189 protein-coding genes, 1 other RNA gene, 2 pseudogenes, 1 riboswitch and 1 other annotated feature (1 of these 194 only partly in view) are annotated in these 181,099 nt (G+C 47.3%); of the genes and pseudogenes, 43 read left to right on the top strand and 149 right to left on the bottom strand.

What is annotated here, in order from left to right:
* The first annotated feature begins 198 nt into the window (after positions 1 to 198).
* The gene (locus HPY28_RS11460; protein WP_017247763.1) at positions 199 to 879 is read left to right on the top strand and encodes an endonuclease/exonuclease/phosphatase family protein; all 681 of its coding nucleotides are present in this window, start codon (positions 199 to 201) and stop codon (positions 877 to 879) included.
* On the opposite strand, the gene HPY28_RS11455 is transcribed toward HPY28_RS11460, so the two are convergent.
* The 5 genes from HPY28_RS11455 to HPY28_RS11435 form a co-directional block, all read right to left on the bottom strand.
* Positions 833 to 2,317: an alkaline phosphatase family protein gene (locus tag HPY28_RS11455; protein WP_174230583.1), complete on the bottom strand. Its 1,485-nt coding sequence runs from the start codon at positions 2,315 to 2,317 to the stop codon at positions 833 to 835. The genes HPY28_RS11460 and HPY28_RS11455 overlap by 47 nt on opposite strands.
* Positions 2,318 to 2,451: 134 nt before the next feature.
* Entirely contained in the window at positions 2,452 to 3,948 is a 1,497-nt protein-coding gene (locus tag HPY28_RS11450; RefSeq protein WP_174230582.1) for a S41 family peptidase, read from the bottom strand.
* Complete coding sequence (locus tag HPY28_RS11445; RefSeq protein ID WP_174230581.1) at positions 3,945 to 5,945, bottom strand: S-layer homology domain-containing protein; 2,001 nt, start codon at positions 5,943 to 5,945, stop codon at positions 3,945 to 3,947. The genes HPY28_RS11450 and HPY28_RS11445 overlap by 4 nt, the downstream gene beginning before the upstream one ends.
* A gap of 56 nt (positions 5,946 to 6,001) precedes the next feature.
* Positions 6,002 to 7,117, bottom strand: a complete 1,116-nt coding sequence (locus HPY28_RS11440) for a Nif3-like dinuclear metal center hexameric protein (RefSeq protein ID WP_017247760.1) — start codon at positions 7,115 to 7,117, stop codon at positions 6,002 to 6,004.
* On the bottom strand, positions 7,093 to 7,827 hold the full coding sequence (locus HPY28_RS11435; protein WP_017247759.1) for a tRNA (adenine(22)-N(1))-methyltransferase: 735 nt from the start codon (positions 7,825 to 7,827) through the stop codon (positions 7,093 to 7,095). The genes HPY28_RS11440 and HPY28_RS11435 overlap by 25 nt, the downstream gene beginning before the upstream one ends.
* Positions 7,828 to 8,210: 383 nt before the next feature.
* On the opposite strand from HPY28_RS11435, the gene HPY28_RS11430 reads away from it, so the two are divergent.
* Positions 8,211 to 9,500 carry a S8 family peptidase gene (locus HPY28_RS11430; RefSeq protein ID WP_017247758.1) on the top strand — a complete coding sequence of 430 codons (1,290 nt, stop codon included), beginning with the start codon at positions 8,211 to 8,213 and terminating at the stop codon, positions 9,498 to 9,500.
* A gap of 79 nt (positions 9,501 to 9,579) precedes the next feature.
* Here the strand turns inward: HPY28_RS11430 and HPY28_RS11425 are convergent, their stop codons facing one another.
* The 25 genes from HPY28_RS11425 to HPY28_RS11305 form a co-directional block, all read right to left on the bottom strand.
* Positions 9,580 to 10,719 carry an acyl-CoA dehydrogenase family protein gene (locus HPY28_RS11425; RefSeq protein ID WP_017247757.1) on the bottom strand — a complete coding sequence of 380 codons (1,140 nt, stop codon included), beginning with the start codon at positions 10,717 to 10,719 and terminating at the stop codon, positions 9,580 to 9,582.
* Positions 10,720 to 10,857: 138 nt separating this feature from the next.
* Positions 10,858 to 11,022, bottom strand: coding sequence for a hypothetical protein (locus tag HPY28_RS11420; protein ID WP_174225773.1), 165 nt, complete (start codon positions 11,020 to 11,022; stop codon positions 10,858 to 10,860).
* Between the two features lie 76 nt (positions 11,023 to 11,098).
* Positions 11,099 to 12,013, bottom strand: coding sequence for a hypothetical protein (locus HPY28_RS11415; protein ID WP_174225774.1), 915 nt, complete (start codon positions 12,011 to 12,013; stop codon positions 11,099 to 11,101).
* Positions 12,014 to 12,106: 93 nt separating this feature from the next.
* Entirely contained in the window at positions 12,107 to 13,237 is a 1,131-nt protein-coding gene (rpoD, locus tag HPY28_RS11410; RefSeq protein ID WP_007727582.1) for an RNA polymerase sigma factor RpoD, read from the bottom strand.
* 34 nt (positions 13,238 to 13,271) lie between these two features.
* Entirely contained in the window at positions 13,272 to 15,146 is a 1,875-nt protein-coding gene (gene dnaG, locus HPY28_RS11405; RefSeq protein ID WP_174230580.1) for a DNA primase, read from the bottom strand.
* 204 nt (positions 15,147 to 15,350) lie between these two features.
* Positions 15,351 to 16,187, bottom strand: coding sequence for a pyruvate, water dikinase regulatory protein (locus HPY28_RS11400; protein WP_144616569.1), 837 nt, complete (start codon positions 16,185 to 16,187; stop codon positions 15,351 to 15,353).
* A gap of 11 nt (positions 16,188 to 16,198) precedes the next feature.
* Positions 16,199 to 16,843 (bottom strand): transcriptional regulator CcpN, encoded by a 645-nt coding sequence (gene ccpN / locus HPY28_RS11395; protein ID WP_012685777.1) that lies wholly within the window; start codon positions 16,841 to 16,843, stop codon positions 16,199 to 16,201.
* A 122-nt stretch (positions 16,844 to 16,965) separates the two neighbouring features.
* Entirely contained in the window at positions 16,966 to 19,035 is a 2,070-nt protein-coding gene (glyS, locus tag HPY28_RS11390) for a glycine--tRNA ligase subunit beta (protein WP_174230579.1), read from the bottom strand.
* On the bottom strand, positions 19,028 to 19,954 hold the full coding sequence (gene glyQ / locus HPY28_RS11385; RefSeq protein WP_035290997.1) for a glycine--tRNA ligase subunit alpha: 927 nt from the start codon (positions 19,952 to 19,954) through the stop codon (positions 19,028 to 19,030). The genes glyS and glyQ overlap by 8 nt, the downstream gene beginning before the upstream one ends.
* Before the next feature lie 318 nt (positions 19,955 to 20,272).
* Entirely contained in the window at positions 20,273 to 21,046 is a 774-nt protein-coding gene (recO, locus tag HPY28_RS11380) for a DNA repair protein RecO (protein WP_173622528.1), read from the bottom strand.
* Positions 21,037 to 21,192: a YqzL family protein gene (locus HPY28_RS11375; RefSeq protein ID WP_012685773.1), complete on the bottom strand. Its 156-nt coding sequence runs from the start codon at positions 21,190 to 21,192 to the stop codon at positions 21,037 to 21,039. Before HPY28_RS11375 ends, recO begins: the two co-directional genes overlap by 10 nt.
* 104 nt (positions 21,193 to 21,296) lie before the next feature.
* Positions 21,297 to 22,214 (bottom strand): GTPase Era, encoded by a 918-nt coding sequence (gene era, locus HPY28_RS11370; RefSeq protein WP_017247748.1) that lies wholly within the window; start codon positions 22,212 to 22,214, stop codon positions 21,297 to 21,299.
* The gene (locus tag HPY28_RS11365) at positions 22,207 to 22,605 is read right to left on the bottom strand and encodes a cytidine deaminase (protein WP_017247747.1); all 399 of its coding nucleotides are present in this window, start codon (positions 22,603 to 22,605) and stop codon (positions 22,207 to 22,209) included. Before HPY28_RS11365 ends, era begins: the two co-directional genes overlap by 8 nt.
* Before the next feature lie 155 nt (positions 22,606 to 22,760).
* Complete coding sequence (locus HPY28_RS11360; protein WP_017247746.1) at positions 22,761 to 23,132, bottom strand: diacylglycerol kinase family protein; 372 nt, start codon at positions 23,130 to 23,132, stop codon at positions 22,761 to 22,763.
* 9 nt (positions 23,133 to 23,141) lie between these two features.
* Positions 23,142 to 23,651, bottom strand: coding sequence for an rRNA maturation RNase YbeY (gene ybeY, locus HPY28_RS11355; protein WP_173622527.1), 510 nt, complete (start codon positions 23,649 to 23,651; stop codon positions 23,142 to 23,144).
* A 3-nt stretch (positions 23,652 to 23,654) separates the two neighbouring features.
* Positions 23,655 to 24,626, bottom strand: a complete 972-nt coding sequence (locus HPY28_RS11350) for a PhoH family protein (protein WP_017247744.1) — start codon at positions 24,624 to 24,626, stop codon at positions 23,655 to 23,657.
* Between the two features lie 56 nt (positions 24,627 to 24,682).
* Positions 24,683 to 25,867, bottom strand: a complete 1,185-nt coding sequence (gene yqfD / locus HPY28_RS11345) for a sporulation protein YqfD (RefSeq protein WP_174230578.1) — start codon at positions 25,865 to 25,867, stop codon at positions 24,683 to 24,685.
* Positions 25,868 to 25,895: 28 nt separating this feature from the next.
* Positions 25,896 to 26,192, bottom strand: coding sequence for a sporulation protein YqfC (gene yqfC / locus HPY28_RS11340; protein ID WP_007727617.1), 297 nt, complete (start codon positions 26,190 to 26,192; stop codon positions 25,896 to 25,898).
* Positions 26,193 to 26,397: 205 nt separating this feature from the next.
* Positions 26,398 to 26,595, bottom strand: coding sequence for a hypothetical protein (locus tag HPY28_RS11335; protein ID WP_069850261.1), 198 nt, complete (start codon positions 26,593 to 26,595; stop codon positions 26,398 to 26,400).
* Positions 26,596 to 26,757: 162 nt separating this feature from the next.
* A complete protein-coding gene (locus HPY28_RS11330; RefSeq protein WP_017247741.1) occupies positions 26,758 to 27,264 on the bottom strand; it encodes a hypothetical protein in 507 nt (168 codons plus the stop codon).
* An 11-nt stretch (positions 27,265 to 27,275) separates the two neighbouring features.
* A complete protein-coding gene (floA, locus tag HPY28_RS11325) occupies positions 27,276 to 28,280 on the bottom strand; it encodes a flotillin-like protein FloA (protein ID WP_017247740.1) in 1,005 nt (334 codons plus the stop codon).
* 7 nt (positions 28,281 to 28,287) lie between these two features.
* Positions 28,288 to 29,631: an NfeD family protein gene (locus HPY28_RS11320; protein WP_174225780.1), complete on the bottom strand. Its 1,344-nt coding sequence runs from the start codon at positions 29,629 to 29,631 to the stop codon at positions 28,288 to 28,290.
* Positions 29,632 to 29,798: 167 nt separating this feature from the next.
* Positions 29,799 to 30,245: a GatB/YqeY domain-containing protein gene (locus HPY28_RS11315; protein ID WP_017247738.1), complete on the bottom strand. Its 447-nt coding sequence runs from the start codon at positions 30,243 to 30,245 to the stop codon at positions 29,799 to 29,801.
* Between the two features lie 17 nt (positions 30,246 to 30,262).
* Positions 30,263 to 30,436, bottom strand: a complete 174-nt coding sequence (gene rpsU / locus HPY28_RS11310) for a 30S ribosomal protein S21 (protein ID WP_007727630.1) — start codon at positions 30,434 to 30,436, stop codon at positions 30,263 to 30,265.
* A 113-nt stretch (positions 30,437 to 30,549) separates the two neighbouring features.
* Entirely contained in the window at positions 30,550 to 30,873 is a 324-nt protein-coding gene (locus HPY28_RS11305; RefSeq protein ID WP_012685763.1) for a histidine triad nucleotide-binding protein, read from the bottom strand.
* Positions 30,874 to 31,022: 149 nt separating this feature from the next.
* Here HPY28_RS11305 and HPY28_RS11300 point away from each other — a divergent pair, with 149 nt between their 5' ends.
* Positions 31,023 to 32,405, top strand: a complete 1,383-nt coding sequence (locus tag HPY28_RS11300) for a UDP-N-acetylmuramoyl-tripeptide--D-alanyl-D-alanine ligase (RefSeq protein ID WP_174230577.1) — start codon at positions 31,023 to 31,025, stop codon at positions 32,403 to 32,405.
* A 51-nt stretch (positions 32,406 to 32,456) separates the two neighbouring features.
* On the opposite strand, the gene HPY28_RS11295 is transcribed toward HPY28_RS11300, so the two are convergent.
* The 9 genes from HPY28_RS11295 to HPY28_RS11255 all read right to left on the bottom strand — a co-directional run bounded on the left by HPY28_RS11295 (position 32,457) and on the right by HPY28_RS11255 (position 43,437).
* A complete protein-coding gene (locus tag HPY28_RS11295) occupies positions 32,457 to 33,587 on the bottom strand; it encodes a TolB-like translocation protein (RefSeq protein WP_174230576.1) in 1,131 nt (376 codons plus the stop codon).
* Between the two features lie 108 nt (positions 33,588 to 33,695).
* Positions 33,696 to 34,535, bottom strand: a complete 840-nt coding sequence (locus HPY28_RS11290; protein WP_017247735.1) for a sugar phosphate isomerase/epimerase family protein — start codon at positions 34,533 to 34,535, stop codon at positions 33,696 to 33,698.
* 7 nt (positions 34,536 to 34,542) lie between these two features.
* The gene (locus tag HPY28_RS11285; protein WP_017247734.1) at positions 34,543 to 35,526 is read right to left on the bottom strand and encodes a DUF6005 family protein; all 984 of its coding nucleotides are present in this window, start codon (positions 35,524 to 35,526) and stop codon (positions 34,543 to 34,545) included.
* Positions 35,527 to 35,558: 32 nt separating this feature from the next.
* Complete coding sequence (gene asbD, locus HPY28_RS11280; RefSeq protein WP_017247733.1) at positions 35,559 to 35,825, bottom strand: petrobactin biosynthesis protein AsbD; 267 nt, start codon at positions 35,823 to 35,825, stop codon at positions 35,559 to 35,561.
* Positions 35,822 to 37,066: an AMP-binding protein gene (locus HPY28_RS11275; RefSeq protein WP_017247732.1), complete on the bottom strand. Its 1,245-nt coding sequence runs from the start codon at positions 37,064 to 37,066 to the stop codon at positions 35,822 to 35,824. Before HPY28_RS11275 ends, asbD begins: the two co-directional genes overlap by 4 nt.
* Position 37,067: 1 nt before the next feature.
* On the bottom strand, positions 37,068 to 38,933 hold the full coding sequence (locus HPY28_RS11270) for an IucA/IucC family protein (RefSeq protein ID WP_174225786.1): 1,866 nt from the start codon (positions 38,931 to 38,933) through the stop codon (positions 37,068 to 37,070).
* A gap of 40 nt (positions 38,934 to 38,973) precedes the next feature.
* Positions 38,974 to 40,779 (bottom strand): IucA/IucC family protein, encoded by a 1,806-nt coding sequence (locus HPY28_RS11265; RefSeq protein ID WP_174230575.1) that lies wholly within the window; start codon positions 40,777 to 40,779, stop codon positions 38,974 to 38,976.
* A 270-nt stretch (positions 40,780 to 41,049) separates the two neighbouring features.
* Positions 41,050 to 42,195 carry a WD40 repeat domain-containing protein gene (locus HPY28_RS11260; RefSeq protein WP_174230574.1) on the bottom strand — a complete coding sequence of 382 codons (1,146 nt, stop codon included), beginning with the start codon at positions 42,193 to 42,195 and terminating at the stop codon, positions 41,050 to 41,052.
* 114 nt (positions 42,196 to 42,309) lie between these two features.
* Positions 42,310 to 43,437, bottom strand: a complete 1,128-nt coding sequence (locus HPY28_RS11255; protein WP_174225875.1) for a D-alanine--D-alanine ligase — start codon at positions 43,435 to 43,437, stop codon at positions 42,310 to 42,312.
* Positions 43,438 to 43,671: 234 nt separating this feature from the next.
* Here HPY28_RS11255 and HPY28_RS11250 point away from each other — a divergent pair, with 234 nt between their 5' ends.
* On the top strand, positions 43,672 to 44,163 hold the full coding sequence (locus HPY28_RS11250) for a hypothetical protein (RefSeq protein WP_017247727.1): 492 nt from the start codon (positions 43,672 to 43,674) through the stop codon (positions 44,161 to 44,163).
* A gap of 102 nt (positions 44,164 to 44,265) precedes the next feature.
* Positions 44,266 to 44,454, top strand: coding sequence for a DUF4177 domain-containing protein (locus HPY28_RS11245; protein WP_007727654.1), 189 nt, complete (start codon positions 44,266 to 44,268; stop codon positions 44,452 to 44,454).
* Between the two features lie 58 nt (positions 44,455 to 44,512).
* Here HPY28_RS11245 and HPY28_RS11240 read toward each other — a convergent pair whose 3' ends face one another.
* Complete coding sequence (locus HPY28_RS11240) at positions 44,513 to 45,808, bottom strand: class I SAM-dependent rRNA methyltransferase (protein WP_174230573.1); 1,296 nt, start codon at positions 45,806 to 45,808, stop codon at positions 44,513 to 44,515.
* 89 nt (positions 45,809 to 45,897) lie between these two features.
* Between HPY28_RS11240 and HPY28_RS11235 the strand changes: the two genes are divergently transcribed.
* A complete protein-coding gene (locus tag HPY28_RS11235) occupies positions 45,898 to 46,881 on the top strand; it encodes a Na/Pi cotransporter family protein (protein ID WP_173622521.1) in 984 nt (327 codons plus the stop codon).
* On the opposite strand, the gene HPY28_RS11230 is transcribed toward HPY28_RS11235, so the two are convergent.
* The 12 genes from HPY28_RS11230 to hemW all read right to left on the bottom strand — a co-directional run bounded on the left by HPY28_RS11230 (position 46,847) and on the right by hemW (position 58,454).
* Positions 46,847 to 47,512, bottom strand: a complete 666-nt coding sequence (locus HPY28_RS11230) for an LrgB family protein (protein ID WP_173622520.1) — start codon at positions 47,510 to 47,512, stop codon at positions 46,847 to 46,849. The two genes, HPY28_RS11235 and HPY28_RS11230, sit on opposite strands and share 35 nt — an antisense overlap.
* A complete protein-coding gene (locus HPY28_RS11225; RefSeq protein ID WP_017247723.1) occupies positions 47,505 to 47,900 on the bottom strand; it encodes a CidA/LrgA family protein in 396 nt (131 codons plus the stop codon). The genes HPY28_RS11230 and HPY28_RS11225 overlap by 8 nt, the downstream gene beginning before the upstream one ends.
* A 101-nt stretch (positions 47,901 to 48,001) precedes the next feature.
* Positions 48,002 to 48,667 carry a deoxyribose-phosphate aldolase gene (gene deoC, locus HPY28_RS11220; RefSeq protein WP_069850293.1) on the bottom strand — a complete coding sequence of 222 codons (666 nt, stop codon included), beginning with the start codon at positions 48,665 to 48,667 and terminating at the stop codon, positions 48,002 to 48,004.
* 4 nt (positions 48,668 to 48,671) lie between these two features.
* The gene (locus HPY28_RS11215; RefSeq protein ID WP_017247721.1) at positions 48,672 to 49,100 is read right to left on the bottom strand and encodes an NUDIX hydrolase; all 429 of its coding nucleotides are present in this window, start codon (positions 49,098 to 49,100) and stop codon (positions 48,672 to 48,674) included.
* Positions 49,097 to 50,455: a tRNA (N(6)-L-threonylcarbamoyladenosine(37)-C(2))-methylthiotransferase MtaB gene (gene mtaB / locus HPY28_RS11210; protein ID WP_017247720.1), complete on the bottom strand. Its 1,359-nt coding sequence runs from the start codon at positions 50,453 to 50,455 to the stop codon at positions 49,097 to 49,099. The genes HPY28_RS11215 and mtaB overlap by 4 nt, the downstream gene beginning before the upstream one ends.
* A gap of 101 nt (positions 50,456 to 50,556) precedes the next feature.
* The gene (locus HPY28_RS11205; protein ID WP_174230572.1) at positions 50,557 to 51,315 is read right to left on the bottom strand and encodes a 16S rRNA (uracil(1498)-N(3))-methyltransferase; all 759 of its coding nucleotides are present in this window, start codon (positions 51,313 to 51,315) and stop codon (positions 50,557 to 50,559) included.
* A gap of 18 nt (positions 51,316 to 51,333) precedes the next feature.
* Positions 51,334 to 52,275: a 50S ribosomal protein L11 methyltransferase gene (gene prmA, locus HPY28_RS11200; RefSeq protein ID WP_017247718.1), complete on the bottom strand. Its 942-nt coding sequence runs from the start codon at positions 52,273 to 52,275 to the stop codon at positions 51,334 to 51,336.
* Positions 52,276 to 52,374: 99 nt separating this feature from the next.
* A complete protein-coding gene (gene dnaJ / locus HPY28_RS11195; protein ID WP_017247717.1) occupies positions 52,375 to 53,502 on the bottom strand; it encodes a molecular chaperone DnaJ in 1,128 nt (375 codons plus the stop codon).
* 150 nt (positions 53,503 to 53,652) lie between these two features.
* The gene (gene dnaK / locus HPY28_RS11190) at positions 53,653 to 55,479 is read right to left on the bottom strand and encodes a molecular chaperone DnaK (protein ID WP_017247716.1); all 1,827 of its coding nucleotides are present in this window, start codon (positions 55,477 to 55,479) and stop codon (positions 53,653 to 53,655) included.
* A gap of 52 nt (positions 55,480 to 55,531) precedes the next feature.
* The gene (gene grpE, locus HPY28_RS11185; protein ID WP_173622517.1) at positions 55,532 to 56,074 is read right to left on the bottom strand and encodes a nucleotide exchange factor GrpE; all 543 of its coding nucleotides are present in this window, start codon (positions 56,072 to 56,074) and stop codon (positions 55,532 to 55,534) included.
* A 58-nt stretch (positions 56,075 to 56,132) separates the two neighbouring features.
* The gene (gene hrcA / locus HPY28_RS11180) at positions 56,133 to 57,158 is read right to left on the bottom strand and encodes a heat-inducible transcriptional repressor HrcA (protein WP_017247715.1); all 1,026 of its coding nucleotides are present in this window, start codon (positions 57,156 to 57,158) and stop codon (positions 56,133 to 56,135) included.
* A 153-nt stretch (positions 57,159 to 57,311) separates the two neighbouring features.
* Entirely contained in the window at positions 57,312 to 58,454 is a 1,143-nt protein-coding gene (gene hemW / locus HPY28_RS11175) for a radical SAM family heme chaperone HemW (protein ID WP_174230571.1), read from the bottom strand.
* A 392-nt stretch (positions 58,455 to 58,846) separates the two neighbouring features.
* Here hemW and ycaC point away from each other — a divergent pair, with 392 nt between their 5' ends.
* Positions 58,847 to 59,479, top strand: a complete 633-nt coding sequence (ycaC, locus tag HPY28_RS11170; RefSeq protein ID WP_174230570.1) for an isochorismate family cysteine hydrolase YcaC — start codon at positions 58,847 to 58,849, stop codon at positions 59,477 to 59,479.
* A 157-nt stretch (positions 59,480 to 59,636) separates the two neighbouring features.
* Here the strand turns inward: ycaC and HPY28_RS30715 are convergent, their stop codons facing one another.
* Together HPY28_RS30715 and lepA are read right to left on the bottom strand one after the other, a co-directional pair.
* Positions 59,637 to 59,759 carry a hypothetical protein gene (locus tag HPY28_RS30715; protein WP_256436654.1) on the bottom strand — a complete coding sequence of 41 codons (123 nt, stop codon included), beginning with the start codon at positions 59,757 to 59,759 and terminating at the stop codon, positions 59,637 to 59,639.
* Between the two features lie 285 nt (positions 59,760 to 60,044).
* Complete coding sequence (lepA, locus tag HPY28_RS11165; protein ID WP_017247703.1) at positions 60,045 to 61,862, bottom strand: translation elongation factor 4; 1,818 nt, start codon at positions 61,860 to 61,862, stop codon at positions 60,045 to 60,047.
* Between the two features lie 303 nt (positions 61,863 to 62,165).
* On the opposite strand from lepA, the gene HPY28_RS11160 reads away from it, so the two are divergent.
* A complete protein-coding gene (locus HPY28_RS11160; RefSeq protein WP_174225792.1) occupies positions 62,166 to 63,044 on the top strand; it encodes a GNAT family N-acetyltransferase in 879 nt (292 codons plus the stop codon).
* A 54-nt stretch (positions 63,045 to 63,098) separates the two neighbouring features.
* On the opposite strand, the gene HPY28_RS11155 is transcribed toward HPY28_RS11160, so the two are convergent.
* The 11 genes from HPY28_RS11155 to HPY28_RS11105 all read right to left on the bottom strand — a co-directional run bounded on the left by HPY28_RS11155 (position 63,099) and on the right by HPY28_RS11105 (position 74,656).
* The gene (locus HPY28_RS11155; protein ID WP_174230569.1) at positions 63,099 to 64,103 is read right to left on the bottom strand and encodes a hypothetical protein; all 1,005 of its coding nucleotides are present in this window, start codon (positions 64,101 to 64,103) and stop codon (positions 63,099 to 63,101) included.
* The gene (locus HPY28_RS11150; RefSeq protein WP_174230568.1) at positions 64,073 to 64,621 is read right to left on the bottom strand and encodes a sigma-70 family RNA polymerase sigma factor; all 549 of its coding nucleotides are present in this window, start codon (positions 64,619 to 64,621) and stop codon (positions 64,073 to 64,075) included. The genes HPY28_RS11155 and HPY28_RS11150 overlap by 31 nt, the downstream gene beginning before the upstream one ends.
* Positions 64,622 to 64,678: 57 nt before the next feature.
* Positions 64,679 to 65,692 carry a methyltransferase domain-containing protein gene (locus HPY28_RS11145; protein ID WP_174230567.1) on the bottom strand — a complete coding sequence of 338 codons (1,014 nt, stop codon included), beginning with the start codon at positions 65,690 to 65,692 and terminating at the stop codon, positions 64,679 to 64,681.
* A gap of 6 nt (positions 65,693 to 65,698) precedes the next feature.
* A complete protein-coding gene (locus HPY28_RS11140) occupies positions 65,699 to 67,873 on the bottom strand; it encodes a CocE/NonD family hydrolase (RefSeq protein WP_174230566.1) in 2,175 nt (724 codons plus the stop codon).
* Positions 67,874 to 67,897: 24 nt separating this feature from the next.
* Positions 67,898 to 68,941 carry a dipeptidase gene (locus HPY28_RS11135; RefSeq protein WP_017247697.1) on the bottom strand — a complete coding sequence of 348 codons (1,044 nt, stop codon included), beginning with the start codon at positions 68,939 to 68,941 and terminating at the stop codon, positions 67,898 to 67,900.
* Between the two features lie 22 nt (positions 68,942 to 68,963).
* Complete coding sequence (locus tag HPY28_RS11130; protein WP_174230565.1) at positions 68,964 to 69,614, bottom strand: helix-turn-helix transcriptional regulator; 651 nt, start codon at positions 69,612 to 69,614, stop codon at positions 68,964 to 68,966.
* 1 nt (position 69,615) lies between these two features.
* Positions 69,616 to 70,083: a RidA family protein gene (locus tag HPY28_RS11125; protein ID WP_017247695.1), complete on the bottom strand. Its 468-nt coding sequence runs from the start codon at positions 70,081 to 70,083 to the stop codon at positions 69,616 to 69,618.
* A 181-nt stretch (positions 70,084 to 70,264) separates the two neighbouring features.
* A complete protein-coding gene (locus HPY28_RS11120) occupies positions 70,265 to 71,080 on the bottom strand; it encodes a heme ABC transporter ATP-binding protein (RefSeq protein ID WP_173622510.1) in 816 nt (271 codons plus the stop codon).
* Positions 71,077 to 72,135 carry a FecCD family ABC transporter permease gene (locus HPY28_RS11115; RefSeq protein WP_483297546.1) on the bottom strand — a complete coding sequence of 353 codons (1,059 nt, stop codon included), beginning with the start codon at positions 72,133 to 72,135 and terminating at the stop codon, positions 71,077 to 71,079. Before HPY28_RS11115 ends, HPY28_RS11120 begins: the two co-directional genes overlap by 4 nt.
* Before the next feature lie 24 nt (positions 72,136 to 72,159).
* A complete protein-coding gene (locus HPY28_RS11110; RefSeq protein ID WP_052168329.1) occupies positions 72,160 to 73,179 on the bottom strand; it encodes an ABC transporter substrate-binding protein in 1,020 nt (339 codons plus the stop codon).
* A gap of 170 nt (positions 73,180 to 73,349) precedes the next feature.
* A riboswitch (cobalamin riboswitch) is annotated at positions 73,350 to 73,549 on the bottom strand.
* A 12-nt stretch (positions 73,550 to 73,561) separates the two neighbouring features.
* Positions 73,562 to 74,656 (bottom strand): M24 family metallopeptidase, encoded by a 1,095-nt coding sequence (locus HPY28_RS11105; RefSeq protein ID WP_254613102.1) that lies wholly within the window; start codon positions 74,654 to 74,656, stop codon positions 73,562 to 73,564.
* Between the two features lie 118 nt (positions 74,657 to 74,774).
* Here HPY28_RS11105 and HPY28_RS11100 point away from each other — a divergent pair, with 118 nt between their 5' ends.
* Complete coding sequence (locus tag HPY28_RS11100; protein WP_371813457.1) at positions 74,775 to 75,551, top strand: alpha/beta fold hydrolase; 777 nt, start codon at positions 74,775 to 74,777, stop codon at positions 75,549 to 75,551.
* 57 nt (positions 75,552 to 75,608) lie between these two features.
* Here HPY28_RS11100 and HPY28_RS11095 read toward each other — a convergent pair whose 3' ends face one another.
* From HPY28_RS11095 to gpr, 8 genes are all read right to left on the bottom strand, one after another.
* On the bottom strand, positions 75,609 to 76,514 hold the full coding sequence (locus HPY28_RS11095; protein WP_174230564.1) for an ABC transporter permease: 906 nt from the start codon (positions 76,512 to 76,514) through the stop codon (positions 75,609 to 75,611).
* A gap of 16 nt (positions 76,515 to 76,530) precedes the next feature.
* Positions 76,531 to 77,541: an ABC transporter permease gene (locus tag HPY28_RS11090; RefSeq protein WP_017247688.1), complete on the bottom strand. Its 1,011-nt coding sequence runs from the start codon at positions 77,539 to 77,541 to the stop codon at positions 76,531 to 76,533.
* Between the two features lie 92 nt (positions 77,542 to 77,633).
* Complete coding sequence (locus HPY28_RS11085; protein WP_174230563.1) at positions 77,634 to 79,289, bottom strand: ABC transporter substrate-binding protein; 1,656 nt, start codon at positions 79,287 to 79,289, stop codon at positions 77,634 to 77,636.
* Between the two features lie 128 nt (positions 79,290 to 79,417).
* The gene (locus HPY28_RS11080) at positions 79,418 to 80,389 is read right to left on the bottom strand and encodes an ABC transporter ATP-binding protein (RefSeq protein WP_069850335.1); all 972 of its coding nucleotides are present in this window, start codon (positions 80,387 to 80,389) and stop codon (positions 79,418 to 79,420) included.
* 18 nt (positions 80,390 to 80,407) lie between these two features.
* On the bottom strand, positions 80,408 to 81,376 hold the full coding sequence (locus tag HPY28_RS11075) for an ABC transporter ATP-binding protein (RefSeq protein WP_017247685.1): 969 nt from the start codon (positions 81,374 to 81,376) through the stop codon (positions 80,408 to 80,410).
* A 313-nt stretch (positions 81,377 to 81,689) separates the two neighbouring features.
* Positions 81,690 to 81,998, bottom strand: a complete 309-nt coding sequence (locus HPY28_RS11070; RefSeq protein ID WP_007727739.1) for a YqxA family protein — start codon at positions 81,996 to 81,998, stop codon at positions 81,690 to 81,692.
* 5 nt (positions 81,999 to 82,003) lie between these two features.
* A complete protein-coding gene (gene spoIIP / locus HPY28_RS11065; protein ID WP_017247684.1) occupies positions 82,004 to 83,182 on the bottom strand; it encodes a stage II sporulation protein P in 1,179 nt (392 codons plus the stop codon).
* A 140-nt stretch (positions 83,183 to 83,322) separates the two neighbouring features.
* The gene (gene gpr / locus HPY28_RS11060; RefSeq protein ID WP_174230562.1) at positions 83,323 to 84,423 is read right to left on the bottom strand and encodes a GPR endopeptidase; all 1,101 of its coding nucleotides are present in this window, start codon (positions 84,421 to 84,423) and stop codon (positions 83,323 to 83,325) included.
* A 177-nt stretch (positions 84,424 to 84,600) separates the two neighbouring features.
* Between gpr and rpsT the strand changes: the two genes are divergently transcribed.
* Positions 84,601 to 84,876: a 30S ribosomal protein S20 gene (rpsT, locus tag HPY28_RS11055; RefSeq protein WP_005833151.1), complete on the top strand. Its 276-nt coding sequence runs from the start codon at positions 84,601 to 84,603 to the stop codon at positions 84,874 to 84,876.
* A gap of 64 nt (positions 84,877 to 84,940) precedes the next feature.
* Here the strand turns inward: rpsT and holA are convergent, their stop codons facing one another.
* The 4 genes from holA to HPY28_RS11035 all read right to left on the bottom strand — a co-directional run bounded on the left by holA (position 84,941) and on the right by HPY28_RS11035 (position 90,084).
* Positions 84,941 to 85,978, bottom strand: a complete 1,038-nt coding sequence (gene holA, locus HPY28_RS11050) for a DNA polymerase III subunit delta (protein WP_174230561.1) — start codon at positions 85,976 to 85,978, stop codon at positions 84,941 to 84,943.
* A 241-nt stretch (positions 85,979 to 86,219) separates the two neighbouring features.
* On the bottom strand, positions 86,220 to 87,083 hold the full coding sequence (locus HPY28_RS11045) for a hypothetical protein (RefSeq protein ID WP_017247681.1): 864 nt from the start codon (positions 87,081 to 87,083) through the stop codon (positions 86,220 to 86,222).
* Positions 87,083 to 87,628 carry an RNA polymerase sigma factor gene (locus tag HPY28_RS11040; protein WP_012685711.1) on the bottom strand — a complete coding sequence of 182 codons (546 nt, stop codon included), beginning with the start codon at positions 87,626 to 87,628 and terminating at the stop codon, positions 87,083 to 87,085. The genes HPY28_RS11045 and HPY28_RS11040 overlap by 1 nt, the downstream gene beginning before the upstream one ends.
* Before the next feature lie 53 nt (positions 87,629 to 87,681).
* Positions 87,682 to 90,084: a DNA internalization-related competence protein ComEC/Rec2 gene (locus HPY28_RS11035; protein WP_174230601.1), complete on the bottom strand. Its 2,403-nt coding sequence runs from the start codon at positions 90,082 to 90,084 to the stop codon at positions 87,682 to 87,684.
* Between the two features lie 204 nt (positions 90,085 to 90,288).
* Here HPY28_RS11035 and asnB point away from each other — a divergent pair, with 204 nt between their 5' ends.
* From asnB to comER, 3 genes are all read left to right on the top strand, one after another.
* Complete coding sequence (gene asnB, locus HPY28_RS11030; protein WP_017247679.1) at positions 90,289 to 92,214, top strand: asparagine synthase (glutamine-hydrolyzing); 1,926 nt, start codon at positions 90,289 to 90,291, stop codon at positions 92,212 to 92,214.
* 118 nt (positions 92,215 to 92,332) lie between these two features.
* Entirely contained in the window at positions 92,333 to 93,037 is a 705-nt protein-coding gene (locus tag HPY28_RS11025) for a helix-hairpin-helix domain-containing protein (protein WP_017247678.1), read from the top strand.
* Positions 93,038 to 93,111: 74 nt separating this feature from the next.
* Positions 93,112 to 93,945, top strand: coding sequence for a late competence protein ComER (gene comER / locus HPY28_RS11020; RefSeq protein WP_017247677.1), 834 nt, complete (start codon positions 93,112 to 93,114; stop codon positions 93,943 to 93,945).
* A gap of 93 nt (positions 93,946 to 94,038) precedes the next feature.
* Here comER and leuS read toward each other — a convergent pair whose 3' ends face one another.
* The 9 genes from leuS to HPY28_RS10975 all read right to left on the bottom strand — a co-directional run bounded on the left by leuS (position 94,039) and on the right by HPY28_RS10975 (position 101,995).
* Positions 94,039 to 96,456 carry a leucine--tRNA ligase gene (gene leuS, locus HPY28_RS11015; protein ID WP_174230560.1) on the bottom strand — a complete coding sequence of 806 codons (2,418 nt, stop codon included), beginning with the start codon at positions 96,454 to 96,456 and terminating at the stop codon, positions 94,039 to 94,041.
* Between the two features lie 69 nt (positions 96,457 to 96,525).
* Positions 96,526 to 96,771, bottom strand: a binding site (T-box leader).
* Between the two features lie 39 nt (positions 96,772 to 96,810).
* On the bottom strand, positions 96,811 to 97,560 hold the full coding sequence (locus HPY28_RS11010) for a class I SAM-dependent DNA methyltransferase (RefSeq protein ID WP_173622500.1): 750 nt from the start codon (positions 97,558 to 97,560) through the stop codon (positions 96,811 to 96,813).
* A 6-nt stretch (positions 97,561 to 97,566) separates the two neighbouring features.
* Positions 97,567 to 97,923, bottom strand: a complete 357-nt coding sequence (rsfS, locus tag HPY28_RS11005; protein WP_017247674.1) for a ribosome silencing factor — start codon at positions 97,921 to 97,923, stop codon at positions 97,567 to 97,569.
* Positions 97,923 to 98,513: a bis(5'-nucleosyl)-tetraphosphatase (symmetrical) YqeK gene (yqeK, locus tag HPY28_RS11000; protein WP_174225803.1), complete on the bottom strand. Its 591-nt coding sequence runs from the start codon at positions 98,511 to 98,513 to the stop codon at positions 97,923 to 97,925. The genes rsfS and yqeK overlap by 1 nt, the downstream gene beginning before the upstream one ends.
* The gene (locus tag HPY28_RS10995; RefSeq protein ID WP_017247672.1) at positions 98,497 to 99,090 is read right to left on the bottom strand and encodes a nicotinate-nucleotide adenylyltransferase; all 594 of its coding nucleotides are present in this window, start codon (positions 99,088 to 99,090) and stop codon (positions 98,497 to 98,499) included. Before HPY28_RS10995 ends, yqeK begins: the two co-directional genes overlap by 17 nt.
* A 14-nt stretch (positions 99,091 to 99,104) precedes the next feature.
* Positions 99,105 to 99,395, bottom strand: a complete 291-nt coding sequence (gene yhbY, locus HPY28_RS10990) for a ribosome assembly RNA-binding protein YhbY (RefSeq protein ID WP_007727776.1) — start codon at positions 99,393 to 99,395, stop codon at positions 99,105 to 99,107.
* 30 nt (positions 99,396 to 99,425) lie between these two features.
* Complete coding sequence (locus HPY28_RS10985; protein WP_017247671.1) at positions 99,426 to 100,277, bottom strand: shikimate dehydrogenase; 852 nt, start codon at positions 100,275 to 100,277, stop codon at positions 99,426 to 99,428.
* A 75-nt stretch (positions 100,278 to 100,352) separates the two neighbouring features.
* Entirely contained in the window at positions 100,353 to 101,474 is a 1,122-nt protein-coding gene (gene yqeH / locus HPY28_RS10980; protein WP_017247670.1) for a ribosome biogenesis GTPase YqeH, read from the bottom strand.
* On the bottom strand, positions 101,471 to 101,995 hold the full coding sequence (locus HPY28_RS10975) for a YqeG family HAD IIIA-type phosphatase (protein ID WP_017247669.1): 525 nt from the start codon (positions 101,993 to 101,995) through the stop codon (positions 101,471 to 101,473). Before HPY28_RS10975 ends, yqeH begins: the two co-directional genes overlap by 4 nt.
* A gap of 214 nt (positions 101,996 to 102,209) precedes the next feature.
* Between HPY28_RS10975 and HPY28_RS10970 the strand changes: the two genes are divergently transcribed.
* From HPY28_RS10970 to HPY28_RS10960, 3 genes are all read left to right on the top strand, one after another.
* The gene (locus HPY28_RS10970) at positions 102,210 to 102,758 is read left to right on the top strand and encodes a TetR/AcrR family transcriptional regulator (protein ID WP_017247668.1); all 549 of its coding nucleotides are present in this window, start codon (positions 102,210 to 102,212) and stop codon (positions 102,756 to 102,758) included.
* 106 nt (positions 102,759 to 102,864) lie between these two features.
* Positions 102,865 to 104,082 (top strand): MFS transporter, encoded by a 1,218-nt coding sequence (locus HPY28_RS10965; RefSeq protein WP_174230559.1) that lies wholly within the window; start codon positions 102,865 to 102,867, stop codon positions 104,080 to 104,082.
* On the top strand, positions 104,079 to 104,525 hold the full coding sequence (locus HPY28_RS10960; protein ID WP_174230558.1) for a GNAT family N-acetyltransferase: 447 nt from the start codon (positions 104,079 to 104,081) through the stop codon (positions 104,523 to 104,525). Before HPY28_RS10965 ends, HPY28_RS10960 begins: the two co-directional genes overlap by 4 nt.
* A 51-nt stretch (positions 104,526 to 104,576) precedes the next feature.
* Here HPY28_RS10960 and HPY28_RS10955 read toward each other — a convergent pair whose 3' ends face one another.
* From HPY28_RS10955 to HPY28_RS10930, 6 genes are all read right to left on the bottom strand, one after another.
* Positions 104,577 to 104,765 carry a hypothetical protein gene (locus HPY28_RS10955; protein WP_017247665.1) on the bottom strand — a complete coding sequence of 63 codons (189 nt, stop codon included), beginning with the start codon at positions 104,763 to 104,765 and terminating at the stop codon, positions 104,577 to 104,579.
* A 13-nt stretch (positions 104,766 to 104,778) separates the two neighbouring features.
* Positions 104,779 to 105,831: a DNA polymerase IV gene (locus HPY28_RS10950; RefSeq protein ID WP_174230557.1), complete on the bottom strand. Its 1,053-nt coding sequence runs from the start codon at positions 105,829 to 105,831 to the stop codon at positions 104,779 to 104,781.
* 73 nt (positions 105,832 to 105,904) lie between these two features.
* Entirely contained in the window at positions 105,905 to 106,345 is a 441-nt protein-coding gene (locus HPY28_RS10945; protein WP_069850362.1) for a peroxiredoxin, read from the bottom strand.
* A gap of 22 nt (positions 106,346 to 106,367) precedes the next feature.
* Entirely contained in the window at positions 106,368 to 106,844 is a 477-nt protein-coding gene (locus HPY28_RS10940; protein WP_017247662.1) for a hypothetical protein, read from the bottom strand.
* 292 nt (positions 106,845 to 107,136) lie between these two features.
* The gene (locus tag HPY28_RS10935) at positions 107,137 to 107,874 is read right to left on the bottom strand and encodes a gamma-glutamyl-gamma-aminobutyrate hydrolase family protein (protein WP_026042981.1); all 738 of its coding nucleotides are present in this window, start codon (positions 107,872 to 107,874) and stop codon (positions 107,137 to 107,139) included.
* Between the two features lie 27 nt (positions 107,875 to 107,901).
* Positions 107,902 to 109,527, bottom strand: a complete 1,626-nt coding sequence (locus HPY28_RS10930) for a peptide ABC transporter substrate-binding protein (protein ID WP_174230556.1) — start codon at positions 109,525 to 109,527, stop codon at positions 107,902 to 107,904.
* A 111-nt stretch (positions 109,528 to 109,638) separates the two neighbouring features.
* Between HPY28_RS10930 and HPY28_RS10925 the strand changes: the two genes are divergently transcribed.
* Positions 109,639 to 110,451, top strand: a complete 813-nt coding sequence (locus HPY28_RS10925; protein ID WP_173622494.1) for a serine hydrolase — start codon at positions 109,639 to 109,641, stop codon at positions 110,449 to 110,451.
* Between the two features lie 107 nt (positions 110,452 to 110,558).
* Here the strand turns inward: HPY28_RS10925 and HPY28_RS10920 are convergent, their stop codons facing one another.
* The 4 genes from HPY28_RS10920 to HPY28_RS10905 form a co-directional block, all read right to left on the bottom strand.
* On the bottom strand, positions 110,559 to 111,854 hold the full coding sequence (locus tag HPY28_RS10920) for a phytoene desaturase family protein (protein ID WP_017247658.1): 1,296 nt from the start codon (positions 111,852 to 111,854) through the stop codon (positions 110,559 to 110,561).
* A gap of 280 nt (positions 111,855 to 112,134) precedes the next feature.
* Positions 112,135 to 113,265 carry a virulence factor gene (locus HPY28_RS10915; protein WP_174230555.1) on the bottom strand — a complete coding sequence of 377 codons (1,131 nt, stop codon included), beginning with the start codon at positions 113,263 to 113,265 and terminating at the stop codon, positions 112,135 to 112,137.
* A 102-nt stretch (positions 113,266 to 113,367) separates the two neighbouring features.
* Positions 113,368 to 114,228 carry a GNAT family N-acetyltransferase gene (locus tag HPY28_RS10910; RefSeq protein ID WP_174230554.1) on the bottom strand — a complete coding sequence of 287 codons (861 nt, stop codon included), beginning with the start codon at positions 114,226 to 114,228 and terminating at the stop codon, positions 113,368 to 113,370.
* A gap of 22 nt (positions 114,229 to 114,250) precedes the next feature.
* Positions 114,251 to 115,009 carry a DUF4931 domain-containing protein gene (locus HPY28_RS10905; protein ID WP_174230553.1) on the bottom strand — a complete coding sequence of 253 codons (759 nt, stop codon included), beginning with the start codon at positions 115,007 to 115,009 and terminating at the stop codon, positions 114,251 to 114,253.
* 201 nt (positions 115,010 to 115,210) lie between these two features.
* Here HPY28_RS10905 and HPY28_RS10900 point away from each other — a divergent pair, with 201 nt between their 5' ends.
* Both HPY28_RS10900 and HPY28_RS10895 read left to right on the top strand, forming a co-directional pair.
* Positions 115,211 to 115,456: a hypothetical protein gene (locus HPY28_RS10900; RefSeq protein WP_007727802.1), complete on the top strand. Its 246-nt coding sequence runs from the start codon at positions 115,211 to 115,213 to the stop codon at positions 115,454 to 115,456.
* A 77-nt stretch (positions 115,457 to 115,533) separates the two neighbouring features.
* A complete protein-coding gene (locus HPY28_RS10895; protein WP_017247654.1) occupies positions 115,534 to 115,905 on the top strand; it encodes a L,D-transpeptidase in 372 nt (123 codons plus the stop codon).
* A 47-nt stretch (positions 115,906 to 115,952) separates the two neighbouring features.
* Here the strand turns inward: HPY28_RS10895 and HPY28_RS10890 are convergent, their stop codons facing one another.
* The 4 genes from HPY28_RS10890 to HPY28_RS10875 form a co-directional block, all read right to left on the bottom strand.
* Entirely contained in the window at positions 115,953 to 116,174 is a 222-nt protein-coding gene (locus HPY28_RS10890) for a hypothetical protein (RefSeq protein WP_017247653.1), read from the bottom strand.
* 90 nt (positions 116,175 to 116,264) lie between these two features.
* Positions 116,265 to 118,181 (bottom strand): ABC transporter ATP-binding protein, encoded by a 1,917-nt coding sequence (locus HPY28_RS10885; RefSeq protein ID WP_173622492.1) that lies wholly within the window; start codon positions 118,179 to 118,181, stop codon positions 116,265 to 116,267.
* Positions 118,182 to 118,445: 264 nt separating this feature from the next.
* Entirely contained in the window at positions 118,446 to 119,168 is a 723-nt protein-coding gene (locus HPY28_RS10880; protein WP_174230600.1) for an NAD-dependent deacylase, read from the bottom strand.
* Positions 119,169 to 119,271: 103 nt separating this feature from the next.
* Complete coding sequence (locus HPY28_RS10875; protein WP_173622490.1) at positions 119,272 to 120,027, bottom strand: cupin domain-containing protein; 756 nt, start codon at positions 120,025 to 120,027, stop codon at positions 119,272 to 119,274.
* Between the two features lie 178 nt (positions 120,028 to 120,205).
* Here HPY28_RS10875 and HPY28_RS10870 point away from each other — a divergent pair, with 178 nt between their 5' ends.
* The 6 genes from HPY28_RS10870 to HPY28_RS10845 all read left to right on the top strand — a co-directional run bounded on the left by HPY28_RS10870 (position 120,206) and on the right by HPY28_RS10845 (position 124,538).
* The gene (locus HPY28_RS10870) at positions 120,206 to 120,991 is read left to right on the top strand and encodes a metallophosphoesterase family protein (RefSeq protein WP_017247649.1); all 786 of its coding nucleotides are present in this window, start codon (positions 120,206 to 120,208) and stop codon (positions 120,989 to 120,991) included.
* Between the two features lie 171 nt (positions 120,992 to 121,162).
* Positions 121,163 to 121,591, top strand: a complete 429-nt coding sequence (locus HPY28_RS10865; RefSeq protein WP_017247648.1) for a disulfide oxidoreductase — start codon at positions 121,163 to 121,165, stop codon at positions 121,589 to 121,591.
* Positions 121,592 to 121,594: 3 nt separating this feature from the next.
* Positions 121,595 to 122,065 carry a thioredoxin family protein gene (locus tag HPY28_RS10860; RefSeq protein WP_017247647.1) on the top strand — a complete coding sequence of 157 codons (471 nt, stop codon included), beginning with the start codon at positions 121,595 to 121,597 and terminating at the stop codon, positions 122,063 to 122,065.
* 177 nt (positions 122,066 to 122,242) lie between these two features.
* Positions 122,243 to 123,112: a cytochrome c oxidase assembly factor CtaG gene (gene ctaG, locus HPY28_RS10855; protein ID WP_106836770.1), complete on the top strand. Its 870-nt coding sequence runs from the start codon at positions 122,243 to 122,245 to the stop codon at positions 123,110 to 123,112.
* 34 nt (positions 123,113 to 123,146) lie between these two features.
* Positions 123,147 to 123,758, top strand: coding sequence for an SCO family protein (locus HPY28_RS10850; protein ID WP_173622488.1), 612 nt, complete (start codon positions 123,147 to 123,149; stop codon positions 123,756 to 123,758).
* A gap of 6 nt (positions 123,759 to 123,764) precedes the next feature.
* Positions 123,765 to 124,538, top strand: a complete 774-nt coding sequence (locus HPY28_RS10845) for a FixH family protein (protein WP_173622487.1) — start codon at positions 123,765 to 123,767, stop codon at positions 124,536 to 124,538.
* Positions 124,539 to 124,674: 136 nt separating this feature from the next.
* Here HPY28_RS10845 and HPY28_RS30710 read toward each other — a convergent pair whose 3' ends face one another.
* Together HPY28_RS30710 and HPY28_RS10840 are read right to left on the bottom strand one after the other, a co-directional pair.
* The gene (locus tag HPY28_RS30710; protein WP_256437597.1) at positions 124,675 to 124,800 is read right to left on the bottom strand and encodes a hypothetical protein; all 126 of its coding nucleotides are present in this window, start codon (positions 124,798 to 124,800) and stop codon (positions 124,675 to 124,677) included.
* A 295-nt stretch (positions 124,801 to 125,095) separates the two neighbouring features.
* Entirely contained in the window at positions 125,096 to 126,262 is a 1,167-nt protein-coding gene (locus tag HPY28_RS10840) for a UDP-N-acetylmuramoyl-tripeptide--D-alanyl-D-alanine ligase (RefSeq protein WP_174230599.1), read from the bottom strand.
* Positions 126,263 to 126,413: 151 nt separating this feature from the next.
* Here HPY28_RS10840 and HPY28_RS10835 point away from each other — a divergent pair, with 151 nt between their 5' ends.
* Both HPY28_RS10835 and HPY28_RS10830 read left to right on the top strand, forming a co-directional pair.
* Positions 126,414 to 127,481, top strand: coding sequence for a CapA family protein (locus tag HPY28_RS10835; protein WP_026042978.1), 1,068 nt, complete (start codon positions 126,414 to 126,416; stop codon positions 127,479 to 127,481).
* A 151-nt stretch (positions 127,482 to 127,632) separates the two neighbouring features.
* Positions 127,633 to 128,601, top strand: a complete 969-nt coding sequence (locus tag HPY28_RS10830; RefSeq protein ID WP_174230552.1) for a GNAT family N-acetyltransferase — start codon at positions 127,633 to 127,635, stop codon at positions 128,599 to 128,601.
* Between the two features lie 68 nt (positions 128,602 to 128,669).
* On the opposite strand, the gene HPY28_RS10825 is transcribed toward HPY28_RS10830, so the two are convergent.
* From HPY28_RS10825 to HPY28_RS10805, 5 genes are all read right to left on the bottom strand, one after another.
* Positions 128,670 to 129,173: a CarD family transcriptional regulator gene (locus HPY28_RS10825; RefSeq protein WP_017247639.1), complete on the bottom strand. Its 504-nt coding sequence runs from the start codon at positions 129,171 to 129,173 to the stop codon at positions 128,670 to 128,672.
* A 102-nt stretch (positions 129,174 to 129,275) separates the two neighbouring features.
* On the bottom strand, positions 129,276 to 129,743 hold the full coding sequence (locus tag HPY28_RS10820; RefSeq protein WP_017247638.1) for a DMT family transporter: 468 nt from the start codon (positions 129,741 to 129,743) through the stop codon (positions 129,276 to 129,278).
* Positions 129,744 to 129,764: 21 nt separating this feature from the next.
* Positions 129,765 to 130,463 (bottom strand): Crp/Fnr family transcriptional regulator, encoded by a 699-nt coding sequence (locus HPY28_RS10815; RefSeq protein ID WP_017247637.1) that lies wholly within the window; start codon positions 130,461 to 130,463, stop codon positions 129,765 to 129,767.
* Positions 130,464 to 130,486: 23 nt separating this feature from the next.
* Positions 130,487 to 130,912, bottom strand: a complete 426-nt coding sequence (locus HPY28_RS10810) for a DMT family transporter (RefSeq protein WP_017247636.1) — start codon at positions 130,910 to 130,912, stop codon at positions 130,487 to 130,489.
* A gap of 138 nt (positions 130,913 to 131,050) precedes the next feature.
* Positions 131,051 to 131,545 (bottom strand): DUF1648 domain-containing protein, encoded by a 495-nt coding sequence (locus HPY28_RS10805; protein ID WP_017247635.1) that lies wholly within the window; start codon positions 131,543 to 131,545, stop codon positions 131,051 to 131,053.
* 314 nt (positions 131,546 to 131,859) lie between these two features.
* Between HPY28_RS10805 and HPY28_RS10800 the strand changes: the two genes are divergently transcribed.
* The 4 genes from HPY28_RS10800 (at position 131,860) to HPY28_RS10785 (ending at position 134,478) form a co-directional block, all read left to right on the top strand.
* Positions 131,860 to 132,048, top strand: a complete 189-nt coding sequence (locus tag HPY28_RS10800) for a hypothetical protein (RefSeq protein ID WP_017247634.1) — start codon at positions 131,860 to 131,862, stop codon at positions 132,046 to 132,048.
* 210 nt (positions 132,049 to 132,258) lie between these two features.
* Positions 132,259 to 133,050 carry a DUF2935 domain-containing protein gene (locus HPY28_RS10795; protein ID WP_026042976.1) on the top strand — a complete coding sequence of 264 codons (792 nt, stop codon included), beginning with the start codon at positions 132,259 to 132,261 and terminating at the stop codon, positions 133,048 to 133,050.
* Between the two features lie 201 nt (positions 133,051 to 133,251).
* Positions 133,252 to 134,133, top strand: coding sequence for a discoidin domain-containing protein (locus HPY28_RS10790; protein WP_174230551.1), 882 nt, complete (start codon positions 133,252 to 133,254; stop codon positions 134,131 to 134,133).
* 192 nt (positions 134,134 to 134,325) lie between these two features.
* Complete coding sequence (locus HPY28_RS10785) at positions 134,326 to 134,478, top strand: hypothetical protein (RefSeq protein WP_170831622.1); 153 nt, start codon at positions 134,326 to 134,328, stop codon at positions 134,476 to 134,478.
* Between the two features lie 523 nt (positions 134,479 to 135,001).
* Here the strand turns inward: HPY28_RS10785 and HPY28_RS30445 are convergent.
* The 10 genes and pseudogenes from HPY28_RS30445 to HPY28_RS10735 all read right to left on the bottom strand — a co-directional run.
* A pseudogene (locus tag HPY28_RS30445) lies at positions 135,002 to 135,175 on the bottom strand (glycoside hydrolase domain-containing protein); the annotation flags it as partial.
* 54 nt (positions 135,176 to 135,229) lie between these two features.
* Positions 135,230 to 135,376, bottom strand: a complete 147-nt coding sequence (locus HPY28_RS10775) for an XkdX family protein (RefSeq protein ID WP_174225814.1) — start codon at positions 135,374 to 135,376, stop codon at positions 135,230 to 135,232.
* Between the two features lie 150 nt (positions 135,377 to 135,526).
* Positions 135,527 to 135,901: pseudogene (locus HPY28_RS10770) on the bottom strand (sigma-70 family RNA polymerase sigma factor); the annotation flags it as partial.
* Between the two features lie 185 nt (positions 135,902 to 136,086).
* Complete coding sequence (locus tag HPY28_RS10765) at positions 136,087 to 136,641, bottom strand: GNAT family N-acetyltransferase (protein ID WP_174230550.1); 555 nt, start codon at positions 136,639 to 136,641, stop codon at positions 136,087 to 136,089.
* 383 nt (positions 136,642 to 137,024) lie between these two features.
* Positions 137,025 to 137,684: an anti-sigma factor gene (locus tag HPY28_RS10760; RefSeq protein WP_254613095.1), complete on the bottom strand. Its 660-nt coding sequence runs from the start codon at positions 137,682 to 137,684 to the stop codon at positions 137,025 to 137,027.
* Between the two features lie 59 nt (positions 137,685 to 137,743).
* Positions 137,744 to 138,289: an RNA polymerase sigma factor gene (locus HPY28_RS10755; protein ID WP_069850421.1), complete on the bottom strand. Its 546-nt coding sequence runs from the start codon at positions 138,287 to 138,289 to the stop codon at positions 137,744 to 137,746.
* Between the two features lie 96 nt (positions 138,290 to 138,385).
* A complete protein-coding gene (locus HPY28_RS10750) occupies positions 138,386 to 138,874 on the bottom strand; it encodes a hypothetical protein (RefSeq protein WP_174230548.1) in 489 nt (162 codons plus the stop codon).
* A gap of 38 nt (positions 138,875 to 138,912) precedes the next feature.
* Positions 138,913 to 139,716 (bottom strand): extracellular solute-binding protein, encoded by an 804-nt coding sequence (locus HPY28_RS10745; RefSeq protein ID WP_174230547.1) that lies wholly within the window; start codon positions 139,714 to 139,716, stop codon positions 138,913 to 138,915.
* Positions 139,717 to 139,971: 255 nt separating this feature from the next.
* Positions 139,972 to 140,286 carry a hypothetical protein gene (locus HPY28_RS10740; protein WP_017247623.1) on the bottom strand — a complete coding sequence of 105 codons (315 nt, stop codon included), beginning with the start codon at positions 140,284 to 140,286 and terminating at the stop codon, positions 139,972 to 139,974.
* 440 nt (positions 140,287 to 140,726) lie between these two features.
* Entirely contained in the window at positions 140,727 to 142,226 is a 1,500-nt protein-coding gene (locus tag HPY28_RS10735; protein ID WP_174230546.1) for a recombinase family protein, read from the bottom strand.
* Between the two features lie 245 nt (positions 142,227 to 142,471).
* Between HPY28_RS10735 and HPY28_RS30910 the strand changes: the two genes are divergently transcribed.
* From HPY28_RS30910 to HPY28_RS30900, 3 genes are all read left to right on the top strand, one after another.
* Positions 142,472 to 142,576, top strand: a complete 105-nt coding sequence (locus tag HPY28_RS30910) for an IS3 family transposase (RefSeq protein WP_174225819.1) — start codon at positions 142,472 to 142,474, stop codon at positions 142,574 to 142,576.
* 252 nt (positions 142,577 to 142,828) lie between these two features.
* Positions 142,829 to 143,074, top strand: a complete 246-nt coding sequence (locus HPY28_RS30905) for a DDE-type integrase/transposase/recombinase (protein WP_174225878.1) — start codon at positions 142,829 to 142,831, stop codon at positions 143,072 to 143,074.
* Positions 143,008 to 143,175, top strand: coding sequence for an IS3 family transposase (locus tag HPY28_RS30900; RefSeq protein WP_100169671.1), 168 nt, complete (start codon positions 143,008 to 143,010; stop codon positions 143,173 to 143,175). Before HPY28_RS30905 ends, HPY28_RS30900 begins: the two co-directional genes overlap by 67 nt.
* Positions 143,176 to 143,363: 188 nt before the next feature.
* Here the strand turns inward: HPY28_RS30900 and HPY28_RS10715 are convergent, their stop codons facing one another.
* The 4 genes from HPY28_RS10715 to HPY28_RS10700 form a co-directional block, all read right to left on the bottom strand.
* Positions 143,364 to 143,549: a hypothetical protein gene (locus tag HPY28_RS10715; RefSeq protein WP_017247620.1), complete on the bottom strand. Its 186-nt coding sequence runs from the start codon at positions 143,547 to 143,549 to the stop codon at positions 143,364 to 143,366.
* Positions 143,550 to 143,798: 249 nt separating this feature from the next.
* Complete coding sequence (locus HPY28_RS10710; protein ID WP_174230545.1) at positions 143,799 to 144,386, bottom strand: hypothetical protein; 588 nt, start codon at positions 144,384 to 144,386, stop codon at positions 143,799 to 143,801.
* A gap of 132 nt (positions 144,387 to 144,518) precedes the next feature.
* The gene (locus tag HPY28_RS10705) at positions 144,519 to 144,719 is read right to left on the bottom strand and encodes a hypothetical protein (RefSeq protein WP_174225820.1); all 201 of its coding nucleotides are present in this window, start codon (positions 144,717 to 144,719) and stop codon (positions 144,519 to 144,521) included.
* Between the two features lie 117 nt (positions 144,720 to 144,836).
* Complete coding sequence (locus HPY28_RS10700; RefSeq protein ID WP_174230544.1) at positions 144,837 to 146,027, bottom strand: hypothetical protein; 1,191 nt, start codon at positions 146,025 to 146,027, stop codon at positions 144,837 to 144,839.
* Between the two features lie 368 nt (positions 146,028 to 146,395).
* Here HPY28_RS10700 and HPY28_RS10695 point away from each other — a divergent pair, with 368 nt between their 5' ends.
* Positions 146,396 to 146,806: a hypothetical protein gene (locus HPY28_RS10695; protein ID WP_017247615.1), complete on the top strand. Its 411-nt coding sequence runs from the start codon at positions 146,396 to 146,398 to the stop codon at positions 146,804 to 146,806.
* A gap of 131 nt (positions 146,807 to 146,937) precedes the next feature.
* Here the strand turns inward: HPY28_RS10695 and HPY28_RS30440 are convergent, their stop codons facing one another.
* Both HPY28_RS30440 and HPY28_RS10685 read right to left on the bottom strand, forming a co-directional pair.
* The gene (locus tag HPY28_RS30440; RefSeq protein WP_017247614.1) at positions 146,938 to 147,486 is read right to left on the bottom strand and encodes a sigma-70 family RNA polymerase sigma factor; all 549 of its coding nucleotides are present in this window, start codon (positions 147,484 to 147,486) and stop codon (positions 146,938 to 146,940) included.
* Positions 147,487 to 147,613: 127 nt separating this feature from the next.
* Positions 147,614 to 148,174, bottom strand: a complete 561-nt coding sequence (locus HPY28_RS10685) for a hypothetical protein (RefSeq protein ID WP_174225822.1) — start codon at positions 148,172 to 148,174, stop codon at positions 147,614 to 147,616.
* Positions 148,175 to 148,285: 111 nt separating this feature from the next.
* On the opposite strand from HPY28_RS10685, the gene HPY28_RS10680 reads away from it, so the two are divergent.
* Entirely contained in the window at positions 148,286 to 148,483 is a 198-nt protein-coding gene (locus HPY28_RS10680) for a hypothetical protein (RefSeq protein WP_174225823.1), read from the top strand.
* A gap of 20 nt (positions 148,484 to 148,503) precedes the next feature.
* Here the strand turns inward: HPY28_RS10680 and HPY28_RS10675 are convergent, their stop codons facing one another.
* The 3 genes from HPY28_RS10675 to HPY28_RS10665 are packed head-to-tail and all read right to left on the bottom strand — an operon-like array spanning position 148,504 to position 150,822.
* A complete protein-coding gene (locus HPY28_RS10675; protein WP_254475998.1) occupies positions 148,504 to 148,998 on the bottom strand; it encodes an ankyrin repeat domain-containing protein in 495 nt (164 codons plus the stop codon).
* A 13-nt stretch (positions 148,999 to 149,011) separates the two neighbouring features.
* Positions 149,012 to 149,440, bottom strand: coding sequence for an immunity 22 family protein (locus HPY28_RS10670; protein WP_017247611.1), 429 nt, complete (start codon positions 149,438 to 149,440; stop codon positions 149,012 to 149,014).
* A 56-nt stretch (positions 149,441 to 149,496) separates the two neighbouring features.
* The gene (locus HPY28_RS10665; protein WP_026042974.1) at positions 149,497 to 150,822 is read right to left on the bottom strand and encodes an SMI1/KNR4 family protein; all 1,326 of its coding nucleotides are present in this window, start codon (positions 150,820 to 150,822) and stop codon (positions 149,497 to 149,499) included.
* A gap of 184 nt (positions 150,823 to 151,006) precedes the next feature.
* Here HPY28_RS10665 and HPY28_RS10660 point away from each other — a divergent pair, with 184 nt between their 5' ends.
* From HPY28_RS10660 to HPY28_RS10645, 4 genes are all read left to right on the top strand, one after another.
* Complete coding sequence (locus tag HPY28_RS10660) at positions 151,007 to 152,707, top strand: molecular chaperone HscC (RefSeq protein ID WP_174230543.1); 1,701 nt, start codon at positions 151,007 to 151,009, stop codon at positions 152,705 to 152,707.
* Positions 152,707 to 154,701: a J domain-containing protein gene (locus tag HPY28_RS10655; RefSeq protein WP_174230542.1), complete on the top strand. Its 1,995-nt coding sequence runs from the start codon at positions 152,707 to 152,709 to the stop codon at positions 154,699 to 154,701. The genes HPY28_RS10660 and HPY28_RS10655 overlap by 1 nt, the downstream gene beginning before the upstream one ends.
* A 20-nt stretch (positions 154,702 to 154,721) precedes the next feature.
* The gene (locus HPY28_RS10650) at positions 154,722 to 155,414 is read left to right on the top strand and encodes a DUF1266 domain-containing protein (RefSeq protein ID WP_174225827.1); all 693 of its coding nucleotides are present in this window, start codon (positions 154,722 to 154,724) and stop codon (positions 155,412 to 155,414) included.
* Positions 155,415 to 155,580: 166 nt separating this feature from the next.
* Positions 155,581 to 156,210, top strand: a complete 630-nt coding sequence (locus tag HPY28_RS10645) for a LysE family translocator (RefSeq protein WP_174230541.1) — start codon at positions 155,581 to 155,583, stop codon at positions 156,208 to 156,210.
* A gap of 73 nt (positions 156,211 to 156,283) precedes the next feature.
* On the opposite strand, the gene HPY28_RS10640 is transcribed toward HPY28_RS10645, so the two are convergent.
* On the bottom strand, positions 156,284 to 156,850 hold the full coding sequence (locus tag HPY28_RS10640) for a GNAT family N-acetyltransferase (RefSeq protein ID WP_017247605.1): 567 nt from the start codon (positions 156,848 to 156,850) through the stop codon (positions 156,284 to 156,286).
* A 191-nt stretch (positions 156,851 to 157,041) separates the two neighbouring features.
* On the bottom strand, positions 157,042 to 158,106 hold the full coding sequence (locus HPY28_RS10635) for an HD-GYP domain-containing protein (RefSeq protein WP_017247604.1): 1,065 nt from the start codon (positions 158,104 to 158,106) through the stop codon (positions 157,042 to 157,044).
* A gap of 217 nt (positions 158,107 to 158,323) precedes the next feature.
* Between HPY28_RS10635 and HPY28_RS10630 the strand changes: the two genes are divergently transcribed.
* Entirely contained in the window at positions 158,324 to 158,815 is a 492-nt protein-coding gene (locus HPY28_RS10630; RefSeq protein WP_082192159.1) for a Mov34/MPN/PAD-1 family protein, read from the top strand.
* On the opposite strand, the gene HPY28_RS10625 is transcribed toward HPY28_RS10630, so the two are convergent.
* The 9 genes from HPY28_RS10625 to HPY28_RS10585 form a co-directional block, all read right to left on the bottom strand.
* A complete protein-coding gene (locus HPY28_RS10625) occupies positions 158,727 to 160,553 on the bottom strand; it encodes a peptidoglycan D,D-transpeptidase FtsI family protein (protein ID WP_174230540.1) in 1,827 nt (608 codons plus the stop codon). The two genes, HPY28_RS10630 and HPY28_RS10625, sit on opposite strands and share 89 nt — an antisense overlap.
* Positions 160,554 to 160,659: 106 nt before the next feature.
* Positions 160,660 to 161,304 carry a uridine kinase gene (udk, locus tag HPY28_RS10620; protein WP_106833388.1) on the bottom strand — a complete coding sequence of 215 codons (645 nt, stop codon included), beginning with the start codon at positions 161,302 to 161,304 and terminating at the stop codon, positions 160,660 to 160,662.
* Positions 161,305 to 161,340: 36 nt separating this feature from the next.
* The gene (locus HPY28_RS10615; RefSeq protein ID WP_017247601.1) at positions 161,341 to 161,991 is read right to left on the bottom strand and encodes an O-methyltransferase; all 651 of its coding nucleotides are present in this window, start codon (positions 161,989 to 161,991) and stop codon (positions 161,341 to 161,343) included.
* A 106-nt stretch (positions 161,992 to 162,097) separates the two neighbouring features.
* Positions 162,098 to 163,198 (bottom strand): endolytic transglycosylase MltG, encoded by a 1,101-nt coding sequence (mltG, locus tag HPY28_RS10610; protein ID WP_017247600.1) that lies wholly within the window; start codon positions 163,196 to 163,198, stop codon positions 162,098 to 162,100.
* A 147-nt stretch (positions 163,199 to 163,345) separates the two neighbouring features.
* Positions 163,346 to 163,636 (bottom strand): DUF1292 domain-containing protein, encoded by a 291-nt coding sequence (locus HPY28_RS10605; protein ID WP_007727932.1) that lies wholly within the window; start codon positions 163,634 to 163,636, stop codon positions 163,346 to 163,348.
* A gap of 5 nt (positions 163,637 to 163,641) precedes the next feature.
* Positions 163,642 to 164,058 carry a Holliday junction resolvase RuvX gene (gene ruvX, locus HPY28_RS10600; protein WP_012685619.1) on the bottom strand — a complete coding sequence of 139 codons (417 nt, stop codon included), beginning with the start codon at positions 164,056 to 164,058 and terminating at the stop codon, positions 163,642 to 163,644.
* Positions 164,059 to 164,067: 9 nt separating this feature from the next.
* Positions 164,068 to 164,328, bottom strand: coding sequence for an IreB family regulatory phosphoprotein (locus tag HPY28_RS10595; protein ID WP_007727936.1), 261 nt, complete (start codon positions 164,326 to 164,328; stop codon positions 164,068 to 164,070).
* 110 nt (positions 164,329 to 164,438) lie between these two features.
* Complete coding sequence (alaS, locus tag HPY28_RS10590) at positions 164,439 to 167,087, bottom strand: alanine--tRNA ligase (protein ID WP_173622470.1); 2,649 nt, start codon at positions 167,085 to 167,087, stop codon at positions 164,439 to 164,441.
* 313 nt (positions 167,088 to 167,400) lie between these two features.
* On the bottom strand, positions 167,401 to 168,465 hold the full coding sequence (locus tag HPY28_RS10585) for an AI-2E family transporter (RefSeq protein WP_174230539.1): 1,065 nt from the start codon (positions 168,463 to 168,465) through the stop codon (positions 167,401 to 167,403).
* Positions 168,466 to 168,844: 379 nt separating this feature from the next.
* Here HPY28_RS10585 and HPY28_RS10580 point away from each other — a divergent pair, with 379 nt between their 5' ends.
* A complete protein-coding gene (locus HPY28_RS10580) occupies positions 168,845 to 169,531 on the top strand; it encodes a TerC family protein (protein ID WP_017247595.1) in 687 nt (228 codons plus the stop codon).
* A 119-nt stretch (positions 169,532 to 169,650) separates the two neighbouring features.
* Here HPY28_RS10580 and HPY28_RS10575 read toward each other — a convergent pair whose 3' ends face one another.
* The 7 genes from HPY28_RS10575 to cymR all read right to left on the bottom strand — a co-directional run bounded on the left by HPY28_RS10575 (position 169,651) and on the right by cymR (position 176,435).
* On the bottom strand, positions 169,651 to 169,845 hold the full coding sequence (locus HPY28_RS10575) for a hypothetical protein (RefSeq protein WP_228088569.1): 195 nt from the start codon (positions 169,843 to 169,845) through the stop codon (positions 169,651 to 169,653).
* Between the two features lie 27 nt (positions 169,846 to 169,872).
* The gene (locus tag HPY28_RS10570; RefSeq protein ID WP_007717618.1) at positions 169,873 to 170,079 is read right to left on the bottom strand and encodes a hypothetical protein; all 207 of its coding nucleotides are present in this window, start codon (positions 170,077 to 170,079) and stop codon (positions 169,873 to 169,875) included.
* 34 nt (positions 170,080 to 170,113) lie between these two features.
* Entirely contained in the window at positions 170,114 to 170,593 is a 480-nt protein-coding gene (locus HPY28_RS10565) for a PRC-barrel domain-containing protein (RefSeq protein ID WP_017247593.1), read from the bottom strand.
* A 74-nt stretch (positions 170,594 to 170,667) separates the two neighbouring features.
* Positions 170,668 to 172,929: an SF1B family DNA helicase RecD2 gene (gene recD2 / locus HPY28_RS10560; RefSeq protein ID WP_174230538.1), complete on the bottom strand. Its 2,262-nt coding sequence runs from the start codon at positions 172,927 to 172,929 to the stop codon at positions 170,668 to 170,670.
* 80 nt (positions 172,930 to 173,009) lie between these two features.
* Positions 173,010 to 174,674, bottom strand: a complete 1,665-nt coding sequence (locus HPY28_RS10555; protein ID WP_174230537.1) for a methyl-accepting chemotaxis protein — start codon at positions 174,672 to 174,674, stop codon at positions 173,010 to 173,012.
* 168 nt (positions 174,675 to 174,842) lie between these two features.
* Positions 174,843 to 175,988 carry a cysteine desulfurase family protein gene (locus tag HPY28_RS10550; protein ID WP_174230536.1) on the bottom strand — a complete coding sequence of 382 codons (1,146 nt, stop codon included), beginning with the start codon at positions 175,986 to 175,988 and terminating at the stop codon, positions 174,843 to 174,845.
* A gap of 27 nt (positions 175,989 to 176,015) precedes the next feature.
* A complete protein-coding gene (gene cymR, locus HPY28_RS10545) occupies positions 176,016 to 176,435 on the bottom strand; it encodes a cysteine metabolism transcriptional regulator CymR (protein WP_017247589.1) in 420 nt (139 codons plus the stop codon).
* A 97-nt stretch (positions 176,436 to 176,532) separates the two neighbouring features.
* Between cymR and HPY28_RS10540 the strand changes: the two genes are divergently transcribed.
* Positions 176,533 to 176,706: a hypothetical protein gene (locus tag HPY28_RS10540; RefSeq protein ID WP_016739245.1), complete on the top strand. Its 174-nt coding sequence runs from the start codon at positions 176,533 to 176,535 to the stop codon at positions 176,704 to 176,706.
* A gap of 16 nt (positions 176,707 to 176,722) precedes the next feature.
* On the opposite strand, the gene HPY28_RS10535 is transcribed toward HPY28_RS10540, so the two are convergent.
* The 5 genes from HPY28_RS10535 to hisS form a co-directional block, all read right to left on the bottom strand.
* Positions 176,723 to 178,081 (bottom strand): replication-associated recombination protein A, encoded by a 1,359-nt coding sequence (locus HPY28_RS10535; RefSeq protein ID WP_017247588.1) that lies wholly within the window; start codon positions 178,079 to 178,081, stop codon positions 176,723 to 176,725.
* A gap of 6 nt (positions 178,082 to 178,087) precedes the next feature.
* The gene (locus HPY28_RS10530) at positions 178,088 to 178,843 is read right to left on the bottom strand and encodes a tRNA threonylcarbamoyladenosine dehydratase (protein WP_017247587.1); all 756 of its coding nucleotides are present in this window, start codon (positions 178,841 to 178,843) and stop codon (positions 178,088 to 178,090) included.
* A gap of 92 nt (positions 178,844 to 178,935) precedes the next feature.
* A non-coding RNA gene (gene ssrS / locus HPY28_RS10525) (6S RNA) lies at positions 178,936 to 179,117 on the bottom strand.
* Positions 179,118 to 179,167: 50 nt separating this feature from the next.
* The gene (aspS, locus tag HPY28_RS10520) at positions 179,168 to 180,958 is read right to left on the bottom strand and encodes an aspartate--tRNA ligase (RefSeq protein ID WP_017247586.1); all 1,791 of its coding nucleotides are present in this window, start codon (positions 180,956 to 180,958) and stop codon (positions 179,168 to 179,170) included.
* Between the two features lie 24 nt (positions 180,959 to 180,982).
* Positions 180,983 to 181,099: the 3' portion of a histidine--tRNA ligase gene (gene hisS / locus HPY28_RS10515; protein ID WP_017247585.1), read on the bottom strand. It continues 1,158 nt past the right edge of the window; 117 of the gene's 1,275 nt are visible here — the last part of the coding sequence; its start codon lies beyond the right edge, outside the window; the stop codon is at positions 180,983 to 180,985.

Raw genomic sequence — 181,099 nt, 5'->3', positions numbered from 1 at the left:
GAAGATGAATCTGACTTCAAGTAAAACACAAGCTTATTTTCACAGATTAATTCTATTCCGGTTTTCAAGGAGCATTTTATTCCATCTGTGCCTCAAGCAGAGGCGACGTTTTTTAATATAGCATAGACTAAAACCTAATGCAATAGGAAAAACTAAATAAGTTAAAAAAATGACGTCTAACAAAGGAAGTGAACGAGGGTGCGTGTAGTCAGCTACAACATTCATAGCGGCCGTGACCTCTGGTGGCGAAAACGTTTGAACGAAATGACTCTGACTTTAAAGGACTTGCAACCAGACATCATCGGTCTTCAGGAAGTCCACCAAAACGGGAAGTATGGGTATCAAGCGAGCTACATCGCCGATCAATTACAGTATCACCTAGCCTTCTCCCCTTCAATTGCGATAGGAGATGGGTATTACGGCAATGCACTGCTATCGAAGTACGCGCTTGAAAATGTCGACGCCATCGTTTTGCCAGCCAGAAAAGAGCAACGAACCCTCCTGTATGCATCCTTCCAAGGGTACGGTCGTACGATTACGCTTTGCGTTACACACTGCAGCTTAAATCAAGTAAGCAGACTGGCCCAGCTACAGCTCATGTCGACATTAATACAGCAACACGCAAAAGCCCCATTACTCCTAATGGGGGATTTCAACGCGAGTAATGTGTCCTTTACTCCACACCTGATGGACTGTGCTCTTGTTTCAGGTCGGGAAAAAATACCAACTCTTCCAGCCTTCCGCCGACGTCTGGACTATATTTTTGCTTCTCATCACTGGAATATTGAGCACTACGAGCTGCTTCCTGTCAATTGGTCCGATCATGTCCCGCTCATTGCCGATTTGAGACTGACGGAATCCCCAGCTCTCGAAGAATAAAATCTTTAACATCAACCAGTCTTGCTGGGAGTGGAAACATCTCCGAAGCACCTGCAATCACTAACGGAATCAGCGAATCTTGCTTATGCAGTGAGCCGTGACTTCCTCCACCTAAATGCGTGGGAGCACATTCCGATAAAAATTCATAGCTCTTGGCAGCAGTAACGACTACCACGTCAACGGTTTGCGAGAACAGCGACCCGTATAGTCGAGAAAAAGCATCCGGGTATGTATCAAAAGAAAGACACTCTCCATCATATTGCACATCCAGCACGGAAACGTCCCCTTCAACAGACCAAGAAGAACCATACGCATCTTGATACTCCCCATTGCGCCAAAAACACATTTCCTGTTGTGTTCCACCACGACGCACCTTTACCTTCTCTCCCTCTTTCCAAGCAATCAAATCAATTCTTTCTTCCACACTAACCGCTTCTACAATAGAAAGTGGATTCGTTCCATTCACTGGGTACAAAAAAGTCATACGCTCATTATTGCAAATGACCACTTCCACTTCTGGTGTCACCTCGGTACCAAGCGCATGGATCGAAAAATTCGCCAGGAGATGATTCAGTGGAATATTGTGGTCTTCACTTGCACCGATAACGGTTTGCCCATGATCACTAATCAAAATACATACGTTTCTTTCCAGCATTTGCTCCCATGACGCGAAGCTATCCAGCAAACGAGCCAATTGCTTGTCCACATCTGCCAAGTGCTGTACGGCATCCTCCGGGGAATTGTGGAGTTTATGATCATTCTCTGGCAAATAGACCAGCGTAAAATGCGGCTGCTGACCGCTGCGTATCACTTCGATCAAAACATCGATTGCATAGGCATCATTAATCCCGTAGCCTTCTAAAGCGGATTGGGCGAAATCCCAAGGGACAGAGCGAAACAGTGCAGGACGGACTAACGTCCCCATGCTCATGATCGTTGGACCACTCACCTTTTCTCGCAAGGAAAAAGATGTGATTGTATCAAGCAAGGTCGGCATTTTCACCTTATGCTGCTTATGTCCGCGATGGGCAATCACATTGATGGAACCCGATACGAAATTGTTTTCTTCCAGTACCTCATGAATGGTTTTGACATCCTTGCTAAGATGACGTTCATTCAAATCAAAAAGGACATTTTCTGCACAGCTTAAGACTCCTATTTTTCGGATGGGATTGGCCCCATTTATATAATTCACCATCTTTTTCTGCTCTGCATCATACCAAACTAGCCCCGGTACTTTGTGCTGATCGGGGTATACCCCCGTTATGAGGGAGCAGTCTATCGAAGCCGTCATCGTAGGGAAAACAGTCACACAATCTGGTATGTACTGGCTATGCTCCATGAAAAACCGAAGTGCCGGTGCTTTATTGGCAGCAATGCATCGCTCCAGAACATCAGGCATCATGGAGTCGATCAGGAAAAGTATGACCTTTTTCATCCGGCTGCCACCCTTCTTGTCGTAGTAGACGTAGTAGTCATAGTCGCACCTGATAGTGTTCGATTTTCCATTACCGAGTATACGCCTGAAAAAGAAAAAGCCCCTGCTCGCCAAAAAGCGATAGGGGATCTTGCTTACGAAGTAAATGTGAGGGTGTTGACACCATTTTTCGTTTGCAGTTTGAGTGCAGGGTACTTTTTCAAATACGGAGCAAGTACCACATAATCTTTTTCACCAATCGACGGATCACCCAGCAAATGTGAGAGTATAGCAGCTCGGATTTGCAGCCCTTGAGGCGTTTGTTTAAAGAGAGGCTCCACTGTCGGGAAAGGAATTCCATTGATGACTGTGTCGCCTTCTGCGTCACTCAGTTCCCACGTCCTGACGTTCAAGGAGTGGAGAGCTTCTACTACTTGTGCTCCATAATCCTCCACAACCATATCTGGTTGAAGCCCTACGTGATTTACCACGGTATGATTAGGAGTAAAATATTCATTCAGTGTAAGCTTGAGTGCGTCACCGTCTGACAACGGAATAACTTGTTGAGCACTCCCTTTTCCAAATGTTTTGGTACCCACAAGTTTGGCGATACCATGATCACGCAGCGCACCTGACAACAGCTCAGATGCAGAAGCTGTTCCGCCGTTTACCAAAATTCGCACTGGAATGCCGATATCCTGCCCATTTCGTACCCACGTCTCAACCTCTACCCCATTGCGATTCGTGGTGTACATAAGCAAGCCTTCTTCCATAAAGAGACTCGCGATGTCCCGCGCTGTGACCAAGTATCCCCCGCCATTATCACGCAGGTCTAACACCAATCCGGACAACGGTTTTTGCACACGGGAAAGTTCTGCGAGCTTATCCCTTACCTGGATAGCTCCTTCTGATCCGAATGTTTCAAGACTGATATAGCCAACCGCGCCTTTCGTAAACATCTGTCCTTCCGCTTCCGGCAAGGTCATGAAGGCACGCTTCAGCTTCACTTGGTGCTCCCGTTTGTCGGATGGACGATACACAGTAAGAACGGCTTCGGTCCCTTCGTTGCCCTTCAAATAAGCATACGCTTCTTCAAAAGTCTTTCCGACCAACGAGGTCTCATTGACATTGATCAATTGATCACCTCGTTGCAAGGAAGATGCTGCTGCTGGAGAATTCGGAACGATTTCACGGATGATAATATGATCATTTTGCAGCCGCAGACGAAAGCCAAATCCAACAAATTGATTTTCAACGTCAGATTGGAACAGACGCAATTCGTCTTGGGTAAAAAATACGCTGTGCGGGTCATTGAGCGTGGAGAGCATTCCATCAATCGCCCAAATGTTCATCGTCGGCGTATCAAACCCGCCTTTCTTCTGCCATTCTGCAAGCCTCAATTCCAACTCGTCCCAAGTATCATCTTCTTCAGAAACTTCGAACTGAAGCTGTTTTTTCAGTTTGGCCTGCTCGCTGACCACCTCTAGAGCCCCTTTTACCAATTGTTTGGCTGCCGGCTTGCTCAAGTGGCTCTCCATGACGTGCAGGAACACTTCTTCCGTTTCTTCGTAAGGATACTCTGCCGCTTGCACAGGAAGAACAGTTGTAAGTAGTAGGACAATTGCTATTGCCCATTGACTAATTCGCTTCATGGAGCCACCCCTTTTCGAACATCATCAGGTATCGAAAATACAACATTGCTTGTAAAGTCGTAATTGTCGGTACCCGAATAGGCTACATATCCGTCGCCCTCATAAATTTCTTCATAACGCCACGTATGTTTAACAATTTGGTCGCTGGCCCGATCAATATAATACTTGTTCATGAACAAAGGAACGTCTTTCACTTTTCCTTGTCCGAGCGTAACCTTCTTTGATTTCTCTACTAGCATAGAGCCCGGAATCCATTCCGTAATGACATCGTATTTCCCGTAAGATTGCTTGTAGTAGCGAGCATGAAGCTCCTTAGCACGATCGGTTACCTTGACAGCACCAACCCACTCGTGCAAAAAGTCAACTTTGTCCGTTCTATTCTTGTCCCATGTCTGCCGATCCGTATCGTACGAGTATTGCGTGTTTGTTTTCCCATCTGTATAAGAGAGCAGCTTGTCTGATATTAGTTTTTGAGGGGATTGATAAAAGCCGGATATTCTGCTTATTTGTTTTTCCTTGTTAATATCCTGCGTGTATGAGAACGTCAATCCACTCAACACCGCTTCGCCCTTCACTTGGTAGGTGTCGGCATTGTCCAACTGACGCAAAGAGTATCCCAAATCAGAAATAATAGCTGGCTGATCTTTTAAAGAGGCAAACTCTTGACGCAACATTTTGTCCAGTTGTTTCATTCTGCTGTCTGACGCTTTCGGTTTCATCGCAGCAAGAACTTCTTCTGCTTCCTGAATACGTCCTTCCTGCAAATAATAATAGGAAGTATTCAACAATGCTTCTGGGCTTCTGTCAGCAAATTGCTTGTAACGTGCCAACGCCAAGTCTATCTGACCACCCCTGATTTCTAGTGCCCCCAAATACACAGCAACCGATTCCCATTCTTTGGGATTTCGCTTGAATTTTTGTTCATAGACACTGAAGCGGTCGAGCACTTTTTGATACTGGCTTTGATCCGTGTTCCCTAGCTGCAAGGCAATATCGTACACATTGGCAGTTAATAGCCCGAGTGTGCCTGGGAGAATGATTCTGTCCTCGAGGTAAGCATCGATAGCAAGAAAAGCTTCATCCAGATTGGTTTCAAGCGGTGTTTCAGGATTCCAGCTCAATAAATAGTGAACACCGACTTGATTGGGGAAGGAGGAATCGGCCAGCTTGCGTAACTGCGCAAATGTCTCTTCACTATCATTTCTACTGCGAATAGCGGCAGCCGCATCTACATAAATCTGTTCTTCGGTTGTTTTGGGATCTACATAGGTAGCGAATAACGGCAATACCTCTTCGATATCCGGGACCATCGGGAACTTTTTCCCATCATAATCCAACAGAGGCATGATTCCATCCTGAAGGAAATAATTCACCATGCGATCAGCTGCGACTGCAGCATCTCCCCGCTTCACCCGATCCGTTTTTTCTCCGTCTAGCCATCCCCATGAACGCACTTCTTCCCAAGCATTTTTACTATCTGGAGACATCGTGAACATTTGCAATATCTTGGCAGCTTCTTCGTTGGAGATCGGCTGATTCGGCTTCATCATCTCACCTGGAAAAATGTACTGAATCGCATTTGGCCCGTACAGTCTGTCCAAGATCGTGGAAATGCGCAACGTTGGTTTGTACATCCAGGTCAGGCGATCAACATCTTTATACGGCAAATACGGTTCCTGAAAACCTTCTGCTCTCGCCCACTCTGAATGCTCGGATAAGAAAGTAAGCGGATAGATCTGATACTGCCCACCGTAATAAAGACGATCGATCATCACGAGAAATTCCGCACGTGTCATGTCACGATTTGGGTAAAACTTCGGAACATTTGGACCAGCCTCAAACAAACCGAGCTGCACACCTTGAATGATTGCGTTTCTCGCCCAGTGCTTGTTGATGTCATTGTATGGCAATAAGCCCCCAGCCGCTGATGCGACGCCGGGGGTGAGTAAGCTTAACGTTAATAATCCACAAGAAATCGTTCGGATTAGTTTTTGCACATAAAATCCTCCTACACTTCATCTGGCAGGCAATCAAAGGTTGATCCTGCTACGTCTTATACAAACTGGAACGGATCTGTGTGCACGCGCGAAGGAATAACCTCTGTTTCGTAACCATTTGCCTGCAATTGTTCAAGCAAGATGGCCGCCAGCTTTTCCTTCATGATTTTTTCGATATTGTGACCAGCATCTACGATCGACAAGCCTTCTGCTTGTGCATCGTGTGCGGTGTGATACCCAATGTCTCCGGTTAAATAAACATCCGCGCCTTTAAAAATGGCTTTGGAAACAAAAGAGCTACCGTCTCCACCTACTACCGCTACTTTTTTGACTATCGCATCCAAGTCACCAACTACGCGAAGACCATGGAGGGAAAAACGTTCTTTGACGAGCAAAGCAAACTCACGCAGCGTCAGTGGTGCAGGAAGACTGCCAATACGTCCAATTCCATATGCAGTTCCGGACTGCTCCAAAGGAATGATGTCATAGGCGACTTCTTCGTAGGGATGAGCAGCAAGCATGGCTTTGACCACAGCCGACTGTCTGGAAGCAGGAACAATCATCTCGATGCGAACTTCCTCTGCTTTTTCCAACTGGCCTGTCGAACCGATATGGGGATTCGTTCCTTCTCCTGGTAAAAAGGTTCCAGTCCCTTCTGTCTGAAAAGAACAGTGGCTATAGTTGCCTACATGCCCTGCACCCGCTTCAGCAAGAGCGGAAAATACTGCTTCTCTATGGGTAGCGGGTACAAATACGACGAGCTTCTTCCAAGCCTCTCGTGAAAGAACATCCAGTACTTCTATGTCAGTGAGTCCAACCGCTTCTGCAAGCCAATCGTTCATCCCCCCGTACGCAACATCCAAATTAGTATGGGCTGTGTATACAGCAATGTCGTGCTTGATCAGCTTTTCGAACACACGTCCTGCGGCGAGATCCGTCCGGAGGTGTTTGAGTGGTCGATAAATGACGGCATGGTGAGCCACAATCAGGTCTACACCCTCTGCAATTGCTTCATCCACCACAGATTCCAACACATCTAGTGCGATCATTACTTTTTTTACCTTTTTTTGCAAGGTGCCTACATGAAGGCCAATCTTGTCGCCTTCCATCGCCAACGATTTTGGCGCCAGACGTTCTACATACTGGATTACTGTTTGTCCGTGCGCAAGCATGCAATCACCTCATCGATCCATTTTACTTCTGCTTCGATTTCTTTAATTCGTTCTGCTGCTTCCGGCTTGTCCGAACGCTTTAATTGAACGATGACCTTTTGCCATTTTTCTTGCTCGCTCAGCCACTTCTCTTGTAATACTTCTGATTTTTCCTCCCAAAGAAATGGACCAATGCGCAGAAGCTCTTGCTGTGTACGATCTTTGCCCTCATAAGGCAAGGTAGGATTGCCTCGTTCTGCAACGAGAATCTCATAAATCACGCCGTCCTCCTGCAAAATGGACTCTGCGATTAACTGCCAACCATTCTCTATCATCCACAGGCGAACCGCTTCTTCCCCTACGTTTGGTTGCAGAATCAGGCGTTGTACACCTTCGAGTTTGTCTTTTCCTGCTTCCAAAATGGAAACGATCAGTTGTCCGCCCATCCCCGCAATGCAGATTACATCTGCTTCGCCAGGCTGTAATACTGCGAGTCCGTTTCCTTTACGAACCGAAGCGCGATCTTTTACCTGCAATGTATGTATTTGTTTTTGCGCCGCTTGAAAAGGCCCTTCATTCAATTCGCCTGCGATCACGAAGGAAGCCATTCCTTTTACAAGCAAATAAGAAGCCAACAACGCATGATCCGACCCGATGTCGGCGACGCGGGCTCCTTCTGGACAATAGCGGGCAATCGTTTGTAGCCGCTTGGATATTGATACTGATGTCATCTGTATATTCACCTTCCGTTGCCTCTATTCTACCCTATTTGGCAGCAATTGCGAAATGCTAATTCCCTAACAGATGATCAGCAAAGAACGACAAAATCCTCGCTGTTGCATCCAAGCAGGGACAATGCAACTAAGTGGGGCTCTAGGGTAGTAGTCGGGAGGCTTACAGGTAGCCATTCTGTTGGATGTAATGTTCGGAATAACAAGGAAAGTTTTTAAACATGACAATATTTTTGGTATTTTATGTAATTTAACTTAATTTTTACTAAATTGTGAACTTTATTTTAATAAATAAATATTTACAAATTTTTTACAGATATGTATATTAACGCCATGCACATCATGAACTACACAGACTAAATTTCTTTAAGGAGGAGAACAGTTTGAAAAAAAGAACCGGCAAGTGGTGGGCAATGGGTTTACTCTCTTCGGCGCTAGTGATGAGTGTCTTCACAGGTGCGGGGGCAGCCAGTAATGATTCAACCAGTGAATTTAGTGAACTTGGTACTGCACGGGTATTAATTCAGTCAGATTCGGATGTGAGAACTGGTTATTTTGCTGAACCACTGGATGTACGCCATGATTTTGGTCAAGAGGGCTTTACTCTCGATGTAAATAGCGATCAACTTAACCAGCTGAAAAGCGATCCCAATGTAAAAATTACCGTGTTGAAAAAATTTAAGATCGCTGAGTATATAGAAGAAGATCAGGCAAGCGAGCCAGAGTTCTCGCCTGCAGCAGTCGTTCCGTGGGGAATTAAAGCCATCTATAAGAACCAGTCCCTCTCTGCTGCGACTGGCGGTGCAGATGTTCGTGTTGCAGTCCTGGATACTGGCGTGTATACGCAGCACCCAGACCTAACCGCTAACGCAGAGCAGTGCAACGATTTCACACAAGCTTCTTCTCCTGTTGTTACCGGTGCTTGCAATGATGCGCATGGTCATGGAACACACGTCGCTGGAACTGTTCTCGCTGACGGCGGCGGTGGCGCAGGTATTTATGGTGTAGCACCAGATGCTAAGCTATGGGCATATAAAGTATTGGATGACTCAGGCTCCGGCTATGAGGATGACATTGCCTATGCCATTCGTTACGCTGCTGACCAGTCCGCTCAATTAGGCGTGAAAACGATCGTCTCTATGTCCCTTGGCTCTAGCAGTAAGAGCACCCTTATGGCAAATGCCATCACGTATGCAAACCAAAACGGTGTATTAGTCGTCGCTGCAGCCGGTAACTCTGGACCGACAGTGAATAGCATTGGCTATCCTGGCGCATTAGTGAATACAGTAGCCGTAGCAGCGTTAGAGAATGTTCAACAAAACGGTACCTACCGTGTAGCTGACTTCTCTTCTCGTGGCAAGAGCGGGCAAGCGGGAGACTACGTGATTCAAGAGCGCGATGTGGAAGTATCAGCACCAGGACGCGCTATTCAGTCTACATGGAATAACGGAGGCTATAACTCCATTAGCGGAACCTCCATGGCAACACCACACATTTCAGGTTTGGCTGCAAAAATCTGGGCATCCAATCCATCTTGGAGCAATCAAGATGTTCGCGTAGAATTGCAAAAACGTGCGACAGGAAATGACATCAAAGGTGGCTCCAACGCTGCTGTAGGTGACGATATCGCTAGTGGCTTTGGATTCCCAACTGTACAACCTGGCGATCAATAAAATAATAAGAAACAAAAAAAGAGCCATGGCTGTCAGTTTTTGCTGGCAGTCATGCTCTTTCATTGTAAACATCGAAAGGCTAGCACCCGATTTCTCTAGCGATGACATTACGTAAAATCTCTGAAGTCCCCTCGCCGATCTCTAACAGACGGGCATCGCGGAAAAATCGTTCCACCTGATACTCCCGCATATAACCATAGCCACCGTGAATCTGAATGGCCTGATGAGTAGCAGACATGGCAATCTCTGAAGCATACAATTTTGCCATTGCTGCTTCTTTCGTAAATTTGCGACCATGATCCTTCAGCCACGCTGCTTTATACACCATCGTTCTCGCCAGCTCTATTTGCATCGCCATATCCGCCAGCTTGTGCTGAATCGCTTGAAAATGACTTAAGGAATTACCAAATGCCGTACGCTGCTTGGAGTATTGCAGCGCTTTGTCGTAGGCAGCCTGTGCAATTCCTACTGCCATAGCGCCGATCCCGATTCGCCCACCATCAAGTGTAATGAGGAACTGCTTGAAGCCTTCGCCCCTTTTCCCAAGGATGTTTTCCTCTGGCACCCGGACATTTTCAAGCACGAGCTCGGTCGTATTGGAGCTGTGCAAGCCGAGCTTTTCATAGTTAGCCAGCACTTGAAAACCAGATGCATCAGTCGGAACGATAAAAGCAGTAATACCGCGTGAGCCCTGCTCTTTGTCCGTTACAGCTGTCAAGGCGAGAAACGAAGCATAGGAGGCATTGGTAATGAAGCACTTGGAGCCATTAATCGTCCACTCCCCATCAGCCAAGACCGCATTCGTCCTCGTACCACCTGCATCAGACCCTGCATTCGGTTCCGTCAAGCCAAACGCACCAAAGCTTTCGCCCGAACAGATTTTGGTTAAATAGTTCAGCTTCTGCTCTTCCGTTCCAAACAAAGCAAGTGGAGCGCCACCTAACGAAATATGCGCCGAATACGTGATTCCTGTAGAACCGCATGCACGACTAAGCTCTTCTACCACGATCGCAAAACTCGTGGAATCGGCTCCGGCTCCCCCGTATTTCTCAGAGAAAGGAAGACCCATTAGGTTCAATTCGCTCATCTGCTTGAATATTTCGACAGGGAATTGTTTGGTTTGATCGCGTTCATCTGCTCCTGGTGCCACTACCTCATCAGCAAATTCGCGGATCATTTTTTTTAACATTTGCTGTTCTGAAGTCAAATCGAAGTTCATAATCGCTGCCCCCTTGAAAACGCTTTAGTAAAGAACCATCAAGAAACACACAATTTTGACTGAGCGTTTGTTCAGAATACTCTTACCATTATACACCACGATTTGGATTCATGTGGTAATTTCTCAAAAAAAACACGCCTACGATCGGCGTGCTCCTAATAAAATCGCTCCCAAAAAAGATACAGTTGCTGCTATGAATCCGAGACTGTATGTATTTACACCCATAAACTTGGCAACTGTTTCTCCACCCAGAAAAATAGCCGCCAGCAAAATACCGATTAATACTTTCCACTTGTTGTTCATCTATTCACCCCGTTTGCTCTCTTCTGAAATTGTAACAGATAAGCAGGGAGAGGAAAACGAGAAGTCATGCAGAGTCCTATAGTCGCAACCACGCATACCAATATCCTCGCGTGAAGAAGAACAAAGTTGACGCGATGAACACCTTTATGAACAACAGTAATTGAATCATATCCCGCTTCGCTTCTGGAATATACAAAGCCTGTATCTCTGCACCAAAGAAAAAGGCAAGTCCACATACAGCAAATACTCCCGCCCATTTCGCATTGGCCTTATTCATCAAGAAGCCCATACCCGTGAGCAAGCACGCAAGCGGTACCCAGTACAACTCCGATGTCCACCATGTATAGTCCATCCCTACCCGATGAACGGTTGTAATGCCATACAAGATGGCCAAACCCAGTAACCCTGCATAGAGCAAATAAGCGTAGCCGAATACAATTGCGCTAATGCACAGTAACATGCAAACGAAGCCTAAGTAGAACAGGACAAACGGCATGCTACCATCCAGTTTTTGGATACAATACACGCCTCCCGCGATCAAGATCAAAAATGACAAAGCCAGGAATAAATGCGTCAATGGCGGGGCCGACCTTCGATAAACGAGTCCCAGAATATAGAAAACAAGAGCGAAACAGGCAAAGATGGTAATTTGCATTGGGGTTTGAAAACGGTTAAAATGAAAAGCAAGTAAGATCAAACCAGCAATAACAAAGGCACCAAGAAGCCATGCCACTACCATTTTCCCCGTCACTGGAGAGACAGTTCTAGGTGCATATGTATTTGTGACAGATGATGTTGAATTGACTTTTCCTGACAGCACACCCGGTGCCGTTCCCATTCGCTCATTCCCGCCTGCGGATGCCGGTGTATTTGGCCGATCCCCTTCTGTATACAGATTTAACAAGAAGATGCAGTAATGTTCAGGCAGTAAATGGTTGCGCCGCCAGTTTTCAATTTCGGCGATAATCGTGCGCTTGCGCTGGTCGTCCAACGCGGCCCCTCCTAACTACGACAAAAAGTGTTTACTTTCATGAATAAGAAAAGCCTACGTCGGCTAACGTAGGCCACATACTTCTTATATCGGTTATTCCAAGAAATCTTTTAAGCGTTTACTTCTACTCGGATGACGCAATTTGCGAAGCGCTTTTGCTTCGATCTGACGAATCCGTTCACGGGTTACGCCAAACACTTTCCCTACTTCTTCTAACGTCCGTGTACGACCGTCATCTAATCCAAAACGCAAACGCAGTACATTTTCTTCCCGGTCTGTTAATGTATCCAAAACGTCTTCCAACTGTTCTTTCAAGAGTTCATAGGCAGCTGCATCAGATGGCTCCAATGCATCCTGATCCTCAATGAAATCACCTAGGTGGGAATCGTCTTCCTCCCCAATTGGAGTCTCCAGGGATACTGGTTCTTGAGCAATCTTCATGATTTCCCGAACTTTTTCCGGAGTGAGATCCATTTTTTCAGCGATTTCTTCTGGCATAGGTTCACGACCTAGCTCTTGCAGAAGCTGACGGGAAACGCGGATTAACTTATTGATCGTTTCCACCATATGAACCGGAATACGGATCGTTCTAGCCTGGTCCGCAATGGCACGGGTAATCGCTTGGCGAATCCACCAGGTCGCATACGTACTGAACTTGTAGCCTTTGCGATAGTCAAACTTTTCCACCGCTTTAATCAGACCCATGTTCCCTTCTTGAATCAAGTCAAGGAATAGCATGCCGCGTCCTACATAACGCTTCGCAATCGATACAACCAATCGCAAGTTCGCCTCAGCCAGACGTCTTTTGGCTTCCTCATCACCTTGTTCAATTCGCTGTGCCAGTTTAATCTCCTCTTCTGCGGAGAGCAGAGGAACTCGACCAATTTCCTTCAGATACATCCGTACAGGGTCATTGATCTTGATTCCAGGCGGAACGGAGAGATCGTCATAATCGAATTCTTCGTTGTCCTCGTCCTTGATGATCATTTGATCGACTTCATCATCGTCATCTTCATTCTCATTGTTGTTAATCTCAATGCCTTGATCACCAAGATATTCAAAAAACTCATCCATTTGATCAGAATCCTGTTCGAAACCTGCCAGGCGAGCAGTAATCTCCTTATACGACAGTGCGCCGCGTTTCTTACCTAATTCGACCAGCTGTTCCTTCACTTGTTCGATGGACGTTGCTTCCATGTCGGAAGTGATATTTTGCTTGTTCATCTACTTTCCCTCCTTCCCCGGGAATGATCTGAAGCTACCCTTCTTTTAAAGCATTTTCCAATTCAAGAATCTTCATCCCTGTAACGGCTGCTTGAAGTTCAAGTTGTTTGCGCGCATCCTCGCTGTCCGCTGCGGCCGCTTGGAGGTGTAAGCTCCGCTGCTCATCGCGCAATCGTTCCAACTCGGCACGCTTCGGGTAGTTATTCACTTGTTTGATGTAGTCACCGATCTCTAATTCAGATACATCGTTGTTACACTCCATCATGGCCAATCCCGAGGCTAATTGCTTTAACAAATCGTCTTGCACGTAATGTATAAACTTTCCAGGGTCTTCCGGGTTTCCCTCTGCATAGTAGGCGTACAGGTAGGCAGCCAGCGCATCGTGTTCATCCACCTGAAAGTGGGCGCTACATTCCTGTTGGACGCGGGCGGCTATTTCTTCGTTCCGCATCATGTAGTAAAGCAGCATGCGCTCAGCCGTGTGATAAGCGGGTGGCAGTGTTTTCGCGAGCGTAACTTTGCCATTATTTATACTATTATTCCATGCTGGCGTCACTTTATCCCTTTGGCGCTCACTTTTTTGCTGATTGTACGCGCGTTTGGACTCCCATTTGAGATCACCGAGAGTAAGGGAGTATTCTTCTGCCAATTGCCGTTGATACATGTCCCGTTCCACCGGGCTGCCCAACTCGTTGATGATCTCGACCGCCCTCGCGATTAAGCGAGCTTTGTCCGTCTCATCTTTTATTACGAACTGACTGCGTAAATGTTTCAGACGGAAAGCCGTAATTGGCATCGCCTGTAACAATACCTGCTGGGAAAATGCTTCAGCCCCATGCTGGCGGATGTAATCATCCGGGTCTACTCCTTGTGGAAGTGGAGCAACTCGAACGATCAAACCGGCTTGCTGCAAAACATGAATCGCTTTGCTCGTTGCTTCTTGTCCTGCAGCATCTCCGTCATAACAGAGTACGACTGACTCTGTATTGCGACGAAGAATTCTGGCCTGCTGCTCCGTCAAGGCTGTTCCCAAAGTGGCAATACCTTGCATAAAACCCGCCTGCCATGCCGATATGACATCGACATATCCTTCAAACAATAGCGCCTCTTTTCTCTTTCTAATAATGGGGCGCGCACGATGAAGATTAAACAGCGTAGCGCTTTTGTTGAACAAAAGGCTTTCCGGGCTATTCAGATACTTGGGTTGAGACTTTTGGTTGGAATTGGGCTTTGATCCTTGCAGTAAGCGTCCTCCAAATCCGATGACGTTACCTTGGGAATCCTGGATTGGAAACATGATACGACCTCGAAAGCGATCAAAGATTTTTCCTGAATCGCTTCTGGCCAAAAGCCCTGCTTCCACCATCAATTCCTGTGAAAATCCCCGCTTTGTCAACTGCTGCGTTACGAAATCCCAGGAATCCGGGGCGAATCCGATTTGATATTCGGCTATAGTCGCCTCAGTCATTCCACGCTTTGCGAGATACTTCATCGCTTCTGCACCATAAGGGGTTTTCGTAAGCACGTAGTGGTAGAGGCGTGAAACGAACGTATGCGCTTCCTGCATCGCATGTTTCATCCGTTTTTCAGGTGAATCCTCTACTTGCTGCGGCTGGGGCACAGCTATCCCGGCACGCTCCGCCAATTTGTGCAGTGCCTCTGGAAAAGTCAATTGCTCCAGTTTCATTAAAAAGGAAAAGATATCCCCACCTGCTCCACAGCCAAAGCAATGAAAAAACTGTCGCTCTGCATTTACGTTGAAGGAAGGGCTCTTTTCAGAGTGAAACGGACATAGACCGAGAAAGGCACGACCGCTTTTTCTCAGTTGAACGTACTCTCCTACAACGTCTACGATGTCGACAGCGGCACGCACTTGATTTACAAATTCATCTGAAGTGGGACCAGTCATGTCTTTCCACCTTTATAAGGAGAATCGCACGTGAGAATATTTAGTTCGTCAAAATTCGTCAATTTCCTTCTTTACATCAAACTTCTTTTCTTCTTTTATTACTTTTCCACATTTCTAAGTGCAATAAACGCTGAGAAACTCACCTATGATAAGTACCCCGGCTAATTGATTTTCTACAAAAAACGTCAAATTCCTTCTTTCGGCCTATTTCCTTTCATTACGGAGATTGTTTTTTCTAATCATCTCCAAAATGATGTTTGCCGTTTCTTCCACTGCCTTGTTGGATACATCGATAACGGTACATCCAAGGCGCTCAATAATGCGCTTGGAATAAGCCAGTTCTTCAGCAATCCGTTCGAGATTGGCGTAATTTGCTTGGGCAGTCAATCCTAGTGCCTTCAGACGCTCTGTCCGAATGCCGTTCAGTTGCTCCGGATTGATGGTAAGCCCAATACACCTTTCTATTGGCAGTTGGAACAATTCTTCTGGTGGCTCTACCTCCGGGACAAGCGGAACATTGGCAACCTTAAGTCGCTTGTTAGCCAAATACATGGAAAGAGGCGTCTTGGAAGTACGCGAAACGCCGATCAAAACCACATCTGCGCGCAACAGGCCGCGTGGGTCCCGACCATCGTCATATTTGACGGCAAACTCGATGGCGTCTACTTTGCGGAAATACTCTTCATCCAGACGGCGAACCAAGCCCGGTTTTCCTGTTGGTGGCTCTTTTAACATGCCCTGCAATGTATTCATCAGAGGCCCCATAACATCAAGAGCTGGAATTCCGTGAAGAGCAGCTTTTTGTGTAATATACGCATTCAGCTCCGGAATGACCAGAGTGAACACAATCATTGCCCGCGATTCTTTTGCCGAAGCAATAATTTCGTCAATCGATTCCTTGTCTTCTATATACGGATACTTTTGTACATCAAACAAAAAACGATCAAACTGACTAGCTCCTGCGCGAACGACAAGTTCGGCCGTTTCGCCGATGGAGTCTGAGACTACATAGATGAGCTGTCCTTGCTGATTACCTTGCATCGCTTCTCCTCCTACACTTTCGGTTCGCTACCCAATTCTACAAATGCTTTCGCGATCGTCGTCTTGGTGACGCGCCCCAACAGCTCCATTTGCTTCGGATCTTCCTCACTCGGCCTTACGACAGGCAGAGAATCGATCTGAAAATCAATCAGCTTTTTGGCGGCTGCGTACAAGGTCTCATCAGGTGCACATGTAATGATATTCGGCATCCTAGACATGATAATGCTGACCGGTACATCCTCCAGCGTCTTATTGCCTAAAGAAGCCCGCAGGAGGTCTTTTCGTGAGATCACGCCAGCCAAATATCCTTTTTGATTGACGACGAATAACGTGCCAACATCCTCCAAAAAGAGGGTAACGATGGCGTCGTATGCCGAGGCGGATTCGGAAACCACGATCGGTACCGCCTTGTAGTCATTGACGAGAAGCTTGTGAAGCCGTTCACTTATGACTGAGCTTGCGGGTCTGCCAGCATAAAAATACCCGACCCGAGGTCTGGCTTCTAGATATCCTGACATTGTGAGGATGGATAAATCAGGGCGTAGCGTCGCGCGAGTCAAATTCAGCCGCTCCGCGATATGCTCTCCTGTTATCGGTCCGTCATCCTTCACTATCTGTAAGATGTGCTCTTGTCGTTTGGTAAGCTCGATGACCAATCACCCCGGTTCTGTCTTTACCTCTTCCTAGTATTACTCTATTCGACGGGATATTCCTTCTTTCACGCGGAAAAAAGGTGCCCCCGCCTGATTTTCAGACGAAGGCACCGGTTTTATTTTGTTTACGCGAATACAACTTTGGAAAAATCTGCGTAGCGATAAAGCACACGAGAAAGCTGCAAGAGAAGCCCCAGACGATTCGCACGAACAGCCTGATCTTCGGCCATGACCATTACCTTATCAAAGAATGCGTTGATCGGCTGGCGCAAGGTTGACAAGGTTGCGAGCACCTTCTCTTGATCCTTCAGACCCTCTACATCCTTTTGAACAGCTTGGAATGCCTGATACAAAGCACGTTCCACATCTTCTGCGAACAGAGCTTCGCTGACTTGGTCTGCTTCCGCTTTTTGTGCCAGATTGTTCACCCGGTTAAACTGCTCCACAATCAGCTTGAATTCTTCTGTTTGTACAGCTCCCATCAGTGCTTTCGCTTTTGCCAGCACCTCTGGAACCAGTGTCAGGTCAGCAGCAAGAACGGCGTCGATGACATCGTAGCGAACGCCATGATCCTGCAAGACGTTTTTCAGACGGAGTGCGAAGAAGTCTACGAGGTCTTTTTTCACGTCTTCTGCCGCTCTCTTGTTTACGCCTTGTGCTACATAGCCTTCCATCGCGGCATTCCACAGGTCAGCAAGAGAAATTTGCCAGTCGCGCTCCACCAAAATTGTAACGATCCCCGCTGCCATACGGCGCAGACCATACGGGTCCTGTGAGCCAGTAGGCACAATCCCAATCGAGAAGCAGCCTACGATCGTGTCCATCTTGTCAGCCAGGCTGGCGATAGCGCCTTGGGCGGAAGCAGGCATTTTGTCCCCTGCAAAACGCGGGAGGTAATGCTCGAATACACCACTTGCGACGAGGTCGGACTCACCCGCTTTGCGCGCGTAATCTTCACCCATAATCCCTTGCAGTTCAGGGAATTCACCTACCATGTTGGTAACGAGGTCAAATTTTGCGATTTCTGCAATGCGGTCTACTTGTTTCGTCTCTTCCGCGCTCACACTCAGCTTGCTTGCAATTTGCGCAGCTGTTTTGCGTACACGACGAACTTTATCACCGATTGTTCCCAGCTCTTCATGGTAAACGATTGTCTCCAAGCGTTTCAGGCAGCTCTCAATGGACAGTTTTTGGTCTTCCACGTAGAAGAAACGAGCATCAGACAGACGTGCGCGAAGAACTTTTTCATTTCCTTTCGCTACGTTTTCCAGAGCGCGGCTGTCTCCGTTACGCACTGTCACAAAATGATTCAGCAATTGACCCTGTGCGTTTTCCACAGGGAAATAACGCTGGTGCTCACGCATGGAGGTAACCAAAACCTCACGTGGAATGGAAAGGAATTCTTGCTCAAACGTACCGTAAAGAGCGGTTGGATATTCTACAAGATGGACTACCTCATCCAGAAGTCCTTCGTCCATTGGAATCGTCCAGCCATGTTCCTTCTCCAAGCGATGAATCTGTTCTACAATGGCTGCTCTGCGCTCGTCGGGATTCACCATGACATATTGCTCAGCCAGCTTGCTCACGTATTCGCTTGGGTGATTCAACGTAACCTCTGTTCCCAAGAAGCGGTGTCCACGAGAAACGCGTCCGCTTTTTACGCCTGCAATCTCCAGATCGATCAATTCATCGCCGAACAAAGCAACCAGCCAACGAATCGGACGAACGTATTTCAAATCGCGTGCGCCCCAGCGCATGTTTTTCGGGAAGCTCATACCGGTGATCACTTCAGCCAGTTGCGGCAACAGCTCGGTAGTTGGTTTTCCCGCTTCGGATTTGCGCGCATGAACATACTCGATCCCGTTTACTTCTTTATAATACAGTTGGTCAGGCTCAACATTGTTGCTTCGTGCAAATCCGAGTGCTGCCTTGGACCAGTTCCCCGCTTCATCTTGTGCGATTTTGCGTGCAGGGCCTTTCGCTTCATCATTGCGATCAGGCTGCTTTTCTGCCAATCCATTGATCAACAGGGCAAAACGACGAGGTGTCTCCAATGCCGTAATTTGATCGAACGGCACGCGCTCAGCAGTCAGCCACTTTTCTACTTTTTCCTTGAATTGTGCCGCTGCCTGTGCGACAAAACGAGCAGGCATTTCTTCCAAACCAACCTCTACAAGTAGATCGCGCTTACTCATTTGTATCCTCTCCCTTCACCTGATTCACTTGATCCGCAGCGTCTGCGTTGCCTTTTTGCAAAAGCGGGAAACCGAGGCGCTCACGCTCTTTATAGTAGGTTTGTGCTACTTCACGAGACAGATTACGTACACGAGCGATGTAGCCAGTACGCTCCGTCACACTGATGGCTCCACGCGCATCAAGCAAGTTAAAGGTGTGGGAGCATTTCAGTACGTAGTCATAAGCCGGGTAAACCAGTCGCTCCGCCATCAGTCTCTTTGCTTCTGCCTCATACGTATTGTAGAGAGAGAACAGCATGTCGACATCAGACAGCTCGAATGTGTATTTGGAATGCTCGTATTCTGGTTGCAAGAATACATCCCCGTACGTATACCCGTTGCACCATTCCAGATCGAACACATTTTCTTTCTCCTGAATATAGGAAGCCAAACGCTCCAGTCCGTAAGTCAACTCGACTGCCACTGGTTTACATTCCAGACCGCCCACTTGCTGGAAGTACGTGAATTGTGTGATCTCCATTCCATCCAGCCAAACTTCCCAGCCTAAACCCCAAGCGCCAAGCCCTGGGTGCTCCCAGTTGTCCTCTACAAATCGGATATCATGCTCCAGTGGCTCGATTCCGAGTTCGCGCAAGCTCTCCAGGTACAGCTCCTGAATGTTGTCCGGGGAAGGCTTCATGATTACTTGGAACTGGTGATGCTGATACAAACGGTTCGGGTTTTCCCCATAGCGTCCGTCAGCCGGGCGACGGGAAGGCTCTACATATGCCACGTTCCACGGCTCAGGTCCAATGGAACGAAGGAAGGTCATTGGGTTTAGCGTACCTGCCCCTTTTTCAACGTCATACGGCTGGACAATGAGACAGTTGTGCTTTGCCCAAAAGTTTTGCAGCGTCAAAATGATGTCTTGAAATGTCATTTTCATGCTTTTTCCTCCTCTAAACTTATTAGAACTTGGCTTTAAGTCGAAACTAAAAAAACCTCCCGCCTCTACACTGCCTGATGCGACAGTGTAGGGACGAGAGGATTCTCGCGGTTCCACCCTACTTGGCGAATGACTTCTTCGCCCACCTTACAATCAAATTGCTCCAGAACGCCCTTCATCAGCATGGTGACCGGGCTCTCACTACCCCCGATTCGCTATTCACAGCCAGTGGCCGACTACTCTTTTCCTTCATGGCAACATTCGGTATACAAGTTTGGTTCTTATCATAACGAAAACAAATTCGTATGTCAATTAGTCCTGATCGGATTGCGTCATTCTTTCCATACGCTCCAGTTGTTCCAGAAATGCTCGACTTTTCAGCCTGAGATCCAGATACTCGTCCATAAAACTCCGCAGCACATGCTTGAGCTGGTTGCGTGTAGCCGGTTTTACTTCAATGTCACCAAGCCGCTCCAAATCAAATACCTGGAATAGCCGTAACAGCTTCCAGGTAGAGGGTGTAACTACCATCGCATACGGATCGGAGGGCTGGCAAACTGGGCACAACAGGCCGCCCTGTCCAACACTGATAGCATAGGGCTCCCGCTGTTCGCCACAGTTTACACACGCCGTGAGCTGCGGGGAGATCCCCGCTACAATTAGCATCTTGGTCTCAAAAATACGACACAGGATCTCAGCATCTCGTCCTTCATCCAAATAGCGGAACGTATGAAGGAGTAGCTGAAACAAGTAGGGATTCGGCTCCCTTTCCTGCGTCAGTCGATCCAAAAGTTCTGCTATGTATGCAGCATAAGCCGTAGCAGTCAGGCTTTGCCGCATATCCCGGAACGAATCCAACATATCTCCCTGAGAGAGATCTGGCATTCCCGTACCGGGTCCTGCCTTGCATAGATAATAACTATGCGAAAACAACTGGGAGACGGCGGCAATGCGGCTTTTGGTCTTTTTAGCACCACGGGCCATCACGCCTAATTTGCCGTTCTCCCGGGTAAACAATGTCATCACTTTACTGGACTCACCATAGTCCACACTGCGAATGACAATCCCTTCCCACTTTACAAGCATGCCTGCGTGTCACCCAATTCTTCCTGGGCGAGATCAAACGAGGTTTCCTCGCTGGAAACATCCGTTTGATGGTGATCACGGTAGAGAAGGTAAGCATGGATATCACCGGTTGAAGCGAAAACTCTCCAAGAAAAGTCACGAAGCATGGAGCATCATCCTTTCCTATATCGGGTCTATCCACTTCCTTCTTAGAATCACCTTTGCCCGTTATTCTATGCCTTGGAAAAATTAACACATTGCGATGGGAATATTATTGCTCGTCGTAGAAACCGAAGTTACGCAGCATCCGCTCTTGGTTGCGCCAATCCTTTTTCACTTTGATCCAGAGCTCCAAAAATACTTGGTCGCCCATCAGTCGCTCGATATCCTTGCGCGCACGTTGACCGATTTCTTTGAGCATCTGACCTTTTTGCCCGATTAAAATACCGCGCTGGGAATCCCGCTCTACGTAAATGGCCGCGTAAATGTAAAGCGTTTTACCATTTTCGCCTCGCTTCATCTCTTCAATCACGACAGCGATGGAGTGAGGTACTTCTTCTCTCGTCAAATGCAGAACTTTTTCCCGAATCAACTCGGCTGCTACAAAACGCTCAGGATGATCCGTCACCTGATCCGCAGGATAATACATGGGGCCCTCTTCCATTTCGCCCAAAATAGCCTCCTGCAATGAACCTGTGTTGTTTCCTTCTAGCGCAGAGATTGGAACAATCTGCTTGAAATCATACAATTTGCGGTAATCGTCAATAATCGGCAGCAGTGCTTCCGGATGCACCTTGTCAATTTTGTTGATGACCAAAAATACTGGCGTTTTGACCTGCTTCAGACGCTCGATGATGTAGTCGTCCCCGGCTCCGCGTTTCTCTGTTGCGTCGACAACAAACAGAACAAGATCTACTTCGTTCAATGTATTTTCGGCAACGGAAACCATGTAGTTTCCGAGTTTGGACTGCGGCTTATGAATACCAGGTGTATCCAAGAAAATGATCTGACCCTCTTCTGTCGTATGAACAGCCGTAATTTTGTTGCGTGTCGTTTGCGGCTTATTCGACATGATGGCGATTTTATGTCCTACAATATGATTCAACAGTGTTGATTTTCCAACATTTGGCCGCCCCACAATGGAAACAAAGCCCGATTTAAACGATTCCTTGGTCTTGCGATTATCCACGTAAATCCTCCTTGGTGAATGCGCCTGGAAGCAGGGCAGATACTGTCGTTTCCAAAATGTCGCCTTTGAGATTTGTCAAAAATACAGGCATGTCCGGCGGGCACAGCTCTGCCATGACTTGTCGGCAAGCCCCGCACGGTGATACAGCTTGCGGCGTATCGGCAGAAACGGCTAATGCTTTGTAAGTCCGATCGCCTTCCGAGTACGCTTTAAAAAGAGCCGTACGCTCTGCGCAGTTGCACAGCGAGTACGCTGCATTTTCAATATTGCCCCCCAAATAAACCTTGCCACTCTCAGCTAAAAGAGCTGCTCCTACCTGAAACTTGGAGTACGGTACATAAGCGAGCTTTCTGGCTTCGATTGCTTGTGCTAATAATGCTTGTTTATCCATTCTCATCATTCCTCATATGATTGATCTTTAACATCATTTCACAACAGAATCTGTCCAATGAGACACGAAGAAACCAGACTGAAAGGTCAACTAGAATGACCCGTCCGGTACCTCATTTGACTATGAAAAAATTTCTTCTTCTCTACTAGTAAAAACTATCCCCATACTTTTTGCAACAGTGGTTGTCCAAATACGAGGACTCCGATGAAAAGGGACAGGATCGCCGCTACAAGCACAGCTCCTGCTCCCACATCTTTGGCAATCTTCGCCTTGGCGTGCCATTCCGGGGAAGCTAAATCAACGACTGCTTCAATCGCGGTATTTACCAGCTCAAGGGAGAAGACCAAACCGATAGAAAAAAGGACCAGCAAAACATCGCTGCGTGGTATCTGCAGCCACCACGCTGCCGCCAGCACTACAATGGCTGCGGCTACGTGGATTTGCATGTTTCGCTGTGTCCGTACGGTATAGGAAATTCCTTGTAGAGCGTAGGCAAAGCTGCGAGTCAATCGTCGCCATTCCTTCAACGTAATCTCCTACCTCGTCAAGCCGATTTCTTCCAGCACCTTTTCTTGACGTGAAAACATTTCCTTCTCTTCTTCTGGCGTCCCATGATCATAGCCAAGAAGGTGAAGAAAACCATGAACCGTGAGAAATCCGAGTTCGCGTTCAAATGAATGGCCATAGTCTTCGGCCTGCTCTTGTGCTTTTGGCACGGAGATGATGATATCTCCAAGCATATTCGGAAACTCGCTAGCCTCATCCTCATCGATGAAGATTTCCATTTCCCCTTCACCCGGCTCGTTCATCGCAAAGGACAGAACATCCGTAGGCCGATCAACGCCTCGATAGTCGCGATTCAGCTCGTGGATGCGCTCGTTGTTCACCAGCGTGACAACGACTTCTCCTTGTACGTCTTCCAGCTTAGCCGCTGCTTCCAGGCAACGGACAAGCAGGTTTTGCAAATTCTCATCGATCGGCTCGATTTCTTCATGAAGGATTTCTACAGATAACACAGATAAACGATCTCCTTTTTGTGACGCCATTTATTAATAGCCGTGATCTACTTCTTCCTTGGCATAGGCAGCGATGATTTTTTGTACCAGACTGTGACGAACGACGTCTCCCTCTTGGAAATGAATAAAGGCTACATCGGAAATCGGATTTAAGATGCGCTGTGCTTCGCGCAATCCGGATTTCTTGCCTTTTGGCAAATCCACCTGGGTCACATCACCCGTAATGACCATTTTGGAACCAAAACCAAGCCTGGTCAAAAACATTTTCATTTGCTCGGGAGTTGTGTTCTGGGCTTCATCCAAAATGACAAAGGAATCTTCGAGCGTACGACCACGCATGTACGCCAAAGGTGCAACCTCAATGAGTCCACGTTCCATCATTTTGGCGACTTGTTCATTGCCCAGCATGTCGTACAAGGCATCATAGAGCGGACGCAGATAAGGGTCTACTTTTTCCTGCAAATCTCCTGGCAAAAATCCAAGGCTCTCCCCCGCTTCTACGGCCGGTCTGGTAAGAACGATCCGTTTGACACGCGCATTTTTCAACGCATTTACTGCTGTGACAACAGCCAAATACGTTTTGCCGGTACCAGCTGGTCCAATTCCAAACACAATGTCATGCTTCTTGATCGCAGACAAGTAATGACGCTGGCCCAATGTCTTTGCCCTGATTACTTTGCCACGTTGGGTACGAGCGACTTCTTCATCATACACATCGAGCAGTTGGGCACCTTCTCCCCGTTCAATCAACGACATCGCATAAGAGATGTCTCGTTCGGACAGGGCAATCCCTCTGCGAATCAACTGTAGCAGAATTTCAATCAACTCTGTCAGTTTGTCCACTTCCGGCTTATCCCCGCTAATAACCAGTTCGCCTTCTCGGGTCATAATTTTAGCGGAACTTCTTTGCTCGATCAGTGTTAGGTACGCGTCATGTGGTCCAAACAACAGCAAGGCCTCAGATGCGTCTGAAAACGGGATTCTTACCTCATCTTGTACGTGCAACAGGCTTCCATCTCCTTGCAACGGTAATCAGCAATGCGTCATTTGCTTGCCATCCCTTACTGCCCCACGAAAGGCTGTTCAATGGCAATATCTTCAATGACGGAAAAATGAATGCTTACGTAAACTTTACCATTCTCTGTTGTGACGTGCAAAACTTTTTCGTCCTGAATGAACGCATCTTTTCCAGCTTTTTGCAAGATATCCTCCCTGGCGAATTTTTTAGCCAGTTCCGTCGCTTCCTCCACGCTCATTTCTGTTTGAACGGGTTCTGTTTGCGCGTACGTTACTGTCTTCCAGCCAAGTGGTGAGGTATATCCCGCATACGAGGGCAAAAACCTTTGTTCTGCCATTTCAGCTTGTGCAAAGGACTGTTTTTCAAATGGCCACACGTATATCGCATAGGGGCCAACAAGCAGGTATTGATGCTCCAGCTTTTCCCCCGTCAGACGGTGCATCGTTTGTTTTAGCGGGACCGATGTGTTGCTCATATACCACACTTCCCCTTGCACCTTGCCTCGCGCTGATACAGCTTGTTGACGGGCGTCATTGCCAATGATCCCAGAAATGAGCACTTGGCCTTTTTCCACCAATTGATTGCTCACAACCTGACTACGGCCAACCTCTGGGAGAATTTTATGGACGACAGCCCTCTTTTTGGCTACAAGATGACGGGGACCTGTTGCAAGCGGCTTAACGGGAGCCTCTTTTTCAACCACTTGAAGCATGACCTTGGTTCCTTGAATCTCGATTCCAACCCAGGACGCTTCAGGCAGCAGACTCAACAGCTCTTTTTGCAAAACCAACGGTTCTTTTAGTTTGACCTTCCATGCCCCTTCTTTAATCCCCACTTGTTCGGCAGCTTGAATCACCCGTCGTGGATCGACCATTTTTGTCCCACTTACCTCGACACTCCAGACAAAAGAGGAGAGCATGTACAATCCGATGAAAAAAAGAGCAGCCCCAATTGCCAGTCCAGTTCGTCTACGTAACCGCAGCAGCCAAAAAGGCAGCCCGTCTCTTGCCTCAACGTGACTACGACAGCCTGTCTCTTTTAAAAGCGGCCGTAAACGAAAATAATCACGAATCAAAATATCACAGCGAGTCACCTCTTCTCCTACCCTGCGAATATTCCAGATTCGAATTCCATCCCGTACGGCCATATTCAGCATCCGCTCAAATCGTTTTCCCCGAACGGTAATGGTTACATGTCCATCCACCCACTCCTTGATTCCATTCCGCATACGTGCCGCCCCCTCCCTCTAACAAAGATTACGAGCTCTGTGGTCCCGTCTCCAAAAATTTCACGCCACCGATTCTGCCTTCTAATAAAACCTCCTCAGGCAAAATCGCTCGGATGACAAGCTGTTCACCTGAAACAATCATTTGACCGTTCGTCAACAGCAGGCGAAGCTCTTTTTCGCTAAAATGCAAGACTCCTCGATGATTCTCTATATACATTTGCAAATGACCGATCATCGTGATACGCGGGACTTCCAGGACTACATCTTGCGGCAGATCCAACACCCCTCCGGCCAACTGGCGCAGACGGCGGCTCCAACGCTTCATGGATTAGCCCCCCTTCTCGTTCTATATATTGGCGAATATGACGATCTCATCTGTTTGCAGGTGCAAAACCATTCTTATCTATGCGTATGCGGGAGCATAAAGAGGCATTCATCAAAAACAGTCACAAAAAAAGAGCTCTCATCGCTCGCAATTTCGCAAGCACTTGAGAACTCAGACTTTGGAATACTTCAACAAACTCCATTGATTATTTGCTTTCTTTTGCAGGAGAAACCAGCTCTTTTCCTTTTGTAAGCGCCTTCCATTTTTTCATGACTCGTTTTACTTTTTCAGCTGAACAACCGCACGCGATCGCCGTTTCATATATCGATTTGTTTTCGAAGATGGCAAGCCGAATCACTTTTTGACGAAACCGCCCCATTTGTTCAAAAATTTGTTGATTCATCGCTTGACCTCTACCCCTTCTTCTATTAGAAGAATTTTCTTTACATTCAGGATAGTCAACAAGGATACGAGAAACAAGACAAGTTATTCGATATATTTCGACACGAAAACATTGGTTTCCATAAAAAACAGGCGAACCGAGGTTCACCTGTTTAACTAGCTGCTATTCTATCATTTTTCTTTGCCGAACCTGCTGGGCGTACGGAGCTTTTGAGCGCGGCTCTCCAAAAATGAGCGCCCACTTCATACCATCACGCGGGTTGCCGTGTTTCGATGGGATTGTTCCCGCTCGTTCCGAATCAGCGACCTTCATCGTTTCCGATTGCTTCACTGTGATAGTTGGACCCGTTGAAGCACGAGCTGTACTGGAGAATGCCCATTCCTGCTCGACTCCAATCCCTTCCATCGATTCTTGCTGAAGTGGCTCGTATTTGGAGGATGCCCGCACCGTCTCTCTACCGTAATCCTCCGTTTCCCTAGGGATATCCGACGTTGTGGCCGGAGTAAGCGGAGGCATTTTTTTGCCTTGAGACATCTTTTTCTTTCCGGCTTTGCCCAGAGCTTTATATCCTAAGTAACCAAGGATGACAAACCAGAACTTGCCGATGAGCGGGATGATCCACTCGACTAAACCCAGTAAATCTACGACGAGATCCATGAGATCTTCCATGGCAATCGCCCTTATTCTTTCTCGTCTGGCATAGCAGGATCTTGTTTGTCACCTGCATGCCCGAAGGATTGACGCATTTGTGTATCAGCAGCAATGTTTTGCATGTTGTAATAATCCATTACGCCCATTTTGCCACTTTTCAATGCTTCGGACAAAGCGAGTGGTACTTGTGCTTCGGCTTCTACTACTTTTGCCTTCATTTCTTGTACGCGCGCAATCATTTCCTGCTCTTGGGCTACCGCCATGGCGCGACGCTCTTCCGCTTTCGCTTGGGCAATACGTTTATCTGCTTCTGCTTGGTCGGTTTGCAATTGTGCCCCGATGTTTTTCCCTACATCCACGTCCGCAATATCAATCGAGAGAATTTCAAAAGCAGTTCCGGCATCCAGACCTTTGTTTAATACCGTTTTAGAGATCAAATCTGGATTTTCCAATACGTCCTTATGTCCTTTTGACGAACCAATTGTCGATACGATCCCCTCACCTACGCGGGCGATAATCGTTTCTTCACCAGCACCACCGACCAATCGATCGATGTTGGCACGAACCGTTACTTTTGCACGAGTGCGCAGCTCGATACCGTCCTTAGCCATTGCTGCTACCACAGGTGTTTCAATCACTTTCGGGTTAACGCTCATTTGTACCGCTTCCAATACATCACGACCAGCCAGATCAATGGCTGCTGCTCGTTCGAAGCCAAGTGGAATATCTGCGCGTTGTGCTGCTACGAGCGCATCTACTACACGGTCTACGTTACCGCCTGCGAGATAATGGCTCTCCAATTGGTTTGTATCCAACTGCAAGCCGGCTTTACGCGCTTTAATCAAAGGATTCACAATACGAGATGGTACGACGCGACGCAAGCGCATAGCGACGAGGGTAATAATCCCGATATTCACACCGGAAGCCAGTGCAGAAATCCAGAGCATAACTGGTACGAACGAGAAGAAAATAGAAAGTACAACGATGGCTACTGCCACCATAAAAATAAGGGGAATCAAACCACCTTCAAACATGAAGAACTCACTCCTTTTGTTCTATTTCGGCAACGACGATACGCGTGCCTTCTACTTGCACAACGGTGATGGCGGTACCCGCTTCAATGAAACCACCAACCGATACTGCATCCACACGTTTTCCTTCCACCTTGACGACCCCTGCCGGGCGCAATGTTGTAAGGGCGATGCCTGATTTTCCTTCCAGCTCACGCTGATCGCGCGGTGCTACGTAGCCTTCTTCATTGCGCTGCGTGTCACCCAAGACAAACTTGTTGAATAGACCTTTGACCCCGTATTTCTTCACTAACAGGAACGTTACAATTGCCGTGATCAATGCAGCTACACCCAGCGATGCGAGCCCTTGCTGTGTGTCATAGGCTGCCATAACAAGGCCTGTCACAATGCTCACGAAGCCAATCGCTCCGACAATGCCGCCCGGAAGAAAAATTTCCATAAGCATCAGTAAGATTCCGATAGCAAACAGGCCGATGTGCAACCAGCTGGCAAATCCCGCTACATAATGCCCGAAGAAATACAAACTGAACGCGACGAGCGAAATCGTCCCCGCAACACCAAAGCCAGGGGCAAACAGTTCTACTACAATTCCTCCAAGTCCAATGATGAGCAGCAGACTCATGACAATGGGACTCGTCACCCATCTAGCGACTAGCTCTCCACCTGTTGGCTCAATCGCCTGAAGGGAATCTGACTGAATGCCGAACTTTTTGAGCAGCGCTTCCTTATTGGACACCACATCATCTGCATAACCCAACTGCTTCGCTTGTTGGGCATCGAGAGAAAGCACCGTGCCTTTTGGCTTTAATCCTGGGAATTCTGTATCAATTTCCACCATCGCGCGAGCAACGTCAGGATTGCGATTGTTCAACTCCGCTGCCGCCTTCATTTTATTGCTCCAACCGGAAATGAACTTGATATCTGCTGCATTCCCTGCCAAGTCAATCGGTGCGGCTGCCCCCATGCTACTACCTGGAGTCATAATAATTTCATTTGCATTCAGGGCGATGTACGTTCCCGCTGAAAAAGCCTGGTTATCAATATAGGCTATCACATGCATGGGAGCCTGACGGATCAACTGACCAATCTGGTCGGCAGCATTCACTTCTCCACCTGGCGTATTGATATGCAGGATTACAAGATCTGCCTGCTGGTCCTGTGCGTCAGCAAATGCTCTTTCTAAAAAGCTCTCCAACCCTCGCTCGATTGTGCTATCTACTGGAATCCAGACAGCTTTTTGATAGGTCTGCGCTGTTGTGGATGCGGGAGCAAGAAGCATCGTCATTCCCATAATCAGGCAAAGAAGTGAAAAAAGCAATCGCACGCGGCTTTTTACTAGCCTTGTTGCACTCATTGCATGTACCTCCTTTCCATCTATCAGCTTCAACGTATGTGCAATAAGGTATACGAAAGAGTGAGGCAATTGTTTCATATTTATTTCACATCTGGGGAAAAAAAGAAAAACCCAACCTTTACAGGTTGAGTTTTTCTGTTCGTATCTATATGAGGTGTTACTCTCGTCTACGATGGTAGTTCCTCAGATACAATCTTTTGCACGAGGTTTCCGTCTGCTCTGCCTTTCACTTTCGGCATGATCGCACCCATCACTTTGCCCATCTCCTTTTTGGAGGAGGCATTGGTAGCTACGATACCTTCCCGAACGATATCACGAATTTCGTCTTCGCTAAGCTGAGCGGGTAAGTAAGCGGAGAGCACGTCGATCTCTTCGCGCGTTTTCGAGGCAAGTTCCACGCGGCCTGCCTTCTCAAATTCGTGGAGGGATTCACGGCGTTGTTTTAACTCACGAGTCAAGATGGTCAGCACTTCGTCTTCAGACAAAAGTCTGCCCTTGTTAATCTCTTCGTTCTTTAATGCGGCTTTCACCATGCGAATAACAGAGAGTTTTAGAGCAGCTCTGTCCTTCATTGCTTGCTTCATATCTTGATCGAGTCGCTCCATTACACTCATGATGAGCCCTCCGTCAATTAAAACTTGCGCTTGCGAGCTGCTTCGGATTTCTTCTTGCGCTTAATGCTAGGCTTCTCAAAGTGGCGACGTTTACGCAGTTCCGCCATCACCCCGGATTTTGCGCTTTCACGCTTGAAGCGGCGAAGTGCGCTATCCAAAGACTCGTTTTTCTTGACTCGAATTTCTGCCATTTGTCTTCCCTCCCTCCGCTAAAACCGTGGGACGCCTGAGTCGAACGTACGAACAGACTGTCACACTTCATTATAGGATAGATGACTAAAGAAGGTCAACCTTTAGTTCAATTTTATTCGTAAAAACCGGACAAAAGATGATAATGAATGTGGAAAACCTCTTGTCCACCCTCTTTGCCGCAGTTGTTAATCAGGCGAAAACCTGGCAACTCCAGCTTTTTCGCCAAGAGTTGTGCTACATGATGGATATGCCCGATCAGCGGCAGGTCCTCGGCGCTTACATCCATGAGCGTGGGAATTGGCTTACGCGGGATAATCAACAAGTGAACGCGTGCTTTTGGTGCAATATCGTGGATGACAATGACGTGCTCATCCTCATACTCGATACGAGCAGGAATTTCACCGTCCATGATTTTGGTAAAAATACTTTTTTCCATGGGAGACTCCTTTCTTCCTCTGTATGTGGATCGTTATGTATGTAAGACTTGATCGTATCATATTCCCTCACTTTTGTCTTGCGGCGCTACCTAACGCATGGTAGCATGACTTCGAGGTTGAAACTGGATTACAGAAGGAGTTCGTGCAGATGAAACCAATTGCACTGGATCAGGCAGCAATCAACGCAGAAGGGATTTTGCTCACTGGTTCCCCAGGGCTTGCCTTGTCATCCGTTCACTTTGATACCCGCGAGTTGACTGCGGGATCTTTGTTTGTAGCGCTGACAGGCGGCGCACGGGATGGACATGATTTTTTGTTACAAGCAGCTGAACAAGGAGCTGTAGCTGCACTCGTTTCGAATCAGGAGAAGATTCCTGCGAACTTGCCAAACGATTTTGGGTTAATTCTCGTCAATGATACACTGCGTGGCTTTCAAAAGCTGGCTGCCACTTATCGGAAAAGCTTTTCATTCCCTCGCATCGCCATTACAGGAAGTATCGGGAAAACAACCGTGAAGGACATCGTGGCACACGTACTTGCGAGCCGTTCGCCCGTATACAAGACGTATAAAAACTTCAACAACCACATCGGTGTGCCTTTGTCGCTCTTACAGATGGAAGAAAAACATCAAGCTGCTGTACTGGAGCTCGGGATGAACCACGCCGGGGAAATCGATCTGCTCGCTTCGCTGGTCCAGCCAGATATTAGCGTGATTACATTTATCGGTGAGTCCCATATTGAACATTTTGGCACGCGTGAAAAAATTGCTCTCGCAAAGGCAGAGCTGCTTCCACATACCGCTCTTGACGGGCTCGTACTGCTCAACAAAGATTCCGAATATCTGCGATTGGTAGCCCATCTGTATCCGGGTGAGGTCATGTACTACTCTGTTCATGAGAAGGCGGATATTTGGGCGGAGCAAATCGAATCGGTTGAAGGTGGAACCGGCTTCAAAGTGTGCTTTGCCTCCGGGGAGTATTTCGAGGCATTCCTGCCTCTGCACGGTCGGCATAGTGTCCTGAATGCTCTGCCTGCTGTTGCGATTGCCAAAAGGCTCGGGATGGATACGGAGCAAATTGTGCACGCCTTGTCTACCGTCCAGCTCTCAGCCATGCGATTTGAGCAGATCACATCCAAGCACGGTACGGTGTACATCAGTGACGCGTACAATGCCAGCCCTGTTTCCATGGAAGCTGCCGTCCGCACATTTGCTGACTTGTACCCTGATCGCGGGAGAGTCGTTATCTTAGGGGATATGTATGAGCTCGGGCCAGACAGTGCGGCTATGCATGCGGGCGTCGGAGCCTCGCTTCAAGACATCGCTGAGCGCTTCGAGCTGCTCGTGACAGTTGGTGAGAATACTCGCCATCTCCATGCTGCTTACACGGGGAACAAGCTGCATTTCGCCACAAAAGCAGAGGCACTGCGTGCATTACTGCCGCTACGCGATGACAAACACGCTTTCCTGTTTAAAGCCTCCAAAGGTATGTCATTATGGACGCTTATCACTGATTTGGAAGGTCACGAATAATAGATAAAGAACAGCCGCCTCTCGTATATACGGGAGACGGCTTCTTTTTTATCATCGTAGTTCAATGACATTGTTGGAAGGACCCAATTTTTCAAGCGGAAAATCGGTATAGTGGATCGATGCGAGATCAGCTACATAGTATGACTTCCCGTCCTTCGCCCAGCCGATGATGCGATGATTGTCACTTGAACGATAATAACCAGGCATTCCCTTGTCAGGAGAACCGAATGGATAGCCGCACTTTGTAACTTGTTTGCATGATTGAATATACATATACGAATCCTGAGAATTAGAAGTACGAGAGTGCTGTTCTACTGCCATCTGATTTCCTGATGGCGACCAAACAATTTTGTCCAAGTGTCTCTCAGCGAACACGGGATCCTTCAAATTGTTCTTTTTCCCTGTCTGCAAATCCAGCATGTATTCTTCTGTCATTGTTCGGATATAACGGTACTTCATATCGTTGGAGTAAGAAGGAAACGTGGTCATATTGTGATCGTATTTCAGGCCAGTCGGTAAGTCTAACTCCTTATATGCGGTTTGCGTTCTGTAAAACAGCTTTTTCGAATTCGGCACCCAGTAATACATTTCTTCGTCTGTTCCACTCCGCCACTCATACTGGTCATTCTTTTTCATTTTGAGTGTAGGCAGATGCTGCAAGATCAGGTGGGCGCTTACCTTGGTATTGGATGAAAGCATGTCCATACGGGTAAAGACCATGTACTGTTCATCCGGTGAAACGGAAAAATCAAGGACGGGATACTGAGCTTCTGCCGGGACGAGTACCGTTTTTTTGCCGTCTGGCAGACTGAGCTTCACGATACCGCCATTTTCACGAACGTAGAGCGCGTCCTGCTTCGGTGACCATTTGCCAAAACCGGATAGCTGCGTCATCTTTTTTGTTTGCATATCGTACAAGTACGGTATGGTTGGGTCTGCCTTCCCGTATCCGATTCTCTCCCCGTATACAAACCTGCTCGATGGCGACATGCTCGCCCGGTGGATCAAGGGCATGTTCGTAACGGTTTTTGTCACTTTTCCATCTACCGTTACTTTATAGATGACGACCGGCTCTGGCTTGCGAGGGTCTGCCTTCGCAGGAGCAGAGGCATTGATTTGCCCAGGGACAAGGATACCCAGCAAGGAAATCAGCAAGCATGAGAGCAATATGCGTTTTTTCATCTAGGGTCCTCCTGAATAAGTGATCAATACGAAGACGTTCACTGAAGGCATTTGGTTTCTTTTGGAATAAAAAAAGATCGGAAGCATCCCTCGCTCCCGACCTTTCTTTCACTTACGGACTAGCAGCATACCCTTCCGCAGCCATTCTACCTCTTCAGCTAACACAAGCTTCGGATTCTGACCAAACCATTCGATAGAACCAAAATAATCGGTATCTGCAATCTTCTCTAAAATAGGTCCATAATCTACAGCACCCTCACCGAGTGGTACCATTCCCTCACGATCCCCGTTAGGGGCATATACATTATGCGGAGCGAATACCGACAGATGATTCGATGAAGAGATATTTTTCAAATGATAATGAGCCACCCACGGCTTCAATTGGTTGTATGCGTCGATTGGATCAGCACCTGATTCCCAGACATGAAGAAAATCAAGATTAACTTTTAGTGCAGGATGATTGACTTCCTGCAACAGAGCAAGTGTCGAACTCATAGAATCCGTGAGCGTATTCGGATGTGTTTCGACCAAGAGCTGAATTCCGTGCTCCTGACACATCTGACATAAGATGTACAAATGATGTACATAACGCGCCCGCTCTTCTGGCCCAACTTCCTTACTCGCCTTCTGTCCAGCGAACGTCCTAATTTGCTTTACATTTAGCCATTTCGCGCATGAAATGAGTCTTTTTGCTTTTTCCAGTGTACGATGAAATCCAGATGAGGTCGTAATATCCAGATAATCGCTAAGCATAGAGATACACATGCCTTGATCCCTGAGTATTCCTAGCTGTTCCTCCATCTCTATTCGATCATGATCGTACAGATCTTGAGCGTGAATTCCCCACAACTCTATTCCCTCAAAATGATGACGATGAGCAAACCGAACAATTTCCGCAAACGAAATCAACTGGTGGCGAAAAGTGATTGTGCACAATGAGAGTTTCATTTGACCATTACCTCCACCCTTTTTCGTCTACAGTGACGAGACTTTTATCCATTTGGGTCCACAGAACAAACTGACGTTCCAACTCTTTTTTCACTTCAAGTTCAATCAGATCAATCTCTTCTAACGCCTCGATAATCGGAGGTAACAACGCCATATTCTTGGTCATCGCCATTTTGACAGACAAGTACTGCGCTGTCGTAAACCCTTGGTAGATGTCCTCCACTTTATAGGCAATGCGCAAAAACTCATCACGATGGTATTGCAGGTAATCTTGCAGATATAGAAATGCATACTCATAGCTGTATTTACGGATCGCAATCACTTTAACCTGAGTCACTGCTGGGAGTAACATGTCCAAGTTGTATCCATTGCGCCCTTCTGCCATGTCCGTAATCAATTGCTTCAATTCAACCGTAAACGGATTATGATCACGTTTGAGTGCTGCGTAGAAGTAGTCGTGGATCATTTCATAGGTTGGTTCCTTAATTTCACTCGCATCCACCATAAAGCCGCCACCAAACGGATTTTCTAAGAAGGCTTTGATCACCGTCTCCTTCTTCACATTGCCTTCCCAACGAAAATCCGGGTCAAACATAAACCACTCATCTTCATTCTCCGTTTTTGAAATCATCAAAAAATGCGGGAATGGCTTCAACGCAAATTTATTATCTCGCTCTGGAACCAGCGACATGTCTATCTGAACAAGGACAAACTGATCCTCGGTACGCTTATCAATTAGCTCTAAGAACATGTCCAGATTGGAGGCTTTATCTTTGGAATGATCATACCATTCCGTTACGTTCGCTCGAAAAAGTCGTTCATATCCCTTGATAATCTCCTCATGGTTATCAATGTAGTACGTAACCAAACCTTGATCCGTTATGGAGTACTCGGCATCCCATATGCCAAAGTAATAGGGACGATAATCAATTTTTGTGCGACGCTTAATCACTTCGCATAGGCATGAAATAATGCAATGAACCTTAACCATTCTGTATCCCCCACTCGATGTTTGTATAATCGCTAATTCGATACATGCTGCGGTTCCAGCTGTTCAACAAAAGTAAGGAGTGATCCAACCGTTTGGAAGATTCGTGGATCTAACTCATGAGCAGGTACTACCAATTTCAAATCTTCCTCGATATAAACAATCAGTTGTAACAGCATAATTGAATCAATATGTAGATCCTCATTCAATCGCATGGACTCCTCCAGCGTGAGGATATGCGATAATTTTAATTTTTCGGTCATGATCGTATGGATTTGCTTCATTCTTTCTGTTCGAATCATTTGCTGATCGTCTCCATTTCTAATAATCGACGGCTGATTTTTCCTGTGGCTGTCTTAGGAATGCTCGTCACACATTGGATTTCGAATGGGACTTTATAGCCTGGCAAACGATCTTGGCACCATTCCCTGATTTGTTCAGGAGTAGTTCCTCCCTCTGTAATAACCTGCGCCTTCACAATCTCTCCCATGACCGGATGACGTCCGCGATACACAACCACTTCTTTTGTCCCATTCATTTTCAAGATGACGTCCTCAACCTCTAAAGGAAATACCTTTAAGCCAGAGACGTTAATCACATCATCCATCCTCGACACAAATTGAATATGGCCTTCTCCCGTCCAGAAACCTAAATCCTGCGTCGCTATTTCGTTCTGTCCAATTCGAATGACTATTTCCGCAGGTTGTTCTTCCTTTTCACCTGCTGTCATTTTCACATGGGAAAGGGGGACACCCAGATCTGTATGCGTCCGCATCTGTTTACTCATACTGACGCATCCCGCCTCGGAGCATCCATATTGTTGCATCAAGATGTCGCTCATGCCTTGCAGCTTTTGAAACAAGCCTTCTGGCATTGGAGCGCCAGATGTCATTAACCGGTGAAAGCGTACCTGCTCTCGCGTAAAGCTTGATAAGATGTGATAAAAGACTGGCAGACCATAAACAATATGCTGGGGAGTATCTTGAATCACTTGCAGAGCAAACTTCGGATTTTTGTGCGTCACAATCGAAGGCTTACTTCCCCGTTCCAGTGCTGCCAAAACGCCACATATCAATCCATACGAATGTGTCACCGATGCCAGCACGATCGGGGTTAACGCTTCCTCTCCCTGAAACAATTGGTTGTAGGCATGAATTTCGGTTTGGATATCATCCCAGCTTCTCCCGATTAGCTTCGCGTCCCCCGTAGTACCTGAGCTATATTGGTAGAGCGATGGTTTCTCGCTCTTTTGTTTTTCCGTGATGGATAAGAAGTGCTTCGTCTCCTGAAAAACAAGCCCATAACATCTTGCCTTCACTGCCATTTGATAGGCGGTTTCCATTGGGGTTTCCCCATGAATTAATAGCACCGAAGCGTTATGCTCACGTAAATATTGAACAAGACTAATCACGTCAAGTGGGTCAGCTATGCAGACTGCGTACCTCTTTCCTTCCGGCTGTCGAAAATGATCCATACTTTCGAACCCTTGCTTATGTCTCTCCATTTCATGCACAGAAATCTCATTTTGATTCACAATGATCATGCTAGTAACCTCCAGCCATGGAATGAAGCTTTTTCCTTGCCTCGAACAAAGGATTGGGAACTTCATGTAAATGATAGTTCTCGTTTGTTGTATATAGCTTTTTCTTGGTCAATTTCTCTACCTGCACGCTTGGAACAAACAGATCAAATCGCTTAAATCGCTCCGCCAATTCCGGGAATCGTTGTTCGTGACCCTCCAATACCTTTACGGCCATCTCCCAGAATTGCTCTTCGGCATATCCGTAATGCTCCTCTAACACCCGTGCGAGTTGCCCCAGATTGATTAGAAATAAAGTCTCTAACGTCAAATCTCTGACTGTTGATGTTTCATTCATGTGGAACATTACATCATCTGGCTTCGTTGCGTAATATTCATGCACGTCCGCGAAGTTCGGGCATTTGTCTGGCTCACTCAAGAACGGTTGGCAAAAAATCAAATCTTCATGAAAATCCTTTAATGCCACCCGAGTAGGGACACCATCCCGATGCACCAAGACCATATTCTGCCCGTGGGATTCCATCGCAATCCCGTGTTTCACCAATATATGAACGACCGGCACTACACTGTTTTCCAATAATCGCGCAAGCCAATTCTCAAGCCCTTGCTCACGAATCCAACGATCAATGAATGGCACCCCATCCACCTCTACTGCCGCTAATGCGTTATAAGGTACCGCATCTTCTCCCGCTTCGAGATGAGGGATGAGACTTTCTCTCCACATGCACCCAATTACTCCGAATGTAACCATTTCCACCAGATCAGAAGCAGGTGGAGGATCGTATGCCACTGCCGCAAACTCTTGGAGCATGATCACCTTTTGTACGTCTCGTAAATACGAATCTGCGTCCGTAATCTCCTTGAGCCACCTCGAAACAATGGGGGCACTTGCCAGTGAATGGGGAGTGAGGTGACGTGGCGCTGATGTATTCACCACGTTGATCGAGAGTTTCAGATACGGTTTATGCGGATTACTTTTGTTAGCAAAGGTTCGGATGGATTGTTGTGGACGATGACCATCAGCCCCTACTCCTAACACAATGATCTCTTTGCGATGGATATCGTCCAGGAATCCTGGCACAACATGATTACGCCACTGCCAAGGATGGACAGGCACGAAGGCATACTGCTCAGGATCGCATCCATGATTGACGATGATTTGCTGAAAGATTTCTTTTTGTTCCCGTCCTATTTCCTCCAAAAGAAGGTCATCGAAATTTTTCCCTTGATCAATGGACACTTGAGAATATTGTTTTTTTATCGCTAACCAAAGAAAACGAACTTCCTGCTTAAATTCAGGACCATAAGCAAAATGATCTATGTAGGTAAATCCAACACGTGATTTATAGCTAGGGTGGTAAGGGTGACCGTCCATCAGATCACCTTCGAGCTCATCGTACGATTTGCCCTGCATCCGAATATCATTTTGTACCCGATAGTATTGGGACAATGTATCCTTTAACAACGTTTGTTCCAAATCATTGGCAAATAGCTTCAGTCTTTGTTCATCTACCGTATTCATTCGGAAGACTTCCACTAAAAAACGCGTGAGGGATATCGCTTCAAATTCTTGCTGGGCAACTCCGCTTTGATCGTAAACAACACGAGTAACAGGGTCGTTTCCTAAGCGAACAAGCCCAAAACTAGCACTCCTCCGCCCTCGGCAACGATAGCGAACAGGCAGGTCACCCTCATCAAGTCCATGTAGGGTGTAAATCGTCTCGTCACCTTCTTGCAGGGACTCAGGAATCACAATTCCCTCATATAACAAAGACTCTATGCATTGTCGAAACACCCTTCTTCTCACCTGCACGTACTGTGTCGAGTGAAGTGCCTCTTCAATCGAGAAATCCTGTAAAGTTAACTCCATACCTTATCCTCCAAATCTCTTCAAGCTAGACGCTAGTAAGCTATCCAAAAGCATGCAGCCCTGCCTTTTCGGTCTGCTTTACTTTTGCTAAAGGATTATCTATGTAAACAAAAACAGATGATCGCTCTTCCGGTTGGGTTAATTCATCCAGATCATAGAAGCGCGTGAGCAGATTCGCCTTACACGGAAGCTGTTCACGAGTAAGTAGATTCTCCAGAAACTTCGACGCCTCTCGATTCATAGGTAAAAATTCCGTCAAAACCTCATGCATCTCTGCCAATAAGATTTTTTCATCAATTAATCCTTCCGTTCCAAATCCATTGATGAGTCCAAACATATGGTTAAAAACCATGTAATAGGTGATTCGCTCGTCTACAAGATGATCTTTGTAGATGTTTTTACTCGCCTTGCCAATCCCAGGCAATTCTGTCTCTAATACGTCTTGCATCGATTCTGAGAAATAGTAGCCTTGATTATCACGATAAAAGAACTGAGCGGGGTATCCGTCTTTCAGCGTGACAACACTATTCTGTTGATGGGCTTCCAAGCCGATTCCGTATTTTAGATAGAGCCATACCATTGGCTTCAAAGAAATATCTACATAGCGCTTAAACCATTCCAAACTAACTACTTCCAGTGCCTTCCCTTCTTTTTGTGCCAGATGGTGAATGAGCGTTGCCAACCTACTCTTGTACCCAGGAAGTGGATCTTGTACGAGTGCAGCGATTTGGGTGACCTGACGAGCATGACTCCCCATAAAGGGATTATCACGCAGGATTACTTCAAATCCCGTTTCTTCCGCCTGATCCAACGTGATCGTAATGTAAGCCGGATCAGAGATAAAACCAAAGCCTGGATACTTGCGACTTACCTCACCAATCCCTGTTTCAAAAAGTTGCTTCGCCTCTAAACCAATCTCCATTTCACTTAACTTATTGATCCGTAAAGAATTCGTAACTTTGATTGGGACAGACAGCTTGAGCATGTATTTCTTTTCAGGATGATAAACCGTTCTGAGAGAAGATGTTGCCATATACTCTTCACCTGCTGGCCCTATGTAAAGAAGTAATCCTTTCTCGATCAAGGATTGAACGGCTACCTGTTCAAGCAACCATTCTGCTTGAAGCGGATGTATCGGGACGATTGAAAATGATGGATCGACATCAGATATCGAAGGAAACTCACCCTTCAGTAATTGCGTAGCGGACTCTGTTAGCCCAGATTTTTCGTGAACAATCGAAGGATGGGCAGCAAACAAGTGGAGTTGAAACCTCCCGCAACACTCCGGGGCATACAACGCTTGCTTGGCCTCTGGAATTCCTTGCTGACTCTTCGGTGTCGGATGGAACAAGTGACCGAACAAAAGCGCCTGCTCTGCTTCGATGAAGCTTTGTTCCATTCCGTATAAAATCTCACCATTACTTTGGCGAGTCCGAACAAATTTCTCAATGCTTTGGCAGCTTTGAATCATGCGCAAGACTAATTCATCTGGAACGGCATTTTCCCCATGCTGAAGCGTTAGTTCTTTAATCAAAAGAACCGCTAATGTCAAATAGTCCGCCTGAACGAAACGCGTACAGTCACCACTTCGGTAGCAAGCTGGATAATGAAACAAATGCCTGCCAGTCACCGAATGATATTTGACACCGACATAGAGGGAAATCCCCTGATGCGGGAGTTCGCAATGAAGGTACTTACCTGTTGTACTCGGCTGTATGATTTTCGTTAGCTGCTTCGTAATCTCGTCTTTCCGATCGATCCACTCGCCCCTACCTGTTTCTCGGAGATAACAATTGAGAAAGCTCTGCATCGTTGCATGCTCTGCGATATGCTTGACTACGAACATGTTACCTCTCCTCTTGCTTGATCCAATTTTTTATCCAAGCATTGTGACTTACATAACTGGTAAAACGTCCCATAAATAATGTAAACGATTATCATTCTCATTTCAAGCAGTAATATTCATCTTGTACAGTTAAGAGAGATGAGCTGACAGAAATTAGTTCCTCCCTCCTACATAAAAAGAAAAAAGATGCCCATTTATCAGCATCTTTTTTCTCATGGTTCGTCCATCTGTTCTGCATAGACAAAGACTATCTCCCGGCGTGCTTACAAGCTAACGTTTTTCATAAAATTCATACGTTTCCCAGTTAATCTTGCCCGGACCAAAATCGTAAATATGAGTGGAAGCAAGATCAGCAAAATAAAATGATTTTCCATCACCTGCCCACCCAATCAGTTGATAATTGTCCTTATCCTGCATGTAGGTGTTCAACAGCCCGGGATTTACATGACTGCCGAAAGGATTTCCGTATTTGTTCGGTTCATTGAAGACGAACATCAACATGTAATTATCCTGGGAACTGGACCAGCTCAAAAGTTGTTCAGCAGCAAACTGATGGCCAATTGGCGACCATAGGATTCTTCGCAGGGCTGCTGTGTACTCCTCTACGACCTTTAAAAAGTTCTTTTTCCCCGTTTTTAAATCCAGCACATATTCTTCTTGTTCTGTTTTGATATACTGATACTTCATATCGCTGGAGTAAGAGGGAAGAGCGGTCGTTTTGTGATCCGTTTTCATCCCTGTGGACATGTCTAATTCTTTGGAAGCTTCTTTCGTTAAGTAAAACAGCTTTTTGGAATTTGGCATCCAATAATACTTCTCTTCTAGTTCAGCTTTGTCTTGTCTCCACTCATATTGATCATGCTTTTTGATTTGAAGCGTTGGCAGATGTTGAATGTAGAGATGAGCACTTCCTTTTGAATCAGCAGCTTTTTCATCTTTGCGGGTAAAAGCCAAGTACTGTTCATCCGGTGAAATCGCAAAATCGAGCACTGGATACTGGACAATGCCCGGAACGAGCACGGTCTTTTTACCGTCTGTCGTTGTCAGCCTGACGATTCCGTCATTTTCACGGATGTACAGTACGTCCTGCTTGTTTGACCACTTGGCAATCCCCGACAATTGCATCAGCTTTTTCGTCTGAATGTCGTACAGGAAAGGGATTGTCGGATCTTCCTTACCATACCCGATTCGTTCTCCGTACACAAATCTCCCTGAGGGTGAAATGCTTGCGCGATGAATCAAGGGCATGTTGGTTTGGATTTTTTTCGTCTTTCCATCCGGGGTCGCATGATAAATCGTCACCATGTCAGGTTTTCGCGGGTCCTGTGATGTAGGAATGGCTGCACCCGTCTGTCCAGGAAAAAAGGAACTTAGCAGTGTAGCTAGCAAACATGAGAGCAAGAACTGTTTTTTCATTAAGGTCCTCCTAATCTGTTATCAATACTCAGACGTGCCCCATTACCATTTGGTTACCAAATTTTATACAAAAAGAAAAAAGATGCCGATTCATCAGCATCTTTTTTCTCATGATTAGTCCAACTCTTCCGCATCTACGACATTGCGACCTTTATCCGCATGTCGCTCGATACCGAGTTGCACCAGACGATCGATCAGCTCGCTGTAGCTCACACCCGCAGCTTGGAAAAGCATAGGATACATACTAAACGGCGTAAAGCCTGGCATCGTATTCACTTCGTTGATATAGAGCTTGTCGTTTTTCTCATCCCAGAAAAAGTCTATGCGGGAAAGGCCAGAGCCATCAAGTGCTTGGAAGGCCTGCTTGGCTATATCCGCGATTTGTTCGGATACATGCTCGGGAACGATCGCAGGAATGGAGAGCTCTGTTCCCGCCCCTTTGTACTTGGCTTCGTAATCGTAAAATTCTTTAGCAGCAATGACTTCCCCAACGACAGATGTCATCAGCTCTTCATTCCCCAAAACGCCAATCTCCAACTCACGTACGTGAACGAACTCTTCCACAATCAATCTGCGGTCAAATTTGGCAGCTACCTCTAATGCGTGCTTGAGCTCTTCACGATTTTTCGCTTTGCTAATCCCTACACTGGAACCCATATTCGCTGGTTTGACGAAACATGGATAGCCAAGTTCACTCTCGATCCGATCCATGACATCGTCCTGGCCTTTTTCCCATTGCGAGCGCAGAAAGCCTACATATTTCACTTGCGGGAGTCCAGCCTGTGCAAAGACAGTCTTCATCATCCATTTATCCATTCCGATAGCGGAAGCCATTACTCCGGTTCCCACGTACGGGATATTCGCCAATTCCAACAATCCCTGGATCGTCCCATCCTCGCCAAATGGTCCGTGAACCACAGGGAAAATAACATCCAATTGCTCATTCATAGCAAACAGCGGCCCTGGCTGGCTTGCGACCGCCAGCTCTTTCCCTGTCTCTGTTGCCTCAGTAATGGCTGGCGTTTTTGCCGATAAGCGCAACGCTTCGATCGTCTCCGGCAGTTGACCAGCCAGTGTTTCTCCAGTCACCCAAGAGCCATCCAATTGAACGTACACAGGGGTTACCTCATATTTATTTGCATCCACAGCCTGCATAATGGACATGGCCGTACGCAATGAAACTTCATGCTCTGAGGATTTTCCTCCATAAATAATGCCCAGTCGAATCTTTTGATTTCCCATCTGTGTCATGCTCCTTTCCCCTCCGTACGGAACCGGAGAGTCTACCCAGTTTCTACTCTCTCCTATGCTATGCAAAAGCCCAACATCTGCTCTATTTTACCGGGCCGAGCCCGCCATTTAGCATACACAAACCAAACGCCAAAAACAAGAGGAGCAAGTATCACCTGCTCACGTTTTTTCTCATACATATAAATAAAATTCCTGTCATGGAGCTATTTTTCTGGAGGGATTTCCATGAGAGATTACTTGTTGTACTGCACATATTGCTCTTCTTACACATTATTGCACAGCTATGATAAGGAAAGCGGGTCTTTCTTGGGGGAATACTCCCTGCTGCATAACAACTACACCCGAGACGCAATCGTCTTGAACAAATTTCTCCTCGCCCATCTCGGTCACACCATCCGTACCATTCCCTCTAAGACGGATGACTACCGCCATATCATCTGCAATGCCTCCCATTTTTTGGAGAATGATATCGACAAGTACGTGGAGGAAAGTCAGCAACGGGCTAAGTTTAAGGAGCGTGATCGGAAAAGCGAACGGGAAATTGGTCAGGTACAGCTGTATTTGGTCGAGCATCTCTTGAACCACGAGCTTCAGAACTTAAGCCAGGCCCGCGCTTCTACCCCCGCCGAAGGACAAGTCTTTTTAGGCAAGGAGCTCGGGTTCAAGCAGGCTCTCGATCTCGTCAGGCGTGTAAAAAATGACAAGCAATTGTCATGAGCACTTATTTCTTTATTCGAAATGATTCACATTCTTTTGCAACTCTTTCCGCTCATCGCGCGTATAAAAAGAGAGACGATGATACAAGCGGGGGGAAAGAACATGTTTGAATACAAATTCGTCCGAGTTGAGCTGTCCTCTTTTCGACGCCAACCAAAAGAAGATTATCAGACCGTCGTCCACGAGCATGCCAAGGAAGGCTGGCGTTTGGTGCAAATCTTTGCTCCAAGCATCGGGGGCGACGGTATGGCCAAATACTTCGAATTGATTTTTGAAAAACCAAAGTCTTAAATCAGAATGAAGCCGAATAGAAAAACAGCGCCGTAGCGGACGCTGTTTTTCTTTTTCTCTATCGACGATCTCTTACTTCAAAGATGGCAAATTTCAAGTAATGAGCCTCATCAGCCCCACTAATTTGCGGATGATCCTTGCCCGCGCCTCGCCATTCAATCAGGCGCAATATCTTTTTCGCATCGACCGCTGCCTCTTGAATCGTTTGCAGGAACAGCTCAGGAGACATATGGTACGAGCAAGACGCGGTAACGAGAAATCCGCCTGGACGAACGAGCTTCATCCCGTTTAAGTTAATGTCTTTGTAACCGCGGCAAGCGCCTTTCACTGCTCCACGCGATTTTGCGAATGCTGGTGGATCAAGAATGACCACATCCCAGTTCTTACCTGCCTCTACATTTTCACGCAAGTAATCAAACGCATTAGCCACAACAAAATCTACGCGATGCAAGAAGCCATTGAGTGTAATGTTTCGCTTCGCTGTTTCGATGGCGTGATCGGAAATATCGAGGGCTGTCACCTTTTTCGCACCGTGCTTGCAAGCATTCAGGGTGAAGGAACCAGTGTGTGTAAAGCATTCTAATACCTCAGCGCCATCCCAAAACGGATTTTTGACCACTTTACCTCGCTTGTCTACAGGCACCTGCTTTGTCTCGCCGTCTACTTCCATGCTCGTCAGAGTAATGCCGTGCTTTTCGCCCCAGCCTTTCATCAAAGGCGCGATAGAAGCACGATTTTCCCTCTGATCATAGAAGAAGCCGGTCTTTTGCCCCTCTACGATATCCACATAGTATTTCAATCCGTTTTCTTCGATCAATACCTCACGCGGGCACTCTCCATACAGGACTTCTTTGCCCTGTGACAGTCCTTCCAGTTCACGGACATGTACATCATTGCGCAAATAAATACCGGTCGGTGCAAATACCTCTATGAGTGCATCCCGAATCCAATCGATGCGCTTCTCCATCCCCAATGAGAGGACTTGGACAACCAATGTGTCTTCGTAGCGGTCGACGATGAGTCCTGGCAAAAAGTCAGCTTCCCCGTAAATGACGCGGCAAGCCCGCGGATTGTCCACAAATCTCGTCCGGAATTCTGCCGCCTGCTTGATTTTGCGCAAGAAAAAGTCATAGTCGATCTCTTCCTTTTGGTCATAACTCAGAATGCGCACGATCATTTGGGAAGCTGGGTTGATGTAGCCCTTTGCCAAAAAATACCCTTTGTGATTGGTGACCTCGACGATTTCACCTGGTTCTACATCCCCTTGAATTTCTAATACCTCCGATTGAAAAACCCACGGATGTCCTACTTCTAGCCGCTTTTTCCGATGTTGATTTAATAGCACACGTGCCATGCAGCTATTCCTCCTCTTGTCATGCTTGCCCTTGTACAGGCATAGCGTTATAGTAACTTTCTAAAAATGGACAGGGAGGAACGTATCTTGTGATAGTCTCCATCCTCGCCCCTTTTACCTTTGGGCTCACTTTTTTTCTTTTCGGTATGTACGCCATGCGCTCCGGCTTTCAAAACCTCGCCGGCAAAAAAATGGAAGAATGGATGGGGCGCTTTACACGTACCCCGCTCCATAGCTTCTGGATTGGTCTCTTCGCTACTTTTGTCTTGCAAAGCTCCAGTGCGGTAACCGTCCTGACAATTGGGCTGACGAACGCAGGCATCATCCAGTTCACACAAACCGTCGGCATCATTTTGGGAACCAATCTGGGCACGACAGTGACAACGGAGCTGGTTGCGCTCAAGCTCGAGTCCTTTGCCATTCCCATGCTTCTCATCGGAGTCGCTCTGTGGCTGATGCCGCGCCGAAACATTCGTTGCATTGGTCTCGTCGTCGCCGGCTTCGGACTGATCTTCCTCGGAATCGATACATTGAAAGTCATGGCGAAGCCTTTGGAGCAGTCTGAGACGTTTCGTTCCCTTTTTCTGGAGAGCAGTCATTCCATCTGGATCGGTTTGATCACCGGGATCATTTTCACCGCTCTCATTCATAGCGGTTCCGCTACGACCGTGATCACGATGGGCCTGCTCAGTCATCAAATTCTTTCGATGGAAACGGCACTCGCCATCGTATTGGGCGCGAACGTCGGAACTTGCTTTACCGCTGTCATCGCTGCCATTGGCACGAATACGGCATCCAAACAGGTCGCATGGTGCCATACGCTCTTCAACGTCGCAGGCGCGATTGTTTTTTTACCGTTTCTTTCCCAGCTTGCCCTCGTCAGTGCATTTTTAACGGATAGTCCTTCTATGCAGATCGCCCATTCACAGACGATCTTCAATCTCGTCTGCTCGTTGGTCGCGCTGCCATTCGTGCCGCAGATAGCCCGGTTTATTCAATGGCTGATCCCTGATAGGCGTCGTCCTGCTGACCTCACCTTCAGAAAGAAAATGGTATCAAGTAGATGGAAGTAATGACGCCTGCCACGATCATTGCGACACTGGACGCTGCCGTTTGAACGGGAGAAACGCGGTTCAAGCTAGCCGTACCAATGGCGTGTGCACTCGTACCAATGGCGATACCGATTGCCCAATCATCGGTGATTTTTCCCCATTTGAGAACAGGACGGGCAATCATTACACCGACCATCCCTGTCAGCGCGGTAAAAAAGGCTGCAAGCGCAGGTTCCCCACCTATGGAACGACTCAGCTCCAACGCAATCGGGGTTGTCACGGATTTGCTCAGCATGCTTTTGTATACGAGCTCATCTGATCCCAGACACCAATGAACCGCGATAACGACGATGATTGCAACTGCACAGCCTGCACAGACACCAAGTAATACACCACGCCAAATATGAGCAAACTCCTTGATCTGTTTAGCCAGCGGAATAGCGAGTGCAACTGTTGCAGGGCCTAGCCAAAAGGAAATCCACTGGCCTCCAGCTGCAAACGCCTCCCAATCGCCGCTGAACGCCCACCACATGGTCCAGACCAAGATCACAGCCACCAGGAGAGGCTGCAATCGTTGGAATCGGGCGTTGATCATTGTTGCACCTTTGTACCCTGCTATCGATACCAAAATGGCGAAAAATTGACTAAGCATCCAGAGTCCTCCTCTCTTGCTGCGAGGACGATTCTGATTTTTGTTTATGATGCTTCAAATACCATTGCACGACCACACCCGTCACAAGCATGACTAACAATGGACCGAGTACCATCGATAGTATAATTGGCAATGGATTTTGCGTGAATACGTTTAAATAGGAAGCAACTCCGACGATGATCGGTACGAAAAAGAGCAACATGTGTCGGATTAGAAAAGTACCCGCTTGTTCCACCCAATCCATTCGTATCCATCCCATACAAAGTCCCAGAGTTAACAGCAGCATTCCCACCAAGTTACCGGGCAGGGGAATATGCAGCCATTTGCTCGCAGCTACGCCTACTCCATAAAAAGCCAACAGGATGACGATTCCTTTAACAAATTTCATTTTGCTAATCTCCTCCCCGCTCCCTATCCTCTCTCTATAGGAACATCAGCATGCAGGACGGAAAAAGCCCGGCCTTTCCTCGGCCAGGCTTTTCTTTCGTATTAGTATCCGCTGCCTGTTGTTTTTGCTCCAGTTACAATGGAAACACCGGAGCTTGTACCGACACGACTCGCGCCTGCTTCGATCATCGCAACCGCTGCTTCGCCGTCACGAACGCCACCAGACGCTTTTACACCTACATTTGGTCCTACGGTTTTACGCATCAGGGCGATATCTTCAACCGTTGCTCCACCTGTTGAAAATCCTGTGGAGGTTTTTACGTAATCAGCACCAGCCTCTACGGAGAGCTTGCACGCAACTACTTTTTCTTCTTCGGTCAAGAGGCAAGTCTCCAGAATCACTTTCAAGAGAATATCGCCAGCAGCTTGCTTCACAGCAACGATGTCTTTTTTGACAGTTTCCAGGTCGCCGGATTTCAGGGCACCTACGTTCAGTACCATATCTACCTCAGTCGCTCCGTTTGCAATCGCATCGCGGGTTTCGGCTGCTTTGGACTCGATCGTGCTCGCTCCCAGAGGGAATCCGATAACCGTGCACACTTTTACATCAGAACCTGCCAGGAGTTCAGCAGAGCGTTTCACCCAGTAAGGGTTTACGCATACAGACATGAAATCGTGCTCTCTTGCTTCTTGGCACAGCTTGTCAATCATCTCTTGTGTAGCATCAGGCTTCAATAGCGTGTGGTCGATATATTTGTTCATGTTCATAGAACTACACCTCTATCCCTAATTGTTCGAATGCAAGGCGAAAAATGCTGTCATTGTTTCGGTATCCTCGTTGCAGTTGCAAATCCCAAGCTTCCTTAGCTGAATGCCAATGAACATCATTGATTTCTTCTAGCTGTACGGTGATTTCTGTGTTGTAAGCTTCTACTAAATAATAATGGACTTCTTTGTCGATGGATTCGCCCGTCACCGGATGCGTATATACGTAGGTGATCATGTCGAGCTTGGACCCCAATCGTCCTGCTACGCCTGTTTCTTCCAAAACTTCGCGCAGAGCCGTTTCTTCGATGGTCTCGCCCATCTCCTGCTTCCCTTTTGCGAGTGTTACTTTGCCATAGCGGTCTTCAATCAATAGGAGCATGTACTCTGTGTCTTGCTTCTGGTATACAACGCCTCCTGCCGATATCTCCCTCATATAGCTCGCTCCTTCAGGTAAGGCAGCGCCTCTGTTTCCACTACGCGGACAAAAGTCCCTTTGCAGTATTCCGAGCCTGGTTCATCCAGTCTGACCTTGCAAATCTTGCCGATCATGCTCTCATCGCCAGGGAAGACGACGTTCAGGTAGTTGTCCGAATAGCCCATCAGAAGACCACTATCAGGTGCTTCTTTAAATGGACGCTCCGGAATGACTTCCAGTACATCCCCTACAAATTTCTTGGAGTATGCCAAGGTCAATTCCTGATTGAGCTCCAGAAGCTTCGCTACACGCTCGTTCTTTTCCTCTTCAGGAATTTGATCCGTCATACGCGCTGCTGGTGTACCTGTACGCATGGAGTACGGGAATACGTGCATCTCGGCAAAACCGATTTTCTTCATAAACTCGTATCCGTTCCAGAATTGCTCTTCGGACTCACCCGGGAAGCCTACGATGACGTCTGTTGTAATCGCTGCTCCTGGCAATGCTTCGCGTACTTTGACCATTCTTTCGTAAAACTCAGCCGTCGTATACTTGCGGCGCATGCGTTTCAACACTTCGTCATCGCCCGCTTGCAGCGGTACATGCAGATGGCGCACGACACGATCGGAGTTGTTGATGACCTCGATCACTTCATCGGTGATTTGGCTCGCCTCGATCGAACTGATACGGATGCGCTTGAGGCCTTCTACTTGATGAAGGTCAAGCAACAGCTTGGCCAAATTGTAGTCTTCCAAATCCTCGCCGTATCCACCCGTATGAATCCCAGTCAAAACGATTTCCAGATAGCCCGCTTCCACCAGCTTTTGGGCCTGTTCGACGACGCTTTCCGGTTTGCGGGAACGCATCAGACCGCGCGCCCAAGGAATAATACAAAACGTACAAAAGTTGTTGCAGCCCTCTTGAATCTTGAGGGAAGCACGTGTGCGATCCGTAAAGTTAGGAACATCTAGCTCTTCGAATTCGCGTGCTTTCATGATGTTGCCAACTGCATTGATCGGCTGACGCTCTGTACGAATTTGATCCACGTACTCGATCAGCTTCTCGCGCCCTTGTGTACCTACTACGATATCAACACCGGGAATTTGCGCAATCTCACTTGGAGAGGTTTGCGCATAGCAGCCAGTTACGGCTACGATCGCCTCAGGATTACGACGAATCGCACGACGAATCACTTGGCGACTCTTCTTATCTCCCGTGTTCGTCACGGTACAAGTATTAATGACGTAAACATCTGCATCATCTTGTTCAAAGTCGACTCTCTCGTAGCCATCTGCCTTGAACAATTGCCAGATGGCCTCTGTTTCATAGCTGTTTACTTTGCAGCCCAATGTATGAAAAGCAACGGTAGACATTGCCATTCCTCCTTTTCCGTGAAAAACGTCTCGACGTTTTTCATAAAAGTGGATGTGACCGCTTGCGGTCAACCAAACGGTCATAACCGTTTGATTCCTGCTCATCCTTTGCGAAGTGATGAAGCCTTTCGTTCAAACTGATAGGAAGCGCAGGCCAAAACGTACTGGCTTGCCGTTTCCGTGCGCAAAATGCGCGGGCCGAGGGAAACCGTCAGGAACCCTTTGCTCTCTGCTTGGGCCACTTCCTCAGGGGAGAAGCCTCCCTCCGGTCCAACGAGGACGAGAAGTGAATCACCCGCAGTCATCTCTTCTAGCACTTGATGAATCGTCGTACTGCCTTCTTTTTCATAGGCAATGGCGCAATGCGTATACGACTGGCCAGCTTGAAGTATCTCACGAAATGAAACAGGAGATAAAAGCTCTGGCAAAACAGTACGATGAGACTGTTCAGCAGCCTCTTTGACAATCTTGCGCCAACGCTCCAGTTTTTTTGCTTCTTTTTTGGCATCCAGCTTTACGATGGTTCGCTCAGAAGAAAACGGGAAAAAAGAGTACGCCCCAAGTTCCGTCCCCTTTTGCAAAATCCACTCCAGCTTCTCGCCTTTTGGAAGCCCCTGACCAATTGTGATCCGGATCGGCAGTTCTCGTTCTTCTTGAAGCATTTCCATTACTTCTGCCCGCACTTCCTTGGCAGAAAGGTAGACAAGCTTGGCCCGTGCAGACCTGCCCGCTCCATCAGAAACGATGATTTCTTCGCCTTCCCGAGCACGCATTACATTTACGATATGGTGTACATCGTCTCCGACAATCGTTAGCTCATTCTCACTAAAGGAATGTGGCTCGACAAAATATCGTTGCATCTCGCCAACCCCACTATTCTATCGTTTTTTTGCTACAATTGCTACCCAGTCATCGATGAAAATGGTTTCCACGACCTCAAGACCTGAAGTCGCCAACGCCGCTTTTACATCCGCTTCACGTGCAGCAATAATACCTGAAGAGATAAAGGTGCCACCTGGCTTCAACACGCGGAATACATCATCGGTGAAACGCACGATGACTTCTGCCAAAATGTTAGCCACGACCACTTCCACCTGCTCCTCGATGCCGTCGAGCAAGTTGTTTTGTCTCACGTTGATATGCTCATGCACACCATTCAGTTCGGTATTGGCCTGTGCAGAGCGTACGGCTACTTCATCCAAGTCCATTGCCAGCACATCTTTTGCTCCGAGCTTGATAGCAGCAATACTCAAAATAGCTGTGCCTGTCCCAACATCATACACCTGATCGCCTTTTGCCATATACTTCTCAAGTGCACGCAGACAAAGAATGGTCGTCGGATGTGTACCTGTTCCAAATGCCATGCCTGGGTCCATCTCGATAATAATCTCATCGGAATTCTTCGGTTCGTACTCTTCCCATACTGGCTTGATGGTCATGCGATCAGACACATGAACCGGTTTGTAATATTTTTTCCAGGCGTGGGCCCATTCATCTTCGTGGACATCGTTTACAGCAATCGATGCCTTGCCGATATCCAGACCGTACTCGATCAACTGCGCCAATTGCTCTTTCAGCTCTTCTACTACATCAAGCAGCTCGCTGCTGTCAACCGGCAGGTATGCTTTAACGAATACGCCCTCGGCTGGAAAATCATCAGGAGAAAGCTGGTAGATTTCGCCAAAGGGGGTATCCCACTCACGATAAAGCACCTCCGGGTCTTCAATTACGACACCATTGGCACCCAATTCATACAAGAGGCTCGACACCGCCTCCGTAGCCTCCGCTGTAGTATGGATACTGATTTCTGACCATTTCACGAATCTACCACTCCCCACATAAGCTCCCAATCGGGCTTTTCATTTAATCGACTTCGCTACATGAAACTTTAGGCAGAAAGCGGACAAAACCGCGACGGATTACTCGCCGCGGAATGCCCGTTTCATTTTTTCGAAAAAGCTTTCGTCTTCTCCCCCATGCTGCCCTGGCTTTTCTCCAGACAGTTCGGCGAGCTCACGCAACAATTCCTTTTGTTTATCGCTTAGCTTGGTCGGTGTAATGACGCGCACTTTCACATGCTGATCACCACGGCCGTTTCCACGCAAATGCGGAACACCTTTACCACGCAAGCGGAAGAATGTTTCTGTTTGGGTACCCGCCGGGATCTTCAACTTCACGCGACCATCGACAGTCGGCACTTCGATCTCATCTCCAAGTGCTGCCTGTGCGTAAGTAAGCGGAACCTCACAGTAAATATCATTTCCTTCACGCTCAAAAAACTCATGACTCTTCACACGCAATACGACGTACAAATCTCCAGGAGGTCCACCGTTTGCGCCCGGTTCTCCCTCGCCTGTTACGCGCAATTGTGCTCCATCGTCCACACCTGCTGGGATGTTGAGATGAATTTTGCGGCGTACCTTGACACGTCCATTGCCACGGCAAGTTGAACATTTTTCTTTGACGACTTTCCCTTTGCCTTCGCAAGTCGAGCAAACACGGCGATTGACGATTCGGCCGAATGGCGTGTTCGCCACCACTTCTTGTTGTCCAGTTCCGCTACAAGTCTTACATGTATCTACACCGGAACCAGGCTTCGCGCCAGAACCAAGGCATGTATCGCATTCTGCTTCTTTTGGAATTTCCACGTCGGTTTCTTTTCCAAAAATCGCGTCGATAAAGTCAATGCTGAGGCCAAATTGCAGATCAGATCCTTTGCGTGGTGCATTTGGATTCGAACGTCTGCCGCCACCACCGAAGAACATATCAAAAATATCTCCGAAGCCGCCCATGCCTGATCCATCAAAACCTCCGCCACCGAAGCCCTGATTCGGGTCTTGGTGACCAAAACGGTCATACTGCGCACGCTTTTGTGGCTCGGACAGGATGTCGTACGCATCCTTTACTTCTTTGAACTTTTCTTCCGCGTCAGCCTCTTTATTTACATCCGGATGGTACTGGCGAGCCAGCTTGCGATACGCTTTTTTAATTTCATCAGCGTCCGCGTCCTTGGCAACGCCCAGAACCTCGTATAAATCACGTTTCATCTCCTACATCACTCCCATGACAGTCAACTGTTATCATAGCATGTGACAGACTTGAAAAAAAGTCAAAGTCAGCATTCCGTGACTTTGACTTTCATGGGTCACATCGTGGGAAGTGAGGGAAGAAATCTCTCCCCTCACAGTTCCAGCGTGTTACTTTTTATCGTCTACCACTTCGTAGTCAGCATCAACAACATTGTCTTTCTTCGGCTCTTGACCTTCAGCGCCGCCTTGTGCTGCTTGCGCTTGAGCAGCCTGCTCGTAGAGCTTCACAGAAATTTGTTGGATGATCTCGGACAGTTCATCTTTCGCTGTCTTGATCTCTTCGATGTTGCCGCCTTCCAGAGCAGCTTTCACTTTATCTTTTGCAGCGTTAGCGCGGTCGATTTCAGCCTGATCGATCTTGCCTTCTACTTCTTTCAGTGTTTTCTCAGTCGTGAATACAAGCTGATCAGCTTCGTTGCGAACTTCCACTTGCTCTTTGCGTTGTTTGTCCGCTTCTGCATTCAACTCGGCATCTTTTACCATGCGATCGATATCATCGTCGGACAGGCCGGAGTTGGAAGTAATCGTGATACGTTGCTCTTTTCCTGTACCCAGGTCTTTTGCACGCACATTTACGATACCGTTCGCGTCAATATCGAAGGAAACTTCGATTTGCGGGATGCCGCGTGGCGCTGGCGGGATATCAGACAGGTTGAAGCGACCGAGAGATTTATTGTCGTTCGCCATTTGACGCTCCCCTTGGAGAACGTGGATTTCTACAGATGTTTGGTTGTCAGCAGCTGTAGAGAACACTTGGGATTTGCTTGTTGGGATCGTCGTGTTACGATCGATCAACTTGGTGAATACGCCACCCAATGTTTCGATACCGAGGGACAGTGGAGTTACGTCGAGAAGAACGACGTCTTTCACGTCACCAGTCAGTACGCCCGCTTGAACAGCCGCTCCCAGTGCTACTACTTCGTCTGGGTTTACACCTTTATGTGGTTCTTTTCCTGTAAATTTCTTGATTGCTTCTTGTACCGCTGGGATACGAGTAGAACCACCAACCAGGATAACGCGATCCAGTTCGCTTGGAGTCAGTCCAGCATCTTTTAGCGCTTGACGAGTTGGGCCCATCGTACGCTCTACCAAATCAGCGGAGATCTCTTCGAATTTTGCGCGAGTCAGGTTCATCTCCAAGTGTTTTGGACCTGTTGCATCTGCTGTAATGAACGGCAGAGAAATAGTCGTAGTCAGAACACCGGACAGGTCTTTCTTCGCTTTTTCAGCAGCGTCTTTCAAACGTTGTTGTGCCATACGATCCTTGGACAAGTCGATGCCATGTTCTTTTTTGAATTCGCTCACCAGGTAGTTCATCACTACATCGTCGAAGTCATCTCCACCCAGCTTGTTATCACCGGAGGTCGCTTTTACTTCGAAGAAGCCGTCGGACAATTCGAGAATGGATACGTCAAAGGTACCGCCACCCAAGTCGAATACGAGAACGGTTTGATCTTCTGTTTTCTCCATACCGTATGCAAGTGCAGCTGCGGTTGGTTCGTTCACGATACGCAGTACTTCCAAGCCAGCAATTTTACCAGCATCTTTTGTTGCTTGGCGTTGGCTGTCATTGAAGTATGCAGGAACCGTAATCACTGCCTGCGTCACAGGTTGACCAAGGTAGCTTTCCGCGTCTGCTTTCAGCTTTTGCAGAATCATAGCAGAAATCTGCTCAGGGGAGTATGCATTACCTTCAAGCGTTTCTTTATGAGCAGTACCCATGTGGCGCTTGATGGAGATTACGGTATTGTCTGGATTCGTGATAGCTTGGCGTTTTGCCGCTTCCCCAACGATGCGCTCGCCGTTTTTGAATGCTACTACGGATGGTGTAGTGCGGTTACCTTCCGCATTGGCAATAACAACAGGCTCTCCGCCTTCCATTACTGCTACACAAGAGTTGGTTGTTCCCAAGTCAATTCCGATTACGCGACTCATACAAAATGTCCTCCTAACACTATGCTTCTAGTGAATTTACGTTTTTTTGAGATTACTCGTTCACTTGAACCATCGCCGGACGAACGACGCGGTCTTTGAACATATATCCTTTTTGCAGCTCGGCTACCACAACACCTGATTCAAACTCAGGGTCTTGTGTTTGCATAACCGCCTGGTGGATGTGAGGGTCAAATGGTTTTCCTTGAGCCTCGATTGCGGCCAAGCCTTCTTTATCGAAAACTTGGACCATCTGACGATATACCATATTTACGCCCTCCAAGAGGGAGTCTACCGTCATGGAATCCTTGTCAGCGGCAAGTGCTCGCTCGAAGTTATCGAGAACTGGCAGAAGCTCTTCCACGATTTTAAGAGAAGCGTATTTAGCCAGATCTTCCTGCTCTTTGCGAACACGGCGGCGAAGGTTATCCATATCGGCCATGGCGCGCAGCATGCGGTTTTGGTGATCCTCAGCCTGAGCCTTCCAGTGAGCAGCCTCTTGCTCCAAGTTCATCTCTGTTACTTCCGCTTGGTCTACATCCTTTGCTACTTGTTCTTCTTCGAGAATCGGGTCTTGCGCTACTTTTTCCTCGCTCAACTTCACTACCTCCTGACGGCCTTTCCCAGTCAAAAGACTGCTTAGCCATTCACTCCATTTATTTCTCAAACTGCGAAGTCAGCATGCGCGATAGGCCTTCCGCTAAATGGTTGAGCACCGTAATGACCTTGCCGTATTCCATTCGCGTCGGACCAAGTATCCCCACCATTCCTACCGGCTTGCCTCCAAGCGAATAAGAAGTGGTAATAATACTGCATTGCTTAATCGCGTCTAGCTGGTTTTCCTGTCCGATGCGTACCGTTAAACCATCACCCTGCATGCCGATCACATTCAGCAATTGATCGTGCTGCTCCAATAGCTCCAGAATATCCTTGACTTTATCCACGTCTCGGAATTCCGGCTGGTTCAAGATCTTGGTCGCACCGCGTAAGTATACTCGTTCTTCTTCTTGTGTCAGCGAGTTGTTGAGGAGCTGAAGAATTTCTTCATACTGTTCCGTATGACGTTGCATTTCACCGGAAATCTCTTGATAAAGACGTTGCCGAAGCTGCCATAACGGCACGTCGGTCAGCTTTGCATTCAACAGATTGACGAGTCTCTCGATTTCCCCGGCACCAATGCCTTCTGGAAGATCGATCAGCTTGTTCTCCACTCTTCCGGTATGCGTCACCACAATCGCGACAGCCTGTGCAGCATTGAGAGGAACGATTTGAATATGTTTTAACCGATGCTCAAAAATCTCTGGACCCAAGACAATCGCCGTGTAGTTTGTCAGCTGAGAGAGAATTTGGGCAGTGTACTCTACCACTTGTTCTGAGTGGAGAATACGTTCGGCAAACAACTGTTTTAGTTTACCCAACTCAGTTTCCTCCAAAAGATGAGGCTGAATCAAGTTATCGACGTAGAAGCGGTATCCTTTTGTAGAAGGAACGCGTCCCGCCGATGTGTGGGGCTGTTCTAGGTATCCCAGCTCTTCCAAGTCAGACATCTCGTTGCGTATCGTTGCCGAAGAGAATCCGATGTCCTCCCGTTTGGAAATGGTTCGGGAGCCAACAGGTTCGGCAGAATGAATGTAATTATCGACAATCGCGTTTAAAATCATTTGTTGACGGTCTGATAACATGGATGTCGCTCGCCTCCTGTTGGATTGTTAGCACTCATGCTTATCGAGTGCTAAATCTATATACTAAGGTATCAATAGTAGAAGGATTTGTCAACGAACTTGAGCGAGTTCTCCAGACAAAAAATCTCATTTTTCGCGAGTTTTGCTTTATCCTTAACGGAGAAAGCGCGCAAATACCTCATTTCCGAGCGGAAGCCCCTGTTTCGTCAGCTTCAAAAACCCGTCCTGTTCTTCCAGCATTCCTTTGGCTACCTCCTCTTCTATTATTGTCCCAAAAACATCATGAACAGTTACACCAAAACGGGATGCAAACGCCGAAAGGTCAACTCCTTCTCTCAACCTCAGCCCCAAAATCATCTGTTCCTCCATGGCATCCTCGCGCGGCACCTCGAATTGTTCAACACGCGGCAGCCCTTCCTTGCACTTCTGCATGTAAATCGCAAGCGGGCCAGCATTCACGTGTCGATGGCCGCACACATAGCCGTGGGCACCTGCACCCACCCCATAATATTCACGATTGAGCCAATAGGTTTTATTATGTTTGCTCTCGAAGCCCGGTTTTGCAAAATTGCTGATTTCATACTGCGTGTACCCGTGACGCTCCATCTCTTCTATTAATACCATGTACATCTCAAGCTCTGTCTCTTCCGATGGCAACGGCAGCTGATCCTTCTGGTAGAGCGTGTGGAACAACGTGTTCTCCTCCACCTTGAGACTGTACGCGGAGAAATGGGTGGTACCTAGCCCAAACGCCTTGTCCAACGTCTGGCGGAAAATGTCTAGTGTCTGATCCGGCAATCCAAACATCAGGTCGATGCTAAAGTTGTCGAAGCCTACTTTTTTCGCATTATCGATACTGCGGTATACGGCTTCCTGGTCATGGATTCGTCCCAATCGTTTTAAGAGCGCGTCGTCAAAGGACTGCACACCAAAACTCAGACGATTGACACCCAGCTCTCGCATGATCCGCAGCTTTTCCATGTCTGTCGTTCCCGGATTCGCTTCCATCGAAAACTCGATATCATCCGCCCAGTACTTGCCCAATTGCTTTTGTACGATTTCCAAAAACGCGCGCATTTGGGCATGATCGAGAAACGTAGGCGTCCCTCCGCCGACAAAAATCGTTTTCACCTGCTCGATCGGTTGCTGGCTAAAGGTAAGCTCCATCTCGCTTTTCAATGCGTCTAAATAATCCCAAATGAGCTGCGGATTGTTCGTCACAAATGAGTTGAAGTCACAGTAGTAGCATTTATTTGTACAAAAGGGAATGTGAATGTAAACCGATTGTGGCATCATGTCCCTTTCCCTCCTTTTATAATTGAGTTGTTCAAAAGACAACTTTTTGACAACCTCTTTAATGGAAAAGACCTGACACAAGGTCAGGCCTACTTCTTATCATCCATGCGTAAAACAGCCATATACGCCTTTGATTGACCTCGTTATTTTATTGTAACACAGTAAATGAGAGAATCGACTGCAAACATTGATACAACAAGCATTTGTAACAGCTTGATTATCATAGTGTATTTTTCAATATCGAGTCAAACATGACTTTTATACTCCTAAAAGTAGTCGTTATTCAGTGGAGAGATTTACGTAAAAAGCCGGTTGTTCAAATTCGTGAATGAAACGTTTCATTTCGAATAGACATGTTAGAGTTGTTACTTGTTTTTGAGGAGGATTATGAAATGACTGATCTCTATTCCCGTATTTCTCAAAATGATGCTGCTGTTATTCTGATTGATCATCAAACCGGCCTTATTTCTGGACTTGTACGTGATTACGGGGTTGATGAATTCAAGAACAATGTCATGGCTCTAGCTAAGACCGCGAAATTTTTCAATTTGCCTGTCATTCTTACCACAAGCTTCGAGAGTGGTCCAAACGGTCCATTAATCAGGGAACTTGTCGAACTCTTTCCAGAAGCTCCCAAGATTGCTCGTCCAGGACAGATCAATGCGTGGGATAATGAGGATTTTGTAAAAGCAATCCAGGCAACCGGCAAGAAGCAACTTATCATTGCCGGTGTGGTTACCGATGTCTGCGTAAGTTTCCCTGCACTTTCCGCTCTTCATGCGGGGTATGAAGCATTCGTTGTCACCGACGCTTCTGGCACTTTCAGCAAACAGGTAGCGGAGGCCTCGTTAATGCGAATGGCACACGCTGGCGTGCAACTCATGAACTGGTTTAGTGTAGCGTGCGAGTTACAACGGGATTGGCGCAACGACGTCGAAGGTTTTGGTGCTTTACTAGCCGATAACCTTCCCGGCTATCAACATGTAATCGAAAGTTATCGAGCGCAGAACGAACTTGTCAAATAGAACCCACTTGGGGTACCTCCATATTGTTGGCGGTGCCCCTTACTATTACTTGCTTCCCTAATCATTTGAATAATGTCTCCTCCATTACTCGATACTACAAACAAGTAAAGGAGGTAGTTCTGATTGTCACCAACCAATAACGATTCCCAAGCAAAATCTAATTGTCCACCAGATTGTAACTTACCAAATCCCGAATTTCCGCCATCGAGTGAAGTCCCACATCCACCAACTCCTTGGCCACCACACAGCCTCGATCCCCATCCCCCAACTTCTGTACCACTCCCCCCAATCAATCCACACCCACCAGCGATACCACCTGTAACTAATCATCCCCAACCACCACATCCTTGGTGACCACTCGATCCTCCCCAGGGTCGAGTTTTCCTGTCACCAGAACGGAATCTGCCAAAAAGAAAGACGACAGAAGCAGATTTGAAAATTCTGCGTATGTCGTCGCATTCTACATCCCATTTCATGCCGTTAGCCTTCGGGTAAATTATGTATGAAGGTAAATAAATCCCCCACCATTTCGCCAATTTGGTGGCAGTACGGTGGGGGGAGAGTGCTACTTCTTATCATCCATGCGCAATACAGCCATAAACGCCTCTTGTGGTACCTCTACGGAACCGACAGACTTCATGCGCTTCTTTCCTTCTTTTTGCTTTTCGAGCAGTTTGCGCTTACGTGAGATATCCCCACCGTAACATTTGGCAAGAACGTTTTTACGCAACGCACTGATCGTTTCACGAGCTACAACCTTGTGCCCGATCGTCGCTTGAATCGGCACCTCGAATTGCTGGCGAGGAATCAATTCCTTCAGCTTTTCGCAGATGACCTTACCGCGAGCATAGGCTGTATCTTTGTGTACGATAAACGACAGAGCATCCACCACTTCGCTGTTGAGGAGAATATCCATTTTCACCAGCTTGGAAGCTTTGTAGCCACCCAGTTCGTAGTCAAAGGACGCATATCCTTTTGTTCCCGACTTCAGCATGTCAAAGAAATCGTAGACGATCTCGGACAATGGCATGTCGTACTTCAGCTGCACGCGATTCTCACCTAAGTACTGCATGTCAAGAAACTCACCGCGCTTACCTTGGCACAGCTGCATAACATCGCCGACGTATTCTTTTGGCACCATGACCGTCGCAGTAACGTAAGGCTCCTCGACCATTTCGATCTTTTGCGCTTCCGGCATTTTAGACGGGTTGTCGATTTCGAATACTTCGCCGTTCGTTTTGGTAATGCGATAAATAACGCTCGGCGCGGTAGTAATCAAGTTAATGTTGAATTCCCGTTCGATCCGCTCCTGGATGATCTCCATGTGCAGAAGTCCCAAGAAACCACAACGGAAACCAAAGCCAAGTGCTTGGGAAGTCTCCGGTTCAAACTGCAGAGACGCATCGTTGAGCTGGAGCTTTTCCAACGCATCACGCAGATCGTTGTACTCGTTTGTTTCGATTGGGTACAGACCGCAGAATACCATCGGGTTAATCTTGCGGTAGCCAGGTAGCGGTTCAGGTGCAGGGCGATTCGCATCGGTAATGGTATCCCCCACACTGGTGTCTCCCACCGTTTTAATGGAAGCTGCTACGTAACCTACGTCTCCAACCGTTAACTCTTCAACTTGTGTTTGGCGTGGTGTAGAGGTACCGATTTCTGTTACCTCAAACGACTTGCCTGTTGCCATCATCTTGATTTTCATACCCTTTTTCAAGGTCCCGTTGATGACACGGATAGAGGCAATAACGCCACGATACGCATCAAAATAGGAGTCAAAAATCAAAGCTTGCAGAGGTGCATCTGGATCTCCCTCTGGAGCCGGTACTTTTTGCACAACCGCTTCCAGCACTTCTTTAATCCCGATACCTGCTTTGGCAGATGTCAGAACCGCATCACTGGCATCTAGACCAATTACGTCTTCAACCTCTTGCTTCACGCGCTCAGGCTCTGCGCTCGGCAGGTCGATTTTGTTGATAACCGGAATGATCTCCAGGTCGCTGTCCAACGCCAAATAGACGTTTGCCAATGTCTGGGCTTCGATCCCTTGTGCCGCATCCACGACGAGAATAGCCCCTTCACAAGCAGCCAAACTGCGGGATACTTCATACGTAAAGTCGACGTGTCCAGGGGTGTCAATCAGGTGGAGAATGTATTCCTCACCGTCATCTGCTTTATAGTTCAAACGCACGGCATTGAGCTTAATCGTAATCCCGCGCTCTTTTTCCAGCTCCATCGTGTCAAGAAACTGGGCTTCCATCTCACGTGCAGTCAAAGCACCGGTCAGCTCCAAAATACGGTCTGCCAGCGTCGACTTTCCATGGTCAATGTGGGCGATGATGGAAAAATTTCGTATCCTTTTTTGTCTTTCACGACGATCCATGTGTTGTTCGTTCCCTCCCACGCGAATCCATTCAAACGTTCAGATTGCGCCTCACAAAAAATACACTAACAGTAATTATAACAAACCGATGATATAAAGAGCAACCAAAGAGAATCGGGCATTTGCCTCCTTTTTCTCGTATCCAAACTTTTCCTGTGCTAAAGTGGTAAATAGCATGGAGTGATCCGCTGCATGAGCATGGAGCTGCGAAGCGCCTGGCCGCTACACGTACAAAAGTTGCGGAAGCATTTAACGATTCCTTAGGCGATACCGCCGCCGTGAACACAACGAAAGAAACGGAGAATGATCAAAGTGAACAGCGTTGACTCTTGCTTGCATTGCTTGACGATAGCAGATATTCCCGGTCTCATTGCCTTATCTGATTCCGTAGGCTGGGATTACGACGAACCTGAAATTCACACAATTCTGTCTATCGGCACCGTATTCGGTCACAAAGACGCGAGTGGCACCCTACTTTCATGTGCGGCTATCATCCCGTACGATGACAAGCTTGCGAGCATCGGTATGGTGATCGTCCATCCCTCGTCACAAGGCAAAGGATTTGGCCGCCAGCTCATGCAGGCGTGCATGACGTCTGTTTCTACCGATACAACGATCATGCTCATTGCAACTCCAGAAGGAGAGCCATTGTACAAAAATCTCAGGTTCCAGACAGTAGATCGTATTCGAAAGTTCATAGCTGAACGCTTTGTGCCTGAAGCACCTCTGCAAAACGAAGCCAGTGACGAATTCGAAATGGTACCTATGGAGTTGGACGATTTCTCGAGTGTGGTTGAATTGGACAAAGCAGCACTGGGTAGCAGACGCACTCATTTTCTCGAGACACGCATGAGACAAGCCACTACCTGTCTGGTAGTCAAAAATCGCTCCAGCAAAATCATCGGGTATGGCTTCGCCGTCCAAGGCCCAGTCAACCTTATCGCGGGGCCGATCGTCGCAGAAAATGCCATCATGGCTGAACACATCCTGTACAAGCTGACACAAAATCATACCGGACGTGTGCGGATAGACGTACCAGATGAGCAAACAGCATTTCACACTTATTTGGAGCAAAACGGCTTCATACAGGTTTCTCATCCCCCAGTGATGGTTGCGAATACTGATAGTCTGCCACGCCGGGCTGGGACGTATTGGGCGATAGGTGCTCAAATATACGGATAAACATGAACAGCGAAAAACGGACTTTCTTTTAGGCAAAGGTCCGTTTTGTCATTCTTACTTTGTTTTTGATCGATTGTGAACTTGCTCTAGCACTTTAGGTGGAAACAGTTTTTGCAGACTGCCCTGGTAGTTGCTGCCGTCTTCGGGCATTTGGAAGTCAGTCACCCGATACTCATTCCCATTGTAGGCGATTTGAAAGACCATTGGTGCACTGAGCGCGGAAGAATTGCTTCCCGCTATTTTCACCCAAGCGTATACCGTTCGTTTTTCAGCATCTGGTGCTTCTACGCCGAGGAGCTCGACGTTAATCTCGCGGTGTTTTCCCAGCCACCCCAGCTTAACGCTTTCCGTCTGCAAAAACTGATGAATGGTAGGCCCAACTAGTTGACGGTTCGCAGGTGCTATCCCTTTTTTCACTTCGACAAAAACTTGTCCGAGATGTTTGCCTCCTGCTCTTACTTCTAGCTTCCATTTTCCCGGTTCAGGTAACACGATCCCTGATGGAAAATGACCATCCGCATCGTATAACGGGTCCATAGCCTCGTAGTTGCCCAATGACAGCCGGCTCCCATCGGTGTTGTAAGCAGCGATCTCTACTTCTTGTGTGTAGTCCCCATTCAACAGCCAAATCACCCGCTGCATCTGCCCTTCGTAGAAACCTTCCTGATCTGTCATGATGCGGACAGGCCTTTCTCCCAAATAAGAAAAGGACTGATTGTTGTAAGTGGAAGAAAATGAAGGCGACAGCTTCCACAAATCCGCTTCAACAATTTGGCCCCCTGGCAACAAGGAGTGTACTTGTGTCTCTTGTTGTAAAGGTCTCACCTCATGCCGTGCAGATTGTCTCTTCTCCTGAATGGGGAGCCCGAACCACAATAGCAAGCCCATAGTCAGCACAACGCCCGGCAAGGCTAGCTTCCTCCAACCAGTCATCCACCCAGTCCCAGGCCTCACCCTCTGCCGCACTCGCTCTTCCATCGATGCAGTGAACTGTACATCACGAAAAATAGTTTGATCTGCCCGTTCCTTTAATTCCGTGAGCCATCGGTTCTCGTCCATTCCCAGTCCCTCCCCTCTCCCATACTCTGCCGAAGCTGCTGTCTGGCCCTATGCAACCGGGTTCTGACTGTCCCTTCCGTTACCCCAAGTACATCCGCTACCTCTCCGATGGATAAATCCGCATAGTAATGAAGGGCAATCACTTGACGATAGAGCGGAGGAAGCTGCAATACTTCTGCTACGAGCTGGTCCCTTTCGGCTTGATCAAGCACAAGACTTTCTGTTGAAAGCTCCCCATCCTGTCTAATCCACGAGCGGGGAAGGATATGACGGAACGCCCAAGAACGTAAATAACCTTTGCACTCATTAACCGCGATTCGATACAACCATGTGTGCACGCTGCTCTCCTGCCGAAAGCGGGGAAGATGCCGATACACCTTAACGAATACATCTTGCGTAATATCCTCTGCCAAGCTGCGATCTTTGACCAGAAAAGTGACGAGTCGAAGCACGCGGGTCCCATATTCCCTCATGATTTGCTCTAACGCAGCATCTGTCGTCGGCTGCAATTTTTCCAAGGGTGCGACCTCCTTCACTCGCATTCATACTGGTTAGATGCAGTAGCAAACTTTTTGTTACAAAGTGGAGGAAGAAATTTTTTTCGCCAAAATCGTCCAGCGAGTAGCGCCACCGGGTGTCCCGACAGGTTCAGCGAATGGATACCCACCATGCTGCCAACGATCCATATCATAGCCCTCGTCCGCTTGACTCAGCTCGAAGTCTTGCTTGTGGAATACATTCTCTTTGCTATAGGTGACGTGAAAGCCTGATCCTTCCAATAACAGCTCAAGCTCTGTAGGCAAAAGCAACGCCATCTCACGCTCTACGCGATACCTTGGTTGCTCAATCTGATCAAGAAAAGTCTCATAAGTAAGCGTGTAGCGGAACTTTTGATCCAAGAGTGAGGTTTCCCCCTCCACCTTTTGATACACCATGCGGTCCGGGAAAACGAATTTGCGTTGCATCGTTGTCCATTGATTTTTTACTGGCGGCAAGAGTAAGTCAATTGCCACTGTTCCGTCCTCCGTTATGTAATCGAGGATGACCGAAAGCAATTGACGTTGTTTGTCTCTACAGGTGGCCTGCTGAAAAATCCCTTCTGGAAGAAGCACATGCGTAAATTTCCGTTCAAGCTCCAGCCCCCACATATTTTGTTCGACCAGCTCCAGCAGATCTTCTTTCCCTTTTAACATGCGCCGTTTCTTTTTTGCAGCCATCTCTAGCATATCCGGGCTCCAATCTATCCCGCAGACTGACAAGCCATTCCGTGCCAGTTCAATGGCAATTCTCCCTGTTCCAACCCCTAGCTCCAGTACAGAGACTGGTGATTGCTCCGCTTCCCGCACCAACCAGTTTCGATAAAAAGCGATGCTAGCCTTCCCCGCAAACTGATCGTAATACGTAGCTTCTACGTTCGTGTACTTCGTTTCAGGAAGCGGCAAGTGCCGACCTTCCTCGTCCATCCCACAGTCGGTACACACAGAACCTGCTAAATGAGGAAAAGGCACCCCAGGCGGGACGCCATTTTTCGTATCACCTAACCACTCGTCGTAACGGAACTTGCATATTCTACAACTGTAAACTGTCATATTGCTTTAGATACCTCCTGAAGATTGCTTATTTCCCCCAGAACGCAAGAGAGGGAGCTTAATATGACTCGGATATCGGCTGTCATGATAGACAACTTGCACGGCGATGAGAGTCTCCGTTTCCGTTGCCAGATCATTGCCTGTATTCGGATTGGGGAACGAGAAGTTCTCGGCGCCAGAAGTAACCGAGACGCGAATGCGGTGACCTTTTCGGAAAACATTGGCGATCTTGGTCATGCGAATCTCATAGCACTCGATTTGTCCGGGAACAAGTAGCTCAGGCTCTTGGAATGAGTGACGGTAGCGTGCGCAAATAATCCCGTCTGATAGACGAATCGAATTGCCTTCCTCATCTACATCACACAGCCGGACAAGCCAATCTGTATCACGCGCTGAGCTGGATGCATAGATAACAGCCGAGATTTCTCCCGCGATAACGACTTCCTCTTCCAATGGCTCTGATGTGTAGACAAGGACATCTGCCCGCGCTTCCACATCCCGATAGTTTTCCGGAACGCTGTTTTCATTCTCGGACAAATCCAGCAGATACGGTGCTGCGTCTAGCGGATCATAGCTGTATGTATCCACCGCCTGTTCACCTGGGATAGAAAGGGTCAGTGTTCCATCTCCGCCACTCGTATTGGCGTTTCCCCCACTATTCAGATACAGATTCGTCATCGTCACCTCCGCTGGCGGCCAAGTCTGCGAAGTCTTCCATTCGTTTTTTCCCACCATGTAGTACTCAACACGAGGCTCTTGATCGACGCCATTTTCCACTCCTTTTAAATAGCGGTCAAACCAGCGGAGCTGTGTCACATCCAGATCGTAGCGGATGGCATTGTTTCCAAATGGCACATGATGGATTTCTCGGGTCGTATTCGCCTTGTGATACCACGGCCCCAAGATGAGTTTGGCATGCTCTGGCACATTTCGGGAGATGACCTCCCACGATTCGCTCGTCCCCATCCCGTTGTCGTCATACCAGCCTGATACAAGGGTAGCAGGCACCTTTACCTGATCCGCATGCCGTTTCCAGTCTGACATCGCCCAGAATTCGTCTCCGTCCTGATGTTCCATCCATTTTGTCCAAAACGGAATTTCTTTTCCCAGCACTTTTTGCGGGATTTCCTTGATCGGGCGCACCTTGATGACCTCACTCCAGTCATCTCGGGATAGAGCCGCGACATTTCGCCGCTTCTCTGCCATCATGAAAATCCATGACAGACCACCAAGAATCGTTCCCCCTTTTCGTGGGATGTCCACGTAAGGCGTCCCTACTGTCACGTAGCTAAAAATCGCCTTCAGATGCGGATTGCCGCTAGCGGCCGCAGCCCACTGCACATAGCCCACATACGAGCCGCCGAGCATCCCGATGTTGCCATCCGACCACTCCTGACTCGCGATCCAGTTGAGGCTGTCGTCTCCATCATTGCGCTCGTGAACGAGTGGAATCCACTCTCCCTCGGAATCTTCACGCCCGCGCGTATCCTGAACAACCAGCGCATATCCGCGAGCTACAAAGGGTAAACGGCGAAAAATGCCATCCATTCGTCCATAGGGAGTGCGCATGAAAATCGTTGGAACTCGCTGTCCTTCCGTCAAACCTGCGGGCAGCCAAACCTCGGTCGCCAGACGAATGCCATCTCTCATCTCTACATCATGCCTACCCAAATGATGTACACCGTAGTTAACTTCGGACAACTGAGGGTCCTGCCACATCGTGAGCGGCGTCAAATCCTCCCACCCTGTTTTAGCCAATACAGCGCTATCGCCACGACCTGTCAGCACAAAAGCGATGACTTCGTTCTCACAAATGATCAAGTCAATTGGCTGCGCTGCTTCGCGCACCGCCCATATCCACGCTTGCTTTTGCCCTGCAGGACCTGTACCTTCGATGGACAGGTGACGTTGGTAGTGCCCTCCACTTTCCGGAAACACGACTTGATCGCTCTCCCAGTCGATTTGCTCCCATTCGAGCAGCTTTTGTGCCAGGGTGAGGAGAGGCAACTCGTAGGCTGCTTCCCCTTCAGCCAGTTGTGCAAACAGACCTTTAGCCGCACCACCTGTATCCCAACCTGTGCCCCGATACCAAACTTCCCCATCCTCAAAGCGTATATCAGCTACCTTGATGCCAGATTGATAATAGCCAAAAGAAGCTCGTTTATGCCCAGTCTGTGCCATCCGCCATTCCTCCTGTTATCTGATCTACTTCCACACTTCCTGATACACTCTGAGGAAATTACCACCCAAGATTCCTTCGATTTCTGCATCCGTGTACCCTCGCTTCATTAGCTCACGCGTAATTTCCGGAAGTGACGCATGGCCTTTTACTACATCAAATGGCATCTCTTTGGTTTTGGCAATCTTGTCCAAGGGCAAATATTTCGTCAAATCATCGCACAGGTCAAGGCCTATACCGATGTACCTTGCTCCAACAAGCTTTTTCATATAGTCAACATGATCAATCAGTCTCTCAATAGTTGCGTCAGCGCTGTTAGCCGCTGCAAACATGCTAAACGCATTCAGCCCGACAAGTCCGTCCTTTTCCGCAATCGCTTTGATTTGCTCATCTGTCAGATTGCGCATTGTCGGCACGACTGTTCGGCTGTTGGAATGAGATGCAATCACGGGCTTTTCAGCAATTTCCATCACGTCCCAGAACCCTTCGTCATTCAAATGGCTCACATCGATGACGATGCCCAGCTTTTCCGCTTCCTCGATGAGACGCACACCGAAATCGGTGATGCCCCCTTTTTTTCCTTCGCGAACCGGTGCAAAAAAGCTGCCGTCCCCAACGAAGTTGCGCCGACTCCAGACCAGCCCCATCATCCGTACTCCAAGCTCATAAAAGACACGCAAGAGACTCAGGTCGTTATGCAGTGGCTCTGCCCCTTCCAACGACAGAATGAACGATACTTTTTGCTCCGCTCTTGCCCGCTGCAAATCATCCAGATTTTTCGCGATGACGATGTGCTCGGGAGACTCTGCCGCTTCTGCATGCATAGCGCTGATCTGGTTGAGTGCCTTGCGCAGACTCATCTCCGGTACAAACGCATCCTCTACGAACACTGCTGCTACGATGGAATGCACGCCACCCTGCTGGAACCGTGGCAAATACTCTGTCTCGATCATTTTGGTTCGACCGTATCCACGCTGAATCTCCACATCCATCAGCAGATCAAAATGCCCATCTAGAACGTGAACACCGTCATGAAATTTGCGCGCCTGTTCTCTCGTTACTTCCGTCATACGGGTCATCTCCCATCTTGTTCTATGGATTTTTCTTATCGAGATAGTTGTAAACCGTGAATTTGGATATATCCAACAAATCCGCGACGTATTGCACGGCTCCTTTGATCAAAAAGAGACCCATTTCATCCAACTGGTGGATAAATTGAATCTTCTCTTCTTTTTGCATCAGGGCAATTGGTTTGCCTGTTCGTTTCAGGCAATCGTCTATCATTTGCTCCATTAAAGTCCCGACAGTCGGGGCGAAGTTCTCTTCCGCTTTTTCTGACTCACGCTTGTCTTGGATCACCATCATCGATTCGATGAATGATTGCGCCATTGCGAGATGAGTGATATCAAGATTGATGCACAGACTGCCAATGACTTCTCCATGCTCATCCTTGATGTAAATGGAGCTCGATTTGATCTGTTTGCCTTTGATGGTGTCGTTGCGGTAGTTGAGGTCAAAAGCTTCTTCACTGACCTTCGCCGTACGTAAAGCTTGCAGTGCCAAATTCGTTACCGGCGAACCGATTTGCCTGCCACTGACATGGCCGTTGAAAATGGCAATGATCGATGAGGAAATATCGCCTGTCAGATCATGTAACACCACTTCACAATGCTCGCCAAATGTCCGTGCCAGTCCCTCTACTACCGGAATGTAGCTTGCTAATATCGGATGTACGTTTTTCATATTACCCCTCGTTCACTTCCACAATCATCTCAATTTCGATCGGATTGTTAAACGGAAGAACAGATGTCCCAGCTGCCGCTCTCGCATGCTTACCCGCTTCACCAAAAATTTCGATGAGGAAATCAGAAGCTCCATTAACCACCCGCGGCTGCTCGTAGAAATCAGGGGCGCTGCTGACGAGTGCGAACAGCTTGACAATCCGTGTGATTCGATCCAAATCACCAATCTCGCTTTTCAAAATGGCTAGCAGATTCAGAACCGTGACCTTTGCAGCCTCGTAGCCCTGCTCGATCGTCACATCCGATCCGAGCCTGCCTAGATATATCGGGTTTCCATTTACATAGCACCCAGCACCGGATGTATAAATGACATTGCCAGTCTGTACACATGACACATAGTTCGCCATGGTTGGAGGAACTGGCGGCAACTCATACCCTAACTCTTTTAAACGCTGCTCTACTTTGGACATAAGACCATCACCTCGTCATCAATTTCATCCCTTTCTTTAACCATACTATTCTGTAAATTCTTCTTCAACAATTTTTTATATGATAAAAAATTTATTTGAAATCCATATACTGTAGCCTTAACAAAAAAGGACGCCGACTAGGCATCCCCTTATGAAAATCACAGAAAACTCAACTCCGCCCCTATCCGTTGGCTCCACTCATTACCTTCTGGATAGATGGTTTCACACGGATCGCTTCCGAGTAGAAATACACATGTCTTTTGCCTGTAATGGGATGGGTCGTCACTTCTGTCTCTACGCCGAAAACATTCCGAATCAGCTGGGGTGTCAAGACTTCCTCCGGCGTCCCTGAGGTAACGATTTCCCCCTCACAGATCACGTACAGACGATCACAGTACATCGCTGCGATATTGAGATCATGCAACGAAGACAAGACCGTAATTCCCAGCGTTTTGACCAGATCCATGACCTGCAATTGGTATCGAACATCCAAATGATTCGTCGGTTCATCAAGGACAAGAAACTCAGCTTGCTGCACCAACGCTCTGGCAATCAGCACCCGCTGCTTCTCCCCACCCGATAAACTGAAAAAGCTGCGATCGGCATATGTATGCATCCCTACCCGCTGTAGCGCATCTTCACAAATTCGAGCGTCTTCTGCGTTATCGGACTGAAACAGCCGTTTATGCGGAGCACGTCCCATATTCACGATTTCGGTTACCGAAAAATCGAATTCAACAGAGGACTCCTGCCGTACTGCCGCCATTCGCTGAGCGTTTTGACGTGAGGTTAACTTATACACGTCGTCTCCATCAAGCGAGATCCATCCCGAACGCGGCTTCAATACGCGATAAATGCTTTTTAGCAATGTGGACTTCCCACTGCCATTCGGCCCGATCAGCCCCACAAACTCTCCAGAGCGCACCTCCAGACTGACGTTGCGAAGGATTTCCTTTTTCTCCAGTTCGACCGATATATTCTCCACCAACAAATTCATCGTCCGCTACCTCCAAAGGAATAAGAACTCCGCAACATCAACCAGATAAAGAATGGACCTCCACACAGCGCTGTCAAAATACCAATTGGCAGCTCTTCCGGTGCAAATGCGAGCCTGGCGACTACATCTACCCAGATTAGAAATATCGCGCCAAATAAAGCGCTGACAGGAAGAACACGTCTGTGATCTGATCCGACCATCACACGGACGATGTGGGGCATCATTAATCCGACAAAACCGATTGATCCCGCGATGGACACGATTACCCCCGTGAGAAGTGCCGTGATCACCAGGAGAAGCTTGCGGAATTGTACCGTATTAACCCCCAATGTCCCCGCTGACTCCTCTCCCATCAGCATCGCATTCAACGAGCGGTATTGGGCCATTAAGACGATGAGACAGATGACGACAATCAATGTAGGAATAGTCAGGTACTCCCATTTCCCGCCAGCCAGACTTCCACTTAACCAAAACAGGACCGTCCCAATTCCATGCTCATTCGGCGCTGAAAAGACAAGGAGACTGGTAATGGCAGACAAGATCGCAGATATCGCAATTCCAGCCATGAGCAGACGTACCGTCGAGTTTTGTCCTCCGATACGGGATAGCGTAAAAATGAGAATGATTGACACAAGGGAGCCTGTAAAAGCGCCAAAGGATAGCGCATACTGCCCGTACATGCTGAATGCTCCGAATATAATGACCGAGGTAGCTCCAACGGAAGCACCTGAAGATACACCTAACACATACGGGTCAGCCAGGGAGTTGCGAACTAACGACTGGATCGCTACTCCCACGACAGACAGACCTGCGCCGACGATCGCCCCCAAGAGTACACGCGGAAAGCGAATATCCCAAATAATCGTTTGCTCCCCTTTGGACCAATCCACCTGAATCCATTGGGTCAACATCGGAATTTTTGATAAGGCGATTTTCCATACCGTTGTCGGCTTAATTTCCACTGAACCCAAGGTAACTGCGAACGTAATCGAGAGGAAGAGTCCGACCAGTAGAGTAATGATGATATAAGGTAACTTGAACTGTTGCAGTGCTATTCCCTCCCTTAAAAGGGGTGTACTCTATTTGAATTTATCCGGGTAGAGTCCTTCCGCCAAAATTTTTAGCGCAATCGGTGCTCGAACGCCTTCAGAAGCCGCGGACAATGGCAATACCATTAGTCGTTGATTTTTAATCGCCGGGATATCCGCCAGTTCTTTTTTGGTCAAAAGGAAATTGCGTTTTTGCTCAACGGTTCTATCACCGTAGTCTACGATAATAATCACGTCAGGATTGCGACTCACTACTTGTTCCCAACTGACCTCTGCCCAACCCTTTTGAATGTCATCAAAAATGTTCTTACCACCAGCAGTCTTGATTAAGGACGTCATGTAGTTGTTGGCTGCTGTGAATGGTTTATCTTCTCCGTTGTCGTACACGAATACTTTAAGCGGCTCGTCCACTTTGCCAATTTTACTAATCGTTTGATCCAATTCACTCTTCATTTTATTAATCAAATCATTGGCTTTGTCTTCCACACGAAAAATGCGTCCAATATTCGTAATGTCTGCAAACACATCGTCGATTGTCGGGCCAGGCATGCTAGAAGACGCTTGCAGATACGATTTGATGCCGACCTTTTCCAAATCCTGCATCGATCCTACACCCTTTTCGCCGAAGCCGCTTTTCCATCCGGCGTACACGAAGTCTGGGTTCGCTGCCAGCAGCACTTCTTTCGTAGGATACTTGTCAGACAGTACCGGAATCTTGTCGTAATCTGCTTTTAACTCTGGAAGGATTTTATCGTCTAGGTATGCAGTTCCGACCATTTTATCAGCCAGGCCCAATGCCAGCATGATTTCGGTAACGTGTTGGTTCAAAGTCACTGCACGCTCAGGTGCTGTTGGATAGATCATTTCGATGCCATTATTGGTTAGTGTTACAGGCTTGCTCTCTGCTGCTGGTGCAGCCGTTTGTTCGGTTTTGGCTGGAGCCTGTGTTGTCGTAGTGGAGCCGCATGCCGAAACCAAAAGCATAGCAGCTGTCATGATACCGAAAGCTAGTCCTTTCATTACTGCATGTGGTTTGTTTGTCTTCAACATCTGTAATCCCCTTCTCTGTATGTATATGATGAGTTGAACGAAATCCTCCACAAAAAAAGCACCCCCCATTTCAATCGGGAGGTGCATGACAAACGTAGATATAGCTATAAGCAGGCACAAAGGCGCCGTTTCATAGGCTGTTTCCACATCTGCCCCATCCTCGTGGGTCGATTGTATATGATCGCATGGCAGGTCTCCTGGCTTACGAATCAACACACCCAGCTACCTTCCCATTTTTTGTCTCGCAAAAAACAGTGGCTATTCGCTAGTTGCTCCTCGTTACAGTGGCGGGACCGCGCCGGTTTCTCACCGGACTTCCCTTTTAAGCTGACGGCATATGCCATCTAGCACCATTCGATACGTATTCAATTTTACGATTTATTCATTCATTGATAGTAGTCAGTTTTTTCGGGAACTGCGTGAGAATTTCAACGCCCGTTTCCGTAACCAATACATCGTCTTCAATCCGCACTCCGCCTACACCTGGCAGATAGATGCCTGGCTCGATCGTAAAGACCATCCCTGGACGAAGCACTTCTTGGTTCTGGCTGTGAACAGATGGATATTCATGTACATCCATCCCAAGTCCATGCCCAAGACGGTGCATGAAGTATTCTCCGTAGCCTTTTGCGGTGATGACATCGCGAGCGGTTTTATCCAAATGCGAAAAAGTCACACCCGGACGAATCTCAGCAATGGCCGCTTCGTTGGCAGCCAATACTGTCTCGTAAATTTCTTGAAGCTGAGCACTGATCTCGCCTACAGCAAAGGTACGGGTAATATCGGATACATATCCGTTGGCTGCTACCCCGATATCAAACAAAAGCAAGTCGCCTTCTTGCACCTGGCGCGTTCCTGGTTTCCCGTGTGGCAGTGCCGACTTCTCCCCTGCTAATACCATGGACGTAAAGGACGGACCTTCGGCACCCAAGCGCTTCATCTGGAATTCCAGCTCAGCTACGATTTCTGTCTCGGTCATGCCTGTCTTGACTTTTTTCAGGGTCTCCCGCAAGGACTCCTCGACCAACTGAACAGCGTGCTTCAAACGCTCCACTTCATCCGCCGATTTGATCAAACGCATTTCACGCAGTGGCTCTTCCACATCTACATAGCTCGACGCCAGAACAACTTGTCCAAGTGCTTCATAGCGCTCGACAGTCATATGACTTTTTTCAATACCGAGCTTCGTCAAGTTCGCTGGCAACACTTGCTTGAGGATTTCATAGGGGTTTTGGATATCCGTATGTGTATGGATATCTTGAACGAACGAAGCCTCTGCGGCTGCCTCACGATCAAGAGCAGGTACAATCAAAGAAGGTTTTCCCTCAGCAGGAATAACGAGACCCATAAAACGTTCATGCGGGTCTGTAAAAAATCCGGTCAAATAGTAAACGTGCTTAGGAGAGGTAATCAACACCGCGTTCAGCTCTTGCTCTGTCAAAAACGTGTGGAGCTTCGAAATGCGCTCTTGAAACAACTTCTTCACCCTGCTTTCACCAATTATTCTATTGCGAGAATACCACTTCCCCATCAAAAAAAGAAGAGTTCAAATGAAAAATCTACTTCATATCGGACAACCTAAGGGTGGGGTGAAAATGAAAATGGAACAAATACTCGTCCATCAGGATGGCAAGCAGTTTGCTTTTCACATATCGGGAAAAGGCCAGCCGTTATTGTGTATCCATGCGCCATGCATCGGCTCTATCAATTTTGTTTATCAGCAAACACTCGCAGATACATATCAGATCATTGTCCCTGATTTGCCCGGACATGGCGACAGTTCACCGATGGAGAAGCCCTTTTCCATTGGGGAGCTGGCAGAACAGCTCCATAAGCTTGTCCGGTCACTCGGCATTGAACGTCCCTTTATTTTGGGGTACTCCCAAGGTGTTTCCATCGCCCTTGAATATTGTCTTCGCTATTCGGATGCTGTAAAAGGCGCCATACTCGTGAGCGGCTTTTCCGAAGTGAATGACCTGTATTTACATGGACGATTTTGGATGGCACAGGCAATGTCGATGCTTCACGGAGTCCCTCTTCTTGCCCGTTCGATTGCTTCCTCACATGTCGCTGACCCAGAAATGCGTGAAAAATGGACGGTACAGGCCTCCAAAACAGATCCCACTAGCCTGAAATACCTTTACGCTGCCGGACATCGTTATCATTGTACGGAGCGTCTGGGCAACATTCAGCTTCCGATTTTACTTGCTTATGGCAAACAAGATCAACGGATGCACCATTATGCACAGATGCTTACTATGAAATTGCCAAAAGCAAAACTCGAGATGATCCCTAACGTGAAGCATCAAGTCATCACGAAAGCTGCTCCTGCTTTCAATCAGTTGTGCCGCACCTTCATGGAAGAAACATAAAAAAAGAAAAGACAGAAGGACGGGTACCTCCAGCCCTTCTGTCTTTTTGCGTTTTGACTAGCTCTTCATACGCGGGTCGAGTGCATCGCGCAAGCCGTCCCCGATTAAGTTAAAGCCGAGAACTGTCAGCATGATAGAGAGCCCCGGAAAAATAACAGTCCATGGTGCTTTCTGAATGTACTGACGTGAATCAGCAAGCATTTTTCCCCATTCTGGTTCTGGCGCTTGTGCTCCCAGTCCGAGAAAGCCAAGTGCAGCTGCTTCGATAATCGCTGTTGCGATCCCCATCGTCCCGGTCACAATGATTGGTGCGAGGCTGTTCGGCAAAATATGCTGCATGATAATCCTGGAATTTTTCATCCCAATTGCCCGTGCGGCCATAACGAATTCTTCTTCCTTCAAGCTCAATACGCGGGCGCGTACTAACCGTCCAAATGTCGGAATGTTAATAATCGCAATCGCAATCAAGGCGTTTTGCAAGGAAGGACCCAAGATGGCAACAACAGCGATTGCCAACAGAATACTAGGAAAGGCAAGCATAATATCAAAGATACGCGAAATGATCGTATCGATCCATCTGCCATAGTATCCTGCCAAAAGACCGAGCAAGGTTCCCGCGAGAACGGAGCCAATGACAGAGAACGTCCCTACCCACAAGGAGATTTGTGCCCCATAAATAACGCGACTAAATACATCGCGACCATTGTAATCTGTTCCAAACCAGTGCTCTTCGGAAGGTGGCTTGTTTTTCATCACGAGCTTGCCTTCGTCGTACGGATACGGAGCAATCCATGGAGCTAAAACCGCCACAACAATGAAAAACAAAATAATCCCGAAGCCCACCAACGCCAGCTTGTTTTTTCGTAGCGTTCTCCATGCATCCTTCCAAGGAGAGACGACTTCTTCTTGCTTCACTTTTAAAGGTACTACTTGTGCTTGTGGTTGTAATTGTGGTTGTGCCATGTCTCTTCGTCCCTCCTTAGCGATATTTGATGCGTGGATCGATATAGGCGTACAGAAGGTCGACCAAGAGGTTGATCAGGACGAAAATGGTCGCGATCACAAGGATACCGGATTGGATAACCGGATAGTCACGGTTTCCAATGGCGGTCACAATATAACGACCGACACCTGGCCATCCGAAGATCGTTTCTGTCAAAACAGCTCCACCCAACAGCAACCCTGTTTGTAAACCAATTACCGTCAAGACAGGGATCATCGCATTCTTCAGTGCATGCTTGTACACCACCCAAAACTGTGCTAGCCCTTTTGCACGAGCGGTTCTGACATAGTCGGCACGCATGACTTCCAACATGCTCGATCGAGTAATACGCGCAATGATCGCCATCGGGATCGTACCTAACGCGATTCCTGGCAGGATCAAATGCTTGATGACTTCCCACAGCTGATCCCAACTACCAGCGATCATCGTATCCAGTATATAAAAGTGCGTAATGGCCTCTACGGGATTACGCGAATCGTCGCGACCAACTGATGGCAGCCATTTCAGTTCTTGGGCAAACACCCACTGCTCCATCAAACCTAGCCAAAAAATTGGCATGGATACACCAACCAAGGCGATCAACATCGCACAGTAGTCAAACCAGGAGTTTTGCTTCCACGCAGAAAGAATTCCTGCATTTACACCGATAAACACCGCAATCAGCATACTCACAATCGTAAGCTCAGTCGTCGCCGCCAAATAAGGCAAGATTTCATCTGAAATCGGCGCATTCGTTTGTAACGATTCCCCAAGATTTCCGCTCAAAATATCTTTCATATAATCGAAATACTGTATGTACCACGGATTATTTAAACCCAATGCCTCTCGTATGTCTGCAATCGCTTGTGGTGTTGCCTTTTCTCCCAAAATCGTCAAAGCCGGATCACCAGGGATGGCACGAATAATGGAAAAAACGATGATTGACATGCCCACTAAGACAGGAATGAGCATTAAAATTCTTCGAATGCTGTAAGCTAGCAATGCCATCTCCTCGCCTTCCTGCATAAAATAATCGCCAAATAATGAAAGAAGGGTAAGAAGAGGTATGCACTCCTCTTACCCTTTTACGATGAATCAGCTTACTTGAAGTCTACTTTTTCCAAACTTTCAGACCCTTTTGGATGCGGGCTGTAGTCTATGATATTCGCTTTTCCTGCCAATGCTGGTGTAGAGTGTGCCAGCGGAACCATTGGCACGTCTTTGAAGATGATCTCTTGTACTTGTTTGTACAGTTTATCGCGCTCCGCTTGGTCTGGAGTGGACTGTGCTTTCATCATCAATTGATGTGCTTCTTCGTTTGCCCAGCGTGTATAGTTGTTGCTGCCGATGTTGTTTTTGTCGAGCAACACAGCCAGGAAGTTGTCAGGGTCGCCATTGTCACCTGTCCAACCAAGCATGAACATTTCTTGCTCACCCAAGCGAGTTTTTTCCAAATACGTTGCCCATTCCATCGTCACGATCTCAGCATCAACCCCGATTTTCTTCAGGTCTTGCTGGATTGCCTCTGCAATCTTCACACCTTCAGGCATGTATGGACGCGGTACTGGCATTGCCCAGAACTTGATTTTGAAACCGTTTGGATGTCCTGCTTCTGCAAGCAATTGTTTTGCTTTATCGAGGTTGAACTCACGATCTTTAATATCGTTGTTATGTCCCCACATGGTCTTTGGCATTGGGTTGACTGCTGGTTCTCCAACGCCATCGAAGAAGGCCGTTACGATTTCAGGTTTGTTAATTGCATAAGCAATGGCTTCACGAACTTTTGGATTGTCGAGTGGCTTCTTCTCTACGTTAAAGCCAATGTAACCAATGTTATTAGTAGGACGGAGGAATAGTTGCAGCTCTTTGTTGTCTTTTACTGCTGGGATATCATCTGTGTTCAGACCATCCATCAAATCGATCTCACCTGATGCCAAAGCAGTCAGACGTGCCGTATTTTCTGGAATGACCTTGAATACCAATTTATCCAATTTCGGGAACCCTTTGTTCCAGTAATCAGGGTTTTTCTCGAGCGTGATGGTATCGTTACGTTTCCACTCAACGAATTTGAATGGTCCAGTACCAATTGGGTGCTCATTGAACTTTTTAACATCTTTTTTCAATGCTTCAGGCGAACCGATTGCAAAAGGAGACATAGCCAGGTTAGCAAGGAATGGAGCGAGTGGACGAGTCAGTGTGAATTTTACAGTCGTTGGATCTACTGCTTCCACGGATTTGATTATGTGATTCGCATCACCTTTGTAGCCGCCAAACTGGCTAATGTAATACTCGAAGCCCTCTGGCGAATGCTGTGGATGGCTCTTGTCGCTCCAGCGCTCAAAGTTGTATTTGACCGCCTCTGCATTGAAATCGGTACCGTCGTGGAACTTCACGCCAGATTTCAGTGTCAGCGTATAAACAAGACCATCAGGAGATACTTCCCACTTGTCAGCCAACGATGGAGCGAGCTCTGTTGAGCCGTCAGCAAAACCGATCAAAGTATCCATGATGTTCTCTGTTACTTTGAATGTCTCACCATCTGTTTGTCCGATTGGGTCAAGCCCCTTTGTGTCTGCACCGCGACCGACGATTAATTGCTTCGGTCCAGTTTTTGCAGGCTCAGTTGCAGGTGCCGGAGTTTCTGTCTTTGGTTGTTCTGCCGGCGCTTGTGTCGTTGGAGTGCTAGAGCATCCAGCAATCAGCATGGCCAGCGCCACTAGGCTGGTCATGGTTGCGGAGAGAACTCTCTTCTTCATGAAAACATCCCCCTTTTTCTAATAATGTTCGCATGTTCCTTTTTGGTAGATGGTCGATACAATACCTATTGCTTTGCATCCCCCCTTTACAAGACTTCCTATTCGGCAGGCAGACTCCCTTTTGTCGATTAGGACTTGTATAAGTGACAAGCAACAAAGTGTCCGTCGCCTGCGTCCATAAATTCTGGTCGCACAGTACGACACTCCTCTGTCACATGGGGACACCTCGTATGGAATGTACAGCCACTTGGAGGTTTTGCAGGGCTCGGCACATCTCCCTGGAGGATGACTCTTTCTCGTACAGCATCAGGGTCTGGCGAAGGTACCGCCGACAGCAATGCTTTTGTATAGGGATGAAGCGGATTGGAATACAATTGGCTACTCGTCGTTAGCTCGACAATTCTGCCAAGGTACATCACGCCTACCCGATCACTGATGTGACGCACTACACTCAAATCATGGGCAATGAACAAGTATGTAAGGCCGAATTCGCGTTGCAAATCCTGCATGAGATTGAGCACCTGCGACTGAATGGACACGTCCAGTGCAGACACGGGCTCATCCGCAACGATCAATTTGGGCTTGAGCATCAGCGCTCTCGCAATACCGATCCGCTGCCTCTGTCCTCCGCTGAATTGATGCGGATAACGGCTCGCATGATAGCTGCTCAGACCAACGATCTCCAGCATTTCCTGCACGCGCTTTTTTCGCTCTGCCGAAGAACCCAAACCATGTACAATCAAGGGCTCTTCCAAAATTTTCTCAATATTATGTCTAGGGTTGAGTGAAGCAAACGGGTCCTGAAAGACAATTTGCATGTCACGTCTCATCTTTCTCATCGCATCTGTGGAAAGCGACATGACATTGGTCCCGTCAAAAGTGATTTCACCGGAGGTCGGTTCAATCAGTCGCAGCAAGGAACGTCCCGTCGTGGACTTTCCACAGCCGCTCTCACCTACCAGCCCCAAAGTTTCTCCACTCTTAACGGTAAACGATACATCATCTACCGCCTTTACTACACCTACTTCCCCTCCAAGAACACCGCCTGTGATTGGGTAGTATTTTTTCAAGTTTTTTACGATCAGAAGATCTTCTGCCACCTGCATGCTCCTCTCGGGTTATTCGGTCAGCCAGCAGCGGGAAAGGTGATTGTCCCCTACCACTTTTAATTCTGGCATCTCACTGCGGCATCGGTCTGATACTTTATCGCATCTAGGTGCAAATCGGCATCCGACAGTAAGCGAACCTGGAATCGGGACGTTGCCTGGAATCGAATAGAGACGCTCCTGTGATCCTTCTAGCTTCGGCAACGAATTCAACAAGCCAATCGTATAAGGATGCTTCGGATTTTTTAAGATCGTACGAACATCGCCTTGTTCAATCACGTTTCCTGCGTACATCACCACGACGCGGTGACACATTTCCGCAACGACGCCAAGATCGTGGGTAATGAGGAGAATGGCTGTGTCTGCTTCCCGGTTGAGTTGGCGCATCAGGTCCAAAATCTGCGCTTGAATCGTCACGTCAAGCGCGGTAGTAGGCTCGTCTGCAATCAAAAGCTCAGGATTGCAAGCCATTGCCATCGCAATCATGACACGCTGCCGCATTCCCCCGGAAAGCTGGTGCGGGTATTCATCGACGATGGCTTCTGCTCGAGGAATTCCGACTTTTTTCAACATCTCAATGGCACGTGCTCTTGCGTCCTTTTTGCTCGCCTTCGTATGTAATCGGACTGATTCTCCTATCTGGTCTCCAATCGTAAACACCGGATTTAACGACGTCATCGGCTCCTGAAAGATCATCGCAATTTCATTTCCGCGGATGTCTCTCATTCGCTTTTCGTCGACAGATACGAGGTCCTCCCCCTTGAATTTAATCGAGCCTCCCACGATTCTCCCTGGGGGATTGGGTACTAGCTTCATAACGGAAAGGGAGGTAACGCTCTTTCCGCAGCCGGATTCGCCTACGATACCGACTACTTCTCCTTTTTGTACCGTGATCGTCACGCCATCAACGGCAGGGATTTGGCCGCGGTCCGTGAAAAAGTGCGTTTGCAGGTTTTCGATTTGTAGGACAGGATGTGACACGTGGCTCACCTCTCTCACCGATATATACTTCCAAAATAGACCTATCAGTAGACATTATGCCATTTATTCAATTTTTTCGCAACACAATAAATTCAAACTATTATCTCTTTACTGATTAAAAAGAATATTTCACTTGCGTTTTAAAATTATGTAAAAGAATTTTATGATAGCCCTTTCATTGTTGATGTAGCCTCACTTGCACTGTTTTAGCAGATCGAATGAAGCATCTGTGGTCGCATGCAAAAGACCCGCCTGTACGGGTCTTTTGTCACTGGGGCTTTCTGCACCCCTTCTTTTTGCGCATAAACCATTTTCACGGTTCAAAAAAACTCCCTACCCAATCGACAAAACTCTGCGCCCCACTTTTAATGCTTCCACCCAAAGTCAAACCGATCCGACTGACGTAGTTGACCATTTCCTTCGGGTTGGCGGTCTGAACCTGCTTGCCCATTACCGCGATCTCCACTTGCCCTTGATCCACTTTTTTGATGGAAAAGGTTTGAGCCTGCCCCTCAGGCACTCCACTTACCTTGGATATTCCACGCTCAGCCGTTTGCAATCCCAAAACTACCCCGACCAGCAAGATGATTAACAGTCCAGTCAGCTTCATCGTCACGTTCATGCCCGTCACCTCTTTGCAGGCTCGTCAGAAACTGTTTTGCCTACTTTTTCAGCTTGCTGATAATAGGCTGCGAAAACATCAGCCAATGCTTCTGCCGTATTCATGCTTTCCTGCACGCTGTTTTCCGTACCACCTATTTCTATTAACAGACTTCCCGGGGAGAGGGACTGATTATACTCGCCATGATCCGTTTTTGCGCCTTTTTCCATCACGCCACGCGAAAGCTCTGGGTACATTTTTTCCATCAACTCATGAAGCTCCGTTGCAAACGCCTCATTTTTCTCGTAGCTTTTGTTTCTTTTCCCGATGACGAACAATACTCTTCCATACGTTTTTCCTTTGATCGTGACCGTTGTACGCTCTCGTGGCGCTGTGTCTCGATGCAGATCGAAAAAGTAGTACAGCTCCTTGTTTTTCACCGTTGCTGATTTGACTACTTGCAAAGATTCCGCGTAGGAGAAGGAGTAGTGCATTTTTTTGTTCAACAGCTGCTGATAGATGTCGTCGGTGCTCACGTCCGAACCAATTCCTCTGTCATTCAACGCTTCTGATAAATACTTGCTGATTAACGATATATTTCTCGTAGGATGATCGACGGAGGTTCCCACTGGCTTCGTCTCACTGAACCACGATTCCCGATTGTGCGAGTTGTAGACGTAAACGATTTTTTTGCCGTTCGTGATGGAATTGGGTACAGGAACTGGCTTCGTTTCGCCTGACTTCGTGGTATCCTCCGGCTTTGGCTCTACGATCGGAACTACTTGCGATTGATCCTCTACCTGTCTCGGATGAGCGGGGTACTCCAAATAAAAATCTGCGAGAGAAGCTCCTTTTCCCTGTACGACAAACCTGGCATCCTCTGTCGTTACCATCCCAGGGAGCTCCCTGCCTAGTAAGCTACGCAAGTCTCCTGGCTGTATATTGGTTGCCAAGCGAAAGAGAAAACCCGTTACGCTATTCGTGCGATCATCAGCCTGTGCTTGCACCGTTTCGGACAAAACCGGAATTTCCTGCCCCATCCACCCCAAAATCGCCAGACTGGAAATATGAGAAGCGGCCTGTTGAATGGCGGAGGAAGAAATTGCGATTCGGTTCCCGCCGAGCGAAAGCACTCCTGTCATGACAAACAGGAAGGCGGTTATAAATGAAAGAACAACGAATTGGCGTTGAATGAGGGTCGCCATCTGTCTCACTCCTCTAGCTGTAGCATGTTTGCACGTCGGGAGAACTTCCCCTCGTGCTTGTCTATGCTTTAGCTTATGAGGCTCATAGAGACGATAGAACCCTTTTCTAGCTTTTCTCTCTCACTCTAGCTTTTTACGACTTAGTGGGTATACGAGCCGCTATTTTCTTCATTCACTGCACTGTGCAAGGCGCGATTCAGACCTGTTGCGATCACATTCGCCACGCCTTCAATAAAATCGTCCACTTCTTTTGGGGTGACGACCAGATCCTGTCCAAGCGGTCGGAGGACCTCATGAATCAGTTGTCGTTTCTCTTCTTCCGGCAGTGAACCTACCAATCCCATGAATGTCTTACGTGATTCCATGTCGGGCAAGTCCTCTTCCGTATACGGTTCCTTACGCTCTGGCAGCGTGCTCATTGCCAGTTTGTTAAACGCCCGCTTGCTCTCCACCATCGATTGTCCAAAATGCCCCATCAAGTACGTAATTGCATCATTGACAATCGTGGAGGCAAAAACGACCGTAGGGACTCCTATCGCAATCACAGGTACACCAAGCGTAGTCTGATCAATCGCTTTGCGCTTGTTTCCGACCCCTGAACCGGGATGAATCCCTGTATCCGATATTTGAATCGTCGTGTTGACCCGGTGCAGAGCGCGGGACGCAAGAGCATCGATACAGATGACAAAATCGGGTTTGCTTTTTTCCACGACACCAAAAATAATCTCACTCGTTTCTATACCCGTAATCCCAAGGACACCCGGTGATAGCGCACTGACTTCCCGATACCCTTCTCCAACGGTTTCAGGCGCCAGCGTGTACAGATGACGTGTAATTAACAAATTTTCCACAACCATCGGCCCCAGCGCATCCGGGGTCACATTCCAGTTGCCGAGACCAACAACGAGAGCCTTTTTGTCCTCAGTGATTCCCAGTTGTTTGAGAAACATGGCAAATTCGACGGAGAATCGCTTGGCCACCTGCTCTTCGATCGAGGTATCATTATCCCGCAGCTTTGGCACTTCAATCGTAAGGTAATGCCCCGGAAGCTTGCCGATTTCCTTCCCCGCTCCCTCTGTTTCCACATGTAATCTCGTTACTTTCACATTGGGCTCGCTGTCATCAGCTTGCAGCCAAACGCCCTCAATATCGCTCTGGTTTTGTTGCTGGGCAAGCTCGTGGGCCTCCACTGCAAGATCCGTACGAATGGAATAACCAGACAAATCAATGTTATGTGCCATGTTCATCAGCTCCTTTGATCCGAAGTGAATAAAGTACTGACCATTTTGTTCCTGCTACTAGCTTGCTTGAATCCTTCATTTTTATTCCGAATCCTTTCTTGCAAATGGGTTCGCCCCATGCTAGAATTACTTTGTTGTATGACTGTATGTCTATGGTCGTCTAAGGAGGTGACACACATGCCAAATATTAAATCCGCGATTAAACGCACCAAAACAATCGAAAAGCGTCGCGCACACCGTGCTTCTCAAAAGTCTGATCTGCGTACTTCCATCAAGAGCTTTGAGAAAGCTGTCGCTGCTTCCGATGTAGCATTGGCGAAATCTACTCTTCTGGTGGCTGTGAAAAAGCTGGACAAGGCCGCTTCGAAAGGTCTCATTCATAAAAACGCAGCAAACCGTCAAAAGTCTCGTTTGATGAAAAAGCTTAACGTTCTGAGCGCTCCTGTAGCGTAAGAGACCAAGCGCAAAAAAACCCCGTGAACATCTTGTTCTAGGGGTTTTTTTACTGTAATAAACGTCATGACCGTTTTGTTCGTTCGTCATGTGCACGTGCAATGAATAATTCGAGGGCGAGACGTTTGTCTACCTGCCCTGACTTCATCCGAAAATCTTCTTCCGCCAGAATGCCCAGTAGTTTTTTCAACGACTCCTCAGAAAAATGACGTGCTTGCTCCATTGCTTTTTTCACCGCGTAAGGATGCATCTTAATCATACCTGCCATCTGTTGCTGCGAATAACCACGCGGCGCCAATTGCTTGACATGCAACAGCATGCGGAACTGCCTCGCCAAGAGAGCCAGCAGCTTAATCGGCTCCTCTCCTGTTTTCATGCAGTCGTACATCATCCTGAGTGCCTTGTCCAATCTCCCCGAAGCGACCTGCTCAATTAGCGCAAATACATCCTGCTCCAGCGTACGTGCTCCAAGCAGCTCGATGACGTCGTCCGTGATGCTTTCACCCACCCCGACAAACAGAGCCATCTTTTCGATTTCCTTGTCTAGAAGACGCAACTCGGCTCCTACTCGCTCCACAAGCTTCATGGCTTGCTGACGATCGATTTTCGCCTGGTATTTACCCGCATGCCGCTCTACCCAGCCGTACAAATCTCCGTCTTTTAACAACGGAAAAGGGATGACTTTCGCTTTTTGCTGCAGCGTTTTGACCAGCTTTTTTCGTTCATCGAGCTTGTCAGCTTCTGTATGTAAAATAAGTGTGGTGTAGGGAGGCGGATTTTGCAAATAATCGAGCAGAGCATCCGGGTCGCTTTCTACCTTAGTCGAAGGCTTACTTCCTGTTAAAAAGTAGGCTTGTCTGGCAATCACCAATCGATGCTCGCCCATAAACGGCAAGGTTTCCGCATCCTGTAGAATTTCACTCAATCCTATTTCAGTACAATCATACACACTCATATTCAAATCCGTAAATTCTGGATCAATCATTTCTTTACGAGCCAACGCCAAAAAATCTTCGGCCAGAAAAGACTCCGGCCCGTATAAGACGTAGATCGGCGAGAATTGTTTTTGCCGTATTTCGCGAATAGCCGATAGGAGTGGCATACGTTTTCTCCCCTTTCCTTCTTCTTACCTGCGTTATTATAGCACATGTTGCTCAAAACAAAGCGAAAAAAAACCGCCACCAGTGAATCGGTAGCGGTTTTTTCATCCGTTGGCACCTCTATGTAAACGTTTAGGGAAAAGCCCCGGGATTCCTCCTCCCCAAACGGTAAGCAGGGGGTGCTTGATAATGTACTATACGCAAAATCCTCGCAAGCGGTGCCGGTCCATACGTGGAAAAAAGTTAGTCATTATCATCTTTATCTTTTTTCTTCTCTTTATTTTTTCCCTTGTTTTTCTCCTCTTGCTTGTCCCCACCGTCGTCCTTATCGTCATTAGCAGGTTCTTTGTCTTCTCTGTCCTGATTCTCCTCCAGTCCGATCGGCCATACCGGTGGCTTATCATCTGTTATTACTGGCGTTGGAGGTACAGGCTTCTTTTGTGGTGGTGGCGGCGTTTTCGTTTTCTTCGGTGGCGATGTTTGCTTTTTCTCGGTCTTTGCCGGTGGCCTTTTACTCTTCGTCTGAGTAGTTGCTCCACTTGACTTTTTTGCCTTGTCCGTTTCCTCTTTTGAATTCGATGGTATTGGATTATTGCTTGGAGGAGTCGGATCATCTGGCCCAGGGGTTTTGGGTTGTTCCACGACCGCTGGCGTCATGTCCGTTCCGTTCTGGAACGAATCGACTTCTTGCTTCTTACCATCACCGCCCGAAAACAGCATGCCAACCAATAAGCTAGCAGCGACGGCCGTACTACCAAGACTGGCCATCCACACTTTCATCCGCTTCCACTTTTTTGATTCCGGCAGCGAAGACGACTCACGCTTAACTTCCAGAGTGGGCAGGATTTCCTCGTTCATCGTAGATGTCACCGCAGCAGGCTTTGCAGCGGCTGATTCCAGCTTGGGCAGGATAGAATCTACGATGCTGAACGGAGGTACGACAGGGGGCAGATGTTCCAATTGTTGTGACACATCTTTCAAACGGTTGTACATAAGCTGCAGATCAACATCTTTCTGAATCAAACGATGGAGCAATTCCTGCTCTGACTCCACCAGATCTCGATCCAGATCCCGCTGCATGAGTTCAAAAATCTCTTCGTTGGTCATCAACCGATCCCCCCTTTCTGGTAGTCGTACAACAGCTCCTGTAACTGTTGCCTAGCCCGAAATAAATACGACTTTACCGTGTTAAGCGGCAAATCTAGTGCCTCCGCTATTTCTTGATAGGACAAATCCTCTAGATAGCGGAGTACTACAACCATCCGGTATTGCTTTGGCAATCTTCCGATGGCTTCCTGGATGTCATTCGACAGCCCGGTGAGAAGGATTTCTTCTTCTACGTTGTTACGATCAGGAATGATCAACTCGTGCTCGTCAATTGAGACCGTTTCCTTCTTCGCGCGAAATTTATCCATACAGACGTTGCTGACAATGCGTTGTACCCAGGTTGAGAACTTTGCTTTTTCCTGATAGGTGTCCAACTTTCGATAAATACGAATGAGGACTTCCTGGGAGGCATCTAGCGCGTCTTGTTCGTTCCCTAGAATGTAATAAGCGCTTCGGTAAACGGAGGTCTCAATAGATCGAAGCAGTTCGACTAGCGCGTCATGATCCCCGGATTGCGCCATCCTGATCAACTCTGCTTCATGCATATTCTCTTCTCCCCCCTACAGACGGTTCGCTCATTGAAAAAGTTGCAAACAGTTTATGTATCCAATATTTGGGTCTGCCAATATAATCCCGAAGGTGTAATAACCAGCGTAATCGCTCCATGAGCATCAGTCCTGTACACGGCGGAACCCGATTTTTTTAAGCGATGCAGTACTTCGGACGATGGATGCCCGTACCGATTTTTCACCCCGGCAGAGATTACAGCAACTTTTGGTGCTGTGACTGCAAGGAGCTCTTCGGTGCTCGAGGTATTGCTTCCATGGTGGGCTACTTTCAAAACATCCACAGAAGTCAAACCGTTTTGAACAAGCTGGCTTTCCCCATCCTTTTCAATGTCACCCGTAAACAATACAGTCTTGTTATAAGCAGTCAGTTGGAGTACTACGGATGCATCATTTCCTGAGAAGGTCGATTCCCCCGGGTGCAGCCACTTCCACTCGATTCCCGGCCCATCTGACCAAGATTGACCCGGGAGCCCAGTTACAATCGGAACCCCTTCTTGTTGAAAAAGCTGGACAATCTCGCCCTCCAATTTGGAAGGTGCTGTCCCATTCACCAATACCTCTCCAAAAGAAAAATGAGGAATAAGCGACTTTACTCCCCCGATGTGATCCAGGTCACCATGCGTCATGACGACGCGGTCGATTTTCTCGATTCCTCTGGCCATCAGAAACGGCAGAACGACGTCTTTCCCCACCTCAAATGGGTCACGCTTTTCCATCCATGGTTCAGGAGCTGGGAACCGCATTGTCCCACCTGCATCCATTAAGTATACCTTCTGATCACCAATTTCGACAACGATGGAATCCCCTTGTCCGACATCAAGGAAGGTAATTCGTACTTCTTCGACTCCAGAAAACGGCTGTCTAGCTGCTACAATAAACATGAGAAATATAACGAAAGTAAGCATTATATCACGCTTTCGATGATAGCCCAACTTCCATGAAATGGGCAGAACACCCAAAAAGCAGGTATACAAAACAAGCCACCACCACGAAGGATGCGGCCAATATGTGAAAGGGAGCCTCATTTTTTCGATAGCAAACAGCGGGAGATGAATCCATTTCAGCATAGCCGTTGATACCCAAACAGGGATCACGGCCAAAAACGGATGGACGAAATCGAGGACAACCGCGATATACCCGAACGGTAGTGCTATAGCCGAGAGAATCGGTGTCACTACCAAATTGACCAGCCAAGACACTGGTGAAAACAAATGAAAATGATAGATGAGAAACGGGAAAGAAACGAGCTGGGCTGACAAAGTAACCGACACAAGTGTACGAATCCAGACGGGTACCCGCACAAACACATGCAAGCTGTATGGCACAAAAATAATCAGACCAAGTGTCACCGCAAAGGAAAGCTGAAAACCGACATGCCACAGCTGATACGGATTCAACACCAGCATCAGAATGAGTGCACCTGCCCAGACGTCCTTGCCGTCCAACCTCTTTCCAAATACTTGACAGAGAAGACCCACACTCCCCATCAGTCCAGATCGGATCGCGGACGCGCTGGCTCCCACCAGAAGCACATATCCGATCAAAAACAAAATCGTTACGACAAATGCGAGTCTGCGTCTGATTCCAATCCGTTCCAAACACCACATAAACATGGAGCTAACCAACGTCACATGCAAACCGGAAATCGCGAGGATATGACTTAAGCCCAAATTCGAATACATCGCCGCAAGCTCAAGGTTCACCTCTTGTCCAAGACCAAGCAGCAGCGACTTCATGTAACCCGCTGTTTCTGGATCAGTAAATAATGATTCAATTCTCTTTGCACCCGAGTCCTGCCACTCTTGAAAGCTTGCCGACACGGAGAAAGCAGGTATCACATCAATCGCTTGATAGCTTGTTTCTCCTGTAACATGGACGCCTTGCCAATACAAGTAGCTGGCGTAGTCGAAGGCATGAGGATTACGCGTAGGAGCTGGTAGGGATAATCGGATCGGAGCCACGATAACACTGCCACGTCTCCACTGCTCTATTTGTGTTGCTTCCTGGAAAGAAGCAAGTTTAACACGAAGCGCGATTTTTTCTAGAGACCGATGCACGTTCTGATCAGGTTGATTTTCACCCCAGGATGTTATCGTGACAAAAAATCGTGCTACATCCCCGTCCCGTCTCACAGGTGAATCAATGACACCTTCTATCCAGATGCTCTGCTCCCTTTCTGCCAATGGTTTCACTTCAGAGCTGTGGAGAATCTCGTACCCACAAAAAAAGAGACCTGCTAGAATCATAATCAGTGAGTAGCATGCAACGAATTTGCGGTATGGTAACGGGATACATGCAACGATTGCCCATGATACGCCTGCAGCCAACAGCAGCCAAGCAGGATGTAAATAGGCGGACAAAATGAGGCCGATCATCATCGCTAGGCTTGCTATCCATATTGACACTGCAATTCCCCCGTCCTGTTCTTTCATGAACCGTTTTGTCGAACGAATCATGGTCTCCTAAGGGAGTATATCTAACCGAATGGGGACAAAAATAGAAAAGACGAAAGGCTAATTCCCTTGTAGAATCAGCGTTTTCGAGGTCAATTACTGGCACTCATAAGAGATTGCGCTGATGGTCGATACATGATAGAGTTAGCAGGAGCAATCCAGTGAGAGGAAGAGTCATTTCTTATGTGCGGAATCGTATCACTCTATAACAAGCGGCAAAAGCCTGTTCAACAAGAAGCGATTAGTGCAATGACGGGTGTCATCCTGCACCGTGGTCCAGATGACGATGGTTTTCACCTTGAAGACAACATCGCCCTGGGCTTTCGTCGTTTAAGCATCATTGACGTGGAAGGCGGACATCAACCGCTGTTTAACGAAACACGTGACATCTGGATTATTGGTAACGGTGAAGTCTACAATTACAAAGAGTTACAACAATGGTTAAAGGACATCGGTCACGTTTTCCATACCGATTCTGATATTGAAACCATCCTCCACCTTTATGAAGAGGTAGGAACAGATGCACCTAAGCATTTGCGCGGGATGTTTGGCTTTACGATCTACGACTCCCGTAAAAAACGTCTGTTTGGGGCACGCGACCATTTTGGAATCAAGCCTCTCTACTATGTCGAGACAAATGATTCGATCGGGGTTGCCAGCGAGATTAAAAGCTTGCTGGAGCTGCCAGGATTCAATCGCGAAGTGAATCCAACCGCTTTTTATCACTATTTGACGTTCCAATATGTACCCGATCCTGACACGATGTTTGCTGGCATTTACCGTATACCGCCTGCTCACTCGTTTGTGATTGAAAACGACCAGATCAAGCTGGAAAGGTACTGGGATGTAGAATTCAAGCCAGATGAAAGCAAGCCGTTCTCTTATTTTGTTGAGGGTACGCGCAGTGTCATGCTCGAATCTGTCGACAAACACCGGATTAGCGAAGTTTCTCGTGGAGCCTTCTTGTCTAGTGGTGTTGACTCTAGCAGTATCGTTGGGATGTTGCGTACATTCGAGCCAGTCAAATCTTTTTCTGTCGGCTCAGATATTCCTGGTTACAGCGAGCTCGATTATGCGAAGCGAACCGCCGCATATTTGGGATCGGAGCATTTCGAGCGCGTGATAAACGCCAAGCAGTACATGGATGAATTGCCGCGACTTATCTGGCATCAGGACGAACCAGTAGCGGACCCCTCTGCCATCCTGCTCTATTTTGTAGCGCAGATGGCGAGTGAACACGTAACCGTCGTATTGTCCGGTGAAGGTGCAGATGAATTTTTTGGCGGATACAATATTTACAGAGAGCCTCATTCTCTCAAAATGTTTTCCGGGATGCCTGGCTGGATGCGCCATTCCATCGGATATATGGCAGAACGCCTCCCCGATCAGGTAAAAGGGAAAAACTTCCTCATCCGCGGATCGAAAACAGTTGAGCAACGCTTCTTCGGAAACGCACTGATTTTCAGCGAAGAGATGAAAAAGCGTGTCGTCATGGAAGATATCACCCGTTCGGAGTCGTATGTATCTCCTTTCACCATCACAGAAGAGATTTACAAACGCGCTTCCGAATATGACGATGTGACCAAGATGCAATACTTGGACATTCACACTTGGCTCAGAGGCAACATTTTGATGAAGGCCGACAAGATGACGATGGCCAATTCTTTGGAGTTACGAGTACCTTTCATTGATCTTAAGGTATTTGAATTCGCCGCTACCATTCCAACGAAGTACAAAATTGCCAACGGCACGACCAAGCACGTGCTTCGTGAAGCGATGAAAGACTTCCTGCCACCTGAGATCCAAACGAGAAAGAAGCTGGGCTTCCCTGTTCCGACTCGTCACTGGCTCAAAAACGAATTTTACAAATGGGCAAAAGAGATCATTTTTGAATCCAAGGTGGATAATTTGATCAATAAGGCCTATGTGCTGTACTTGCTCGATGAACACCGCGAAGGAAATGCGGATTACAGTCGCAAAATCTGGACGATCCTGGTCTTCATGTTGTGGCATCAAATCTTCATTGAGCAAAAGCACAATTTTGAGCCTTTTGTCAGCCCAAATGTAGACCTTCGCCGCAAAAAAAATTCGCTGCTGCATATCGGCTAACAGCGACAACGCAATAAATAGATTTGCAGACCCTCTCTTACTTTTCGTAGCATCGTTGATAGAGAACAAGTTCACTCTATGAACGTATCGCTATGTGAAGGACGGGAGGGTTTTTGTTATGGTGCTGGAGTGGTGGGAGCGTTATCGTCGTATCATCTTGCTGACTGCGGCTGTTCTGTTTGTCGGTTGTAGCTATTGGATCTATCAACGCGACCAATCACATAAGACTGACGAACTACCGTTGCATTCTCCTGCTTATGCAGCATCGAATCTTGAAACAAAAGAACTGACAGATGATTCAGCAGCTGCTCAACCTGCCAAATCTGTAAAAGCGACACCGGAAAAAGATAAGGATAAGGAACCACTCCTCTCTCCTCTCTATGTCGATGTGAAAGGACAAGTGAAAAATCCTGGATTATACCAATTCGAACCAGGTACGCGTGTCGCAAATGCCATCGAGAAAGCAGGAGGAGCCCTTCCTGATGCTGACCTTGTCCAGATCAACTTGGCAGCGCCGCTCACAGATGGAGCTGCTCTTGTCATCCCGGCTAAAGGGGCCACCGCGCCAGTCTCCGCATCCATTGGCCTTGTACAATCTGCTTCCAGCGTATCCACCACTGGTGCCTCCTCAGCCATTAATCTCAACATGGCAACTGTCGAAGAGCTCATGAGTCTTCCCGGGATTGGAGAAGCTCGTGCCAAGGCAATCGTGGAGTACCGGACAAAACAAGGGCCATTTCGTTCAGCGGATGACCTGAAACAGATTGAGGGAATTGGCGAGAAGATGTTTGCACGGATAAAAGATCGGCTGGTGGTAAAATGAGTGCTCAGCATCCGGTCATGATCATAGGCACTCCTACATAGAATGGGAAAAGAATATCGGAGGGAGGTATGCCCATGAATAGAATTGGGTTTATTGGTACGGGCAGCATGGGCAGTATCTTGATTGAATCATTGCTGTCAGCCAAGGCGCTGACTCCTGGTCATGTCATTATCAGCAACAGAACCCTTTCGAAGGCGCAGCAACTGGCAGAAAAACATCCCGGGCTCATTGTCGCGCACAGCAATGCCGATTTGGTCAAAGAAGCTACAACGATCGTGCTGTGCGTCAAGCCACTGGAATATAGCGTGATGCTCGAACAAATTGCTCCTGCCTTAACGCCAGACCACCTATTGATTACGATCACCAGTCCGATCAAGCTTGCGGATTTGGAGACTCAAGTTCCATGTGCGGTTGCCAGAGTCGTTCCTTCTATCACAAATGCCGTAATGAGTGGTGTCAGCTTATGTGAATTTGGATCACGAATCCAAGAGGAACAACGTCATTTTATACGAAGTCTGTTTGCCCACATTAGCTCCCCTATTGAGATTTCGGAGCCTTTTTTACGAATTACTTCTGACATTGTGAGTTGTGGACCAGCTTTTATCAGCTATATTTTGCAGCAAATGATTCAAGAAGCTGTTGAAGAAACTGGCATTTCCGAAGAAGCTGCTACCTACATGACCACGCAAATGCTAATTGGGATCGCAGATCTTTTACGAGAAGAAGCGTTCACCCTTCCTACTCTGCAAAAGAGGGTCTGCGTGCCCGGTGGAATTACTGGGGAAGGTCTGATTCCTTTGCAAAACGGTATTCCCGGTCTTTTCGCCCAAGTATTTCGTCGTACACAAGCAAAGTTTGCCGAGGACCAGGAACTGGTTGCACGAAATTTGAGCAATCAGCCACATTAGCGCAAGACGAAGAAGCGTTGATTTACGAAAAAAGGAGTGGATACCTGTCAATCACAGGCTCCACTCCTCTTCTTATTTCTTGCCGTCCTTTTCTTAACGAACGACGATATTCACCAGTTTGCCTGGAACAGCGATGACTTTGACGATCGTTTTTCCTTCGATCAGTTCTTTAATCATCTCATTGTTTTTCGCCATCTCTTCCATCTGTTCTTGCGTCGAATCAGAAGCGATGAGCAGCTTCTCTTTGTTTTTGCCGTTAATTTGCAGGACGATTTCTACCTCGTCTTCAACCAGCTTCGCTTCGTCATACGTAGGCCATGCTTCGTATGACAGGCTCTCGCTGTGGCCCAGTTTTTCCCACAGCTCTTCACCCAAGTGCGGAGCGATTGGAGACAGCATTTTTACCAAGTCCTCCATGAATTTCTTCGGCAGAACTTCAGCTTTGTACGCTTCGTTAACGAATACCATCAACTGAGAGATACCCGTATTGAAACGCAGGCCTTCGTAGTCTTCTGTTACTTTTTTCACCGTTTGGTGGTACACGCGCTCCATGCCAGCCACGTTGGAGGTTTCCACGATTTTTCCGTTCAGCTCACCGTTGTCACCTACAAACAGACGATATACGCGATCCAGGAAGCGGCGTGCGCCATCCAAGCCTTTTGTCGACCAAGCGATCGAAGCATCCAGTGGTCCCATGAACATTTCATACATGCGCAGTGTGTCGGCACCATGGCTGTCGATGATATCGTCTGGGTTTACGACGTTACCTTTGGACTTACTCATTTTCTCGTTGTTTTCACCCAGGATCATTCCTTGGTTAAACAGCTTTTGGAATGGTTCCTTGGTTGGTACGACACCGATATCGTACAGGAACTTGTGCCAGAAGCGAGCGTAGAGCAAGTGCAGCACCGCATGCTCGGCACCGCCAATGTAAATGTCGATTGGCAGCCATTCTTTCAGTTTGTCTGGATCAGCCATTGCCTTATCGTTGTGCGGATCGATGAAGCGCAGGAAGTACCAGCAGCTACCCGCCCATTGTGGCATGGTGTTTGTCTCACGGCGTGCTTTCATACCTGTTTCCGGATCGACAGTGTTTACCCACTCCGAGATGTTTGCCAATGGCGATTCACCTGTACCGGATGGTTTGATTTCTTTTGTTTTTGGCAATACGATTGGCAGTTCGGATTCTGGAACGACTTTCATCGTGCCGTCTTCCAGATGGAGAATCGGAATTGGCTCACCCCAGTAGCGTTGACGGCTGAACAGCCAGTCGCGCAGACGGAATGTTACTTTGCGATTTCCTTTGCCTTCCGCTTCCAGCCACTCGATCATTTTGGTGATCGCCTGTTCTTTGTTCAATCCATCGAGCATACCGGAGTTGATGTGCTCTCCGTCGCCTGCATACGCTTCTTTGGAGATATCTCCGCCAGCGATTACTTGCTTGATTGGCAGATCGAATGTTTTTGCGAACTCATAGTCGCGTTCATCATGCGCTGGAACCGCCATGATGGAGCCTGTTCCATAGCTGATCAGCACGTAATCTGCAATCCAGATTGGCAGACGTTCGCCGTTAACCGGGTTGATCGCATATGCTCCGGTAAATACTCCTGTCTTTTCTTTCGCCAGATCAGTACGCTCCAGATCGCTCTTGTGCTTCGCTTGATCCAGGTACGCTTCCACTGCTTCTTTTTGAGCTGGTACGGTAATTTGCTCAACCAACTTGTGCTCAGGAGCCAATACCGCGTAAGTTGCTCCGTAGAGAGTGTCTGGACGAGTTGTAAAGACGGTAAAGGATTCGTCATGACCTTCGATACCAAAGGTTACTTCTGCCCCTTCAGAACGACCGATCCAGTTGCGTTGCATTTCCTTGATGCTCTCTGGCCAATCCAGTTCATCCAGATCAGCCAAGAGTCTTTCCGCATACGCAGTAATTTTCAAGACCCATTGCTTCATTGGGCGGCGTTCTACTGGGTGTCCGCCACGCTCACTTTTTCCGTCAATGACTTCTTCGTTCGCCAAAACCGTTCCCAAAGCAGGGCACCAGTTTACAGCTACCTCGTCAATATAAGCCAAGCCGTGCTCATACAGCTTCGTAAAAATCCATTGTGTCCACTTGTAGTAATTCGGATCGGTCGTATTGATTTCGCGATCCCAGTCGTAGGAAAATCCGAGTGACTTAATTTGGCGACGGAAGGTGTTGATATTGTGCTCGGTAAATTCCGCCGGATCGTTTCCTGTATCGAGAGCGTATTGCTCCGCTGGCAAACCAAACGCATCCCAGCCCATTGGATGGAGAACGTTATATCCTTGCATCCGCTTCATGCGGGATAAAATATCAGTAGCCGTATAGCCTTCCGGATGTCCTACGTGCAGGCCAGCTCCAGATGGATATGGGAACATGTCGAGTGCGTAAAACTTTTTCTTGCCCTCATCCTCGGAGGTTTTGAAGGTCTTGTTCTGCTCCCAATATTGCTGCCACTTCTTTTCGACATTTTGATGACTGAATACCATGGTAAAGCACTCCCATCTTAAAATAGGTGAAAATAATAAAGAAAACCTCACATCCCAGATCGCTGTTGCGAAAGGGACGAGAGGTTATTTAACATTCCCGCGGTACCACCCAGATTGGCAAATGACAAGCATTCACCCACTTGTTTCATCCGTAACGGGGATAAGCCGCTCACCCTTACGCAGTCATTGCTTGAATGACCTTGGGGGCAAGTGCTGGGAGGTGAGTTCAGATAGATTCGGGTTGACTTGCACCATCCGTCAACTCTCTGTGATTGCTCGAATCCTATGCCTACTATTCCTCTTAAACGCGTCGAAATCTGTAGTTATAACGCCATTATAGTCAATCCGAACCAATCATGTCAAACTTTTCGGCTTGCGGGCTGAAAAAAATAGGCGCTCACTCGTTTCTTGTGGCGGCATATCCGAGTAATCAGCGGTGATGACAATGTCTGTGAAGCCAGCATCTGTCAGCCAGCGCATCAGTTGGACAGGCTGGTAAGCCCGTTGCCAATGCTCTTCTTCCATCCGCTCGTACAATCCGTTTGGCTGACGAATGAAAAACGTTAACTGATGCTCTACTTCCAGACGCAGCGGGTCGCAAAAACATTGCCAAATGTACGAAACTTCATCTTCTACATGTGTGAACGTCTCGTCTCCGAAAATGTGCAGCATCTTGTACGGACTGTGCACATCAAACAGAAAGCTCCCACCTGGCGCGAGATGAGCGAAAACGCGCTTGAACGTTTCCTGCACATCCGCTTCCTCTGTAAGATAGCTCAATGAATCACACAAGGAGATGACCGCATCCGCTTCGGGCAAGGACAGCTCGCGCATATCCTGCTCGACCCACGCTACATCCACTTGTTCCTGCCTCATTTTGTCATAGGCGATCGCAAGCATTTCTGTTGAGAGATCCACGCCCGTAACACGGTATCCCCGCTTGGCGAGTGGGATCGCAATCGTGCCAGTCCCACAGCCAAGATCAATGACCCGCACAGGCTTCTCTCCCTTTGTCCAATGACGCTCGACCCAATCGAGCCACTGGTCATACGGAGTATCCGCCATCAGCCTGTCATATACAGCGGCCATATGTGCGTATGCCATCTGTCCTTATCCTTGCACGCTAAAGGAAACTTCCTCTGCGTCCTTCCACAGGCGCTCCAGATTGTAAAACTCGCGATCTTCGCGATGGAAAACGTGAATAACGATATCGCCCAGATCAACCAGTACCCAGCGACCTTCATCTGCTCCCTCGATACCGCGGACGTCAAAGCCGTTTTTGTGGGCTTGATCACGGATTTCGCGAACAATTGCCTGTACTTGACGCTCGTTGTTTCCGTGGCAAATCATGAAATAGTCTGCGATCACGGACAGCTTTCTAATATCGAGCACCTTCAAGTTCTCTGCTTTCTTGTCCTCTGCTGCCTTCACTACCAACTGTGCCAAATCTTCTACTGTTTTAACCATCAAAACCCTCCTTCTCTCCCTTTGCGGGAAACCAAATCGTTATATGCGGTCAATGTCAACGGGAAAACCGTCTTTTGCTTCTCTATCAAAAATTGAATCGTGCCTCCCAAGGCGAGTGCCAGGGCGGCATCCAAATCATGCATGGCTTTGCCGCGAATAAAATCGACACCCGGGTAAACCCGGTTTGGTTCTATATAGTCTGCCACACAGACGACTTTTTCTAACAGGGACATGCCAGCCCGACCCGTTGTATGGTAGCGAACAGCTTGTAAAATATCTGCATCCGTCACACCTAGATCAGTCTGGATCACAATAGCTGCTGCAAAGGCATGCCACAGCTCTTTTTCCCCTTCCAAAAGTTCTGTAGGCATATCGTGGCGAACGAGAATCTCGAACATTTTTTCCACAGGCCAGCACTTACAGTAATCGTGCAACAGTCCAGCAAGCTCGGCTTTGTCAGGATCAGCCCCGAATCTCTCTGCCAGCTCGCGAGCTGACGCAGCCACCCCAAGCGTGTGCATGTAGCGTTTTTCATGCATTTGTTGCCGTACGCGAACGAGAAGCTCTTCCCGATTATCCAAAAGTCTCATAGATTCGGTTCTCCTTTATATAGCGCTCCACGGCATCAGGTACAAGATAACGGATGCTTTTCCTGGCAGCTGCCTTCTCGCGAATCATCGTGGAGGAAATGTCCCAAACAGGCATCTCCACAAATGTGACATCCTCGCTCGATTCTTGATCTAGTTCGGTTCCAGGCCTCGCTAGACCTATAAAGCGTACCATATGAATCAGCTCTTGGTACTGGTACCATTTGGGCAAGATTTTTACCATATCTCCTCCCATGATAAAAGAAAAACGGCAATCTGGGAACTGCCTGATGAGCTGAATCATCGTGTCATAGGTGTACGATGGACCTTCTCTTGCGAACTCCACATCTGTTACACGAAACACCTCGTGATCAGACACGGCGAGCTGAACCATTTGCAAGCGGTGATTCGCCAGCGTCAGACTCTCTCTCTTTTTGTGCGGTGGAACGTGTGTAGGCATAAACCAGACTTCATCCAGGCCCGCTTGCTCTCTGGCTTGTTCAGCCGCCAGCAAGTGCCCGCAATGAATCGGGTCAAACGTTCCTCCCATGATCCCTACTTGCTTGATTGGCTGTCTCATTGCATGCAGATCACTTATGGCAGCTTGATCGTCTTGTTCTCCCGGGACTCTTTGTACAAGACAACCGTATGGCCGATCAACTGCACGAGCTCTGCTCCAGCACCTGCTGCCAGATCTTCTGCTACTTGATGTTTATCGTCGTTATTGTTTTGCAAAATCGCTACCTTGATCAATTCACGTACTTCCAACGCTTCTTTGATCTGAGTGATCATATTCTCGTTTACGCCGCCTTTTCCTACTTGGAAAATCGGGGTGAGATGATGTGCTTCTGCGCGCAAAAAGCGCTTTTGCTTGCCGGTCAACATCGGCAATGCCTCCTTTTTCATCCTGCAAAATCAGGTTGTTTTCTTTAATTGTTGCAAGACGACCTCACGCATAACCCCAGTTGGTGCTCGTTCGCCCGTCCACAGCTCAAAAGCCAGTGCACCTTGATTCACGAACATGCCGATTCCGGAATGAACAGTGGCACCGATGGCACGCGCTTCTTTGAGCAGACGCGTTTCGAGGGGGTTATAAATCAGATCGCTAACGGTTAAACCAGAATGAAGCCATTCTGCTGGCACAGGTGTCTCCTGTACGTTTGGCAGCATTCCGATCGATGTCGTATTGATCAACAGCGAAGAGTCTGCGATGGCAACTGCCCCTTCGCCCTGTTCTACGATTTTCGTAGGTACAATCGTCCCGACATGCTCAGCCAATACCGCGGCTCTTTCCCGGGAACGATTGATGATGCGAATTTCCTTGACTCCTTGTTCAGCCAAGGTAAACGCCACTGCACGCGCTGCGCCTCCAGCCCCTACCATGGTTACCACTTGCTTTTCAAGAACGATTCCCGTCTCTTCCACAAGCGAACGAACATAGCCCATACCATCTGTGTTGTAGCCAATCAAGCGTCCATCACGAGAAACGACGGTATTGACGGCGCCGATTCGTTTGGCGAGCGGATCGATTTCATCCAGCATCGGCATGATAGCAACCTTGTGGGGGATCGTGACGTTAATCCCTTTCAAGCCTAACGCGCGAATACCCGCGACTGCATCTTCCAGATTTTCCGGTTCAACATCGAACGCAGCATAGGCAAACCCCAACCCGGTCTCTGAAAAAGCTGTATTGTGCATCATCGGTGATTGCGAGTGGGAAACTGGATGTCCAAACAGGCCAACCAGTTGTGTTTTGCTTGTAATCATGGAGCTTTTCCTCCCCGGACGTCTCTCTATAGCATATGGCAAGGGGCAAGGCTAACTCGACTTTTCTTGCTTAAGCTAGATCAGCCCTTTGCGCATCCCAACACTTACGCCTTTAGGTGCATGCACGACAACACTTGCTTCGTGTTTTCCTTGTATGCTGACCCAGCCCAAACCGGAAATTACGATGTCAGTCGTCGTGGTGGACTTGTTGATTTTAAAGGTGTGCTTCACAAATGGTGGAAGTGCTTTCGCAGCTTCCTCCCCTGTTGGCGGTACCAGCAGGGTTCCATGGTGCTTTTGCATCACCTCGTCTGCTTTCTCCAGCTTCGTCCGGTGGATGTACAGGTCGTTGTCGACATAGACGATCAACGGCTGTCTCTCTCCACGTGCGAAGTCGATACGGGCTAGACCACCCAAAAAGAGTGATTGTCCAGCATCGAGCTGATACACCTTGGAGTTAATCCGGCTGGTCGGGGTAATCTTTCGCAGATCAGTCGGGGATACCATATGTCCAATCTGGTCGCGATTAATGATTCCCGGTGTATCAAAAATGGAACGGCCATCCTCGAGCGGAATCTCGATTTTGTCCAGCGTCGTACCTGGGAACGGCGAAGTCGTAATCTCCAACTCAGCCGCACCGTAGTCATGCAAGATGCGGTTGATCATGGTCGACTTTCCTACGTTGGTTACACCGACGATGTAAACATCTCGACCTTTGCGCAGCTCTCCAATGCGATTCAACAGTTCATCGATATGAAGCCCTTTTTGCGCGCTGATAAGTACGACATCCTCTGGGCGCAGTCCGCGTTCTTTTGCTTCGTGCTGCATCCAGTTGCGCACGCGGTTCAGGTTGATGTTTCTCGGCAGCAGATCGACCTTGTTACCCACGAGCAAAATCGGATTTTTCCCGACAAAGCGTGGTAAACCCTTGAGCCAGGAGCCTTGGAAGTCAAAAATATCGACTACCATTACGACAAGAGACTCCGTAGAACCGATGCCATCCAAAATCTTGAGGAAATCGTCATCGCCCATTCCTACGGGAGCTACTTCATTATAATGCTTGATGCGATAACAACGCTGGCAAATGACTACCTTTCTGCCAAGCGCGGATTCAGGTGCATAGCCAGGCTTTTTTGCATCTGCTGTCTGAATGGCAATCCCACATCCAGCACAAGAGCCATGCATTTGTTCCGTCATGCTTTTCTCCTCCACGAAACCATTCCTTTCCTCTCCATCCAAATAAGGGCCACACGCTCCATCTGACGATTAAAGCGCGTCCAAAAACCATCCGTCTGGGCCACAGGAACAACCAGGATCGTATGAAATCCTAATCGATTCCCTCCCAGCACATCGGTAAACAATTGATCGCCAATGACAACAGTCTCAGCGATGGTTACATTCATCTGCCGCACTGCCTGCAAAAAGGCACGGTTTGTCGGCTTTTTGGCCGCATAAATAAACCCGAGATCTAATGGGGCACAGAAGCGGTCTACACGCTCCTTGTTGTTGTTGGAGACAACAGTGACCTGTATGCCTGCCTCATGCATGCGAGCAAGCCAGTTGATGACCTCCTCGGTTGCATGTGGCCTGTCCCATTCCACCAAGGTATTATCCAAGTCTGTAATCACCGCACGGATGTTATTTCGTTTCAATTGATCTATGTCAATGTGATGGATTGATTCGACGAACTGACTAGGCATCAGCTTCTCTAAAAACACGGGGCACCTCCAAATGATGTGAAGCAATCAACCGCGATTTCGGCACCTACTATACCATAATCGACCACTTGGTTGCAAAACAAAAAGCATGATCACTGCTTGCATTGCTCTGTCATCCTGTGTAAAATGACGTTACTAAGGAAACTATTTTTGTTTTTTGGGTTTTCTGCTAGGTTGTTTTGACTGGGGGTCGATTGCAATTAAAAACCGGATCATGAAAGGTTTTATTGAAGAGATTCGCGATAAAGGCATGAAATTTTCCATGGATGATTTGGCGAAGCGGCTCGGGATCAGCAAACGCACGTTATACGAGCACTTCTCATCTAAGGTAGAAATTCTGGAAACAATCATTCAGCAGTCTTTTGAAGAGGGCGATGAAAAAACACAGCAAATTCTCGCAGATGACAGTCTCTCTCTTATCCATAAAATCAAAGGCGTCATGATGGTTTTACCGACACACTATGAATTTTATGATTTGCGCATCCTCGAACAGATGAAGCGATATTATCCTGAGCAATATGCCCAAGTCGAGGCTTCTCTATCCGAGGATTGGCAGACGCTTCGCGTCCTTCTCGAGCAAGCGATTCGAGAAGGACTCATCGTCAATATGGACGTCACGCTCATGCTGAAGGTCATTGTCGATGCCCTGAATTCTACACTCGACCAACGTTTTTACATGAAAAACCAGATTACAGTTACAGAGGCGCTTTCCGCTATTGTAGATGTCCTCTTGTTTGGATTGGTACCAGCGAATAAAAGGTAACAAATGGCTCGTGGTCATTCCACTAACTTTGGTAGGCCACGATATCGTTTTTCGCAAGAAAACCGATAAAACAAAAATAGTTTTTATAGTTAAGAGGTGTTCCATCATGTCCATCTTTACAAAAATGACCAAACAACAACGAATAGGACTTTTGTTTGTTATCCTGATCCTTTTCATCGATATGCTGTTGTACAGCTTGTTGATTCCGATTGTTCCTTATTTTACGGAAGCGCTGCAGCCTTCCTCCACCATGATGGGCGTGCTGTTTAGCAGCTATGCCATCGCAATGCTCATTGCCACCCCTATTTTCGGGCCAATATCCGATCGGATCGGCAGACGGACCATGCTTTTGATAGGCTTGCTCGGTCTCGCCGCTTCCACGTTATTGTTTGCTTTCTCTGAGACAATGGCCATGTTGATTACCGCTCGTTTTGTTCAAGGTATAGCTGCTGCGGCTACATGGCCAACTGCCCTTGCCCTCTTGGCGGATTTGTTCCCATCCAAAATGCGCGGAACTGTAATGGGAATTGCATTGACGGCGATTTCGACCGGTACATTGCTTGGAGCGCCGATTGGCGGATGGTTGTTTGAAATCAGTGACCATCGCATGCCTTTCTTGGCAGCAGCAGCCTTTACCGTGATCAACATTGTGCTGGTTTACTTGTTCTTGAAGGAAGATACGACGAGAACTGTCAGTGAAAAGCTTCATATCGGTGGATTCATTCGCAATCCGCAAGTCATCTTTATTGCTGGAATCGTCCTGCTGGCTGAGATTTCCCTTTGTTTGCTTGAACCGACGTTGCCCGTATTTTTTACAGAGAAACTCAGCATGACGCCGACAACGATTGGTCTTTTGTTTGGGGTCATGACACTCGCATACGGCCTGATCGCCCCAGTTGCCGGCTCTCTTTCCAGCCGCATGAATCCGTATAAGCTCATGTTTGGCGGAATCATTACGCTGGCTGTGTTTCTGCCATTTTTGGCGTGGGCGGACTCCCTCTGGCAGGCAATGCTCGCAATGGCATTGGTCGGGGCTAGTATTGGCTTTACCTTATCGCCTACCTTGGCTACACTGGGGGCCATCATTGACCAAGGGGGAAGCGGCGCATACGGCACGGCATACTCTCTCTTTAATATGTTTCACGGAATCGGAATGGTTGCAGGCCCACTGGCTGGGGGAATTTTGACGGATTTACTACCAGTATCCTCTGCCCTCCTGATCGTGGCAGCATCCATCCTTGGCTTCGGCATTTTACTTTTTGTCCAATTAAAAGCAAGCAAATCCGCCAGTTTCATCACCAATGAAAGCGAGATGAAATTTTGAGCTTGTCTATTCGTGAAATTACGAAAGAAAATTGGCGCCAAATAGCCTGCTTGACTGTAACGGAAGGTCAACACTCCTTTATCGAGAGCAACGCTTTTTCCATCGCCCAATCAGGTTTTGAACCGGAATGGATATCATGCGGTCTGTATGACAAGGACATCGCTATCGGTTATGCCATGCATGGAATCGAAGTAGAGAATGGCCGAATTTGGCTGGATCGCTTTATGATTGATGGTAGCCATCAGGGTAAGGGGTACGCCAAAAGGTTCCTGCGCATGCTCGTTGAAGAAATGTGCAGACGCTACAGCTGTACGCGCATTTACTTGAGTATTCATCCTGAAAACGAGTGCGCTCGCAAGCTGTATGAGGCGATCGGCTTTTCCTCAAATGGCGAAATGGATGGTCCGGAGGAAGTGATGGTCCTCGACCTGACACATGAATAGAAAAGGCACCCCCTCTGTCGAAACTGACGTAGGGGGTGCCTCTTTTTGTCGCTATCGTTGACTTTTACGCGCTTCCATCAGTCGCTTGACCTTCTCTGTCGGAGTCCAGCATTGGAATCGATAGTCCGGACGTGTCTCGTAGGTTAGACGAGAACATCGATAGCTGACTCCTCCCGTCCCTTTCTCCACGCGAAAATGAATACAGGTCGCACAGCAATGAAAGGCATTCTTTGTCTCCACGGCTCTCCCTCCTTTACTTCCCCAGCTTCCCCGAAAACATTGAGAGCTGTTCGTACCGCTCGCCTTGCTGCTCGGCAAAATTCGAAAAGCCAACGCCCACCAATCGAACGCCCGCTGTATAGTCAAAGGCGTCGAGTAGATCATCCAACAGATCCTGCCAATTGGCCCCGGCTACAGCCTTGAGCTGCTTGGTCCGCTGGGTAAAGTCCGCGTACTTAATTTTGAGCGTTATCGTCTGAGGCTCGACCCCTTCCTCGCGGATGTCCTCTTCGACCTCACGCAAAAGGGAGGTGGCAATCGGAGCAATCGCATCCCTGTCAAACAAATCAAAGGGCAGTGTCGTTTCGCGGCTCGATGATTTCGGCGCGCGGTCCATTTCGATTTCGCGATTGTCTTCTCCTCTCGCCCGGTAATAGAGGGAACGACCGAACTTCCCAAATAAGGTAGTAGCCTCATCGAGCGTAAGTCGCCAAAAATCCTCTACCGTCTCAATCCCCTTTTTCGCGAGCAGCTCCTGCGACTTTTTGCCGACTCCATGCAAGGTGCCAATTGGCAACGACCGCAGTACATCCAAAGCCTGCTCAGGTCGAATGATTACAAAGGCATCCGGCTTTTTCAAGTCACTGGCAATCTTAGCCAACGACATATTGTAGGAAAGTCCAATGCTGCAAGTAAGTCCGGTCTCCCGTTTGATTCGCCTCTTGATATCGCGGGCGATGGGCACCGCATTCTCATAGTGGGACACATCTAAATAAGCCTCGTCTAGACCCACTGTTTGATAACGCTCTGTATAAGAAGTAAATATCTGTCTGACTTCAGCAGATTTTTCGATATAACGGCTATAGCGGACAGGCAAATAAAAGCCTTGCGGACATTTTTTCCTCGCCATGGCGACAGGCATTGCGGAGCGAACACCGAACTTTCGAGCTTCGTAGCTGCAAGTCGATACGACACCGCGATTGCCAGTTCCCCCGACAATGACTGGCTTGCCCCGCAATTCGGGGCGATCTAACTGCTCTACACTCGCGAAAAATGCGTCAATATCCAAGTGAAGAATTTTTTTCATAGGGATACCCACCAAACATACATTCTCATTTCTATTATCCCTGTTTTGCTCCATTGACGCAAGCGAGAACGTTCTAGGCTTGGCTTTCGATTACCTGTAGCAGCTCAGACACCGGCGGATTGCCTTTTTTGGCGTAGATGATATTTCCGTTTTTGCCTATGATGTACACGATGCGTTGCTGGAAAAACAATCCGAGAACCTTTCCGACATCATATGCTTTTCGAATCGATTCGTCTTCATCCACGATTAATGGAAATTCATAGCGGAACTTATCAGCAAACGAGCGTTTCTTGTTCATGCCACCTGGATTGACGCCAAAAACAACGGTGTTTGCTCGCTCGATTGTCGTGTAATGCTCCTGAACTGCACATAGCTGTTTCGTACAAATCGGGGTATCATCTCCCGGATAGAAGATGAGGACGATATTTTCTTTGCCGATGTGTGCTGTAAGATCAATGGTTCCTTTTGTGCTCGTCGCCGTAAAGACGGGAGCCGAGTCTCCAACCTTTAACATTTCTCTCACCTCTATGCTCAGTTTACAGAGGAAAATTCATTTTCCCATCCCGATACTTTGTGAACGGATCTTCTTCCTCTCCCATAGTCCATACCTTTCCTTCCCAAATATGTACGGTTTCAGCATATTGAAATTTTTGTCCATCATGCTCAACTTCAAGCTGCATTTCAAGAAAGGCGGTATGCCCATCTTCGTATCTAATCTTTTTGATCTCATAATCGTTCAGTTTGTACTGATGAGCTTTTAAGAAGGCGATCTTTTTCATGTAAAATTCTTTCGCTTCTTGTTCACTTAACGTCGTGCCATCAACTGGATGCTTATCCTCCGCAAAATCATAAAGATAAAGGGTGTTGAATGCTTTTTCATAGTCTTCATCGATAAGCGCTTGATAATAGTTTGTGGTTATCATTTTCATTTCGCGTTCTGCAAAATACTCCGCGAAGAGGAACCGTGGAAAAACGAGTAGAAAAAGCAAAATAACAACAATTATTTTCTTCAAAAACTCACCTCACGGAATCAATTCTCTTACGTGAAGTTCGATTCTGCCTGTCATTTATCCTTGTTTCACCACGCTAACACTGAAAAAACCCACGTATCCGCTGCGATACGCGAGGCTCTACCATCACCTTCCTGTTTTACGCCTGCTTTTGATCGCCCTATATTGCCCTCTTAGTTTGGTTACAGTACTGCACCAGTCTGGTTGAAACGCCCTTTTTCACTAGATTAGAAAGCCCTCCTTCATGCAAAAAACCGCTCTGGGTAACCCCAGAACGGTTTCTCTCATTTCTATTCTATTTAGTCGCTTGCAGCTTTAACTGCTTTACCCGGGCAACAAATGCCTCGGCAATCTTCAACATGTCGTCGTCGTGTGCCCACATCCGTTCTGGATGCCACTGTACACCTACATGTAGCCCGTCGAGGCTTTCCATCGCCTCAATCACACCATCAGCCGCGCATCCTGTGACTTTGAAGCCCGGTGCTATGTCTTTGACTGCTTGGTGGTGAGAAGTGTTCACGAGCACCTCTGTCTTTCCGAGGGCATCCGCTACAAAGCCAGGTTGCAGCGTAATCTTATGCGCCCCGTATTGCCGTGAACCCTTCTGCGCATGCTGTAATGCTCCAGGTACTTGACTCGGGATATCTTGAATGAGGGTGCCGCCACACGCCACATTCAAAATTTGCATCCCGCGACAAATGCCCAGGATTGGCTTTTTCAGCTCCAGCGCAATCTTGATAATCTCAAGCTCTGTGATGTCTCTTTCGTAATTGATATCGCCCAGCCCTTGCAGCGGGTCTTCGCCGTACAAATGCGGCGACGGATCTTCACCACCGGACAAAATCAAGCCGTCCAGGGATTCGATCATCTCACGAAACGGAGCTTCCTGAATCGTCAGCAGTGGCAAGATCAGTGGAGTACCGCCACTGCGCGCAATTCCGTTCACATAGCCTGAACCTACATAGAAAAACTGGTCGAGATCGTTCTTCGGAAAATACATTTTCGTACATGCCACACCAATGATCGGACGCACGCCAGTCACTCCTTCATAGACTCATGATTACTTTTGATTGGAAGCGTACTTGAAGTCGATGAACCCGAGTGCATCTACCACCACATCTTTTACGCTATCCTGCTTCACCCACGCATAGGTGAAATAGTAGATTGGCAACGCAGGCATTTCATCCATAACGATTTGTTCAGCTTTCTTGAGGATTTCCTTACGCTTCGCTACGTCCCCTTCTTTGGCAGATTGCGCGAGCAAATCGAGGAATTCCTTGTTTTCCCATTTGGATGTATTCAGTCCACCCTTGAAGACTTCCAGGAAGTTAATCGGATCGTTGAAATCGCCAATCCAGCTACCACGACCGATTGTGAAGTTTCCTTGCTTCATGTCCTCGCGGTGAACCTTGTTCTCTTTGTTAATCAGTTTGACTTCGATGCCAAATGCTTTGCGCCATTGATCCTGAATGACTGTCGCAATACGTGAATTGACCTCTGACGTATTGTATGCAATCGTGATCGGTGGCAACTCTTTGATCCCCGCTTCTTGCATGCCTTCTGCCAAGAGCTTCTTCGCGGTCTCTACATTGCCGTCTTTGATGTAGCCCTCTGGTGTAAGTGCCATGGTTGGCGGGAGAATCCCCGTCGCTGGCGTGCTCTTGTATGGTACGACATTATCGGAGATTTCCTGACGATTGACTGCCGTAGCAAACGCCTGACGAATCTTTTTGTTATCAAACGGCTTTTGCGTCGTATTGAAAATGTACCAGTACGTACCTGCTGTCGCTTGAGCTTGCATCTTTCCGGATTCTTTCAGAGCATCCAGCGCATCCAGTGGCAAATCGCCCAATGGTGAGCCTGCCCAATCCAGGTCACCTTTTTCAAACATCGACAGCTCCGTATTGGCATCCTCGATCATGTTCAAGGTCAGCGTGGACAATTTGACAGCGTCCTTATCCCAGTAAGAATCGCTCTTCTCGAATTCGATCTTTGATTTGTGCTCCCAATTTTTCAAGGTGAATGGCCCGTTTGTCATGTACGTCTCTGGCTTAGAAGCCCACTCTTTGTTGCCCTCAACCGCTTTTTTGTTAACCGGGAAATAGGTGACAGATGCAACCAGTTCCGGGAAAAACGGTGCAGGGTTTTCCAGTGTAACAACCAATGTCTTGTCGTCGGTTGCCTTCACGCCGACATCTTCGGCTTTTGCCTTGTTGGCGTTAAAGGCTTGCCCATTTTTCAAATAGTACATCTGGTACGCGTAACCGGATGCGGTTTTCGGGTCAAGAACCCGTTTCCATGCGTACTCGAAGTCATGAGCGGTAACCGGATCTCCATTGGTCCATTTGGACTCCCGCAGATGGAAGGTGTACGTGAGACCATCAGCGGAAACCTCGTACTTCTCTGCGACCGCCTCTTTCAGCTCGCCTTTTTCATTCAAGCGCAGGAGGCCATCAAATGCTGCACGGGCAACAGACATCGAAGGGATATCTTCTGCCAGTCCAGGGTCGATCGTGCTTGGCTCACCGGAATTCAGGTTGACCTGCATTGTTTGAGGGGCGCTACTCTGCTCCTGCTTTGCACCTGTCGTCTCCCCCGTGGTGCTTGCTTGCGGTGTTCCACAACCAGCGAACGCTAAACTGGTTAACAGAACAGCACAAAATGATAGTTTCTTCCACTTTTGCAACAGCAAAACCCCCATCTTAGGAATAATTCTTCTTGATTGTTAGGAGCATGACTAAATAATATTATCTTGAGAAAATTTTGTCTACATCGAAACAAAAGGAGATGGGTCTACATGTTATCCAGTCTTTTTGCCCAAATATCCAGCCTGATTAAGGACGCTGGAGGGGAATGGGGAATCTTTTTCGAAGATTTGCAAACCGGTGAAACCTTATCCATCAACGAAGTTCAACGCTTTTATGCAGCCAGTGTGATCAAAGTCCCGATCATGACAGCTGTTTTTGCAGAGGCGTACGCAGGCAAGTTTGCCTTAGAGGACAAAATCAAGCTGCGTGCAGAGGATCTCGTTGGCGGTGCAGGTGTTCTTCAGCATATGACTCCCGGCACTGAATTTACGATTCGCGATCTGGTTACCCTGATGATCATCCAAAGCGACAATACAGCGACGAACATAATGATTGATCTCGTCGGAACAGAGAGCATTCGCAACGCGATGCAGAAAACAGAAATGACAAACAGTCACTTCTACAATAAGCTCATGGTCATCCCAGCCGAATTAGAAGGATACAATGAGGTGACGGCAAAAGACATGGGAAGCCACCTCCGATACTTGGCAACAGGAAAAGTGATCTCCTACGACAGCTGTTTGAAAATGGTCGCCATCTTGAAGACTCAGCAGCACCGTGACCGCATCCCCTTCCTTTTGCCTGACCCAGACGGTGATGTGATCGGGATGATTCCGAAATGGGAATTCGCCAACAAGACTGGCTCTGTGACCAAAATCACGCATGATGTCGGCATCCTCTACATCGGTTCTCATGCTGTCACCTTGTCCATTTTAAACAAGGGACTCGAGCAAAAGGATGCTGCCGACGTCATGGCGCAAATCGGCAATCTCGTTTATCACGTATATAGTCAGAAAGCATAATCCATGTGGCCTGCCATCTCCATTGGCGGGCTTTTTTCTATGTAACTTTGCATGAGAAAAAACAAGCAGGCATTCCTTTCTTCAAGGAACACCCGCTCGTCATCGACTTATTCTTTTTCCAAAATCAGCTTGGCAACGTTCATCGCGCTAGAGAAAGACAGCTCAGACAGCTGACCTTGTCCTTCACACCAGTCACCCGCGAAGAACAGGTTGCGGTAATCCGGCATGAAGATCGGCATTGGCTTCTGATTCATGGTCCACTTGATCTCCTGTACGACTGCACGAGCAGAAACACGCGGCACAACCAGTTGCTCACGCCAGCCTGGGAAATGCTTGTCATACAGGTTTTCAATCTCTTGTTTGCGGATTTCGGCCGCTTCCTTGTTCCCTACTTCATCCTGACGCATGTAAGCAGTCGCCTGCAGCAGCTGTCCGCCTTCAGGTACACAAGTACGGTCATAATACGAAATATCGGTAATGAAAATATTGTTTGCTTTTTCGTAGATGTAAGAGTACGGTACGTCAATTCGCTCTTTCAAGCCAATGTCATACACCATAACAACCGTTGGCTCGTATTCAGCATGCTGTGCAACCGCATGCTCCAGGCGCGTCTCCGCAAAGACCTTCGCCATCTCCTTCGGCGGAATACAGCAAATAAATTCATCCGCCGTAAATTCGCCCTCCGGTGTCACCACTCCAACCACACGATCATTCTCTACTTGGAACTTCTCTACTTTGGTTTTGATCAGAATCGTACCTTGATTTGCTTCAATGATACGTACGAATTCATTGATCAACGCTTGCCAACCACCACCGATATACGCTACCGGTTTATTCGTTGTAAACAAACGACTGTAGTACGCAAAGAATACATCAGAAGGAATCTTTTCAGGCTCACGTGTGAAGAAGTTAGAAGATGCAAGCGTCAACATCATTTCTCGCACTTCTTCGTTGACTTGCTTTTTCTCCATCCACTTTTGAATCGACATATGTGGATGGCCTTTCTCCATTTTTAGCATCGTTTTCAAAATCTCAAACGTGAACAATACTTTGTCCATGCCTTTTAAGAGCTTCGTTTGGAAAAGTCCTTGTACATTCGCCGGAACTGCAGTCAGATCGCTACCAATATCGTACTTGGCTTTCGTCGGATTGAAATCCTGCCAATCGATGTTCAGACCCAATTCTTTTTCAAACGTTCTCAAAACGGAGCTGTCGCGAGCATAAATGGCGTGGGCACCGAAGTTGAAGTTAAATCCTTTGATCTTCAGTGTAACGGCACGTCCACCCAATTGACCGCGTTCCAAAACTGCAACTTTTTTGCCTTTCGACGACAGGTAGGCGGCACTGGAAAGACCAGCAAGTCCCCCACCTACAATAACAACGTCATAGTGATTGGTTGTCATACACAATCTCCCCTACGCACTAGCGATGTTGAATACATAAGCTAAACCCTATCCTAGTCTAAGGGATGGATAAGGTGGAAGTCAACTATTATTGGACTGTGTCTATTTTTATACTGACTTATACCAATATTTACCTAATGAACCAACTTGTTTACCGCTCTTCTTGAAGCAGTATGCCCCGCTATTCGCCGTATATCCAGCCAATGAAGACACGAAAAAAAAGCCCTCTATAGCAGTTATCTGCTTGATAGAGGGCTCTTGCGTCATTGCAAGCAGCGAATTAATCGTTTCGGCGAGTCATTTGCTGCCAAACGGTACCGCTAGCCGCCTCGCCGCTTTCAATGCGCTGCACGGCCATTTGGACTTGCAAGCTGACCTCGAACTCGGGATCATTCTGTGCAGCACGCAAAGCGTCCAAGGCGGTTTCATCCCCCACCTCAAACAAGTAGCGAGCAGCGCGCCAGCGTACCAGCTTGTTTTTATCCTTCAACGCTTCACACATCGGTAGAATCGCGCGCGTGTCGCCTAAGTCAGACAAGGTATCGCCCGCTGTGCGTCGTACAGAGACGGAATCATCGCGGAGCGCTTCAAACAACAGCGGGAAAACATCATCGCCGCCGATCATGCCCAGATATACAACCGCCAGCCTGCGAATCGACGGTTTGCCATCACGAAGCGCTTTTTCCAAAACAGGCAAATCCTCTTCGGTAGGCTCCATTCGATCCAGCACTTCATATCTTTTTTGCCAATCCGGATCATCGAGCATCTCCAGCGTAACGACTTTCTTTTCACGCACGACTGGCTCTGGGGTTTCCCCGGGACCAAGCGCCATGGCCTGTTCCACGATTTCTTCTACACGACTCTCCGGATAGGAGGCATCGACTTCCAATGCGACCTCTTCACCAATCTCACGCAAATCGCCGTAACGCACGCCATGCTCGACCCATTTTCGCTCCATAATAAGGTTGGGCGAAGCAGAGCCTGCACGCACGGCTGCCTGTCCAAAACGCTCTGGCAGGGCTGCACGAATCTGTTCTGTTCCCATGGTCACCTTGACCTGCATCGGTACACCGCGGAACATTTGAACGTACACTTGCGCCTCTCCAAATGCCCCCGCTTCCTCCGCAGACATGTCAGAAACAGCCGCTCCTCCACCTGCTTGCAAAACCTCGCGCGCGACTGTCAAAATACGCTGCCAGTCTGCATTAGATTTTCGCTCCAGCGCGAGAAAATCTGCCGTATGAAAAATGGAGGTAACCCCTTCGATCTCCAAGAGCTTGTTCATGAGTTCTGGTGCTTTACTCGCATCTTTCTTTGTATAGACATGTTGGACCCCATCCGGCAAACGCTCGTCTACATTCAGCTTCATGACGTTTGGACTCGGCGTCGGTTCGATGGACAACAATTTCATATTGAGTCACTCCTTTTTACAGCACACTTGCTTTCTCTTCTATCGTAGCATGTATCCTGATACGTTTTCCAACCCGAGAGATAGGGAAAAGCAGTTTGCCCACTACAACGCCAGCTTGTAGTAATCATTGGCCGACTTTACGAAAAAGCCGCATGATTCATACAGTCCCAAAGCATTGCTGTTTTCACAGGCTACCTCCAGTGATACGTTCTGGTATCCTTCTTTCCCCAGCATCTCGATCGTTTGTGCCAATGCCTGGCGTCCATATCCTTTCCCTTGGTAATCCGGGTGGACACAAAATCCATAAATAAACGCCTTGCCCTCATCCTTGTTCACGCTTATTTTGCCAATGGCCTTATCATCGACAATCATCAAATGTGTGGTGGCCTTGGGATCACCCGCCATGTTTTCGGCCATTTCCCTCGCGCGTTCTTCCTCCATTTGAAAACCATGGACGTTCAGCCAAATCAACGTTTCGTAGTCACTGGCGATCTCCGGTCGAAGCAGCACCTTTCCAGAAACCGTTGCTCTTTGCTTCTCTCCCAAATCCATCCAATATTCCGAGAATTGATATTCCCCACCGATTCGCACCATATATGACTTACCATTTTCTGAATCTCGCTGAACGATAAACAACTGCGCCGGAATGCCTCTTCGTCTGCATGCATCTGCGGCTTGTGCTTGCAACGCTGTGAATATGCCTTTTCTTCTGTAGGCTGGGTGGACCATGCCGCTCACTTCTGCCTCACCGCCATGAAACACGTAGAGCCCCAGAAAGCCAACCAGCTTTCCATCTGCATAACATACAAAATCTTCTTCATGCTCTCCCGAACGCTTTTCCAGCATACTCGGGTTTACTTTGAGATCAATCCCATCCTGCTCATTGCAAATCCCAACCAATTCTTTAATTTGTGCCAGTTCCTCTGAGGTGAGTGTTTTTCTTGCCGTGATCGTATACGTCATAGCGTAAGCACCCTTTCTATGATTAGAAGTATCGGCGTTGCAATTCAGCGACCATATCTTCCAAATTATTGGCGACCTGCGGAATAGAATAGCCTACGTAAAGAGGCGAGGTAACAAACCGGGGAACCACTTTGGCGATCAGCTTTTCTCCCCAATGGTAGAAGAAAAAATTATAGCTTTGGTTGCGCGGATTGACATGAGTCAGTATCCAATGTGCTAAAATTTGTAAGTAGTCTGCCATTTTCGGCAATCGATCAAAGTCCGATAGAATGACGTTGTATTCAAAAAAACCTGCACGGGGATGCGTAGACAGATTGCATTCAATCCCTGCCTCTTGATCGATAGTCATGCCATTAAAATCACTGTCTTTTACCTGATCCAGATAGTTATAGTCATTTAATCCGACGATCTGCATGTGCGGATGACGGATGCTCCCCCCAGAATACGAGCCGTGGTTTTTGAAAAACAGAACAGAACGATAAGAGTTACTTTGCTCCATTTCCAGCCACTTCTCTACCCCGAATGCCAGCAATGCTCGTACATGCTCTTTGGAATAGACAGACCAATCCCCTTGGCATTCATCCGTCTCAATCAAAACAGTCTGATGTGTCTCCTCCAGAACAGGGAATTTGTTCATGAGCCAAATCATGGAGCCCCGCTGCTCCAAAACGTCTGTGAGACTGTTTCGATCACAAAAAGGACAGGCCGTTTCTGTGTTGTTTACACTCACTGGCTTTTTTCTGCCTATTTGCATGTTAAAGTGCAAGTGCGTCTGCTTCATTCCCATGTCCCTCCAGTTTCTGCTACTTCCACTTTACACGCATTTCCTGGGAAAATCATGACGTTTTTTGCCCAGACGACACTTTTGAAACCACAATTGGACTGCCTATTTTTCAATGTCTGTGGCGTTTGTTTCTTTTTTTATCTCAAATGTTTTACATACAATGGAAAGCAGTGAAACCTGGAAAGGTGTTGGAATTGGATGGAAAAATCATTTTATTATCCTGTTAGCTGGAGCGAGGCCCAACATTACAAAACGTTGCTTGATCAAGAAGGAGTCCCTTATGAAATTCAATCCCCGCTCGATTTGCCTGTCTTGGAAGAAGGTAAGCTGGCCATCGTCTTTCCTTCCATTCCTTTACGGATGTACGTCTGGGTGCGAACCTTGTTCTATCGTGACGGCCTTCGCTATCCGGATACGTTTTCGTTAGATTTCAAACTACATTAATCATGAGAGGAAAGGGACCGGTATCGTCGGTTTTCATAACATAGTAAGAGCGGCATTTCGTATCGTTTGTGGGGGAGGTGAAGAAGCTGACGTCCTACAACATCCGTATCTCGATTGCAAAGCTACGTCTCGATCTGTTCGATGGGAACCGACTCATCCGTTCTTATCCTGTTGCCTTGGGCAAAATTGCCACATCGACGCCACGAGGGGATTTTACCATCATCAGCAAAGTCCCCTATCCGAATTCCTATCCGGGAGGTCCTCTGAGTGTATTCGGAACCATCTGGATGGGACTAAGTAAGCCACACTACGGCATTCACGGCACGAACGATCCTTCCTCAATCGGCAAGTATGTATCTCACGGCTGTATTCGCATGTACAATGAGGACGTGAATGCTCTGGCAAAAATCGTGCCCATTGGTACGCCCGTTCGAATCAGACAGCAATAAATAAACATGCAAAGACCCGCCTCTCTTAAACCAAGGGCGGGTCTTCTTTACATAAGATGAGTCTTTTTCGTTCTTTCTGCTTCCGTTTCATCCGCTTCCAAGAATACAAGATATCTTCTTGCTTGCTTGTACATGATCGATAACGTCATTTCCCTGATCTTGTTCATGATCACTTCTTTATCCTCTGGATGCACTTCGGAAGAGAGCTGTTGTTCTTGTAGCTCTAGGTAAGACATCACCCATTCCGGGTCTAACTTATAGGCAGGCAACGACAGCGACTCCTCTACTCTAGTAATCTACTCTAGTCTACAGGTGGAAGCGTCGCATTCCCAGCCCTCAATTACTGGCTACGCCACTAATTATTTCCCTTGCTCCAATTCCTCTACCAATGCAGATAATTCCGCCCAACGCTCAATGGTTGCTTCCAGCTCTGCCGCCACTTGCTGTTCTTCAGCATAGAGCTTTTCGATTTTGCCGTAATCGCTGCCAGACGCTGCAATCTCTTGTTTTAGCTTGACGCTGCGCTCTTCCAAAGCCGCGATCTTTCCTTCAATCGCATCCCATTCCTTCTGGTCCTTGTAGGACAGCTTGCGCGTGCGGTTGTTGCCGCGATTAGCCCCGCTGTTGCTTTGCGCCTTTTCTGCCTGCTGATCCGCTTCTTGCACCTGTGTTGCTTTTTCCTGACGTCTGTCTTCCAGGTACTCGGAATAGTTGCCGTAGTACTGACGAATGTTTCCTTGCCCTTCAAAGGCAAACAAATGGTCAACTGTACGATCGAGGAAATAGCGGTCATGCGATACCGTAATGACTGCGCCTGGGAATTGCTCGAGATAGTCCTCCAAAATACTGAGCGTTTGAATATCTAAATCATTCGTAGGCTCATCTAAAAACAGCACATTCGGCTCTCCCATCAGTGTACGGAGCAGGTAGAGACGACGACGTTCTCCACCAGACAGGCGGGAAATCGGTGTCCATTGCATATGCGGCGAAAACAGGAATCGCTCCAGCATTTGCGAAGCCGTGATCGACTCGCCATTGCTCGTCTGAATGACCTCTGCTGCTTCCTTTACATATTCGATGACGCGCAGCTTTTCGTCCATCTCGACGCTATCCTGCGTGTAGTAGGCGATTTTAACGGTCGTCCCGATTTCCAATGAACCACTATCCGGTTGAATTCTTCCTGCGAGCATGTTCAAAAGTGTCGTTTTTCCACTTCCGTTTGGCCCGATAATTCCCACACGATCACCCGGCAGGACAATATAGCTGAAATCGTTGATCAGTTTTCGCTCACCGTACGCTTTATTGATATTGGTAAGCTCGATCACCTTTTTGCCGAGACGACTGGCCCCGAGTGCCATTTCCATCTTGGCGGCAGGTCCATCTACGGCTTTATCTCGTAACTCCTCAGCCCGTTGCACACGCGCCTTTTGTTTGGTCGTTCGCGCTTTTGCTCCACGACGCAGCCATGCCAGCTCGCGGCGAAGCAGATTTTGCCGCTTGCTTTCTACGGCCGCTTCATTTTCTTCACGCTCTGCCTTTTTCTCCAAGAACATCGCGTAGTTGCCTTCATAGCTGTACAGCTTGCCGCGATCCAGTTCAAACGTGCGGTTCGTCACGCGATCCAAGAAGTAGCGATCATGGGTGACGAGCAGCAAAGCACCCTTGTAGCGTGACAAATACTCTTCCAGCCACTCGACTGTCTCATTGTCAATATGGTTCGTAGGCTCATCCAAAATGAGCAGGTCTGCTGGTTGGATCAAAGCTCGTGCCATTGCTACCCGCTTTTTTTGTCCACCAGAGAGCTCTCCTACCTTTTGCGAGAAATTGTGCAGGCCAAGCTTGGTCAGGATCATTTTGGCTTGTGTATTGCTCTCCCACGCATCAGCCGCATCCATCCTGTTTTGAACAGCAAACAATCGCGCCTGCTTTTTTTCGTCGTCAGGCGATTCTTGAACAGCCTCAAGCGCTGTTTCATAATCACGCAAAAGCTGAATGAGTAGAGAATCGCCGTAAAATACTTGTTCCAGTACGGAGGAGTTTTCGTCGAAATCGGGATTTTGCGGCAAATACTCCACATGGAAATGATTCGCATGAATAATCTTCCCGCTATCCGCTGTATCCAAGCCCGCCACGATTTTCAAGAGCGAGGATTTTCCCGTACCATTTACACCGATCAGACCAATGCGCTCTTGCTCGGCAATATGAAAGGAAATGTTATCAAACAATACTTTTTCTCCATAGCCTTTGGAGAGGTTTTCTACTGATAATATTTGCATGAACGTCACCTGTACTTTTCTATTTGCGTATCGAGAAGCCATATGAATCTTACACTCGATGGTATCATGTTTTTCGCGCAAGCTCTAGGGTGATTCAAATGGATTGTACAAATATTGGAATACCATCTCATTAATGGTAAAATATTGAATATGAAGTAATAATGACACAAATATAAAAATAAAATAGGAAGCGTCACCAGCAATCAGGCATGTCAACGGGCCCAAACAGAAGAAGCGTACTCTTTTCATCGAGCACGCCTGCTTTTACTCTCCTAACGACTGTCCTACTCTTTGCAGCACGCTGCCAATCCGTTCATTTTGGATAACCTCATCTGCCCACGCATCCAATGGGGTTGGTTCCTGATTGACAATGACCAGTTTGGCTCCTCTTTCTTTTGCATGCTGCGGAAACCAATTGGCAGGACTCACCGTAAGCGAAGAACCTAATACGATGAACAAATCGGCTTGTTCCGTCCACGAGATGGCCTGATCGACTTGTGATTGCGGCAAAGATTCGCCAAACAGGACAACACCCGGACGCAAAAATCCTCCGCATGCGCAAATCGTCCCTTGATCCTCCAGATAACGTGTATTGGCATACTCGGTCCCGCAGGCAAGACAGCGGATTTTCGCAAGGGAGCCATGGAGTTCGGCTACAGCCAAGTTTCCCGCCTCTTGATGAAAGCCATCCACATTTTGTGTAATGACTCCATGAACCAATCCACGCCGCTCCCATTCAGCTAAGCACTCGTGTCCGGTGTGTGGCTTGCAAGACAGTAGACCTTGAATGCGCATCTGATAAAATTCCACAAACGCTTCCCGATTCTCCATCATTGCGCGTGTACTCGCGAGTTGCATCGGATCTTTGCCGCGCCACAGCCCAGACTGTGAACGAAAATCAGGCAAGCCACTCTCTGTCGACATGCCTGCTCCGGTGAATACAACGGTAAAGGAAGATGTCCGCAACCAGTGTGCCAGATGATCCATCATGGTTCTCCCCTTCATCTTTGAAAATGTTCTTCTCCTGATTGTAATAGAAGAATGCCGAATTTGGGAGACCTGCCCATCAAGGCACTATCTGTCTTACCATTCAATAGGATGGATAAACGGGTTGTGGCGTATATCCGGTATGGTAGGGATTCGTGCCATATTGTGGATACCCGGTCGATTGTTGATAGACTGGGTGCTGTCCATACCCACCCTGCTGCACATAGTTGGCATCGTAATAACCGTAACTGTCTGGCAACTGGCTCGAGTAGCCATAGTACGGGTACTGGCTTGAGGCAGCTCTATCTGGCAACTGCCCCTGCTGCTGACATCCTACTGGCGGGCCAATCACGACTGTTTTGGTAAGAGGCGCAAATGTTTCTTTTACCTTTGCTTCATCTAAACAATACGTATGTGCCCACACACTTGCTGGAGTCAACCGCAAAATATCGGAGCCAAAGATCACCTCAGGAGTTGGCGCATCAAAAATAGCCAGTAAGTGCGTATCGTCAGTCAAGGCCATTTCATAGTGCCACCAGCCCTGCGGGATATTGGCAACTTGTCTCGGTTTAATATTGTAATTGAGCAATTGATTGGTAAAAGGATTGATTAGGGACACAATGGCCTCACCAGCGATGCAGTACACCAGCTCCGATGCATTTTGATGGATGTGTGGCTCGACAACATTTCCGGTTGTCAGGAAAATATCCAGCAACGAACTGTTACCTAATGTATTTAACTGTGCGATTCCCAGGGAATCGATGAAATTCCGATCGTCCTTTTTAAAAAACAGATTATTTCTCATATCGTACGTGAACTGAGTATTTGGCGATGTATAGTCGCGATAGGAAGTAGCCATCTGTCGTTTGATCCTCCCACCGTATGGGTATTTGACTCATTTTTGTATCTTTATTCTCTTTCACAAAATATGTGCACCCATCTATTCCATCGAGAAAGAGACACACCTTTCACCCTCCCCTTTACACAAACATATCCTACTAAAAGGCATAACGGGTACTCGAGGAGGGTGATCTTGTTTGGCTACTTATTTGGTCTCGGACATACATGGTCAGAATCAAGCTTTTCAAAAGGCGCTGCGGGACGTTTCCTTCTCTCCCCAAGCTGGTGATCGTCTGTACGTATTGGGGGACATGGTCGATCGAGGACCTGAATCAAAGGAAGTATTGCTCGATCTACTCGCTCTTCGGCAGGCGTATCCGAATCAAATCTATCTCATAAAAGGGAACCACGAGCAAATGCTCGAGGATTGGCTGTCCGGAAACGGCAATCCGGAGCTATACCTGCGCTACAATGGCGGCGATGCCACCATGCGTTCTTTCTTAGGGAATCACCCGCTGCGGCGAGCTTTTCTTAACCGGATGCCTTCTTTGCAGGAACAAGAAGAAGCGCGGCAATTTATTCTTTCTCACTATCCAACAATTTTGCCAGCCTTGTCGTCTCTTCCTTTGTATATAGAACTGCCAGCCGATCCGCGAACCGGAACTCCAGCCGCACTTTTGGTACACGCAGGCATTCGACCCGGCATCCCCTTGCAGGAACAAAACCCACAAGATTTACTATGGATTCGCGAGCCTTTTTACCTTTATTATGATGGAGAACTCCCTATCATCTTTGGCCATACCCCTGTTCCAGGATTACCTCAATACTCAGGCAGCGGTCCTTGGCGCAGAGACAATATGGTCGGCATTGATGGTGGCGCAGGATATTGGCGAGGCGTCATGCTCATCGAATGGCCTTCTCTTCAATCCATTTTCGTACCGATTCGGGATAGGCAATCCTCTCCACAAGTACGGGTCTACTGATCGTGCTAGGGAAAACTGGGAGCTTTCGCACTGGTGCTCCTACCTGCTGCAAGCGCATCGGGTAGTGCATCCAGTATGATTCGAGAGACAAGCCCATTCGTTCAACAAATTATTACTTTTTATAATCTACTTTCGATTTGTAATATGTTAAGATATGGACGAGGTGTTTATATGAAACGTCAGCAAATCGTGGAACAAGCCATGTTTGCCGCTTGGGGTGTGTCCCTGATCGCAACAGGAGGTAGTTTGTTTTTTTCAGAGGTATTAAAGTACATACCATGTGACCTGTGCTGGTACCAGCGAATCTTGATGTACCCGCTCGTCATCTTACTCGGGGTGGCCTCCGCGAAGAAAGATGACAAGATCGCTTCGTACGCCTTGATTCTCTCCATCATAGGAGGACTCACATCGCTGTATCATTACTCGATTCAAAAAATACCTGCCCTGCAAGATCTGGGTAGCGCTTGCGGCATTGTGCCATGCAACACGGACTATATTAACTGGCTAGGCTTTATCACTATTCCGTTCCTTGCTCTCATTGCCTTCACCTTGATCAGCATCCTGCTTATCATCGTTATGAAAAATGCAAAGGAGAAATGATTCATGAAGAAAGTCATCTTTCTATCCATCCTTGTGGCTGCGCTCCTGATCGGTGCGATCGTGTATGCTGACATTTCGAACCGTCAGCTTGCGGAAGGAAACCCTTACGGTAAAGCCAATTTGCACCCCGCTACTCTCGAACAATTGAGTGACCCGCTGTACGATAATCTCATTATGCCTAATGAGCTCAAAGGTAAGCTCAATAATCAGGAGGACGCGTTTGTTTACTTTTACAGCCCGGTTTGTGAGCATTGTAAAGCAACTACCCCCGTCCTTGTACCGATCGTGAAAAGCTTGGACATCGATATGAAAAAGCTCAATTTGCTAGAGTTTAACGCCAGCTATGGTGAATACAACATCGAATTCACCCCGACCCTCGTTCATTACAAAGGCGGCAAGGAAGTAGCTCGACTCGTCGGTGGTCGCGAAGCAAGCGAATGGAAAACATGGTTGGAAGAACAGAAAAAATCCTAACATTTGGTAGCCTCCCTCGATTCTTTGCGGGAGGCTCTTTTCATATTGGACATACGTGACAAATATGTGAAGATTTCTGTTCCCTTGGAAGAAATAGCCCGAACGAGTCATTAGGCTTTTCCAGTTATTTGCCTATAATGAGTACTGGGGATAATCCTTGAAAACGGAGGTAATCGCATGACCCTCACTTATTTCACTGAAACCTTTGGCTTTCGGGCTACATGGAATCCAGAGCTGATTCTTCTGACCTTTTTGATCGGTCTGGCTTATTTCTCACTGACCGGACCACTACGCCAAACTTTTCAAGATTCCACACCTGTTACACGAAAGCAACAGACTTTTTTCACTCTCGGTTTACTTGGTTTTTACTTTAGTATGGGGAGTCCTTTGAACGTAGCTGGGCATTTTTTATTTAGCGCCCACATGCTGCAGCAATCGTTACTCTATCTCGTAATGCCCTTGCTGCTCTTGGCAGGGACCCCGTCATGGTTGATCCGCGGCCTGTTCTATCGCCGAGGGCTCAAGCTTTTCATGCGAATAGCGAGTCACCCGATCCCTGCTATTCTCATGTTCAATGCCCTGTTCTCGTTTTACCATATGCCTGTTATTTTAGACTTGGCAATGAACAACCTAGCCCTACATAATTTGATTCATTTACTGCTGCTGGTGACTGCGATATTGATGTGGATGCCTGTTGTCGCACCGATACCGGAAATTCACCGCCTGTCGGAACTGCAAAAGCTTGCCTACATCTTTGCTAACGGTGTTTTGATTACGCCTGCATGTGCACTGATTATTTTTTCAGCCACACCGTTGTATGCGACATATGTAGACGGTCCTTCCATGCTCTGCGCGCCATTCTTTTCCACGCCGATCGACAAATCGATGTTTGCCGTTCCACTGCTCCCTCTGGAGGATCAACGGCTGGGCGGAATTGTGATGAAGCTCATGCAGGAGCTGACGTACGGAGTCGTCCTGGCTTACATCTTCTCTACCTGGTATCGAAAAGAAAAGAATCAGGAAGAGGACGGCCTCATGACGCCATAGCCAAAAAGAATCAGAAAGGAGGCGCCACCCACACGTGAATATCGCCCCTGCTACCGCTATCCGAATCCGACGGTTGCTCTTGTTGTTACCCGTCCTTGTCCTTGTTGCTCTTGTCGCTTCTTGGGTTTGGTTTGGGCCCAAAAACGCCCAGGCGAAATTACCTGATGTGACTCTGCAAACCATCGATGGACAATCCTATTCGCTAGCACCGCAAAAGAAAACGTTTCGCTTGGTGGAGTTGATTTATACCCGTTGCCCGGATATTTGTCCCACGACAACGGTAAAAATGGTTCAGCTGCAAAAGCGCTTGCTCGAAGCAAACTTGATGGGGCAAGACGTTGAATTTTTGACCATCACGATTGATCCGCAAAACGACACCCCTGAGGTCATGCGCTACTATGCCAAGCAGTTGGGGATTCAAGACCAAGGCTGGACCCTGCTTCGGGGTGATGACGAAACGATCAAAACGGTTACAAATTCGCTTGGCTTTTTTGCCAATAAGATGGATGATGGATTCATCTCTCATACATCGAGTACGTATCTCGTGGATGATAACAATGCCGTTATTCAAAAATTCGGCATGGGTGACGATTTCGATCCCGAACAAATTTATCAGGAACTGTTGAAATTGAAGAAGGAAGGGTAAACCAACATGAAACGTACAACGATTCTGCTCTTATCCATGCTCATGCTCCTTTTAGCCGCTTGTGGAAAAGAGAACGAGCAACAAGCCTTGCTACCCGGATCTCCCGTCGAGGCTGCCTTTACATTGGAACCAAAGGAGCTAGTAGCGGGTGACACCGTTACCTTCTCCGTTACAGTTACACAAGATGGCCAACCCGTGGATGATGCCAAGGAAGTGAAGTTCGAATGGTGGAAAGATGGGCAAGAAAAGCATGAAACGATCCCAGCTTCGCTGCAAGGAGACGGTGTCTACACGGCCCAACAAACCATTAGCGAGCCAGGTTCTTATTTTGTCTACTACCATGTAACGGCACGTGATTTCCACAATATGCAGAAGACCCCATTTACCGTAAACAGCAAGGCTGGTGAGACGCCTGGAGTGACGCCATCTGCGCCCCAAGCTGACGCAGGTCAGGCACACGATCATGGGGCGGCAGGTCACGCGAATGGTGAAACAGTTGATTATCATTTCTCCCCAGCCGACAATATTCAAGTAGCATCACCTGCTGCTCTCACTGTTCATCTGATGAAGGACAACAAAGCTTTGGACAAAGCGACAGTCAAATTCGAGTTCTGGCTAGGAAATGACGAGAAGCACAGCTTCGTCGATGCAACGGAAACTGCGGCTGGCCAGTATGAAGGCAACGTACAGTTCCCGACAGCCGGAGATTATACAGTGAAGGTCCATGTGGAAAAAGGAGATATTCATGATCACAAGGATTTTTCCCTCACCATAAAATAAGGACTTCAAAATAAAAAGGCCATCCTCCTAGGGATTGGCCTTTTTGCTCGTAAATGGAGTTAGCAGGTAAAATAAGCGATTCGATTCAAGTCTGTCCCGTAATACTCCCATCGATATCCTGTCCAGCGGTATCCAGTTACAGAGTGACGACTGACATGGACGGGGTAAAACCAGAAAGAGCGACCATTTCGCAGCCAAACGTATGTGTAACGATATAAACAGGGATAGAATCCGCCAGCATCAATCCGGCGTGTTCCCCCATAACCTCTTGCTCCCGGTGCACTTGGCGTCCTGCTCGGTGGAGGGCCTGATGGCGGAGGGGGAAAACCTCCTGGTGAACCGGGGGAACCAGGCGAGCCGGGAAAATCTGAGGAACCTTCGCGGCCGCCAGGGGGAAATTGATATGACATGACGTGTCACCTCCTACTAGTCTCCCTATAGGAAATGCATCAAACGCACAGATGGTATGTGCGTTTGCCCGCCGTCATTCACCTATTTTTTCCGCAATAGCCTGTATAGTAATCCCTTGTCAGCCCCCCGCTGACGTCCTCACTCTTTCATCCTTGCTGATTGCTCCGATTGGCTGTTACTCTGCACAAAAATTGTACAGTCTCTCCCATTTTCAACCGATTCGATCCTTTTACGAGGATGGCTGTATTTGGCTTCAGTTGTTTTGCTAGACAACGATGCAATCCTGCCTTACTCAAGCAATGCCTGACCCGATTTGCCGGAAAACCGGAGAGAATCGCTGCTCTGGCAATATTCCTAGCACTTCTTCCCAGCGTATATAAGTAGTCTACATTTTTTTGACTCAAATATTTCCCGACATCCTCATGACCTTTCACGTCGTATTTGCCCATTTCCAGCATACTGGCGAGCACCGCAATCTTTGTGGTATGCCCTACCTGGCTTAACACATCAATCGCTGCCTTTGCCGCATCTGGATTCGAGCTGTAGGTATCATCCAGCACCTGAATGTTATTCACAAGTCGATAGCTGGTTAGGCGTTTTCGCTGTCCGCGAAACTGACTTAATCCGCGACGAATATCATCGACGGGAATCCCCATCGTATGGGCGACTGCGATAGCAGCCAATGCATTGTATAAATTATGCTCGCCGGGAATAGGGACAAAAAATGACTCCTTTTCTCCACGCAAAGAACATTCGAATCGAAACCCATTGCCCTCTATTTTCGTTCGCCCCGCCTTATAGTCCGCCTCCTGCTCCTTGCCAAATGTAATGATTTTTCCCGTGAACGAACCCAGATAAGGCTGTTGAATAAACTGGCGAGAATAGGGACAGTCCCTATTCAGAAAAATGGTTCCTGTGGGTTTCATATGACGAATTAACTCCGTTTTTGCTAATGCCAGCTGCCTAGCGTCACCGCCAAAATTTCCGATATGAGCCGTGCCAATATTCGTAATGACTCCCATCGACGGCTGTATGATTTTGCAATGCTGTCGCAAATGACCACTTCGATAAATACCATACTCAAGCACTGCGGCCTTGTGCTCGTCCCGAATTCTTTTGGTATGCGCTCTTGTATTTCCCAGGAAGTTCTTGTTGTGCATCGATTTATATGTGGGCATGCGAAGATTCAAGATGGTATAGATCATTTCCTTTGTCGTGGTCTTTCCTGCACTTCCCGTCACAGCGATAACCGGCTTGTCGAGAATCAGTGTCTTTACCGGTACAGCAGCTCTTCTCTTCTTTTTCACGGGTATCACCCCTTTGCCTCGTTCTTCTCTCGATCAGCTTACCTATTGTATGAACGGCATAGACAGCCTGTATAGACCATTATCTATGAAAACGTTCCGCTACTATCCAAATCAGACGGACGACTTCTGGAATAGAGTGGGAGGGGAGGTGAAGCGCATGAAAAAGAAGGCCACCATCGCCGCTGTAGGCGACATCCTAATGTGGAAAGAGCAGGTGGCAACTGCCAGACTGCCTGGTACAGATCAATTCTCTTTTACGGATATGTTTCATTCCGTGACACCGATTCTCTCAGCGGCAGATCTCACGATTGGCAATTTAGAAACCACCTTTTCCGGGAAAACACAGCCCTATCAAATCGGTTCGGCACGAACCGGTTACCCTCGCTTCAACTGTCCAGATGAATTGGCTCGGGACTTGAAATCATCTGGCTTTGACGTATTGACTACAGTGAATAACCACTGTCTGGATGGCGGAGTAACCGGACTATGCCGAACCCTTGATGTTTTGGATCGATACAAGCTTGCTCATACCGGAACCTATCGAAGCCCTGAGGAGGCAAATACCTACCTGATCAAGGAGGTAAACGGCATTCGCATCGCTATGCTTGCTTACACCTACGGGACAAACAAGCAGGTGATCCCCGCTCATACGCCATGGATTGTCCGACTTCTCCATCTTGACACGATATTATCCGACCTGAGAAAAGTCCGTCCTCTCGTCGATGTTGTGATCATCTCCCTTCACTTTGGGATTGAATTCCGCTATACACCGACGACTCGCCAGCGACAGCTCGTACAAAGCCTCCTCGACAACGGTGCTGATGTCATCCTCGGGGCTCATCCACATGTTCTACAGCCTGTTGTCACCCCGAGTATCACGACTGCTCACGGAACAAAGAGACAAACGCTAGTCGCGTATTCTTTGGGCAATTTCACATCAGAGAAAATGCTCTCGTTTGATCAATCTCTGTGCGGAGCAATCCTGCGATTTACTGTCGAAAAGGATGAGAGGAATCAGATTTCACTCGAGCAAATTTCAGTCATCCCGACGTTTTCGCAACGGTATGTAAGTCAAGGGCGTATACGCTTTCGTGTCATCCCCATGCGTTCCTATTTGAAAAGCCCTGATCTGTATGTACGACCCCTGCAGAGAAAAAAGCTCCTCTTGCTATGGAATCGCGCCATCCGCATCATAGGCAGGTCGCGGGGCGTATTGATTGAATAACACGGGAGCAAACGAGGGAGCGGGCAGTTTGCTCCCTACCCTTCCTCTTTTCCTACATAGACCACGATTGACGATTCACAGAACATTTTGGTAAAATTCTTTTGTAACTAACGAAATTAATTTAGGTAGTTACAAAGGAGAGATGACTTGCATGATCACTGTTCGCCGTATCCACCCAGAAGATTTACCTGCATTTCTTGCCTTCCCGGATCACCCTGCGTCCGTTCGGGATGATATCGCTCTTTACCTCGACAAAATGTTCACACAAGGAGCCATGCGTCAGGACTGGTGCTTCATTCTGGAGGTACAGGATAAGATCGCTGGTCGTCTTGCCTTCTGGACATTGCCTGGCAGTAAACAAGCAACCGATTTGGTATTGTGGGAGCTTCCATGGAAAGAAACAGAATGTCCTTCGCTCGGAGCTCATTTCTTACGCGAAGTCTTCACACTCATGGCAGGGAATCTTTCGGAGAAAATCGGCTATATTCTGGATTCACCTTCCTCCTCTCCCCAATGGCAAACGGATCACCAAGAGCGAAGAAATGTTCTGGAAGCGCTCGGTTTTCGAATTAGCCGGGAAACAAACCGCTTCGAATGGCATGCACCGATTGAGGCAACTGCTATACCGTCAGAAGGAACGCATGATCTGATCGTGTACCGCAGTCTTCCTGAGGTTGGTGAGGCTGCATTTGTGGATGCCATCATGCGCGTCTCGCAATTCACCCATGATCAACAAATTACAGAGGAGCGCTTGGAAAAAGGCCCTCTAGCCCAAGCACAGGAAATGTTCCAAGATTTGCAACAAATGAAATACGAACCGGAATGGTGGCAGCTCGCCTATACAGAAAAAAATGAGCTCATTGGTTTCTTGATGCCTACGGTCAGCCCCACCTTTGCTACAATTGGATACATCGGTGTTCTCCCCGAGCAGAGAGGACACGGCTATATTGATCGATTGCTGAAGCAGACCACTGACGTTCTTGTACAAGCAGGAGAAACATACATCCGCGCAGATACCGATGTCAAAAACACGCCAATGGCTAAAGCCTTTTTACGGGCTGGATACCACCAGTTTGCCAGTCGCCAAGAATTTTCTCTAGATTCTGGCTTGTTGCTGTAATGGACATACAAAAAAGGGGGCGATTGTAGTAACAATCACTCCCCTTGCTTACCTCATATGAACAAAATTTATGGCACAATCTCAGACATTTCTTCTGGGCATACAGCTTGCTTGAGCATCTCTGTTGCCTGATCTGTATTTACGTCTTTTACCAGTTCAATCTCACTAATGAGGAGCTGCTGCGCATTATCCAGCATCACTTTGTCACTCGTTCCCAATACTTTTTCTTTACTCATGCCAACCAAATCACGAATGACCTCAGATTGCTCGTAAATATCGCCACTCTTCATTTTCTCTGTATGAAGCTTGTAGCGCTGCGCTGCATTCAAGGTGGTGTCGCGTTGCCCCTCTCGCATGGCGGCCAAAACATTCTCCAGAATGTCGGCTTCGACCACCTTTCGAATACCAAGAGCGGACATCTTTTCAACCGGGACCATGATGTTTAACTCTTTCAGCAGCATGTTGAGCACATAATAGAGGTGTTTTTCACCCAGAAATTCTTTCTCCTCCATCGCCTCGATTACGCCTGCCCCGTGCATCGGATAAAAAACCTTGTCTCCAACTTGAAACATACGTCCACCTCCTTCAAAGCAATCTATATCCATTATAGCACAAATATTGAATTTAAAATTTTTTATTTTATCATGACGTTTAAAATTAAGTCAACAAAAAAATTACATCTTACTTATTGAGCGATTCTGTTGCCATTCGCCGCCTAGTTTAAATACGATCACACCGCCGACAATGACCAGAACCCCTAACAATTGCGTAAAAGTAATCGGCACTTGAACCAGCCCTAACCAGCCGATTGAATCCGACCATAAAGCGAAGCCAAGCTGGGCAGTGAGAACGATGGAGATGGCATACGTTGGGCCAAGCAGTCTCATCCCTTGCACCAGACAAAAGACCACCCCAACGCCGATCATGCCACTGAACCAGTACCACGGCTGCATAGATGGAAGTGAAAACAACTGCGTTCCTTCGAAAATGAGACCCATCGTCAAAGAAGACAGAAATCCCATCCCAAGCACAAGTGTCGTCGTAGACCATGTTCCTGCCTGTTCACTTACTTTCCTGTTGAAAATATTTTGGAGGCTGACCAACAAGCCAGCCAGTAACGCGAAGAATAGCCCGACTACCATGATTTTGACACTCCTGTCTCATTATTCATTCGGAGTCTCGCTCGCCATTTTAGCTAAACCTTCCCGATCCTTGATCAGAAGGAATCCATTGGCACGCTCAATCAGTCCCTCCTTGCAGAACTGCTGGATAACCCGATTCAAATGTCTGTAGCTCGTTCCGATCATATTCGCTGCATCCAAGAGATTGCTCGTACTGATCTGTTCTTTGTTGGCAGGATTCCACTCTTCTATCGAAACGGACAACAAATAACGAGCAAAACGTACTTCTACTGGGTACAGAAGGTTGATACTTAATGAGTTGGACTTTACACAAAATTTATGCGTAATGATTTGCAGTAAAAATTGCAAGAGTGGAGCGTAGTCTGTTCCGTATTTTTTCAACCAGCGATAATGAATTCCGATCATCAGAACAGTCGAGGCCGCTTCCACCGAATTTAGATAAGGAATTCCTCTTACATACTCAATATCTCCGATCACTTCAAGCGGTTTTTTAAAGGAAAGGATCAGGGTTTTTCCTTCGGGGGAAGTCGTAAAAATCTTTACTTTTCCCTGCACCAAAACGTACAGATGACAGGCTGATTCGCCTTGAGCACAAATGAGCTCCCCTTGATCAAATTGATACAAGGACAAATGCGGCAGAAAAGGCTCATGAAAAACAGACGCTAACTGATGGGCATGGAGATAATCTTGCAAAAGCTCACGATTTTCGATTTCCTTCATTCCTCTGTTTCACCCTCTCGTCATCAGGCCCTCAGTATCAGTACCCCCAGAATCATCATCCCGATCCCGATAAAATGCGGTAGCCTCATCTTTTGTTTATCAACACCGAACCACCCATTACTGTCAATGAGAAAAGTCAGGCTAAGCTGCGCAATCAAGAGGGCTGAAATCGTCATGGTTACCCCGATATGGTGGATAGCCGTAACATTGCTAAAAATGATAAACGCGGCGAATGCCCCACCTGTCAAATATAACGGTTTCACTCGCCTGTATGCCTGCCATTTTCCATCTCGAAAAATCAACAGGAGTAAAAAAGCCGTGAGGAAGCCCGTTAACTGCGTAAGTGTCGCGGTTTGCCAAGTACCAATATCTTGACTGATTCTTGAATTCGCTACACCTTGCAAGGTAATGAAAACACCGCCCAAAAAAGCAAAAATAATTCCTTTCATCCTCTCACCTCACACTGATCTGTTCCTAATTAAAAAGGATCGCAAGGTGGATAGGGAAGGACATATGTCCTCATGATTTTCGTTGCAAAAAACAAAGGAGAGGACCTTCCCGTTAGAAGGACCTCTCGCTCATTCTTCTCATTGAATCTTCTTTTGTTTCACGATTCCTATCACAAGCAGAACGATCATCCCAATGATGGTGATCGGCAGAAACCACTTCCCAAAGCCGCCTCCCCATCCTAGAGCAATGGAAACCGACTCCAACAAGATTACGGAAAAAATAATTAAGCAGCTATTTTTTATTTGGTTCACGATTTTTCGACTGTGCAAATAAAACTGATCGGCATTCGATTCAGTGAAGCGTGCCGGATAGTTATGGAGCTCCGGATGTTTTTCGAGTACCTGCATGAGGAAAATGATAAAGACGCCAATCCCAGGTAAAAGAAGCAGTTCCCATTTTGAGCCCCAGCGATCTACTTCCCCCAAAGCATTGTAATGGGCAGGCACCTCGTCAGGAAGCTGATTCCAGACAAAGACTAAAAAGAGAAGTGATCCCACGAAAAATAAACAACCAACTACATCCCATAACCATTCGCTGCCTGTCTTTGGTATATCTATGATTGGTCGCTTCATATTCTCCCCCCTTACTGCTGCTCCTCCTACAAGTATTTTACCATTAATGTTTATTTGCGAGTCAAGGTCAATCCGTCACACACTTCTGGGCGATTATGCCCGCTTTATTTTTCAATCACTCACTCCGAATGAAGAGCAGGCGATTGAAAGAGCCGTATACATCGAGTAGAGGATTAACCTTTTTCAGAACAGGGCGAAAGCTAAAGGCTTTACGCCTCTTTTTCATTCCTTCTTTGCGATATCCACTCATGCATAAGCAAGCAGGAAGCTGTCCTCATATCCTATAAAGTACCAACCGTTAAGGGGGAAGTGTCATGGATCCGATTGAGCATCATAGACAGCGAATGCATCACCACATGAGGCAAGCAGAACGTTATCGCTCTTTAGCTTTTGAACATCGCCATGATCGCATGCGTCATCATACCTTTAGAGAAAGAGAACACTTCCATCGCATGCGGGCCCATCACCACAGAACGCAAATGCATTCGATGCGTCGTTATTAACTTGGAAAACTCCCGTTATTGGGAGTTTTTTTTATGGGACAAGCGAGAAAACGCCCGAAACAATCGTATGGAGAAATGGGCTTGGTTCGGATGTGGATTCTGTGCTCATGCCCATTCACGAAACTGGGTAAACGCATAGACATACATCATGTGTGATCAAAAGTGGAAAATGGGCTATGATCCGCCCACATCCTTATGCGGAGGTACTATATGACAAATGTTTTTGTTGAACGCTCGTTAGAGGAAATACGTTTTTGGTCTCGCATCATGAAAGAACACTCCCTGTTTCTCAAATTAGGCTTTAACTGCGAAGACACAAAATTGATTGAAGAAGCGAATCGCTTTTACAGCATTTTTGAAGAAATTGAAAGCCAAGCCCTGGCCTTTTCTTCTGACGTAGACCCCCAACGAATCTATGACTTTAATCAAATGGTTCACAATGCCGTTTCGTATATTTGGGCCTTTAAACGCAAAGTACTCGGACTCATTATTCGTTGCAAAATCGGTGGTAACAACTTTCCGCTGTTGGTCGATCACACAAGTAGAGAGGCTGCCTATTTTCGGAATCGATTAGAACAACTGAATACGGGAAACCTTGATCCCTTACCTGATGCGGTGATTAATGAAAATGTCTTCTTCCTACGAATCATGGCTGACCATGCGAAATTTATTAACCATTTGCTCGATCCTTCCGAAAGAAAGCTAGTGGATCAGGCTAGAGAGTTTAGTCATGATTTTGATCAATTATTGTTCCAAGCTCAGGATCTAGATTCCATGCGCCCCCAGTCTCAAACGAAACCGCTACTGAATCAATTTGTCGATCAAAATCGCGTATCCGTCCGTCAATTGCGTGACTTCAAAAAAACAGCTCGTGATCTGATTGAGGAATGCAAAATTAAGAGCATAATCCCCCCATTGCTCGCTGACCATGTGTTTAGAGAAGCCTCGCATTTTCTAGAGATTTTAGATGCCTTTGAGGTATCCCTTACACACACAAAGTAGCTATCAGAAATAAGAATAACCCGTCTCCTATAAAAACAGGGACGGGTTTTGTATTTCTTGAACGACCTAAATAAAATTACAAATTTATCCTTTTATTTGTAATTTATTCCTTTTTATGTTTTGCTTAAACGAAAGAACTATACTATATTTTTATTGGAAATAGACAAATTATCCATTTTTAACAATTCAGGGAGGTTTTTGATGTTTTTAACAAAAAGGTATCGTAAGCAAATTTTTAGTTTGGCACTCATGTTCTCTATTCTATTTTCTGGTCAAAGCATTGGGCATGCAGAAGATCAAAACTCAGTTGATTTAATTCCAACGATGACGAGTAACACATCACCTACAGGCATCGCAAGTGCGAATAACATTTGGAATGCAGAAAATGATGCATATAAAGCCTTCGACGATGATGAAAAAACCTCTTGGCATCCGGCTAATATTAGTCATTTCCCCTATTATTTGGGGTATGAGTTTCCAACTGAAACAGTAGTTGGAAAGTATACGATAAAATTAGCCTCTGACATGACATATAGACATTTAGAAGCTCCTACCACTTGGACGTTTGAAGGATGGAATGGTACGAACTGGATTACCCTTGACATAAAAACGAATATAACCGGATGGAAACTTGGTGAGAAAAGAGAATTTACATTTGATAACTCCAAACCCTATAAAGCGTATCGCTTCAATATTACTGCCAATAATGGGCATGGCAATACTCATACCGTAATTAGTGAAGTTGAATTCATGCAAGGAAATGCTGAGATGCCAGATCCAGATCCAGATCCAGATCCAGACCCTAATCCAGACCCTAATCCCGATCCTAATCCCGATCCTCAGCCATCCGGTGATAACGCACTTCTTGTTATCAAGATGATCAGTGGACTCGAGAAAGAGTTTGAATTAACTACATCCGAAGTTCAAGACTTTATCGACTGGTATAATGGCCGTGCAGACGGACGTGGAAAAGAAACATATATGTTCGATAAGGACTTTAACAAGGGGCCATTTACCGCTAGAAAAGATTATGTAGCATTCAGTAAGATCCAATCCTTTGAGGTCATGGAATATACCAAATAATACAACGAGGCACCTCCTATAAAACAGGATGGTGCCTCATCGTGTTGATATCTATACTGTCGATATTATCTGTGGCGACCTTCCTAATACCTTTTTTTGCGTCCATTTCAGTCACTTGAGAACACTCGTACAGTCAAAAGGAAAATTATGTTAATATCTTATTTTAGATCATTATAAAGGAGGAAATATCCCATGAAAAAGAAGAAATCTAATTCTAAGAAATACAAGAAAGTAAAAGGTCAATTGGTACAACATTCATCTTATTATCCAGCTCAAGCTGGAGGTTGTATCTGGATTTGCATGCGTCATGGGTGCGGTTGGTGGTGCCCAGAACCCGTTATGTAATGTGACCTTCTCCAAGAAACATCATGCTAAACACATTGGTTGCGTTATCACCACTCCCTGATTATTAGGGAGTTTTTCTTGTTACAATTCCTGGCACCAATTTAAAAATCTTGTGTTTAGTAAACATTGACTATCAAACAACAGACTGATGGCATTCGCTGTAGTGCATACAATCAAATCATCTGTTAAAATTGTTGCGAAAAGGAAAATACTGGTGATCGTTCATGAAAAATAGACCTCTTTGGTTCAATATCTTTTCAAACGATGCTATGCCTTGCCGTTGTCATGGCTTCTTTAGGAACATTTGAACGGAAGAAAAACCGTAAGTTCACAATGACCCCATTGTAAGATACTGGTATTCGACATTATGAGGATGATAAAAATGAGTAAAAAGTTTGTCTTATACACGTTCATTACACGTTTCCTTTTAGTCGCTTTCACTCCGCTTATTTTTCCAGTGACCATTACGGATGTTAAGCAACTGAATCATGTGTTTATTAGAGCGCCATTTCCTTAAAAGTATCTAAAGGATTTGGAAAGCTGCTGCTTTTCCGTCCCTTTTGCCATTGATTGCTCCACCAGCAGCATCGTTTGTTCCCCGCTGAAAGACGGAGACAATTTGCATCCCAGCTACCGTGATCGCCTCCGCTTCTGCTCGTGTGAGACGTTTCCATTCATACTGCACAGGAACAAGATAGCGGCAGACAAATTACATACCCCACCGCCCACTGCCAAAGTCACTACAAGACGCTTATTGCACCGTTTCCTGCTGTTCTACTACCGATGCATCATATTTTTCACCGGTAATCCCTTCATATTGTTCGGGTGTTAATTTTCCTAGCTCTACAAACGGGTGACATCTTCTGCCGTATACTCGCCGAAACGATACAGCAAGCAAATAGAAAAGCCACCCGGCATCCGAGTGGCTTCATCCCTTTCACTTGTCTGTATGTTACTGGAATAAGCTTTTGTAATGAAATGTCATTTCTTTGCAGAGAACGAACTACGAAATGCCTCCATCAAAATAGCGTCCTCCGCTGCGAAAAAACTACCGATTCTGCGGCTGTTTCGTCCGATAAAACTCATTAAACAACTTCATTAACGCTCGCTTTTCGATACGGGATACATACGAACGAGAAATGCCCAGCTCACGCGCAATTTCGCGCTGTGTCTTTTCTTTGTCCTGATCCAGCCCAAACCTGCCGATGATCACCTCTTTTTCGCGCTCATCGAGGATGTGGATGTGCTGGTAAATTTTATTGGACTCAAGCTTGAGCTGCACAGCGTCGACCACTTCGTCGGTTTCTGTGCCAAGGACGTCGATCAAAGTGATTTCGTTGCCTTCTTTGTCCGTTCCGATTGGGTCGTGCAAGGATACGTCTTTTTTGGTTTTTTTCAAGCTTCTCAGATGCATGAGGATTTCAATCTAAATGTCAAAAGGGGAGCATCGACAGATTTAGATGTTCATTGAAAATATAGCAATAGACTGGAATCCTTGATATGCCGGGAGTTGTTTCAAGAAAAATTTATTCCCAAACTTGGGGAATGTCTTTAAGAAGCTGCCCTTATTTCGGCTTTTTAAGACATATGCTGAAGATCAATCACTTATTAATCAAGCATGAGATACCAATAAATTGCTATCTCATCACTATCTTTATCTAGACCTCTGTAGACGTAGGAATCGAAACCTCCGATGACAAAACCACAACTTTCGTAGAATTTACATGCGCGGACATTATTACTTTGTGTCTCCAGCATGATTCCCGTCATGCCGCCTTCCTTCGTCCAGCGTTTAGCCTGTTCGATTAGTTTTTTACCGACACCGTATCCTCTATATTGCTTATCAACTTTGATATCTTCCACATAGGCATATTTGTTCCAATTTCTTTTCAAAACAATTTGACCCACAACTTGATTGTTTACGAGCGCTAAATAAATAATTTGATGGGGATTGCCGATATAGTTCGAATAATCCTCAACAGTATCTTCTTCAAGCTGTTCATCATCGTAGCTTTTATTCCTAAGAGGTCTCTCCATCACCGTATATCCGATTCGCTGTCCCATTAGTTGCAAGACAAGGGTAGAGTCTACGATAAAGCTCCCATCAATGTTTGCACCACACTCATCGTCCCCAGCTCTCAGTTCTCTAACTAAAATATCCATATTCGTCCTCCTATATTTTTATAAGGTGAGAATAGAGATAGCAAGGGGGACCACGGACTTAACGGAATACATATTGCTCCATCATTTTCATAACCTCCAAGTATTATGTAGCATTTAGATTCTTTAGATAATTGTACAAGCATTGCTTAGCAGGTGCGACAGCTTTATAATCGTTAAGCCCGTTAGCTTGATCACGCGTATAAACACTGCCTCGTTGTTCCTACTACTTCCGTTAATTATAGGGTGTTTCCTTTTCAATCAACTCACGAATCATGGCGGATTACACGAATCGATCTTGCTCTTGCCACACAGTAATATGCTCTTACAACACGTCAGTCCCGGCCCGCCTCGTAAAACTTCTGCGATAGGTTAGCCAGATATTTCTATGACCCGGCTATTTTTTCCCCCCTTGGTTGTCTGCTATTGGCGTCCGGTTCGACAGTGATGCCGATTTGATCAAAAGTCTGCCCTTCGGCAAGCTGGTAGGTCAGTATTCCGGATCCGTTTTCGTCCGGCTTGAATATGCCACCATTTTCCCTCGTGCTGTTTTTCAGCAGCCAAACCTGATAAACCTGTGAACCTTCGACGCCGGGCAATTCGTGAACCTGCACCACCAAATTTTTCTCTGATCCCTGCTGGACAATATAGGCGATGCCGTTTGTTCCCGGGTGGCTTTGATTGGCTGCTTTTAAGGGAATCGCCGTTAATATTTCAATGGGTATATTTTCGACATGACGATTTTTTACCTGTACATTCGCTATTCCAAGACCAATAAACGCGAGTAACAAGACGGCCACGATACTGGTTGAAACTGGAGTGAACTGGCTTTTGAGCCTCATGGCGAGCTTGCTCATCTTAGCCATGAATGTTTCCGTACCGCTTTTCCTTTTGTGCTCAAAAACAAACCCCAGCACCTCGCCTTTTAGCGATTCAGGCACCTCGATTTCGGTATAATCGAATGGCAAAGCATTCCAGGCCTGGGATAATTCCTGATATTCTTTCTTACACTCCGTACAATTCTTTAAATGTTCAGCAAAGGCCATGTGTTCGCTCTCCTTGAGCTCATTTGCTATATATGGAATTAACTGATCACAAACCCTTCTCATTTTAAATCCTCCAGTTCCAGATGCTTCCTCAATCCTTTAAGAGCCTGGTGAAGCCTGCTTTTAATCGTACCGAGCGGCTCTTGTTCCAGCTTGGCGATCTCTGAAAGAGAATACCCTTTCCAATAAAGCAAATCGATTAATTTTCTTTGCGCCGTCGGCAATTTGTTTTTCGCCATCGCAATATCATTCGTATTTACTCGTTGCTCGACTTCATTAGCAGGGTCAGCGATCTCTTCGTGTTCCTCTTGATGGTGTTGCGTATGCCTCTTCTCTTTTCGGAGGTAGTCAATGCAAATATTGCGAGTAATCGTGAGCAGCCAATTTACAAAGCTGCCTTGAGCAGGATCGTAATGGCAGTTTGTTGTCCATAGCCTCAAAAAGACCAACTGAATAATCTCTTTCGTCTTATCCTCATTCCCATTGCAAAACTTCATAACGAAGCCGTAAACAAGCTTTATATATCGATCATAGAGCTCCTCTAATGCGTGACCATTTTTTTCATTTACCAATCGCATTAATTCCGCATCGTAATTTTCTTTCATGTGGCACTCCCTGCTTTTGGATAAAAATATATTGCCATAACACTATTTTAAAAGTAAAGATGGGAACGACCGCGACTAATCGTTCCCTGGACAGGCTTATTCAAATGCTGTTTCGCTGTTTATGAGAAACCATACATCTTTTACTCCTTGTCCGTTTACATCCCCTTTTTGCTCGTCTTTTGCAAAATAATAGAGAGGAAAGCCTTTGTACGTAACCTGCTTCTTCCCGTTATCTTCTCTTGTGATCGTATCGAAATCCTTTTTGTCAAAACCTTCCGGGACGGCGAAATCCTCCTGGGTAAATGCCGGCCAGTTTGCCAGGCAGTCTCCGCTACAATTGCTTTTTCCTGCTTCGTCCTTTTTAAAGTAATACAGGGCCCTTCCCTGTGGGTCCGCCAGGTACTCTCCAGCTTTCTCATTCTTCAAAAGCTGGAGGCTGTCAACCGGGGCTTGTTCCGATTTAGTTGGTTCCGTTTGGGCTTGATCGGGTTGAACCGTCTCTGTTTTTACCTCCGTGCTTTTTCCGCAGGCAGCCAAAACAAAAATAATCGAAAGTATCGCAAGGGTAAAAACTGCTTTTTTCATGTATGTTCCTCCCAGTTTTTTAGATGTATGACTCGTCCTTACTTCCAGCCCCATTTTTGAAAGATTTGGTGAGATTTTTCCGTTCTTAAATACTCAATAAATTGCTGTGCCTCTTTTTTCTGATCAGTGATTTTCGTCAGGGCGATCGGCGTTCCACGATAGAGCTTTTCTTCTTCGGGCAGTTTGACCAGGTCAGTCACATCCTGGAGCCGGTAATGCCACGATTCATAGGTAATCCAGGCGTCCAGGCTGTCATTCGATTTCCATCGTTCAATGGCTTCGGCACTCGACTTTACAGAAAGGTTAATATTTTGGGAAATGCCTTCGATCAGCCCTTTTCTACCTGCCAAGTCTTCCCACAGGCCAAGCTGGCCAGCCCCATTCACATCGATTATTTTTACTCCCTTTTTCGTTAAATCCTCCAGGCTTTCAATCTTCTTAGGATTTCCTTTCCTCACCAAGATTCCTGCAGCACGCGGGTAAAGCTCCGTACGTGATTTAGTGTCGATCATTTCGGGGTGGTTAAAGATGAAGTCCTGCAACATATACGCGGAGCCACCGAAAATAATATCTGCATCTTGCTTTGCTTGGCCGATCCAATTGCCCTCTGGTCCGGCTGTTACTTCCACCTTCATTCCTGTTTCAGCTGAAAATTGTTCAGCAGCTTCCTTGATCGGTCCAAGTGGTCCACCTGGTCCGTACACCCGGATGACTTTATTACTTTGGCTGGCATTTGATGTTGCCTGGGACGCCTGCTTACCGTCCATTTGTGCATAGGCTGACATTCCAGCAGCTGTAAAGACAAAGAGCAGTAGAGCTGCTAGAAACACGGTCTTCTTCATGATTCTTCCTCCATTTCACACATGTTTTTTAACGGTACTATCAAAGGAAACGAAGGGAGGCTGTAAACGGTTTGATTGTAATCGCAAAATAGTTAGAAAGTTTCATAAATCTATGGAGAACTAGTCTGGTAAAGAATAAAGAAAGATCGCCACACAACCTATGCCAGCTTGGCCAGGTTTTACGGAAGCCTCAAGACGATCCATGGTCTGTTAACATAAATAAAAAAGCCCACAATTTGTGGGTTTTTTGTTACGTTACTTTTTTTGTGTAGGTGTAGCAGCAGGAGCTACTTTTTCCACTTTCTTTTCGACCTTCTTTTCTGAATGCCTGATTGGTCGAGCCATAAATTCAAATACAATGTACCCCATAAAAGCACACAACAATATACCAAGCTGACTAACGGCTTTTAACAAATACTCATTTGAAAGTTGGGTCGCTTGAACAGCAGAAGTATTAGCCCCAAGTTCTACATTAAAGCGGTAACTACTTTGTAATCCACTGAGGTCTGAACCTGTTTTAAAAACCAATAATAGCATGACGATACGGAATAGCCAGATAAAATAGCGCAATGATATCTCTCCCTATGGTTATGATTCTACAAATCTTTTCCCTTTATTTTGGAAGTTCAAACGCATGTTAGTTATTGTGGAGAATGCTTACAAATTAATATGACATTGGTAATAACAAAAAAGCCCACCTTATAAAGAGGCAGGCTTTTGACTTAGAATAAACTCATTTGTTCCGATCCGATTGGTGATACCTCCCCCTCTTCAACAAGGTCTATTTGTAAGGTCTGCTCCCCAAGAACGCTAATGTCCGTCCGCTTATTCCACTCATACCAGGAAGCGCGAAATTGATTTGAGCTGATTTTATCCTCGTACAACAGGGTTATGACTATATTTCTAATATTTCTGATTGGAGAATTGTAACTATCGGCGGCTCTGTCTAACGCTTTATTTTCCGGTCTAACTCTTAATTTTTCAGTCCACAACTTTATTTACTCAGAACATTAGAACGTGAATATCTCCACACCCTCTTCGAAAACTCTTACTTCCCTAACCACTTGACGGATCAGCTCTCTTTTATCCTCAAAGGTGAGCTCATCCTGAGCTTTTGATAAATAAAATTCAGCAGCTTCTTGAATCAAGTTGCGGCTAGACTCATAATCGACCTGCTGTTTCGTTTGTTCCAGCAGCTCGTTTAGACGCTGATTCAGTTTATCTTCCTTCTCCTTCAGTTCTTTCAACTCCTGGCGAATATCTTCTTCACCAATATCTCCTTCACCAGACGCAAACAATTTAAGCAATCTCTTGCGTCCTATTTTTGTTTTTTCGAGTTCCTTTTGCAATCGCTCCAACTCCACTTGCTCGAATGGAGTTTCCACTTTATCTTCCACTACCGCCGCAATCTCATCAGGATTATTCAACCAGGACGCAACCGCTTCCCAAACCTGATTGTCCAATTTCTCACATCTTACACGACGACCGCACCCCTTAGTTTTTGCACCTGCTGTATTCTTAACATCAATATACTCAAAAACATGCTGGCTCCAGTTTTTCGCTTTTCTTCCTGACATCGTATTTCCACAGGACCCACAACGTACTAGGCCGCTTAAGAGGTACTCGTTGAAGCTCCGTCCCGCCCATCTTCTTCTGGATTCCTTTAGTAGTCGCTGGGCATGTTCAAATTTCACTTCGTCAATAATGAATGGGCAGGGTAAAGATATCCACTCTTCTTTTGGGCGCATTTTCATACGGACTTTCTCATCTAGCTGGCGAAACTGATTACCCAGCATCCCTTCTGTATTCCACTTATTTTGATAAAATCTCCCCACGTACGCCTCATTCATCAACATCTGTCGTACCACCTGACGATGCCATACGCTCGCACCGCGCTTTGTAGGGACTCCTTTATTGGTTAAATAAACAGCTATCCCATTGATACCTTGAACTAGCTCGTTGGGCTGAGTAAACAGATCGAATACTAGTCGCACTACTGCTGCCTCAGCTTCATTAATTACGATCTGTTCTTTCTCTGAATCATAACTGTATCCATATATTTGAAAGTCACGGAGAACGCGGCCTTGTCTTGCCTTTTCTCTTCTCCCACGACTCATACGTTCATTAATTTTTGCCTTCTCAAATTCAGCGATCGCTCCACGCATGCTATAAAAGAGTTGACCTTCAGGCGTTTTTGCATATTCGCCATTCACGAACACAAGCTCTATACCACGCTTATCAAATTCATCTGTAATAAGCAGCTGGTTCATTAGCTTACGCGATAAACGGTCAGGGTCCAGACAAACAATTTTTGTAATGACTCCATCTTTCACATCTTGTCTTAGCCTTGAGAGAGCCGGACGATCTAGGAACTCGCCAGATACATCATCTATGTACTCGGCAGCTTCACTCGTCGCTGCCTTTTTCCTGCATTCCCTTACCTGATCGTCGAGGCTGAACCCGCTTTTCGCCTGCTCCTCTGTACTCACCCTGGCATATATTCCGATCATACGGCTTCTCCCTCCTGTATTTTCCTAATAAATAGTGGTAACAGGCGGAACGAATACTGTCAGTTGAACTACCCGGTATTATCTTTACATGCATCGTTCATCCCCTCCTGTCGAGAAGATATGCGTGAACGGCTTGTCAAAAGTAGTGGAGAAACATGAAAAACCCGTCTCCTCAAAATGAAGTGCACCCCTTAAAGTAAACATTGGAATAACCCCTGTGGTTTACCGATGAACTTTAAGGGTCTTTGAAAGAGAAGATCAGGTCGCTCTATAAGCAAAGGAAAGGAATTTACGGCTACCGCAGAATCCAAGCAGAACTAGTACGTCAGTATGGCTGTAAAGTAACCTAAAAAAAGTGTTACGGTTGATGCAAAATTTGGGGATAAAAGCAGTTATTCGTCGTAAATGAGCCTATATCACCACTTTTCGAGCCCATTGTATCCGATGGACGTGTAGCCGAAAACATGCTAAATCGTGACTTCGTTGCTCAAAGACCAAATCAAAAATGGGTAACTAACCTTACCCAATATCGAATCGGAGATGAACGCATCTATCTCTCAGCCATTAAAGATTTGTGTACGCGCTAAACGGTTGCCTATCATATCAGCTCTCGAAACGACAATGCGCTAGTTCTTGAGACTTTCAAGAAAGCATTTAAAACACAAAAAGACGTGACTGGTGTGATCGTTCACAGCGATCAGGGTCACCAGTACACGTCCCATGCATACCACGACATGCTGCCTACGGTTGGCGCCCAGATCAGCATGTCACGACGAGGTAATTGCCTAGACAACTCCTCGATGGAAAGCTTCTTTTCTCATTTGAAAACCGAAGCTCTAAATCCCTAAGAAGAATTGAAGAATATATCCATTTTTACAACGACGAACGTCTTCAACTGAAATTAAAAAAGCTGACGCCTAGTGAATTTAAGCGTCAGTTAGCAGCCTAACGGCCTTGTTTTTTCTTACTGTCTCCGAAATGGGGTCTTGACCATTCTTAAACAAAGGTCTTTTCTTTTCTTTTCTTTTCTTCCAAATCCGATTTTCTGCTGCGTGAACATTAGGTACCGCTACCTGAGTGTATCCAGTAAATAGAAAAGCTGTAGTCAATGCGACTGCTAGTAACGATTTAGTTATTTCATTTTTTTTTACCCTTCTTGCCTCCACCTTTATTATCCAGATAAATAATCCCAAAAGCCACCACAACTGTGAGGACTACAACAATCTTTCTGCTTATTCCCATGCTAACGTCAAGATCAAAAAAACTGAAAGCTAGCAGCACCAGAAGTAAGACCAAAAGAATTTTTCTGATAATATCACTCACCTCAAATCATCGTTCTCTTAATCATAATAATAGTAATTACTTGAAAATATTGCAAAAACGTCGACACAAATTATAAAACTTTGTAAAATCATGAACGCTTAGTATGAATAAACAGGAGTCAGCTCGAATCCTTTACTCTTTTTCCATGTACGATTTTTCGCTTGGATATACGCGGTAAGCCCTACAACTGCACCCACTGTCTCACCTCCAAATAGAAAAACCACCTAAATAAGATGGTTTTCGCTTTTGCTATGTATTAGTTAATACTCTCATAAACTCTACAGGAACCTCTTCGTTCTCCAGTCTTATCGAATAGAATACCATTTGTTCCACTCTTCTACTTTCTCTTTTCAAAACAAATCCATTGTGACTAACCTGATCTGTATCTTTCTCTATGCTAGTTTCTGTTATTTGCTTGATTTTTTCATTGGATTCATCTAATGTCCAGCCTGCCGCAGTGGTTATTATCTGGGCTGATGCAAATGCCTTTTCACTCGCGTTCTCATTAAACTTTGGATCCAAAACCGACATTACCAGAACCTGAACTAACTTGTTCTCGTTTTTGTTTACAACTAATCCGAATGCATGAGTACTGTCCTCAGAAAAAGTAAAATATGTCTTGAATCCGTTACCTTCGTCACGTTCGAACCATTTTGATGAAGCTTTAAGATTGGGGAACGATTGCGAACTTTGATACCAGTCTGACGTATTGGTCAACTTATCTTTTATTTCACTAGTAGATTCGCCAAATACCTCAACCAAGGTCTTTTCTTTATCCGATACATTAGAACAGCCAGCTAAAAGCAGAAATACTAATAAAATTAAAATCTGTCTCATATATACTACTCCCTCCTGTCTACATTCTACCTCTCCTACCAAAAGGCGTCAGTCCATATAATTCGAGTGCATACGACAAAATGTGACTTTCTTCCTCTCCCCAGCCCCCTATCGCTCGGGAGAAGGAGAAAGCTATGTGCTAACTTTCTCCTCTTCTTCTGCTTCAATTGCTTGGCAAGCCATAATGAGCTTTTGCATATAAGGATCGACCTCATAATCTAGGTTGTCTGCTGGTCGTCCTCTGCCGTTGAGAAATGCCCGACAGAGGTGGCTTGATTCTCCAGCGGTTCGAACTGGACGAAAGACTTTTACAATCTCGTCCGACTGGCGCACTACATTTCACCCACCTCCATGAAAAAAGCACCACACGGGTGCTTTTGTTCGATAATTGTATATAGATAATTAGGAATGAATTAGGAATGGCCCTCCCCAACCGTTCTCGTCGAAAGCTCACCGAATATGATCTAGTACGCTTTTCATAACCTGCGGCGAGTCCTGCCGATCGAATAAATTATAGCGGGCTTTGACTGTTTGATAGACCTGATTCAGCACTTTTTGGCTCTTCGTTTTCCGGTACTCGCTCACAAGTTTGGCAAAGGAGGGATGCCGGATTACGTCTGTTCGCCAGTCCCACACGCGCGGTTTTTGGACTTCTTGCCGGACCTGTTCCACCATCTCAATTACTTTAGGTGCAAGAGAGGCGCTGAACTGCGTTTCGGCCTTCTTCTTCTCCGGAAGATCAGACAGCATCACATAGTTGGGAAGGGAAGACATTGGCTTGTTGTTTACAAGCAACAATTCGCCCGAATAGTTGTGCACGGTCTCTAGCAACAAGTCTTGATTGACTTCGTATTGAAAATACTCCCATCCAGTCGCAGTTTTTTTGCTCGGCAAAAACAGATGGATGAAGTTGAGCATTTCTGTGTAGTACGGCTGCGATTGCGGATACACATACCCTTTTGCATCGACCTGGAATCCCGGCACTCCCACCTCTACTGCCCAGCGGACCGCTTCACTTTGGCTGTCCTTGGGAGCTACACTCCCCTTGTAAGGCCTAACTTTTTTGTACATGCGGTACAACGTCTCCGCAACAAATTGCTTCGTAAGCCGTTGGTCATTCAGGTCCTCAGGCAGTACGTACCCCGCCTGGACAAGTGCGTTTATCCGCGCTTTTAGTTCCACTTCTCCCCGCTTTTGCCGTAGCTCGCCTCCCCATTGGCCAGAGGCTTGCTGCTGCTCTATTTGCTTGCTGATGGCGGCCGGATCGTAACCTTGGGGATAGAGGGGATCCAATATCCCAATCTCATTGTACAAGGCCAGCAAATACCCATCTTTAGAGACACTGAATTCATCGATCATGAAACCGCGCGGCGTGTCTGTACCGTTAAGTTCGCCGACGATTTCCGTGAGGCTTTTTCTGTTTTTGTCCAGGATGCTGGCGGGATGCGGATTTTTGATCTTAAGCGCATCTTTTAGGAGAGAATGAAAAACTTCTTTTTCTTCCAGCGTATGAACCGTGGGCAAATTGTAGGCAATGCGATAGGATGCCGCCGTTGCCGCTCCTGCTTCTTGAATTGGATAGGCGATCTGTCCGATAGTCAGAACGGCTGCGATTGCAGCGGTGAACACAACCTTTTTCATGGATTTGTTACCTCCTCAGTGTGGTGGCAAACGTATCGGAATTTGATTCACGGGAGTTTGCAAATACATTTGATAGACGAACGCTTCTTGAATAAAGTTACATCTCACCCATGATTCCCCTGAGATACTCAACCTTCGGGCAGAGGTCTCCTCCGCAAGCCAACCCCATTGATGTCCTTTACTAATTTAGGCAGTTAGACTAATCTACACACTTTCAAAAATTATTTGAACATTATTTCGCAAAAAGAAATTGTAACAAAAAATTAAAATTTCCATATATTTACATATAATGGAAAAAAGTGTATATTGTGGTTGTCCAAACAAACCTGTTTTGTATCGGGCGCAAGAAAATAGAAGGAGTGGTTAGAATGAAGAAGTTTATTACTGCTTTCGCAACACTGGCATTATTGACTTCAGCGACACCTGTATTTGCGCAAGAGGGACAGCAGCTTGCACCAGTTACCAATGTTGCCAGCACGAAAAAAGCATCTGATAAACAAGCGGTAAAGCCTTTCGCTGAGTTTGTCACCATTAACTTATATTGGAATCAACCACCAACTGCCACAAGATTTGAAGTTATTGTTACAAACGTTACAGATGGTTATGTTTTGGAAAAAAGCCGACAAACATCTACAGAATATTCGGCTCGTAGCTTAAGAGTTGGAAATCATTACAGTATTATGGTTCGTGCTTTAGACCAGTTCGGTAATCAAGTCGGACAATCATGGTATAAAGATTTTGAAGCAAAACAAAATGACAATTGGCGTTTTTGGTTTTAATTGGTTGATGATGTAAGTTCAAGCATGGAGATTGTTAGACTGTCGATTTTTCGACAGTCTTCTTCTTTTCAAATAAAATAATGATACTGTTCTTAGAGTTAGTTTGCTTTAGTACCTATTTTGATTTTTCACTAATCCGCTTTTTGTTGGTGGAGAATCCGGACCAGGTGCTCGTCCATGAAGCAAGAGTGGGGGCGGCGTTCAGAAATATCAAAACGGAAGCATGATTGATGGCCTAACATACGATGAATGCCCAAATCACTTGATAACAGTTTAAAGGGACCATAAGGGTCCCCTTTTTCATAACTCTTCATCACAAGACACCCTTTTGACTTTAATATCTCATTCTCAATACAACGCGCAGCATACGTAGCCAGCTTGGTGCCCTTATCCACCTGATAACTCTCGATTGCTTTGATCAGGCCGATGGTACCGATGGAAATCAGATCTTCACTGTCCTCACCTGTGTTCTCGAATTTCTTCACAATATGCGCCACCAAACGCAAATTGTGCTCAATCAGCTTGTTACGGGCGTAAGGGTCGCCTTTGGCCATGAGTCGGAGGTACTTTTCTTCTTCAGTGTCCTGAAGCGGTTGCGGGAAGGCATTGTTCTTGACATAAGCCACGAAAACAAGAAGTTCTTTAAAAACAAGGGAAAGCGCCGCGATAATGCTGGACATGGCTGCCACCTCCACGTCTGGAATAGCTTACTTCTATCCTTATGTGGGCGGTCGCCTATATGTGCATGTACGCTAAAATAACCGAGTCAGTAAGCGAATCCTTCATTGTTACAAAAGACGAAATCGATTAGTGGTTGATTAAACGAAGGTAAATGAACACAAGCGAGTCAGATATTCCAAAAACCGCATGGTCATCCCAGTCGTCTTTTATAGAAATAATTTCAAGATTACTTAATTGCGGTTGCAACATTTGAATAAACTCCTCAGACACACCATCTTCTCTCAGTTCCTTATTCAAGTTTTCCATGTACTCTGTACGGTTCATCCGTTTTATTTGATTTGCATTTACATACTGTGGAAAAATATAGGTATGTAGAATATGAGCGATCTCCTCTTTTGAGAAATCATCCCCATAAAGATCGGACCAACTCTCCCAATGATGGACATACTTTTTAAAGACACCTACAAAGGCATCTTCCCATGACATGAATTGTTTTCTTGGAGCAAATACCAAGGTACCCGTGAAGCCGCCTTGCTTAACATATTGATTAAGTCTACCATCGAGAATCAAAACGCTATCCAATGGAAGATAGATTACGTAAATCTCCTCATGACTTAATTGAGAGTGTAACCATTTTTCGGCGAACACCTCTGTGTATTCAACTAAGTTTCTTATTTTGTCGGGCATATGCGCCTCCCTATTTGTTTTCATTACAATATTTTTAAAATATTACATTTTTTGGTGCAATAATCCAAGCGAATTGACAAATCCAAACCAAACTGATTGGAGTGAACGCGCATGCTAGAATTTGGTGCCGTATCGATCGAATGGGTTACTGTGCTCTTTCAGCTCTTTATCTTCTTCATGCCTATAGCACTAGTCATTGCTTGCTGCTTGTTCATCGTAAAACGCACAGCAACCAAGCAAAAAGCCATCGACGAGCTGGAAAAACGCGTCGCAACACTCGAGCAAGAAATAAAGCGTCCGAAATCATAACGGACGCTTCCCTTTTTCCCCTATTCAAATAAAGCCATCATCTCTTCGTCTTCTCTCTCACGTGCTATATCGTATGGTGTTTGCCCCTCCATGTCCTTTTTGTTAGGATTCGCACCTTTAGCCAACAGCAGCTCTACCACATCCACACGCTCCTCTCCATCCGCTACCTGTGTATGCAGCGGAGTACTTCCATCATGAGCGCTGGCATGTATGTCTGCACCGTGCGCGATTAGCGCCTCTGCGACCTCTGGATAGAGCGCGATATGCAACGGGGTAATACCCTCATCGTTTTTCGCATGGACATCTGCTCCCTGTGCGACCAAATACGCAATAAGGTCAACATCGTCTGTCATCACAGCGCCATGCAGGACGGAAAACTCATACTCATCCTTTTCATGCAGCAATTCCGGCTGTTTCGTGACGATCTTTTTTACGAGCTCAAGGTCTCCGACTTCAGCTGCATCATATAAATCTGCGAAATTGTAAGCCATATCTGTATCTCCTTTCTTACGCATTCCTCCCTGCTCCTTACCGCTCCTCTGTCTCAAATACAAGTTTGGCGAGCAGGACCACCGGTGAATCTTTTTCTAACCCGCCCTCAGTGAGATCGAACAATTTTTCGTTAATCGGACCATAGCGTGATTCATTGCCGTACAGCAAAATGACATGGGGGTACTTGCCAATCTCCTCTGTTAGCTGTTTGGGCCATTCTTTTCTATCGAGCGTTGCATTCATCGCATATTCGTTTTCCAAATACGTGAAAAAGTCAGCTCTGGCTTCTGCATCCTGCACCTCATGCACTTCAAAAAAATCTTCGTCTACCCATTCAAGGCCTGACGCTGTTAAAAAGCCAGACGGTATCACATCCCCGTCCTCATCGTAAACCGGAGTCAGAAAATCCGCTAGTTCATCAGAAGACTGCAAGGTTGTTCCCCATACCGTTACCACATTTCTCATTGTCTTTCCCCCTTGGTCCATTCCTCTTGCACAAACACGGGTCAATGCCCCTTCGTCTAATGCTTTGCTGTTTCCAAGGAAGAGAGAATGCGATCTACACGCTCCTTTTCCTTGCGCAAAATGGCTTTCTCGTACGCTACATCCAACAACCGATTGATTTCTTGCCAATTCGCTTCACCAGAAGGCGACTCGCCACTCGTCAGCATTTTCCCCCAAGCACTTAACGCAATCTGCCGCTGTGCTTCATTTCCGTCCAGCCAGCGAATCAGATCATCCCATTGTGGACGTGACATCGCGAAAAGCTCATCCCAGCCTTCAATCGGGTACGCCACATGCGGTTCCATCCACAAAATGACTTCACGGGAGCGAAAGTGATGCAAATGACTGTTGGCAGCATAGCCTACCAGACATTCTTTTCTGGCAACAACTTCGTCCATCTCAGCCAAAACTCGCTGCAAGCCCTCTTCTTCTGGCAAACAAGCTGCCGTCACGTATGCACGTAGACTCGAGCCTATCCGTTCATAATGTGGCCCGGACTCCCAGAGCGAGCGTACCCACCCCTCTGCCTTTTTACCTACTGTCTCGACAATGAGCTGGCACCAGAGTAGCAGATTGCTTGATGAGGTTTCCTGCTCGATTTGCGCTACCCATTTATGCAAAACCGGCTCCCAATCGTACTGAGCAAATGCCTTTTGGATACGTGTATCTCCTGCACCATGCATTTTTGCAAACAAGACCAGCTTCTCGAAATCTTGCGCCGCCTCTTCAAAGGTGAGCGTTCGATAGATTTGCAGCCATTCTTTCCACTCTTGTGCGACTTGCCCCTCGACATCGAGCCCATCTGCACCAGCGAGTGCTTCATAATTCCAGCACTCTGCCCCAATACAGCCCAGCTCCGTGACTCGCTCTACGAACTCTGTGAAGCTTTTGCCGAGTAATTGGAACTCGTCTGTCTCATGCCCCCAAGAATAGACAGGTGGGTCATCCGCGCCTGTCGACAAATCGATGAGGAGCATGTCGCCATTACCGCCGACGTGAAAACAGAGATACCTTTTCTCGTCCTCACTCTCTTCGTCTCCGCCAAAGTACGGCCACTCAAATGCATCCAATGACCATCCCAAATCTCCACTGAGTGAAAAAGGATCTAACGCTCGAGATGGCAACGACCAATTTATTTGAACTTGACTGCTGCCCGCAAGCAAAATGGTACGGATCGTCGGGGGAAAGCTAACCCCGAGACTTTCCTCTCTTCTTTCGATTTCTTCCAGCGCCGCCGGTGGTTCTACCGTGAGCGGCCAAACCTGGGCACCTTGTCGCTCCATATCATGCATAAGTAACTTCCACGCTTTAAACCACTTTTCCATTCGCTGCTCCATTGGCATAACGACCTCTCTCGTTTGTCGTTTTCTATCTTCCGAATTCTATTTCTATTTTCTTTATCTAAAATTCGATTTCATATCCTACTAAAGCACCAATTATATCCATTTTTTTCATGGTAAAATTATCTACAAAGTCTCTAATTTTACCGATATTAGTAGAAAAAACACGGAAATGAGGACCTAACTGATGACCACCATTGGAATTGATTTGGGCACGACGAACAGTCTGGTGGCCTACTGGACTGAGAATGGATCCGTGCTCATTCCAAACGCGCTCGGAGAAACACTGACTCCTTCTGTGGTCAGCGTCGATGAGAACGGCGAGATCTTGATTGGAAAAATCGCCAGAGAGCGCCTCTTAACACACCCAGATCGTACTGCTTCTACCTTCAAACGGTTTATGGGGACAGAAAAAAGATACCAACTGGGGAGATATTCTCTTTCTGCCGAAGACCTTTCCTCCTTTGTGATTAAATCTTTGAAGGCCGATGCTGAGGCTCATTTCGGGCACTCCGTTCACGAAGCGGTTATCAGTGTACCTGCTTATTTCAATGACACACAACGCAAAGCAACGAAACGAGCAGCAGAGCTCGCTGGACTGAAAGTAGAGCGTTTGATCAGCGAACCAACAGCCGCCGCGATCTCATATGGGCTCCATCAAGAGGAATCCGAGACACAATTCCTCGTATTCGATTTAGGTGGCGGAACGTTTGACGTTTCTATTTTAGAAATGTTCGAAGGTGTGATGGAAGTAAAATCAATCGCTGGAGACAACTTTTTGGGCGGCGAAGACTTTACCGATCTGATTGCCTCTTATTTTATAGAAGCCCATCGACTCGATATCAACACGCTGGACAGCAAAACGCGTTCGTCCATCCACAAACAAGCTGAGCTGTGCAAGCGCGCCTTGTTTTCCGACCAAGAAGGGAAAATGAGTGTCAATATCCAGGGAGAGCTGGTTGAAACAACGCTCAGCCGGAATCAGCTGGAAGAACTCGCGTTTCCTCTGCTGCAACGACTGCGTCAGCCGATCGAACGTGCTTTGCGAGACGCTTCCATCTCACCCCGGGAACTGGACGCAATCGTGCTTATTGGCGGTGCGACACGGATGCCGCTTATCAAATCCATCGTTAGCAAGATATTTGGGCGCCTGCCCCATTCCCATATTAATCCCGATGAGGCTGTTGCATTGGGAACAGCGATTCAAGCAGCACTCAAGGAACGCAACGAGGCGTTAAACGAGCTTGTTTTGACCGATGTTTGCCCATACACACTCGGTACGGGTATTGTACAAACCATGGCAAACGGCAAACACGAGGATGGCTACTTCTTTCCGATCATCGAGCGCAATACGCCAATCCCGGTCAGTCGGGTAGAACGGCTATACACCGTTCTCGATAATCAACGCTCTATTCTCGTTGACGTGTATCAAGGGGAAAGCCGACGCGTCGAACATAACCTCAAGCTGGGCGAATTGAATGTAAAAGTTCCTCCTGCCAAAAAGGGCGAGGAATCTATCGATGTTCGTTATACATATGACATCAACGGGATTCTTGAAGTCGAAGTGACTGTCGTATCCTCAGGTGTCAAAACCAAGGCCGTCATCGAAAAAAATCCGGGTAGCCTATCAAAACAAGAAATTGAGGAGCGTTTCCAAGCTCTTCAAAACATTAAGATCCACCCTAGAGAGCGAACCGAAAATCGATTGCTTCTGGCAAAAGGCGAGCGTATGTATGAGGAAGCGTTGGGCGAAGACCGTATGATCATTGCGAATTACTTACGCCGCTTCGAAAGTGTCCTCTCCACCCAAAATGAAAGAGACATCGCCAAAGCAGCAGAAGAATTGAAGCAGCAGCTGGACATGTTTGAAGGGTGGAATGAGTATTAATGGGGATTTGGGAGATTCTCGGGATTGAACCGACGGACAATCCTGCCCAGATAAAAAAGGCGTATGCCAAAATGTTGAAGGTGCACAATCCGGAGGTTGATCCTGAAGGCTTTCAGCGATTGCGAGAGGCGTATGACCTCGCCCTGAAGTACACACGCAATACCAAGCGCAATCGAATGTTCGAAGAAACGCCCCTACCGGAAAGAAGACAGCCGAGACAGCTCGATGAGGGGGAGAATCATGAATCGGAAGAAGAAGAGCAGCCTAACTACGATCCACCGCAGCGACTCACCCTGTTTGACAGGTTTTTAGAGGAAACAACGCAAGAAGTGGTCTCTCAAGAAGAAATCCCCATTCCCCAGCGGTACGATTTCACGGAGAGCTACGCTCATTTCGAACGCTCCATGAACCCCAATGATATGGTGGAGCGTTTTTTCCGCCGTACGCAAGAGTTGTACGATAACTATCACGAACGAATCAAGCTTGAAAACTGGCGTGAGTTGCTGAATGACGAGGCCATGTGGAATGTCGGTTGCCATCAACTCATCGATACGCAATTTCTCCACTTTTTAGAAGAACACTATCACTTGTCTCATGAGGTGTGGAAGCTGCTCGATTCCCATTTTCAATGGCGGGAGAAATCGGAAAAGCTCGCAAGCCAGCTCTCAGGGCGTTTTGTCGCTTACCTGAACGGCCAGCTCAATCAGACCTTCACACTGCGTTACCACTCTTTTGAGAATCGCGAGGACTTGGATATTGAAGCGTTTCTAGAATGGCGCAGCGATGCGTTATTTGCCCTCATGGAAAATGATTGGGAAACGGCTCAGAGCTATTTGGCAAACGCCCATGCCCTGTACCCTCTTGATCCCGATTTGATCCGTTTACAGGGCGAATATTTTTTACGAACCGGAAATAAGAATCGTGCCTTTCATACCTTTGATCAACTGATACGTCTTGATCCAGATAACATCGATGCGTATTTGTATCGTGCCCGACTTTTTCTCGAAAAGGGAGATGCTGCTGATGCGATCAAAGATTGCGAGGAAATCCTCACTCGCATGCCAGAACTGTGGGACGCTCGCAGCTTGCTGGGGAAAAGTTATCTTCAACTGGGCGAATGGGAGAAGGCTCAAGAGGTTTTCCAGGAGATGCTTTCGCATAATCCCTCCGATATTGATGCGAAGATATGTCTGACGCAAATACAATCTCCGTTTAACAAGATGACCGAACCAACTGCGAACAAGCAAGCCAAAGCAGCTAGGAGAAAAACCTTACGCGTACTCGGGCTTCCTGGCAAGCTAGTAAGGTTCAAGCAATTTTTTGCCATCTACACGAGACGTAACATTTGGACGATTATTTTTCTCCTTCTGCTCCATTACGCTATGTTTGCTGTTGTATCCATGAAGCTGGAGATGACTTCGGAGCAGATATTTGACTCCTTGGTCAATAAATATAAGCCTGTCCCAATTGAGACGATGGACGAGTTGAAACAAACGCCTCTTGGCTACCAGGTGCAATTTACATTGACCAAAGCTTCTTATATCAATATGCTTCGCGTCTATGACAAAGAGAAGCATCCCGAGCCAAAAGCCGAGTTCATTCCTGCTGCCAAAGCCGAAGAGCGAGATCTGTTAAACTCTGACACCGGTTATGTAAATGTGGGTTATCTGGATCAACAAGCGATCATTGTCATTACGGACTACGATCATGCCAAAGAAATTCATGACAAACATTCCATTAAGATGCGAGGAACGCTCCAGGCGATACCGGATGGTGAGATGTTACCTGTCATTGTGAATGCTTTGGACAAACGCAAGCATCCTCACAATGCAGTTCTCGTGACCGATATGTATATCAATGCCAAGCCTGACTTAGAAGAAAAAGGATGGACGGGATCATGGCTTCTGGGCATTCTCGCAATCATCTCCATGCTGTATTACATCCGCATCATTCGTGAGATTCCCAAAACTCGCAAAGCATTGACATTCCACTAAAGGAGGCAGAGAGGAATTCCATGACAAAAGAAGCAGAAAACGAAAAAGAGATCGACCCAAAATTAAGCCGCTACTTGCATGCTCTCTCCTCTGTTTGCTTAAATCAGAAGCAACTCGCGTATTATTTGGCCATCCACGAATACAACCGCCTGCGCGATACGTTTTTGCGGCTTCGAATTGATAACAGATGGGACACGGGAGATGCCGCCAAAACGCAAGAGCGCTTGACTTGGTTTTTGGAACATGGGCGAAGAGCTGAATTTGATCAGCATCGCCACGTATTATCTGCACTCAGCGCTGCCAATCGTTCCAACTACATCGAGTCCTTAAAAAAAGGCGACACGGAGTCAGCCCGGCAGTTGATCGTGTACTCGTATATGAACAGACTCCCACATGTCGGCATTGCCGCCTTTGATTACGCCTGGTACCTCATTATTTGCAAAGCAGGCGCCCAACAGTCCTATCTTCCCAAGGCGGATGCCGTAGAAAGCATGCTGGACGTAGCCAAGCGAATCCAACTCGCTTATTCGAGCTGGGAAGAGTATTTATTTGCGTATGCCTGTGGCAATCTTTTCGACGAAGCAGGGGCGTCCAAAAATACGAGTAAAGCAACCGAAGCTCATATTTTGAAGCTCCTGACGGGTAAGTACAGTCCGATCCGTGAATTTGACTGGAAATTTGATCTCACACCTTACCTGCCCTCACCCAATTAATCTCTCTGTAAAGGCAGGTTAATAGAAAGAAACTGGGGCTAGACACCGCTTTGCTGCCCCAGTAAGCTGGCTTCGCTCGCCGATGTGTTGCCTGTCTTGGCAGTTTAATGGAATAGTTGCAGCGATCTTGGTAACTTTGATGAACCACGGAGAGGAGTAATGAAAATTGGTGAGTTTTGGTACTCTTATTACCTTTGTATTTGTTTCGCTTGGTATGGTCTGTTCTCCTGGTCCTAACATGATTTACCTCATTTCTCGTACGATTTCGCAAGGTCGCACAGCCGGAGTCATCTCGCTTCTTGGTGTTATACTTGGATTCGTAATTTACATGATTGCAACCATGTTCGGTCTCTCGGCTCTTTTCATAACGGTTCCGTTCGTTTACGAATCAGTCAAGTGGGCCGGGGCTGTCTACCTGCTCTGGCTCGCTTGGAATGCGGTCAAACCAGGTGCTTCCTCCATTCTCAAGCCTGATACTCTTCCTATTGAACCGCCGAAAAAGTTATTTTTGATGGGATTGATCACAAATCTACTGAACCCCAAAATTGCTATCTTGTATGTTTCACTCTTACCGCAGTTTGTAGATCCTGCGCGGGGATCGGTGCTCCTGCAAAGTGCTACGTTAGGTCTAACACAAATAGCTGTCAGCTTTACCATTAACCTGCTTATTGTTCTTGTAGCGAGCAGAGTTGCTCTGTGGTTTAGTACACGCCCAACATGGCTACGGGTGCAACGCTGGCTAATGGCAAGCGTCTTGACAGGTCTTGCTGCGAGTCTTGCTTTTGATCGCAGATAGATCGTTCAATAAAAAACAGCGACCAGTCTAAGACTTTATTTTCAGGTCTTAGGTGGCCGCTGTTGTATTCTTCTTACGCCTTTTCCGCTATGTCCTTCACCATATGGCTCAATTTATGCCCGCTTACGATCACTGTCCCATCCTCACGATAGCCGAGCGATTCATACAGCTTGCGCGCACGTGGTTTTTCCTCGTCTACGAGCAAAGCGATTCGGTCATGCCCGCGCTGAATCGCTTCTTTTTCAAAGGCATCCAGCAGAAGTGATCCGATCCCCTTCCCTCTGCATGAGGAATCAACCGCGACAGAATCCAAATAGAATTCGTCATCCTTTGCTTCTTTTACAAGCGTAATCGTCTCGCCAGTCAAACGTTGGACATGCTCAACGAATGGGCGATCGAGTGCCTCTGTTTGGCTTCCATGATAAAAGAGCGCAAGTCCTACCGGTACATCTCCATCCATGGCAATCACCGCGTTTTCGTAGCTGAGTCGGTTATTTTCCTTCGCAAAAAACTCCTCCATCATGCGAATCGCATCCGCTTCCTCCGTTGCACCTGTCAACGTATGGGCGATATCTCCAATGGCATCATAAATTAATGGCGCAGCAAAAGCTGCATCTGTGGGTTCCGCTTTGCGTATCATGTGTTTCCTCCTTGCGTTTCGAGCATTCGCACGACACGGCTCTTTATCTTTTCTTGGTCTATCATGCACACTTTCATTGTGTCACAATCTGCCAATCTGATCGAGCTTTCCCGATGATCGTTCACAGATCAGCAACAATGAAACCGCTCTCATTTCCCAAGAGCGGTTTCACCTTCTTTGCATCGACTTTCCTATCCTATCATTTTTTCAATCGTCAGTTTACGATCATGCCGCAAATCGAGGAATTCACCCATTCTTCTTACCAACGGACGCATTGGCTCATCCTGATGGATAAGAATCACTTCGACTTCTTCCCCGCTACTCAACCTCGCCTTCGCGCCTACGTACAGCAAGGCAATGTAGCGGACAAACTGTGCAACAATCTCAACGTTCAACGTCCCGTTACAGGCTTCCTTCCACAGGAGCTGTGCCGCCTCGAATGGGGACGTCCTCCCTTTGTACACCCGATCAGAACAGATCGCATCAAACATGTCGGCAACGGCGAGCACCTGACATTCGATCGGAATGCTATCGCCTTTTCTTTGCTCCGGATAGCCAGACCCATCGAGTCGCTCGTGATGCAGCAAGGCACACAATGCCAACAGCTCAGACCCACCCTTCATCTCACGGATCATTTCATAGCCGTAAATGGTATGCTTCTTCATGATCGCAAATTCTTCTTCACTTAGCTTGCCTGGCTTAAGTAATATTTCTTTTGGTACTCTCATTTTTCCAATGTCATGCAAAAATCCGGCTGTCCCCATGAATGATATTCGCTCTTCATCCCATTTCATCAAGCGAGCAATGAGCGAACAGAGAATGCCTACATTTAATGAATGTCGGTATGTATAGCTATCTGCCCCTTCCAGTACGTACAAGTTCCGGAACAAACCCAAATGCTTCGTCGATTTTTCTGATACATCAAAAAAGATGTTGGAAAAATGATCGAGACTCGGTGTCCCGCCAACTGTCAGTTCATCGAAGAGTAGTCTCGTTTTGTCGAGGGCTTGTACATAAGCAGCAACGGTCTCAGAATCTGCCTCTAGTTGGAATAGTTGAGAAGTTACTTCCTCACCGGTTCCCTCCGTAAGACTCTGTATAATGTCAACCTCACGGACTCGTTGCTTTTGCAATAGGATCACATGGGCCGGCGTGATCGTCGTGTTTTGTCCCAGCAGCAAAATTCCTTGTTCGGTGTACAAATCAGCCGCTAAAACTTGTCCAATCAGTGAGAGATCAACAGGTGCCAAAGGCATACAATCAACCTTTCCAGTCTCCGTCTTTTTAGAGGTTGTTCAAAAAGGCGACTTTTTGAACTCACACTTTTACTCAAATTATAGAAAGGAAGAGGGTGAGTTACAATCTTTTTTTCGACCATTCATAACTTTGCTGGACAACGGTACATTTCACTATTCGCATACATATGATATCAAGCAAATGTCAGTGGTTTTATCAAGGAGGGACGAACGTCTCATGACGACGCTGTACATCACACCAAAAGCGTGGAAACAGATTGAGCAGGCCGTACGAAAAAAACCCTCGCTGGAAACAGGAGGGGTGATGATGGGATACCCACTTGGTGAGGATAGATGGGTCGTTACGTATGCAAGTGAACCAGGCCCAAATGCGATTCACCAGCCACATTCTATTTTTTTCGATGACACGCATCTCAATAAGCTCGTCCGCAAATTAAGCACACATCGACAATGGAAATACATTGGTGATTGGCATAGCCATACGGTAAAACGCCTATCTCCCAGCAAAGGTGATAAGCGAACCATTTGGGCAAAAGCGTCGCAATCCATGTACATGTCCTCTTCTCCCCTCATGCTGATCGTCGGGCTAGGTAAAAACAATCAAATTAACGCAAGAGGATTCATCCTCGGAAATACTCTTCGCGAGGTTGGGAAGATTGAGCTGTATGATCGGCAAGCCCAGCGACAGCTCGGTGAAAAAGCTCCATAGCCTGGTTTTTTCCCCAGCTCGGCTGATTTTCTGCCACGACACAAATGGCGTAACGCGGATCTTCTAGCGGAGCGTACCCGAGAAACCACAGATGGTTGTTTCCATTCGCATCCCCGATTTGCGCAGTCCCGCTTTTACCTGCCACCTGCCAAGCGGCATTCATGAGCATCTGTCCTGTTCCCTCTGTGACGACTTTACGCATCATTTTTCGCAATTTATTGGCTGTGACGTAGTCAATTCCGTCCAAAGAGAGCTCCTGCTCGGGGAATGTGTGGAACGACTGACCATTTCGGTATGCGATCTCTTTTACCAGCCGTACCTGAGAGCTTTGACCGCCACGCAAAATCGTTACCATCATGTTGGCTGCTTGCAAGGGGGTAATACGTACATCCCGCTGACCAATGGCGCTTTGAATCAGGACGCCTTCATCGTCGCGGGATATACCCTCTGCAAAGACTCTCCCCGGCTCTTCGCCATCCAGCTGCTTAAAGTTTTTGAGTTTATACAGATGAGGGGTAACATGCCCTACTTGAGTGGTCAAGCCTAGTTTTTTTGCATATTCCTCCAACTTTTCTCCACCCACCAGCTTGGCGATATGGGCAATCGCAATATTGCAGGATTGGGCATACGCTTCTTCCAGCGTCACACTGCCGTGACCTTCTTTTTTCCAGCAGGAGAAATGGTACTTCCCGTACTCCCCCGTGCATGTGAAACGGTCAATTGGTGAAACCATTCCTTCCGCCAAAGCGGCTGCTGCTACCACTGTTTTATAGACAGAACCAGGCGGGAGTTGTTTGAATGCGCGATTCTTCCAGTCGCTGATGTTTCCTGCAACATTCGTTTGATCATAGGTAGGGCGGCTCACAGCTGCAAGAACATCGGCTGTTTGTACGTCCAAAACGACGATACTGCCCTCTTTTAATCCTACTTGATCGGCTGCTGCCTCCATACTTCTCTGGATTGCTGCATCCAAGGTAGTCGTTAATGAAAGCGGATAGTATTGATTCGACTGCTTCGTATAGCGAATATCCAGCCCTCGGAGCGGTTGTCCGTGCCCATCTACATAATAGGACAAGACAGACGGCTCTACTCCCTGTAAAAACCGGTCAAAGCTTCGCTCCAGACCCGATGCCCCCAGCGTGCTCTCGGCATTCATTTTGCCGCTTATCCATTCATCTGGATACAGCTTCTGCACCATGTCGGGATTTTTATGGATAAAACCAATCAGATGCTTGGCTACTTCATCAGCGCGGTATCGTTCTGTCACCGCCAATGAGACAACTCCTGGGATGGCAAGTGCATTGATTTCCTCAGCCTGCCGCTCGGTGAGCATCACCAGCTTGCCTGACTCCTCTCGCATGAGCAGTGGTACTTTTGCCTTTTCCATGGTCTCCGACAGCCGTTCCTTGGATTCTCCTGTTATTTGAGCCAATCGCTGCAAGCCATCTGTTCCTTGCAGGCTCCCACGCGCCAATGGGAACAAAATCAAGGCGAGATGCTCTTCTCCGGTAAAGGAGTACCCACTTCGATCCACGATATCGCCACGCCCGCTATGCAGCACGATGCTTTGCTGTCTTTGCTTTACTGCTGCCTTTACCAAATCAACGCCATGCCGAGAAAACCGATGGGGCGATCCGAGTTGAATCCACCACAATCGCATGACCAAACCGAGCCATAACAACGACATGGACAATAATACAAGAAAGTGACGTCTTTTGATTCGTCGATCCAGCTGCATCGAATTCCCTCCCTGGCTTTTTTCACCAGTATTGCCGGAATGTACGCGACAGAAACAACGAACAAAGAAAAAAGCACACCGTATGTCACGGTGCACTTTTAGGTATTTAAGATTGATTGGCGAACTGTTGCTTCTCCAATAAAATATTGCTGATCTTCGTGGATAACAGATCCAATGCTACTCGGTTGTAGCCGCCCTCTGGCATGATGACATCTGCATATCGCTTGGTCGGCTCAATAAACTGCAAATGCATCGGTCGAACGACGGTTAGGTACTGTGTCACGACAGAATCGAGGGAACGACCGCGCTCTTCGATGTCACGTACGATTCGGCGTACAATACGCACATCCGCATCGGTATCAACGAATACCTTAATATCCATCAAATCACGAATTCGCTCATCCTCCAGAATCAGCATTCCTTCCAGAATGATGACATCCTTCGGGTCGACCTGGATCTGCTCTGGCTTACGGTTATGCTCCTTGAAGTCGTAGATCGGTTTTTGGATCGCCTTTCCTTGCATCAGCTCTTGCAAATGCGCAAGCAACAAATCGTTGTCAAAAGCGAAGGGATGGTCGTAGTTAGTCAACGCCCGCTCTTCTGGGCTCAAATGGCTTTGATCCTTGTAGTAGGAGTCCTGCTCAATCATCGTTACACTATCATTTTGGAACTGGCGGTACAGCTCCTTTGCTACAGTCGTTTTTCCAGAACCACTGCCTCCCGCTACCCCAATCAATACGGGGTTACCCATGCTTCATGTCCCCTTCCTCATGATGCTTTACACCGTTTACGACCCTATGTTTTTACTCTTTTTCATACTGATGGCCAGCCCGTCTCCGACTGGAATAAATGTCGTTTCTAAATCAGGACGCTCCATCAGATGCGAATTATAAGAAAGCAGCTTGTCCACCATCGGACGCTGGCGCTTGCCCGCTTCTTCTGGGGTCGCCACCAGTCCTCGGAACAGGACATTGTCGCTGATTACCAAACCGCCTTCGCGGAGAAGCGGTAGATACAAATCGAGGAATACTCGATACTGACCTTTAGCCGCATCGATAAACAAGCAGTCAAATTGATATGACTCCGGCAACCCTAAAGTGGCGTCACGTGAGAGTATTTCCACACGATCTGCACATCCTGCTTCTTTTATATTTTCCCGTGCTCTCGCCAATCGATCTTCATCTATGTCCATCGTGACAATTCGCGCTTCCGGCGCAGCTTCTGCAAGCCAAATGGTGGAATAGCCAATTGCCGTACCCACTTCCAGAATCGCTTTGGGACGATGCAGCAATAACAACATCCGCATGACTTGAGCGGACGGGAGCTGCACAATCGGAATGTTTTCCTCTGCCGCCTCCTGCTCCAGTCGCTTGAGCAGCGGAGAACGCTCGGGTACCAGGCTTGACACGTAGTCGTCAATTGCCGGATTGGTAATCATGATTTCACTCCTCTTTCGTTACAACCGAATTATTATAGCACACCTTGAGAAAGCTTGGCTACGTCAAGCGCTGTTGATCGCATGCAAAAAAAAAGAGGAAACTTGGTTAGTTTCCCCTGCTTTTCTTATCATTTGCTTCATGCTCTTGCAGTGTTTTGGAAAAGTAATGCTCGGCCGTTCCGTCTTTTTTCGTCACGTAGAAAAAGTAATCGTGTTTAGCTGGATTGACGACGGCTGCAAGCGAAGCTCTGCCTGGGTTGGCAATCGGCCCCGGTGGCAATCCAGGATTTGTGTATGTGTTGTACGGACTTTTTACTTTTAGGTCCTCGAAGGTCAAACGGTCTCGTTGTTTGCCGAGAACAAACTGGACGGTAGCATCAGCCTGCAACGGCCACTTATCGCGAATCCGATTATAGTACACGCCTGCTACAAGTGGGCGCTCCTTGTCTACTGTTACTTCACGCTCAACGATCGATGCGAGATTAACCGCCTTATCCAGTGTTAAATCGTGCTGCTTCAACTGCTCTGTCCACTCTGGCTTCCATTCCTTTTGGAATTGAGCCAGCATACGCGAGACGACATCATGTGCTGTAGCATCTTTGTCCACCTCATACGTTTCCGGGAACAGATATCCTTCCAAACGGTGTTTTCGGTCTGCATGCTTCGGTATGGCTGCGACAAAAGGATAGTCGGGGAATGCACCTTCATTTACTTCTTTTAAGAATGCCGCCTTCTCTACAATGCCTTCTTTATCGAGATGATCTGCGATCTGTTCAACATTCCAGCCTTCTGGGATCGTAAATCGGTTCGCATTGATCACCGTGTTTCCTTCCACCATAGCGGTTAGTATCTCATCAATGGCTTGACCAGTCGTAAATTGGTATTCTCCCGCCTTAAGATCAGGGGCCACGCCTTTATACTTCACGTAGTAATTAAATACATCGGCATTTCGGATCAGACCTTGTTCTTCCAGAAGTCGACCAATTTTTTGTACGGATGACCCGGACGGAATCGCCACGTTTTTCACCGTCTGTTCACCTGCAACGGGTTGTAATTGCTGGTACACGTACCACGCTGCTCCCCCCGCAGCCAAAATGATCAACAACAACAAGGCAACTAGCCACATCACAATTCGTCCGCCGCGTCTGCGTCGATGCGCCAGAGGGCGGCCGGGGTTAAAATCAGGCTTCGCTGACATTGGTTTCAAGCTAGAAATCCTCCCTTTAGGGTCTCTTTATCTCCATCCCATTCATTATACAAGAGGCTTATCCAACTGTCACTTCATGGATGATTTTGCCGAAAAAAGTCATAAAAAAAGAGCCCGCCAGTTGCGGACCCTTTTCTCACGAATCTATTAAATTCCGTCTTTCTCCAAATCGGCAATCAACGTTTCGAAGGTAGCTTCTACTTGCTCCCACTCTTCATCATCTTCGATTGGCATAAGCATGTCTGTACCATCATAACGCAGGAAGTGAACCTCGTACTCTTCTTCCTCTTCCTGATCTACTGGTACGAGCACCAAATAGCTGCGGTCTTCAATGTCAAAAATGTACATGATACGAAAATCTCGCGGTTCCTCGGTACCTTCTTCCGTTAGCGCGATCACATCGCCCACTTCGAACTCTTCCATCATCTCTTCACTCATTGTGGTCACCTCGATTTCGCGTCCAAATATCCTTGGAGGATTAAAGTGGCCGCCATTTTATCTATCACTGTCTTTCGCTTTTGACGGCTGACATCAGCAGAGATCAGCATACGCTCTGCCGCCATGGTCGTCAAGCGTTCGTCCCACATGTGGACAGGAAGAGACGTGCGTTCCTCCAAAAGCTTGCCAAATGCTTGACACATTTCAGCACGCGGGCCTATGGTTCCGTTCATGTTTTTGGGCAGACCAACAACGAAAGCCCCAATTTGATACTGCGAAACTAATTCGCTCAGGCGAGCAAAGTCCTTTTCCTTGGATTGTCGCTTGATGGTCTCTACTCCTTGCGCAGTCCATCCCAGCTCATCGCTGACAGCCACTCCAATCGTCTTGTCGCCTACATCCAAACCCATCAATCGTGTCATCGTTAAGGTCTACTTGCGCTCTGACAAGTAAACGGTCACCAACTCTTCTATGATTTTGTCCCGTTCCAATTTGCCGATCAGGCTCCGCGCGTTGTTGTGGCGTGGGATAAACGCCGGGTCGCCAGAAAGCAAGTAACCGACGATCTGGGTGATCGGGTTGTATCCTTTTTCCTGCAGGGCTTTGTACACCTCTGTCAATGTTTCTTGCACATCCGCCGCATTCGCTTCCTTGGGCACCGTGAATTTCATGGTATTATCCAACGAACTCACAATCAACACCTCGATTTCCTTTGAGACTCTTTTAGTTTTATACTCTTTTTTGTATTCGACTCGGATTTCGTTTACTCCTGTCGATTATACAAATTTCTCGTGCAATCGCACTATTTCCCTACTGCTTGACTCTTCACGAAGTCAACCACTGCATCCAGTGCTTCTTGCAGCTTGGATGGGTCCTTACCGCCGGCTTGTGCCATATCAGGACGTCCACCACCGCCGCCACCGCAACGAGTTGCGACTTCCTTGATGATCTTGCCAGCGTGAATGCCTTGATCCATGAGATCTTTGGTTACACCTGCAACGAGGTTCACCTTGTCGCCATCGACTGCACCCAACACAATGACAGCGGAGCCGAGTTTGTTTTTCAGCTCATCTACCATGCCGCGCAGGTTGTCCATATCGACAGCGGAAACACGTGCAGCGAGTACATTCATGCCGTCTACTTGTTGGAGTTTATCCGTCAACGACGCTGCCTCGATGTTCCCCAGTTTTGCACGCAGGGACTCGTTTTCGCGCTGTACTTCTTTCAATTGTTGTTGCAGACCTTCTACACGTGCAGGTGCTTCTGCCAGTACTGGTGCTTTGAGTGCTTGCGCCACTTCTTTGAGTGTAGTGAACTGCTGGTTCAAGAACTGATAAGCGCCGCGTCCTGTTACTGCTTCGATCCGGCGTGTACCTGCGCCGATACCGCTCTCGCTAACCAGCTTGAACAGACCGATTTCTGCGGTATTGTTCACATGGCATCCACCGCACAGCTCCAAGCTGTATTCGCCCACTTTTACAACGCGTACAACGTCGCCGTATTTTTCACCGAACAACGCCATCGCGCCCATCGCTTTTGCCTCAGCCAATGATTTGTTGGAGATCTCGACACTCAGGTTTGCCCACACTTTTTCATTCACGATCGCTTCGATACGCTCCAGCTCTTCTGGAGTAATGGAGCTAATGTGCGTGAAGTCAAAACGGAGACGCTCTGGTGCTACCAAGGAACCTGCCTGATTGACATGCGTTCCCAAGACATCCTTGAGTGCTTGATGCAGCAAGTGAGTCGCTGTATGGTTTTGTGTGATAGCCAGACGTGCTTCACGGTTCACTTCCGCGCGAACCTCATCGCCTTTGCGCAGGGTACCTGCTTCGACGATGACGGAATGTACATTTTGACCCATTGGTCCTTTTTGTACATCTGTCACACGTGCTTTCACGATATCAGAAATCAGGAAACCCTCGTCATTGATCTGACCGCCGCTTTCTGCATAGAAAGGAGTTTGGCTCAGAACGAGTTGTACGGTTTGACCTTCTTCTGCTTCTTCTACCAGCTGGTTGTCCAAAATAATCGCTTCAACTTTACCTGTTGCTACCAATTCAGTATAACCAACAAATTGGCTCGTAACCGTCAAATCAGACAATGGACCACCTTGGATTTGCATGCTGTCTACATCTTGACGTGCTGCACGTGCACGCTCACGCTGTTCTTCCATCGCTTGATCAAAGCCATCGCGATCGACAGTAAGCCCTTGCTCGTCTGCAAAGTCTTCTGTCAAATCAACAGGGAATCCATACGTATCGTACATTTTGAACACATCTTGACCAGACAGTTGTGTCTTTCCGCTTTCTTTTGCTGCCTTCACCATGTCAGACAGGATCGCCAGACCGTCGTTCAGTGTCTCGTGGAAACGCTCTTCCTCGGCACGAATAACTTTTTCGATAAACACACGCTTTTGGACAACCTCTGGGTAAAATTCGCCCATCATCGTGCCTACTGTCTCAGTCAAGCTGTACAGGAATGGCTTCTCTACGCCCAGCTTTTTCCCCATACGTACGGCACGGCGAAGCAGACGGCGAATGACGTAGCCACGTCCTTCATTGGATGGAAGCGCCCCGTCACCGATCGCAAACACAACCGTACGTGCATGGTCAGCGATTACCTTCAAGGCTACATCCATCTCAGGGCTTGTTTTATACTTCACACCGGAGATTTCCGTGGTCTTTTCGATCAGCGGGAACAGCAAGTCTGTCTCAAAGTTGTTGTCTACGCCTTGGATGACAGACGCCATGCGCTCAAGACCCATCCCCGTATCAATGTTCTTCTTAGGCAGCGGCGTGTAGGTACCGTCTGGATTGTGGTTGAACTGGGAGAATACCAGGTTCCATACTTCCAGGTAACGCTCATTCTCCCCACCTGGGTACAGCTCAGGGTCGCTCGGGTCGTTTCCAAATGCTTCTCCACGGTCATAGAAAATCTCCGTGTTCGGTCCGCTCGGGCCTTCTCCGATATCCCAGAAGTTGCCCTCCAGTCGGATGATTCGCTCTTCTGGAACACCGATTTTCTTGCTCCACAGCTCAAATGCTTCTTCGTCCTCTGGGTGAATGGTAACGGACAGCAATTCTGGATCAAAGCTCATCCATTTTGGGCTCGTCAAAAACTCCCATGCCCATTCAATCGCTTCTTCCTTGAAGTACTCACCAATAGAGAAGTTACCCAGCATTTCAAAAAAGGTATGGTGGCGAGCAGTACGTCCCACATTTTCAATATCGTTGGTACGAATAGACTTTTGTGAGTTCGTGATGCGCGGGTTGTCCGGGATGATTCGGCCGTCAAAATATTTCTTGAGAGTCGCTACACCGCTGTTGATCCAGAGAAGGGAAGGATCGTCGATTGGAACCAATGGAGCGCTAGGCTCAATGCGATGTCCTTTTTCTACAAAAAAGTCGAGGAACATCTGGCGGATTTGATTGCCTGTCAGTTTCTTCATCTACATTCTCCTCATCTAAAAATAAAAAAAGCCCCCATCCCCTCAGGGACGAGAACTGATTTTCTCGCGGTACCACCCTGCTTACAGGCTCGCTACACGTATCTGAGCCAAGGCCTGTCGCTTAAGTGGCGTCTAACGGTGCCAAGCCGCCGGGTTTTGCCCGGTCTTAGGAGTAGCCTTCTGCTGCTCTTCTTTTGGTCGCCCTCTCAACCATGGAGCGCCCTCTCTGTAAAAGGTCTGCAACATACTCGTTCCCTCATTGATTTCACATAAATCACTTTGTCCATATTATAAATATTTTACCTGATCACTGTCAACTTTCATGCATCATGACAGCGATTCGGCTGACGATCACTTTGCAAACGGCAAGAATCGGGACAGCAACGATTAGCCCGATGATGCCCCCTACAGTCTCCCCTACTAGCAGGGCCAAGATAATGAGAAGCGGGTGCAAATGCAAAGAACGACCAACGATGTTCGGGGACAAAATGTTCCCTTCCACGATTTGAATGATGAGATTGACAACGAGAACGAGTAGTAGTGTCTTGGTTGAAATCGTAATGGCGATCACAACTGCCGGGGCCGCCCCAATCAATGGTCCGATGTACGGAATGATGTTGGTGAGACATACGAATGCAGCTAGTACAAAAGGATACGGCATGCCGATCCACCAGTAGCCCAGATATGCAAAAACACCTACGATCAGGGCGACAATCATTTGTCCATGTATGTATTTGCCCAAGGATTCATTAATATCCCGAAGGACGATCAGTACTTGCTTCCGGTAAGCCTTTGGAACAATCGACATCCCCGTCTCATGCAATTGCTTCATATCCTTCAAAAAGTAAAAAGCGATAAATGGTACGATAGCAAAAGCAAACAGCTTTCCCATCGAATGACGAGCATTATCCACGATTTTCGATACGGAATGAGACATTCCCTCATTCGACTGGATGATCACCCGGTCCACACCCTTCGAGATGCTATCCGGCAAGAAATACTTTCGTGCCTCCCACTCACTCATCCATGTATAGTACCAATCCATCAGGCGGGGAATATCATCTGACAGCTCCACCAATTGTTTCGTAAAAATAGGGATGGCGTTAATGATCGCAATGGTAATCACCAATACAAATGATCCATATATGAGCAGCACTGCCATTAAGCGCGGAACCCTTCTTTTTTCTAGCAATTGCACGACCGGATGGAGCAAGTAAGCGATAACGAGTCCCAATATGACGGGAACGAGCACTTCCTTCATGAGCGAAAACAACTGTGAAAGGACTGGTCGGAGCAGCCAAAGCAGATTGCCGATGACCAAAAGTGCGATGAGCCAAACAGCAGCAGCAAATAGACGACTTCGCCGAAGTTCATCCACGTTCCCCAACTCCTCTCTATTTGCATACATCTTTTTTAGCTTGTCTCATTCACATTAATTTCATGTAACCTATTGACACACAATTTCGTGTTCAGTAGTATGTAATTACAAGAGGATATCTCCAAAGGGGAGTAGCTTTTTCGCAACATAGTCGTCATTACGGGATTTTTCCCCGGCTATGTTGGCAACATTTTCGTAAATGTTGTAAGCAAGACCTTTGCCGACCAGGTAAAAGGTCTATTTTTGTATTTTAAACGACCTTTTCCTGTCCCGGGAAAGGTCGTTTTCTTTTTCGCCCCTTTACACACACTACAGGAGGTATCAAGAAAACGGCCAGCGGATTATTCGCTTCTAAAATGGATTAGGAGGAGGAGTAGAAATGGATTTATTGTTAAGCCCTGAGTTTTGGACTGCATTACTCTCTATCGTTATCATCGATCTGGTGCTGGCCGGGGACAATGCCCTCGTCATCGGGATGGCGGCTCGTAACCTGCCTGCTCATCAACAAAAGCAAGCTATCATCTGGGGAACGGTTGGTGCAATTGTCATTCGTGCATTGGCGACACTCGCTGTCGTTTGGTTACTGAAAATTCCTGGTCTGCTGCTTGTAGGTGGTTTGATTCTCATTTGGATCGCCCTCAAGTTGCTCGTTCAAGATAATGGTCATGAGAATATGAAGGCAAGCGGAACACTTGGAGCAGCGATTTGGACGATTATCGTAGCCGACACGGTAATGGGCTTGGATAACGTTATCGCGGTTGCTGGTGCAGCACATGGTGATTTCCTTCTGGTAGTTATCGGTTTGATCATCAGTGTTCCGATCATGGTTTGGGGTAGCACATTGATCTTGAAGCTGATCGAGAAATATCCGATCGTTATTTATATCGGTTCTGCCGTATTGGCGTATACCGCTGCGAACATGGTAACGAGCGAGAAGTTCCTCACACCATTCTTTGCCGCTTACCCTTGGGTAAAATGGTTATTCATCGTAGCTGTTGTGGTTGGTGTCCTGTTGATCGGACGCATGAAAAGCCAACAGCAAAAACGTTTGGCAGAACAATCTTAATGCAAAGCAAGACTCCGTCGTTTTACGCGACGGAGCTTTTTCATGTATGGCGATGTAAAAAAAAGCACCCGAACACAGTGTATGTTCGGGTGTTTATTTACGTTCCAATTCACATTTTGTTAACGAGTCACGGCACGCATCAGCTTGCGACCTGATTTCCACATACGCGTTACATCACGCATGGAGAAGGGCAACTGATTCCAATTCAATGAAAACCGACTGCGACGTCGCGGAGCCATCCAATAGCCAATGATCGCCACAATTCCGCTTGTGGCCAGAACCCGCAACAGGCCTCGAATGAACAAGCGTGCCACCTCCATTGGTTTTGCCGCTCAAATCCACTACATATTCAAGTGAGCGGTTACTGTCTGATCCTCAATAAACAGATCGTTGAGCGAATGCAAAGATCCATCTTCCTCAACCTGGTAGACAGAAGCGATCTGCTCATTGGAAACGCTCATTTCTATAAAGCAGTTCCAGCAATAGTATTGATTGGTTCCAATCTTTCCTACGTCTTTGGAACTGCAATTCGGGCATATGACACGCATCACGCTTTTCCTCCCTTTCACGCCTGGCCACGAACTAGTCCGGCACGATCAGGTTTTCTTCCCCGACGATAACGGATGCTGGTGCAGGGAGGCGCTTTCGTCCTTCCGTAATATCTGCAAGCCAGCCATTCGATAGTTCGTACCCTACAAGTTTCTCCCAGTTGGCTGAAAAGTAAACGTCTTCCAGCCTCCCCAAACACTCTCCGGATGCGGTAATCACCGCTTTTCCTTTTAACTTCGTCTTTCCCGTCACAATGCCGACAGGCTCTAGTCCGGCGAGATGAGGTAAGGGCGTGATCGCATCTTTTCCCGATACGGTAAGGCAGGACTCCCCAACCGCATGAATATGTTCGGTAGGAATATAGGTACCTGATTGGAACCAGCCCTGTTCGCTCAGCAAGACTCCTCGTACATGCCAAGTGGAGTCGCAAAGAATGTCGCGCACGGTTCCAATCGTTTCCCCTGTTTGAAGGCAAACAACTGGCAATCCGACTGCATCCATTGCCTTGCGCATGTGGGACATCCCCCTTCCGCCTTGTTAGTATCAGGCGAAAAGGACACGTCCATTCGGCGCAAATGGTTCCAACTTCACTCTTGCTTTAGCCGTTCCTCCAGGTAACTGTACCGTACTCCCTCCTCATCAGACTCTACAGCAGCGCGGAACGCATCCGGCTCTCCACACATGATGAGGAATGATTTGCTCCGGGTAATCCCGGTATAGACCAGCTTACGTCTGAGCATACGGTAGTAGCTTTTGACAAACGGCATGATCACAATCGGAAATTCGCTGCCTTGAGACTTATGAACCGAGCAGCAGTAGGCAAGCGTCAGCTGATGATAATCCGAACGCTTGTACACCACTTCCCTGTTATCAAAGGCAGCGACCAGCATCTCCTGGTTCTCCGCATTTTCATTCGGGAAAAAGATGGCGACGATCTCACCCATGTCACCGTTAAACACCTGTTCTTCAGCATTGTTCACCAATTGCAGAACCTTGTCTCCTGTACGGAAAGTCGTCTCACCGAAAGTAACTTCACGCTTTTGCGGCGTTTTCGGATTAAACAGCTCCTGCAATTCTTCATTCAACCGGTTCACACCGGCATTACCTTTATAGATAGGGGCTAATACCTGAACATCTTTTGCCGTATACCCTTTTTTTACGGCTCCGAAGCAAATTTGTTTCACTGCTTCCGGAACTTCTTGTGGCAAACTTGTGAAGAATCGCCGATCCGGGGTGGTGTGAAGCAAATCTGCCGGTACATTCCCCTTGCGTACATCATGGGCCAACCGAATAATGGTTGATTCTTCTGCTTGCCGATAAATTTCTGTCAGCTGTACCAAAGGTAGCAATCCAGATCGAATCATATCCAATAGGACGTTGCCTGGTCCTACGGAAGGTAACTGATCAGGGTCACCTACCATGATGATCTGCATGTCATCTGGAACCGCACGAAACAATTGATTGGCGAGCCAGATATCAACCATGGACATTTCATCCACAATTAATAGCCGGCCACGGATTGGGTGCTCCGCATCATGCTCGAAGCTCTCCCCTTTGTAACCGAGTAAGCGATGGATAGTCATTGCAGGTAAACCCGTAGTCTCTGTCATACGTTTTGCAGCACGCCCAGTAGGAGCTACAAGTATGATCGGGAACGGATTTTCTTCGTTGTATTTTTTCAAGTCCAGAGACAATCCATGAAGCTGAGAAAAGACACGACAAATCCCTCGAATGACTGTCGTTTTCCCCGTCCCAGGCCCCCCTGTGAGAAGCATCAGACCTGCTTTGATCGCCTGTTCAATGGCATCACGCTGCGTCTGGGCATATGTAATCCCCAGCTCATCCTCGACCGCCCCTAACGCACGGTAAAATTCCGATGTCGGGAACGTACCGAATTCATCCCGCGCAGCGAAGTGACGCAGTTTTTTGGCAAGACCGAGTTCGGCAAAAAACAGTGAAGGCAAATACACCCGCTCATCTTCCCAGGCAATTTTACTCGACACAAACAGGGCTTCCACTGCCAGTCGAATATCGTCTCCAGAAAAAACGTGCCCGCCGCACTCTTCGAGAAGGCGCAGTGTTTTTTCACACAGCTCCTCCACAGGCAAATAAACATGTCCCTCTGAATACGAAGCCTCCTGCAACATAAAGAGAGCTGCCGCCTTCACACGTTCTTCTGAGGAAGCATCGATTCCAGTTGCTCGTGCAATGTCATCTGCCCGCTTAAAGCCGATTCCAACGACATCTTCAATCAACCGGTAAGGCTCTTCCTTCAGTACTGTCATCGTTTCCAGCTTATAGGTCTGATAAATACGCAGCGCCATGTTCACACCAATGCCGAAGTCGTACAAGAAAACCATGGCACTTTCCAAGGAACGATGCTCGACTACTGATTCATAGATTGTTTTGGCACGTTGTTCAGAAATGCCTGGTACCTCAGCCAATCGCTCCGGGAAGTCCGCGATAATCGACAGCGCATCTACCCCAAGCTGCTCGACAATTCGTTTGGCCATCTTTTTTCCGATCCCTTGAAACAAGCCACTGGCTAAGTATCGCTCAACCCCTGCCAATGTTTTCGGTGTTTCACGTTCATAGCGCTTTGCTACGTACTGCTGGCCAAAACGAGCGTGTGTCTTCCATTCCCCGTAAAAGGTGTACAGCTCATCTGGATGTGGCCGAGGAAAATTACCGACAATAATGACCTCCGATTCTTTAATCGATTCGGTAGTCTCTTCTATCTTTAGACGGATAACTCCGTACCAGGTTTCATCATTGTAAAAAATTTCTTGAGAAACAAATCCTCGAATGTAGGTTTCCGCAAACAGCGAGATTGACTGCTGCTCGTCCATCTAAACGCCTCCTGACATAAAAACCGTTCCAGAAAGGAAAAATCCACTTCTCTTGAAAGTGGATTTCTCATATGCTCGTCTTAAATTGTAAATCGTTTTACTTGTTCTGACAACTGCTCGGCCATTTTCGCAAGTGTTTCTGATGCTGCCGTCATTTCCTCGGATGTTGCAGACTGTTCTTCGGACGCTGCTGCCACTTCCTGTGTATCTCTGGCCGCTATTTCCGCAAGTCCAGCTATTTTTTCGGAGTGACTCACCAATTGGACTGTATCGCGATGAATCCCCTGGGCTGCATCGTTCATACGATGTACTTGCTGGCTGACGTCTTGAACGGCCACCAAGATTTGCTGGAAGCTGTCTCCTGCCTGAGCCACTCCTTCGCGTCCATCCTGTATAGCGACTGCAGTCGTTCCCATTGCCGTTACAGCAGCGAGAATATCTGTATGGATTGTATGAATCAAGCCTGCGATCTCTTCTGCAGCCTCACCCGATTGCTCAGCCAGCTTACGTACCTCCTGGGCAACAACCGCAAAGCCGCGTCCCTGTTCCCCCGCCCGTGCAGCTTCGATGGCGGCATTCAAAGCCAATAGATTCGTCTGGTTGGATATTTGACGAATGATCGTGATGATTCCCATGATTTGCTCGGATTGAGAGCCAAGCTCGCGGATAACCTGCTCCGTACTACGGGCATGATCCGTGATTTGATCCATTTCTTGTACGAGCTCTTGCAGCTTGCCTTCACCAATCTGTGCCAATTGATTCGCGTCTGTCGCATCAGCATTTACTTGAGAAGTCGAGGCTGCAATGAGTTGGATATCTCCACCGATGCGAGACAAAAAGCGTACTGTATCCGTCACCGTTTGTTTTTGTTGTTCGGAACCTGTAGCAATTTCCGAAGAAGCCATGGAAATCTGTTCGGAAGCACGTGCACTTTCTGTCGCACTCGCTGTTAATTCTTCCGAAGCTGCCGCTACCTGCTGGGCTACTCGCTGCACCGCGTTGACCATGCTGCGAAATACACCCATCATCTCATTGTACATCGACGATAATTCCCCAAGCTCGTCCCGGGAACGGACAGTCACTTGCGTGGTCAAATCTCCTGTCTCTGCACGCTTCATTGCCAATACCAGCTCTTTTAGTGGTCGTACCAGCTTGTTGACAATAAAAATGCCTGTGACCAGCGCTAAGGTGGCACTTATCAGGTTGAGGAGAAACATCATTGAACGACTGCTCTCAATCGTCGTCAGCAAATCATTCTCGTAGCTGCCAATGGCTAGAATCCACCCGTTTGGCAGCTGCTTATACGCCGCCACTTTGGTAGAGCCGCCGAAGTCATATTCGATCCATCCGTTTTTTTGAGCGAGCATGACTTGCGTGAATTCTTCATTCGCCAAAGAGGTATTCTCGACTTTCGGGTCTGGATGAAAAATGGCAATTCCACTCGTATCCAAGATATAGGCGTAGCCAACCATACCATTTGGCTTGTAATATTTTTCGGCCACCTCGCGTGTTATTTCATTAATTTTCTGTCTGTTCCCCTCATTAATCGTTGCATCTTGAGCGTATACAGCCAGCTCACGTGCCTTCATTTCCGTTATATATTGCAAGTCAGATACAGCCAGCTTGTATAGCGCGCTGCGTGCATTTTCAAATTGGATATAGCCGACGACCATTAATGGAAGCATGGTTAGGATTAGTATCGTAAACACCAGTTTGTAGCGAATAGAGTAGCGTCTGGGCAACATGAAAGTCCTCTCCTTATCGGATGATCCGAATTGTATAGTTCTTCAGGATTAGTACCACAGCATCATTTTACCATCCTCTTCCACAATTCACCACAAACTCCAATAAGAAACCCGCTTTTACTCAAATGAAAAAACCGCTTGGCTTATCCAAACGGCTTTCATACTACGTTATTCGCGTACCAAGCGCTTTACAATCCCAGCAATCACTGTAGCAGCTTGTCTCGCCTCTTCCACCGTATTCGTTATTCCAAAGCTGAAACGAATAGCTGAATGCAGAATCTTCTCGTCCACGTGCATCGCTTTCAGCACGTGTGACAGCTCTAATGATCCGGATGTACAAGCTGAGCCGCTCGCTGCTGCAATTTTGGCGATATCCAGATTCATCAGCATGGTTTCTGTATGTGCACCAGGGAATGACACATTGAAAATATGTGACAAAGCCTGCTCGCTATGTCCATTCAGGCAGAACGTAATTCCTGCTTCCTGCCAGACTGCGATCATCGCTGCTTTCATCTGCTCATACTTTTCAACCCGCTCCGTCATTTCCTCGCCAGCGACCTTTGTCGCCGTGGCAAACCCAACAATCCCGGCCAGGTTTTCCGTTCCCGCTCTGCGTTTGCGCTCTTGTGAACCGCCGTGCAAAATCGGGGAAAACGGGACCTTACGCGCTACATACAAAGCGCCGACTCCTTTTGGACCATTAATTTTATGAGCGGATACCGAGAGCATATCAACTGGGAGCTTCCGTGCATGGATAGGCAGTACACCAAAAGCCTGTACGGCATCCGTATGAAAAACAATCCCTTTTTCACGCAAGAAGGTACCGATTTCCTCGATTGGCTGGATCGTTCCTACTTCGTTGTTCCCGTACATAATGGACACCAGTACCGTATCCGGGCGAACCGCTTGTTTTAGGTCTTCCAAGCAGATCATGCCTGTCTGGTCAACAGGCAAGTACGTGACTTCAAATCCAGCCTGCTCCAAAAATTCACAAGCATGCAAGACTGCATGGTGCTCGATTTGCGAAGTAATGACGTGACGACCACGTTCGCGCTGTGCCATTGCTGCGCCGATGATTGCCATATTGTCCGCTTCTGTCCCGCCACTCGTAAAGATGAGCGATTGTGGATCAGCATCCATAAAGTCGGCAATCGTGTCTCTCGCATGCTCCAACGCTTTTCGCGCTTCGCGACCTGCACCATGGACACTGGATGGATTCCCGAATATTTGAGTCAAATAGGGAGTCATTGCAGCAACTACACGCGGATGTACCGGCGTAGTCGCTGCGTGGTCAAAATACATTAGATCTGACACTGCTGTCACCTTCTACCAACTAATATTCTAGATATAAAACATATAATTATCGGCAGGACCATCGTCTTCAAAGCTGATCAAGTCCTGAAGGGAAGTCGAATCCAGAACAGCAGAAATACTATCCCGAATACGCAGCCACAAAAAACGCTTAGCCGGGTCTTCTTCCTCTGCAAATTCCACAGGGCTGATCGGTCCTTCCAGCACGCGAATCACATCACCAGCAGAAATCTCATCCGGCTGCTTTGCCAGAACGTAACCGCCATATGCGCCACGAATACTTTTTACCAAACCCGCGTTACGCAGAGGGGCAATCAATTGCTCCAAGTAATGCTCGGACAAATCGTGTTTCTGGGCGATGCTCCGCAGTGAAGTCGGCCCTTCTCCGCAACGGTTGGCCAATTCCATCATGATCGTCAGCCCGTAACGTCCTTTCGTCGAAATCTTCACGTTAACAACTCTCCTCTTTGTATCGGTAATACGCGCCCGCCCCCTACATGTCTTCTTTATCGTGGGACACACTAACATCTTAGGGGGTGATATGCAGATGACAACGAACAAACGCTCGGAACGAGGTCCCAACCACCCGTCCGAAACCTTGTACGACCAACCCGCAGGCACGATTGCTCACAAAGCCCGTTACGGAGCGAGTGAGCAGAGCAAACAACCGAATGAAAACGGTGACTTGCCCAATAAACCAGGCGGAAACGTCCGCACGTAAATGTTAGCTCCCCCTATTATTCGGGGGAGTTTTTCCTTGGCAATCCACGTCCATCCATCTTCTGTCTTTCTTCCTGGAAACGGCGAATGTGACGCTCGTAGCCGTGATCCTTTGGCTGGTAGAACGAGTAGTTTACACCGTCAGGCAGATACTGTTGAGGTACATACCCATATGGATAGTTATGCGGATACAGATATCCCTGACCGTGTCCCAGCTTCGCAGCTCCCTTATAAGCAGAATCTCGCAGATGAATCGGTACTTGCTTGTGACCATCCGTTCGGATACGATCCAACGCAGAATTAATTCCGTTGTATGCAGCATTGCTTTTGGGGGCAGTTGCCAGGTACGTCGTCGCTTGTGCTAAAGGGATACGCCCTTCAGGCATCCCCACCAATTCTACCGCCTGAAAGCAGGACATCGCAACTGTGATCGCTTGCGGGTCTGCATTGCCGATGTCCTCTGAAGCCGAAATGACCAAACGGCGAGAAATGAACCGCGGATCTTCTCCGGCATCGATCATTCTCGCCAACCAGTAAAGAGCTGCGTCCGGATCAGAACCACGAATGGATTTAATAAAAGCGGAGATCGTGTCGTAATGGTTGTCCCCACTCTTATCGTAGCGTACAGCCCTGCGTTGAATGGATTCTACTGCGTCGTCCAGCGTCACTGTAATTCGTCCATCCGCTCCTGGTTGCGTCGTTGTCACTGCCAGTTCCAATGCATTCAGCAAACGTCTGGCATCCCCTTCCGCGTATTGAACCAAATGCTCTGCCGCTTCCGGTTCTACGCTGACAAATAGCTCCGCCAATCCGTTTTCTTCATCAGTAAGCGCCCGATCCATGACCTGCTTCAATTCCTCATGAGAAAGCGATTGAAGGGAAAACACTTGTGAACGCGACAAAAGCGCCGGATTCACCTCGAAAAAAGGATTCTCCGTCGTAGCGCCGATCAAAATGATCGTGCCTTCCTCCACATAAGGAAGAAGGGCGTCCTGTTGCGACTTATTAAAGCGGTGAATCTCGTCTACGAACAACGTTGTCCGCTGACTGTCCATGACGAGCCGCTCCTTTGCCGCATCTACCACTTTGCGGATGTCAGCAACACCAGCCGTAACGGCATTTAACTCAGAAAAATGCGTACGTGTGGTCCGGGCAATGACTTTTGCGAGCGTTGTTTTCCCTGTACCAGGAGGTCCGTAAAAAATGACAGAGGACACTTGATCTGCTTCAATCGCGCGTCGGAGCAGCTTTCCAGGAGCCAAAATATGCGATTGCCCGATTACATCTTGAATCGTTTGCGGCCGCATCCGTGCAGCCAATGGCTTCTGTTTGCCGCCACCCTGTTGGTCGTAGGCAAACGTGAATAAATCATCCATGTTCCACTATCCTTTTACAGGCTGCCACTCCAAAATATCTCTTGCCACTACACTGGCCAAAATTAAACCAGCCACAGAAGGCACGAAAGCATTGCTTGCTGGAGGCATCCGCACTTTGCTAATCGGTGAATTCGGGTTGGAAACGATTTGTTCGCGTACATCTACACGTACAGTTACGGGAATCTCACGGGAATATACCACTTTTACCCCTTTGTAGATACCGCTTTTACGCAGCTCACGACGAATGACCTTTGCAATCGGATCATAACTCGTTTGGGAAATATCGGCAACCTCAAAACGGGTCGGGTCCATTTTGTTGGCTGCACCCATGCTAGAAATAATAGGGATATTGCGACGCTTCGCTTCTTTAATCACATGCAGCTTCGCGGACATGGTGTCCATGGCATCCACGATGTAATCCAGTTCATGCTCAAACAGCGCATCCGCTGTTTCTTCATTGTAGAACATATTGAGAGTTACGACCTCGCACTCAGGATTGATCGTAGCAATGCGCTCCTTCATAAGCTCAGCCTTTTTTTGACCGACTGTGTTCAGCGTCGCATGGATTTGGCGGTTGATGTTCGTGATGTCTACTACATCCTTATCTACCAAAACGAGCTTGCCTACACCTGTACGCGCGAGTGCTTCTACTGTAAAGGAACCGACTCCGCCAATTCCTAATACAGCAACGCGGCTATTTTTCATTTTTTCCAAACCTTCGGGACCGAAGGCCAATTCACAACGAGAAAATTGATGAAGCATATTTCGTGTCACCTTTCATTCGCAAGCGAGATTATTAGGGTTGTTCAACACGCACTTATAGTCAATCGGAAAAGTAGGATTGAAGTTAAAAAAGGAGCCCCATTATGCCGTGTTGCTCCTTAGTTTTGAACCTGCTCATCGCAGGTGGGTGTCTTGCCGAACTGTTACAGACGTCCACTCTAAGGAGGCATGCCTTTACAATCACGGACGAAAAACTCCCTAAACAAACTTTGTGGCTCAAAACTATCGGATGTCACGAGCATAGCAGGGCTTTCATCATAGTATTACCAATGTATCAAAGAGCAATGCAGTTGCGCAAGTCGATTACGCTTCCACCTTTTCTTCTTCTGTGACAATTGTTGCAATGGACAGCTCTTTCAATTGTTTTCCATCTACTACATCTGGAGCGTTTACCATCAGGTCGCTCGCACTTGCTGTTTTCGGGAATGCGATGACTTCGCGCAGGTTAGTGCGGCCAGCCAAGAGCATGATCAGACGGTCCAAGCCGAGAGCGATTCCACCGTGTGGAGGTGTACCGTATTCGAATGCATCCATGAGGAAGCCGAATTGTTTACGTGCCTCTTCTGGTGAGAAGCCAAGTGCGGTAAACATTTTTTCTTGCACTTCGCGCTTGAAGATCCGCATGGAACCTCCGCCGAGCTCATATCCGTTGAGAACCATGTCGTACGCTTGTGCGCGCATTTGACCTGGATCGGTGTCGAACAGGTGCAGATCTTCGTCTTTTGGACGAGTAAACGGATGGTGCAGGGCAACGTAGCGTTTTGCATCCTCATCCCACTCAACCAGTGGGAAGTCTACTACCCAGAGGAATGCGAACTTGCTTTGGTCAATTAGGCCAAGTTCAGCACCCAGCTTGGAACGAAGGGCACCCAGTGCATCTGCTACTACTTTTGGTTTGTCAGCAACGAACAGGAGCAAGTCGCCTTCTTCTACCGCCAAGCGTGCTTTCATCTCGTTGATTTCTTCTTCTTTAAAGAACTTCGCAATTGGCCCTTTGATTTCGCCGTCTTTGAAGCCGATCCAAGCCAAGCCTTTCGCGCCATAACGGGAAGCGAATTTGCCAAGGTCGTCTGCTTCTTTACGGGAGTAGTGTCCGCAACCTTTTGCGTTGATCGCTTTTACTTGTCCGCCGCCAGCTACAGCTGCTGCAAACACCTTGAAGTCGCTTGTCGCAACCAGATCAGATACGTCTGTCAGCTCCATGCCGAAGCGTACGTCTGGTTTGTCAGAACCGTAACGCGCCATTGCATCCGCATACGTGAGACGCGGGAATGGAGTTGGTACGTCTACACCAACCGTTTGCTTGAATACGTGAGCAACCATCTTTTCCATCATCGGCAGGATCTCTTCCATAGACAGGAAAGAGGTCTCAATGTCGATTTGGGTAAATTCAGGCTGACGGTCAGCACGCAGGTCTTCGTCACGGAAGCAACGAGCGATTTGGTAGTAGCGCTCCAAACCGGATACCATCAAAAGCTGTTTGAACAGCTGTGGTGATTGTGGCAGTGCGTAGAACTCGCCTGGATGTACACGGGAAGGCACGAGGTAGTCACGTGCGCCCTCAGGCGTACTCTTCTGGAGAATTGGTGTTTCGATTTCCAGGAAGTTGTTCTCATCCAGGTAGTCACGGAACGCTTTCGCTGCTTTGCTGCGCAAAATCAGGGAGCGCTGCATTTCTGGACGGCGCAAGTCCAGGTAGCGGTATTTCAGACGAACTTGTTCATCTACATCGATCTCGTCTTCAATCAGGAACGGAGGCGTTTTTGCATCGTTCAAGATTTCGATTTCAGAGATGTGCACTTCTACTTCGCCGGTTTTCAGCTTCGGATTGATTGCTTCTGGTGCACGGTTTACAACTTTCCCTTTTACAACCAGTACGTATTCGCTACGCACTTTGTCAGCCGCTTCCCAAGCTTCTTTGTTGTACTCCGGGTTGAATACGATTTGGACGATGCCTGTGCGGTCACGGAAGTCAATGAAGATTACGCCCCCGAGGTCGCGACGCTTTTGTACCCATCCGTTCAGTACGACTTCTTGCCCAACGTGTGCTGTTGTTACTTCTCCACCATGTACGGTGCGATATTGCCAAGACATGATCATTTCCCCCAACGATTTGTTTTATTGATTTGCTTTTGCAGCCAGTACCGAAACGAGTTCCTCGCGTTTCACTTCTTGTTGCTCGCCTGTTGCCATTTCCTTTAGAACAACCGTGCCATTCGTTAATTCAGACTCGCC

It is taken from the genome of Brevibacillus sp. HB1.2 (genome assembly GCF_013332495.1).
Lineage (GTDB): Bacteria > Bacillota > Bacilli > Brevibacillales > Brevibacillaceae > Brevibacillus > Brevibacillus porteri.
This window is presented reverse-complemented; position numbering and strand designations above follow the sequence as displayed.

What these genes read in the sequence shown, in the direction of transcription:
- HPY28_RS11455 (WP_174230583.1), bottom strand. Translation starts at nt 2,317, where the DNA reads ATGAAAAAGGTCATACTTTTCCTGATCGACTCCATGATGCCTGATGTT.
- HPY28_RS11450 (WP_174230582.1), bottom strand. Translation starts at nt 3,948, where the DNA reads ATGAAGCGAATTAGTCAATGGGCAATAGCAATTGTCCTACTACTTACA.
- HPY28_RS11440 (WP_017247760.1), bottom strand. Translation starts at nt 7,117, where the DNA reads ATGCTTGCGCACGGACAAACAGTAATCCAGTATGTAGAACGTCTGGCG.
- HPY28_RS11435 (WP_017247759.1), bottom strand. Translation starts at nt 7,827, where the DNA reads ATGACATCAGTATCAATATCCAAGCGGCTACAAACGATTGCCCGCTAT.
- HPY28_RS11425 (WP_017247757.1), bottom strand. Translation starts at nt 10,719, where the DNA reads ATGAACTTCGATTTGACTTCAGAACAGCAAATGTTAAAAAAAATGATC.
- HPY28_RS11420 (WP_174225773.1), bottom strand. Translation starts at nt 11,022, where the DNA reads ATGAACAACAAGTGGAAAGTATTAATCGGTATTTTGCTGGCGGCTATT.
- rpoD (WP_007727582.1), bottom strand. Translation starts at nt 13,237, where the DNA reads ATGAACAAGCAAAATATCACTTCCGACATGGAAGCAACGTCCATCGAA.
- dnaG (WP_174230580.1), bottom strand. Translation starts at nt 15,146, where the DNA reads ATGACTGGTCCCACTTCAGATGAATTTGTAAATCAAGTGCGTGCCGCT.
- HPY28_RS11400 (WP_144616569.1), bottom strand. Translation starts at nt 16,187, where the DNA reads ATGCAAGGTAATCAGCAAGGACAGCTCATCTATGTAGTCTCAGACTCC.
- glyS (WP_174230579.1), bottom strand. Translation starts at nt 19,035, where the DNA reads ATGAGTAAGCGCGATCTACTTGTAGAGGTTGGTTTGGAAGAAATGCCT.
- glyQ (WP_035290997.1), bottom strand. Translation starts at nt 19,954, where the DNA reads ATGACATTTCAAGACATCATTTTGACGCTGCAAAACTTTTGGGCAAAG.
- recO (WP_173622528.1), bottom strand. Translation starts at nt 21,046, where the DNA reads ATGCTTGTAAAGTGGGAAGGGATTGTCATTCGCAGTGTGGACTATGGT.
- HPY28_RS11375 (WP_012685773.1), bottom strand. Translation starts at nt 21,192, where the DNA reads ATGCTTCGTGACTTTTCTTGGAGAGTTTTCGCTTCAACCGGTGATATC.
- HPY28_RS11365 (WP_017247747.1), bottom strand. Translation starts at nt 22,605, where the DNA reads ATGGATAAACAAGCATTATTAGCACAAGCAATCGAAGCCAGAAAGCTC.
- ybeY (WP_173622527.1), bottom strand. Translation starts at nt 23,651, where the DNA reads ATGGCGTCACAAAAAGGAGATCGTTTATCTGTGTTATCTGTAGAAATC.
- yqfD (WP_174230578.1), bottom strand. Translation starts at nt 25,867, where the DNA reads ATGCGGAATGGAATCAAGGAGTGGGTGGATGGACATGTAACCATTACC.
- yqfC (WP_007727617.1), bottom strand. Translation starts at nt 26,192, where the DNA reads ATGAAGCGTTGGAGCCGCCGTCTGCGCCAGTTGGCCGGAGGGGTGTTG.
- HPY28_RS11335 (WP_069850261.1), bottom strand. Translation starts at nt 26,595, where the DNA reads ATGAATCAACAAATTTTTGAACAAATGGGGCGGTTTCGTCAAAAAGTG.
- HPY28_RS11330 (WP_017247741.1), bottom strand. Translation starts at nt 27,264, where the DNA reads ATGGAAGATCTCATGGATCTCGTCGTAGATTTACTGGGTTTAGTCGAG.
- floA (WP_017247740.1), bottom strand. Translation starts at nt 28,280, where the DNA reads ATGTTTGAAGGTGGTTTGATTCCCCTTATTTTTATGGTGGCAGTAGCC.
- HPY28_RS11320 (WP_174225780.1), bottom strand. Translation starts at nt 29,631, where the DNA reads ATGAGTGCAACAAGGCTAGTAAAAAGCCGCGTGCGATTGCTTTTTTCA.
- HPY28_RS11315 (WP_017247738.1), bottom strand. Translation starts at nt 30,245, where the DNA reads ATGAGTGTAATGGAGCGACTCGATCAAGATATGAAGCAAGCAATGAAG.
- rpsU (WP_007727630.1), bottom strand. Translation starts at nt 30,436, where the DNA reads ATGGCAGAAATTCGAGTCAAGAAAAACGAGTCTTTGGATAGCGCACTT.
- HPY28_RS11305 (WP_012685763.1), bottom strand. Translation starts at nt 30,873, where the DNA reads ATGGAAAAAAGTATTTTTACCAAAATCATGGACGGTGAAATTCCTGCT.
- HPY28_RS11300 (WP_174230577.1), top strand. Translation starts at nt 31,023, where the DNA reads ATGAAACCAATTGCACTGGATCAGGCAGCAATCAACGCAGAAGGGATT.
- HPY28_RS11295 (WP_174230576.1), bottom strand. Translation starts at nt 33,587, where the DNA reads ATGAAAAAACGCATATTGCTCTCATGCTTGCTGATTTCCTTGCTGGGT.
- HPY28_RS11290 (WP_017247735.1), bottom strand. Translation starts at nt 34,535, where the DNA reads ATGAAACTCTCATTGTGCACAATCACTTTTCGCCACCAGTTGATTTCG.
- HPY28_RS11285 (WP_017247734.1), bottom strand. Translation starts at nt 35,526, where the DNA reads ATGGTTAAGGTTCATTGCATTATTTCATGCCTATGCGAAGTGATTAAG.
- asbD (WP_017247733.1), bottom strand. Translation starts at nt 35,825, where the DNA reads ATGATTCGAACAGAAAGAATGAAGCAAATCCATACGATCATGACCGAA.
- HPY28_RS11275 (WP_017247732.1), bottom strand. Translation starts at nt 37,066, where the DNA reads ATGATCATTGTGAATCAAAATGAGATTTCTGTGCATGAAATGGAGAGA.
- HPY28_RS11270 (WP_174225786.1), bottom strand. Translation starts at nt 38,933, where the DNA reads ATGGAGTTAACTTTACAGGATTTCTCGATTGAAGAGGCACTTCACTCG.
- HPY28_RS11265 (WP_174230575.1), bottom strand. Translation starts at nt 40,779, where the DNA reads ATGTTCGTAGTCAAGCATATCGCAGAGCATGCAACGATGCAGAGCTTT.
- HPY28_RS11260 (WP_174230574.1), bottom strand. Translation starts at nt 42,195, where the DNA reads ATGAAAAAACAGTTCTTGCTCTCATGTTTGCTAGCTACACTGCTAAGT.
- HPY28_RS11255 (WP_174225875.1), bottom strand. Translation starts at nt 43,437, where the DNA reads ATGGGAAATCAAAAGATTCGACTGGGCATTATTTATGGAGGAAAATCC.
- HPY28_RS11250 (WP_017247727.1), top strand. Translation starts at nt 43,672, where the DNA reads ATGAGAGATTACTTGTTGTACTGCACATATTGCTCTTCTTACACATTA.
- HPY28_RS11245 (WP_007727654.1), top strand. Translation starts at nt 44,266, where the DNA reads ATGTTTGAATACAAATTCGTCCGAGTTGAGCTGTCCTCTTTTCGACGC.
- HPY28_RS11240 (WP_174230573.1), bottom strand. Translation starts at nt 45,808, where the DNA reads ATGGCACGTGTGCTATTAAATCAACATCGGAAAAAGCGGCTAGAAGTA.
- HPY28_RS11230 (WP_173622520.1), bottom strand. Translation starts at nt 47,512, where the DNA reads ATGCTTAGTCAATTTTTCGCCATTTTGGTATCGATAGCAGGGTACAAA.
- HPY28_RS11225 (WP_017247723.1), bottom strand. Translation starts at nt 47,900, where the DNA reads ATGAAATTTGTTAAAGGAATCGTCATCCTGTTGGCTTTTTATGGAGTA.
- deoC (WP_069850293.1), bottom strand. Translation starts at nt 48,667, where the DNA reads ATGAACATGAACAAATATATCGACCACACGCTATTGAAGCCTGATGCT.
- HPY28_RS11215 (WP_017247721.1), bottom strand. Translation starts at nt 49,100, where the DNA reads ATGAGGGAGATATCGGCAGGAGGCGTTGTATACCAGAAGCAAGACACA.
- mtaB (WP_017247720.1), bottom strand. Translation starts at nt 50,455, where the DNA reads ATGTCTACCGTTGCTTTTCATACATTGGGCTGCAAAGTAAACAGCTAT.
- HPY28_RS11205 (WP_174230572.1), bottom strand. Translation starts at nt 51,315, where the DNA reads ATGCAACGATATTTTGTCGAGCCACATTCCTTTAGTGAGAATGAGCTA.
- dnaJ (WP_017247717.1), bottom strand. Translation starts at nt 53,502, where the DNA reads ATGAAACGTGATTTATACGAGGTTCTGGGCGTTGCCAAGGACGCGGAC.
- dnaK (WP_017247716.1), bottom strand. Translation starts at nt 55,479, where the DNA reads ATGAGTCGCGTAATCGGAATTGACTTGGGAACAACCAACTCTTGTGTA.
- hrcA (WP_017247715.1), bottom strand. Translation starts at nt 57,158, where the DNA reads ATGTTATCAGACCGTCAACAAATGATTTTAAACGCGATTGTCGATAAT.
- hemW (WP_174230571.1), bottom strand. Translation starts at nt 58,454, where the DNA reads ATGATGCCACAATCGGTTTACATTCACATTCCCTTTTGTACAAATAAA.
- ycaC (WP_174230570.1), top strand. Translation starts at nt 58,847, where the DNA reads ATGACTGATCTCTATTCCCGTATTTCTCAAAATGATGCTGCTGTTATT.
- lepA (WP_017247703.1), bottom strand. Translation starts at nt 61,862, where the DNA reads ATGGATCGTCGTGAAAGACAAAAAAGGATACGAAATTTTTCCATCATC.
- HPY28_RS11160 (WP_174225792.1), top strand. Translation starts at nt 62,166, where the DNA reads ATGATCAAAGTGAACAGCGTTGACTCTTGCTTGCATTGCTTGACGATA.
- HPY28_RS11155 (WP_174230569.1), bottom strand. Translation starts at nt 64,103, where the DNA reads ATGGACGAGAACCGATGGCTCACGGAATTAAAGGAACGGGCAGATCAA.
- HPY28_RS11145 (WP_174230567.1), bottom strand. Translation starts at nt 65,692, where the DNA reads ATGACAGTTTACAGTTGTAGAATATGCAAGTTCCGTTACGACGAGTGG.
- HPY28_RS11140 (WP_174230566.1), bottom strand. Translation starts at nt 67,873, where the DNA reads ATGGCACAGACTGGGCATAAACGAGCTTCTTTTGGCTATTATCAATCT.
- HPY28_RS11135 (WP_017247697.1), bottom strand. Translation starts at nt 68,941, where the DNA reads ATGACGGAAGTAACGAGAGAACAGGCGCGCAAATTTCATGACGGTGTT.
- HPY28_RS11130 (WP_174230565.1), bottom strand. Translation starts at nt 69,614, where the DNA reads ATGAAAAACGTACATCCGATATTAGCAAGCTACATTCCGGTAGTAGAG.
- HPY28_RS11125 (WP_017247695.1), bottom strand. Translation starts at nt 70,083, where the DNA reads ATGTCCAAAGTAGAGCAGCGTTTAAAAGAGTTAGGGTATGAGTTGCCG.
- HPY28_RS11120 (WP_173622510.1), bottom strand. Translation starts at nt 71,080, where the DNA reads ATGAATTTGTTGGTGGAGAATATATCGGTCGAACTGGAGAAAAAGGAA.
- HPY28_RS11110 (WP_052168329.1), bottom strand. Translation starts at nt 73,179, where the DNA reads ATGTTGAAGACAAACAAACCACATGCAGTAATGAAAGGACTAGCTTTC.
- HPY28_RS11100 (WP_371813457.1), top strand. Translation starts at nt 74,775, where the DNA reads ATGAAAATGGAACAAATACTCGTCCATCAGGATGGCAAGCAGTTTGCT.
- HPY28_RS11095 (WP_174230564.1), bottom strand. Translation starts at nt 76,514, where the DNA reads ATGGCACAACCACAATTACAACCACAAGCACAAGTAGTACCTTTAAAA.
- HPY28_RS11090 (WP_017247688.1), bottom strand. Translation starts at nt 77,541, where the DNA reads ATGGCATTGCTAGCTTACAGCATTCGAAGAATTTTAATGCTCATTCCT.
- HPY28_RS11085 (WP_174230563.1), bottom strand. Translation starts at nt 79,289, where the DNA reads ATGAAGAAGAGAGTTCTCTCCGCAACCATGACCAGCCTAGTGGCGCTG.
- HPY28_RS11070 (WP_007727739.1), bottom strand. Translation starts at nt 81,998, where the DNA reads ATGAACGTGACGATGAAGCTGACTGGACTGTTAATCATCTTGCTGGTC.
- spoIIP (WP_017247684.1), bottom strand. Translation starts at nt 83,182, where the DNA reads ATGGCGACCCTCATTCAACGCCAATTCGTTGTTCTTTCATTTATAACC.
- gpr (WP_174230562.1), bottom strand. Translation starts at nt 84,423, where the DNA reads ATGGCACATAACATTGATTTGTCTGGTTATTCCATTCGTACGGATCTT.
- rpsT (WP_005833151.1), top strand. Translation starts at nt 84,601, where the DNA reads ATGCCAAATATTAAATCCGCGATTAAACGCACCAAAACAATCGAAAAG.
- holA (WP_174230561.1), bottom strand. Translation starts at nt 85,978, where the DNA reads ATGCCACTCCTATCGGCTATTCGCGAAATACGGCAAAAACAATTCTCG.
- HPY28_RS11045 (WP_017247681.1), bottom strand. Translation starts at nt 87,083, where the DNA reads ATGACCAACGAAGAGATTTTTGAACTCATGCAGCGGGATCTGGATCGA.
- HPY28_RS11040 (WP_012685711.1), bottom strand. Translation starts at nt 87,628, where the DNA reads ATGCATGAAGCAGAGTTGATCAGGATGGCGCAATCCGGGGATCATGAC.
- HPY28_RS11035 (WP_174230601.1), bottom strand. Translation starts at nt 90,084, where the DNA reads ATGAAAGAACAGGACGGGGGAATTGCAGTGTCAATATGGATAGCAAGC.
- asnB (WP_017247679.1), top strand. Translation starts at nt 90,289, where the DNA reads ATGTGCGGAATCGTATCACTCTATAACAAGCGGCAAAAGCCTGTTCAA.
- HPY28_RS11025 (WP_017247678.1), top strand. Translation starts at nt 92,333, where the DNA reads ATGGTGCTGGAGTGGTGGGAGCGTTATCGTCGTATCATCTTGCTGACT.
- comER (WP_017247677.1), top strand. Translation starts at nt 93,112, where the DNA reads ATGAATAGAATTGGGTTTATTGGTACGGGCAGCATGGGCAGTATCTTG.
- leuS (WP_174230560.1), bottom strand. Translation starts at nt 96,456, where the DNA reads ATGGTATTCAGTCATCAAAATGTCGAAAAGAAGTGGCAGCAATATTGG.
- HPY28_RS11010 (WP_173622500.1), bottom strand. Translation starts at nt 97,560, where the DNA reads ATGGCATACGCACATATGGCCGCTGTATATGACAGGCTGATGGCGGAT.
- rsfS (WP_017247674.1), bottom strand. Translation starts at nt 97,923, where the DNA reads ATGGTTAAAACAGTAGAAGATTTGGCACAGTTGGTAGTGAAGGCAGCA.
- yqeK (WP_174225803.1), bottom strand. Translation starts at nt 98,513, where the DNA reads ATGAGACTTTTGGATAATCGGGAAGAGCTTCTCGTTCGCGTACGGCAA.
- HPY28_RS10995 (WP_017247672.1), bottom strand. Translation starts at nt 99,090, where the DNA reads ATGAGACAGCCAATCAAGCAAGTAGGGATCATGGGAGGAACGTTTGAC.
- yhbY (WP_007727776.1), bottom strand. Translation starts at nt 99,395, where the DNA reads ATGTTGACCGGCAAGCAAAAGCGCTTTTTGCGCGCAGAAGCACATCAT.
- HPY28_RS10985 (WP_017247671.1), bottom strand. Translation starts at nt 100,277, where the DNA reads ATGATTACAAGCAAAACACAACTGGTTGGCCTGTTTGGACATCCAGTT.
- yqeH (WP_017247670.1), bottom strand. Translation starts at nt 101,474, where the DNA reads ATGACGGAACAAATGCATGGCTCTTGTGCTGGATGTGGGATTGCCATT.
- HPY28_RS10970 (WP_017247668.1), top strand. Translation starts at nt 102,210, where the DNA reads ATGAAAGGTTTTATTGAAGAGATTCGCGATAAAGGCATGAAATTTTCC.
- HPY28_RS10965 (WP_174230559.1), top strand. Translation starts at nt 102,865, where the DNA reads ATGTCCATCTTTACAAAAATGACCAAACAACAACGAATAGGACTTTTG.
- HPY28_RS10950 (WP_174230557.1), bottom strand. Translation starts at nt 105,831, where the DNA reads ATGAAAAAAATTCTTCACTTGGATATTGACGCATTTTTCGCGAGTGTA.
- HPY28_RS10945 (WP_069850362.1), bottom strand. Translation starts at nt 106,345, where the DNA reads ATGTTAAAGGTTGGAGACTCGGCTCCCGTCTTTACGGCGACGAGCACA.
- HPY28_RS10925 (WP_173622494.1), top strand. Translation starts at nt 109,639, where the DNA reads ATGTTATCCAGTCTTTTTGCCCAAATATCCAGCCTGATTAAGGACGCT.
- HPY28_RS10920 (WP_017247658.1), bottom strand. Translation starts at nt 111,854, where the DNA reads ATGACAACCAATCACTATGACGTTGTTATTGTAGGTGGGGGACTTGCT.
- HPY28_RS10915 (WP_174230555.1), bottom strand. Translation starts at nt 113,265, where the DNA reads ATGAAATTGTTGTCCATCGAACCGACGCCGAGTCCAAACGTCATGAAG.
- HPY28_RS10910 (WP_174230554.1), bottom strand. Translation starts at nt 114,228, where the DNA reads ATGACGTATACGATCACGGCAAGAAAAACACTCACCTCAGAGGAACTG.
- HPY28_RS10905 (WP_174230553.1), bottom strand. Translation starts at nt 115,009, where the DNA reads ATGAAGCAGACGCACTTGCACTTTAACATGCAAATAGGCAGAAAAAAG.
- HPY28_RS10900 (WP_007727802.1), top strand. Translation starts at nt 115,211, where the DNA reads ATGGAAAAATCATTTTATTATCCTGTTAGCTGGAGCGAGGCCCAACAT.
- HPY28_RS10885 (WP_173622492.1), bottom strand. Translation starts at nt 118,181, where the DNA reads ATGCAAATATTATCAGTAGAAAACCTCTCCAAAGGCTATGGAGAAAAA.
- HPY28_RS10880 (WP_174230600.1), bottom strand. Translation starts at nt 119,168, where the DNA reads ATGGATCATCTGGCACACTGGTTGCGGACATCTTCCTTTACCGTTGTA.
- HPY28_RS10875 (WP_173622490.1), bottom strand. Translation starts at nt 120,027, where the DNA reads ATGGCTACTTCCTATCGCGACTATACATCGCCAAATACTCAGTTCACG.
- HPY28_RS10865 (WP_017247648.1), top strand. Translation starts at nt 121,163, where the DNA reads ATGAAACGTCAGCAAATCGTGGAACAAGCCATGTTTGCCGCTTGGGGT.
- HPY28_RS10860 (WP_017247647.1), top strand. Translation starts at nt 121,595, where the DNA reads ATGAAGAAAGTCATCTTTCTATCCATCCTTGTGGCTGCGCTCCTGATC.
- ctaG (WP_106836770.1), top strand. Translation starts at nt 122,243, where the DNA reads ATGACCCTCACTTATTTCACTGAAACCTTTGGCTTTCGGGCTACATGG.
- HPY28_RS10845 (WP_173622487.1), top strand. Translation starts at nt 123,765, where the DNA reads ATGAAACGTACAACGATTCTGCTCTTATCCATGCTCATGCTCCTTTTA.
- HPY28_RS30710 (WP_256437597.1), bottom strand. Translation starts at nt 124,800, where the DNA reads ATGGGGGAACACGCCGGATTGATGCTGGCGGATTCTATCCCTGTTTAT.
- HPY28_RS10835 (WP_026042978.1), top strand. Translation starts at nt 126,414, where the DNA reads ATGAAAAAGAAGGCCACCATCGCCGCTGTAGGCGACATCCTAATGTGG.
- HPY28_RS10830 (WP_174230552.1), top strand. Translation starts at nt 127,633, where the DNA reads ATGATCACTGTTCGCCGTATCCACCCAGAAGATTTACCTGCATTTCTT.
- HPY28_RS10825 (WP_017247639.1), bottom strand. Translation starts at nt 129,173, where the DNA reads ATGTTTCAAGTTGGAGACAAGGTTTTTTATCCGATGCACGGGGCAGGC.
- HPY28_RS10820 (WP_017247638.1), bottom strand. Translation starts at nt 129,743, where the DNA reads ATGGTAGTCGGGCTATTCTTCGCGTTACTGGCTGGCTTGTTGGTCAGC.
- HPY28_RS10815 (WP_017247637.1), bottom strand. Translation starts at nt 130,463, where the DNA reads ATGAAGGAAATCGAAAATCGTGAGCTTTTGCAAGATTATCTCCATGCC.
- HPY28_RS10810 (WP_017247636.1), bottom strand. Translation starts at nt 130,912, where the DNA reads ATGAAAGGAATTATTTTTGCTTTTTTGGGCGGTGTTTTCATTACCTTG.
- HPY28_RS10805 (WP_017247635.1), bottom strand. Translation starts at nt 131,545, where the DNA reads ATGAAGCGACCAATCATAGATATACCAAAGACAGGCAGCGAATGGTTA.
- HPY28_RS10800 (WP_017247634.1), top strand. Translation starts at nt 131,860, where the DNA reads ATGGATCCGATTGAGCATCATAGACAGCGAATGCATCACCACATGAGG.
- HPY28_RS10795 (WP_026042976.1), top strand. Translation starts at nt 132,259, where the DNA reads ATGACAAATGTTTTTGTTGAACGCTCGTTAGAGGAAATACGTTTTTGG.
- HPY28_RS10790 (WP_174230551.1), top strand. Translation starts at nt 133,252, where the DNA reads ATGTTTTTAACAAAAAGGTATCGTAAGCAAATTTTTAGTTTGGCACTC.
- HPY28_RS10785 (WP_170831622.1), top strand. Translation starts at nt 134,326, where the DNA reads ATGAAAAAGAAGAAATCTAATTCTAAGAAATACAAGAAAGTAAAAGGT.
- HPY28_RS10765 (WP_174230550.1), bottom strand. Translation starts at nt 136,641, where the DNA reads ATGGATATTTTAGTTAGAGAACTGAGAGCTGGGGACGATGAGTGTGGT.
- HPY28_RS10760 (WP_254613095.1), bottom strand. Translation starts at nt 137,684, where the DNA reads ATGGCCTTTGCTGAACATTTAAAGAATTGTACGGAGTGTAAGAAAGAA.
- HPY28_RS10755 (WP_069850421.1), bottom strand. Translation starts at nt 138,289, where the DNA reads ATGAAAGAAAATTACGATGCGGAATTAATGCGATTGGTAAATGAAAAA.
- HPY28_RS10750 (WP_174230548.1), bottom strand. Translation starts at nt 138,874, where the DNA reads ATGAAAAAAGCAGTTTTTACCCTTGCGATACTTTCGATTATTTTTGTT.
- HPY28_RS10745 (WP_174230547.1), bottom strand. Translation starts at nt 139,716, where the DNA reads ATGAAGAAGACCGTGTTTCTAGCAGCTCTACTGCTCTTTGTCTTTACA.
- HPY28_RS10735 (WP_174230546.1), bottom strand. Translation starts at nt 142,226, where the DNA reads ATGATCGGAATATATGCCAGGGTGAGTACAGAGGAGCAGGCGAAAAGC.
- HPY28_RS10710 (WP_174230545.1), bottom strand. Translation starts at nt 144,386, where the DNA reads ATGAGACAGATTTTAATTTTATTAGTATTTCTGCTTTTAGCTGGCTGT.
- HPY28_RS10700 (WP_174230544.1), bottom strand. Translation starts at nt 146,027, where the DNA reads ATGAAAAAGGTTGTGTTCACCGCTGCAATCGCAGCCGTTCTGACTATC.
- HPY28_RS10695 (WP_017247615.1), top strand. Translation starts at nt 146,396, where the DNA reads ATGAAGAAGTTTATTACTGCTTTCGCAACACTGGCATTATTGACTTCA.
- HPY28_RS30440 (WP_017247614.1), bottom strand. Translation starts at nt 147,486, where the DNA reads ATGTCCAGCATTATCGCGGCGCTTTCCCTTGTTTTTAAAGAACTTCTT.
- HPY28_RS10685 (WP_174225822.1), bottom strand. Translation starts at nt 148,174, where the DNA reads ATGCCCGACAAAATAAGAAACTTAGTTGAATACACAGAGGTGTTCGCC.
- HPY28_RS10680 (WP_174225823.1), top strand. Translation starts at nt 148,286, where the DNA reads ATGCTAGAATTTGGTGCCGTATCGATCGAATGGGTTACTGTGCTCTTT.
- HPY28_RS10675 (WP_254475998.1), bottom strand. Translation starts at nt 148,998, where the DNA reads ATGCGTAAGAAAGGAGATACAGATATGGCTTACAATTTCGCAGATTTA.
- HPY28_RS10670 (WP_017247611.1), bottom strand. Translation starts at nt 149,440, where the DNA reads ATGAGAAATGTGGTAACGGTATGGGGAACAACCTTGCAGTCTTCTGAT.
- HPY28_RS10665 (WP_026042974.1), bottom strand. Translation starts at nt 150,822, where the DNA reads ATGCCAATGGAGCAGCGAATGGAAAAGTGGTTTAAAGCGTGGAAGTTA.
- HPY28_RS10660 (WP_174230543.1), top strand. Translation starts at nt 151,007, where the DNA reads ATGACCACCATTGGAATTGATTTGGGCACGACGAACAGTCTGGTGGCC.
- HPY28_RS10655 (WP_174230542.1), top strand. Translation starts at nt 152,707, where the DNA reads ATGGGGATTTGGGAGATTCTCGGGATTGAACCGACGGACAATCCTGCC.
- HPY28_RS10650 (WP_174225827.1), top strand. Translation starts at nt 154,722, where the DNA reads ATGACAAAAGAAGCAGAAAACGAAAAAGAGATCGACCCAAAATTAAGC.
- HPY28_RS10640 (WP_017247605.1), bottom strand. Translation starts at nt 156,850, where the DNA reads ATGATACGCAAAGCGGAACCCACAGATGCAGCTTTTGCTGCGCCATTA.
- HPY28_RS10635 (WP_017247604.1), bottom strand. Translation starts at nt 158,106, where the DNA reads ATGCCTTTGGCACCTGTTGATCTCTCACTGATTGGACAAGTTTTAGCG.
- HPY28_RS10630 (WP_082192159.1), top strand. Translation starts at nt 158,324, where the DNA reads ATGACGACGCTGTACATCACACCAAAAGCGTGGAAACAGATTGAGCAG.
- HPY28_RS10625 (WP_174230540.1), bottom strand. Translation starts at nt 160,553, where the DNA reads ATGCAGCTGGATCGACGAATCAAAAGACGTCACTTTCTTGTATTATTG.
- udk (WP_106833388.1), bottom strand. Translation starts at nt 161,304, where the DNA reads ATGGGTAACCCCGTATTGATTGGGGTAGCGGGAGGCAGTGGTTCTGGA.
- HPY28_RS10615 (WP_017247601.1), bottom strand. Translation starts at nt 161,991, where the DNA reads ATGATTACCAATCCGGCAATTGACGACTACGTGTCAAGCCTGGTACCC.
- HPY28_RS10605 (WP_007727932.1), bottom strand. Translation starts at nt 163,636, where the DNA reads ATGAGTGAAGAGATGATGGAAGAGTTCGAAGTGGGCGATGTGATCGCG.
- ruvX (WP_012685619.1), bottom strand. Translation starts at nt 164,058, where the DNA reads ATGACACGATTGATGGGTTTGGATGTAGGCGACAAGACGATTGGAGTG.
- alaS (WP_173622470.1), bottom strand. Translation starts at nt 167,087, where the DNA reads ATGAAGAAACTGACAGGCAATCAAATCCGCCAGATGTTCCTCGACTTT.
- HPY28_RS10580 (WP_017247595.1), top strand. Translation starts at nt 168,845, where the DNA reads ATGGATTTATTGTTAAGCCCTGAGTTTTGGACTGCATTACTCTCTATC.
- HPY28_RS10570 (WP_007717618.1), bottom strand. Translation starts at nt 170,079, where the DNA reads ATGCGTGTCATATGCCCGAATTGCAGTTCCAAAGACGTAGGAAAGATT.
- HPY28_RS10565 (WP_017247593.1), bottom strand. Translation starts at nt 170,593, where the DNA reads ATGCGCAAGGCAATGGATGCAGTCGGATTGCCAGTTGTTTGCCTTCAA.
- recD2 (WP_174230538.1), bottom strand. Translation starts at nt 172,929, where the DNA reads ATGGACGAGCAGCAGTCAATCTCGCTGTTTGCGGAAACCTACATTCGA.
- HPY28_RS10555 (WP_174230537.1), bottom strand. Translation starts at nt 174,674, where the DNA reads ATGTTGCCCAGACGCTACTCTATTCGCTACAAACTGGTGTTTACGATA.
- HPY28_RS10540 (WP_016739245.1), top strand. Translation starts at nt 176,533, where the DNA reads ATGACAACGAACAAACGCTCGGAACGAGGTCCCAACCACCCGTCCGAA.
- HPY28_RS10535 (WP_017247588.1), bottom strand. Translation starts at nt 178,081, where the DNA reads ATGGATGATTTATTCACGTTTGCCTACGACCAACAGGGTGGCGGCAAA.
- HPY28_RS10530 (WP_017247587.1), bottom strand. Translation starts at nt 178,843, where the DNA reads ATGCTTCATCAATTTTCTCGTTGTGAATTGGCCTTCGGTCCCGAAGGT.
- aspS (WP_017247586.1), bottom strand. Translation starts at nt 180,958, where the DNA reads ATGTCTTGGCAATATCGCACCGTACATGGTGGAGAAGTAACAACAGCA.